This window comes from Nakamurella multipartita DSM 44233 (assembly GCF_000024365.1).
Lineage (GTDB): Bacteria > Actinomycetota > Actinomycetes > Mycobacteriales > Nakamurellaceae > Nakamurella > Nakamurella multipartita.
On the sequence record NC_013235.1, the window covers coordinates 230,687 to 456,243 of the forward strand.

The window sequence follows — 225,557 nt, forward strand, 5'->3', positions numbered from 1 at the left end:
CAGCGGGGGTGCGGGCGTACAGGAAGGCCGGGCTCAGCGGCACCACGCCCAGACCCGCGGTGGTCGCGGCGATCCAGACGCGCTCCATCGCCGCGCCCCCGCGCACGTAGTCCTCGACCCGATCGCCGTCGATGACGACCACGCCGACGGCCGAGGCCGAGGTCACTCGGGCAGCGGTCATGTCACGGAACATCGACCCACCGGACAGGCTGCGCAGGGTCTGCATCACCGGCGGGCGGGCGACCAGGTCGAGCAGGCTGGTCGCCGCGCCCAGGCCCAGGGTCCGGACGTCGATACCGATGTCGGGGCGGTCGAGTCCGGGCCGGCTGAGCTCGTCGAGCATGTCCTGCCGCAGACCGCCGCTGAGGAAACGGATCCGGTCGGCCTCGCCGAGTACCTCGCCGAGCGCGCGTAGGCGCGGCAGATCACTGATCAACCGCAGGACGGCGCCCTCGGCGGCGGCCGCAGCCGTGAGCGCGGCGACCACCGGGGCCGCCAGCTCGCGCCGCCGGCCCGGGCTGCGATTCGCCGTCCGGGCCACCATGGGCTGGTACAGCGCCGCCAGGTCGGGATCGAAACCGCCTTCAGTCAAATCGATCTCGACGTTGACGGGCGACTGGTCGGCGTGAATGTGCCACGGTCCCAGGGTGCCTCGCGCGGCCGCCGCGACCCGGGCGTTGAAGGCGGCGGCGCCGGCCGCGACCAGGCTGCCGCGGCCGGCAACGTCCATCCGGCTGGGGGTCGGGGCCGGCTCGATGATCAGGCGCGCCGCGCCGGCCCGGAATCGCCAGGGCTGGGTGTTGCCGCCGGACGGGGCCCGGCTCGCCGCATGCAGGATCGTGGTCAGCGGATCGGCATCGGGCCGAAGCTCCGCCGGCGCGGCCGGACCGGGCGGCACCGGATCGGGCGTGGGTTCGGCCAGCAGCGCCAGCAGATCATCGGGGTCGGTGCGCAGCCGGCCGGACGGGAGCGGCCGGCCCAGGCCGATCCGGCGGGCCACCGCGGCCACCATCGCTGCGCCGAACAGGGTCTCGCTGCCCAGCTGCGGCCATTGCCCGACGGTCCGTCCGAGCTCGATGAGCGAGGCCGCGCCGCGATCGGACATCTGCCGGGCATCGATGATCTTGAGCAGCAACGGTGTCTTCTGCTCGGGGGTCAACTCGGCCACGTCGGTCAGCGCATCCACGTCGACCAGTCCGTGAAAGAGCGGGCGGTCCGGCTCGAGATCGAAACGCTCGACATCGAGCAGTCCGCGATCGTTGGTCTGCATCACGACCGGGACCCGTTGTCGGCGCGCCGAGTCCCGTAGCACGACTTTCATGTCAAATGAATCACACTGCTCCAGGAGCATATCGAGTCCGTCGATGAATTCATCGGCGTTGGTGGCCGTGACACCGTCGGTCAGCACTTCCAGGGACAGGTACGGATCGAGTTCGGAAATCCGGCGGGCGGCGGCCACGGCCTTGTTCACGCCCACTTCGAAAAGCCCGAGCGGGACGCGATTGAGATTGGACAGCTCGAGGGTGTCGAAGTCGGCCAACCGCAAGTGGCCACACAATCCCTCGAGGACCAGCGCCAGCGCGATCGAATAGCCCGAACTCAGCCCGGCGATCCCGATGCGCCGCGAGGACAACCGCTCCTGCTCGTCACCGGTGATCTTGATCCGGTTGCGGTCCAACCGAACTCGCCGGTACAGCCCGGGTCCGAGGATCCGCACGATCGAGTGTTGCCAGGCAAAGTAGGCCCACCGCGGCGGCTCGTCGAGCTCGTCGTCGGTGAGCGCAGGCCGGAGCCGGCGAAGATCATCGGTCGGGACCACCGCGTCACGCAGGGTGATGCCGGAGGCGATGAGCCGGTCGATCTCCTGCGATTGCGCCGGATCCCGGCGATCGAAAATGACGGCCGAGAATGCCGGCGATTCGGGGATGGGCATGGGCTGCGGGCGCCGGCTGGTCAAGCCGCGGCGGGTGTCCCTGGTCGCACGTCCGGATTCAGCGACAGCTCGAACATTTCCTGTTCGTGGGCGAGCAACAGCAGATGTGATGCATCGGATGCTGCGAGCATGGTCTCCCTATCCCACCAGATCGGCACGGTGCGGTACCGCGGGTCAGGGTACGCGACGGGAGCGACGTCCTGACCGATCTGGGCGCCCGAGGACTGCCAGCGGCGAACGGCGTGGTCGGCGACCGTACACAAGGCGTAACGGACCCCGATCAACCGGAAGATGTGGAAGACGGTGCGGGCCAGGGCGGGTGTCAGCGCGTGCCGGTCGGGCGAATCCGCACTGACCCAGCCGGCCTTGAGCTCGAGCAGGCCCTCGTCGATGCGTGCGGAGATGCCCTCGCGCAGTGCGGCGGTGCCCGGCCGGCCCGCCCACTCCATCAGGGCGTGGGCGTCGTCGACATCGGTGTACGGACCCTGGGCGCGGACGCCGGCGACGACCTGACCGGAGCGGTCCAGCACCGCCACGAACAACGTGGTGCCCGCACCGGTCCGGATGTCGTCGTATTCCAGGACGTGCTCCACGCCGAACCGGCGGTAGTTCTCCGCCGCCCCGTCGAGATAGGCATTCCACAGTTCGGGCTGGTCTTCGGGCCGGGCATAAACGAACCGGGCGCCTGAGGCGGGGTCCAGATAATGGCCGAGCACGCCGCCCTGACGCATGCGGGCGGTAGTCACGACGGCACTCGCGCTGGCATGTGGGTGGCTGGTGCTCACATGTTGATAGTAGTCGCAGAAATGAACAATGCTCCATTGTCGGCCGAAAATCGCCCATGCAGGAGAGCGTCACTGCGGGCGGTGAGAACGCTCCCGGTCATACGCCCGTTTCATGGGTAAATGTACGTATTCTGCGCTCAAAGGAGTACGTGTCCCAACGCTGAGTAGCCAGGGTCGGCTGTCACTGGGCGTGGTGACCCTGTACGGCATCCGCGTGGTTGGCGTCCACGACGGGGCGGTGCGGCGAACGGGTCCCCAACGGCAAGCGAATGCGCAGGTCCGGGGACCCGCCGGCCCGGGCCCTTCGACTCTGCCGAGTGTCCGCGTGGCCGTTACAGTTCCAGTCATGACGGACATCTCGCTACGCCGGAACAAGGTCGCCATCGTCGGGGCCGGATCGGTGGGAGCCACCCTTGCCTATGCGTCGCTGATCCGCGGCGTCGCCCACGACGTCGTGCTCTACGACATGGCCAAGGCCAAGGTCGAGGCCGAGGTGCTCGACCTGCGGCACGGGCTGCAGTTTTGCCCGCCGGCCGACGTCGACGGCTCCGACGACGTCGCCATCTGCGCGAACGCCGACGTGATCGCCATCACCGCGGGGGCCAAGCAGAAGCCCGGCCAGACCCGGCTCGAGCTGGCCGGCATCAACGTCGACATCTGCCGCAAACTGATCCCCGCCCTGCTGGACGTCGCGCCGGACGCGGTCATCGTGATGGTCACCAACCCGGTCGACGTGCTGACCTACGCCGCGCTGAAGTTCTCCGGCCTGCCCAAGAACCGGGTGCTGGGCAGCGGCACCGTGCTGGACTCGGCCCGGCTGCGCCAGGTCATCGCCCGCAAGCTCAACGTCGCCTCGCAGAGCGTGCATGCCTTCATCGCCGGCGAGCACGGCGACTCGGAGTTCCCGTTGTGGAGCAGCGCGAGCATCGGCACCGTGCCCGTGCTCGACTTCGCCGCCCCCGACGGGACCACCCTGGACGAGGAGCAGGAAGCCCAGATCGCCCACGACGTGGTCAACGCGGCCTACTCGATCATCCTGGGCAAGGGCGCCACCAACTACGCGGTCGGCCTGGCCGGCGCCCGGGTGCTCGAGGCGATCCTGCGCGACGAGAACGGCGTCCTGCCGGTGTCCTCCCTGCTGGACGGGTTCCACGGGATCACCGATGTGTGTTTGTCCCTGCCCTCGCTGGTGAACAAGTCGGGCGTTGCGTCGATGCTCGACGTCCCGCTGTCCGACCGCGAGGTCGAGCAGCTCAAGGCGTCGGCGGCCGAGGTCAAGTCGGTGCAGGCGTCCCTGGGTCTGTGAGCCGGGTGCACTGACCCGGCGGTCGTCATCCGATCGGCCCTGCGGGCTGGTACATCGGTCGCGCGGCCGAGCCCTCGGCTGCGCGCGGAGTGCCGGAGGAAGCCGATCGATGAGAATAGGCGCGACCCGGCCCCCACCGATCCGCAGGACGGACGGCACCGAATCTCCTGTGTCGGTGGGGTCGAGCCGGTCACCTCGGTGTCCGGTCTCCGCCTGGACCCGACCGACCGACCTATGAGGGAGTAGCGCGTACATGGCTCTGTTGACCCCAACTCGCCGGCACCCCACGCCGTGGCCGGCCGCCGGCGTGTGGCCGGGGCTGTTCGACGTGCCGAAGGTGCCGGTGCATGCGGCGATCGCCCGCCGGCTGGCCGCCGCGGCGGTGCGGACCTTGCCGATGTCGCTGGAGTTCCCGGACGGCAGCCGCTGGGGTGCCGGCGGGCCGGCGTTGCAGCTCGTCCGGCCGGACAACTTCTTCGCCCGGCTGGGCGCGGACGGCCTGATCGGCTTCGGTGAGGCCTGGATGACCGGCGACATGACCACCGGCGGCTGGCGCGTGTCCGCCGATCGCCAGGACCCGGCCGGCGCGCTGGATCCGGCGGCCGCGAACGCGGCGACCGACGAGCTGGCCGCCGTCCTGGAGGTGCTGGCCCACCGCATGTCGGTGCTGGTGCCGCGACCGCTGCAGGCCCTGCGGCACACCTGGCAGAGTCGCCCGCCGCGCCCGGAGGAGAACACCCCGACCGGCGCGCGGGAGAACATCCACCGGCACTACGACCTGTCCAACGACCTGTTCGAGCTGTTCCTGGACCCGAGCCTGACCTACTCTTCGGCCTGGTTCGAACCCGGCGACGACCTGGACACCGCCCAGGTGCGCAAGATCGATGCCATTTTGGACCTGGCCCGGATGCGCCCGGGCATGCGCGTGCTGGAGATCGGATCCGGGTGGGGCGCGCTGGCCATGCGGGCCGCGCGGACCCGGGACGTGCACGTCACCACGCTGACCCTGTCCGAGGCCCAGCGGGAGCTGGCCCTGCGCCGGATCGCCGACGCCGGCCTGTCCCAGCGGATCGACGTGCTGCTGGAGGACTACCGCGTGCACGCGGCCCGCGAGGCCGGCAGCTACGACGCGGTGGTCAGCGTGGAGATGATCGAGGCCGTCGGCGAGCGGTACTGGCCCGACTACTTCGGCGCGATCGACCGGATGCTCGCCGAGGGGGGCCGGCTCAGCCTGCAGGCGATCACCATGGCCCACGAGCGGCTGCTGGCCACCCGCAACGGATACACCTGGGTGCACAAGTACGTGTTCCCGGGCGGGGCGCTGCCGTCGATGACCGCGATCGACCAGGTCGTCACCGAGCACACCCGGCTGCGCATCCAGGAGACCCGCCGGTTGGGCCACTCCTACGTGCCCACCCTGGAGCAGTGGCGGCACCGCTTCAACGACCGGTTGCCGCAGGTCCAGGCCCTCGGCTTCGACGAGACGTTCATCCGGATGTGGAACTTCTACCTGGCCTACTCCCAGGCCGGGTTCGCCGCCGACTACCTGGACGACCTGCAGATCGGCTTCGCCCGCCAGTAGCGGCGACTCCGGCCGCCGGGGCCGCGGCGCGGGCTCACCAGCCCGCGCCGTGCACCTCGTGGCCGGGCGCCTCGTTGAGCAGCCCGCGGTAGGCCCGCTCGGGGGTGGAGCCGTGGTTGACCACGGCGTCCACCTCACGGGCGATGGGCATGTCCACGCCGTACTCGGCGGCCATCTCCATCACCACCGACGCGGTCTTGACCCCTTCGGCGACCTGCTTCATCCCGGCCAGGATCTGCGGCACCGGAACACCGCGACCGATCTCCTCGCCGACGTGCCGGTTGCGGCTGAACTTGCTGGTGCAGGTGACGACCAGATCGCCCATGCCGGCCAGCCCGGTCATCGTCTCGCTCTGCCCGCCTACGGCGGTGCCCAGTTTGGTCATCTCCCGCAGCGACCGGGTGATCACCATCGCGCGGGTGTTGTCGCCGCTGCCGACGCCGTCGCCCATGCCGACGGCGATCGCGAACACGTTCTTGAGCGAGCCGGCGATCTCCACGCCGGTCACGTCGGAGGACGAATAGATGCGGAAGTACTTGGTCCGGAACAGCTCGCCCAGTTGCGCGGCCAGGTGCTGGTCGGGCATCGCGATCACCGCCGCGGCGGCATACCCGGCGGCCACTTCGCGGGCGATGTTCGGGCCGGCCAGCACGCCGGCCGGGTGCCCGGGCAGCACCTCGTCGACGATCTCGGTCATCCGCTTGCGGCTGCCCTGCTCCAGGCCCTTGACCAGGCTGACCACCGGCGCCCAGGGGCGCAGGAACGGGGCCAGGTCGTCCAGCGCGCCGCGGAAGCCGTGCGAGGGCACCGCCATGATCAAGATGTCGGCCGGCTCGACCGCCCGGGCCAGGTCGGTGGTCGCGGTCAGCGACGGGGTGAGCGCGTAGCCGGGCAGGTAGCGCTCGTTGGTGTGACCGGTGTTGATCTGGTCGACCACCTCGGCCGACCGGCCCCAGATCACCGTCGGCGAGTGCCGGGCGATGATCGAGGCCACACTGGTGCCCCAGGAGCCGGAGCCGATCACCGCCACCTTCGGCTGCCGGCGCAGCGCCCGGACGGCGGTCATCGGAAGGCCCTGGTCGGGCGGAGCGCGGTCGCCATCCGAGCAGTCTGTAGCAGCGCGCCGTGCCGCGCACCTCACAGATCCGGCCCGGCGCAACGGCTGGTTCGCCGCCCCGGCCGTGCGAGGCTGAACGGATCATCCGACGGGTCCGGCGACGGTCCGGCGACGGTCCAGGCCGATTGAGCGACCGGTGCACGGGTACCTCCCTGGGGCCGCCGGCTGACAGGAAGGCACACCTCTCATGACGTTCTTTCGGCTGGGTACCCGCCGGGTCGAGGGATCGGTCGGCGAGCAGGGCAGTGCTCCAGGTCTGATCGATCCGCCGGCGCAGCGGGGTCAGGCCCAGGGTCAGCGCGAACGCCGCACCTTCACCGGCCCGGACGGGTCCCGCGCCTACAGCCTGTACGTCCCCCCGGCCTTAGGGGCATCAGCGGCATCAGCGGCGGCGGCATCAGCGGCGGCGGCAGCGGCCCGAGCCGGCGGCCCGTGGCCGCTGGTGGTCATGCTGCACGGCGGCGCGCAGACCGCCGCCGATTTCGCGGTCGGCACGGACATGGATTGCCTGGCCGACCACTACGGCTTCGTGGTGGCCTACCCGGAGCAGTCCACGCAGGCGAACCCGGGCGGCTACTGGAACTGGTTCCGGCCGCAGGACCAGCAGGCCGGGGCCGGCGAACCGGGGATCCTGGCCGGCATCGTCGCCGAGGTGATGGCGCAGCTGCCGATCGATCCGGGCGCGGTGTTCGTCGCCGGATTGTCGGCCGGCGGAGCCATGGCGGCCGTGATGGCCGCGGCGCATCCGGAGCTGTTCACCGCGGTCGGCGTGCACTCGGAGGTGGGTTACCGGGCCGCGGCCGATGCCGGGTCCGCGTTCGGCGTGATGCAGAGCGGGGGCGCTCCGGACACCCACGGCCCCGTCCCGATGATCGTGTTCCACGGCACCCGGGACAGCACCGTGGCCGCGGTCAACGCGCACCAGGTGGTGCAGGCCGCGCTGGCCGGCGACCACACCGGGTTGCAGGAGACGATCGACGTCGTCCCCGCCGAGGACGGGCGCCGCGGGTACACCCGGACCGTCCATCGGGATGCCGCCGGTCGCACCATGGTCGAGTCCTGGCTGGTGGAAGGTGGTGGTCACGCCTGGTTCGGTGGCCAACCGGCCGGCAGCTACACCGATCCGGCCGGGCCGGACGCCTCGGTGGAGCTGGTCCGGTTCTTCCTGAGCCACCGAGACCGTCATCGGGCCGGTCACCGCGGGGCCGGTTCCTGACCGGCCGGATTCCGGCCGGTGGAGGGTTCGGTCGACCTCTGGCAGGCTGAACCGATGCCCGAGCTCCCGGAGGTCACCGCGCTGGCCGCGTTCCTGACCGAGCACGCCGGCGGGCAGCGCATCACCGCGGTGAGCGTGGCCGCACTCAACGTGCTCACCACCTACGACCCGCCCGCGTCCGCCCTGGTCGGCCGGACCGTGACCGGGGCCGGCCGGCACGGCAAGTTCCTGGACCTGGTCACCGCCCCGGGCCCGGACGCGTCGCCGGGGACCCCGGACGCGCTGCACCTGATCCTGCACCTGGCCCGGGCCGGGTGGCTGCGCTGGTCGGACGCCATCTCGCCGCGGCCGCCGAAGATGGGTGGGCCGATCGCCCTGCGGGTCGCCCTCAGCGGCGGCGGCGGGTTCGACGTGACCGAGGCCGGCACCAAGAAGTCGGTGACGGCGGCGGTGGTGACCGACCCGCGAGCGGTCCCCGGGGTGGCCCGGCTCGGCCCGGACGCGCTGGACCTGGACCGCGCGGCGCTCGCGCAGGTGCTGGCCACCCAGACCGGCCGGATCAAGAACGTGCTCACCGACCAGCGGGTGATCGCCGGCGTCGGCAACGCTTACTCGGACGAGATCCTGCACACCGCGCGGCTCTCGCCGTTCGCGACGGCGGCCAAGCTGTCCCCGGACGAGCTCGATCGGCTCTACGACGCGCTGGCCACCGTGCTCACCGACGCCGTGCTGCGCTCGGTCGGCGGTCAGGCCGCCCGGCTCAAGGGGGAAAAGCGCACCGGGCTGCGGGTGCATGCGCGCACCGGCCTGCCCTGCCCGGTCTGCGGGGACGTCGTCGCCGAGGTCTCGTTCGCCGACCGGTCCTTCCAGTACTGCCCGACGTGCCAGACCGGCGGCAAGAAGCTGGCCGACCGCCGGCTGTCCCGGCTGGTCAAGTAACCGGCGCGGTCAGCTCAGCGGCCGCAGGATCCGGGTGATCGCGTCCTGCAGCCGGTCGGCGCAGAGCTCGAAATCGGCCAGCGAACCGCCCATCGGATCCGGCAGGTCCTCCTGCTCGCCGGGCACCGGCTGCAGGGACGAGCGGGCCAGCTTGGCCTCGGTGACCAGCCGGCGGCCCGGGTCCCCGGGGTCGGCCCGATCCACGTCCGCGCCGCCGGTGCTCAGCGGCGGCACCGCGTCGCAGAGCCGGGCGAACTGCCGGATGGTGAAGGTCCGGCCGATCGCCGAGGGCACCGTCTTGACCACCTCGCCGCGGTGCCGGCGGGAGGCGGTCAGGATCAGATCCGCCGCGGTGATCGCGGCCGCGCTCAACGGCTGCGAGGTGTGCGGCTGCACCGCCGGCAGCCGGGCGGCCAGCACCGTCGCCGCGTGCGGGTGCAGGGGCCACGGACCGGGGATGTGCGTGCCGGCCGAGCCGACCGACCAGACGCCCTCGCCGACCCGGCGGGCCGCCGCGTCCCGGAGCATTTGCTCGGCCATCGGGGACCGGCAGTGGTTGGCGGTGCACACCATGAGCACCCGGAACCCGGTCACCGCCACCTCCGTACGCCCGTCGGACGGGGCCGACCCTACCGGGCGGCCCGGTGTCCGGAGACGAGCGCTATTCCGGCAGCGGCCGGTAAACCCCGGTCTGGGTGACCTTGGCGATGGCCCGCATCTTGTTCACCGCGTCCAGGGCGGCCACCTTGTAGGACTCGGCCAGGGTCGGGTAGTTGAAGACCGCGTCGACCAGGTAGTCCACGGTGCCGCCGCAGCCCATCACCGTCTGGCCGATGTGCACCAGCTCGGTGGCGTTGGTGCCGAAGACGTGCACGCCCAGCAGCTCTCGCGATTCGGCGTGCACGAGGATCTTGAGCATGCCGTAGGAGTCGCCCAGGATCGCCCCCCGGGCCAGCTCGCGGTAGCGGGCCACCCCCACCTCGAACGGCACCCTCTCGGCGGTCAGCTGGCCCTCGGTGCGCCCGACGAAGCTGATCTCGGGGATCGAGTAGATGCCGATGGGCTGCAGGTCGCCGAGCTTGCCGACCGGCTCGTCGAACGCGTGGTACGCGGCCCGCCGGCCCTGCTCCATGGCGGTGGCGGCCAGGGCGGGGAACCCGATGACGTCACCGACCGCGTAGATGTGTTCGACCTCGGTCTGGAAGTTCTCGTTGACCTCGACCTTGCCCCGGTTGGACGCCGGCACGCCGGCCGCCTGCACGTTCAGCTCGTCGGTGACGCCCTGCCTTCCGGCCGAGTACAGCACCGTGTCGGCCGGGATCTTCTTGCCCGACTGCAGCACCGTGAGCGTGCCGGCCGGGTGTTTCTGCACCTCCAGCACGGTCTCGGAGAAGCGGAAGGTCACCGCGAGCGAACGCAGGTGGTACTTGAGGGCCTCGATGATCTCGTCGTCGCAGAACGGCAGCATGGTGGCGCGGGACTCCACGACGGTGACCTTGGTACCCAGCGCGGCGAACATCGAGGCGTATTCGATGCCGATGACGCCGGCGCCGACGACCACCATGGACGCCGGGACCTTGTCGATGCTCAGGATCTGGTCGGAATCGACGATGGTCTCCCCGTCGAAGTCCACCGAGTCGGGCCGGGCCGGCTTGGTGCCCGCCGCGATGACGATCTTCTCGCCGCGCAGCAGCCGGCTGGTGCCGTCGGCGGCCGCGACCCGGATCGTGTGCGGGTCGACGAAGGTCGCCGTGCCCGGGAGGACGACGACGTGGTTGCGGGTCAGCTGGTTGCGCACCACGTCGACCTCGCGATTGACCACGTGCGCGATCCGGCTGGCGACGTCACCGATCGTGATGTCCTCCTTGACCCGGTAGGCCTCGCCGTACAGCTCGCGCTGGCTCAGCCCGGTCAGGTACAGCACCGCCTCGCGCAGGGTCTTGGACGGGATGGTGCCGGTGTTGATGCAGACGCCACCCATCATGTGGCCACGGTCGACGACGGCGGCCCGGTGGCCCAGTTTGGCCGCGGCGATCGCCGCCTTCTGCCCGGCCGGCCCGGAGCCGATGACGACCAGATCGAAGCTGTCCATGTGTTGTCCCTCGTTGCTGGCAGGTCGAGCCGCACCGGGCCGTGCCGTGCGGCCCGGTCCCAGTGTGGTCATGCTGCGCGCTGCAGATGGATCAGGTGGAACGGCCGTGTTAACTCTGGCCCGGCCGAGTCCGGGCCACGCCCCGATCGTGCCGGTGCCATCATGGGGCCGTGAGCACACCCATCCCCGAAGTCACTGTCGACCAGGTTCCCGCCGACGCCGTCCTGCTGGACGTGCGCGAGGACGACGAGTGGGCCGCCGGCCATGCTCCCGGCGCGGTCCACGTGCCGATGACCCAGCTGGCCGACCGCCTGGACGACCTGCCCGACGGCAACCCGGTCTACGTCATCTGCCGCTCCGGTGGCCGCTCCGCGCGGGCCACGGCGTATCTGAACCAGCAGGGCTGGGACACGGTCAACGTGGCCGGCGGGATGGGCAGCTGGGCCCGGGCGGGCCGGCCGCTGGAGGCCGACGGCGACGCCGCCCCCGAGGTCATCTGACCGCGTGGACCGGAAGGTGAGCAGGTCGTTCGGATGAGCGTGGACCGCCCCGGCGCCCCGCCGGTCGGGCGGGCGACGGTGTGCCCGCGGTGCCGGGTCCGGCAGCCGGACAACGGTGGGGACCGCTGCGCCCACTGCGGGTACCTGCGGCACCGGTGGGTCGCGCATCCGCCGCCCGGCGGCCCGCCCCGCCGGTCGGCACCGCCGGCCCGGCCCCCGTACGCAGGTCCCCCGAGCTACCGGGGCCGGCCGCCGCGCTGGGCGTTCCCGCCGGTCGTCTGGCAGGACGCCGATCCCGGCCCGGCCGCCCCGCCCCGGCGCGACCCGTCCGGTGGGCTGCGGTTGGCGGCCGGACTGGCCGCCGCCACCGCCGCGCTCGGGCTGATCGCCGCGGCCGCCGAGTTCTGGCGGTTCACCCTGCTGCTGCAGGGTCGCACCATGGTGCTGTCCGGGGCCACCGTCCGGGCCAGCGACCTGTTCGTCGCGGCCGCCGGGGCCGGCGTGGTCGTATTCGGGCTGGCCGCGCTGCTCGCGGCGGCGGTCGCGGTGACCCGCACCTATCCCGTCGCCGCGCGGCGGCTGGGGATGGCGCCAGCCCGATCGAGCACCGCGGTGCTGGCCCGGCTGCTGGTTCCCGGGTGGAACCTGTACGGCGCCGGGCAGATCGTCACCGAGGTCGATCGGATGCTGCGGGCCAAGGACGCCCCGGCCGACCGGCCGTGGCGGGCATCCCGGCTGACCATCGGCTGGTGGGTCAGCTGGGTGGTATCGGCGGCCCTGATGCTGACCGCGCTGGCCCGCGGACTGGGCGGCAGCCTGCAGGCCATCGCCGACACCGTCGAGCTGCACATCCTGGTCGACCTGGCCGGGGCGGTGACCGCCGGCCTCGGAGCGGCCATGCTGCTGCGGTTCGCCGGGCGGCTGCGCCGGCGGCCGCCGATCCCCACCGGCTGGATCGTGCAGGCTCCGGCGCCGACCCGGGGCCGCTGACCCGCACCGGTCCGACCCGGGCGTCGGCTACCGTGACCGGGTGTCCAAGAAGAACCGCCGCGCCGGGGGAACCGCGCTCGCCGAGAACGGTGCCCAGGAAAGCTCGCCAGAGAATCCGCGCCGCCCCTGCCCCTGTGGGTCCGGCCGCCGCTACAAGGCCTGCCACGGGTCGGCCGACGCCGCCGACCTGATCGTGACCCGGCCCTTCGCCGGGCTGGCCGCGGAGACCGAGCTGATCGCGCTGCGCGAGTTCCTGCCGGCGGCCAGCGCGCCGCTGACCCTGATCGAGCCGCGCGCGGACATCCCGTCGGTGACGGTGGCCAGCGTGCTGCCCGGCGCCGCGGCCGCGTTGACCCGGTCGGACCGCTCGATCCTGCTGGGCATGCAGGTGCAGACGCACACCGGCGACCTGTCTCGGGACCTGGCCGCGGCGCTGGAATGGGCCCTGGCCGCCGAGCCGTCGTCGGTGCTCTCGGTCATCGGCCGGGCCACCGTCGGCAACCGGTACGGCGACCTGATCGTCGACGAGCCGCTGGACGTCACCGTCTACGACGACTTCTCCTGGTGGCTGGAGGAGGAGATCGTGCCCGGCAGCGAGGTCGCGCTGTCCCTGGAGCGGGCCAACGCGGCAATCATGCCGACCGCGCGGGTGGCCGATCTGCCCGGCGCCTACTGGGTGGACGCCGGGGAACGCGCCCACCTGCGCTGGGTGCGGCCCGAGGACGAGCCGCCGCTGATGGCCGCGCTGGCCCGGCTGCACGTCGCCGACCAACTCGATCTGGGCAGCGGCTCGCGGTACGTGGGCTCGTTCCGGGCGCACGGCCGGCTGGTGCCGGTATGGGATCTGGACCGGGACGCCCATCCGAGCGAGTGGGACGAACCGGCGCGGGCCTTCGCGGACCGGCTGGCCGCCGCCCTGGCCGTGGACGAGCCGCTGACCGACGCCGAGCGGCGCGCCCGCGACGGCATCCTGGGCCGGCAGTTCACCCTCCGGTAGGGCGCGGCCCGGCCGGCGGTCAGGGTAGCCAGCTCACGCTGCCCTTGAGCAGGGCGTAACCGGCGAAGGAGAAGATGTCCAGCAGCGAGTGGGCGATGATCAGCGGCCACAGCCGTCGGGTGCGGCGGAACCACCAGGCGAACACCACACCCATCACCGCATTGCCCAGGAATCCGCCGAACCCCTGGTAGAGGTGGTACGACCCGCGCAGACCCGCGGAGATGCCGATCGCCGCCCAGCCCGGCAGCTTGAGTTGTTCCAGCCGGGTGATCAGGTAGCCGACGACGAGAACCTCTTCCAGGAAGCCGTTCTCGATGGCCGCGCCGATCAGCACGGGCAGCCGCCACCAGACGTCGTTGAGCGTCGAGGGGGCGACGGTCAGATTGATGCCGATGGCCACCGCCGACAGGTACAACGCGATGCCGGGGATGCCGATCACCGCGGTCAGCACCACCCCGACGCCCAGGTCCGACCAGGGTCGACGCAGGTCCAGGCCCAGCCGCGCACGCAGGTTCACCCCGCTGCGCCACAGCAGGTACAGGCCCAGCCCGCCCCAGGCGAAGCCGCGGACGATCAGGATCACCTGCCGGGCCAGGTCCAGCAGGGACGCCTGCGCCTGCGGCACCACGATGGCCACGCTCTGTGAGGACAGCGGCGCCGCGGCCAGCAGCGAATCGATCAGGCTGACCAACGAGGACAGCCCGCTGGTGCCCAGCGTGATCAGGAACACGACGACCAGTTCCACCCACAGGGAGCGGGCGGTGTACGGTCGGGCTGCGAGGAATCCGTCCGGGTCCGACCCGGGCGGTATCGATGCAGGTGGGGGCGGGTTCGGCGGGGCTCCGCTGGTCATGACGGGCCAGCATAGGCCGCGCCGGGTTGGGCGCCGACGGCGCACGCGACCCGCGCGCCCGGCCTTCACCGTGATCGCACGCCTGGCAGCGGACAGTAGCCTCAGAATTCGTGTGCCCGGCTATGGGTCAGCCGTGCAGGGACTGTGAAAGCGGGGATTCATGCGGGTGGGACATCGGCGAGTGGGCCGGCACAAGGCACTGGTGGCGGCGACCGGAGTGCTGGCGCTGGTGCTGACCGCCTGCGGCAGTTCCAACGCCGCCGATGACGTCACCGTCACCAGCTTCGTCACGGGCAGCCCGGAGTCGTCCGCGGTCGCCTCCGAGCCGGCCACCTCCAGTGCCGCGGCCTCGACGTCCGAGTCGGCCAGCGCGTCGACCTCGGCCAGCCCCACCGCCACCCAGTCCGGTGACGGGACGGTGCAGGAGGGCGTGGCCATGCCGTCCGGCTTCGTGCCGACCAAGCTCAAGGACGGCGAGAAGCCGCCGCAGTTCATCGTGGTCAGCTTCGACGGCGTCGGCTGGCACGAGAAGTGGCAGCACTGGTTCGACGTCGGCAAGCAGGTGCCGTTCCACTTCACCGGCTTCCTGTCCGGCACCTACATGCTCTCGGACCAGACCAAGATGGCCTACCAGGGGCCGGGTCACAGCCCGGGCAACTCGTCGATCAGCTGGAACAGCCCGGCCGACCTGCCGGTGGAGATCCAGGACCTGAACCAGGCCATCGACGAGGGCAACGAGATCGGCACCCACTTCAACGGCCACTTCTGCGCGGGCGCCGAGCCCAGCGGCAACCAGTGGACGACGGCCGACTGGAACAGCGAGCTGGACTCGTTCTTCTCGTTGGTCAAGAACGTCAAGGCGAACAACCCCGGCGTGCAGATGGACGACCTCAAGCTGACCCCGGACATGGTCAAGGGCGAGCGCACCCCCTGCCTGGAGGGCAAGGCCGAGGAGCTGTTCCCCGCGCTGATCGCGCACAACATGAGCTACGACTCCTCGTTCACCGAGACCGGCATCTCGTGGCCGAAGAAGTCGCCGCAGTACGGCATCTGGCGCCTGGGGATGGCCACCTTCCCGATCAACGGCACGGGCAAGCGGCAGATCACCATGGACTACAACTTCTATTACACGCAGCGCAACGCGGACAGTAAGGGCGTGACCCCGGAGGAGTCGGCGGGCGACCAGGCGCAGGTGCTGGCCACGTACAACGACATGTACAACGCCACCTACAACGGCAACCGCGCCCCGCTGATCCTGGGCAACCACTTCAACGAGTGGAACAACAGCGCCTACGCCAACGCGCTGACCGACTTCGTGGTGAGCAAGTGCGGGCAGCCCGACACCTACTGCGTTCCGTTCCGCGACCTGATCGCCTGGATGGACGTGCAGGATCCGGCGGTGCTCGCGCAGCTGCAGGCGTTGCCGGCCGAGGGCGCCTGACGGCCCGGCCGTGACGGTGCGGCGCCCGGCCGGTTCGCCACTGGCTAGGGTGAAGGCGTGGGGCAGCGGGAGTCAACGGGGCGGCAACGCTGGGCCTATCTGGGTCCGGAAGGCACGTTCACCGAACAGGCTTCCCGCGCGCTGGCCGAGCGGCTGACCGGCCCGATCGACCTGGCGCCGGCCGGGTCGGTGTCGCTGGCCCTGGACGAGGTCCGGACCGGCCGGGCGGACGCCGCCTGCGTGGCGATGGAGAGCTCGGTCGAGGGCGCCGTCCCGGTCACCCAGGATGAGCTCACCCACGGCGAGCCGCTGCTGATCACCGCCGAGGCCTACGTCCCGGTCACCTTCGACCTGCTGGTCCGGCCGGGCACGGACCGGTCGGCCATCCGGACGGTGGGGGCGCACCCGCACGGGCATGCCCAGATCCGCGGCTGGCTGGCCGCCGAACTCCCGGCCGCCGAGGCCGTGATGACCGCCTCGAACGCGGCGGCCGCGGCTGCCGTGGCCGCCGGTGAGCTGGATGCGGCCGCCGCGGCGCCGGTCGCCGGATCGCGGTATGGCCTGCAGACCCTGGTCGCCGATGTCGGCGAGGTCCGGGACGCGGTGACCCGGTTCGTGCTGTTGCGACGGCCGGACCGGCCACCCGCGCCGACCGGCAACGACCGCACCTCCCTGGTGCTCTCAGTGGGCAACCACCCGGGGTCGCTGCTTACCGTGCTCGGCGAGTTCGCCTCGCGCGGCATCAACCTGACCCGCCTGGAGTCGCGGCCCACCCGGTCCCGGATGGGTGTCTACTACTTTCTCGTCGACGCCGACGGGCATCTGAACGACCCGGCGATGGCCGACGTGGTGGCCGCGCTGATCCGCCGGCAGGCCCTGCTGCGCTGGCTCGGCTCGTACCCTCGGGCGGCCGGCGTCAACGAGGTCACCGCCGACTTCGCCACCCCCGACGCCTACCGGCAGGCCGACGATCAGGTCCGGCGCTGGCAGCGGGGCGGCTGACGTGCGGCTGTTGTTGATCCGGCACGGCCAGACGCCCTCCAACGTGCTCGGCCTGCTGGACACCGCTCCACCCGGGCCTGGCCTGACCGACCTGGGCGTGGCCCAGGCGGCCGCGCTGCCGGCCACCCTGGCCGGCGAGCGGATCGACCTGATCGCCGCGTCCACCCAGCCGCGGGCCCAGCTCACCGCCGCCCCGCTGGCCGCCGAACGTGGGTTGACGGTGCTGGTTCGGGACGGGCTGTGCGAGGTGCCGGCCGGCGAGCTGGAGATGCGCGGCGACGAGCCCGCGGTCCGGACCTACCTGACGACCGTCCGCGAGTGGATGAGCGGCAACCTGGACGTGCCGATGCCGGGCGGGCCGTCCGGGCATCAGGTGCTCTCCCGATTCGACGCCGTCGTGCAGGAGGTCACCGCGGTCGTCGCGGACCGGGTCGGCGACGACGGCACCGTGGCCCTGTTCGCCCACGGGGCGATGCTGCGGACCTGGGCGACCGCCCGCGGCACCGACGCGCAGCAGCGGCAGGACCTGCTCGCCCGGTTCCAGCCGCTGCACAACACCGGGATGATCGTGGTCAACGGCTCGGCCGACGGCTGGCGGATCCAGACCTGGGCCGGGCAGGCGCTGGGCGGGCCCAGGTTGGACGACGCGCCGGCGGACGGCCCGGCCGGTGGTGACCCGACCGGGTCCGGCATCCCCTCGGACTACTCGCCGCGCTGACTATCCTGGGCCTCGTGTCCGGTCCAGCCATCGATCCGCGCGACCTGCGGGTCTCCGACGACGAGCGCGCGCACGTGCTGAGCCTGCTGGAAAAGGCCACCGGCCGCGGCCTGATCGACATCGACGAGTACACCGAGCGCAGCGGGAAGGTGATTGCCGCCCGCACCCGCCGCGACCTGAACGCGGTGCTGGTCGACCTGCCCGGGCTGCAGATCGGCGGCCGCTCGGTCGGCGACGCGGTCGCCGCCACCACGCCCCGGACGCAGCCGAGTCCGGGGTACTCGGGCGCGGTGCCGCACCCGACCGGGGCGCTGGAGCTGCTGGGCTGGGGCTCGCGCACGTTCAAGGGCTACTGGTCGGTGCCGCCGCTGATCGTCATCGGCGGGACCGGGGCGAGCACCCGGCTCGACTTCACCCAGGCCCAGCTGGCCTCGTCCACCGTGACCGTCGAGTTCCGGTCCAACTACGGCGGGGCCGCGGAGTTCATCGTCCCGGTCGGCAGCACCGTCCGGGTCGAGAGCCTGCAGATGCGCGGCGGCCACGTGCACAACAAGGTGGACCCGCGGACCGGCGGTCGCGGCATGACGCTGGTGCTCACCGGGGTCAAGAAGTCCGGCTCGGTCAGCGTCCGGCACCCCAAGGGCAAGCTGCGCGACTGGCTGTCCTGACAGTGAGGATGTAGGGGTGGATCGCCGTCGAGCTTCGGCTTGACTCGTGCCCTGACTGACCGTGGTGTCCTGAACGGGATGTGTCGGCCGGGGTTCGGCGGCGATCTCGGCACCTGCCGGACGGGCGTCGTGACCTTATAGGAGCCTGGCCAGAGGCCCCGTCACTGTCTTGTCCGCCCGCCCGACCGGCGCGTGCCGCCCTTCCCGGTTCAGCGACAGGACGGCAGGTCAACGATGACAGCAGTACAAGCGGAGCGACAAGCAGACTCATCGGCGGTCGAGGTGGTCGGCGGTGTGGACACCCATAAGGACACCCACACCGCGGCAGCGGTGGACACCGCGGGGCGGGTGTTGGGCTCGGCCCAGTTCCCCACCGACGCCGCCGGCTACCGGGCGTTGCTACGGTGGCTGCGCGGGTTCGGGACGCTGCTGCTGGTCGGTGTCGAGGGCACCGGTGTCTACGGGGCCGGCCTGGCCCGATTGCTGGCCGCCCAGGGCGTGGCCATGGTCGAGGTCGACCGGCCCGACCGCAAGGCCCGCCGGTGGCAGGGCAAATCCGATCCCGTCGATGCCGAGGCTGCGGCCCGGGCCGCGTTGGCCCGGGTGCGCACCGGGCTGCCCAAGCAGCGAGACGGTCGTGTCGAGGCGCTGCGGGCATTGCGGGTGGCGCGCCGTTCGGCCGTCGGGCACCGCGCTGACGTGCAGCGACAGATCAAGGCGCTGATCGTCACCGCACCGGAATCGCTGCGCGCCCAGCTGCGGGCGTTGCCCGACCGAGAACTGATCAAGGTCTGCGCCGACCAGCGGCCGGACCGTGCCGGTGCCGGCGATCCGGGCACGGCCACCAAGATCGCGCTGCGCTCTCTTGCTCGGCGCCACCGGGCGCTCAGCGTCGAGATCGCCGATCTCGACGAGCTGCTCGGTCCGCTCGTGGCCCAGATCAACCCCGGGCTGCTCGCACTCAAAGGCATCGGTCCCGACGTGGCCGGGCAGATGCTCGTCACGGCCGGCGAGAATGCCGACCGCCTCACCAACGAGGCCGCCTTCGCGATGCTGTGCGGCGTGGCGCCCTTGCCTGCTTCGTCGGGCAGGACGACCCGGCACCGGCTCAACCGCGGCGGAGACCGAGCCGCCAATAGCGCACTCTGGCGCATCGTCATCACCCGCATGGCCACCGACCAGAGAACCAAGAACTACATCGCCCGACGCACCGCCCAGGGGCTGACCAAGCCCGAGATCATCCGCTGCCTCAAGCGATATGTCGCCCGAGAAGTCTTCCTCGCGCTTACGTCCGCGTCCGCAGAAAAACGACCCGCCAAAGCAGCTTGACAACCATAGGAGCATCCCGGCCGGTGGCCGCCCCCCGGCTCCCCCTCTTGAAGTTGATCATGGCGTTCTCTGCTCGACACGCCGGGGACACGCCGGCGCCGCGACAGAGAACGCCATGATCAACAGCGGGTGGAGGGGCGGCCCGGCGCGCTGGTCAGAGCAGGGGTTCGCGGAGCCGCTTCGGCGCGGCCAGCCGGGCCAGGTGGTAGGCCACGATCGCCACGATCGAACCCAGGGCGATGCCGGAGAGCTCGAAGTCGTTGCCGAACGAGATCGACACGTTGCCGATGCCGATGATGATGGCCGCGGCGATCGGCACCAGGTTGACCGGATTGCCGAAGTCGACCCGGTTCTCGATCCAGATCTTGGCGCCGAGCAGGCCGATCATGCCGTAGAGCACCACCGTGATCCCGCCGAGCACCCCGCCCGGGGTGGCGCTGACGATGGCGCCGAACTTGGGGATCAGCCCGAGCAGGATCGCCACGATCGCGGCCACGTAGTACGCGGCCGTCGAGTACACCCGGGTCGCCGCCATCACCCCGATGTTCTCGGCGTAGGTGGTGGTGGGGGACCCGCCGACGGCCGAGGACAGGGCGGTGCCGAACCCGTCCGCGAACAGTGCCCGGCCCAGGTACGGGTCCAGATCCTGGCCGGTCATCTCGGAGACGGCCCGCACGTGGCCGGTGTTTTCGGCGATCAGGGCGATCACCCCGGGCAGGGCCAGCAGGATGAACTGAAGCTGGAACTCCGGCGCGTGCAGCGTCGGCAGGCCGAACCAGGCGGCGTCCTGCACACCCGACAGGTCGACCCGCATGTGGGTGGTGACCTCGCCGGACCCGGTCGCCGAGGTGATCGGGCCGAGCACCTCGTCCAGCACCCAGGACAGGACGAAGCCAAAGATCAGGGCCAGGAACACGGCGATGCGGGAGAAGAAGCCGCGGAAGGCGACCGCGGCCAGGATGGTGAACGCCATGACGGTCAGCGCCACCCCCGGGTCCTGCGGCCAGTACACGCCGGCGACCACGGGAGCCAGGTTGAAGCCGATCAGCATCACGACCGCACCGCTGACCACCGGCGGCAGCACCCGGCGCACGGCCTGGCCGCCGACCAGATGCACGATGATGCCGACGATCGCCAGCGTCGCGCCGGCGACCAGGATTGCCCCGGTCACGTTCGCCGTGGTCCCGCCGGCCGCGCGGATCGCCACCACCGCGCCGACGAAGCTGGCCGAGGTGCCCAGGTACGAGGGCACCTTCCCGGACACGATGAGCAGGAACAGGATCGTGCAGACCCCGGACATCATGATCGCCAGGTTGGGATCGAGCCCCATGATGATCGGGAAGACGAACGTCGCCCCGAACATCGCGACCACGTGCTGCGCGCCGACCCCGATGGTCTTGGGCCAGCTCAGCCGCTCGTCCGGCTTGACCGGGGTGCCGACCGGCAGCGGCGAATCGATGCCGACCGGAGTCCAACCGAGCGCCATGGGGACCTCCCGACGTAGGTGTTGGTCGGGACGGTAGCGGCCGCCCGGCACCCGCCCGCGCTGGCCCCGCCGAGTGTGCAGAAAGCGCCCTTATCCCGGCGGATAAGGGCGCTTTCTGCACACTCGACGCGGGGATTGCGGGTGACGGGTGCGGGTGCGGGCGCGGGAGGGGCGCGGTTCGGTCAGGCCAGTTCCCGGGCCCACGGCGGGTTGGCCCCGGCCCGGGAGCAGTTGATCGCCGAGACCCGGGAGGCGAAGGTCAACGCGTCGCGCAGGCCGTCGACGGTCAGGGTGTCCAGGCGCCCGCCGAGCTGCCCGGCCTCGGCCAGGTGGTGCAGCAGACCGCCGTGGAACGAGTCACCGGCGCCGACGGTGTCGACCAGGGTGGTCGGGGCGATGGGCACCCGGAGCTGCTCGCCGCGCAGGGAGGCGAACGCGCCGTCGCCGCCGAGGCTGACCACGGCCAGCGGCACCCCGCAGGCGTGCAGGTGCAGCGCCGCCTGCTCCGGCGTCCAGCCGGGCCAGAGCAGATCCAGGTCGTCCTCGGAGAGCCGGACGATGTCGGCCAGCGAGGCCCACCGGTCGATCCACAGCCGGTAGGAGGTCACCGGCACCAGCAACGGGCGCAGGTTGGGGTCGACCGAGACGGTCATCTGCGGTCGGGCCCGGGCCAGCAGGTTCTCGATGACCTGCCCGGACGGCTGCAGGGCCAGGGCCAGGGAACCGGTGTGCACCGCCACCGGCGCGGGATGGGTGGTGAACGGGCCGTCGATCAACCTGGCCAGGGAGGCGTCGGTCCAGGCCCAGTCGGCGGTGCCGTCGGTGTAGAACTCGTAGGACGCCGCCCCGGTCGCGTCCAGCCGGGCGATGGCCAGGGTGGCCGGCTCCGAGGCACTTTCCGACGCGCTCAGGTCGACCAGCGACTCCTCGAGCTTGGCCCGGCACAGCGCGCCGAGCGCGCCACCGCTGATCCGGGCGGCGAACCGGGCCGTCGAGCCCAGCCGGGACAGGGCGACCGCCGTGTTCGCAGGTCCACCGCCGGGGTGCACGGTCAGATGGGCGACGCCCGCAGAAATCCCGTCCGGGGGCAGCACGGCATCGGCGACGACTTCGCCGACCACGGCGATGGTGGGCATGGCACTCCTCGGGGGTCGGCGATCCGGCCGGGGTGAGCGTAGGCCAGATCGGCCGCTCGGGCCCTGTCGACCGCCCGGAACGGGCTCGGCTACTCGCCGGCGTAGGCCCGTTCCAGGATCTCGGCCGTTCGCTGGTAGTGCTCGGTCAAGGCGTGGACGGCCGCCTCGGCGTCCCGGTCGAGCACGGCCTGCAGGATGCGCCGGTGCTCAGCGGGGATGTCCCGGCCGGGTTCCTGCGGCTGGGACCAGCGCCGGTACAACTCGGCGCCGTCGCGCAGCACGTCGGTCATGGCGATCAACCGGGGGCTGCCGCAGCCGGCCAGTACCGCGCGGTGGAAGGCCGCGTGGGCGAGCTCCCACTCGTCGGAGACTCGCTGCGGCCCCTGCGCGGCCACGATCGGCGTGCGGTCCAGGCGATGGTGGGCGGCGACCAGGTCGGCCTCCCAGGCTATGTCGCCGCGCTCGATCGCGTACCGCACGGCCAGGGACTCCAGGTCGATCCGGGTGGCCGTCAGATCACACAAGTCGGGCAGCGACAGGGGCGCCACCCGGAACCCGATCCGCGGCTCGCTCTCGACCAGCCGAGCCTCGACCAGTCGGGTCAGCGCCTCCCGGATGACGCTGACGCTGGCGCCGTAACGCTCGCCGAGCTCGGCGAACTTGAGCTTTCCCCCCGGCCGGTGAACGCCGCCGAGGATGTCCGCCCGCAGTTGGTCGTAGACCTCACCGGTGTTGGCCCGGGTGGGGGTGGCGGCGACGGGGGAGGAGGTCACGCCCCCAGGGTAGCAGATTCGCAGGTCTGTAAAAGATTCGAAAATTGCTTGGCATGACGAACATCGAGGTGTAGAACTGTCCCAGCGGTGCGGCCGGCGCCAAGCCGTCAGGACCTGAGAGAGGACTCAACGATGAGACTTGCCAATCTGGACGACCGGGCCGTTCTCGTGGCCGCCGACGGTTCGGCGATCGACGTGCACCGGGCCAGCGGAGGCCGTTTCGGGCCGGACGTGGCCGGGCTCTACCCGCGGTGGGACGAGTTCCGGGCCTGGGCCGAGCAGGTGCCGGCCGACGGTTCCGGGGCGCCGATCGACCCGGTGCGACTCGGCCCGCCCTGCCGGCACCGCGCCAGATCCTGGCCTTCGGGTTGAACTACGCCGACCATGCCGCCGAGTCCGGATTCGCGGCGCCGCAGGTGCTTCCGCCGTTGTTCCCCAAGTTCGTCTCCAGCCTGACCGGACCGGTCAGCACGGTCGTGCTGCCGGCTGGCGGCGACACCGACTGGGAGATCGAACTGGTCGCAGTCATCGGCCGGGCCACCACCGGACGGGTGGCGCAGGACGCGGCCTGGGACCACGTCGCCGGACTGACCGTCGGCCAGGACATCTCGGACCGGGCCACCCAGTTCAGCACGCCCGCCCCGCAGTTCGGGCTGGGCAAGTCCTTCCCCGGCTTCGCGCCGACCGGCCCGTGGCTGGTCACCCCGGACGCGCTGTCCGACCGCGATTCGTTGGCGCTGCAGTGCACGCTCGACGGGCAGATCGTGCAGGAGGGCAATACCAAAGACCTGCTGTTCGGCGTGGCCCGGCTGATCAGCGACCTGTCCGGCATCATCGCGCTGCACCCCGGGGACCTGATCTTCACCGGAACCCCCGAGGGGGTCGGGCTGGGTCGCACACCCCCGCTGTACATCCGGCCCGGCCAGGAACTGGTCTCCACCCCCGAGGGGATCGGTGAGCTCCGTCAGATCTTCGTTGCCGCCGACGAGCACGGCCATGCGCCGCGCAGCCAGCGCCCGGCCCCGGCGGCGGAGGTGGCGTCGTGAGCCTGCACCGGTTGACCCACATCGAGATCGGCGTGCCGAACGTCGCGCAAACCGCTGACTACTACCAGGAGTTCGGCCTGAGTCGGGGCGCCGACGGCGCGTTCTCGACGACGGACGGCGGCGAGCAGCTGCGGGTCAGCCACGCGGCCGCCCGGCGCCTGGTCGAGCTGGGGGTCGGCGTCGACGACGAGGACGACATCGCCCGCATCGCCGCCGCTTTGGCCCGCGCCGGGTTCGCCGCCGACCGGCCCGATCCCCGGACCCTGGAGGCCACCGATCCGGTCACCCGGATCCGGGCCACGATCACGGTGCAGGACCGGCTGGTCCAGCCGACCCGGTCGGCGACCCCGTACAACGGACCGGGCCGGGTCGACCGGTCGGGGCGGGCGCCCGGCGTCGTGCGGACCGGGCGGGTCACCCCGCGCCGGCTGGGTCACGTCGTCTCCGGCACCACCGATCTGGACGCGACGGTGCGGTTCCTGGTGGACGGCCTCGGGTTCAAGGTCTCCGACCGGATCGGGGACAAGGGCGCCTTCCTGCGGTGCAGCGAAGACCACCACAACTTCCTGGCGCTGCAGTCGCCGGTCACCTATCTGCACCATTCGAGCTGGCAGGTCGACGATGTCGACGACGTCGGCCGGGGTGCGTGCGCGATGCTCGAGGACCATCCCGAGCGGCACGTCTGGGGCCTGGGCCGGCATCACGCCGGCTCGAACTTCTTCTGGTACCTCAAGGACCCGGCCGGCAACTTCTCCGAGTACTTCTCCGACATGGATGTCATCCCCGAGGACGAGATCTGGGAACCCGAGGTCCTGGAGGGCGCCCGGGGGTTGTTCAACTGGGGCCCGCCGCCGCCCCCGTCCTTTCTCAAGCCCGAAGACCTGGGTGCGCTGATGGTCGGCGCCCACAGCAAGTAGCGACCTGCCCGCCTCGATCCACCGAAAGCCGAAGGAGCCTTTCGTGAATATCGTCACCACCGACGTCCTGATCGTCGGGGCCGGCCCGTCCGGCCTGGCCATGGCCGCACTGCTGGCCCGCGAGGGCATCGACGCGATCACCGTGACCAAGTACGGCGGGACGGCGCACTCGCCCCGCGCGCACATCACCAACCAGCGAACCATGGAGGTCTTCCGCGACCTGGGTATGGAGGCCGACATCACCCGGGTCGCGACGGCCAACGACCTGATGGGCAACAACGTGTGGGCGACCAGCTTCGCCGGACCGGAGATCGCCCGCCTGCTCACCTGGGGGTCGGGACCCGAGCGCCGCACCGACTACGACCTGGCCAGCCCCTGCGCCATGGGCAACATCCCGCAGCACGTCATGGAGCCGGTCCAGCTGCAACGAGCCCTCGATCTCGGCGCCGACATCCGTTTCGGGATGGAGGTCGTCGCGATCAGCCAGGACGACGAGGGCGTGACCGCCCAGGTGCGGGCCCGAGAAACCGGTCAGGAATTCCGCATTCACGCCAAGTACGTCGTCGGGGCCGACGGCGGACGGTCGCTGGTGGCCGACCAGCTCGGCTTCGAGATGGACGGCCAGATGGGGCTGGGCGCCGCCGTCAACGTCTGGCTCGAGGCCGACCTCACCAAGTACACGGCCCACCGCCCGGGCACCCTGTATTGGATGAGCCAGCCGGGCAACGACTTCTGGGTCGGCTCCGGGACCTGGATCTGCGTCAAACCGTGGACCGAATGGGTCCTGCTGTCCATGTACAACCCCGACGACGGCGAACCCGACCTGTCCGAGGCCGCCCTGATCCACCGGGCCCAGACCACGATCGGCGACCCCGCCGTCGACATCCGGATCAAGGCGGTGAGCCAGTGGTCGATCAACCACGTGGTGGCCACCCGATTCGGCCGCGGCCGGGCGTTTCTCGTCGGCGACGCGGCCCACCGGCATCCCCCGGCCAACGGGCTGGGCACCAACACCTCCATCCAGGACTCGTTCAACCTGGCCTGGAAACTGGCCCACGTGCTGCGCGGGCAGGCCGGGCCGGCCCTGCTGGACAGCTATCACGACGAGCGGCAGCCGGTCGGCCGGCAGGTCGTCGACCGGGCGATGCGCAGCGTGCAGGACATGCTGCCGATCTCGCAGGCCCTGGGCTTCACCCACGGGCAGAGCGCCGAGGACGGGTGGGCCAGTCTGGACGAGCTGTTCGGCGCCACCGCGGTGGGCGAGCAGCGGCGGCAGCGGCTGCACGCGGCGGTGCAACTGCAGAACTACCAGTTCAACTGCCACGGCGTGGAACTCGACCAGCGATACGCCTCGACCGCGGTGATCGACGACGGCACCGCCTGGCCGGCGCCGACCCGCGATCCGGAGCTGTACCACCACCCGACCACCCACCCCGGGGCCCGGCTGCCGCACGCCCAGCTGGAACTGGACCGGCAGCCCGTCTCGACGCTCGACCTGGTCGGCAAGGGCCGCTTCACCCTGCTGGCCGGCCTGCGCGGGCAGGACTGGGTCGAGGCCGCCCGCAAGGTCGCCGCCGATCTCGGCATCCCCTTGGACGCCAGGATCGTCGGACCCCAGGCCGAGGCGGCTGACGTCCTGGGCCGGTGGGCGCAGCTGCGGGAGATCACCGACGCCGGCGCCCTGCTGGTCCGCCCCGACCACCACATCGCCTGGCGCTCAACGGGATCCTCCGATGCGCCGGCCGCCGACCTGGACACCGCCCTGCGCCGCATCCTCGCCCGCGCCGACATCCCGGCCACCCGCGCCGGCCACGACCCCAGGAGTGCCGCGTGACCGCCCATCATGCCCATCAGCCCCCTCCCGCTCGCCAGAGCGCAACGCCGGTCCCGGTGGACGACACCCCCGCCGCGGCGTCCGCGGACGTCATCGTGGTCGGCGCCGGCGGCGGCGGTTTGCCGACCGCACTGTTCAGCCGGTGGCTCGGCGACGAGGTGATCCTGCTGGAGAAGGCCGACCAGGTGGGTGGGACCGCGCGCAAAGCCGCCTTCTGGTACTGGATCCCGGGCAATGAGGCCATGCGCACGGCCGGGATCGACGACCCGCGGGAGGATTTCCTGCGTTACGTCAGCCGGCTGTCCCGGCCCACCGACTACGACCCGCAGAGCCCGACCCTGGGCCTGGACACCTGGTCGTACCAGCAATTCGAGGCGATCTACGACAGCGCCTCGACCGCTGCCGAGACCCTGCGCGAGCACGGGGCCCTGCCCTACCGGCACGTCGCGCAGTCCTGCGACTACTGGGCCGAACTGCCCGAGAACGCCGCCCCGCGCGGCCGGGTGCTCATCCACGAGCAGGCGTCCCCGTCGATGGCGGACGGTGGGCTGCGCAGTGTCGAATCGATGACGCGAGCCGCGCTGGCCGACGGCATCAGCCTGCGGACCGGGCACCGGGTCCAGCGACTGGTGGTCGACGGGCCCCGGGTAGCCGGCGTCGAGGCCACCGATCACGACGGACGCACCGTGCGGTTCCTGGCCCGCAAGGCGGTGATCTTCGCCACCGGCGGCTTCACCCACGACGCCGAGCTGCGCAAGAACTACCTCTCGCTGCCGCTGTATCCCGGGTGCGGCGCCCGCACCAATGAGGGCGATTTCGTGCGCATCGCCGGCTGGGCCGGGGCCCAGCTGCGCAACATGAACTACGCCTGGATGTGCCCGATCTCGTTGGAGGGCTCCATCGCCGGCGATCCCACCCTGACCGGCGTTTTCTCCCACGGCGGTGATTCGATGATCATGGTCGACGCCGCCGGCCGGCGGGTGGTCAACGAGAAGCTGCAGTACAACGAGCTGGCCCAGGAGTTCTTCCGCTGGGATCCGGTCACCGCCAACTACCCCAACCGGGTGCTCATCTCGATCTGGGACCAGCGGGCCCAGGAGCACAGCGCGAGCGCCGACTACGGCAACCCGATCGTGCCCGCGCCGGCCGATTGCCCGTACGTGATCCGGGCCGACACCCTGGCCGAGCTGGCCGATCGGGTCCGGGAACGGTTGGCGTGCTACAGCTCCCATACCGGGGACTGGAGCTGTCCGCCGACTTCCAGGGCAACCTGACGGCCGCCATCGAACGGTTCAACGGTTTCGCCCGTCGCGGGGTCGACGACGACTTCGCCCGCGGCACCACCGCAGTGCAGCTCCAGTTCAACGGCGCGGTGGGTCCGAACCCCTACCCCAACGCGACGATGCACCCGATCTCGGCCGAGGGGCCCTTCTACGCCGCGCTGCTGACCGGCGGCACTCTGGACACCAAGGGCGGACCCAAGGCCACGCCGGACGGCCGGATCCTGGACGACACCGACACCCCGATCCCCGGCTTGTTCGGCGTCGGCAACTGCGTCGCATCCGCCTCGGCCGGCTCGTACTGGGCCGGCGGCGCGACGCTCGGGCCGATCATCGCGCTGGCCCACCGGGCCGCCCGCGCCGCCCACCAGGAATCGGCGCACGACCGGCGCGGCACCGCGCCCGCCTCCGCCTGACCCCCCGACCACGCACCAGCGACCCACCAGACCCGAGGAGACCACCATGACCCTCTCGACCCAGACGATGACCGACGAGCAGCGCAAGGCGCTCATCCTGGAGTACTTCAACACCTTCGACCGGGGCGGGATCCGCAGCACCGGCGAACCGATCCTGAGCCTGTTCGCGGATGACTGCATGGTCTGGTTCCCCAAGTGGGGCCTGGCCAAGGGCGTTGACGAGGTCGGCCAGATGTTCGCCGATCTGGGGAGCACCTTCGAATGGATCGACCACACGACCTCGCACCTGAACTTCGTGTTCTCCGGGGGCACGACGGTCGCCGTCGAGGGCCTGACCCGCGGCCGGCACCGCGACGGGGACTGGCAGGCCGGCCGCCCGCAGTGGGGCGCGGGCCGGTTCTGCAACATCTTCGAGATCTGGGACATGAAGATCCAGCGGCTGCACATCTACCTGGATCCCGACTACGCCGGTCGTGACACCGACCGCTACCCCTGGCTCGCTCGCGAACTGTCCGCAGCGCGCTGAGCTCAGGCCCAGCCCAGTTCGTCGAGCCGGTCGTCGTCGATGCCGAAGTGGTGGGCGATCTCGTGGATGACGGTGGTCGCCACCTGCTCGCGGGCCTGCTGCTCGTCGTGGGCGTGAGCCAGGATCGGCAGCCGGTAGATGGTAATGGTGTCGGGCAGATGCCCGGAGTAGCTCGACGTCCGCGAGGTCAGGGCGACCCCGTGGTAGAGCCCGTAGAGGTTCTGGGTGGGATGACGATCCTCGACCAGGACGACCACGTTGTCCATCGCCCGGGTGAACTCCGGCGGGATCAGGTCGAGGGCCTCGGCGACCAGGTCCTCGAACGCGTCCATCGACATCTGTACGGCCACCCGTCCATTGTCCAGGCCCGGTCGGCGGCGCATGCCGGTCCGACCGCCCGGGATACCCTCACCGGGTGATCGACCTGCGCATCGTTCGTGACGACCCCGACCGTGTCCGCGCCTCCCAGCACGCTCGTGGGGAGGATTCCGGGGCGGTCGATCGGCTGCTGGCGGCCGACGCGGACCGCCGGGCCGCGGTCGCCCGGGCCGACTCGCTGCGCGCCGAGCAGAAGTCCTACGGCCGGACGATCGGCCAGGCGAGCAAGGACGAGCGGCCGGCCCTGCTGGAGCGGGGCAAGGCGATGGCGGCCGAGGTCAAGCTGGCCGAGGCGGCCGAGCAGGAGGCCAACGCCGCCCTGGCGGTGGCCCACCGGTCCATCGCCAACATCATCGAGGGGGCCCCGCCCGGCGGCGAACAGGACTACCTGGTGGTCAAGGAGGTCGGCAGGCCGACCGAGTTCGACTTCACCCCGCGGGACCACGTCGAGCTGGGCGAACGTCTCGGCGCGATCGACATCGAGCGGGGCACCAAGGTGTCCGGGGCCCGCTTCTACTTCCTGCGGGGGGTCGGCGCGCAGCTGCAGTGGGCGCTGCTGAACCTGGCGGTGAGCACCGCGATCGGGCACGACTTCGTGCCGATGATCCCGCCGGTGCTGGTCAAACCGGAGGCGATGGAAGGCACCGGCTTCCTCGGGGCGCACGCCGACGAGATCTACCGGCTCGAGGCCGACGACATGTACCTGGTCGGCACCGCCGAGGTGCCCCTGGCCGGCTACCACGCCGGCGAGATCCTCGACCTGTCCGCCGGTCCGCTGCGCTACGCCGGCTGGTCGTCGTGCTTCCGGCGGGAGGCCGGTTCCTACGGCAAGGACACCCGCGGCATCCTGCGCGTGCACCAGTTCGACAAGGTCGAGATGTTCGTGTTCTGCAAGCCGGAGGACGCGGCCGATCAGCACGCCCAGCTGCTCTCGTTCGAGGAGCAGATGCTGGCCCAGATGGAACTGCCGTACCGGGTGATCGACACGGCGGCCGGTGATCTGGGCTCGTCCGCGGCGCGCAAGTTCGACTGCGAGGCCTGGGTGCCGACCCAGCAGACCTACCGTGAGCTGACCTCGACCTCGAACTGCACGACGTTCCAGGCCCGGCGGCTCGGGGTGCGGTACCGGGACGAGGACGGCAAGCCGCAGGTCGCGGCCACCCTCAACGGCACCTTGGCCACGACCCGGTGGTTGGTCGCGATCCTGGAGAACCACCAGCAGGCGGACGGTTCGGTGCGGGTGCCCAAGGCCCTGCAGCCCGGGCTCGGCGGCCGCGAAGTGCTGGAGCCGATCGGGTAGCTCACCCCGTGCGGGCGATTCCATCGGTCACCGAAAGTGTTTGACTCCGCCTCTGACAACAGGAGGTCGAGTGAGCATTCTGGCCAGTGATCTGCGCACCGTGAGCCACGAGGCGTACATCTATCTGTACCCGTTGGTGACCATGGAGGTGACCCGCCAGCAGCTGGCGAACATTCCCCCGGGCACCCGCGAGGGCTTCGGGCCGCCCAACCAGTTCCACCACCTGCGCACGTTCCCCGACGCCGACTTCCGGGCCGTGGTGCGGCCCAATTTCGACACCCTCTACTCGTCGGCCTGGCTCGACCTGACCCGCGGCCCGGTCGTCGTCGAGGTGCCCGACAGCGACGACCGCTACTACATGATGCCGATGCTGGACATGTGGACCGACGTGTTCGCCAACCCCGGCAAGCGGACCACGGGCACGGGCGCCCAGACGTTCGTGGTGACCGCTCCGGGGTACACCGGCGACCTGCCGGCCGGCGCCACCCCGATCGCGGCGCCGACCCCGCACGTGTGGGTCATCGGCCGGACCCAGACCAACGGGCCGGCCGACTACGCCGCGGTGAACGCGTTCCAGGACGGGCTGCGGATCACCGAGCTGGCCGGCCCGAGCACGTTCGTCATCGACGAGTCGGTGGACACCACCACCGAGCCGTTGCGCCTGGTCGACGCGATGAGCGCGGCCGAGTTCTTCACGCTCGCCGCGCGCACGATGGCGGTGAACCCGCCGCACCGGTCGGACTTCTCGCAGGTGGCCCGGATGTCCCTGCTCGGTGTGGCCCCCGGCGTCGACTTCGACGCCGGCCGGTTCGACGCCGCCGAACTGGCCGAGATCGAGGCCGGCGCGAAGGCCGCCCAGGCGGCGCTGCACGCCGGCGTCGCCCGGCTGGCCGCACCGGTGAACGGGTGGACGATGCTCACCGACACGATGGGCGTCTACGGCAACGAGTACTTCCGGCGGGCCGTGATCACCCTGGTCGGCCTGGGCGCCAACCCGGCGCAGGATGCGGTCTACCCGCTGCTGGTGGCCGACGCGGACGGCAAGCCGACGGTGGGCGACCACGACTACGTCATCCACTTCGACGCCGATCAGCTGCCACCGGCCCAGGCGTTCTGGTCGATCACGATGTACGACGCCGAGGGCTTCCAGGCGCCCAACGAGCTGGACCGGTTCGCCATCGGCGACCGGGACCCGCTGGTCTTCAATCCGGACGGTTCGCTGGACATCTACATGCAGCACGGCGATCCGGGACCGCACCGGCGGGCGAACTGGCTGCCGGCGCCGACCGGTCCGGTGGGCATCACCATGCGGCTCTACGCGCCGGCCCCGGCGGTGCTCGACGGCACCTGGCATCCGCCCGCCGTGCGCCGGGTGAAGTAGCCCGCGGATCGCCGGCGACGAGGCGGTCAGCCGTCGGTGTCCTGGATGACCAGGAGCATCGTGCCCTGCGGATCGCGCAGGTAGGCCACCCGCTCGCCCCACGGGGTGTCCTGTGCGGGAACGACGACCTGGCCGCCCGCCTCCGGTGCGGCGGCCCGGGCGGCGTCGAGATCACCGACGTACAGGCAGATGTCGACGGCGTGCCCGGTGGCGGGCAGCGGCACCTGGCCGTACATCGCCGGCCCGGTGCCCACTCCGATGGCCAGCTGTCCGGTGCCGATCCGCAGGGTCAGGTAGACCGGGTCCCCCTCCGGCGGGAACCGGTAGGCGAGGGTGCCCCCGAACACCCGCTCGTAGAAGGCACGAACCGGCTCGATGGCGGCGACATTGATGATCGGGAACAGATCCTTGGCCATGGCTCGAGAGTGCCCGCTTCAGTCCGGTTGAACCGGCGTCGACAGCGGTTCGACGGTGACCTGACCGACCCGCCAGCCGGCGACCGAGGAGACCGTGAGCCGGTGGCCGGCGACCTCGACCGCGTCCCCGGCGCGGGGCGTCCGGTCCAGGGCGGCCTGCAGGTACCCGCCGACCGTGTCGTACCGGCCGGCCGGCAGCTCGAAACCGAGCCGGCGGCCGAAGTCGGACAGGCCGGTCAGGCCGTCGACCACGGTGGCGTCCCCGGGGGTGGCGGTGGGGATGCGGTCGTACTCGTCGTACATCTCGCCGACGAGTTCCTCGACGACGTCCTCGAGGGTGACCATGCCCTTGAGCTGGCCGTACTCGTCCACGACCGCGGCGATGTTCTCGGCCCCGGTCTGCATCTCGCGCAGCACGGCCAACAACTTCTTGTTCGGCGGGTAGGCGCTGATCGGCCGGACCAGGTCCCGGATCGGGGCGCCGGGATCCAGTTCGGGCGCGAACAGATCCCGCACGTGCAGGAACCCGGCCACCTGGCCGGCCTCGTCCAGCACCGGGTACCGGGTGTGGGTGTGCTCCCAGGCGGCCCGCCGGGCCTGCGCGCCGGTGGCCGCGGTGGACAGGAAGTCGATCGCGGCCCGGGGGACCATGGCCTGCCGGATGGTCCGCTCGCCGGCCGCGAACACCTGCCGGATGATCTGTTTCTCCTGGTCCGGGACCTCCTCATGGGCCAGGACCAGCTCGCGCACCTCCTCCACGCTCATCTCCGCGCGGGAATCCTTCGGATCGACCCGCAACAGCCGCAACAGGCCGTTCGTGCACTTCTCCAACAGCCAGATGACCGGTCGCAGCAGCGTGGCCAGCCGGTCCAGGATCGGACCGAGCAGGGCGGCCACGGATTGCGGGCGCTGCATCGCGTACCGGCGCGGGGTCAGCTCGGCCATGATCAGGGCCAGGAAGGTGGTCGCCAGGGTGACGATCAGCACGGCCAGGGTCTCCCCGCCGTCCTCGCCCAGTCCCGCCCGGCCCATCGCCGCACCGAGTGGTTCGGCCAGGGTCGCGGTGGCGTAGGCGGCGGCGAAGAACCCGGCCACGATGGAGCCGATCTGCACGGCCCCGAGGAACCGGGTTGGCTGGCCGGCCAGCCGGGCCACCCGGGCGCCGCGCGGTCCCTGCGCCCGCAGGTCGGCCAGTTCACCCGGGCGCAGGGAGACCAGGGCGAGTTCGGTCGCCGTGAACAAGCCGCCGATGATCAGCAGAAGCAGCACCACCAGCAGGTTCAGCCAGATGCCCATGCGCAGGTTGTAACACCGGCCCCGCCCGGCCGCCTGCCCACCGGTCGACGCCCGGGTTGTCCGCTGCCCGGTCGACGGGCTTACCCTGCTGCGATGCGGTCAATCGCGCGTGAGGGACAGGATCCGGATCGGCCCGTGGAACTGGTGGTGCACGCCCCGCGGGCGCTCGTCGACGGGCGGGAACAGGCGGTCAGCGTGGCCGTGCGGTTGGGGCGCATCGTCGGCCTGGCGCCGCTGGGCACGGCCCCACCGAGCCGGCTGGTCGCCACCCTGACCGACGACGAGGTGCTGATCCCCGGTCTGGTGGACACCCACGTGCACATCAACGAGCCCGGGCGCACCGAGTGGGAGGGCTTCGACACGGCCACCGCCGCGGCCGCCGCGGCCGGGGTCACCACGTTGATCGACATGCCGCTCAACTCGCTGCCGCCGACGCTGAACGCGGCCGCGCTGGCCACCAAGCGGGCCGCCGCCCGCGGCCGGTGCCGGGTCGACGTGGGTTTCTGGGGCGGCTGCGTGCCGACCAACCTGGCCGACCTGCCGGAGCTGTTCGCGGCCGGCGTCTTCGGCGTCAAATGCTTCCTGCAGGACTCCGGCGTCCCCGAATTCCCCCCGGTGACCACCGCCGAGATGCGGGCGGCCATGCGGACCATCGCCGAGGTCGGCGGGCTGCTGCTGGTGCACGCGGAGGATCCCGGGGTGCTGCACACCTCGCCGACCCCGCAGGGCCGGGATTACCAGGCATTCGTGGCCTCCCGGCCCGAGGCGGCCGAGACCGCCGCCGTCCAAGCGTGTATCGAGGCGGCCGCGATCACCCGCTGCCGCACCCACATCGTGCACCTGTCCAGCGCCGGCGGCGTCGCCCTGATCCGCCGGGCCAAGGCCGACGGCGTGCCGATCACCGCCGAAACATGTCCGCATTACCTGGTTTTCGATGCGGAGGACATCCCCGACGGGTCCCCGCAGTACAAGTGCTGCCCGCCGATCCGGGGCCGGGCCGATCAGGAGGCGCTCTGGGCCGGGCTGGCCGACGGCACGATCGACATCGTGGTCAGCGACCATTCCCCCAGCACGGCCGAGCTCAAGCTGCTGGAAGTCGGTGACCTGGGCCTGGCCTGGGGCGGGATCGGTGGCCTGCAGTTCGGTTTCGCCGCGGTGTGGGCGGAGGCGAACCGGCGCGGGGTGCCGTTGGCCGACGTGGTGCGCTGGATGTCCACCGGCCCGGCGACGCTGGCCGGCCTGGACCACAAGGGGCGGCTGGAGGTCGGCGCCGACGCCGATCTGGTGATCCTGGCCGAGGCCGAGACCTTCACCGTCACCGACGGGATGATCCGGCACCGCAACCGGATCACCCCGTACCTGGGCCGGGAGCTGCGCGGGGTGGTGCGGGCGCGCTGGCTGCGCGGCACGGAGCTGTCCGACGATCTGGTCGCCGGCCGGTTGATCAGTCACGAACCCGGCTGAGCGGCCCGTCGCCGGGTCGCGCGGGCCGTCCCCTTAGGCTCGGACCCACCGATCCAGATGCGGACACCAGCGGGAGAGCGCGCATGAAGCGGACCGATCTGAACCTGGCCAGCCGGGCCCTGGGCGCATCGGTGCGCTACGTCAGCGACGAGTTCTTCGCCCCGTGCGAGGCGTTGCTGATGCCGGGCGCACCCGTGCACGACGTGAGCACCTTCGGCCCGCACGGGAAGATCTACGACGGGTGGGAGACCCGGCGCCGGCGCACCCCCGGTCACGACTGGGCCGTCGTGGCCCTCGGCGTTCCCGGCGTGCTGCACGAGATCGTCGTCGACACGGCGTTTTTCCGCGGCAACTACCCGCCCGAGGTGTCGATGGAGGCGACCTGGCTGGACGGTGCGCCCGACCGGGCCGCGCTGGATGCCGCGGAATGGACGACGATCGTGCCGATCTCCGCGGCCCGCGGCGACACCGCCAACACCTACCGCGTCTACAACAGCCAGGCCTTCACCCATGTCCGGCTCAACATCTATCCCGACGGTGGGGTGGCCCGGCTGCGGGTCCTGGGCACCGCGGTGCCCGACCCGCGGGTGCTGGGCGATCGGATCGATCTGGCCGCGATTCACCACGGCGGGGACATCGCCGAATGCTCGGACATGTTCTATTCCGACGCCCGCCACGTGCTCTATCCCGGCATCGCCGAGTCGATGGCCGACGGCTGGGAGACCGCGCGGCGGCGGACCGCCGGCAACGACTACCTGGTGGTCACCCTGGCCGGCCCGGCCGAGCTGGAGTTCGTCACCATCGACACCGGCTACTTCCTGGGCAATGCCCCTGGGCGGGTGCGTCTTTCGGCCCGGCGAACCGACACCTCGGCCTGGCGGGAGATCGTGCCCGAGCGTGCGATCTCGCCGGATGCGCGCAACCGGTTCCGGGTGCTGGCCGACCGGCAGGTCACCGCGGTCCGGGTGGACGTCTACCCCGACGGCGGGTTCTCCCGGCTGCACCTGATGGGCAAGCTGCTGCCCGAGGCGCTGTCCCGGGCGATCGCCCACTGGCTAGAGCGGCTGCCGAAATCGGCCTCGGCCACGGTGCTGGCCGAGGCCGGCCTGGGCGGCATCCCGCTCGGTGAACTGCGCGAGGACCAGCTGCTGACACTGGCCTGGTGAGTCGAGATACTGGCGTCATGACCATCGTCCGGCTCAGCACTCACGTCCTGGACACGACCGTCGGCCGGCCCGCCGGTGGCATCCCCGCCAACCTGGAAAGCCTGACTCCGGAAGGTGTATCGGAGGTGGGCCGGGGCCGCACCGACGATGACGGGCGGGTCTTCCAGCTCAACGCGACCGGCCTGGCCCCGGGCCGGTACCGGCTCACCCTGGAGACCGAGGACTACTTCCGGGCGCGTCATGGAGCGGTGTTCTACCCGTCCATCGCCGTCTCGTTCGAGCTGTCCGGCGACCGGGATCATTACCACATTGCCGTGCTGACCAGCACGTATTCGTACTCCACCTATCTGGGCAGCTGACAGCGCAGCGACACAACACCGTCACATTTGTTTGCCAGCATGGGCAGGCCAGTCGAACGAGGGAGCGGACGGACAGATGGCGATCGTGCTCGGGAAGAACCAGTACGGCAAGGCCGAGGTGCGGATGGTCTACGTCGACCGCAGCACCCCCGTCCACGCCATCACGGATGTCAACGTGACCAGCCAACTGATCGGTGATTTCACCGACACCCACCTGACCGGCGCGAACGACGCCGTCATCGCCACCGACACCCAGAAGAACACGGTGTACGCGATGGCCCGCACCGGCGGCGTCGGCTCGCCGGAAGAATTCGCGCTGCGCCTGGCCCGCAACTACGTCGACAAGTACGAGCAGGTCACCGGGGCCCGGATGGCCGTCGAGCAGTATTCGTGGGACCGGATCGTCACCGCGGCCGGCCCGCACGACCACGCCTTCTCCAAGGGCACCGCCGAGACCCGGACCGCGGTGGTGCGCAAGGACGGGGCCGCCGAGACGGTGATCTCCGGGCTGACCGGGCTGGTCGTGCTCAAGTCCACCGGCAGCGAGTTCTGGGGCTTCCCCGAGGTCGAGTACACCTCGCTGGTGGAGACCAACGATCGGATCCTGGCCACCGCGGTGACCGCCCGCTGGCTGTACACGACCAGCGAGCTGGACTGGGATGCGGCGTTCACCGCGGTGCGGGGCGCCCTGCTGGAGAACTTCGCGAATACGCACAGCCTGTCGCTGCAGCAGACGCTGTACGCGATGGGCAAGGGGGCGTTGGAGGCGGTGCCGGAGATCGCCGAGATCCGGCTGTCCCTGCCGAACAAGCACCACTTCCTGGTCGATCTGGACAAGTGGGACCTGGACAACCCGAACCAGGTCTTCTACGCGGCTGACCGGCCCTACGGGCTGATCGAGGCGGCGATCCTGCGGGACGACGCCGAGGTGCCGGACGGCGCCTGGGAGGGGATCGCCGCGTTCATCTGAGCCCGGTCGGGGGCCCGCCGGCTCACAGGTGGCGCGCGGCGTCCTGGATCAGCAGCTCGAGGTGGCTGCGGGTCATGGTCCCGGGATCGAAGGACACGACGACGGTGGTGTCGATGGCGTCGACGCCCTCCACCCCGGGCATCCGCAGCGCGGTCAGGTACTGGGCGATCCGCCGGGCATCACGCGCCGGACGGGGCTGCTCGAAGTGCACGGCGAGCACGGTGTCCGCGCCGGTGGTCTCGATCGACAGGTCGGTGAGGTCGGGGGCGGTCATGGTGAGAGTGGCCATACAAAAGCTGACGTCCGTTCGGCGCGGGGGTTGTCCACGTCGCGAAGAAACCCACCTGGCCGGTCGGTCACCGGGCGCTGAGCGCCCGGTGACCGTGAGCCGCGTTCGGCCCGAACCGGTCAGGCGTCCCGGACCGACAGGGTGACCTCGACGTTGCCGCGGATCGCCTTGGAGTACGGGCAGCGCTGATGGGCCTGCTCCAGCAGGTCGGCCGCGGCGGCGCGGTCGGCCCGGGGCAGTTCCCCGGTGATCGCGGCCGCCAGGTGGAAGCCGTCCTCGCCCTTGACCAGGCCGATCTGCACGCTGACCGACGAATCGGTGGCGTCCACCCCGGCCGCCTTGGCCAGGTTCTTGAGCGCGGAGTGGAAGCAGGCCGCGTACCCGGCCGCGAACAGCTGCTCGGGGTTGGTGGGATCACCGGGGCCGGCGCCCGGCCGCGGCGTGGTCAAGGCCAGGTCCAGCACACCGTCGTCGGTGCGGGAACGGCCGTTGCGGCCTTCTCCGGTGGAGGTGGCGGTCGTCTGGTAGACGACGGTCATGAGTGGTTCAATCGGGGTCGGTCAGGCGAACTGACGGCTCAGGGTGGCGTGCCGGTTGACATCCTTGTACAGCAGGTAGCGGAAGCGGCCGGGGCCCCCGGCGTAACAGGCCTGCGGGCAGAAGGCGCGCAGCCACATGAAGTCGCCCTCCTGGACCTCGACCCAGTCCTGGTTGAGCAGATAGACGGCCTTGCCCTCGAGCACGTACAGCCCGTGCTCCATGACGTGGGTCTCCGGGAAGGTGATCGCACCGCCCGGCTGGAAGGTCACGATGTTCACGTGCATGTCGTGGCGCAGGTCGGTCGGGTCGGCGAAGCGCTGGGTCACCCAGGCCCCGTTCGTCCCCGGCATCTCCACGCCCTCCACCTGCTCGTCCGAGGTGAAGAACGCGGTCGGCAGGTCCAGGCCCTCGACCCGCTGGTAGGCCTTGCGGATCCAGTGGAACCGGGCCGGCGCGTCACCGCGGTGATGGATCGTCCAGTCGGCCCCGGGCGGGATGAACCCGTACCCGCCGGAGGTCATCTCGTGCTTGTCGCCGTCGACGGTGACGACGAGCTCGCCCTCCATCAGGAACAGTACGGTCTCCGCGTTGGGGTCCGTCTCCGGCCGGTCGCTGCCGCCGCCGGGGGAGACCTCGACGATGTACTGGGAGAACGTCTCGGCGAAGCCGGACAGCGGCCGGGCGATCACCCAGAGCCGGGTGTTCGTCCAGAACGGCAGGAAGCTGGTGACGATGTCGCGCATGGTGCCGCGCGGCAGCACCGCGTAGGCCTCGGTGAAGACGGCCCGGTTGGTGGTCAGCTCGGTCTGTGCCGGCAGCCCGCCCGTGGGTGCGTAGTAGGTGTTGAAGTTCATGGTGATCCTTTCAGGCTGCGGGTCCGGTGACGGCGGGCTGGGGTGCTGCGGTCCGCGACAGCAACCGCCCGCGGTGCGCGTCGCCGACCAGCTCCTCGCCGCGCAGCCAGGTGCTGCGGACGACGCCGGACAGCGTACGTCCGGCGTACGGGGTGATCGGGTTGCGATGGCGCAGCCGGGCGGCGTCGACGGTGAAGGTGTCCTCCGGCGCGAGGACGGCCAGGTCGGCGTCCCGGCCGACCACCAGAGCGCCCTTGCGGTCCAGGCCGGCCAGCGCGGCGGGGGTGGTGGACATCCAGCGGGTGACGTCGGCGAGGCCGAAACCGCGCCGCTTCGCCTCGGTTCAGACGGCGGGCAGGGCGACCTGCAGCCCGGCGATGCCGCCCCAGGCCACCCCGAAGTCGCCGGAGTCGAGCTGCTTGAGCTCCGGGGTGCACGGGGAGTGGTCGGAGACGACGCAGTCGATCGTGCCGTCGGCCAGGCCCTGCCAGAGCAGCTCGCGGTTGTCCGCCTCCCGGATCGGCGGGCAGCACTTGAACTGGGTAGCCCCGGCGGCGATCTCGTCGGCATCGAAAACCAGGTAGTGCGGGCAGGTCTCGACCGTGATCCGGACCCCGTCCCGCTTGGCCGAGGCGATCATGGGCAGGCCGTCGCTGCTGGACAGGTGCAGGATGTGCGCCCGGGCACCCGTCCACCGGGCGGCCTCGATGACGTGGGCGATGGCGGTGTTCTCCGCGCCCCGCGGCCGGGAGGCCAGGAACTGTGCGTACCGGGCGCCGTGGGCGGCCGGGGAGTGCTCGATCGCGCCGGCGTCCTCGGCGTGCACGATCATCAGCCCGTCGAACTCGCGGATCACCGTGAGGTAGTCGATCAGGTCGGCCGGGGTCAGCGGCGGGAACTCCGGCACCCCCGAATCGAGCAGGAAACACTTGAACCCGAACACCCCGGCCTCGTGCAGGCCGGGCAGCGATCCGCTGTTACCGGGGACCGCGCCGCCCCAGAAACCGACGTCGACGTAAGCTTTCTCGGCCGCGACGGCCCGCTTGACCGCCAGCGCCGGGACGTCGACGGTCGGCGGCACGCTGTTCAGCGGCATGTCGACGATGGTGGTCACGCCGCCGGCGGCCGCGGCCCGGGTGGCCGAGGCGAAGCCCTCCCACTCGGTGCGGCCGGGCTCGTTGACGTGCACGTGGGTGTCCACCATGCCGGGCAGCAGCACCTCGTCGGCGCGCAGCTCGACGGTCCGGGCGGCGTCCAGCTCGGCGTCATAGGGTTCGATCGCGCTGATGCGGCCGTCGGCCACCGCGATCGCGGCGGGTCGTTCACCGCCGGGCAGCACCGCGCGCCGGGCGCGGACGAGCAGGTCGTAGCGGGTCACGTCGATTCACCTCCTTGTGAAAGCGCACCTGGGTGAGTGCGAAAGTAGCTGTGGTTCAGAGTGAGTCGGCGATCCGCCGGCCCAGGCGTTCCAGCAGCGGCCCGGGATCGTCGATGCAGCGCTGCACGTCGGACTCGATGTCGGTCAGCGCGTACGCCTGCCGCACGCCGGCGGCGGTCAGCTGGTCGGTCGACAGCAGGTTCCGACCGGCGACCGCGACCACCGGCACCCCGGCCGCGCGGGCCGCCGCCGCGACGCCGGCCGGCGCCTTGCCGTGCAACGTCTGCTCGTCCAGCGACCCCTCCCCGGTCACCACCAGGTCCGCTCCGCCGAGCTGCGTGGCGAAGCCGCTGAGTTCGAGCATCAGCTCGATACCGGGTCGGGCGGTGGCGTGCAGCACGGCGACCGCCGCGAAGCCGACCCCCCCGGCGGCTCCGGCCCCGGCCACCTCGGCGGCCGGGTGCCCGTTCGGGCCCTCGGCCACCCCCAGCGCCCGGGCCAGCGCGCCCGACCACACCCGCAAGGCGCCGTCCAACCGGGCGACATCGTCCGGGGTGGCCCCCTTCTGCGGGCCGTAGACGGCGGCCGCACCGTGATCGCCGAGCAGCGGGTTGTCCACGTCGCTGGCCAGCACCACGTCGGTCTCGGCCAGAGCCGGATGCAGGCCGGTCAGATCGACCGCGGCGACGTGCTCCAGGCCGCCGCCTCCGTCCGGCACCGGCTGCCCGTCGGCGTCCAGAATGCGGGCGCCGAGCGCGGTGAGCATGCCTGCGCCGCCGTCGGTGCTGGCGCTGCCGCCGATGGCCAGGACGAGTCGGCGACACCCGGCGTCCAGCGCGGCCGCGATCACCTGCCCGACGCCGACGCTGGACGCGGTGAGCGGGGCGAGCACCCCACCGGGCAGCCGGACCAGCCCGCACGCATCGGCCAGTTCGACCACCGCGGTCCGATCCTGGCGCGCGTAGCCGGTCGAAACCGGTTGCCCGGTCGGGCCGGCGGCGGTGACCGGCACCAGGTGGAAGCCGGCGGCGACCGCGGCGTCCAGCGTGCCGTCCCCGCCGTCGGCGACGGGCACGGCGAGTACCTCGGTGCCCGGAGCGCCCGCCCGGATCCCGGCCGCGACATGGGCCGCGACGTCGCTCGCGCGCATCGAACCCTTGAACTTGTCCGGCGCGACCAGGACCTTCATCGGTACAAACCCTTTCAGTCCAGCATCGAGATGATCGCGGTCGGTGCGTCCGCGGAGGTCAGGGCCAGCTCCTCGAACTCGACGACGTTGTCGATCTCCACGCCCATCGAGATGTTGGTGACCCGCTCCAGCACGACCTCGACCACGACCGGCACCCGGTGCTCGACCAGCATCTTCTTCGCGGTTTCCAGGGCCGGTAGCAGCTCCTCGGGATCATGCACCCGAATCGCCTTGGCCCCCATGGCTTCGGCCAGCTTGACGTGATCGACGCCGTAGCCCTTGATCGGGTTGTCGGTGCCGTCGTCGGCGGTGCTCTCGGTGTTGATGTTGTCGAACGAGAGCTGCACGTGGTAGTCCATCTCGAAGCCGCGCTGGGATTGCCGGATCAGGCCCAGGTAGGCGTTGTTCACCAGCACGTGGATGTACGGCAGGTTGAACTGGGCGCCGACGGCCAGCTCCTCCATCATGAACTGGAAGTCGTAGTCGCCGGACAGCGCGACCACGGTGGCGTCCGGGTCGGCGACGCACACGCCCAGGGTGGCCGGCAGGGTCCAGCCCAACGGACCGGCCTGGCCGGCGTTGATCCAGTGCCGCGGCTTGTACACATGCAGGAACTGGGCCGCCGCGATCTGGGACAGGCCGATGGTGGAGACGTACCGGGTGTCCGGCCCGAACGCCTTGTTCATCTCCTCGTACACCCGCTGCGGTTTGATCGGGATGTTCTCGAAGTGGGTGCGCCGGTGCAGGGTGCGCTTGCGCTCCTGGCAGTCGGCCACCCACTGGGAACGGTCGGCCAGCTCGCCGGCGGCCTTGCGCTCGCGTGCGATCGCGACCAGCTGCTCCAGCGCCGCGCCGGCGTCGGAGACGATGCCGTAGTCGGGCGCGAACACCCGGCCGATCTGCGTCGGCTCGATGTCCACGTGCACGAAGGTGCGGCCGGCCCGGTAGGTGTCCAGCCCGCCGGTGTGCCGGTTGGCCCACCGGTTGCCGATGCCGAAGACGAAGTCCGAGGCCAGGATGGTGGCGTTGCCGTACTGGTGCGAGGTTTGCAGCCCGGCCATGCCGGCCATCAGCCGGTGGTCGTCGGGGATGGTGCCCCAGCCCATCAGCGTCGGGATGACCGGCACGTCCAGCAGTTCGGCCAGCTCGACCAGCAGGTCGCTGGCGTCGGCGTTGATGATGCCGCCACCGGCCACGATCACCGGGCGCTCGCTGGCGGCCAGCATGTCCAGCGCCTTGGCCGCCTGGGCCTTCGTCGCCCGCGGCCGGTAGATCGGCAGCGGCTCGTAGGTGTCCGGGTCGAACTCGATCTGCGCCATCTGCACGTCGAACGGCAGGTCGATCAGCACCGGGCCGGGGCGTCCGGAACGCATCAGGTGGAACGCCTGCTGGAAGGCGCCGGGCACCTGGGCCGGCTCCAGCACGGTCATCGCCATCTTGGTCAGCGGCTTGGCGATGTCGGCGATGTTGATCGCCTGGAAGTCCTCCTTGTGCAGGCGGGCGACCGGGGCCTGACCGGTGATGCACAGGATCGGGATCGAGTCGGCCGAGGCCGAGTACAGGCCGGTGATCATGTCGGTGCCGGCCGGGCCGGACGTGCCGACGCACACCCCGATGTTGCCGGCCTTGGCCCGGGTGTACCCCTCGGCCATGTGCGAGGCGCCCTCGACGTGGCGGGCCAGGATGTGCTTCATCCCGCCGTGCTTGCGCAGGGCGGAGTAGAACGGGTTGATGGCTGCGCCGGGCAGCCCGAACAGGGTGTCGACGCCTTCCTTCTCCAGGATGGCGACGGCGGCATCGACGGCACGCATGGTGGGCATGATGGTGTCCTTAGCTGGCTGAGTCTGACGGGGAATCGGGGTTCTGGCCGGAGAGCCGGAGTACGCCGCGCAGCAGGGCCGAGTGGTCCAGCCCCCCGTCGCCGTTGGCCACGGCGGAGGCCATCAGTTGCGCGACCACGGCACCGAGCGGGATCACCACACCGGCCTCGCGGGCGGCGGAGGTCACGATGCCCAGATCCTTGTGGTGCAGCTCGATCCGGAAGCCCGGGTTGAAGGTGCGGCCGAGCATGTTGGCCCCCTTCTGGTCGAGGACCTTGCTGCCGGCCAGCCCGCCGCCAAGGACCTTGAGGGCGGCCTCGGTGTCGACGCCGTAGGCCTCGACGAAGGCGACGGCCTCGGCCAGCAGCTGGATGTTGCCGGCGACGATCAGCTGGTTGGCCGCCTTGACGGTCTGCCCGGCGCCGTTGGGCCCCACGTGCACGACGGTCTTGCCGACCGCGTTGAAAACGTCGGCCGCGGCGTCGAAGTCGTCCTTTTCGCCGCCGACCATGATGGACAGGGCGGCATTCTTGGCGCCGGCCTCACCACCGGAGACCGGGGCGTCGAGCAGCCGGAAACCCTGCTCCTTGGCCTGCGCCGCCAGCTCGGTGGTCACATCGGGCCGGATGGAGGAGAAGTCGATGATCAGCGTGCCCGGCTTGGCGTTCTGGAAGACGCCGTCGGTGCCGTCGGACCCGGCCAGTACCTGCCGCACGTCCGGGGAGTCGGGCACCATGATCGCCACGACGTCGGCCTCGCGGACCGCGTCGGCGATGCTGGTCGCCCCCTTGCCGCCGGCCGCGACGAGCGCGTCGACCTTGGCCTGGCTGCGGTTGTAGCCGACGACGTCGAACCCGGCGTTCACCAGGTGACCGGCCATCGGGCCGCCCATGATGCCCAGGCCGATGAAAGCAACGGTGGTCATTGATGTCTCCTTCACGATCTTGTTGGTGGTGGCCGGCTCCCGCCGGTGCTGCCCGGGTGCTGCCCCGGTCTCCCGCGCGGATCAACTACCTCGGCGCGGCCGAAGTCGTCGACTTCGGTCCCACCCGTCACATTCGGTGCGGTTTGATCCGCGCAGGGCCGGTGTGGATGGCTGCGCGGATGAAGTCGTCGACTTGCGTCCCATCAGTCCCATCTCCTGCGAGTTGATCCGCGCCGGGGTAGTTGATCCGCGCGGGGGTGGGGGTTGGTCGTGCGGGGTGGGGGTCAGACGCGGGTGGCGGAGCTGCGGGCGGCCGAGGGGAGCCAGCTCAGGCCTTCGAGGGTGCCCGCGGTCGGCTTGTACTCCAGGGCCACGTAGCCGCGGTACCCGTGCGCGGCGAGTGCGGCCAGGTGGCCGTCGATGTCCAGCGTGCCGGTGCCGGGCTCGCCCCGGCCCGGGCTGTCGGCGATCTGGACGTGGCCGACCCGGTCGGCGTAGGCCTCGATGGCCGCGGCCACATCGTCGCCGTTGACGTCCAGGTGGTACAGGTCGCAGAGGAACTTGACGTTGCCGACGCCCGAGGCGGCCTCGACGCGGTCGATCACCCGGATGACGTCGGCCGCGGTGAGCAACGGATAACGCGGCGCCCCGCTGACCGGCTCGACCAGCACGATGCCGTCGATCCGGGCCGCGGCCCGGGCGGCCAGCGCCAGGTTCTCGGCGGCCACCTCGTCCTGCGCGACCGGCGTGGACTCGTCGGTCCGGTTGCCGTACAGGGCGTTGAACGCCCGGCAGCCCAGCCGCTCGCCGATGCCGACGGTCACGTCGATGTTGTCCCGGAACTCGGCGGAGCGGGCCGGCCAGGAGACCAGACCCCGGTCGCCGCTGGGCATGTCACCGGCGAAGAAGTTCAGCCCGATCAGCTGCACCCCGGCCTCGTCGACGGCCGCGACGAACTCGTCCACCTGGCTGTCGGCCGGCACTGCGGAGCTGAACGGCCACCAGAACTCGACCGCGTCGAACCCGGCCTCCTTGGCCGCCGCGGGCCGCTGCAGCAGTGGCAGCTCGGTGAACAGCATGGACAGGTTGACCGCGTAGCGCGGGGATTCGGTGGTCACCGGGGGATTCCTTCCGGGTGGGGTCGGGGGAGGGTTCAGGCGGGCAGGGGTTTGCGGCGGGCCATCGCGTCCAACGTGTCCCGGCGTACCCCGGCCTGCTCGAAGACCTCGTCGTCGTCGATCGCGCCGCAGTGCACGCCACGCATCAGGAACGCGGCGAGCGCCTGCGCGGTGGCCGGCTCGTCGACCACGCCGCCGGACTGCTTGTTCAGGTAGGCCCGCAGCCGCGCGGCGGCGGCCGGCAGACCCTGCCGGTAGAAGGCGTAGGTGGCCAGGTACCGGCTGACCAGATGCCCGGGGTGCATGTCCCAGCCCTGGTAGTACGCCGCCCGCAGCGACCGGGTGACCAGGCCCGCGTGCAGCACCACGGCCGCGCGGATCTGCTCGGGCGAGCCGACGGGCATGACGTTGGTGGAGCCGTCGGACAGCCGCACCCCGGTACCGGCCGCGGCGACCTGCATGACCGCCTTGGCGTGGTCGGCGACCGGGTGGGCCAGGCTCTGCTGCGAGGCCGCCACACCGCACGCGGCGCTGTAGTCGAACGTGCCGTAGTGCAGGGCAACGCATCTCGGGCCGGCGGCGCCGATCATGCCGGCGACGGTGGCGGTCCCGTCGGCCCCCAGGATGGCCTGGGTGGTCTCGATCTGGATCTCGAAGCGCAGAGCACCGGGGGGCAACCCGTGCACCCGTTCCAGCTCCTCGCAGATGCCGACCATGGCGGTGACCTGGTCGACCGAGGTGACCTTGGGCAGGGTGACCAGGAAGCCGGCCGGCAGCGGCCCGGCGGCCAGCAGGCCGGAGACGACCAGATCCAGGGTGCGCAGTCCGCGACGGCGGGTGGGCTTCTCCAACGACTTGAACCGGATGCCGGCCAGCAGCGGTCCGGCCGGATCGCCCAGCAGGGTCGGCAGCAGGGCGGCCACCCGGATCGCGTCGCGGTCCTCCTCGTCGTCGGGCCGGTTGCCGTAGCCGTCCTCGAAGTCCAGGCGCAGGTCCTCGATGGGTTCGGTGTCCAGCTTGGCCCGGACCAGGGCCAGCGCGGCGGCCAGGTCGTCGTCGGCCACCGGCAGCGCCAGGGCGGCCGCCGCGGACGGGTCGGGCGCGGTGACGGCCAGCACCTCGCGGGCACCGGCGGCCCACCGGGCCAGCAGCTGCTCGTCGGCCAGATCGGCGTTGACGTAGACCGTGTGCACCGGCTGGCGGGTTCCGGGATCACCGGGGTAGTGACCCGACAGCTGGGTGTCGGCGGCCGCCAGCTCGTCATCCAGCCGGTCCAGGAAGGACGCGCTCAGAGCGGTGGTCGAGGGTGTCTCCGGCCCGCTCATCTGACGTCCTTCTTCCTGGTCGGCGCTGGTCGTCACTGCTTGTGACTATTCCGTATAGCGAAACTCTAAGTTCACGATGTAGAAAATCTATCGGTCCGGCTGCGTGCCGTCAAGGAGGGGCCGGTCGCCGGCGGATATATCCAGCGGCGACCGCGCCCGGCCGTCGAACCGACTGGTTCAAGCCTGACGGCTGGCCGCCAACTCCGCATCATGGGCCGCCGCGTAGGCCGGCAGGGTGAGGAAATCGGCGAACTCGTCGGCCAGGGCCACCTGCTCGAAGACGCTGCGGGCCAACGGGTACTGGCTTGCCGCGTAGGTCTGCGAGCCCAGCTCGGCGGCGATCGCGGCCAGTTCCTCGTCGGCGATCCGGCAGACCAGCTCCGCGGTGACGGTCAGCCCGGTGTCCAGCTGCACACCGTGATGCACCCACTGCCACACCTGGGACCGGGAGATCTCCGCGGTGGCCGCATCCTCCATCAGGTTGTGGATGCCGACGGCGCCGTTGCCGCCGAGCCAGGCCTCCAGGTAGCGCAGGGCCACGTCGATGTTGCCGCGCAGCCCGGCTTCGGTGATCGAGCCCGGCACGGAGGTCACGTCCAGTAGCTGATCGGCCGTGACCTGGACGTCGTCCCGGCGGCGGTCGAGCTGGTTGGGCCGGTCGCCGAGCACGGCGTCGAACACCTCGGCACACACCGGGACCAGGTCCGGGTGGGCCACCCAGGAGCCGTCGAAGCCGTCGCCGGCCTCCCGTTCCTTGTCCGCCCGCACCTTGGCCAGGGCGGCCCGGTTGACCTCGGGGTCCCGCCGGCTCGGGATGAAGGCGGCCATGCCGCCCATCGCGAACGCCCCGCGGCGGTGGCAGGTCGCCACCAGCAGGTCGGTGTAGGCGCGCATCATCGGGGCGGTCATGGTCACGCTGCCCCGATCGGGCAGCACGAACGTGGGGCCGGCATCACGGAAGTACTTGATGACGCTGAACAGGTAGTCCCAGCGGCCGGCATTCAGGCCGGACGCGTGCTCGCGCAGCTCATAGAGAATCTCGTCCATCTCGAACGCGGCCGGGATGGTCTCGATCAGCACGGTGGCCCGGATGGTGCCGTGGGCGATGCCCAGTTCGGCCTGGGCGTGAGTGAACACGTCGTTCCACAGCCGCGCCTCCAGATGGCTCTCCATCTTCGGCAGGTAGAAGTACGGTCCGCTGCCCCGGGCCAGCAGTTCGGCCGCGTTGTGGAAGAAGTAGAGCCCGAAGTCGACCAGGGCACCGACGGCGGGCTCGCCGTCCACCAGCAGGTGTCGCTCGTCGAAGTGCCAACCCCGCGGCCGGGCGACGATGGTGGCCAGCCGCCGGTCGGTGGCCAGCCGGTAGGGCCGGCCGTCCGGGGAATCGAAGGCCAGGGTGCCGCGGATGGCGTCGAAGAGCACCAGCTGCCCACCGACCACGTTGCGCCAGTGCGGGGTGTTCGCGTCCTCCAGGTCGGCCAGCCATACCCGCGCTCCCGAGTTCAGGGCGTTGATGGCCATCTTCGGCTCGGGCGGGCCGGTGATCTCCACCCGGCGGTCGACCAGGTCGGCCGGGGCGGCCGCGACGGTCCAGTCGGCGGCCCGGATGCCCGCGGTCTCCGGCCGGACGTCCAGCCGGCCGGAGCGGGCGGCCCGCTCGCGACGGCGGGTGCGCTCGGCCAGCAGCTCGTCCCGCCGGCCGGCGAAACGGCGATGCAGATCGGCCACGAAGGCCACCGCGTCCGGAGTGAGAATCTCGTCGGCGCGGGCGATCTCGGGTCCGTTGAGCGTGACGCCCATCAGTGGCTGCCCTTTCTGGGGTCGCCGGGCAGGTGCCCGCCCGGTTGCTCGTCCGGGCTGACCCCGATGGCCGGGGACTCGGCGAAGATGGGTGCTGCGTCGTCCTTGCGGCCCAGCACGTTGAAGAAGATGTTCAGGGTGACGGCGGTGACCGCGGAGGCGCTGATGCCGGAGTCGAAGATCGTCTGGAACCATTCCGGGAACGAGTGGTAGAACTCGGGCACGGCGATCGGCGTCAGGCCGGCGGCGATGGCCAGCGCGACGATGACCAGGTTGGAGTTCCCGTCGTACTTCACCGCCGCCAGGCTGCGGATGCCGCTGGCCGCGACCGTGCCGAACAGGGCCAGGCCGGCCCCACCGAGCACGGGCAGCGGCAGCGCCGCGACGACCGCGCCCACCTGGGGGAACAGCCCGAGCACCAGCAGGATGCCGCCGCTGACGGCCACCACGAACCGGCTGCGGATGCCGGTCAACGCGACCAGGCCGACGTTCTGGGCGAAGGCGCTCACCGGGAAGCCGTTGAGCAGCCCGCCCGAGGCCGCGGTCGAGATGCAGTCGGCCCGCAGGCCGTTGGCCACGGTCTTGCGGTCGGCCTCCCGGCCGACGACCACGCCGATGGCCAGCAGGTCCGCCGTGGTCTCGGTCATGATCACCAGCATCACGATGACCATCGAGATGATGGCCGCGACCTGGAAGGTCGGCGTGCCGAAGTGGAACGGGGTGGAGATGGCGAAGGCCTGAGCCTGACCCACCTTGGAGAAGTCCAGCTTGCCCATCAGGGCGGCGACCACCCCGCCGGCGACGAGGCCGGCGATGATCGCGATCCGGGAGAAGAAACCGGGCAGGAACCGGTAGATCACCAGGATGATGCCCAGGGTGATCGCGGCCAGCGTGATGTTGGAAATCGAGCCGAAGTCGGCCGATCCGGCCCCGCCGCCGGCCCAGCGCATGGCCACCGGCAGCAGCGAGATGCCGATCACCGTGATGATTGACCCGGTCACCACCGGCGGGAAGAAGCGCAGCAACCGGGCGAACACCCCGGACAGCAGGAACCCGGCCAGCCCGGCGATCAGGACGGAGCCGAAGATCGCCCGTAGGCCGTCGACCCCGCCGCCGGCGGACGCCCCCACGGCAATCATGGAGGCGACCGCGGCGAACGACGTGCCCTGCACGATCGGCAGTTTGGCGCCGATCCACTTCACGCCCAGGGTCTGCAGCAGAGTGGCCAGGCCGGAGACCAGCAAGGTGGCGGCCAGCAGGTAGGACAGATCGGCGAAGGACAGGCCCAGCGCGGAGCCGACGATGAACGGCACCGCGACCACGCCGGCATACATGCTCATCACGTGCTGCAGGCCGAACAGGATCATCGGTCCCGGCTTGAGCACCTCGTCGACGGGATGCTTCCCGTCGGGCAGCAGTTCGACGCCCTGCTGCCCCGCGAATGATTCGGGTTGGTGGGCCATGGTGACGGTTACCAGCCCTGACCGGGATCGAAGGCCTGGTTCGGAGCCGGCGCGGCGTCCTTGTGCAGGTCGTTGTGGATGGTGCCTTCGATGAAGCCGTAGGGCCGGTCGTCGGCGTGGAAGACCTCGTTCGGGTTCTCCAGGCCGTACGGGCTCAGATCGATGACGAAGTGGTGCTTGTTGGGCAGGGAGAAGCGGACCTCGCCGATCTCGGGCTGCTCGGCGATCATCGCCTCACCCATGGCGAACATGGTCTGCTGCAGGGCCAGGCTGTGATGGCCGGCGAACACGCTGCTCATCGTGGCCACCGCCGAGTCGTAGGACTTGGCCCAGTCGGCCTCGCTGTCGGTGTGCCACCACTGGCCGGTCACCGAGGTGGCCATGACCCGGTCGTGGGTCGGCTTGAGGGTCGTGTACTTGTCCTGCAGGTAGCCCCAGAACTCCGAGTCGGTGGTCTTGAGCACCACGTAGTCCTGTACGCCGGAGACCACCCACAGGTTGGTCCCGTCGTAGGTCACGGTGGCGGTGCGCACGTAGCCACCGTCCCGGGCGAAGGCGTGCGGGTGCGGGGTGCCGTCGTGCGAGAGCCGGTTCCACGGGTACATCTCGAGCTTGATCCGGGCCCGGGTCACCGGGGCGGTGTCATCCACGAAGTGCTTGGCCAGCGCGATGCCGAACGACTCCGGCTGGCGGGCGGCCTCGCTGTACTCCTTGGCGAACGCGTTCACCGTGTTCTTGGTGGCGTCGGTGGTCAGGCAGTTGCTGTTGTCGCCGGTGCGGTGGATCTCCTCGAAGTCCCCGGACAGGGCGACACTGACGTTGTAGTCGACGATCTCGTGCGGGTCGGAATCCCGGTAGACCCGGACGACGCGGGTCTCCGCCTTGCCGTACTGGTTGTGGCCGAGCGTGACACTCATGTGGACCTAGCTCCCTCGGTAGGTGGAAAAAGCGAACGGGGACAGCAACAACGGGACGTGGTGGTGCGCAGCGGGGTCGGTGATCTCGAACGTCACCGTGACCCGCGGATAGAACCCGGTCTGACCGGTGGCGGTGAAATAGGCCGTGGTGTCGAACTGCAGGTCGTAGATGCCGGCGGCGAGCGGCAGATCGGCGCCGGACTGCTGGTGGCGGTAGCGGCCGTCGGCATCGGTGACGGCCGTGAAGATCGTGGTGCCGAAGGGGGTGGCGGCGCCGGCATCTCCCTGCGCCCTGAGCTGGATCGGCACCCCCTGGGCGGGGCGACCCAGGCTGGCGTCCAGCACGTGGGTGGAAAGGCTCATCGTCGAGACACTCCTGTCGGTCGGCAGCGGTGCCGGCTTCCGCTAAGCGGAAGCAAAATCTCTTGGAGTGAAAGTTACCGCTGGCCGTCGAGACCTGTCAACAGTTTGTTGAAGTCTGATTCTGATATATCCCCGCCGCCGGCGATAGGGTCGGCCGCGATGGAATCGGCCCGGATGATCGCCTGGAGCGCACAGCTGCGGCGGGTGCACCAGCGGCTGACCGACGCGCTGGCGATCGCCCGGGAATCGATCGAATCGAGCGAACCGATCGATGCGCGCGAGGCGGTCGAGCAGCTGGCCGACCCCCTGATCTACTGCTGGGGTCTGTGTTCCGCGCTCGACGGGCACCACGAGGCCGAGGACGGTGCCCTGTTCCCGCGCCTGCGCGAGCGGCACCCGGAGCTGGCGCCGGTCCTGGACAACCTCACCCGCGATCACCGGATGATCGCGCACCTGCTCGGCGAGCTGCGTCGGGCGATGGCCGCCGGCGACCCGCCGGAGGACCTTCGGCGCCACCTGGACGGCATCGAGGCGATCATGACGACGCATGTCCGGTACGAGGAGAAGCGGCTGGGCGCGGTGCTGGACGGGCTTGACCTCGGCCCGACGGCGCCGGAGACACTTTTCGGGCCGCTGGCCTGACGTCTTGAGCCGTCCGCGCCCGCGACCGTGCGATCCTGCCTCGATGGGGACGAGCGACCTCGATGTCCAGACGCCGGCCTTCCAGGCCTGGACCCGCGCGATGGAATGGCCGCTGATGGCCGTGGCCGTGCTGTTCGGCGTCGTCTACGCCTACCAGGTGCTGGCCGAGCCGCAGGGGGCGCTGCTGCTGGCCACCCGGGTGGTCAGCCTGCTGTGCTGGCTGGTCTTCGCCATCGACTACGTCGTCCGGCTCTGGCTGGCCACCAACCGGCGCCGCTGGTTCGTCCGCAACATCCTGTCGCTGCTGGTGGTGACCCTGCCGATGCTGCGTCCGCTGCGGCTGGTCCGGCTGCTCACCCTGTTCACGGTGTTCCAGCGGGCCGCCGGCACCGCCCTGCGCGGGCGGGTGGTGACCTATGCGGCCGTCACCACGACGCTGCTGGTCTTCGTGGCCTCGCTGGCGGTCTTCGACGCCGAGCGCTACGCCCCGGGCGCGTTGATCACCACCTACGGCGAGGCGGTCTGGTGGGCCTGCGTCACCATCACCACCGTCGGCTACGGCGATGCCTACCCGGTGACGATGGAGGGCCGCTGCATCGCCGTCGGCATGATGATCTGCGGGATCGCCCTGGTCGGCACGGTGACCGCGACGATCGCGTCGTGGTTGGTCGAGCGGGTCACCAGCGAGGAGGAGGCCGGGCAGGCGGCCACCACCGCCCACATCCAGCTGCTGGCCGACAAGATCGACCGGCTGGAGGGCCTGCTGTCCCAGGCCGCCGCCGACGGTCAGCCGCGCGGTACCTCACGCGGTGAGATCGTCACGTAGTCCGGGTGTTTGGCCGTGCGGTGATCACCCGACGAGCGTCCCTGCAGGCGCCGCCGCAGCCATGGCCCGACGTGCTGGCGGTAGAACAGCAGATTGTCCGACACCGAGCGGTGCGGGTCTTCGACGCGGGTGGTGGTGGCCGGCGCCGGATGGCCGAGGGCGGCCAGCACCTGGCCGGCGACCCGGCGGTGGCCGGCGGCGTTGAGATGGATGCGGTCGGCTCCCCAGTACCCGGCCCGGCGGATCTCCTGGTCGTGCCACATGTCGACGAACGTGAGGCCGAATTCGTCGGTGAGCGCCACGATGTCGGCGGTCAGCGCCTCACCCCGGTGGTGCACGACCTGACCCAGCGGAATGCGGGAGGTCGGGTCCGGCCCGGCGAGCACGATGAGCCGGACGCCGGCCGCCCGGCAGCGGTCGACGACGTGCCGGGACAGCTCCATCAGCCGGCCCATGTCCACGTGCCGGCGCATGATGTCGTTGCCGCCGCCGTTGTAGGTCATCAGCGTGGGCTCGAGCGCAAGCGCGGCCTCCAGTTGCTGGTCCACGATCGGGCCGAGCTTGCGCCCGCGGATGGCCAGATTGGCGTACTGCACGGGCTCCTGGGTGGCCTGGGCCAGCCCCTCGGCGACCCGGTCGGCCCAGCCGCGCACGCTGCCGTCCGCCCGCTCGTCACCGACGCCCTCGGTGAAGCTGTCCCCGATCGCCACGTACCGCACGGGCACGACTGTATTGCCCGGCCCGCACACGCGGCGTGAAGGGCACCCGGATGTCGGACGGGGGAAATCAGGGTGCGGGCGAGCCGGCGGTGATCGCGGCCAGGAAGGGGTCGACCACCGCGTGGTAGGCCGGTGCGTCGTCGCGGCGCACGGTGTGCCCGACGCCGTCGAGCCGAACCTGCCGCGCGAGCGGGTTGGTGATCAGGGCCGGGTCCGGGGCCATCGGGCTGTCGGTCGGGGCCACCAGCAGGGTCGGCACGGTCAGGCCGTTGAACACCGGCTCCCAGGTCCCGTCGCCGAGGATGAGGCCGTCGTGGATCATCGCCCGGTCGACCAGCGGCTTGCTGGCCGCCCTCTCGTCGATCTCCTCGACGGCCCAGCGTGATTCGGCCCGCATGCGGTCGCGTTGGGCCCGCCCGCCGTCGGCGAACGAATCCAGGAACGCCTCGTTCATCGCGACGAACTCCGGATCCGGGGTCGTCGCGCCGGGCGGCCGGGCCGGATCCTCCAGCACCAGGCCGCGGACCAGCTCGGGCCGCGCGGCCGCCGCCCGCAGCGCGAACAGCCCGCCCAGCGAATGCCCGACCACCACCGGCGCCGAATCCAGCGTCGAGAGCACGTCCAGGGTGTCCGACAGCCACCAGTCGTAGCAGCGGGTCAGTTGATCCGGTGCGAACCGCGGGGACCGGCCGTGTCCCCGCAGGTCGACCGCGATCAGGTGATACCGGCCCTGCCAGCGACGGACCGCGTCCGGCCAGGTGGTGCCGGCGTCGCTCAGCCCGTGCAGCAGCACGATCGTGGGATTGCTCGTCTCGCCCCAGGAATAGCTCTCCAATTCGCTCACCGACCGACTGTCGCATCCGGCGGCCGTCACCGCCAGTCAACATCTGGCTACCTGGTGTAGGCCGGCTCTCCGCGCAGCCACACCCCGGCCACGTCGTGCGGGGTCGACAGAGCGAACACCCGGGCCAGCGCGTCGGTCGGATCGGCCGCCTGGCGCAGGTTGATGCCCAGGCTGGACGACGGCTCCGGCCGCAGCCACACCGCGTCGAAATCCCGTCCGACGGTGAGGGTGCCGACCCGGTCGGCCAGCCCGAGGGCGCGGGCGCCGGCGTGGGTGGCCAGGTAGAGCAGGTGCACCGGGGTCAACGGGAGCCCCTGCGCCCCGAGCAGCTGCTGCATGAAGTACGCCTGCAGCCCCTCCTTGGGCAGGAACAACCCGGTGCCGGCCCCCACGTCGGAACCCAGGGCGACCCCGACGCCGTGCCGGACGTGCCGGGCCAGCGGGAACAGGCCGCTGCCCAGGGCCGAGTTGCTGGTCGGGCAGTGCGCCGCCCACGCGCCGGCCTGCGCCATCAGGTCCAGCTCGTGATCGGTGGGGTGCACGTTGTGGGCGAACACGCTGCGGTCGGTGACCAGGCCGTGCCGGTGGTAGGTGTCGATGTAGTGCGCGGTGCCGGGGAACAGGTCGGCCACGGTCTGCACCTCGGCCAGGTTCTCGTTGACGTGCGAGGTGAACCAGATGTCGGCGGCGTGCGCGTCCCGGTCCGAGCCGGGGCCGAGCAACTGCCGGCAGACCTCGAGCATCTCGTCCGTGGTGGACAGCGAGAACCGCGGCGTGACGGCGTATCTGAGCCGACCCTTGCCGTGCCAGCGGTCGATCAGCCGCTGCGAGGCGGCCAGCGCGTCGGCCGGGCTGCACAGCAGGTCCGGGCGCAGGATCCGGTCCGAGAGCACCAGTCCGGTGGTCAGGTTCAGCCCGGCGTCCTGGCCGGCGGCGAACAGGATGTCCATCGCCGACTCGAAGTGCGATCCGAACACCAGCGCGGTGGTGGTGCCGTGCGCGATCAGTTCGGAGACGAACTCCTGGGCCAGCGGCGCCGCGTACTCCGGTTCGGCCAGCCGGCTCTCCTCCGGCAGCGCGCACTGCTCGAGCCAGTCCAGCAGCGGCATGCCCAGCCCGCCGATGGCCCGCAGCTGCGGGTAGTGCACGTGGGTGTCCACGAATCCGGGCAGCAGCAGCCCGCCGGTCAGTTCGACCAGCGGCTCATCGGGATGATCGGCCCGCAGAGCCGCGAACGGGCCCCGCTCGCGGATGACCCCGTCGATGACGAGCAGCCCGCCGTCCGGGTCGGTCGCCAGGGCGTCCGCCGGATCGCCGGCGAACGGGTCACCGGGGGTGTCGACGATGGTGGCGCGGTACAGGGTCACGAGGGCACTCCACTGATGGTTCGGGCCGCGGAGGTCCCCGCCGACCCGGATGGGGCCGACCCGGATGAGGCTGCCCCGGCCGGGGCGGTGAGGGTCGGCAGCAGGGCGGCGGCCACCGAGACGGCGATCACCGCGGGCTGTTTGCCGCTGATCTCGGGCCGGCCGATCGGGCAGCGGATCCGGTCGATGGTCTGGGCGGAGTGGCCCTGCTCGGCCAGCCGGCGCCGGAACCCGGACCACTTGGCCGACGATCCGATCAGGCCGATCGAGCCCAGGTGCGGCAACCGCAGGGCGGCGTCGCAGAGGGCGAAATCCTCGGCGTGGTCATGGCTCATGATCAGCACGTGCGCGCCGCGGGGCAGCCGCTCCAGGATCTGCTCGCCGAGCACCAGGTGGTGCACGCCGACATCGGCGGCGCCGTCGGTGATCTCGGCCAGCCGCAACGGCTCCAGCTGGTCGGCTCGGGAGTCGACCAGTTCCAGGCGCAGCTCGAGCCGGGACAGGATCCGGGCCAGTTCGTACCCGACATGGCCCAGGCCGAAGATGGCCACGGTGGGCCGGGCCGGCATCGGTTCCAGCACGAGAGTCACCTCCCCGCCGCAACATTGGCGTCCGTGCCGGTTGCGGGCGTGTTCGTTGAGCCGGTGCAGCTGGGTCTCCGGTTCGCCGGCGCCGTCGGCGATCAGCTCCCGGGCCCGGCGGATCGCCGATTCCTCCAGGTTGCCGCCGCCGACGCTGCCCCAGCTGTGTTCGGAACCGACGACCATCTTGGCCCCGGCCTCCCGCGGGGCGTGGCCCCGCACCGCGACCACCGTGACCAGCACGGCCGGTGAACCCTCCCGGCGCAGCTGCGTGAGGGCGTCCAACCAGTCCATCAGACGCCTGCCAACTCCTGCGCCGACGCGTCCGTGGTCGGCCGGCCGGTGGCGCCGTTGGTGCCGGCGGTGCCGGCCGTCCGGGCCGCATCGATCGCCCAGTAGACCGCTTCCGGGGTGGCCGGGCTGCCCAGGTCGACCGGGTACCCGGCCGGCCCGAACTGGGCCACCGCGGCCCGCAGCGCCTCGCGCACGGCGAACGCCTCCATCAGCGGCGGCTCGCCGACCGCCTTGGACCCGTACACCACGCCGGACTCGGTGGCCCGCTCGAACAGATGCACGTGGAACTCCTCGGGCATCTCCGAGAAGGACGGGATCTTGTAGGTGCTGGCCGCCTGGGTGTTCAACCGGCCCCGGTGCGGGCCGTCGCTGGTGTCCCAGCGCAGCTCCTCCAGGGTGAGCCAGCCGGTGCCCTGGACGAAACCGCCCTCGATTTGCCCGACGTCGATCAGCGGCGACAGGCTGTCACCCACGTCGTGCACGATGTCGGCCCGCAGCAACCGGTAGGCGCCGGTGAAGCCGTCCACCTCCACCTCGGCGCAGGCCGCACCGTAGGCGAAGTACTTGAACGGCTCGCCCTGCATCCGGTTGGCGTCCCAGTGCAACCCCGCGGTGCGGTAGAAACCGGCCGCCCACAGCTGCACGCGCTGGAAGTACGCGTCATGGGTGAGCTTGGCCCACTCGATCTGCTTGTCGTGGAACCCGATCCCGGTGACCACGCCGTCGACGAAGCGCACGTCGTCGGGGTGGATGCCCAGCTGGCCGGCAGCCACCGTCGCCAACCGCTCCCGGATCTGGTCGCAGGCGTTCTTGACCGCGCCGCCGTTGATGTCGGCGCCCGAGCTGGCCGCGGTGGCCGAGGTGTTGGGCACCTTGTCGGTCCGGGTCGGGGCCAGCCGCACGTAGCTCAGCGGCACCCCGAGCGCGGTGGCCGCGACCTGGATCATCTTGGTGTGCAGGCCCTGGCCCATCTCCACGCCGCCGTGGTTGATCAGCACCGAGCCGTCCTTGTAGACGTGCACCAGCGCGCCGGCCTGGTTGAAGGCGGTCAGGTTGAACGAGATGCCGAACTTGACCGGCGTTATGGCCAGCGCGCGCTTGCTGTCGTGGTGGCCGGCGTTGAACGCCGCGATCTGCTCCTGCCGCTGCGCCACCGAGGCCTTGTCCGACAGCGTTTGCCAGATGGCGGCCAGCCGCTCGGCGTGCCGTACCGGCTGACCGTAGGGGGTGGGCTGGCCGGGGGAGTAGAAGTTGCGCCGGCGCAGCTCCTCCGGGGCGATCCCCAGCTGGGGGGCGCAGCGGCCCAGGATGTCCTCGATGACGATCATGCCCTGCGGGCCGCCGAATCCGCGGAAGGCCGTCTGCGAGGTCTTGTTGGTCTTGGCGATCCGCCCGTGCGCCTCGATATCGGGGATCCAGTAGGCATTGTCGATGTGGCACAGGGCCCGGGCGAGCACCGGCTCGGACAGGTCCAGGCTCCACCCGCCGTCGCTGGTCAGGGTCGCCTTGAGCGCCCGGATCCGGAGGTCGGCGTCGAAGCCGATCTCCCAGGAGGCGTGGAACGGGTGCCGCTTGCCGGTCATCGTGATGTCCTGGGTGCGGTTCAGGCGCAGCAGCACCGGGCGCCCGGTGATGGTCGCGCCCAGGGCCGCCACCGCGGCGAACCCGTGCGGTTGCATCTCCTTGCCGCCGAACCCGCCGCCCAGGCGCAGGCACTGCACGGTGATCTCGTGACTGGGCCGGCCCAGCACGTGCGCGACGATCTCCTGGGTCTCGGACGGGTGCTGGGTGCTGGACTGGACGAAGACCTGACCGGCCTCGTCGACCAGGGCCAGCGCGGCGTTGGTCTCCAGGTAGAAGTGCTCCTGCCCGCCGAAGGAGAATTCGCCGGAGAACCGGTGCGTGCTGGCGGCCAGGCCGGCGTCGGCGTCACCGCGGCTGACGGTGCGCTGGGCGCCCTGGAAGCTCTCCGCGGCGATCGCCTCGGGGATCGTCATCAGCGACGGCAGCGGCTCGTACTCGACGACGATCGCCTCGGCACCGAGCCGGGCGGCATCCTCGGTCTCGCCGAGCACGTAGCAGACCGCATGCCCGTAGAACATGATCTCGGTGGGGAACAGCGGCTCGTCGTGTTTGATGCCGGCGTCGTTGACCCCGGGCACGTCCTGCGCGGTGAGCACCCGGACCACGCCGGGCACGTCGTAGGCCGGGGTGACGTCGAACGTGGTGACCCGGGCGTGCGCATGCGGCGCCTGCAACGGCCAGGCGTGCAGCAGGTTCGGCGTGCGGTGGATGAGATCGTCGGTGTACAGCGCCTTGCCGGTGACGTGCAGCGAGGCCGCCTCGTGCGGCAGCGGCAGGCCGACCTTGGGGTTGTTCGGCCGATCGGCCAAAGGTCCGTGAGCGAAGCTCATTTCGCACCCACCTTTCCAGCATTGGCGTTCTGGGCATGGAACTTGCGCAGGGACGTGCCGAGCATGGCCGTCCGGTAGGCGGCGCTGGCCCGGTGGTCGCTGATCGGGGTGCCTTCGTCGGCCAGTACCCGGGCGGCCTCGGCCGCCACCTTCGGGGTCCAGGGCCGGCCGGTCAGGGCGGCCTCGGTGGCGCTCGCGCGGATCGGCATCGCGGCCACCCCGCCGAGCCCGATCTTGATGTCGGACACCGTGTCCCCGTCCAGACGCAACGCGAAAGCGATGGCGACGCTGGAGATGTCGTCGAAGCGCCGCTTGGCGATCTTGTGGAAGGCGGAGATCGGGGCCACCGGCAGCGGCAGCGTGATCGTCTTGATCAGCTCGTCCGGCCGTTTGACCGTCTGGCGGTAGCCGGTGAAGTACTCCGACAGCGGCACGGTGCGCTCGCCGGCGGCCGACGCCAGCACCAGCGAGGCGTCCAGGGCCAGCAGGGCGGGCGGGCTGTCCCCGATCGGTGAGCCGGTGCCCAGGTTGCCGCCCAGGGTGGCGCCGTTGCGGATGAGCCGGGAGGCGAACTGGGGGAACAGCTCGGCCAGCAGCGGCACCCGGCCGTCCAGCAGCCGCTCCACCTCCGAGAGGGTCAGCGCGGCACCGATCTCGATCCGGTCGGGTTGCACCGAGAACGTGCGCAGCTCCGCCACCCGGTCCAGGGCGATGGTCAGCTCGGCCCGGACGTGCCGGATGTTGAGCTCGACGCCCCAGTCGGTGGACCCGGCGACCAGCCGGGCATCCGGGTGCTGCGCCAGCAGCTCCAGGGCCTGGGCCAGGTCGGCCGGCCGGCGGTAGGCGGTGCCGCCGGTGGTGATGACCGTCGGCGCGGGGGCCGGGGCCGGGGCGGACCGGCGCTGGGCCAGCGCGTCGGATTCGTCGGGCGAACCCAGCGCGTAGGCGGCGTCCCGGATCGGCCGGTACCCGGTGCACCGGCACAGGTTGCCGGACAGGGCATGCAGGTCGAAGCCGTTGGGCCCGTGCTCGTGGTCGGGGGCGTGCCCGGGGGCGGCTGGATCGGCGCCGGCCTCCGCGCGGGAATGACCGTTGGTACCCGGCTCTGCGGTGGCGGCCTCGGCCTCGGCGTCGGCCGGCGAGCGGTCGGCCCGGTAGTACTCCGCGGCCATCGAGCAGATGAAGCCCGGCGTGCAGTAGCCGCACTGCGACCCACCGCGCACCGCCATCTGCTCCTGGACCGGGTGCAGCCGTTCGGGATCGCCCAACCCCTCGGAGGTGACGACCTCCTGGGCGTCGAAGCCGGCGGCCGGCACCAGGCACGCGTTGATCGCGGTCCAGCGGGTGGTGGCCGAGCCATTGGCGCCGGTCGCTTCGGCGGGACGGGCGACCAGTACCGCGCAGGCACCGCACTCGCCTTCGGCGCAGCCCTCCTTGCACCCGGTGTATCCGGTCGAGCGCAGCCATTCCAGCAGCGTGGTGTGACCGCCGACCTCGCCCAACGGGCGGGCCCGGCCGTTCACGACGACGTGAGGCTCCATGTGTTGACTCCCTCGTCTCCCCGTGACGATATCCCCGTCCGGGAGGTGTGCTCGAATTCTTCTCAGATGCCCGCGCGAGCCAGCAGTTTCTTGCTGGCGTCGCGGACCTCGGTGGCGTAGCGGTCGGTGTCCACGGTGCTCAGGCGTCCCTGCTCGACGATCGGCCGTCCACCGACCAGCAGCAACTCCAGGGGCGGCGGGGCCCCGAGCACCAGGGCGGCGATCGGGTCGACGATGTCGATGTGCGGCAACGTGTCCAGCCGCCACACGGCGATGTCGGCCAGCTTGCCCACCTCCAGCGAGCCGATCTCGTCCTGCCGGCCCAGGACCCGGGCGCCGCCCATGGTCGCCATGTCCAGGGCATCGCGGACGGTCAACGCCTGCGGACCGCCCTTGGCCCGGGCGAAGAGCAGGGCGTGCCGGGCCTCCTCCAGCAGCGCGCAGGCCTCGTTGGACGCGGCCCCGTCGACGCCCAGGCCGACGGCCACCCCGGCGTCGCGCAGGTCCCGGGCCCGGGCGATGCCCGAGCCCAGGCGCGCGTTGGAGGTGGGGCAGTGCGCCACCGAGGTGCCGGTGCGGGCCAGGCTGGCGATCGAGTCGTCGGTCAGCCACACCGAGTGGGCCAGCCAGACCTCCGGCCCCAGCCACCCCACCGACTCCATGTACTCCACCGGCGAGCAGCCGAAATGCTCCTGGCAGTACTGCTCCTCGTCCAGCGTCTCGCACAGGTGGGTGTGCATCCGGACGCCCTTGCGCCGCGAGAGTTCCGCGGTCTGCCGGAGCAGGTCGCCGGTCACCGAGAACGGGGAGCAGGGGGCCACCCCGATCCGCAGCATCGAGCCGAACGACGGGTCGTGGTGGGTGTCGATCGCCTCCTCGGTGGCGGCCAGGATCGCGTCGATGTCCTCGACCACGTTGTCCGGCGGCAGGCCGCCCTTGCTCCGGCCCAGGTCCATCGACCCGCGGGTCGGGTGGAACCGCAGTCCCACCCGCGCCGCCGCGTCGATCTCCGCCTTCAGCACGTCGCCCCCGTCGCGCGGGAAGACGTAGTGATGGTCGGTGGTGGTGGTGCAGCCGGTCCCGGCCAGCCAGGACAGGCCGCCGGTGGCCGCGACGTTCACCAGTTCGGCGTCGATCTGGCCCCACACCGGGTACAGCGTGGTGAGCCAGCCGAACAGGGTGTCGTCCACGGCCAGGCCGCGGGTGATCCACTGATACAGGTGGTGGTGCGTGTTCACGAACCCGGGAGTGATCAGGCAGCCGGTCGCGTCGAGAATGCGGGCGTCGGCCGCTCCCGGTACTGCCGGCCCGTTGCCGACGGCGGTGATCAGACCGTCGGTGACGACGACGTGGCCGTTGCGGTACTCGGTGGCCGAGCCGTCGACCGTGGCGACATGGGCGCCTTGCAGCACAAGGGTTGTCATTTCACTCCGTCGGGTGGTGGGCGGGTGGCGGGGGGAACGAGCGGTCAGGCCAGGACGGTTTCCAGCCGGGTCAGGGCGATCTCCCGGAGCTGGGTGACGACCTCGGCCCGTTCCTGCTCCGGCGAGTTGCCCAGCCGGCGCTGCAGCTCGGCCAGGATCTCCGGGGCCGACCGGCCGGCCGCCCGGATCAGGAACACCCGGTCGAACTTGTTCTCGTAGTCCGCATTGCCGGCCAGGATCGCCTGCTGGACCGCGGCATCGGCCGTTCCGACGGCCGACTGCTCCCGCTGGGAGAACTCGACATCGTGCCCGGCGCCGGCCCTCTCCCCGATCCGGGGATGCTTGGCCAACGCCGCCCGCAGCTCCTCGTCGGAGAAGTCCGACGCCGCGACCCGGGCCGTGTGCAGCACGTGCTGGGCCGACGGGTAGGGCCGGCCGGCGGCCACCGCGTCGATCCACCGGGGAACGTCCAGGCAGCTCGCCAGCACCTGCCGCACCTCGTCCTGTCCCATCGCGTTGAACCGGGTGGTGCCGGCGGCGAACTCCTCGTCGACCGACTCCTGGCGGGCGGACGGCGGGGTCGACAGGTTGTCGACCTCCTCCAGGAAGGTGGCCCGGGGCAGCAGCAGCGGGCTGGCGTCGGCGACCAGGTCGTCGAAGCGGTGGTTGGCGATCTTGGCGACCTCGATGACCGCGGTGGCCTGCTCCTGGGTGGGCGAGTTCTGCAGCCGCTCCCAGCCGGACTTGAGGATCTGGTCCCGCTTCTCCACGTCCCGCACCGACATGATCAGCGGGATGCCGAACCGCTCGCGGTAGGCCGAGGTCAGGTGCGAGAACTGCTCGTGGTCATCGTCGTTGAGCAACATCAGGCCGGCCGCCGCGCGGTCCTTCTTGGACTCCTCGGACATGTCGGGCCCGGCGTCGCTGCCCAGGTCCGGGTAGAAGGACAGCAGGTCCCGCTGCTCGGTGCTGTTCGCGGTGAACAACGCGTCCTGGAACGCGGCCCGCAGGGCCGGGGTGTCGGCGAACGGGCGGTGGTCGTAGGCGCGCTCGACCACCCAGGACGGGCCCTGGAACAGCCGGCCGAAGGTGGCCACGAACTCCTCGCGGGACATGTTGTTGACCTGCTCCAGGCGGATGACCCCACCCTTGGGCGAGCCGGCGACGGCCGGGCCGTAGCCCTTGTCCAGGTGGTGGAACACCAGGTTCAGGATGATGGCGGTCAGGCTGCCCAGGGTGATGCCGGAGCCGAAGATGATCTGCGCCCACTCCGGCACGGCCTTGGCCACGTCCGGCTGGACGGTGACGAACATGGCCAGGCCGATGCTGGTGCCGACGATGACCACGTTGCGGTGGTCGTGGAAGTCGACCCGGGACAGGGTCTGGATACCGACCACCGCGACGGTGGCGAACATGGCGATCGCCGCGCCGCCCAGCACCGGCGGCGGGATGCTGGCCACCAGCGCGCCGGCCTTGGGGATCATGCCGATCAGGATCATGAAGACGCCGGCGGCGGCCACCACGTAACGGCTCTTGACCCGGGTCAGCCGGACCAGGCCGACGTTCTCGGCGAAACAGGTGTAGGGGAACGAGTTCAGCACGCCGCCGATGAAGGTGGCCAGTCCGTCCGCGCGCAGGGCCCGGGCGACGTCCTCGCCGCCGACCCGCTTCTCCACGATCTCGCCGGTGGCGAAGACGTCACCGGTGGTCTCCACCGCGGTGATCAGCATGACCACGATCATCGAGATGATGGCGGCCGCCGAGAACTTCGGAATGCCGAAGTAGAACGGGGTGGTGACGCCGAACCAGGCGGACTCGGACAGGCTGCTGAAGCTGGCGTCGCCGAGGAAGAACGCGACCGCGGTGCCGATGACCAGACCGGCCAGCACGGCCACGGTGGCCAGGAAGCCCTTGAAGATCCGCTGGATCAGCACGATGACGAACAGCGTGCCCAGGGCGTAGGCCAGGTTCTTGGTGCTGGTCGGGTCGGGGTTGGCCCCGCCGCCCACCGCGTCCAGGGCGGCCACCGGCAGCAGGGCGATGCCGATGATGGTGATCACGGTGCCGGTCACCACCGGCGGGAAGAACCGGATCAGCCTGGCGAAGTAGGGCGCCATGAAGAAGGTGAACAGCCCGGCGATGATGACCGCGCCGTAGATGTAGAGCAGGCCCTCGGTGCCGCCGCCGGCGGCCATGGCGATCGCGATCATCGGCGAGACCGCGGTGAAGGTCACCCCCTGCAGCAGGGGCAGCCGCACGCCGATCTTCCAGAACCCGACGGACTGGATGATCGAGGCGATACCGCAGGTGAACAGGTCCGCGTTGATCAGGTGGATCAGTTCTTCGGTGGTCAGGCCGATCGCGCTGGCCAGCAGGATCGGGACCACCACCGCACCGGCGTAGAACGCCAGCACGTGCTGGATGCCGTAGACGGCCAGCTTGGGAATCGGCAGGACCTGGTCCACCGGGTGTTTGACGGACTTGGTGCGGGCGGGCGTGCTCGCCGTCGGTGCAGATGCCATGTCAGGCCCCTCTGGTCCGTTGGGGGGAGCATGCACAGTCATGCTCCGGAGAGTGGATGTTGGTTGTGTGGCCGGCAGCGGTCGGCCCGGTTACGAACCGCGCCCGGACGGTCTCCGGGGGCGGTGACGAGGTGGGTCAGGCGTCGGGCGCGGCGGGCCCGCTGACCGGGCGGGGATGTCTCGAGGACGTCGGCATGGCTGGACCTGCTCTCCGTTGAGCTCGGTGTGAAGGGTGGGTCTTCGCGGAATTCGGAAGGGTTCTTCCGCAGGTCGAAATATACGGGGTGACTCAGAGCACGTCAACATTTTGTTGAGGCGGTCCTCGGTATGTTGATCCGGGCTGCCTCGAGCGGTCATCGACGGTCGCGGTTGAGGTAGTTGTAGACCGTGAACCGGCTGACCCCCAGGGCCGAGGCGACGGTCTCGACGGCCTTGCGGTAGGAGAACGCACCGGCCTCCTCGAGCAGCCGGACGGCCCGCTGCTTCTCCGGCCGGGGCAGCTGGTCCAGCGGCCCGTCGAACTCGCGCTGGACCTCGGCCAGGATCCCGGTGAGCCCGCCCTCGTCCGTCCGCGGCTCGGCCGAGGCATCGCCCAATCGCACCCCGGCGACGACCGTCCCGCGCCAGACCAGCGGAACGTCCGCGTCGGTGACCTCGACGGCCTCGACCAGGGACGCGCCGATACGCTCCGCCAGCGGCCGCACGGCGGTCAGGAATTCGGCGGCGGAGGCGTCGGCCGAGTGTGCCATCACCGCTCCGTGTGCAACTGCACCGTGATCCGGGTGGCGCCGGCGTCCAGCGCCGCGGCCATCACCTCACGCAACGCGTCCAGCACGGTGTCCCGCTCGCCCTGCACCTCGGTGCCCAGCGGGCCGAAGTCGCCGGTCAGGCCGGCCGCCTGGACGACCTCCCACGCGCGTTGGGCGTGCTCGGGTGGCTCGCCCTCGCCATGGAAGGGCTCGGTGGTGAACTCGGCGACGACCCGCACGGCAGGAGCCTACGACCCGGGCCCGCTCCGCGCGCCAGGACGGAAGGAAAGCGCGGCGGGCCGCACTTTTCCTTCCGTCGTCAGGACGACCGGGCGGTCAGCTGCTCAGTGCCGCCTTGCGCACCGCGTCGGCGACGGCCGGCGCGACGTCCGCGTCGAACACCGACGGGACGATGTAGTTGGCGTTGAGTTCATCGGCGGAGACGCAGTCGGCGATCGCGGTGGCCGCGGCGATCATGGTCTGCTCGTTGATCTCGTGCGTGCCGGCGTCGAGCATGCCCCGGAAGAAGCCGGGGAAGGCGAGCACGTTGTTGATCTGGTTCGGGTAGTCCGACCGCCCGGTGGCCACGATGGCGGCGTGCTGGGCGGCGGCGAAGGGATCGACCTCCGGATCCGGGTTGGCCAGCGCGAACACGATGGCCCCCTTGTTCATCCGGGCGATGTCGTCGCCGGTGAGCAGGTTCGGGGCCGACACCCCGATGAACACGTCCGCCCCGACCAGCGTCTGCGCCAGCGTGCCGCGGACCCCGCGCGGGTTGGTGTTGTCGGCGATCCACCGGCGGAACTCGTCCATGCCCGGCTTGGCCGGGTCGACCGCGCCGTGTCGGTCGCAGCCGATGATGTCGCCATAGCCCTGGGCGGCCAGCAGCCGGATGATCGCGTGCCCGGCCGCGCCGACGCCGCTGACCACCACCTTGACGTCCGCGGGCTTGCGGCCGACCACCCGCAGCGCGTTGGTCAGCGCGGCCAGCACCACGATCGCGGTGCCGTGCTGGTCGTCGTGGAACACCGGGATGTCGAGCAGTTCCTTGAGCCGGCGCTCGATCTCGAAGCAGCGCGGCGCGGAGATGTCCTCCAGGTTGATGCCGCCGTAGCCCGGCGCGATGCAGCGCACGATCTCCACGATCTGGTCGACGTCCTTGGTGTCCAGTACCACCGGCCACGCGTCGACCCCGCCGAAGTGCTTGAACAGCGCCGCCTTTCCCTCCATCACCGGCATCGCCGCGGCCGGCCCGATGTCGCCCAGGCCGAGCACGGCGGTGCCGTCGGTGACGACGGCGACGGTGTTGCGCTTGATGGTCAGCCGGCGGGCGTCGGCCGGGTTCTTGGCGATGGCCAGGCAGACCCGGGCCACGCCGGGGGTGTAGGCGCGGGACAGGTCGTCGCGGTGCTTGAGCGGCACCTTGGACTGGATCTCGATCTTGCCGCCCAGGTGCAGCAGGAAGGTGCGGTCGCTGACCTTGCGCACGGTGACTCCGGGCAGCTGGGCGATGGCGTCGCTGATCTGGTCGGCATGGTCGGCGTCCGAGGCATTGCAGGTGACGTCGACGACGATGCCGTCGGGCTTGGACTCGACCACGTCCAACGCAGTCAGCGCCCCGCCGGCGGCCAGGACGGCGGCGGCGAGATCGGCGGTGGCCCCCATGGTCGGCGGTGCCTGCACCCGCACGGTGATCGAATAGCCCGGACTGGTGCTGGCCATCGTTGGCCCTCCATGTTCTGTCTTGCGGAAGCGCTTTTCTGTATAGTGGACATTAGCGGGTGGGTCCGCGAAGTCAACGTAGGCCCGGTCACGATTGCCCGCATGGTGATCGTAGAATTCCGGATGTCGAAAGATGCCGGACCGAGCGTGGCCGCGGAGGAAGACAACCCATGACAGCCCTGGCAGGCGCGGACCATCCGGACGGGGTGGACCCCGGGCCCAAGCAGCGTTCCGGGGGCGTCCAGTCGATCGAGCGGGCCTTCACCATCCTCGAGACGCTGGCCGGGGCCGGCGGGGTGATGGGCCTGTCCGCCCTGGCCACCGAGGCCGACCTGCCGCTGCCCACCATCCACCGTTTGGTCCGCACCCTGGTCGACCTGGGTTACGTGCGCCAGGAGCCGTCCCGGCAGTACGCGCTGGGCCCGCGGATCCTGCTGCTGGCCGAGAGCGCGTCGAGCATGCTGGCCAGCGTCGCCCGGCCGCACCTGACCCGGCTGGTCGACGACCTGGGGGAGACCGCCAACCTGGCCTCGCTGGACGGGGACGAGATCGTCTACATCGCCCAGGTGCCCAGTCGCCACAGCATGCGGATGTTCACCGAGGTCGGTCGGCACGTGCTGCCGCACTGCACCGCGGTCGGCAAGGCGATCATGTCCACCATGCCGCCGGCCGACGTCCGGGCCATGCTGGCGCGCACCGGCATGCCCCGACACACCGAGCACACGATCACCGATCCGGGCGCGTTCGCCGAGCAGCTGCGCTGGTCGGCCGAACACGGGTACGCGATGGACGACGGGGAGCAGGAACTGGGCGTGCGGTGTGTAGCCGTCGCGGTCCCCGGTGTTCGCTCCCACCTGGCCCTGTCGGTCTCCGGTCCGGCCGGCCGGATGACCCCGGAGACCGTCGCCCGCGCGGTGCCGTTGCTGACCGCCGCCGGCGAGGCCCTGGCCGCCGAACTGCGCTGACCGCGTCGCGCCCCGGAATCGCCACGATTAACCGCGCGTTTACCGCGTTCGTTCGCGGCGGAAACGTCGCGGCAGGACAGTCCCCCACGATCACATTCGATCTGGCCAGCGTCGGTCGGGTGCCAATTGGGAGGACTCATGGGATTTCGGCCGAAATTGGGCGCCGACGGCAAGCCGATCGAGTCGGTCGACGAACTGCCGCCCTGGAAGCACCTGATACCGCTGGGTCTGCAGCACGTGCTGGCCATGTACGCCGGCGCGGTGGCCGTTCCGCTGGTCGTGGGCGGCGCCCTGATCTCGGCCGGCAAGCTCAGTCCCGACGACCTGGGCTACCTGGTCACCGCCGACCTGTTCGTGGCCGGCATCGCGACCGTGATCCAGTCGATCGGCTTCAAATGGTTCGGGGTACGCCTGCCCCTGATGCAGGGCTGCACGTTTGCCGCGGTCTCGCCGATGATCGTGATCGGGTCCCAGTACGGCGTCGGGGCAATTTACGGTTCGGTGATCGCCTCGGGCATTTTCATGATGCTGCTGGCGCCGATCTTCGCCAAACTTGTCAGATTCTTCCCGCCGCTGGTGACCGGCACCGTCATCCTGATCATCGGTCTGTCGCTGATGGGGGTGGCGGCCAACTGGATCGGTGGCGGCATCATCACCGACGGCGGCGCGCCGATGCAGAACGTCGCGCTGGCCGCCGGCACCCTGATCCTGATCGTGCTGATCGAGCGGTTCGCTCCGCCGGTGCTGGCCCGTATCTCGATCCTGCTCGGCATCCTGATCGGCACCCTGGTGGCGCTGCCGATGGGCCTGGTGCACTGGGGCAAGGTGGGCAGCGCCGACTGGGTGGGCATCACCACGCCGTTCTACTTCGGCTTCCCGATCTTCGAGGTGGCCGCCATCGTCTCGATGTGCATCGTCGCGCTGGTGATCATGACCGAGACGACCGGTGACATCCTGGCCATCGGCGAGATCGTCGACGTCAAGATCGACAGCCGCCGGCTGGCCGACGGGCTGCGGGCCGACGGGCTGTCGACCACGCTGGGCGGCATCTTCAACACCTTCCCCTACACGGCGTTCGCGCAGAACGTGGGCCTGGTCTCGATCACCGGGGTGCGCAGCCGGTACGTGGCCACCTTCGCCGGTGGGGTGCTGATCCTGCTCGGCCTGACCCCGAAGATGGGCGCCATCGTCGAGGGCATCCCGCAGCCGGTGCTCGGCGGCGCGGGCATCGCGCTGTTCGGCATGGTCGCGGCCAGCGGCGTCCGGACCCTGTCCACGGTCAAGTTCAACAACAAGAACATCCTGGTCGTGGCGATCGCGCTGGGCGTCGCGATGATCCCGGTGGTGCGGGACTCGTTCTACAACGACTTCCCGAATTGGTTCAAGACCATCTTCCATTCCGGCATCTCGGCCGGCGCCATCGTCGCGATCCTGCTCAATCTGTTGTTGAATTCCGACAAGGTGCGGGCGCAGGCCGACGCGCAGGCGCTGGATGCGCACGGCGGGGCCGGCTACGACGCGGTGCGGGAAGTGACCGCGGTCGATCCCGCCGAGGCCGCGGCCGAACTGGCCGAGGCCGACGAACTGAGTTCGAGGACGAAGCAGTAGCCACCGGACGGGATGTGCGGCAGTGGGTACCGGCGCGGTGACCAGGGCGAGTGAGCAGAGTGAGGTCTGAGTGAGGGTGGTCGGTCCGGCCCTGGAGGCGGCCGGTGACGTGCTCACTCCGGCCGCGCTGGCCTTCGTCGCCGACCTGCACGATCGGTTCGCGCTGCGCCGTGAGCACCTGCTGGCCGAGCGGCAGCGCCGGCAGGACATGGTCTCGGTCGGCGAGCCGATGGACTTCCTGCCGGAGACGGCCGCGGTCCGGACCGAGGACTGGCAGGTGGCTCCGATCCCCGGCGAGCTGGCCGGGACGTGGTCCACAGTTCCGGTGATCGACCTGTCCGATTCGATCTCGCCGTCCTGGCCGCACCTGATCGCGGCGCAGCGCCGCGCCTGGACCGGGCCGGTCCGGTTCCGCCCGCGCGGGCTGCACCTGCCGGAGAAGCACCTGACCGTCGACGGCGATCCCGCGGTGGCCGCGCTCGTCGATGTCGGGTTGTACCTGTTCCACCAGCGGGACCCGGCCGGCCTGCTCTCGCTGCCGCTGCTGGAATCGCACCTGGAGGCCCGGCTCTGGGCCGACCTGCTGGAGTACGCGGCCGCGGCGCTCGAGCGGCCGGCCGACGCGGTCAAGGTGATCGTGTCGGTCGACACCGTCTGGGCGGCCTTCGAGATGGACGAGCTGCTGTTCGAACTGCGCGAGCACGCGATCGGACTGGAGCTGGGGCTGTGCAACTACCTTTTCTCGATGGTCAAGACGTTCCGGGGGGCCGGAACGGAGTACGTGCTGCCCGAGCGATCCCGGCTGGACGCCTCGGCGCCGTTCCTGCAGGCCTGCTCGGACCTGCTGGCGGCGACGGCCCGACGACGCGGCCTGGCCGGTCCCGCCGACCGGGGCCCGGCCGTCGACACGGTGATCAGTGGCAAGGACCTGCTCGACATCCGGACCGTGCCGCTGGTGGTCACGGCGGAGGGCCTGCGGGACACGATCGCGACGGCGCTGGAGATCCTGATCAACTGGCTCGCCGGCACCGGCGCGATGACCATCGCCGATCAGCCGGTCGATCTGGCCACCGCCGAGCTGTGCCGTAGCCAGCTCTGGCAGTGGCAGCGCAACCGGGTCGCGCTGGAGGGTGGCCGGCGGATCACCGGCCACCTGATCGTCGACGAACTGGATGCCGCCACCGAGCGGCTCGCCGACCGGTGGGCCGAGCGGCCCGGCGGCCGCGAGCTCCTGGCCGGGGCCCGGAACCTGCTCTTCGACGCGATCAGTGCGGTGCGCTTCACCGGGTTCATCTCCGTCCCCGCCTACGAATCGATGCCGTGACATGATTCCGCTCGTCCGCCAACCCGGGAGGCCCTGGTGCACCTGACCCCCGCCGATACCGAGAAGCTGTTGCTGGCCGTCGCCGGCATGGTGGCCCGGGACCGGCTCGCTCGCGGCGTCAAGCTGAACTACCCCGAAACCGTTGCCCTGCTGACCACCTGGGTCATCGAGCGGGCCCGGGACGGTCGTTCGGTCGAGGAGCTCATGGTCGCCGGGCGCGAGGTGCTCGGCCGGGACCAGGTGATGGACGGGGTGGCCGAGATGCTGCCGGACGTCCAGGTCGAGGCCACCTTCCCGGACGGCCGCAAGCTCGTCACCATCCACCAACCGATCGCCTGAGCGAACGTCGCTCGTACCGAAGGAGCTGGTATGGCCGCAGGGTCGACGAGCGGTCCGGGGGCCATCCGGACCGCGCCGGGATTCATCGAACTGAACGCGAACCGGTCGGCCGCCGAACGGATCGAGCTGGTCATCGTCAACACCGGCGACCGGCCGGTCCAGATCGGCTCGCACGTGCACCTGCCGGACGTCAACGGCGCCTTGGACTTCGACCGGGTAGCCGCCCGGGGTTTCCGCCTGGACATCCCGGCGGGGACCTCCCGCCGGTTCGAACCCGGTGCGTCCCGGTCGGTCTCGGCGGTCGCGCTGCAGGGCCGGCGCCAGGTCCCGGGTATCGCGATCAAGTCCACCCCAGGGGAGCTCTAGATGGTGCAGATCTCGCGCGCGGACTATGCCGCCCTCTACGGGCCGACGGTCGGCGACCAGGTCCGGCTGGGCGACACCGACCTGTGGATCGAAATCGAGCAGGACTACACCGCCGGTGGTGAGGAGGCGGTGTTCGGCGGCGGCAAGTCGATCCGGGAATCCATGGCCCAGGGCAGCACCACCCGGGCGCAGGGTGCCCCGGACACGGTCATCACCAACGCGATCATCCTGGACCACTGGGGCATCGTCCGGGCCGACGTCGGCATCCGGGACGGCCGGATCGTGGCCATCGGCCGGGCCGGCAACCCGGACATCGCCGACGGGGTGCACCCGGACCTGCAGATCGGGCCGTCCACCGACATCATCTCCGGCGAGGGCAAGATCCTCACCGCGGGCGGCATCGACACCCACGTGCACCTGATCTCGCCGTCGCAGATCGTCGAGGCCCTGGCGACCGGGCTGACCACCCTCGGTGGCGGCGGCACCGGGCCGTCCGAGGGCACCAAGGCGACGACGGTGACCCCGGGCGCGTGGCACCTTGAGACCATTCACCGGTCGATCGATCCGTACCCGATCAACCTGCTGCTGCTCGGCAAGGGCAACACGGTCTCGATGGCGGGCCTCAAGGAGCAGGCCCTGGCCGGGGCCGGCGGGTACAAGGTGCACGAGGACTGGGGTTCCACCCCGGCCGCGATCGATGCCGCCCTGCGCGCGGCCGACGAGTGGGGCCTGCAGGTCGCGCTGCACTCCGACTCGCTCAACGAATCCGGCTACGTGGCCTCCACGATCGCGGCCATCGGCGGCCGGTCGATCAGCGCGTTCCACGTGGAGGGCGCCGGCGGCGGGCACGCCCCGGACATCCTGACGCTGGCCGGGCTGCCCAACGTGATCCCCGGGTCCACCAACCCGACGCTGCCGCACACGGTCAACACGGTCGCCGAACACCTGGACATGTTGATGGTGTGCCATCACCTCAACCCGGCGGTGCCCGAGGACCTGGCCTTCGCCGAGTCCCGGATCCGGGCAACCACGATCGCCGCCGAGGACATCCTGCACGACATGGGCGCGGTGTCCCTGACCTCGTCGGATGCGCAGGCGATGGGCCGGATCGGCGAGGTGGTCTGCCGGACCTGGCAGGTCGCGCACGTGATGAAGAACCGGCGGGGCGATATCGGCGGCGGCCTGCCCGCGGACAACTTCCGGGCCCGCCGGTACATCGCCAAGTACACGATCAACCCGGCGATCACCCACGGCATCGACCACGAGGTCGGATCGGTCGAGCCGGGCAAGCTGGCCGACCTGGTGCTCTGGGAGCCCAAGTTCTTCGGCATCCGGCCGGCCGTGGTGCTCAAGGGCGGCGGCCTGGTCTGGGGCGCACTGGGCGATCCGAATGCGTCGATCCCGACGCCGCAGCCGGTGCTGATGCGGCCGGCGCTGACCGACGCGATCGGGGCCCAGCTCTCGCTCTCGTTCGTCTCGCCGTTCGCCCTCGAGGACGGGCTGGCCGATCGACTCGGCCTGCGCCGCAAGCTGTCCGCGGTCAAGCCGACCCGGGACGTGGGCAAGGCGCAGATGATCAACAACGACGCGCTGCCGGACATCGTGATCAAGCCGGATACCTTCGAGATCTCCATTGACGGCGAGGTCGTCGTGCCCGCCCCGGCGCAGCGGCTGCCCCTGGCCCAGCTGTACTCGCTGTTCTGACCCCGACATTTGCTGTTGATCATGGGCAGAGTGCCGTTCTGGCGCAGCCAGAACGGCACTCTGCCCATGATCAACTCCAGGGCGTGCGAGGATCGGTGGCATGAGTACGGCAGATCTGTATGACGAGTACGGCGAGCGCCTGCAGTCCTGCGACACGCAGTTCCGGCAGTTCGGCGGACGCCGTGATTTCGACGGAATCGTGGCCACGGTGCGGTGTTTCCAGGACAACGCGCTGCTCAAATCGATCCTGGGCACCCCCGGCCAGGGTCGGGTGCTGGTGATCGACGGCGGGGGATCGGTGCACACCGCGTTGACCGGCGACCTGATCGCCCAGCTCGCCGTCGACCACGGTTGGGCCGGGCTGGTGATCAACGGTGCGGTGCGGGACAGCGTCGCGCTCGGCGCCCTGCCGCTGGGCATCAAGGCGTTGGGCACCAACCCGCGCAAGAGCAGCAAGACCGGAGCCGGCGAGCACGAGGTCGACCTCGAGTTCGGCGGCGCGATCTTCCGGCCCGGCGACCACGTCTGGTGCGACGACGACGGGGTGGTCGTCCTGCCCGCCGCGGCGCAATGAGCTGGGGCCACGGCACCCTGGTCCTCGACCCGCGCGAGAACGGGCCCCGCGGTTTCGCCAACGGCGGTTTCGCTTGCGGCGCCCTGGCCGGTTTCGTGCCCGGTGATCTGGCCGAGGTGACGCTGCGTGCGCCGATCCCGGTCGGCGTGCCGCTGGGGGTGAAGTCCCGCCTGGGCGGCGGCGCCCAGCTGCTGGACGGCGGACGGCAGGTGCTGGCCGAGGCCGTCCCCGCCGAGCCGTTCGTCGCCGAGCCGCCCTACCGGCCGACGGTCGCGCAGGCGCAGGCCGCCTGGGCCGCGCACCCGTTCCGCGGGCTCGACCTGCCGCTGTCCGACTGTGTGGTCTGCGGCGCGGAACGTCGGGACGGGCTGCGAATCTGCTTCGGTCCGGTGCCCGGGCACCCGGAGCTGATGGCCAGCCCGTTCACCGTGCCGGCGGCTTACTGCCAGGACGCGGGCGTGCTGCGGACGCCGGCGGTCTGGGGCGCGTTGGACTGCCCGAGCTACCCGGCGGAGGCGGTGCGTCGCGGCCGGTTCGCCCTGCTGGGCCGGCTGTCCGCGTCCCAGCGCCGCCCGATCATGGTGGGGGAGGAGCTGATCGCGGTCGGCTGGACCGAATCCATCGGCAACCGGTCCATGCGCACCGCCAGCGCCCTGCTGGCCGGCGACGAGATCGTCGCGTCCGCCCGGGCCGTGTGGGTGGAGGCCAAGCCCGATGCCGTCTGACCCCGAGCCGGGTGTGGCGCCCGATCCCCCTTCGCCGAGCGTGCGTCCCGACCCCCCCACGTCGAGTGGGCAGAAAGTGCCCCTATCAACCGCGGATGAGGGCGGTTTCTGCACACTCGGCGGGGGAGCCGGCGGCGGGGGCGGGGGTGCCGGCGGCGGCGGCGGGTCCGAGGTGCTGCTGATGCTGCTGGCCGACGCCCGGCTGCCGACCGGCGCACACACCCAGTCGGCCGGCCTGGAACCGGCCATGCGGCAGGGCCTTTCGCTGGCCCAGGTGCCGGCCTACATCCGCACGCGGCTGCGCACGGTGGTGGCGGTGGAAGCCGGGGCGGCGGTGGTGGCCCGGCACGTGGCGGTCGCCGCTCCGGCGGACCTGGCCGACGGGCTGCGGGCGGTCGACGACGCGTGGCGGGCCCGCACGATCAGCCCGGCGCTGCGGGAGAACGCCGAGGGACTCGGGCGCGGGTATGCCCGGCTGGTCACCGGACTGTGGCCCGATGCGCCGGCGAGCGGGGCGCTGCGCGCGGTGCGCCGACCGACCCGGACGGTGGCGATCGGCGTCGCCGGGGCACTCGCCGGCCTGACCGGGCGGCAGGTGGCCCGGTTGATCGGCTACGACGACGCCCAGACCGTCGCCGCGGCCGCGCTCAAACTCGATCCGCTGGATCCGCTGGTGGCCACCGGCTGGGTGGTGCAGGCCGCCTCCGACATCGACCGGATGGCGGCCGCGGTCGCGTCGCTGACCGCGCCGGGCCAGATCCCGGCCGTCGCCGGCCCGCTGATCGAGCAGTGGGCGCAGGTGCACGCGGTCACCGGCCAACGCCTGTTCCGGGCCTGACCCGCTCGCTCGTCGGCGTTAACAATCTCGAAACCGATCGCGCACGAACGGGGTTCGGTTCCCGGACGGGCTGGGGTTAGGCTGATTCGTGCCCGATACCACCACCCGGACGACCCTCCGGCTCGGCGTCGCCGGCCCGGTCGGCACCGGCAAGTCGTCGATCATCGCGCTGATCTGCCGTGAGATGGCCGCCGAGCTGCAGCTCGGCGTCATCACCAACGACATCTACACCGATGAGGACGCCCGCTTCCTGCGGTCGGCCGGCGTGCTGGACCCGGAACGGATCCGGGCGGTCGAGACCGGGGCCTGCCCGCACACCGCGATCCGGGACGACGTCACCGCCAACCTGCTGGCCGTGGAGGACCTCGAAGCCGACTTCGCCCCGCTGGACGTGGTGCTCGTCGAGTCCGGTGGCGACAACCTGACCGCCACCTTCTCCCCGGCCCTGGTCGACGCCCAGCTGTTCGTGCTGGACGTGGCCGGGGGCGGTGACGTGGCCCGCAAGGGCGGCCCCGGGATCGGCCGGGCCGACCTGCTGGTGATCAACAAGACCGACCTCGGCCCGTACGTCGGCGTCGACGTCCCGCAGATGGTCGCCGACGGGCAGGCGGCCCGGGACGGCCGGCCGGTGATCGGCCTGTCCCGGACCGACCGGGCCTCGATCGACCAGCTCACCGGTTGGGTGCGCGCCACCCTGCAGTCCTTCCGATCCGGTGGTCACGTGGCCGTCGACCCCGGCCCGATGGCGCCGCACTTCCACGCCGAGGCCAATCTCTGGCACGCGCACGACGAGGCGCAGCCTCACTCGTGACGCTCATCGCCGTCGACCCGGCCCCCGGCCGGGCGCGGGTCACTCATACCCCGGGGCCGATCGCCGCCCGGGTGCAGCGGGTCGATCAGGCCGGCGCCCGGGTCGCCCTGGTCGCCACCACCGCGCTGCTGCTCGGTGGTGATCGCGTCGAGCTGGACGTGCGGGTGGGCCCCGGCGGCTGGCTGGACGTGGTGGAGACCGCCGGCACCGTGGCCTACGACGCCCAGGGGATCGCGTCCAGCTGGCTCATCCGGGCCGACCTGGCCGCCGGCGCCACCCTGACCTGGAGCGGTGAGCCGTTGGTCGTTGCCGACGGGGCCCGCGTGCACCGCTCGACCACCCTGGACCTGGCCGCCGGGGCCAGCGCCTGCTTGCGCGAGACCCTGGTGTTCGGCCGGGTCGGCGAGGCCGGTGGAGCCCTGCGGGCCACCACCCGGGTCCGGCACGAGGGCGCCGACCTGCTGGTCGAGGACCTGGACCTGCCGGATGGGGCCGCCCGCCGCGCCCCCGGCCGGCTCGGCCCCGCTCGGGTGATCGACACCGTGCTGCTGCTGGGTCGCCAGGCCGCGCCCACCCCGGTCCTGCCCGCCGGCACCCGGTACGACCTGGCCGGCCCGGGGACCGTGGCCCGAGTACTGGCCGGCGACACCGACCGCGGCGGCCTGGACCCGGTGTGGCGGCAGTGGTGCGCCGATCAGGCCGGCCAGCGGCGCAGCTGACCGTCCAGGTAGGTCGCCGCCCGCCGCTGCCCACCCCGATCGTGGATGGCCGCGCGGAACCGGAGCAGCGCCTCGCCGATCGCCGCCCGGTCCGGCGCCCAGCCGCGGCGGTCGCATTCGGCCAGCCAGTCCACCGGGGTCCGGTGCCCGCGGTCGTTGTTGCAGCGGGAGCAGGCGGCGACCTCGTTCTCCAGCCACGACGGGCCGCCCTTGACCCGCGGCACCAGATGGTCGGTGGTCGGCCGGATCAGGGTGGTGAACCCGCGGCCGCACCACAGGCAGTGCGCGCCGTCGCGGTCCAGGACGACCGCCAGGCGGGCCGCCCGGTTGAGTTGGGTGCGCCGCTGCGGATCGTCCACGCGTTCCATGGTGCCGGGTCCCGGTGGTCGGGTCGGGTCGATCGGCAGGGGAGAATGGCCCGGTGACCTCCCCCACCCCCGATCGCTCCGCGACCGACCGCTCCCGGACGGATGTGCCGGCGATGGTGGTCACCGATCTGGACGGCACGCTGCTCGACGAATCCGGCATGAAGATCAGCGACCGCAACCTGGATGCGCTCAACCGGGCCGCCGCGGCCGGGGCTCGGGTCGTGGTGGCCACCGGCCGGCCGATCTGGTGGCTCGGCCCGGTGATCGAGGCCGGTTTCACCGGCATCGCCGTGTGCATGAACGGGGCCGTCGTCTACGACGTGGCCGCCGGCGACATCATCGCCGCGTCCCCGCTGACCGCCGAGACGATGCAGACCTTCGTCACCGGTCTGGAGCAGGAGACGGACACCTTCTCGCTGGCCGTCGAACGGCTGGGCATCACCCTGCAGGCGTGCATCGCCGAGCACGACTACGACCACCCCTGGGCGTTCGGGTACTTCAAGCGGGCCGACCGGGCCGAGCTGCTGGCCGAACCGGCGGCCAAGCTGCTGGTCCGGGGCCGCGGCGACTCCCGATCGCTCGCGCTGGCCGCCCGTGCCGTCGGCGCGGAAGAGGTCTCCATCACCTACTCGACCGACGACGGCCTGATCGAGGTGGCCGCGGCCGGGGTGAACAAGGGGACCGCGCTGTCCGAGCTGGCCGCCCGCTGGGGGATCGACCGCAAGGACGTGATCGCCTTCGGCGACATGCCCAACGACCTGGAGATGCTGCACTGGGCGGGGTTCAGCGTCGGGATGGGCAACGCCCATCCGGACGTCGCCGCCATCGTCAGCGAGGTCGGCGCCCACCACCACGAGGACGCGGTCGCGCAGATCCTGGAACGCTGGTTCTAGCTCCCCGATCACCACCGGCCGGCGCCGGTACCTCGACCGGTCACGGCGCCGCGGGGCCGGCGCTGCGTCGCTACGAGCCGTCCAGCGCCAGGCAGATCGCGGCGGCTTCGGCTCGCTGGAGGGCGTCCAGTACCTGCAGTTCCTCCGGGGTGCCGCCGGCATTGCGGGCCAGCGTCATGGACATCGTCGCCGAGCGGGTGCCGTCCGGGCTGGCGACCATGAACTGGGTGTAGCCGGGGGTGTTGCCGGTGTGCCCGTAGACGGTGCCGCAGGGGGTTTGGTAGCGGAACAGGGCCAGGCTGGCGGAGTTCTGGCCCGGCCCGGGCGGCCCGGATTCACCGCCGGGGATGAACAGATCGGTTTGCCGGGCCTGGGTCTCGGGCCCGAAGAGCTTCCCGCCGACGTAGCCGCGGATGAAGGTATTCAGGTCCGCCGGGGTGGAGACGATCCCCCCGGACGCCCACGCCCAGCCGGCGGCCACCAGCTCGGTGACATCCTCCGGCGCGCCCTGCTCATCCAGGTCGTAGCCGTGCAGCGTGGGTTCGGGCATCTCGGTGCCCACCGGCAGGGAGGTGCTGTCCAGGCCGAGCGGCGCGAAGACCTGCTCCTGCAGCACCTCCGCGTAGGTTTTTCCGGTGGCCGCCTGGATCATCAACCCGACGACGATGTTGTCGGTGTTGTCGTACATGTACCGGCTGCCCGGCGGGAACACCAGCGGCTCGTCGTAGACGAACGTCAGCAACTGCTCCGGTGGTAGCGGAGTATCCAGCGAGGCGCCGGCCGCGGCGCCGAAATCGGCGTTCTGGGTGAAGTCGGGCAACCCGCTGGTGTGGCTGAGCAACTGGCGCAGGGTGACGTCGGCCCAGGCGGCGGGCAGATCCGGCAGCCACTTGCCGATCGTGTCGTCCAGCGAGAGCTTCCCCTGGTCGACCAGGGACAGCGCGGCCGCGCCGCTGAAAGCCTTTGCTGCCGAGGCGATCCGCATGTGATCGGTCGCCTCGGGCGCCGCCCCGGTGGTGGTGTCGGCGACGCCGGCGGTGTGCACCGTCTGCTTGTCGCCGACCTGCACGATGGAGATGACGCCGGGCGGCCCGCCCGGCATGGCCACCAGTTCCGCCAGGGCCCGGTCGAGATCGTCCGCCGGTGAACCGGTTTCCGACGCCGTTGGTGACACCGTGGCCGCAGACTTCGTTGTCGATGCGGCTTCGGTGCCGCTGGTGCACCCCGCGAGCACCAGAGCCCCGGCCGCGACCACGACCAGCAGGCCGCGGCTCTTGCGTGTTGCCCTCATTGCTTTGTCAGACCTTCCGGTGACTGTTGCTGGTCGAGCTCAGTACGCCTGCTGGATGGACGCGACGACCTTTCCCACGTCGTCATTGGCCTGGAAGATCCCGTTGATGTCGGGGTACAGGCTGTTCGTCGAGAACACCGCGAACGCGAAGTGCCGTCCGCCCTCGGTGTCCATCTGCCCGCCCAACGCCTTGACCGGCAACCGGTACCGGTCGTTGAAGGCATCCCCGGCGGCCAGGGTGCCGGTCTTGCCGAAGACCTTCCCCGCGGACGGGCTGGTCGACTGCACGGTCGCCAGCGACCCGTCGACCCCGAGGATCGGCAACGTGTCCAGCCATTCCTGGGAGTCCGGCCGTTTCGCCATGATCGTCTGGAGCTGGACCTGGCTGTTCGGCGTGACGTAGTTGCCTTCCAACCCGGACCCGTCGACGAGCACGACAGCATTGGTGTCCAGCCCGGCCGCCTGCCAGATCTCCTGCCCCTTCCGCAGCCCCTGCTCGCAGTCATCACTACCGGCGGCCACCGCCAACCGGCAGAACATCGCCTCGCCGCCGTTGTTGTAGCTGATCTTGTTGATGTAGGTGATCTCCTCCTTGAGCGGGAGCGAGGTCAGTTCGGCCACCGAGGTCAATCCGTCGACGTCGGCCTTCGGCGGCAGGGCGGAGTCCGGATTGGTGGCGACCGGGTCGGCGGTGACGGTCACGCCGGCCCGGCCGAGGGCCTCGATGAAGGCGGTGCGGGCGTAGGTCGCCGGGTCCTTGAACAGGTAGACGTTCACCACGGGCGCGCTGTCCGCTGCGATGGTGCCGGTCAGCGTCACCGTCTTCTCGTCGGTGGAGGTCGGCTTGATCTGCGTTTTCCCGCCGGCCTCGACGGTCTGCACCTGGTTGTCGATCTGCCACGGCGCGACGACCGGGCTCATGACGATGGACGCCGGCTGGCCGGGAGTCGTTGCGGTGGTGGTGAAGTCGATGACGTTCTGATTGATGATGATCGGCGTGACGGGGTTGCCAACCAGGTCGTGCGGTTGCCACAACCGGTCGTCGACGATCACGTCGCCGGATACCTCGTTGATGCCGGACGCCTTGACCTGTGCGGCGAGCTCGTTCAACCCGGTCAGCGGGTCCTCGGTGGTGAGGGTGGCGCCGGGGATGCCGTTGGCGTCGTTGTGGTCGAGGTTGGTGAAGTCCACGGTGCCGTCGGGCTTGGTGCGGCCGCCCATCGTGATGTCGCCCTTGCCGACCAGGACGAGGTCCCCGTTCAGGGTGCCGCCGGTGACCTCACCGGTCCGTTTCACCGGGGTGGTGACGGTCGAGTCCGGCCCGAGTTCCTGCCACGCGGCGCCGGTGCTGTAGGTCTTCGTCACCGACGCCGGCTCGAAGAGGGTGTCCGGGTGCAGCGAGACGATCTGCTCGCCGGTGTCGATGTCGCGGACCGAGATCGCCCACTGGCCCAGGGCGTACTGGGGCTGGTTCATCACGTCCAGCGCTTCCTGGGGGAGGCCCGGCACCGAGGTCAGGCCCTCGGAACCGGTGCCGGCCGACGACGACACGGCCGACGACGGGCTGGTCGATGCGTTCGCGCCCGCCGCCGACGATGGCGTCGAACTGCTCGAGCTCACCGTCGTCGAGTTCCCCGTGCAGGCAGCCAGGCAGAGCACCGCCGCGCCTGCCACCAGAACGCGGCTCGTCTTACCTGTCAACATCTTCGGTCCCCTCTGGCGCACCCTGCGGTGCGACGTTCTCGATCTCGTCGTCGATAGCGCTGAACAGGCCGAGCCGGCCGGTGAACGTCCGGACCCGACCGCTCGGCAGCGTCAGTGTGCCGGTGATGAGGTCACCGGCCCGGCCGACCTCGATGCACAGATGAAGCCGCTCGACGCTCACCCCTGCATCCTGTCCGGACCCGGCCGGGTATGTCTCTGGGGCCACCCCCAAGGTCCACCCCAAGATTCGCTGCGTGATGGCCGCTGCTGGAGCTCGACCGATTTGCGATCATGGCGGGATGACGGGGCGGGCCAGCGGCGACGGCGGTCCGTCGGCGGGCACCCTGTTGGAACGGGCCGGAGAGATCTCGGCGATCGCGGACGCGTTCGGAGCGGCCGCCGACGGCGAGGGCCGGGTCGTGGTGGTGGCCGGCCGGGCCGGGATCGGCAAGTCGAGCCTGCTGGCCGAGAGCCAACGAGCGGCCCGGGCCGGCGGGTTCTCGGTGCTGACCGCCCGGGCCAGCGACCTGGAGCGGGAGTTCGCCTTCGGGGTGGCGCGGCAGCTGTTCGAACGGGCCGTGCGGCGGTCGCCGCAGTGGTGGGCCGGCGCCGCCGACCAGGCCCGGGCGGTGTTCGACGAGGTCCCGGCGGCCCCCGGCGGGATCTTCGAGGACGTGTCGCAGTCGGTGCTGCACGGCCTGTACTGGCTGGTCGTCAACGCCAGCGCCGACGGGCCGTTGCTGCTGACCGTGGACGATCTGCAGCTGTGCGACCGCTCGTCCCTGCGGTTCCTGTCCTACCTGAGCCGGCGGTTGGACGGGTTGCCGGTGGTCGTCGTGGCCGGCTACCGGACGGCGGGCCAACCACCGGCCGACGCCGCCCTCGACGAGCTGGTCGGGGACCCGGCCACCCAGCTCGTGCAGCCCCAGCCGCTGACGCTGGAGGCGGTGACGGAGGTGCTGCGTCGGCGGATGGGCACCTACCCGGCGCCGGAGTTCGCCGCCGACTGCCGCCGGGTGACCGGCGGCAACCCCCTGCTGCTGGACGAGCTGGCCCGCGCCCTGCAGGCCGACGGGGTCCGCCCGGACGCCGCCTCGGTCGCGGCGATCGCCACGCTCGGACCGCGGGCGGTCTCCCGCACCGTGCTGGCCCGGCTGGCCCACGCCGGGCCACAGGCCATCGCCGTGGCGCAGGCGCTGGCGGTGATCGGCGATTGGGAGGGCGTGGCCATGGTGGAGGCCGTCACCGGCCTGGACGCCGACGAGATCGAGGCGGCGACCCGGACCTTGCTGCGCGCCGAGATCCTGCAGCCCGGTTCACCGTTGCGGTTCGTGCACCCTCTGGTGCGCGATGCCGTCTACCGCGAACTGACGCCCGTCGAATCCGAACGACGGCATCTGCGAGTGGCCGATGTGCTGCGGACGATGGGGCGCCCCGACGAGCAGATCGCCGCCCACGCGTTGGCCCTGCAGCCGGCCGGCCGGGAGTGGGTGGTGACGGTGCTGCGGGCGGCCGCGCTGATCGCGGTCCACCGCGGCGCGGCCGACGACGCGTTGGCCTACCTGCGGCGCGCGGTGATCGAGCCCGCCCCCGACGATGTCCGGCCGCGGCTGCTGCAGGAACTGGGCATGTCCGAATCGCTGGCCAACGAACCGGTGTCGGCCATCGAGCACCTGCGCGCGGCCTACCAGCTCGCGTCCGCGCCGGCCGACCGCGGCGAGATCGTCGGCGTGCTGTCCCGAATGTTGATCTTCACCAACCCACCGGGAGAGGCCGTCGAGCTGCTGCGCCAGGCCCGGGCGACACTGCCGGCCGACTTCGGCGATCTGCACGATGCACTGGTCGCGGTCGAGCTGTATGCGGGGCACTTCGGAGCCGACGACGCGGACGCCGGGGAGCGATTGTCACTGGTGCGGGTGCCGGGTCCGGGGTCCGGGCCGGGCGCGCGGATGCTGGCCGCGACCGCGGCCTGGGACCGGGCCCTGACCGGGGCCCCGATGGCCGGCTGCGTGGCCTTGGCCCGAGCCGCCCTGGACGACGGGGTGCTGGTCCGGGCCGACCCGTGGTTCATGTCGATCGTGGCCGCCGGCGTGCTGGTGCTGGCCGACGAGGCCGGTGCGGCCGACGTCTGGGCGCGGATGCTCGCCGACGGGCTTCGCAACGGCTCGCAGCTGACCGTCAGCGGGGTTCGGCTGTGGCAGGGCTGGAACTTCCTGGAATGGGGCGCGCTGGACGAGGCCGCGCACGCCCTGGGGCAGTACGAGACCGACACGATCCGGCGCGGCGGGCAGCACGAGAGCGGCATGGCCTACTGGGCCGGGTTCCACACCCGGCTGCTGGTCGACCGGGGTGACCTGGCCGGCGCACGGGCCGCCTGGGGGCGGGCCGCGCCGGCCGCGCCCGGGTCGGACGGGGACCTGCTGCTGCGCCGGGCCGAGCTGGAGGTGCTGCTCGCCGAGGGCCAGTGGCAGCAGGCGCTGGAGGCCGCCGACCGGTTGGATGCGGTCCGCCGGCGGGTGGTGAATCCGGCCTGGGTGCCGGTCGCCGGTCTTCGGGCCCGCGCGCTGGCCGGGCTGCAGCGGTGGTCCGAGGCGACCGCGGCGGCCGAATCCGGAGTGAGCGCCGCGCGGCAATGGGGTGCGCCCCGCACGGTCGGGTCCGCCCTGCGGGTGCTGGCCGGCGTGCTCGACGCCGCCGGATCCGACTCCTGCCTCCCGGTCTTCGACCAGGCCGTCGGCGCGCTGGCGGACTCGCCCGCCCGGTTGGAACTGGCCCGGGCCGAGGCCGGTCTGGGCGGGGCCCTGCGCCGCCGCGGCCAGGCGGTGGCCGCCCGCCCGCACCTGGCCCGGGCGGTCGAGCTGGCCACCGCGTGTGGGGCCGACTCCGTGGCGGGCCCGGCCGCGGCCGAACTGCGGGTTGCCGGCGGCCGTCCGCGGCAGCGGGCGCTCACCGGGATCGAGGCCCTGACCCCGAGTGAACGCCGCGCCGTCGAGCTGGCCGCCGCCGGCCGGACCAACAAGGCCATCGCCCAGGAGCTCTTCGTCACGCCCAAGACGGTCGAGGTGCATCTGTCCAGCGCCTACCGCAAGCTCGGCGTCACCTCGCGCGGCGAGCTGGCGGCGTTGTGGGCGCGGGTCGGCTGACCGGCGCCGTCGGGTCCGTTCACCGAACGTGAGGGCGCTGGCCGGCGTCCGCGGCGCCCGGGTGCGCGCGCCACACGAATGTGCCGATGGCCCGATCGGTCGTCGCCCTCCGGAACGGAAATAAACGCTTTCGAGTGGGAAATAGTCGCCGTTGCTTTCCAGGCGTGTTAGCCCCACCGTCAACGATTACGTTCTGTTCATGACAGAGTTGGTACGACGCCGGTCGATCGTGATGATTCTGCTCATGCTGATGATCGCGGCGGTCAGCGGCGCGGGCCCGGTCCAGGCCCGTACGCTGCCGGCGCCCGCAGCCGTGGCGGCGGCCGCGCCCGGCGCTTTCAGCCTGGCCGTCATCCCGGACACCCAGCAGGAAGTATTCGGTGCCGATACACGTTTCGCCAACCGCACCCAGTGGCTGGTGGACAACCGGGCCGCCCTCAACCTGGCCTTCGTGCTGCACACCGGCGACGTCGTGAACTGGGACACGGCCGATCATGCGCAGTACGCGATCGCCCGCACGGCGATGCAGAAGCTGACCTCCGCCGGAATTCCGTGGATTCCGGCGATCGGAAATCATGACACGGCCGCGGTCTGCGCCGGCGGCTCCGCCTGCCCTGGCCAATCGGCCCACGTGAATGTCCGGGGAACCGCGACGTTCAATCAATATTTTCCGGTCTCCTCCTTTCCGGCGGTGAATGGCACCTTCGAATCCGGGAAGGTCGACAATGCCTGGAGCACCTTCACGGCCGGGAACATGGATTGGCTGGTGCTCAACCTGGAGCTCTGGCCGCGGGCCCAGGTCATCTCCTGGGCCCGGGATGTGGTGGCCGGACACCCCCAGCACAACGTCATCGTGGTCACCCACTCCTACCTGAATGCCGGGGGCGGTATCGAGCAGGGCAACGGCGGCTACGGCGACACCAGTCCGCAGTACTTGTACGACAACCTGGTCCGGCCGTTCAGCAACGTCAAGCTGGTCTTCTCCGGGCACGTCGGCAATGCCGCCAGCCGGACGGACGTGCGGCCGGACGGCAGCAAGGTCGTCTCGTTCCTGGGCGCGTTCCATTCCAACTCGACCAACCCGGTGCAGATCGTGACGATCGACCCGGCCGCGGGCTCGGTCAGCACCCGCTTCTACGCCCCCAAGGACGGCGCGACGTGGCCGCAGTACGCGACCACCGTCACCGGTGTGTCCTGGGGGCCGCCGCAGCCGTCGGGATCCTGGGTGGCCCTGCGGGCGGTGGCCAACGATCGGTTCGTCACGGCCGAGGCCGCCGGCGCCCAGCCGCTGATCGCCAACCGCACCGTCGCCCAGGGCTGGGAACGGTTCATCCTGCACAGCCTGGGCGGCAACGAGGTCAACCTCTGGTCGCTGGCCAGCCAGCGCTATGTCACCGCCGAGGCCGCCGGTGCGCAACCGCTGATCGCCAACCGGGCGGAGGCGCTGGGCTGGGAGCAGTTCGAGCTGATCGACAACGGCGACGGCACGGTCAGTTTCCGGGCTCGGGCGAACAACCTGTTGGTCACCGCCGAGGCCGCCGGGGCCCAATCGCTGGTCGCCAACCGGACGGCGATCGGCGGCTGGGAGAAGTTCGTGTTGGTCCGCCTGTAGCGGCCGGAGGGTTCAGAGCATGGCCCAGGCGTCGGTGAACACCGACCGCAGCACTGATTCGATCTCGTCGAACACCGCCTGATCGCTGATCAGCGGGGGCGCGACCTGCACCACCGTGTCGCCGCGGTCGTCGGCCCGGCAGTACAGGCCGCGCTCGAATAATGCCGGCGAGACGAAACCGCGCAGGATGCGCTCGCTCTCGGCCGCGGTGAACGTCTCCTTGGTCGCCTTGTCCTTGACCATCTCGATGCCGAAGAAGAACCCGTCGCCGCGGACGTCGCCGACGATCGGCAGGTCCAGCAACCGGTTCAGGGTGGTGCGGAAGTCCACCTCGCGGCGCAGTACGTTGCCCAGCAGATCCTCGGACTCGAAGATGTCCAGGTTGGCCAGCGCCACCGCGCAGGACACCGGGTGACCGCCGAAGGTGTAGCCGTGGGCGAAGGTGGTCTCGCCGGTGGCGAACGGCTCGAAGATCCGGTCGGAGATGATCGCCGCCCCGAGCGGCGAGTAACCGGAGGTCAGACCCTTGGCGCTGGTGATGATGTCGGGCTGGTAGCCGAACTTCTGGGCGCCGAACATGGTGCCCAGCCGGCCGTAGGCGCAGATCACCTCGTCGCTGACCAGCAACACGTCGTGGGCGTCGCAGATCTGCCGCAGCCGCTCGAAATAACCCGGCGGCGGCGGGAAGCAGCCGCCGGCGTTCTGCACCGGCTCGACGAACACCGCGGCCACCGTGTCCGCGCCCTCCATCAGGATGGCTTGCTCCACCTGGTCGGCGGCCCACCGGCCGAAGGCCTTCTCGTCGCCGGCGACGAACTCCGGGGCGCGGTAGAAGTTGGTGTTGGGCACGCGCACCGAGCCGGGCACGAGCGGTTCGAACGGGGCCTTGAACGGCGGTACCCCGGTGATCGACAGCGCGCCCTGGGTGGTGCCGTGATACGCGATGGCCCGGCTGATCACCTTGTACTTGCCGGGCCGGCCGGTCAGCCGGAAGTACTGCTTGGCCACCTTCCACGCGGTCTCGACCGCCTCGCCGCCGCCAGTGGAGAAGAACACCTTGTTCAGATCGCCCGGCGCGGCCGCGGCCAGCCGGTCGGCCAGCTCGATCGCCGTCGGGTGGGCGTAGGACCAGACCGGGAAGAACGCCAGCTTGCGAGCCTGCGCGGCGGCGGCCTGCGCCAGTTCCTCCCGGCCGTGGCCGGCCTGCACGACGAACAGCCCGGACAACGCGTCCAGGTAGCGCTTGCCGTCGGTGTCCCAGATGTGGCAGCCCTCGCCGCGTTCGATGGTGGGCACCGGCTGGCCGGCGTAGGCGGACATGCGGGTGAAGTGCATCCACAGGTGGTCGGCGGGTGAGCTCGGGCGGGCCGGAGCGGAGGCGGTCATCGGGTTCCCCAGGTGTAGGTCTGCTTGGACAGGTCGAGATAGACGAACGTTTCGGTGCTGCGGACGCCGTCGACGGCGCGCAGGTGGTGGTTGATCACGCGGAGCAGGTGCTCGTCGTCGGTGCAGACCACCTCGACCAGCAGGTCGAACGATCCGGCGGTGACCACGACGTAGGACACCTCGTCCAGGGCGGACACCGCCGCGACGACCGGATCGATCGGGCCGTCCACCCGGATCCCGACCATGGCCTGGCGGGTGAATCCGACGTGCAACGGGTTGGTGACCGCCACGATCTGCACCACGCCGGCCCGCAGCAGCCGCTGAACCCGTTGCCGTACCGCGGCTTCCGACAGCCCGACGGCCGCGGCGATGCTGGCGTAGGGCCGGCGGCCGTCCTGCTGCAACTGCTCGATGATCTTCTTGGACACCTCGTCCAGGACGATGCGCCCGGGCGGGTCGACCGCCACTGGCTCCGGATCATCATGAAGGGGCATGACGGTCATTCTGCCCGGTTCGGATCCTCTATGGCAAGGGAATCCGTTGCCGGAAACGCAAATTGCGACGGAATCCGCAGACGACAGGTTGGTCCATCGCGTCCCCGGGACGGGGCAGAATCATGGGTATGGCCAGATACGGCTCGATGTACGGACCGGACATCACCTTCACCGGGGTGCCGCGCTGCGACCTGGCTGATCCGGCCAGCTATACCGACGCGGTCGCGGTGATCCTGGGGGCGCCGTACGACGCCGGCACCTCATACCGGGCCGGGGCGCGGATGGGGCCGATGGCCCTGCGCAGCTGCGATTACTCCGAGCACACCGGCTCCCGGCCGCACCTGGCCCTGCGGGTGGATCCGCTGCTGGACCTCGGGGTCGTCGACGCCGGTGACGTCGAGATGGCCCCGACCGAGACCCAGCGGTCATTGGCCGCCCTGCAGGACGCCGTGCTGACGCTGGCCCGGGCCGGCAAGATCCCGGTCGTGCTGGGTGGTGACCACACCGTCGCCCAGCCCGACATCACCGCACTGGCCGAGCATTTCGGCTACGGTCGGCTGGCCGTCATCCACTTCGATGCGCACGCCGACACCGGCGACATCCAGTTCGGCTCGCTGTACGGGCACGGCCTGCCGATGCGCCGGGTGATCGAGTCCGGCGCGGTGCGGGGCGAGAAGTTCCTGCAGATCGGCCTGCGCGGGTATTGGCCGGAACCGCCCGAGCTGGCCTGGATGGCCGAGCAGGGCATGCGCTGCTACGAGATGGCCGAGATTGCCCGCCGTGGCCTGGATCGCGTGCTCACCGAGGCCATGACGATCGCCACCCAGGACACCGACGGGGTCTACCTGTCGGTGGACATCGATGTCTGCGACCCGGCCGCCGCGCCCGGTACCGGCACCCCCGAACCCGGCGGGCTGACCGCCCGCGAACTGCTCGACGCGGTCCGGCGGATCGGCCGGGCGGTGCCGTTGGTGGGCCTGGAAATCGTCGAGGTGGCCCCGCCGTACGACCACGCGGACATCACGGCGATGCTGGGCAACCGGGTGGTGCTGGAAACCCTGTCCGGCATCGCCCGCCGCCGGGCCGACGCGGCCGCCGGCACCGTCTGGGACGAGGCGACCCCGCTGATGGCCGGCCGGGTGTCGGCCGCCCCGCCGCCGGTGGAGCCACCGGAGCACGAGCGCTCGCTCTGATCGGCGACGTTCAGGATCGGGAGGTGATGCGGGCGGGTACCGGGCCGCCCGCGGTCAGGGTGAACGGCAGGCCGATCGGGAAATCGGCGTCGAGCGATTCGACCCGGGTCCGGCCGATGATGGTGGCCAGCCCGAGGGTCGTCTCGAGCATGGCGAAATGGTCGCCGATGCAGGACCGAGGCCCGGCGCCGAACGGCAGGAACCGCCACCGGTCGTCGCCGACCGGCCGATAACCGGCGAACCGGTCGGGGTCGAACAGTTCCGGTTCGCTCCACAGCGAGGGGTCGTGGTGCATCGCGTAGGCACCGACGATCACCTGGGTGCCGGCCGGAATCCGCACGCCGTCGACGGTCGCGTCCTGCATCGCGGATCGCACGATGATCGGGGCCGGCGGGCACAGCCGAAGCGCCTCGTGGATCACGCGCGCGGTGAACGCAAGCTTGGGCAGGTCGTCCACGGTCAACGCCCGTGGTCCCAGGCCACTGACCTCCTGGGCCACCCGTTCCTGCAGGACCGGATCACGCCCCAGCGACCACAGGCTGAAAGCCAGGGTGGTGGAGGTGGTGTCGCGGCCGGCGATCAGGAAGACGAACAGCTCGTCGCGGATCTGCTCGTCGGTCAGCCGGACGCCCGTCTCCGGGTCGTCGGCCGCCAGGAGCAGGGTGACCAGCCCGGCGTCGCGGCCGGGATCCATCCGTGCCGCGTCGATCGCCTCATCGATGACGGCCCGGATCTGGCCGAGCGATGTCCGCATGCGGTGCCGGGCGGGCGTCGGCAGCCAACCTGGGGCCCGCACCGGTCTTCGCGACCGGCCGGTCAGCCACTGGAGCACGAGTTTGACCGGGGGTCCGAGCTCGTCGGCCCGCTCGCCCAGATCGAGCCCGAACACCGAGCGACCGATCACCTGCAAGGTCAGACGCCGGGTCTGCTCGTCCAGATCGACGGTCCCGCGCGCGATCCAGTCGTCGGCCAGCCGGGCGGCCGAGGTGGACATGTGGCCGGCGTACTCGGCCACGTGGCGGCGAGTGAACAGTGGTTGCAGCAGCCGCCGTCGACCCAGCCAGGGCTCGTGCGGCAGGTTGAACACGTTGCGCCCGAAGGCCTGACTCTGCCGGTGCACGATGTGCTGCTTGTCGAATGCGCCGTCGGTCCGGCCCAGGACGTCCCGGGCACCCCGCGGTGAGCAGACCATCGCGTATCGCGGAATCAGCCACCGAGGGGTGAACGTCAGCAGGGCCACCGGTCCGGCCGCCGCGGCCACCTTCCCCGGCCCGGTATGGAACACCCGGAGGGCGGCCAGCTTGTCCCGCACGGGCAGCGGCGCCTCAGGGGCCAGGGGCGCGGTGCTGGGGTGTGCCGGGGCGGTCATCCGTCGATCCTGACAGATGTCGCGTGAGGGACAAATAGGATGATTTACCCACGCGGCACGCGGCCGGGTCAGCGGCCGGCGAACATGCTCAATGCGAACGCGACGACGGCGGCGTTGTAGAAGAAGCTGATCGTGGAATGGACCAGCACGTGCCAGCGCATCCGGGCCGTGGTGACCAGGACGTCGGAGACCGAGAAGGCCGTGCCGATGGTGACCGAGAAGTAGAGGAAGTCGACCGCCGACGGGTCCGCCGTGCTCGGGAAGGTCAGGCCGCCGCCGCGGACGTACATGCTGGCGTAGCGCCGGGCGTACCCGGCCTGCAACAGCATCCAGGACAGGATCATCGCGACGACGCCCAGCAGGTTGAGCAGGATCTGATACTCGTCCGGGTTGTCGGAGACGGCGATGTCGACCGCGACGAAGAAGCCGATCATGCTGGCGACGAGCGCGAACAGGAAGTTGAACCGGAAGCGGCCGACCACCGGCCCATCCGTGACGGGCCGGGGGTCGCGGCGACTGCGCCGCAGGACGACCACGCCGATCCCGACGTACAGGACCGCCAGCAGGTCCCAGATGCCCAGGTAGGCCAGTTCGTCCTCGTCGGCGACGAAGACGAACCCGAGCCCGACGACGATCAACGCCACCTCGTGCAGCCGGACCAGGCCGTCACCGACCAGGCCCGGCACGCGTCGTGTCCAGGTCCGCCCCGTCGGTGTCGCCACCCGATCACGGTGCCGCAGACCCGCCGCCCGACCCCGTCGCCGGCCCGCGACACGCCGGACGGCCGCAGCCCGCGGCCGCGGGCCCGGCCTCAGGTCAGTCTCAGATCAGAGGTACTGGCCCGAGCCCGGTCCCGGCGCCGAGCCGGGTCCGTCGGAATGCCCCGGCGGCAGGCTGCGCCGCATTTGTTCCAGCTGGGTGCGGGCGGCCATCTGCTGCGCGACCAGAGCGGCCTGCAACCCGTGGAAGACGCCTTCGAGCCAGCCGACCAGCTGGGCCTGCGCGATCCGCAGCTCACCTTCGGAGGGCACGGTGTCCTCGGTGAAGGGCAACGAGAGGCGCTCCAGCTCGTCCCGCAGCTCCGGCGTCAACCCGGTCTCCAACTCCCGGATCGAGCGCTGGTGGACCTGCATCAGCCGGGCCCGGCTGGCCTCGTCCAGCGGTGCCGCCCGGACCTCCTCCAGCAGCTGCTTGATCATGGTGCCGATGCGCATGACCTTCGCCGGCTCGCCGATCGCGTCGGCCGGGTCGGCCGGGCCGTCACCGTCCGGGGACGAGGTCCCGTCGGCCGGCTGGCCGTCGCCGTTCGGCACGTCGGCATAACCGACCGGCTGACCGTCCGGTCCGATCACCACGACCCGCTGTCCCTGTGGCTGGCTCATCGTCGCTCTCCCTGTTCGTTCGGCTGCTTCACGTTGTCGCGGCGCCCTCGCCGGTACCGGTACCCACCCGGGCGGGCGCGCGCAGCAGGATCTTGCCCACATGCCCGCCCTCGGCCATGCGCGCGTGCGCCGCCGCGGCGTCCGGCAGGTCCAGCACCGAGTCGATCACCGGCCGCACCGCCCCGGCCGCGACTAGCGGCCACAGGTCGGTCCGCACCCGCTCGACGATCTCGCTCTTGGACCCGGGGCCGGCGATCGGCCGTGAGCGCAAGGTGGTGCCGATGACGCCGGCCCGCTTGCGCATCAGCCCGTTGATGTCCAGCTCGGCCCGGGTGCCGCCCTGCAGGCCGATGATCACCAGCCGGCCACCGTCGGCCAGCGCGTCGATGTTGCGGGCCAGGTACTTGGCCCCGATCGGATCGAGGATGACGTCGGCGCCCCGCCCGTCGGTCGCGTCCTGGATGGCCTCGACGAAGTCCTGCTGCGCGTAGTTGATGGTGACCTGGGCGCCCAGCGTGCGGCACCGGTCCAGGACGGCGTCCCGGGACGCGGTCACCGCGACCCGCGCGCCCAGCTGGACGGCCACCTGGATCGCCATGGTGCCGATGCCCGATCCGCCGCCGTGGATCAACACCGTCCGGCCGGCGGTCAATCCGGCCGTCAGCACCAGGTTCGACCACACCGTGCAGGCGACCTCGGGCAGACCGGCTGCCTCGATCAGGTCGACCCCGTCCGGCACGGGCAGCACCTGACCGGCCGGTACCGCGACCCGCTGGGCGTACCCGCCCCCGGCCAGCAGGGCGCACACCCGGTCGCCGACCCGCCAGCCGGACACGTCCGGGCCGAGCTGGGCGATCACCCCCGAGCACTCCAGGCCCAGGGTGTCCGGCGCGCCCGGCGGCGGGGGATAGTGACCGGCCGCCTGCAGCAGGTCGGCCCGGTTGACGGCGCTGGCGGCGACGTTTATCAGCACGTCACCGGCGCCCGGGACCGGGTCGGGCACCTCCCGCCAGACCAGCCGGGCCGGCGAGCCCGGCTGCTCCACGACGATCGCTTTCATTCGCCCGAGGGTAGCGACCGCATCATTCGGCACCCGGCGGGTGGGGCGCTCCGGTGCCCGGCACGCGTGTGCGGTTGTGCCGAACGCGTTCGCACGGGACGCTGCCAGGCGTGAGCACGAAGCTACGGACGCTGGCCGACTACTGGCCCATCTTCGGGCTGCGGCTGGCCTCCCCGCGGCTGGTGCTGGCCCCGCTGCAGGATGCCGACCTGCCGGAGACCCTGGACCTGATCCTGGCCGGCATCCACGATCGCGCGTCGATGCCGTTCGCGATGCCGTGGACCGACGTGCCACCGGACGAGCTGGTCGCCGGCGCGTTGCGTCACTACTGGTCGACCCGGGCCTCGGCCACTCCGCAGCGCTGGACGGTGCCGTTCCTCGTCCGCCGCCAGGGCGTCGCGGTCGGTCTGCAGGACCTGTCGGGTACCGACTTCGCGGTCACCCGCACGGTGCACACCGGGTCCTGGCTCGGCCGGGCCCACCAGGGGCAGGGCCTGGGCACCGAGATGCGCTCCGCGGTGGTCCAGTTCGCCTTCGACCACCTCAAGGCCGAGCGGGCGGACAGTGCCGCGTTCAGCGACAACCCGACGTCGCTGGCCGTTTCCCGCAAGCTCGGGTACCGGGCGGACGGCACCGCCGTGGTGCAGCGGCGGCCGGGCGAGCGGGCGGTCGAGCAGCGGCTCACCCTGGACCGGGCCTCGTTCGTCCGGCCCGGCTGGATGGTGCAGGTCCGTGGCCTGCCCGCCTGCCAGGCCTTCTTCGGGACCTGACCGGTCAGCGCAGGGCGGTGACGCCGTTGACGATCAGCACGACGCCCAGCACCAGCAGCACCGCGGCCACGATGACGGTGCTCTGCCGGGTCATCCATTCATCCACCGACCGCAGCAGCGGGCCGGCGCGGTCCCCGAGGACGAGCGTCAGCACCGGCGGCGCGGCCACCCCGACGCTGCCGATCACGGTGAACACGGCCAGCGCCGCCGCCTGCTGGGCCGGGACCGCGGTCGCCTCGGCGATGGTCACGGCCCCGGCCAGCACCAGGGCCAGGTTCTTCGGGTTCAGGCCGGCCAGCAGCAACGCCAGGCCGAACGCCCGGCCGGCGCCCATCGCATCGACGCTGGCCAGCCAGCCGGGGACGGGCGGATCCTCGCCGGCCCGCGGACGGCCCAGCCAGCGGCGGCCGGCCAGCCCGATCAGCACCAGGCCGATGGCGATCTTTATGTAGCCGAACCAGGAAAGGTTGCCCGACGGCAGCACGATCACGTCGGCCAGCACGATCACCACCGTGCCGACCACCGCGATCCCCAGCAGCCACCCCAGCAGGAACGCGCGGGCGACCGCGGGGGGTCGCTTGGCCGCCAGCGCGATCGGGATCAGGGTGACCGGCAGCGCCGCCAACGCCAGTCCGATGGCCAGGGGCAGCACCGCGAGGATCGCTCCGCCGGTCACCTCGGCCAGCCCTGGGTCATGGCGGCACGCTAACACCGCTCCTGAGTGGCCCTCGGGGCTGGCACACTCGCCCGGTGAGTGAACCCACGCCGTCCCCGGCGCCCCGGGGGCTCGTGGATCGGATCCCCGCGCCCGCTCTGTTCCTGACCTCCGGGCTGACCCAGTACGTGGGGGCCGCGCTCGCCGTCGGGCTGTTCGCGACGATCCCGGCCGCGTCGGTGGCCTGGTGGCGGATCGCCGTGTCGGCCGTGGTGCTGATGGCCTGGCGCCGCCCGTGGCGGCAGGCCTGGACCCGCAGCGACCTGGTCGGGGCGGCGGTCTTCGGCATCGTGCTGGCCACGATGAACGTCACCTTCTACATCGCGATCGACCATCTGCCGCTGGGGACGGCGGTGGCGATCGAGTTCCTCGGGCCGGTCGCCGTGGCCGGCCTGACCGGCCACGGTTGGCGGGACCGGGCCGGCATCGCCCTGGCCGCCGGCGGGGTCGTGCTGCTGGCCGGCGTGCAGGTGGAGGGGGGCGTCACCGGCTCGACGGCGATCGGCCTGGTCGCGATCATGGGGTCGGCGGTGTCCTGGGCCGGCTACATCCTGCTGGGCCGGCGGATGGCGGTGCGGCGGGACGGCATCAGTTCGCTGGCCGTGGGCATGACCGCCGGCGCGGTGGTGTGGGTGCCGTTGGCCTTCGGCGCGTTCCTGCCGGTGGTGACCGATCCGGCCCGGGCGGCCGCGGTCGTCGGCGTGGCCGTGCTGAGCTCGGTGATCCCGTACGTCCTGGAGCAACTCGTGTTGCGCCGGGTCACCGCCGCCCGATTCGCCATCCTGCTGGCCATGCTGCCGGTCACCGCGGCACTGATCGGCGCCGTCCTGCTGGCCCAGATCCCGACCGGGTTCGAGCTGGCCGGCATGGCCCTGGTCTGCGTGGCCATCGTGCTGTCCGGCCAGCGGCCGGCGCCGCCGGAGAGCCCGCTGCCGGGCTGACCGGCCCGGTCAGCCCAGGTCGTTGGTGTCGAAGGTGTTGCAGACGGCCGGATCGCCGCTGCGGTACCCGGCCAGCAGCCACTTCTGCCGCTGGGCCGACGTGCCGTGGCTGAACTGCGACGGATCGACCCGCTGCCCGGCCAGGTTCGTCTGGATGTAGTCGTCGCCGATCGCCCCGGCCGTCTGTACCGCGTTGGCCAGGTCGGCATCGGTGATCTCGGTGATCAGCACCTGCCCGTCGGCGCCGGGCACCGTGGTGGCGTGGTTGGCCCAGACCCCGGCGTAGCAGTCGGCCTGCAGCTCCAGCCGGACCGAGCCGGACGTCGCACCGGTGGCCGAGCCGACCCGGCTGCTGGTGCCCAGCAGGTTCTGCACGTGGTGGCCGTACTCGTGGGCCAGCACGTAGGCCTGGGTGAACGGCGCGTCGTTGGCGCCGAAGGTGGTGCGCAGGTCCTTCCAGAAGCTCAGGTCGATGTAGACCAGCTGGTCGGCCGGGCAGTAGAACGGGCCCATGCCGGCGCTGCCCTGGCCGCAGGCGGTGCGGGTGGAGCCGGTGTAGAAGACGGTGTCCGCCTCCTGGTAGGTGCCGCCGGATGCCGCCAGGGCGTCGGCCCAGTAGTCCTGCACCGAGTTGATGACGGCGACCGCGGTGCAGTCGGCGTTGGCGTTGGCGTCCGCCCCGGTCTGGCACTGCTGGGCCAGCTGGCCGTTGTCCACCGTCGCATTGCCGGAGGCACCTTCCAGCAGGCCGGTGCTGCCGGTCGACCCACCCCCGCCGCCGAGCATGTTGAACAGCACGACGGCCACCAGCACCAGCAGGCCCAGGCCGCCACCGCCGACCGCAAGACCGCCCCGCCCGCCGGGAAAGCCCCCGCCGGACAGGCCGCCGCGGGAGGAGCCGCCGCCCCGCCGGTCCTGGACCTGCGAGGTGTCCAGCCGGGCATTGGGGTTGAACTTCATCGGTGACTCCCGGTTGTCCTGGTGGGTCGTACGGGCGACAGGTGCCCACTGTAAGTCCGGGCGAACCGGCCGGCCCGGATCGTCCTACCCTCATCCGGTGGCGACGCGGTTCGGCCGGGCGACGACCGCGGCGGTCTGGGGCCTGCTGCTGGTCGGGCTGGGCGTGGCCGCCTGCCTGCTCGGACCGGTCGTCGGCCCGTTCGGCGACTCGACCGACCCGGTGTCCCCGCCGACCCGGGCGCAGGCCGCGCTCGACCGGCTCGGACAGCGGATCCCCGGTGCCGCCGACCCGACCGGGTGGGTGGTGGTCGTCGCCCCCGCGGGCCGGACCGTCGACGATCCGGCCGTCGCCGGCGCGCTGCGCACCCTGGTCGACCAGCTGCGGGACGTGCCGGGGGTGACCGCGGTGGTCGATCCGGCCGTCGGGGGGACCGTGGCGGCGGATCGGCGGACCGCCTTCGTCCCGGTCGCAGTGGCCGCATCGGCCGTCCTCGACGCCCGTCCCGCGGTGGCGACCGTGGCCACGGCCGCCCGGGACGACGGCTCGCAGGTGGAGGTGGGCGGGGTGCTGCGGGCGCCGGCGGATCGATCCGGCGCGGCCGCGTTGCTCGCGCTGGTGGTCGCGATCGGGCTGGCCGGGCTGCTCGCGCGGCTGATCCTGCGGTCGTGGGGCGGGGCTGCGCTGGCCCTGGGCACCGCCCTCGTCGGCGCCGGGGTGGGCGTCGCGGTGGCGATCCTGCTCGGACTGGCCGGCTCGGGCAGCGGTTGGGGCAGCGGTTGGGGCAGCGCGGCGGTCGCCGGCGGGTTGGGGGTGGCGGTCGGCAGTGCCGCAGCGGTGCTGCGGCACAGTCACCCGGGCAGTCACCGGGGCAGCCGGCGGGCGGTGGCCGGTGGCGGCGCGCTGGCGGTCGTGGCGACCGCCGGGCTGGCGGTGACCGGGGTCGGTGCCTGGGCCGCGGCCGGTGCCGCGCTGGCGCTGGCGACCGCCGGCGCCCTGCTGGCGATCCTGACCCTGGCGCCGGCCGTGATGGGCCTGACCGGAGAGCCGCCGGCGGCCCCCGAGGCCGGGCCGGGGCGATGGGCTCGCGCGGTCACCGGATACCCGCTGCGGGCGATCCTCGGCGGGCTCGGGGTCGTGGGTGTCCTGGCGCTGATGCCGTTGCTGGGTGTCCGGTTCGGCCCGCCGGCGGACCCGGCGCAGGCCCGGCTGGCCGCCGAGTTCGGTCCCGGAGCGGCCGGGCCGCTGCTGCTGATCGTCGAGGTCGATCGTCCGGCCGAACTGACCGGGGCGCTCACCGCGGTGGCGGCGCAGGCCCGGCAGGCGGCCGGGGTCGCGCTGGCCGCGCCCGGCCGCACCGCGGCCGACGGGACCCTGGGGGTGGTCACCGTGTTGCCCCGCACCGGGCCCACCGATCCGGCTACCCGGGACCTGCTGCTACGGCTGCGGGCCGATCCGGCCGGGGTGGCCGGCGCAAGCGTCGAAGTCACCGGCGCGACTGCGGTGGCCATCGACGTCGCGGACGCGCGGGCGGGCGCAGCGTGGCGCTACCTGCTGATCATCGGACCGGTGCTGCTGGTCCTGCTGGCGGTGACGAGCGGACCTCCGTCGATCGGGCTGGCCGTCGCCGCCGGATCGGTGCTGTCGATCGGACTGTCGACCTGGCTGGCCCTGGGGACGTTCTCGGGGGTCTTCATCCACGATGGTGGTGGACTCGGGGCCGATCTGTGGTGGGCGGCCGTCGGGCTGGCCCTGCTGCTGGCGCTGGTGTCCGAGCAGGCGGCCCGCGCGGCCGTCGTTCGAACCGACCACGGCGCCGGCCGGGCGGTGGGGCTGACGGCACTGATGGTCGCGGTGCTGGTCGGTGGTGACCTGCTGGCGGCGGGCTCGGTGCCGGCCGCGGCGCTGGTGGTGCTCGCAGTCCTGGTGGACGCGCTGGTGGTCCGGCTGACCCTGCTCCCGGCGCTCGCTGCCCTGCTCGCGCGGCCGGCTCGTCACCGGGGGCGGCACCGGGGCTGACCGGGGCCGATTCGATCAGGGGCCGGCCAGCGGGGGGGCGGCGAGCCGGTCCAGGACGCCCGTCTGGGCCAGGATGGCCAATCGATCCGGGACGCCCCAGTGCTCGACGATCCGGCCGTCGACGACGCGCGCGAGGTCGAACACCGTGAAGTCGACCGGGCGGCCGCTCGGCGGCCCGAAGAACGGGCCGGTCGCCCGGCCCCGACCGTGCACCCGGACCCAGACGCGATCGCCGGACTCCGCCGAGTCCTCGATGTCGAACCGCAGGCCGGGCATGGCCCGGTGCACGTCCCGGATGGCCGCCTTGACCGAGGCAAGGGCAGCCGGCCCGGAGCCGGTCAACCCGAATTGGTGCTCGACCAGGTCCGGCGAGCAGAGCTCGTCGACGATCGCGTCATTTCCGGTGGCGAAGCCCTCGTCGAACATCCGACGCAGGACGTCGAGGGCAGCAGTGGTGGCCATGACTCTCCTCTTCGATGCAGTAGCAGTACTTCGAATGCAGTTATACTGCATCGACTGCACTGCTATTCTGCGCGCTGTGGCCCCACCCGTCAAGACCCGGTCGACGTACCGCCAGGAACAGGCGGCCGCGACCCGGGTGCGGATCGCCGAGGCGGCCCGGCGCCTGTTCACCGCCCACGGCTACGGGTCCACGAGCATCGATGCGATCGCCACCGAGGCCGGGGTGGCCGTGCGTACCGTCTACTCGGCGTTCGGCACCAAGCGCGACATCCTGTCCCTGGTCTGCGAGCAGTGGCTCGAGCAGGCCCAGGCCCGGGAACGGGCCCAGCAAGTGCTGGCCGATCCCGATCCGGTACGCCGGCTGCGCGGCGCCGCGGGCTGGTTGACGCACCTGTACGCCGCCGGCTTCGACGTGGTGACCATCTTCGAGGGTGCCATGGACGAGGGCCCGCAGACCCGAGAGTTGTTGCGGGCCAAGCTGGCCGGCCGCAATCAGGTGATGGACGCGATGATCGCGTCGGTGGGTGAGCGGCTCGTCGTCCCGCTGGCCGACGCGCAGGCGGTCTTCCGCGCCTTCGCCGCCGCGGGCGTCTACCAGGAGCTCGTCGTCGATCAGGGGTGGACCCCGGACCGGTTCGAGCACTGGCTGGCCGACACCCTGCAGGCGCAGCTGCTGGGCGGCTGACCCCGGCTCGAGACCGGGTCAGCGACCCCGCTCGTCCGCGGCGGCGTCGGCCGGCCGGGGTTGCACGGGCACCCGGCGCAGCCACAACCGGATGCCCTGCCAGCGGATCAGCGCACTGGTGCGCAGGGTGAGCACGGGCCAGCGCAGCACCGCGCGGACGGCGGATGCCGGGGTCAGCGGCCGGCCGGGACCGGTCAGGGTGGCCACGAACGGCGTCGCCCCGTCCTGGTGCAGGGTGATCGACACCGCCAACCGTTCCTCCGGCAGGGGGGTGCGCATGGTGTAGCTGCCGCCCATGGGCAGGAACGGTGAGACGTAGAACTGCTTGTCCACCTCGTCGGCACCGGCCTGGTCCGGCCGCAGCAGGTAGGTGTGCCGGCCGCCGTAGGTGTTGTGCACCTCGGCGATCACCGCGACGAGCTCCTCGCCGGCGTCCTGGCGGCGTAGGCAGTAATAGACCGACAGCGGGTTGAACACGTGCCCGAACGTGCGTGGGCAGGTCAGCAGCAGGATCCGGTCGGCGGCCAGGTCGTGCTCGGCCAGCCGCGCCCGGGCGTTCGTGGCGATCGTCGCGGCCGGATCGCCGAGGTGGTCCCGGGCCTCGAACCGGACCAGCCGGCGCAGGACACCGGGCAGCACGGGCGGCTCGTCCAGGTCGATGAGCCAGTAACAGGTGCGGTAGTCGAAGCGGCGGTCCACCTGCGCCGGGGCGGCCACCGTCCGCCGGTGGGTGGTGCGGGCGTCGTAGATCCGCGCCGCCAGCCGGGTCGGACTGCGACGACGATCGGCGCGGGCGGACGGCACCGTCACCACTGCACGCCCAACGACGCGGCCGCGCGGACACCGGACAGGCACCCGTCCTCGTGGAAGCCCCAGCCCTGCCAGGCGCCGGCGAAGGCCAGCCGGTCGGTGTTGAGCTGCGGCAGTTCGCGCTGGGCGGCGACCGAGGCCCGGGTGTAAGTGGGGTGGGCGTAGTTCATCCGGGCCAGCACGGACCCGGGGTCGACCGCCCCGGGCGCGTCGGGATCGTCGTTGAGGGTGACCACGTAGGTGCGCTCGTCGGTGATCCGCTGCAGCCGGCTGATGTCGTAACTGATCTTGACCCGGTCCGGCTCCGCGTGGCACTGCGCCATCCGGTAGTTCCAGGAGGCGCGGGCCTTCGGCGCGCGCGGCAGCACGGAGGCGTCCGTGTGCAGCATCGCGGTGCTCGGCAGGTACTCGAACGCGCCGAGCAGCCGCGCCTCGTCCCGGGTGGGCTCGGCCAGCATGGCCAGCGTCTGGTCCGGGTGCCCGGCCAGCACGGCGTGATCGACCCGGTGCACCGTGTCGGCGTCGTCCCGGATCTCGATGCCGTCGGGGCGCCGGAGCACCGACCGGACCGGGGTCGCGGTGTGCACCGCCGACAGGTCCTTGGCCACCCGCTCGACGTAGGTCTTGGAGCCGCCGACCACCGTCCGCCACTGCGGCGAGCCAGTGACGCTCAACGCGCCGTGGTTGTCCAGGAAGGTGAACAGGTAGCGGGCCGGGTAGGCCCGGGCGCCGTCGTACCCGCAGGACCAGACGGCCGCGACCATCGGCAGCATGAAGTGGTGGGCGAAGTAGTCGGTGAACCGGCCCCGGGTGAGGAATTCGTCCAGGGTGAGGGTGTCGTCGCCGCTGTCCAGCACGGCCCGGGCCCGCCGGTGGAAGTACTTGACCTGGGCCAGCATGGCCAGGTAGCGCGGCCGAGCCAGCGAACTCTGCCGGGCGAACAACCCGGACAGGCCCTTGGCCCCCGCGTATTCGAGTCCGCAGCCGTCGCAGCGCACGCTCATCGACATGTCCGAGTCCTGCGTGGCCACCCCCAGCTCGTCGAACAGCCGCAGCAGGTTCGGGTAGGTCCGGTCGTTGTGCACCAGGAACCCGGAATCCAGCCCGACCACCTGACCGTGGGTCAGGGCGACCTCATGGGTGTGGGCGTGGCCGCCGAGGCGTTCGTCGGCCTCGAACAGGCGCACGTCGTAGCGGCGTTGGAGCAGGTAGGCGGCGGTCAGTCCGGCCACCCCGGAGCCGATCACGGCCACGGTGGGCCGGGCGGACGTGGCGTCGGCAGTCATCGGTGATGGTCCTCTCGGGTCTGATCGCGGCGCCCCTGGCGTCCCCGAGGGGGACTGGGGGCGAGCGTTCTGGGGTCCTTCGTCGCCGGCGTCGTCGCGGCTGGGTCCCACGCCGGCACGCTCATGTGCGAAGTACCCGTTCCGGGGCCTCATCAGATCACGATGCGCGCCCCGATCCGGACAGCTATCCGCACTCCGATCCACACAGCGAAGGGGCGACGGCCGGCCAGTAGACTCCCGCGCGGAGGCGTGTCCGAGTGGCCGAAGGAAGCCGCCTTGAAAGCGGCCAGGTGTCAAAGCCTCGGGGGTTCGAATCCCTCCGCCTCCGCCATCGGTGTCACGGACCGGGCCAGACCAGCTGCCGGTACAGCGCGTCGCCGCCGACGTCGACCAGCCCGAGCCGCAGCAGCCAGCCCAGCGCCGACGAGCCGTAGACGCCGGTGGCGTGCACCGACCGCTGATGCTGCGCGGCCGTGTCCAGCAGCGCTCGAGCCACCGTGCTGCCGATGCCGGAGCGCCGGTGGTCGGGGTGCAGGGCGATGTCGACCAGCACGACGGGTGGCCGAGCGCTCGGCAGTTCGGTGTCCAGGTCGAGCAGCAACCGGCCGACGGTCTGCCCCTGCCGGCAGATGCCCAGGTCGCGGGCGTCCGGATGGTCGGCCTCCAGCTCGCGGTGCCGGCTCACCAGCTGGCTGTCGATCAACCGGGACATCTTGGCCGCGCTCATCCGGGTGCCGGCCCAGTCGTCGGCCAGCAACGCCCGCAGCGCCTCATCGCCGACGCCAGGCTGCCCGGTCGGCACCGGCCACGGGCCGGGCACCAAGGACAGCGGGTCCGGGACGCGAAGGATCAGGTCATGGACGAGTTCGTCCAGCGGGTTCGAGGGACTCGCCGACACACCGACGACGGTACGCAGGGTTCGCGGGCCGCGCGCGTTGCCGGGGCCGGGAGTCTGCCCGATGATCATCAGCGGACGGGGCGGCGGGGTGCGGCCCCGACGACGAAGGGGGATTGCCATGGAAGGCAGTGCACCGGTCACCTTGCCCTGCTCCACCACGTTCGACCTGCCCGGGTACACCATCGATCGGAACTTGGGCATCTGCTGGGGCCTGGTGGTCCGCAGCGTCGGCTTCGCCAAGGGCTTCACCGGCGGGTTCCGCTCGCTCAAGGCCGGCGAGGTGCCGCAGTACACCGAGGTCGTCGACTCGGCCCGGCAGACCGCCATGGAGCGGATGGCCGCGCACGCGCAGCAACTGGGTGGCAACGCGGTGCTCGGGGTCCGCTTCGACTCCTCCGACGTCGCCGAGAACCTGGCCGAGGTCATCGCCTACGGCACGGCGGCGGTCGTTCACCCGAGCTGACCCCCGGACCCGGGTGCCCGGCCGGCGCCGCCCAGGTGGCCCCGGCCGGGTACGACCTCGCCCGTAGGGTGTCCGGGTGAGCGCCGTCGAGATCATCGCCATCTTCCTGGCCGGGGTCGGTGCCGGCACGATCAATGCGGTCGTCGGTTCCGGCACGCTGGTCACCTTCCCGACGCTGGTCGCGTTCGGTTACCCGCCGGTGGTGGCCACCATGTCCAACGCGATCGGCCTGGTGCCCGGCAGCGCCTCCGGCACCTTCGGCTACCGGCGGGAGCTGCAGGGCCAGGGCCCGCGGCTCAAATGGCAGATCCCGGCCTCGTTCCTGGGCGCGCTGGTGGGGGCCTGGCTGCTGCTGCACCTGCCGGAGGCGACGTTCAAGAAGATCGTCCCGGTGTTGCTGGTGATCGCCCTGGTGCTGGTCGTGGTGCAGCCCCGGCTGCAGGCGACCATCCGTCGGCGAGCCGAAGCGGCCGGCCGCGACCACGACACCGTCACCCGCGGCCGGTTCGTCGCCCTGATCATCGCCACGTTCCTGGTCGGCATCTACGGGGGCTATTTCGCCGCCGCCCAGGGCATCCTGCTGGTCGGCGTGATGGGGGTGCTGCTGCCCGAGACCATGCAGCGGATGAACGCAGCCAAGAACCTGCTCACCCTGGTGGTCAACACGGTGGCCGCGACGACGTACATCATCGTCGGCTTCGACCGCATCGCCTGGGGCGCAGTGGCGCTGATCGCTGTCGGTTCGCTGATCGGTGGTTTCGTCGGCGCCCACTACGGCCGCCGGCTCTCCCCGGTCGTGCTGCGGGGCTGCATCGTGGTCTTCGGCCTCATCGCCCTCTGGCGGCTGCTGGCCGTCTGACATCCGGCGGCTGCTCGCCCCTGGCCCACCGCGCAACAGGGGCGCGGGGTGGATCAGACCAGGTGCAGCGCCCGCCGGATCCGGTCGGTTGCGGTGCCGTCGTCGAGCTCGGCCCAGGTCCAGCGCACCACGGTGATGCCCTCGCCGCGGATGAGGTCCTCCCGGCGCTTCTCCTGGAACACCACATCCCCGGGCTGCCGGCCGGATGGGACCAGCCGGCCGTACTTGATCCGGCCGTCGAACTCGCCGACCGTGCGTTGCTCGCGCCACCCGAAGTCCGAACGGCCCAGGAACCGGCCGTCGGCGGCCGAATACAACTCGACCTGCAGGTCGGGCGCCGGTAGGCCGGCCCGGGCGATGGCCACCCGGCTCCGCGATTCGCCGACGCTTTCGGACCGCCCGTCGGCGAACGCCATCGCCTGCCGGGCCCGGCCGACTCGCGGAGTCCGGGCCGCCCGGTCCAGGGCCGCCGCCAGCTGCGCGAGCCCCCGGCGGTGCGGGTCAGCGGGGGAAGGCGGCGGCCGCCGCCAGGAAGGCGTCGTTCTCGTGCGGGGCGCCGATGGACACCCGGACTCCACCGGAGGCGTCCGCAAAGGCCCGGACGATGACCTTGTGCTGCTCGCTGTGCGCGGCGAACTCAGCCGAGCGCTCCCGCAGCGGCAGCCAGACGAAGTTGGCCCGGGACACCGGGACCTCGTAGCCCAGCTCGCGCAGCGCCGCGTGCACCCGGGTGCGTTCGGCGACGACCTGCTGCCACCGCGGGGCCAGCTCGGCGCGGGCACCGAGGGCGGCCAACGCCGCCGCCTGGGCCAGCGAGTTCAGCGCGAACGGGATGGCCACCTTGCGCAGGGCGGTGACGACGGCCGGGTCGGCCACCGCGTAGCCGACGCGCAGCCCGGCCAGGCCGTAGGCCTTGGACAGGGTGCGCAGGGTGACCACGTTGGGCCGGCTGGTCGCCTCGGCCAGGCCGTCGGGGGAGTCGTCGGCGTCGTCGAACTCGGTGTAGGCCTCGTCGATGGTGACCAGGACGTGCTCGGGCACCCGATCCAGGAAGGCGATCAGGTCGGCGGCGCGGACGGTGGTGCCGGTCGGGTTGTTCGGGGTGCAGATGAAGATCAGCCGGGTGGCCGGGGTGATCGCGTCGGCCATCGCCGCCAGGTCCAGCTCGTGGCCGGCGGTGACCGGCACCCGGACCGCGGTGGCCCCGGTGATCTGGGTGACGATCGGATAGGCCTCGAACGAGCGCCAGCCGAACAGCACCTCGTCGCCGGCCTCCGCGGTGGCCTGGACCAGTTGCTGGCACAGGGCCACCGACCCGCAGCCGGTCACGATGTGCGACTCCGGGGCGCCGGTCAGCGCGGCCAGCGCGGTCACCAGCCGGGCCGCGCCGTTGTCCGGGTACCGGTTGATGCCGCTCGATTCGTGCACCGCGGCGTCGGCGATGGCCTGGGCGACGGCCGGCAGGGTGGGGAAGGCCAGCTCGTTGGAGGCCAGCTTGATCGCGCCGGGCACCGAGCGGCCCGGGGCGTAGGCGGGCAGGGTGTCCAACGCCGATCGGATCCGCACCGTCACCGCTTCGAACCTCCACCGTCAGGACCACGCCGGCTCCGGCGCCGGGCTGGCGTCCACGACCATAGCCGCCCGCCGGGCTACGGTGAGGCCGCACGGTGGCGGACCACCGCCGTGGAGCTCGCGCACACTCGATCCGCGGATAGGTGTGCCGGACAGATATACCGATCAGTGGATGTCACCAGGTAGGAACGACGAATGACTGGAAACGATGTGGTTCCTGAGGTGTTGTGGTCGCCGAGCAAGGAGCGGATCGCCCGCGCGGCCATCACCGACTTCGCCGATTTCGTCAGCGACCGGACCGGCCGGACCTTCGACGACTACGCCGCCCTCTGGGACTACTCGACCGGCGAGCCGGCCGATTTCTGGGGGGCGATCGCCGACTACTTCCAGGTCCGGTGGCACGAGCAGCCCACCGAGGTGCTTCCTGACGTGTCGATGCCCGGGGCTCGCTGGTTCCCGGGCGGCACCCTGAACTACGCCGAGCACGCGCTGGCCGAGCCGGCCGAACCGGTGGCCGGGGAGCCGGCGATCATCGCGGTCGCCGAGGACGGCAGCGAGCAGCAGCTGACCCGGGCCGACCTGCGCCGGCAGGTCGGTGCGGTCCAGGCCGGCCTGCGCCGGCTCGGGGTCGGTCAAGGCGATCGGGTCGTCGCCCTGGTGCCGAATACAGTGCACGCCCTGGTCGGCTTCCTGGCCACCGCCGCGCTCGGCGCCGTGTGGTCGTCCTGCTCGCCGGACTTCGGTGCCCCGTCGGTGATCGACCGGTTCACCCAGATCTCGCCGACCGTGCTGATCGCCGTGGACGGGTACCGCTACGGCGGCAAGGCCTTCCCGGTCGCCGAGACGGTGACCAAGCTGCGCGAGGCGTTGCCGTCGCTGGCCGGGGCGGTGCACGTGCCGGCGCTGGGCACCGACGTGCCCGCCGGCATGATCGGCTGGGACGAGCTCACCGCGCAGGCGGCCGAGCAGACCTTCACCCCGGTGCCGTTCGACGCGCCGCTGTGGGTGCTGTACTCCTCCGGCACCACCGGCCTGCCCAAGCCGATCGTGCACTCGGTCGGCGGGATCCTGGTCGAGCACCTCAAATCGTTGCGGCTGCACTGGGACCTGGGTCGGGGCGATCGCTTCCTGTGGTTCACCACCACGGGCTGGATGATGTGGAACTTCCTGATCGGCGGGCTGCTGGTCGACGCCACCGTCATCCTCTACGACGGCAGCCCCGGGCACCCCGACCTGATGACGCTCTGGCGGCTGGCCGAGAAGCACCGGGTCACCCTGTTCGGCACGTCCGCGCCGTTCGTCGCGGCCAGCCAGAAGGCCGGTCTGCGCCCGGCCGCCGAGCTGGACCTGTCCAGCGTCACCGCCATCGGCTCGACCGGATCGCCGTTGTCCACCAGCGGTTTCCGGTGGATCCGGGACGAGGTCGGGGCGGACATCCAGATCGCCTCCTTCTCCGGCGGCACCGACGTGTGCACCGGAGTGGTGGGCGGCGCGCCGACCGTGCCGGTGTGGATGGGCGAGATCTCCTGCCGGGCCCTGGGCGCCAAGGTCGAGTCGTACTCGCCGACCGGTGAGCCGCTGATCGACGAGGTCGGCGAACTGGTGATCACCGCGCCGATGCCGTCGATGCCGGTGTTCTTCTGGGGCGACGAGGACGGAAGCCGGCTGCGCGACTCGTATTTCGACGACTACCCGGGGGTGTGGCGGCACGGGGACTGGATCCGGATCACCTCGCGGGGGTCCTGCGTGATCGAGGGCCGGTCCGACGCCACGCTCAACCGCGGCGGCGTGCGGATGGGCACCGCCGAGTTCTACCGGGTGGTCGAATCGCTGCACGAGGTCGCCGACTCGTTGGTGGTGGACACCTCGACCGCGGCCGGGGAGGGTGATCTGCTGCTGTTCGTGGTGCTGGCCCCCGACGCCGACCCGGTCGCCGTCACCGGTTCGGTGAAGAAGCTGATCCGGCAGGAACTCTCGCCCCGGCACGTGCCCGGAGCGGTGGTGGCGGTGCCGGCCGTGCCGCGCACCCTGAACGGCAAGAAGTGCGAGGTGCCGGTCAAGCGGATCCTGGGCGGCATGGCGGTCGACACGGCCGTGTCCCGGGACGCGTTGGCCGACCCGGCCGGCTTCGACGAGTTCATCCGGGTGGCCCAGGAATCGGCCAACCGATCAGCTGCGGGAAGGGGATCCACCGGGTGAGCACGGTTTCGCCACGCCCGCGGACCGGTCGGGCCCACCGGCTCGCCGGCCTGCTGGCCGCCACCGGGGTGCTGCTCGCATCATGCGCGAGCGGCACTCTGGCCACCTCCGACACCAGTCCGGTGGGCTCGTCCGCGCCGGTCACCCGGCCGTCGGTGACCGGGCCGACGGTGGTGGTTACCGTCCCCGAGCTGGTGCTGAGCAGCCAGGGCACGGCGCCGGTAACCGTCGCGCCGACGACCGACACGGTGACCGCGTCGAGTACACCCGAGCCGGCCGCCGAGACCGCCCAGGTCCCGGCCGCTGAGACGGACACCGCCGGGCCCGCCCCCGAGACGACCGCCGCCGCGACGGCGGCCAATCCGGCGCCGGCGCCGGCGCCCAGCGGTCAGGGCCTGAACGTCTCGCTGGCCAACTGTGACGGCTGCACCGTGCTGGCCACCCATCGCGATGTGGCCGGCGGCCGGTCGGCGGCCCTGGTCAGCACGGGATCCGGGCGAGGCATCCTGCTCTCGGTCGGCGGGGACGGTCAGGTGGCCGGGGTCATCGGGGTGCCCTACGGGGCGGCGTTCACGACGCCGGACAGCGGCGTGCTGCCGTGCGCCCAGGGCCGCTGCGTGGTGACCGGCCGGCAAGGTGACGGGCGGGCCATCCTGTCCGCGTTCGAACTGACCGACTCCGGGGCCTGGCGGGACGTCTCCGGCGACGACGCGTTCCCGTCGGCCACGGAGCGTTCGGCGGTCGTCGATCTGGACGGCGAACTGGCGATCGCGGTGCAGGATCAGGGCGACGGGTCGGCCGTCTGGATGCTCTACACCTGGAGCGGCGACCGGTACGCGGTGCTCGGCTGCGCGGCCGACGGCGACCCGCCAGCCACGGCGGCGGCCGTCTCCCCGTCGGCCTGCCTGTCCTGAGCGAACCCGTTGCCCGGCCCGGTGGTGACCGCGTGGTGAGGTCCCCCACTTTCCGGCCCACGGCCGCAACAGCAGGCCGGGGTCGGCGTCTTATCAGCATGAACACACACGAAAGGAACGACGAAGCCAGCACCACGATGACCGAGCTGTCCGCGGTGAGCACCGGGACGATGATCCGGCTGGACGACGAGACGATCACCCTTGACCGGGTCGAGCATCTCGGCGCCACGGAGGGCGCGCTGTCGCCGGTGCACGGCATGCCGCTGACCAAGATCAAGTTCAGTCGCAACGGGCGCACCAAGCGCCGCATCTACCCCTCGATGATGCTGGTCGAGCGCCTGCGCCGGGGCCGCAACCGCCCCTGATCGGCCGCGCCGCGACTGCGATAGATCACGAAGAACGAGAAGCGGGCGGGTCCCACCACCAGGTGGGACCCGCCCGCTTGCCGTCGTGCGGTGTGGGCTACGTCAGTTGATGACGTTCTTCACCGCGTCCTTGATCTTCTCGCCGGCCTGCTTGATGCCGGCAGCCGCCTGGTCGCCCTTGCCTTCGGCTTCCAGGTCACGGTCACCGGTCGCCTTGCCGGCGCCCTCCTTGACCTTGCCGCCCAGGTCCTGACCCTTGTTGGCGATCTTGTCGTCCAAACCCATTGTCGGCTCCCTTCGTCGTGAGCGGGCACCGTAGGCCCGCTCACGAACGACAGTGCCCCGCCCGGTGAAGGCTCACACCGGGCGGGGCATGGGAGAAATCTGCCAATTGCCTGTCAGGCAGGTACCGACACGAGCTGGCCGCGCATCTCGGCCGCGTACTGGTCGGCGTTGGCCCCGGCGATCAGGTGGTAGAGGCCGTCGCCGACCTTGACCACCCCGGCGATGCCGCTGTTGGCCAGGGCCGCCTCGTCGACCTTGGAGCCGTCCTTGACCTTGACCCGCAGCCGGGTCTCGGCCGCCGCCTCGACCTTGCTGATGTTGTCCCGGCCGCCCAGGCCGGCGATGAAGTCCCGCGACTTCTCCGCCGCCAAGGGGTCGCGCAGCTTGGGCTTGGTGCCGGGTTCGTCGTAGACGACTTCCTCGATCTGGTCGTCGCCGAGTTCGGCCTCGTCGCCGGCGATCTTGAGGTACTCCTCGATGTCGGTCTTCAGGTTCTCCGACCGGGTCCCGAAGATCGCCTGCATGTTGTTGCCGACGATGAGCACACCCGCGGCACCCAACGCCCGCAGCTTGCTCTGGCTGGCCTTGTTGATGTCGACCACGCCGACGCGCAGCCGGGTGATGCAGGCGTCCAGGTCGGTGATGTTGCTGCGCCCGCCGAAGGCCAGCACGAGCTGCTGGGAGAACCGGTTGGCCCCGTCCGCGGCCGCCTCGCCGACGTCGACCTCGGCCTCCTCGCGGCCCGGGGTCTTCATGTTGAGCAGCTTGATCAACCCGTAGAACACGGCGAAGTACAGGACGAACCAGATCGGCCCGATGACCAGCACCAGCCAGGGTTTGATGCCGTTGGCATAGAACAGCACGTAGTCGATGCCGCCCTGGGAGAACGTGTATCCGAGCCGGCCGCCGAGCAGGTACATCACGGTGAAGCCGGAGGCGTACATCAGGGCGTGCGCCACGTACAGCAGCGGCGCGACGAACAGGAAGGCGAACTCCAGCGGCTCGGTGATCCCGGTCAGGAACGTGGTCAGCGCCGCGGCCAGCATGATCGAGCCGATCTTGACCTTGTTCTCCGGCTTGGCGGTCACGTAGATCGCCAGCGCCGCGCCGCACAGCCCGAACATCTTGCCCAGGAAGCCACCGCCGAAGATGCCGGACTCGGGATGCCCGCGCAGGAAGCAGGTCAGGATGCCTTCGCAGTTGCTCCACCCGCCGATGTTGACCACGTAGAAGAACGGCGCGTTCCAGATGTGGTGCAGACCGAACGGCAGCAGCGCGCGTTCCACCAGCGCGTAGACGAACACCGCGACCGGGGCGTTGGCGCTGATCACCTCGTTGGCGGTGTTCTCGATGAAGTTGCCGATCGGCGGCCACAGGAAGGCCAGCACCACGCCGAGCGCGATGGCGGCGAAGGCGGTGACGATGGGCACGAAACGCTTACCGGCGAAGAAGCCCAGATAGGGCGGCAGGCTGATGCGATAGAACCGGTTGAACAGGTACCCGGCGATGATGCCGATGATGATGCCGCCGAACACGCCGGTGTCCAGCGTCTGCAGGCCCAGCACGGCCTTGGTGTCGATCCCGCGGGCCTGGGCGACGACACCGATGGTGGCCGTCATGACCAGGTAGCCGACGGTGGCGGCCAGCGCGGAGACGCCGTCGTTCTTGGAGATGCCCAGCGCCACACCGACCGCGAAGATCAGGCCGAGCGCGCCGAAGACCGGGTCGCCGGCGCCCTGCAGGATCTTCAGGAACACGTACAGCGGTTCGGCCAGGATGCCGGCGGCGACCGGATCGCCGACGACGGTGTCCGAGGGCAACGCCAGGCAGGCGGCCGCGTCACCGGAGATGGTGATCCCGCCCGGAGCGCTGCAGTAGCCGGCGTTGATGGCCTGCTGGTTGTAGTTGCCCAGGAAGGCACCGCCGACGCCGAGCAGGATCCCGGCGACCGGCAGCACGGCGACGGGCAGCATCAGCGACTTGCCCAGCTTCTGCAGGAAGCCGAAGAAGTTGCTCCAGATTTCCTTGAGTTTGTTCGGGGCCGGCGCGGCCGGTTCGGCCGCCGGAGTCTTTTCCAACGTGGTCGTCATCTGAGGTCCTTCTGCCGCGTGGCGCGGACGGGTGATCGGGACGGGTTGGTCAGTCGTTGTCGAGCGGGACCAGCGCGCGGACGGCCTCGGCCGAGTCCGCACCCAGCGCCTGCGCGGCCAGTTCCTGGCAGCGTTCCAGCGACAGCGACCGGATCAGGGCCTTGACCGACGGGATGGCCGGCACGCTGACGCTCAGTTCGTCGACGCCGATACCGACCAGCAACGGCACGGCCTGGATGTCGGAGGCCGCGCCGCCGCACACCCCGACCCAGCGGCCGGCCGCGTGCGCACCGCGCACGCACTCGGCGATGAGCCCGAGCACGGCCGGGTTGAGCGCGTCGACCTGCGGCGCGAGCTTGGGATGACCACGATCCATCGCCAGGGTGTACTGGGTCAGGTCGTTGGTGCCGACCGAGAAGAAGTCGACCTCGGCGGCGAACTGATGGGCCATCACCGCGGTGGACGGGACCTCGCACATGATCCCGACGGGCATCGGCAGCACGCCCATCGCATTGCGCTCTTCTTCGAAGATCGCCTTGGCCAGCCGGAAGTCCTCGATGGTGGAGATCATCGGGAACATCACGTTGATCTTGGCGCCGGCGTCCGCCGCGCGCAGGATCGCCCGGATCTGGGTGCGCAGGATCTCCGGCCGGTCCAGCCCGACCCGGATGCCCCGCTGACCCAGGAACGGGTTCTCCTCGGGCGCGATCGGCAGGTAGGGCAGCGGCTTGTCGCCGCCGACGTCCAGGGTCCGGATCACCAACGGCTGCCCCGGCTTGAGCGCCTTGGCGATGTCGGTGTAGATCTGGGCCTGCTCGTCCTCGGTCGGTGCGCTGCGCCGGTCCATGAAGACGAACTCCGAGCGCAGCAGGCCGACCCCCTCGGCGCCCTTGGTCATGGCCGCCTGGGCGTCATCCAGGCTGCCGATGTTGGCCACGATCTCCACGTGATGGCCGTCGGTGGTGGTCGCCGGCTCGTCCGCGTGCTCGAGTTCGATGGCCCGCCGCTGCGCCTGACGCTCCTGGCGCTGACGGATCCGTTCGACCTCGTCCTCGGTGACGTTCTGGCGCAGGGTGCCCTTGGCGCCGTCGAGGATGACCCGCGTGCCCTCGGGAATGTCCAGAGCACGCGGCTCGATGCCGGCGACCGCCGGGATGTCCAGGGCGCGGGCCAGGATCGCCACGTGCGAGGACGCCCCACCGGCGGTGGTGCAGAAGCCGGCGACCGCGGACGGGTCCAGCGAGGCCGTGTCCGACGGGGTCAGGTCCTCCGCGATCAGGATGGAACCGGCCGGGATCAGGGCCTTCTCGCGGCGCTGCCCGGTGATCTCCTCCAGCACCCGGGACCCGACGTCCCGCACGTCGATGGCCCGCCCGGCCAGCAGCTCGTTCTTCAAGGCCGCCAGCTTGTCGGCGTAATTGGTGTAGGCCGACCGCCAGGCGTACCCGGCGGTCTTGCCCTTGTCGATGCCGCTGTTGGCCAGGTCGAGCAGTTCGGGGTCGCGCAGGATCTCCCGGTGGGCGGCGAAGATGGCCGCCTTCTCCGCGTCGGACTGGCTGGCCAGCCGGTCCTCCAGTGCGGTCAACTGCACCAGGGAACGATCGATCGCGTCGTTGAGCTTGCGGCGCTCGCGGTGCCGGTCGTTGGAGTTTTCCTCGACCTCGATGTCCTGGTGCCGGATCTGCAGCACGGTGCCCACGCCGAGGCCAGGTGAGGCCGAGACCCCGAGCAGCACGTTCGGATCGTCCGACCGGCGCCGGGGCGCCGGGGCGACCGCGGCCACCGGGGCCGGCGCGGCGTGTTCGGCATCCTCGTCGGCGCCCTCCTCGATCGGGACCGCACCCTCCTCCCCGAGCCCCACGCGGAGCTGCTCGGCCAGGTCCTTGATCGCTTCGTCGGCGTCCGCCCCGTAGGCGCTGAGCCGGACCTTGTCCCGGAAGCGCACCTCCATGCCCATGATGGCCATGACGCTCTTGGCGTTGGCCTGGTCCTCGCCGCGGTGCAGCGTGACGTCACTTTCGTACTGGGCGGCCAGGTTGGACAGCACCGACGCCGGCCGGGCGTGCAGGCCGACCGGGTTGGGAATGATGATCGCGTCCGAGGTGACCTTCTTGCCCGGCTGGCGCGGGGCCTTGCCCTCCTCGGCCGCGGCCGGGGCGGACAGGATCGCCACCGCGGCCACGCTCTGGCCGGCGGTGACGAAGCCGGTCTCCGGCTCGAGCCCGGAGAGCATGTCGGCGGTGTTGGCGATGACCATCTGGGTCAGCAGGCTCTTGGCCTGGGTGGCCACCATGTCCAGGTCGAAGACGATCAGCTCGTCGCCGGCCTTGACCTGGTCGCCGACCTTGACCTTGACCTCGAAGCCCTCGCCGCGCATCCGGACGGTGTCCAGCCCGATGTGGGTGAGCACCTCCAGACCCTCCGGCGAGCGGATGGTCAGCGCGTGCAGGGAGGGATGCAGGTGCACCACCTCGCCGTCACACGGTGCGACCAGGATGTTCTCCAACGGGTCGATGGAGATGCCCTCGCCGACCATCTTGCCGGCGAAGACCGGATCGGGTACCTGCTCGATCGGTACCAGAACCCCGGTGACCGGGGCCAGGAGTGAAACTCGGGTGGCTGTCGGAGCCGACACCGGTGCGGACACGAATGTCCCCCTTCGCGCATGACGCCACTTTCGGGCGGGACGTGATCTCGACCCTAGCCGGGTGACCACGAGGGCGCGCGCTGTAAATTCAGAGAACCGGTTTAGCCCGACACTCCCACTCTCATCAGTGATTTCGCTACCGATAGCCGACCCCGTCGGGGGGTGTCCAGAGTCTTTCGACCCGTTATCGGAGGAAGGCGAAACGACATCGGCCGGGTTTCGATTTCAAATGCAGACAAGGCGCGACCCAATGGGTCGCGCCTTGTCCGGTGGTGGAGGACCCAGGAATTGAACCTGGCGAGGCGCCCCAAGTGCGCATCCCCCTCGGCAGTGCCCGGTAAAGCTACCTCACCCGTCGTGGGACAACAACTCGAACGGTCGGCCATGCGCGCTCGGCGTGCCCGATGGGGCAGACCTGACCCGGCGACGGTGCAATCGCGCAGGTCACGGTGCCAATCGAGACCAAAGACGCTGGCTGGGAGATCATTCCTGCTGGCAGAATGACGACATGTCACACGGACGGGCTAGCGCACGCCCGATCTTGATCAGGGCGAGCCTTGCGGCGGTCGCCACTCTCGCGCTGGCCTCCTGTGCAAGCGTCGGCGGGACGGCCGCGGTGCCATCGACGACCCTGCCGTCACTGCTCACGGCGACGTCCAGCGCGAGTGCGAGCCCGGCCTCCACTGCCGCATCGAGTTCGCCCTCGACGTCATCCGCGAGCGCCTCGGCCTCGTCGTCGTCGAGCAGCGCGACGACCTCCAGATCGGCGGCGCCCATCGCTGGCGTGCCCCGGTCCGCTCCGCTCACCGACACGCAGTTGATCGCCACCCGGAACGAGGACGACAAGAACGACCTGTCCGTGATCGACACGACAACCGGCATGGTCGTCGGCAAGCTCACCGACGGCTCGCCCGGGTCGCAGTATCCGACGATGTCTCCCGACCGGAGCACCATCGTCTACGCCCAGACAAGCGATCACGGCATCGAATTGCGCATGATGGCAGCGGATGGAAGTGGCGACCGATCCCTGCTGGCCGCGGACTCGGAGTTCTGCCCGAACCCGCAACGACCGGCCTGGAACCCCATGGACACCTCGGAGATCGCGGTCGCCTGCCGCCGGGGCGAGGATCCGGACACCCTTGCGCTGATCAGCGTGGACGGCACCTTGCGCAGCACCATCAACACCGGGTTTCCGTCCTTCGACGATCCGACGTACTCGCCCGACGGCAAGACCTTGGCGTACTGGGCGTCGCAGACCCCCGGGAGCACGAGCGGCGCCATCTACACGCAACCGGTCAACGGAAGTGAGGCGCCCAAGCAGATCACCTCGCCGGGTGCCCGGGCGAACGATGTCGACCCCGTGTGGAGCGTTGATGGCAAGACCATCTATTTCCGCCGAGCCACCGAAGACGCTTCCGGTCAGTCCTCAGCGCAGATCCTCCGCGTCCAGGCCGACGGATCCGGTCTGACCCCGATCACTGACGGTACGGCTTTCGACAACGATCCGTCGGTCTCACCCGATGGCACCCAGTTGGCCTTCTTCAGCAACAGGACCAACGCGGCCGGCAACAATGCCGGCCAGATCTGGGTGATCAACGTCGACGGAACCGGCTTGCGGCAGATCGGCATCGGAAAGCCCGGGACGGCCAGCGGCCCGCCCGAGTGGAGCCGGCGCTGACCGATCCGGTTCAGTCGTGGTCGGCCGCGGCCGCCAGCCGGGCCACCGCCGCGGCCAGGGTGCGGGCGCGAGCGGCGGGCGTGCGGGCCTTGGCCAGGGCCAGGATCACCAGGTACCGGTCGGTCCGGCTCAGCGCATCAAAGGCGCTTTGCGCGGGCGGATTCTCGGCGAGGGCGGCGATCAGATCGGGTGGTGGTTCGGCGGTGCGCTGGCGCTCGTAGGCGGCCGCCCAGCGGCCGTCGGCCTTGGCCGCGTCGATCTGGGCGAGGCCGGGTGGCCGCATCCGGCCGGCGGCGATCAACACCTCCACCTTGCCCACGTTGACCTGCGACCAGGCGCTGCGTGGTCGTCGGGGGCAGTAGCGTTGCCGGAACGAGGTCGCATCGTGGGCGCGGCGTTGGCCGTCGATCCAACCCCAGCACAGCGCCACGTCCAGCGCGTCGGCGATGTCGATCAGCGGCGCCCCGGATCCCCGGCGGGCGATTCTCAGCCAGGCCTCCCGGGCCTGATCGTGGTTGGCTGACAGCCACCGCTCCCAGGCCTCGGCGTCGGGCAACTCCAGCACGGCCGTGGCATCGGGGGCGGGCATCCTGGCATGACATCACAGTCGCGGCGCGCCGGGAGCGGGACGGGCGGCGGAAAAGGAGTCCTCGATGCGACGCGTGATCTTCGATCAGGACCATGACGACTACCGGCAGGCGATCACCGAGTGCTTGACCCGGGTCGTGGTGCCGCACCACGAGCAGTGGGAGCGCGACGGAATCGTGCCCCGCAGCCTGTTCGGTGACCTCGGCGAGCTGGGCGTTTTCGGCTTCGGGGTGCCGGAGGAGTACGGCGGCGCGGGCATCAGCGACTTCCGGTACAACATGATCTTGATGGAGCAGGCGCACCGGCTGGGGGTCGCGCCGGCGGTGCTCGGACCCGCTCTGCAGGCGGACATCTGCCTGCCCTACTTCGTCACCGGCACCCCCGAACAACGGGCCCGGTGGTTGCCGGGGATCGTCGCCGGCACGTCGATCACGGCGGTCGCGATGACCGAACCGGGCACCGGGTCGGACCTGTCGGGCATCGCCACCAAGGCGGTGCGCGACGGCGACCACTACGTGCTGGACGGGTCGAAGACGTTCATCACCAACGGGATCAACGCCGACCTGGTGATCGTCGCGGTGCGCACCGGCGGGCACGCCCACCGCGGGCTGAGTCTGATCGTGGTCGAACGCGGGACGCCCGGGTTCGAGCGGGGACGCAAGCTGGCCAAGGTCGGGCTGCACGCGCAGGACACCGCCGAGCTGTCCTTCGCCGGGGCCCGGGTGCCGGCGGCAAACCTGTTGGGGGGCGAGGGTTCCGGATTCACCCAGCTCACCGCCAACCTGACCCAGGAGCGGCTGTCGGTCGCGGTCGGGGCGGTCGCCGCGGCGGCCACCGCGCTGGACCGGACCATCGACCACGTCCGCACCCGCACCGCCTTCGGGGCGCCGATCGGCGCCCTGCAACACATCAGGTTCCAGATCGCCGAGCTGGCCACCGAGATCGACATCGCCCAGCAGTACGTCGACCGCTGCGTGACCGAGCACAACCAGGGCGTGCTGGGTCCGGTCGACGCGGCCAAGGCCAAATGGTGGACCACCGAGATGCAGTGGCGGGTGCTGGACGCCTGCGTGCAGCTGCACGGCGGCATGGGGTACATGACCGAGCACCCGATCGCCCGGGCGTGGGCCGATGCCCGGGTGCAGCGGATCTACGCCGGCACCACCGAGATCATGAAGGACCTGATCGGCCGGTCGATGAAACTCGGCTAACCCGGATCGGCCGCGCGGCTACGCGAAGGCGCGCAGGAAGCGGTCGCCGAACTCGTCCATCCGCCAGACCGGCGCCTGCGGATCGGGGTGCAGTCCGGGCTGCCAGCCCCACGGGGCGATGGCGTCGAGCACGGCGGGGTCCTTGCTGATGATCGTCACCGGGACGTCGCGCCCGGCGTCGGCGCCGCTGACGATGCTCGCCGGCTGATGATCGCCGAGCACCACCAGGACCAGGTCGTCGTCGCCGTAGGTCAGCACGAACGAGATCAGCGCGGACAGGCTGTACTCGATGGTGGCGCCGTAGGCGGCCCGGACCCGATCCCCGCTCGCCCACACCTGATCCACCGACGGCGAGCGCTCGGGCATCCCGGTGAACACGGTGCCGTCGCCGACCCGGGCCCAGTCGACCAGCTCGGGCAGCGGAGCCCAGGGCGAATGGCTGGTGAGCAGGTCGATCTCGGCCATCACCGGGGCGCGGTCGGTGGGGGCCAGCTCGGTCCGCGCGAAGTGGGCCAGGGTGTACTGATCCGGCGGCGCACCGAACGCGAAGGGCGGGCCGCGGTAGCCGACGGTGCGCGCGTCGTCAATCCGGTCCGGGCCGTAGAAGCGCTGCCCCTCGGGCCAGTCACGGGTGTTGGCCGGCACGTTGAGCACGGTGCGCCAGCCCGCGTCGCGGAACGTCGAAATCAGGGTCGCCCGGGGAGTGGCCGTCAACTGGTCGTAGCGCGCCTGGTTGTTCACCCACAATCCCGACTCCAGGGTGGAATGGGCCAGCCAGCTGATGCCGCCGAAGGTGGGGGAGGTCAGGAACGCGCTGCGGCCGCCGAACCCGGCGGCGGTGAGTTGCCGGGTGCCGTTGTTAAGCACGGCGTCGACACCGGGGGAGATCGCCGGATCCTGCACCGCCACCCGCCCGTAGCTCTCCACGAACGCGATCACCACGTCCTTGCCGGCCAGCCCGGTCAGCGCGGACGGCGGCAAGGTGGGCCGGGCCAGCTGCTCGGCGAAGTCCTCCCGGTCGGCCAGCCCGGCCCGCACGGTGCTCAACTCCTGGTACGCGGTCTCGGCCGCTTCGGCGGCGGCCAGCGGAGCGCCCGGGGCCACCTGCAGGCCCACGGTGGCGGCGACCAGCCAGATGACGCCGAACGCGCCGACGAAGCGGTAGGTCAGCGCCCGGTCCCGGCCGGCCACCCGGACCAGCCGGCGCACGGCCAGCGGCAGCAGCACCAACAATCCGACGATGAGCACCGCGGTGGCGATGCCGACGGCCGTCCCGGCAGCGTCACCGAGCGAACCGCCCAGGAGCTCGACGAACGAGCGTGCGTAGCTCCAGTCGGACAGCAGGTTGAACGGCCGGTCGAGGGCGGCCAGGAAGCCGATGTCGAGCAGTTTGATAACGGTCAGCACACCGAGCAGGACGCCGCCGAGCACGGCGACCACCTGACCCGCGCGCCGCGGCAGGGTGAGCACCAGGGCCACCATGATCAGCGCTTCCAGCGGGATCCGCAGGAACGCCGTGACGTCGAGCTGGCTGGGGTCGCTCGGACCGACCAGGCCGAACCAGACGAGCCCGACCGCCACGGCGGTGGTCAGCCCGGCCAGCACCCGGCGGGTCGGCGACACCGCCCGCGCGGACGCCGCTCCCTCCGCGGATCGGTCGGGGCGGGCATGACGGAACAGCCACCACACCTGGCGGCCGAACGATTCGACCAGCAGGCCCAGGGCGGCCAGCACCGCCACGGCCAGCACCGGCGTCGGCAGCAGACCGGCCATCGTCACGGTCAGCACGATGCCCTGGATCGCGGCCACGACCTTGGCCCAGTACCGCGGCGGCGCCGGGCGGTCCAACCACGGCCACCGCCAGGTCGCCGCCACGAACAGGTAGCGGGCCGCGCCGATCAGCAGCACCCAGCTGCCCAGCAACCGCACGTCATAGACCGCGAGCACCAGCAGCAGGAACGAGTCGACCTCCATGTCGAACCGCGCGCCGGCCGGGGTGACCGTGCCGGTTCGCCGGGCGACCCGGCCGTCCACCGCGTCCAGGGCCAACGCGACCGTGGCCAGCGCGACCATCATCGAGACCGGAGCCGGCCCGGAGATCGAGTCGGCGACCAGGGCGGTCAGACCGCCGACGAGGACCGCCCGGGTCAGCGTCACCGCATCCGCAGGGCCGAGGTGACCGCGGCCCGTTCGCCACACCGCCCGGATCAGCAACCCGGTCAAGGTCAGCCCGTAGCCGACCCCCACCACCCAGCCGGGGGTGCGCAGCCCGACGGTGCCGGCCAGGGCACCCAGCACCAGCAGTACCCCGACCAGCCCCGCGACGGCCTGGATGACCAGCAGCCGGGGCGGGTGACGGCGAACCGTTGGCATCCCATCTCCGTATCTACCCATGGATCGATCGCCCGGTGGGACCGGCGCCCGCCGGGACCGGATGGCTACCACCTACCGTGACGGATACGTCGCCGCGGGCCGATCGGTTCGCCGGCCGGATGCGTCGCGCCGGATTCGCAGCCGGGTGATACGCAGCAGGAAGGGGACGTTCGAATGGTTGGCCCGACCGAGCCCGGCGCCGCCTTCTGGGTGCGTGCCCCGGGCGTCGGCGAGATCCGGCCCGGCCCCCGGCCCGAGCCCGAAGCGGGCCAGGTCCGGGTCCGCACCCTGCGCAGCGGGATCAGCCGGGGAACCGAGACGTTGGTGTTCACCGGGTCGGTACCGCCGAGCCAGTACCAGGCGATGCGGGCACCGTTCCAGGAAGGGGATTTCCCCGGACCGGTCAAGTACGGCTACCTCAACGTGGGGGTCGTCGAGTCCGGCCCGGCCGACCTGCGTGGGCGGACGGTGTTCTGCCTGTACCCGCATCAACGCGAGTACGTGGTCCCGGCGTCGGCGGTGACCCCGGTGCCCGACGGGGTGCCACCGGCCCGGGCCGTGCTGGCCGGCACGGTGGAGACCGCGGTCAACGCCTGCTGGGATGCGCGGCCGCTGGTCGGCGACCGGATCACCGTGGTCGGTGCCGGCATGGTCGGTGGCAGCCTGGCCCGGGTGCTGGCCGGGCTGCCGGGTGCGCGCGTCACCCTGGTCGACCTGAACCCGGCTCGGGCCGAGCTGGCGGCCGCCCTCGGTGTCGACTTCGCCGCCCCGGAGCGGGCGCCCGACGGCCAGGACCTGGTCTTTCACACCAGCGCCAGCTCTGACGGGCTGGCCCTGGCGCTGCGCCTGCTGCGTCCGGAGGGGGAGGTGATCGACCTGTCCTGGTACGGCACCACCCCGGTCCGGCTGCCGCTCGGCGAGGCCTTCCACTCCGGCCGGCTCAGCATCCGGGCCAGTCAGGTGGGCGCGGTCGCCCCGGCCCGCCGCGGTCACCGGAGCATGGGCGAGCGCCTGGCCCTGGCCCTGGAGCTGCTCCGGGACCAGGCGTTCGACGCGTTGCTGTCCGGGGAATCGACATTCGAGGATCTGCCGCGGGTGCTGCCCGCGTTGGTCGGCGGCCAGCTGCCGGCGCTTTGTCACGTCATCACCTACGACGAGAGGTAGGAATCGGTGTTCACGGTCACCGTCCGCGACCACATGATGATCGCGCACAGCCTGCGCGGTGAGGTCTTCGGGCCGGCCCAGCGCCTGCACGGCGCCACTTTCGTGGTGGACGCCGCATTCGCCGGCCGGGCCCTGAGCCCGGACGACATCGTGGTCGACATCGGGCTGGCCGCGGACGAACTGCGCGCCGTGGTGGACGACTTCCGCTACCGCAACCTGGACGACGACGAGGCCTTCGCCGGCCGCAATACCACCACCGAGGTGCTGGCCCGAGCGATCGCCGACCGGTTGGCCGACCGGGTGCACGCCGAGGCGTTCGGGCCGTCCGGGCGGGGCCTGTGCCGGCTGACCGTGACCCTGCACGAATCGCACATCGCCTGGGCCAGCTACGAGCGTGAGCTGTGGCCGGGGTGACGCGGGCGGTGGTCGCCCTGGTCCCGGCCGGTCTGGACGACCCGGCCCGGCCCAGCGGCGGGAACACCTACGACCGCCGGGTGCTCGACGGGTTGACCCGAACCGGCTGGCAGGTCGACGAGCGACCGGTGCCGGGTGGTTGGCCGGAGCCGGACGAGCCCGACCTGGCCGGCCTGGACCGGGTGCTGGCCGACCTGCCGGACCGGGCGGTGGTGCTGGTGGACGGGCTGATCGCGTCGGCCGCGGCGCCGGTGCTGGTGGCCGCGGCGGGCCGGGTGCGGCTGGTCGTTCTCGTGCACATGCCGCTGGGCACCGATCAGGAGCGGCTCGTGCTCGAGCGCAGCCGGCGGGTGATCACCACCAGCCGGTGGACCCGGGAGTGGCTGGTCGCGCGCCACGGGCTGGACCCGGAGCGGATCCAGGTCGCTTCGCCCGGGGTGGATCCGGCCCCGCCGGCCGCCGGCTCGGCCGGCGGTCGCCGGTTGCTCGCGGTGGGCGTGATCGCCCCGCACAAGGGACAGGACCTCCTGGTCGACGCCCTGGCCACGCTGCCCGACCTGGACTGGTCGTGCACCGTCGTCGGCGCGCTGGACGTCGCGCCCGACTTCGCCGCGCGGGTGCGCGCCGCCGGCTCGCCCCGCATCCGCTTCCGGGGCCCGTTGACCGGCCCGGACCTGGCCGCCGCGTACGCCCACGCCGACCTGCTGGTGCTGCCGTCCCGGGCCGAGACCTACGGCATGGTGATCGGTGACGCGCTCGCCCGGGCGATCCCGGTGCTGGCGACCCGGGTCGGTGGGGTGCCGGAGGCCCTCGGGGCCGGCGACGGGTCCGGCCGGCCGGGCATGCTGGTGGCCGCGGACGACCCGGCCGCGCTGGCCGCGGCGTTGCGGGACTGGCTGGGCGACCCGGCGCGCCGGCAGGAGTGGCGCCGAGCGGCGGCCGCGCGTCGGAGCACGCTGACCGGCTGGCCGGTCACCGCCGAGCGGGTGTCCCGGACGCTGCTGGCGGCGGGTCGATGACGATCGCCCCGCCCCCGCCCCCGCCCCCGTCCCCGCTGCCGGTCGCCGACCGTCGCCGTCCCGATCGGGCGCGCTGGTGGCCTCGCCTGCAGCTGCTCGGCGGGGCCCTGGTGGTGGTCATCGTCCTGCGGCAGCTGGGCACGGGCCCATTCCTGGCCGGCCTGGCCGCGCTGACCGTCCCGGCCGTGCTGGCCGCGATGGTGATCGGCGCGGTGACCACGGTGGCCTGCGCGTGGCGGTGGCGAATCGTCGCCGAACGGCTGGGTCTGCGCCTGCGGTGGGGGCCGGCGATCGCCGCCTACTACGGCTCCCAGTTCCTCAACTCGACCCTGCCCGGCGGGGTGCTCGGCGACGTGGACCGGGCCGTCCGGCACGGCCGGACGGTCGAGGACGTCGGGCGCGGGGCTCGGGCGGTCGCCGGTGAACGCGCGGCCGGCCCGCTGGTGCATGTCGGCCTGACCGTGCTGGTGGTGGCGCTGGTGCCGGGGCCGGCGCTGTCCTGGTTGCTGGGCCCGGTGATCCTGCTCGGCGGGCTGCTGATCGTCGCCGGTGCGGTGCTGCTGATCGCGCGGGGGACGAGCCGTTGGTCCCGGCTGGCCGGCGTGGTGGCGGCCGATCTGCGGACCGGTGTGTTGGCCCGGGAGGCCTGGCCCCGGATCCTGCTCGCCTCGGTCGTCGTGGCTGTGGGTCCGGCCGTGCTGTTCGTCATCGCGGCCCGGCTGGTCGGCGTGCCGGCCGGCGCGCTGGAGCTGGTTCCGGTGGCCATGGTCGTGCTGGCCGCGATGCTCGTGCCGATCAACGTGGGCGGCTGGGGGCCGCGAGAATCGGTCGCGGCGGCCGTGTTCGGGGCCGCCGGCTGGGGTGCCGGGACCGGCGTCGCGGCGGCCACCGCGTTCGGCGCGCTGACCCTGATCGCCACCACCCCCGGGCTGGTCGTCCTGCTCGCCCGGCCCCTGTCCCGATCGACCCTGGCCCGATCGATCCGGACCCGATCGGCCGGGCGGACGCGGGAGGTCGGCGATGAGTGAGCGACCCTACACCCTGCTCTCCTGCTGCACCTCGTTGGACGGTTACCTGGCCGGTGCGGGCCAGCGCCGCCTGCTGCTGTCCAACGACGCCGACTTCGACCGGGTCGACGAGGTGCGGGCCGGCTGCGACGCGATCCTGGTCGGCGCGGCCACCGTGCGCAAGGACAACCCGCGGCTGCTGGTCCGCACCGCCACCCGGCGCGACGACCGGGTCACCCGGGGCCAGGCCCCGTCGCCGGCCAAGGTCACGCTGACCTGCGGGGCGCAGCTCGATCCGACGGCCCGGTTCTTCACCGAGGGCGAGACCGACCGGTACGTCTACTGCGCCAGTTCCGCCGTCACCCAGGCCCGCCGCAGCCTCGGCCCGCGGGCCACCGTGATCGACGGCGGCCAACCGGTCGACCTGGCCTGGATGAGCCAGGACCTGTACGGGCGGGGCATCCGCCGCCTGATGGTCGAGGGCGGCGGGTCGGTGCACACGCAGTTCCTCACCGCCGGTCTGGCCGACGAGCTCAACCTGGTCATCGCGCCGTTCTTCGTCGGCGACCACCGGGGCCGCCGGTTCGTCGACGACGGAGACTTCCCCTTCCATCCGGGCCGCCGAGCCCGGCTGGCCGAGGTCCGGCAGATCGGGGACGTGGTGCTGCTGCGGTACGCGCTGTCCGACCGGTTCGGCGCGCCATGACCCGCGGGCGCCGGTGGGCGCAGGGGCGGGACGCGGCCGTCCGGGCGTGGGGGATCGGCCGGTCGCTGGCGATCTACCACGGCATTCCCGGGCGACGGGCCCGGCTGACCCGGTTCTACCGGCAGTTCCTGGACCCGGGCGACGTGGCGTTCGACATCGGCGCGCACGTGGGCAGCCGGGTCCGGGCCTGGCGGCGGCTGGGCGTGCGGGTGATCGCGGTGGAGCCGCAGCCGGACTGCCTGCGCGTGTTGCGGGTGCTCTACGGCCGCGATCCCCGGGTGACGATCGTGCCCGAGGCCGTGGGCGCCCGGCCGGGCCAGGCTCGACTGGCGGTCTCCACGGCCTCGCCGACGGTGTCCTCGATGGCCCCCGAGTGGATCGACGAGGTCACCCGCGACCCGTTGTTCGCGCGGGTGCACTGGGACCGGTCCGTGCCGGTGTCGGTCACCACCCTGGACGAGTTGGCCGCCCGGTACGGCGAGCCGGCGTTCGTCAAGATCGACGTCGAGGGCTTCGAGACGGCGGTGCTGGCGGGGCTGTCCCGTCCACCGCGGGCCCTGTCCTTCGAGTACCTGCCGGCCGCGCACGATCAGGCCGGGGCCGCCCTTGACCTGGTCGACCGGCTGGGGAACTACCGGTACAACTACTCGCCGGTCGAGACGATGCGCTTGGCCGCCGACAGCTGGCTGGACGCCGACGGTCTGCGCCGGCTGCTGGACCGGTTCCGGCCGGCCGGTCGCTCGGGCGATGTGTATGCGCGGCTGGTGGGTCCGGCGGTCGAGGCCGGCTCGTAGGTCAGCCGGTCGGCGGCCCCGCCCGGACGATGCCGTGCTGCACCGCGAACAGGCTGGCCCCGGCCCGGTTCGACACCCCGGTCTTGGTGTAGATGTGCTCCAGGTGATTGCGCGCGGTCTTCTCGCTGATGGTCAGCTCGGCGGCGATCTGCCGGCTGGACCGGCCGACCGCGGCCAACGCCAGCACCTGCTCCTCGCGGGCGGTGAGCCCGGTGGCGCGGGCCCGCCGGCGCGGCTGGGGCTGGCCGGCGGCGTCGGCGACCGCCGCGACCGCCTGGGCGTCCAGGGCACCGGCCGCCGCCTCCCGCTCCAGCGTCCGGACGGCCTGCGCCAGCCCCACCGCGGGCCGGTCGAGCCGTTCCTCGGTCAGCGACTGCAGTCGGGCCGCGGCGGCCAGCAACCGCGCCGGCACCGACAGCGACGAGCCATCCACGCCGCGGGGAAACCCCGAGCCGTCCAGCCGTTCTCGATGGGCCCCGGCGATCTCTGCGACCTCGGCCAGGCCGCCCACCCGCCCCAGGATGCGCTGGGTGAAGTACGGGTAGAGCCGGATCCGTTCGCGATCGGCCGACGACAGCGGGCCGGAGCGGTCCCAGAGGGCGCCCGGCACCCCCAGCCGGCCCAGATCGTGCACCCACCCGGCCCGGCGCAGGGCGTGCACCGTCGTCTCGGGTAGGCCGCGCGACTGGCCGGCCCGCGCCGCCAGCGCCCCGACTCGTCGTGAATGTCCTTGCCGTCGAGGTGATTTGACGTCGACGAAATCGCCGATCGCGATCAACAGGGCGTCCACCTCGGGGTCGGACAGGGCCAGCCGCGGGTCGGGGGCCTGGCTCAGGGCCAGGGGCCAGACGTCCTGCTGATCCAACCCGGCGAAGATCTCGTCGGCCGCGCCGGTGAGCACCGCGACCACCTGCGGATCGAACTGGGTGCCGCTGCGCCGGCGGGCCAGCTGCACGGCGGCCTCCGGTCCGGCCGCCCGCAGCTGGACCTCGATGACGTCGGCGACGTGCACGATCCGCATGGCGATCGGGATGGCCGGGCCGCCGATGCCGCGAGGCAGGCCGGTGCCGTCCCAGCGTTCGAAGGTGTGGTGGATGGCGTCCCGCACGCCCGCACCCAGGCCCAACCGGTCGGCCAGCGCGCCGGCCGACGCGTAGTGCGACTCCAGTAGTTCGTGCATCCGCCGGCGCCCGTCGGCTAGCAGGCGCAGCCGGGCGCGGCCGCCGGCCAGCGGCGGACGGCCGTGGCCGGCCTGGCCGAGCAGGAACCGGGCCCGGTTCCGGCCGCGCAGATCGATCGGGAAAGTACCCGCCCGGAAGGCGATCTCGTCCGCGAACAGGGCGCTGAGCTCCGGCGAGTCGGCCTGGCAGCCGATCCAGGACACCAGCTCGGCGTAGTAGACGACCCCGCGTTCGGTCGCGTCCATCCCGATCCGGTCGGCCATTCGGGTGGCGATGACCGCGGCCCGCAGCATGTGCTCCATCGGCTGGCCCAGACCCAGGTCGAGGGCCAGCGACAGGGCGGCGAGCACCTCGGCCCGGCGGGGCCGGGCCGGGGCCGGGTCGGCGGCGAGCACGCCTCCACGCTGCCACCGTTCGCCATTTCCGACAAATGGGGCGAGCGCCCCATGACCGCCGCGACCCGTGGCCGGACGATCGGGCGAGTCGATCCGCGCCGGGCCAATGAGGAGAGGTTGTGGTGGCAATGAGCCAAGCAGTGGGCAAAGCGGTGATCAGCCTGTGCACGGGGCTGGAGGACGCGGAGAAGGTGACGGTCGCCTTCCTGGTCGCCGTCGGTGCGGCCGAGCAGGGCCGAACCACGCTGATGTTCCTGACCAAGGAGGCGGTCCGGCTGGCCACCGGATCGGTCGCCACCGGGGTGGCGTGCGCGGGCTGTCCGCCCCTGGCCGACCTGGTCGCCCGGTACGCCGCCGCCGGCGGCAGCTACCTGGTCTGCCCGCTGTGTTTCGACGCCAAGGCCCTGTCTGCGCAGACCCTGGTCGCCAACGCCACGCTGGGGGGAACCGTCCCGCTGTGGCAGTGGATCGGTGACGACCCCGTGGTCACCTTCAGCTACTGAGAGGCCGGTCAATGATGGACACCAACACGATGACCTCGGTCGGTGAGTGCTTCGCGCGGGCCGTGGCGGCCAAGGACCGGGCCGGCCTGCGGGCGCTGCTGGCCGAATCGATCGACTTCCAGGCGTTGACCCCGGGCCGGCACTGGCAGGCCGGCGCCCCGGACGTGGTGGTCGACGAGATCATCCTGGGCCGGTGGTTCGGTCCCGGTGACGTGATCGAGCACCTGTTCTCGATCACCGGCGGGCAGGTCGCCGATTGCGAACGGGTCACCTACCGGCTCGGGGTGCGGCGGGACGGCCACGGATACACGGTCGAGCAGCATGCCTACTTCACCACCGTCCCGGCGGCGGGCGCCGGTACCCGGCAGATCGACTGGATGCGGTTGCTGTGTGCCGGTTATCGCTCCGACCCCGGCGTCGGCTGACCCGCCTCGGCGGTCACCGATCCGGCCGGTGCACCCAGAGGGCCAGTTCGGTCCGCGAGGTCAGCTGCAGCTTGGCCAGGGCGTTGCGGACGTGGGACTCGACGGTGCGGACCGACAGGAACAGCTGCGCGGCGATCTGCTTGTTGGTCAGACCCTGACCGACCAGGCCGGCGACCTCGGCCTCCCGGTCGGTCAGGCCGTCGCCGTGCGCGGCCGGGCTGCGATGCTCGAGCAGGCGCCGCGCCGCGGCCGCCGGTCCGGGCATCGCCAACCGCTCGAATTCGGCCAGTGCGGTGCCGGCCAGGTCGCCGCCGGCCGGTGAGTCCGGGTCGTCATCGGTCAGGCAGCGGGCCCAGCCCAGGCGGGCCATCGCCACGAAAGGCCGGGCGCCCAGCCGGGTATTGATCTCGATGGCGCGCCGGAAATGGCCAATGGCCGTCTCGGCCAGACCGGCGCAGCGGGCCATCTCACCAAGGGGCCAGTCAATCGAACCGAGCGAGTAGGGCGTTCCGCCGCCGTCGCCCAGGCACCAATGGGCCGTGGGCGCGAGCGCCCGGTAGCACCGGCCGGCCAGATCGGCGTCACCCAGGTCGGTGGCGACCAACCCGAGCGAGCCGAGCGAACCCGACCAGCGCGGGCCCATGGGCATCCGTTCGGGCAGGTCGCGCAGCGGGGCGATCGCCGCCGCAGCAGCGTCGCGACGGCCCTGGGCCAGGAAGATCTGCGCCTGGCTGACCGTGATCAGCGGCATGGCCGGCGCTCGATCCATCAGCGACATGGCCTGCCCGAGTATGTCGTCGGGCGCGCCGAGCAGTATCGCCAGTTGCGCCCGGAGAGCGAAATACATGCCCAGCATGGAGATGTCCCCGACCTGCTCGGCCAGCCGCCGCCCCCGGTCGGCCTCGACCAGCGCGGCCGCGAATTCCCCGATCAGAGCCAGCCGCAACGCCTGCATCCGGGCGACGTGCCAGCGCGCGACCGGGGATCCGGTCCGGCGGGCCAGCGCGTCGATGTCCTGGACGAGACCATCCCAGCGGCCCATATCGCCTTCCTGCAGGGCGATGTCGGACAGCCACAGCAAGCCCCAGAGCCGGCTCATCGACCCGGGCGGGGCGAGTTCCAGCGTGCGCCGAGCCAGCGCGGTGCGTTCGGCGATGGCCTGCGGGTAGCTCAGCACGAAGTGTCGCGCCGCGATGGTGTCCAACTCGGCGTGCGGGTCGCCCGTGCGGCGGGCCATGGCCAGCGCATCGGCGGACAGGACCTCGGCCGACGAGTCGATCGCCTCGTCCGCCGCGGCTACCGCGAGCAGTCCGAGAAGCCTTGCTCGCCAAGCGGAATCACCCGCCGGAAGCCGGTTCAGGGCGCGTCGGCAGAGCCCGTCGCGGACCCGCGAGACGTCCAGGGAACCCACCCCCTGCGGGACCAGGGCGGCCTGGGCCATCAGCTCGGGCCGGTCGCACCGGTCGGCCAGGTCCACCGCCTCGGTGCAGGAAGCGAGCGCGTCCGGCAGCAGCCCGGCCGCCCATTCGTAGCGGGCCAGCTCCAGGGTGCGCTGGGCCAACTCGACGGTCGGATCACCGAGTTCGCGGCTGTGCCGCAGGCTCATCCGGGCGAAGCCGACGGCCCGGTCGTGGGCCGTGTCGCTCGCCGCCAGCACCGCCGCCCGGGCCGCCCGGTCCCGGCATCGCTGCGCGCTGGGCCGGCCGGGAACCTGGTTCCAGTGGCCCGCACTCGGTCCGACCAGCGCGTCGTCGGCGACCGTGTCCATGGCGGTGGCGATGCTTTCGTGGGCGGCGATGCGCTCGTCGGCGGACATGTCGGCCAGCACTGCGTCCCGGACGATGGCGTGCCGGAAGGCCAGACCGGTGGCCCCGAAATGCAGCAGCCCCACCCGGACCGCGTCGGCCAGTTGCGCGCTCACCGACTCGGTGGGCACGCCGAGCGCGGCGGCCAGCAACGTCGGGGACAGCCGCTCGCCCAGCACGGCCGCGGTGGCCACTGTCCGGCGGTGATCTTCGGACAGCGAGCGCAGCGGGGTCAACAGGATCGTCCGCAGCCCCGCCCGGTCCAGCACCAGCCGGTCCACGGTGGGCCGGGCGGAACCAGGCGGCCGTTGCTGTGCGGTGATCGCGGCGAGATAGAAGGGGTTGCCCGCGGTCCGGTCGGCCAGCTCGGGGGCCAGCTCGAGCCAGCCGTGGGGATCGCCGGTGGCCGCCAGCCAGTCCCGCACCGCTAGCTCCGGCAGGCCGCGCAGCGGGATCGACACGGCTGCGGGACTGCGGGTCAGCTCCGCCCACGCCCGGGTGAACGGGGTGTCCTCGGCCTCCCGGGCGGTGACCAGCACCAGCAGCCGGGCCGCGGCGAGCTCCTGGGCCAGGTGCTTGAGCACCGCCACGGTGGTCGCGTCCGCCCACTGCAGGTCCTCGAGCAGGACGGCCAGCCCCGTGGGTCCGGCCGCCGCGGTCACGGCGTCGGCGATCGCCTCATTGAGCCGGAAGCGGGCTCCGGCATCCGGAAGGGCAACGGGGACCGCGTCCGGAGGTGCGTCGCCCCCGGCCGTGGTCGCCAGGGCGTGGGCCACCTCGGGCAGATCGCGACCCACGCGCCGCCACGGCCACAGGGCGGGAGCACCGGGATCGTCGACCGCGAAACCGCGCGCGACGCGGCAGCCGGCCGCGGCGGCGTCCTCCAACGCCCGTTGGGCCAGTGCACTCTTGCCGATCCCCGCCTCACCGGTGATCAGCACCAGGCGACCCGACCCACCCAGCACCGCCGCCCGCGCCGCAGCCAGGGCGGCGAGGTCGGACGACCGGCCGAACAGGGCGACCATCGCCTCAGTATGGGCCGCAGGCCGATCCAGCGGTCGGTCAAAGGCGGGTCAGCGCCCCGATTCAGTAGGCGATCTCAGTGGCGGCACTGAGGTCGGGAGGGACTGCGCGGCGCGACCGTGAGGCAGTCCTATTCCGCTTACCCCGGGAGTCGCCATGTACGCCCAACTCACCCTGTTCGACGGCCCGCGCTCGCCCGAACTGGTCGCCGCCGCCGAACGCGCCGGCACCGAACGCATCGACCCGCTGTTGGACTCCGATCCCGAGCTGCGCGCCGACCTGGTCGCCCGCTACGTGCTCACCCAACCCGACGGCGGGTCCGCGGTCGTGGTCATCTCCCGGTCCGAGGCCAGCCTGGACAAGGCGATCCGGTTGATCACCACCTCGGAACTGCTGCCCGGCGAGGACCCGGCCCTGCTGCCCGGACCGTCCCGGGTCGAGCGGTACCAGGTCGCGGATGTCCGGTCCGGGGACGGTGCCCGATGACCGCGCCGGCGCGGGCGGTCACGCCGAGCGCGGCGATGGTCGGATGGTGGGCCGTCGATCCGGCCACCAGCACCGCGCGATTCCGGGTCCGCGACAAGCTGGTCGCGACGGCCCGGGGCACGATCGCCGTCGCGGGCGGGACCATCCGGATCGGTGCCGCCGGCGACGTCGTCTCCGCCCGGGTGGAACTGACGACCGCGTCGATCGACACCGGGAACCGCCACCGCGACCGGGATCTGCGCACCGAGCGGTTCCTGTCCGCGGATCGGCATCCGACGATCGTGGTGCAGGCGGCTCCGGCGCCGGCCAGGTCCGACGGATGGACGGTGCCCGCCCAGCTGCAAGCCCGAGGGAGCTCGGTGCCGGTGGACCTGACGGTCACGCTGACGGCGGTGGACGAGGGGTCGGCCGCCGTCCGCATCACCGGCCGGCTGGACCGGTCCGGCCTGGGTATCAAGGTGCCCGGTTTCGTCATCGCCCGGTTCGTCGATCTGGAGGTGGACATCCGGGCGCACCGGCTCGATCACACCCCGGCAGACTGACCCGACAGGATCAGGGCAGGGGCTGGATCCGGGTGGGATCCGAACCCGGTCGAATCTCGATCAGATCCGACCAATCCACGGAGCGTGGGGCAGCGAACCTCCGGCGTGACCACCAGTGAGCAGGTTCCCCCGGCCGGGACGACGGCCGCCCCGGCGCCATGGCGGGCCGGGTGGCTCGGGTCAGCTCTCGGCGGCATCGTTGCGGTCGTCCTGACCCTGGGCGTCGCCGAGCTGATCAGCACCCTGGGTCGCTGGATCGGGCTGCTCGGTGCTTCCTCCTCGCCGTTCGTCGCCCTCGGCCAGACGTTCATCCAGTTCACGCCGGAATGGCTCAAGGAACTGGCGATCCGGACGTTCGGCGAGCACGACAAGGACGCACTCACCGCCGGCATGGCGTTGACGTTGCTGATCGTGGCCATCGGCATCGGTCTGCTGAACCGCCGCAGCCCGCGGCTGGCCCTGGGCGTGACCGCGCTGCTGGTGCTGGTGGCCGGTGCGGCGGTGGTGAGCCGGCCCGGGGCCGACGTGCTCGATCTGCTTCCGCTGGTGGTCGGCGCCATTGCCGGGGTCACCTTCCTGATCCTGCTCGCCCGTCGCTCCCTGGTCCAAGACCCGGACTCGGCCCCCTTGGAGACCCCATCGTCGACAGCATCGTCGACAGCATCGTCGGCAGGGGGTACCGACCGGCGCCGCTTCTTCCGCCTGGTCGGGATCGGCGCGATCATCGGGGTGGCCGCCGGCTCGCTGGCCCGCCTGGTGCCCAGCGCCGCCGAGGTCGCCGACAGCCGGCGCCGGATCAGCCTGCCCACCCCGGCCGACGACCAGAACATCGACGTCGACGCGCTGACCCTGGACGTGGCCGGGTTGACCCCGTTCGTCACCGCCAGCAGCGACTTCTACCGCGTCGACACCGCTTTCACCGTGCCCAACCTGACCACCGACGAGTGGTCCCTGCGCATCCACGGCGCGGTGGACCGGGAGATCACGATCTCCTTCGACGACCTGCTGGCGATGCCGGCCGTGCAGCGCATGATCACCCTGACCTGCGTGTCCAACGAGGTCGGCGGCAAGCTGGCCGGCAACGCCCGCTGGCTGGGCGTCCGCCTGGCCGACGTGCTGGCCATGGCCGGGCCGCAGGACGGCGCCGACTGCCTGCTGTCCACCAGCGTCGACGGTTTCACCGTGACCACCCCGCTGGCCGCGGTGACCGACGGCCGAGATGCGTTGCTGGCCTACGCGATGAACGGCGAGCCACTGCTGGTCGAGCACGGCTTCCCGGTGCGCATGGTGGTGCCCGGTCTGTACGGCTACGTCTCGGCGACCAAGTGGGTGGTCGATCTCGAGGTGACCCGCTTCGCCGACGTCACCGCCTACTGGACCGAGCGCGGCTGGGCGCCGCAGGCGCCGATCAAGACTGCGTCCCGGATCGACGTGCCCGCCGGGTTCGCGCAGCTGACCGCGGGCAGCGTGGCCGTCGCCGGCATGGCGTGGGCCCAACATCGTGGACTGCGGGCGGTCCAGGTGCAGATCGACGACGGCCCCTGGCAGGACGCGACCCTGTCCGGCGAGGCCGGGATCGACTCCTGGCGCCAGTGGTCCTACCCGTGGACGGCGACCGAGCCGGGTATCCACACCATCCGGTGCCGGGCGATCGACGCCGACGGCACCGTGCAGACCGATGCCGTACAGGGGGTGATGCCCGACGGATCCACCGGCCTCGACAGTCGCCAGGTCACCGTCAAGGCCTGAGCCCCATCCCCATTCGCATCTCACCTGCCGTTGCGGTCATCCGACCGGCGGCATCCGGCGGGCTTGGTCCCGCCTCCGTCCCGGCCACCGGCCGGTTCTCACCCAAGGAGCACTCCATGTTGATCAAGCGCGTCCTCACCCTGGTGGCCGGAGCTGGTGTGGCCCTGGCCCTCGCAGCCTGCGGGTCCACCTCCACCCCCGCCGCGACGTCGGCGGCCTCCTCGGCGGCTTCCTCCGCGGCGTCCTCGATGAGCAGCTCCATGGCGCCCAGCTCGTCGATGTCCGCGCCGATGAGCAGCTCGATGTCCGGCTCCGACATGGGCGCCGCCCTGGTCGGGCCCGGCTGTGCCGACTACGCCAAGCAGGTGCCCACCGGCGCCGGCTCGGTCGACGGGATGGCCCAGGATCCGGTGGCCACGGCCGCCTCGAACAACCCGCTGCTGACCACGCTGGTGGCCGCGGTGTCCGGCAAGGTGAACCCGCAGGTCGACCTGGTCAACACCCTCAACAGCGGTGAGTTCACCGTGTTCGCTCCGGTCGACTCGGCCTTCGCCAAGATCGACGCCGGCACCATGGACACCCTCAAGACCAACTCGGAGCTGCTCAGCGGCATCCTGACCTACCACGTGGTGGCCGGTCAGCTCGATCCGAGCCAGGTCGTCGGCAGCCATCCGACCGTCAACGGTGCCTCGCTGACCGTGACCGGCAGCGGTGACACCCTCAAGGTCAACGACGCGAACGTCATCTGCGGCGGCGTCAAGACCAAGAACGCCACCGTCTACCTGATCGACTCCGTGCTGATGCCCCCGACCAGCTGATCACCTCAGCCAGCTGATCGCTGACTCCGCCGACGGCCGCCCGCCCCGAGCACATCGGGACGGGCGGACCGTCGCCGTCGGTCGGGGCGGTGGCCGGCCGGCTCAGGCGGCGTCCAGCTCGGCGACCGCGTCGTCGGGCAGCACCAGGGTGGCTGCGCCCAAGTTGTCCTCCAGGTGCTCGACCGAGCCGGTGCCGGGGATCGGCAGCATCACCGGGGAGGTCTGCAGCACCCAGGCCAGGGCGACCTGCGCGGGGGTGGCCGACAGCCGGCGGGCGATCGTGTCCACCGGGCCGCCCAGTCGGGCCAATTCGCCCGCGGACACCGGCGCCCAGGGGATGAAGCCGATGCCCTGCGTCTGCGCGTAGGCCAGGACGTCGGCCGACGACCGGTCGGTCAGGTTGTACCGGTTCTGCACGGTGGCGACGGTGAAGACCTCTTGCGCGGCCTTGATGTCGTCGACGGAGACCTGGGACAGGCCCAGGGCGCGGACCTTGCCCTCGTCCTGCAGGTCGCGCAGCACCCCGAACTGGTCGTCCCGGTCGACATCCGGGTCGATGCGGTGCAGTTGGAACAGGTCGATCACGTCCACCCTGAGCCGGCGCAGGCTCAGCTCCACCTGCTGGCGCAGGTAGTCGGGCCGCCCCAACGGGTGCCACTGATTGGGCCCGGAGCGGACCAGGCCGGCCTTGGTCGCGATGCGCAGACCGGCCGGGTAGGGGTGCAGGCTTTCGGCGATGATCTCCTCGCTGATCGCCGGGCCGTAGGAGTCGGCGGTGTCGATGAAGTCGACGCCCAGGTCGACCGCCCGTCGCACTACGGACCGGGCGAGGTCACGGTCGGCCGGCTCGCCCCAGATGCCGGGTCCGGTGATGCGCATGGCGCCGAAGCCGAGGCGCCGGACGGGCCCGAGGTCCTTGATCTCGAAGGTCCCCGCGGCGGCCACATCGATTCTCTGGTCATGAGTTCTGGTCTGAGTCACCCTTGCGCCAACACGATCGGCTGGCGGGTTGTTCCGGATCAGACCGGGACCGTTCGGGCGGTCGCGAGCAACTCGCGCCAGGTGCACACCTTGACCCGCGGGCGGCCCAGGGGTGCCCCGGCGCGCAGCTCGGCAGTGTCGATCGCGGTCCAGCCGTCGAGATCGACGAGGTCCGGCTGCCGTCGCCGCAGCCACGCCTCGATCGCCCCGGGGTCGGCGGCGGCCGGCCGGGTGGACGCGCCCGGGGTGCTGGCCAGGTCGGCCAGCAGGGTGTGCACGGTGTCGGTGGCGCACTTCTTGTTGGTTCCGATGATCCCGCTGGGACCCCGTTTGATCCAGCCGGCGACATACTCCCGGTCGCCGCCGAGCACCCGGCCCTCGACGTTGGGGACCAGGCCGGCGCGGTCGTCGAACGGCACCCCGGGGATCGGCACCCCGCGGTAGCCCACCGCCCGCAGCACCAGCCCAGCGGCGAGCTCTTCCCGCTCACCGGTGTCGATCGCGGTCGCCGCCCCGTCACCCGGATCCAGGAGCCGGTTGCGGCCCAGCACGACGGACTCCACCCGATCCCGCCCCCGGATCTCGATCGGCGAGGTCAGGAAGCGCAGGGTGATCCGGCGGCCGGTTCCGGCGGGCTCGGCCGCGGCGTACCGGCGCAACACCTCCAGGTTGTGCCGGGGCACATGAGGCAGATCGGCATCGGCGTCGGGCGGCCCCAGCTGGGCCGGATCGACGATCACGTCCGCCCCGGTGAGCTCGCCGAGCTCGCGCAGCTCGGGGGTGGTGAAGCTGGCCTGCGCCGGCCCGCGGCGCCCGATCACCAGCACGTCCCGGATGCGGCTGGCCCGCAACGCCACCAGCGCGTGGTCGGCGATGTCGGTGGCGGCCAGCCGGTCCGGCGGGGTGCTCAGGATGCGGGCGACATCCAGGGCGACGTTGCCGTGGCCGACGATCACCGCCCGGCTGACCTGCAGGTCGAAGGTCAACGCCCGGAAATCGGGATGGCCGTTGTACCAGCCGACGAAGTCGCGGGCGCCCACCGATCCCGGCCGATCCGCACCGGGGATGTGCAGGTCCCGGTCGGCCGGTGACCCGACGCAGTAGACCACCGCGTCGTAGCGGGCCAGCAGCTCCTCGCGGCTGACCGTGGTGCCCACCTCCACGTTGCCGAACCACCGGAACCGTTCGTGCGTCGCGGTTCTGGCGAACTGGGCGGAGATGGATTTGATCTTGGGATGGTCCGGGGCGACGCCCGCGCGGACCAGGCCCCACGGGGTGGGCAGCCGCTCGTACATGTCCACCCGCACCCGCGGCTCGGGTGGGGCCAGCAGGGCCGCGGCGGCGTAGAAGCCGGCCGGTCCGGCGCCGACGACGGCCACCGCGAAGTCGGGCACGGCGTTCGGCACGGGCTGACCACCTCCGCGAGGGAACCGTCATCGGCGTTGACCGTTCCCATGCTGCCACCTCGGTGCGCCGCGGACCGGGCCGACGCGCACCGGCCCGGGTCGATCAGGCGGCGGGGATCAGCCGGCGCAAGGTGGACCCGGCCAACTCCACGATGCCGGGCTGATGCCCGTTGGCGATCAGGTTGACGATCACCCCGTCGACTCCGGTGTCGAGCACCCGGGCCTGCAGATCGGCGGCGACGTCGTCGGGGGTGCCGGCGAACAGCCGGGACTCCATGGACTTTCGCCGCTCGGGATCCAGCGAGTCCAGGTCGACCCCGGTGCGCCGGAAGTGCTCGAGCATCGCCGCCCGGGCCCGGTCGCCGTCCTCGTCGATGATCCCGGTGACCAGGAAGCTGGTCTCCAGGGTCGAGCGGTCCCGATCCACCTCGGCGCACCGCTCGTCCAGCGCGGCCAGCTTGCGCGGCAACTCGTCCGGGGCGCAGATGATGTTCAGGTGCTGGGCGTAGCGGGCGGCCAGCCCGAAGGTCTTGCGCTCGCCCCCGCCGCCCAACAGGATCGGCAGGTCGTCGCGCAGCCGGGGCTCGTTCATGGCCGACTCGGTGTGATACCAGCGGCCGTCGACGGTGGGCCGCTCGCCCCTGAGCATCGGCGCGATGATGGACAGCGACTCGGCCAGCTTGCTGAACCGGTCGCCGAAGGTGCCGAATTCGAAGCCGAGCTGGCGGTGTTCCAGTTCGTACCAGCCGGCGCCGATGCCGAGCACGGCCCGACCGCCGCTGACCACGTCCAAAGTGGTGACCGTCTTGGCCAGCAGCGTCGGATTGCGATAGGTGTTTCCGGTGACCAGCGCCGAGAGCTGAATCCGATCGGTGACGCCGGACAGGGCCGACAGCGTGGAGTAGGCCTCCAGCATCGGCTGGTCGGGCGAACCGATACCGGGTAGTTGATAGAAGTGGTCCATCACGAAGACCGCGTCGAAGCCCGCCGCTTCCGCGGCCCGGGCCTGCGCGACCACCGTGGGGAAAAGCTGGTCGACCGCGGTGCCGTAGGAGAAGTTCGGGATCTGGTAACCAAGCCGGATGCTCACCGGACCAGCCTACTGCCCGGTGAACCCGCGGTCACTTTGTTGGGCTGATCACGATCTGCCCGCGGCCGGCCCGGAATGCGACGGTCCATCCCGCCATCAACCGCCGATGCCGTCGAATGGTTCTGCCATAGTGCTTGCCCCGCAATAGGTTTCGCCGGCCCTAGCAGCGCCGTGCGGATCGCGCTCCGCAGTCGGGCGTGGTCCTGCCCACGTTGACCGGCCGGATCGTCCAGCAGTACGGTCGTTATGTAAAAGCTGGTGGGGAATGACGGGACGAGGAGAAATCATGAACGAGCAATTGCCGGTGGAATACACCGACTGCGCGCTGGACTGCCTGTACTGCAGCCTTCCGGAAACGGACTGACCGCTGTCCGTTCCGGTTGGTCATCCTCCGGAAAGCGAAATGTAACATCCGGGAAACCTGGCCCGCCTGGCCGGTCGGGATCCGTGTTTGTCGGCGAGAGTGCTTGTTTAGCAGACGATGTCAAACTTCAAATGGCGGCCGGGTGAACGCCGTGGGCGGTGTCCGGGTGGTCCAGCCCACATTGACCCGACATTCGTGAGCCGGATACGGTTTTGTTCAGCAGGGCCGCAGGATATCAAAGTAGATTTTAATTTGAGGAGCCGAACGTGAACGAGAATTCACTTCCCGAGTACGCCGACTGTGCCACCGATTGCCTCTACTGCAGCCTGCCCGAGACCGACTGATGAAGTGGCGTCACTGACTGGCTGACTCATCCCGCCTGATGGCCGTTCCCGGCCGGACCGCCCGCCCCCTCCGTAGGGTGAAGGATGCCGGCGCCTGGCCCGCCAGTTCGACACCTCGTCGAGGCCGGCCGAAGGGATGCCCATGGTGAGCGAGGCGGATCTGGACCAGCGGATCGAACAGGCCTTCCGTGATGTGCTGCGCAAGGCGATCGCCTGGCGGATGATCACCGACGATCCCGACCAGGTGGCCGTGGTCGACTACGCGGCCCGCGAGTTGCACGCCGCCGTCGTGGAATACGAGGCGGCGATGAACGCCTGGACCGGGCCGATCGATCCGGACGGCTCCGCCTCACCAGCGGTCGGCTGATCAGGCCGCGCCGCTCGGCCCGCGGTCAGCGGCGACGGCCCGGCCGCTCGTTCAGCTTCTGATCGCGATACAGCTCGTCGAGCGTCATGGTGCCGTAGCGGAAGTTCTTCATGCTCCAGCCGAGCAGTCCGAGCGCGAGCAGCCCGGAGAAGATGAGGAACACGCCGGTGCCCCAGCCACCGAAGAGCCACCACTTCTCGGCCAGCGGCCACCAGCCGGGCGCGGCCGGGCGAATGCCCCAGATCACGCCGACGGCGATCAGCCCCAGCGCCAGCGTGGTCGACATGATGATCCGCGGCCACGACTTCACGCCTTCCGCGGCGCCCCGGTAGGCCGCCCGCTTGACCGGGTCCAGCAGCCGGTCGGCCCATTCGTAGTTCTTGGCCAGCACCCACAGGCCCAGGGCCAACAGCAGCAGGCCGGGCCCGGGCAGGATCAACGCGGCGACGCCGGCCGCCACCAACAGCCAGCCCAGGATCTCCAGCCCGATGCGAGTCGCCTTCGAGGAACTGCCGTTGTCGCCCATGCCGTCAGGATGCCAAACCTGAGACCTCCTGGTGACCGCCGCGGACCGATTGCGACCGATTCCGGCCAGATGCGGCTTTTCGCCGGCGGTCAGGGCACACGAGGGTCGCGGACCGGTCTTTGGCCGACCGGGCGATGCAGACGAGCCGCGACAAACGGGAAGATTGCGATCGACAGGACACCGGCGCCGACCAGGGCGGCCGCGTTCTCCGGCAGCATCACCCCCGACTGCAGGCCGATCTCGGACAGGGCGACCAGCAACGGCAATGCCGTCGCCGTCAGGAACATCATCTCTACGCGCTGCCGCGGGCCCAGGGTCTTGCGGTAGATCAGGATGGCCGGCACCCCCCGCACCACCAACAGCAGCACGAAGAAGGCCAGCAACCGTCCGGGGCTGTTCAGGATCGACTGCAGGTCAAGGCCCATGCCCGAGCTGACGAAGAAGACGGGAATGAAGAAGCCGTAGCCGACGGCATCGAGCTTGTCCTCGAATTCCTGATTGCCCTCGGCGGACGAGGTCTGCCGCAACACCATGCCGGCGAAGAACGCGCCCAGGGCCGCCTCGATGCCGAAGTTCTCGGTGATCAACAACAGGGCCAGCAGCAGGACCACGGTGATCCGCAGTGTCGACTGCGAGGTGGCGTGCTTGTGCAGCCAGGCCAGGAGCAGGGCCAGGCCGGCGATCGAGGCGATGATCAACGCCTCCCACCAGGAGTCGTAGGCGCCGAGAAACAGTGAGATCGCCAGGATGGGCAGCAACTCGCCGACCGCCCCGGCCGCGAAGACGTACCGTCCGAACGGCCCGGCGAGCATCTGCTGCTCGCGCAGGATCGGCAGCAGCGTGCCCAGTGCGGTGGTGGTCAGGGCGATCGCCACCGGGACGAAAGCCTTGACGTAGCCGAGGTACTCCAGCCCGCCGACGACCAGCACCGCCAGCGCCGCGCTGACGCCCCAGGCCAGCAAGGCCTGCGTGCCGGCCCGCTCGCGCAGCATCCGTGGGTCCAGCTCGTGGCCGGCCAGCAGGAACAGAAAGCCCAGCCCCAACCCGGAGAGCAGTTCGATGTCGACGGCGTCCGCCCAGCCCAGCACCGAGGGCCCGATGACCATGCCGCCCAGGATCAGGAACAGCACCTGGGGCGGCCGGCCCGGCACCAGCCGGGAGGCGATAGGGGCCAGCGCGGCCACGGTCATCACCAGCAACAGCGACCACAGCGAGCTCTCGCTCATCGATCAGCGCCCGTCATCATCGTCGTGGCCGACCCGACCGGAACTCAGCGGGTTTCCCGCCAGGTTCGTTCGAACGGGAGGCGCCAGGCGTGCGGCGCGATGAGCTGGTGGATCGCGTTGGGTCCCCAGGAGCCCGGGGCGTACGGCTTGACCGGCGGCGGGTTCTCCAGCAGGGGAATCGAGCGTTCCCAGAGGCTCTCGATGCCCTCGGCAGTGGTGAACAGGGTGTGGTCGCCACGCATCGCGTCCAGGATGAGCCGTTCGTAGGCTTCCAGCACGTCCGCGGCGCGATCGGTGTCGTGTGCCGAGAACTGCATGCTCAGCTTGTCCATCTTCATGCCCGGACCGGGTCGCTTGCCGTAGAACGACAATGACACCTTGGTCTCGTCGGCCAGGTCGAAGGTGAGATGGTCCGGGCCCTGCAGGCCGACCCCGGACCCGGCCGGGAACATGCTCTTGGGCGCCTCGCGGAAGGCGATGGAGATGATCCGCTGGCCCTCGGCCAGGCGCTTGCCGGTGCGCAGGTAGAACGGGACGCCGGCCCAGCGCCAGTTGTCGATGCCGCACTTGAGGGCGATGAAGGTCTCGGTCTCCGAGTCCGGGGACACCCCTTCCTCCTGCCGGTACCCGTTGTACTGGCCGCGGACCACGTTGGCCGGGTTGATCGGCAACAACGATCGGAAGACCTTGTTCTTCTCCTCGCTGATCGCCCGGGGCTCCAGCGCGGTCGGCGGTTCGATGGCCACGAAGGCCATCACCTGGAACAGGTGGGTGACCACCATGTCCTTGTAGGCGCCGGTCGATTCGTAGAAGCCGGCCCGTCGATCCAGGCCGAGGGTCTCGGGAATGTCGATCTGGATGTGGTCGATGAAGTTGCGGTTCCAGATCGGTTCGAACAGGCCGTTGGCGAAGCGGAACGCCAGGATGTTCTGCGCCGCCTCCTTGCCCAGGAAGTGGTCGATCCGGAAGATCTGGCTCTCCCGAAAGACCTGGTGGACAAGCTGGTTGAGCAGCACGGCGCTGTCGAAGTCGGTCCCGAAAGGCTTTTCCATCACCACCCGGGAGCGGGCGACCAGATCGGCCTGGTCGAGCATCGTCACCACCGCGAGGGCGGCCTTGGGCGGCACGCTCAGGTAGTGCAGCCGGCGCACGTCGGGGCCGAGCTCGGCCTCGGCCTCGGCGACCGCCCGGGCCAGGGCCTCCGGTCCGGCGCTCTGCGGCACGTACCGCAGGCGCGGAGCGAAGGTGTCCCAGTTCTGCACGTCCTTGGGTCGCGAGCTGAACTCGGTGACCGCCGCGCGCGCCAGCTCGCGGAACTGGTCGGTGTCCATTTCCTCCAGAGAGGTTGCCACGACCTGGATGTCGGGGGTCAGGGCGGACAGCGACAGGTGCGTCAGGCCAGGCAGGAGCTTGCGCCGGGCGAGATCTCCGGTGGCGCCGAACAGCACCACCACATACGGATCGAGTTGCTCATCGGCCCGGCGGTAGGGCCGGGAACCCGGCGCCGGATAGGCAATGGTCTGCGGCAGTGATTCCGACAGTGGTTCCGACATCTGTTGATGATCTCACTGGAAAGTCTTCGATCCGATGGTGGGGAGCCCGGACCTCACGGGGGCAGCATCGTGCCCCGGCCCGAGGGCCCGGTCGTGCCACTTCGGCGCGGCCTGGTCGGCTGCCTTCTGAACCGGCCAGGCCTTAGGAGCGCCACTGTCCCGGGTGAGCGGGCTCCCGAACTGCACAGTCCCCCGCCGTGCCCGCTCGGAAACGGCTTTGTCGATTCGGGTCCGGCTCCCGGTCCAGCCCGGGCAACTCGCCGGTGGCCACCACGGCCCGCGCGAGCTCGATCAACTTGACGTTGCGTTGCTGCGAGTGCCGGCGCAACAGGGCGAAGCCCTGATCGGCGTCCAGGCCGAACCGGCTGCGCAGCAGGCCGACCGCCTGCCCGACCGTGCTGCGGCTCACCAGCGCACGTTCCAGTTGCTGCCGCCGCTCGGACCCCTCGACCAGCACCGACAGGTGGGCCGCAAGGGTGGCCAGATCCGCCCACTCGTCGACGACGCCGTCCATGGCCCGGGGCCGCCCGGACGAGAGCGGGGCGGGCGGCAGCGGGGTGGGGGAGTACAGGGTGAGCGTGCCCAGCGTCCGTCCGGCGTGCAGGCGGATGGAGGCGGCGGCCCGGACGCCGAGCGTGAGCGCCGCCGGGCGCCACCGGGGCCAGCGCGGGTCGCGGCCCAGATCGCCGGCGATGATCAGATCAACGGTCAGCGCGTCGTGGGCCGGGCCGTCCTGCAGCGCCCACTGCCGCTGGTCGCAGCCCGGGTCGACCGACCCGGTCTCGCTCAGCGTTCCCCAGGCTCCGGAGGCGAGACGGCCGGCCAGCGCGGCGCCCTGCCACGGGCCGGTCAATGCGAGATCCATGAGCGATGGGGCCGCCTCGGCCAGCGGCCGGGTGATCGCGTCCCGCAGGAGGTCGGCGAGGGCGGCCGCAGTCAGGGCAGGCGGCAGTTCGCGCCGACCCTGAGCCATCGCCGTTCCTCACCCCACCGGGGGCCGGTCCCGGATGACCGGCCCATCGACCAATCAACACCCCCCAAGGGGTGGTCCGGCACACCCCTAGGGGGGTTACCTCGCTGGTCTGCGGGTCGCCGGTTTGACCGGGTTCAGCGCCGGAAACCGGATGAGTGGTTGATCCGGGGCCGATATCCGGTTGTCGATCGATGGACAGAAAGGGGCACCGTCATGAGCAAGGACCTGAGCAAGCCCAAGAACCGCAAGAAGCTCGACAAGTCCGCGTTTGCGCTGCCCGGAAAGCGCAAGTACCCCATCCCGGACAAGGCGCACGCCCGCAACGCGCTGGCCCGGGTCGCCCAGCACGGCACCAAGGACGAGCAGAAGAAGGTCAAGGCCGCCGTGCACAAGAAGTTTCCCGGCATCGGGCGCGACGGCAAGGGCAAGGGCAAGAAGGCGGCCAAAACCTGACCTCGTGGCCCGCTCGGTCTGTGATCGCGCGCGGGACGTCGGTCCTGGCCCGCCCCGGATCGGCGGATGATCGCGCAGCCGGGTTCGTTGCCCGCCGGACGGGGCACTTCAACGGTGTGAATGAGCAGCCGTATGAATGAGCAGGGGACGTCCACCGACGCCCGCGATCCGGGCGAGCCGAACCTGCGACCCGGGCCGCAGGACCAGGGCGGCCACGGTGGCATGGCGACCCGGGAACAGGAAAAGCGGGTGCACGACGGCACGGATTCCGCCGGGGTGCCCCCGGTCGAGGACACCCGGGCGAGCGCCCGGCAAGGAGAACGAGAATGAAGATCTTGGGCAAGCTGGGGGCGGCCGGTGCCGTCTATTCCTTCCTGCGCAGTCCCACCGGACAGCGAATCCTCGAGGAGGTCAAGCGGCAGGCCGCCGACCCGAAGAACCGGCAGCGGGCGGCCGATATGGTCGATCGGCTCCGCTCGGGCGGGCGCAAGCCGATCGTGGTGGACCCGGACCAGCCGGCCCGCTGACTCCCGCCCCACGAGGCCGGCCCTCGGCCTACGATCCCCAGCCATGGCCTCCCACCCGGCCGTCGGGACCGCGGATTTCGAACTGACCATGCCCGAACTGCGGGAGGTCGCGCGGTTCGTCGTGCTGCACGCCCAGGACGTGCTCGCGGTCTACGAACAGGCTGTGCCCGCGGACGAAGGGCCGCGCGCGGCGCTCGCGGCGGCCTGGGCCTTCGCCGAGGGGGCCCGGCGGACGGCCTGGCAGCGAACGGCGTCCGTCCAGGCGCACCGGTCCGCGCGGTCGGCGCCGTCCGAGGTGGCCCGGCTGGCGGCTCGCTGTGCCGGGGATGCGGCCGCCGCCGCGTACCTGCATCCCATCGCCCGGGCCACCCAGGTCGGCCACATCCTGCGGGCCGCGGCCAGCGCCGCGCGGATCGCCGAGGTGCAGGCCGGCGAGGATCCGGCCGCCGCCGATGCGGCTCTGGGGCGATCTCGGCAGCGGGCGACGCCGGTCCTGCTCGATGTACTGGGCCGCTATCCGGCGGCGCCGGCGGGGCGGGACCGGGTGGCCCGACTGATGTGCACGCTGGACCGAACCCTGCGCGAGCGCGTCGATGTGGTCGACTCAGCGAGCGAGCGCCCGGCATGATCCTGCCCCCGGTTCGCGATCCACGCTTCATCACCATCCGTCGCGGCGGCACCCTGACCGATACCGATCACCACCTGCTGGCGCTGTGGGCCGCATCCTGCGCCGAGCACGTGCTGGCCCTGTTCGAGACCGTGCGGCCGGACGATCCGCGCCCGCGTGTGGCCATCGAGCACGCCCGGGCCTGGGTCCGGGGTGAGGTCACGATGATGCAGTCGCGGGCCGCCGGCGGCCACGCCATGGGCGCCGCCCGTGATCTGCGAGGGCCGGCCCGGCACGCCGCCTACGCCGCCGGCCAGGCCGGGGTGGTCGCGCACGTCGCCGCACACGAACTCGGCGCCGCCGCCTACGCGATCAAGGCGGTCCGCGCGGCGGCCGGTGGGGATCGGGTCGCCGCGGCGCAGGCGGCCGGTCGTCGCGAGTGCCAGTGGCAGCGCGACCAGCTCCCGGACGCGATCCGCGCGTTGGTGCTGGACGACCAGCGGCTGCGCAATGACATTTGCTGGTCGGTCTTCGAGGTCTGACCGGCCGGCCGGCTTCAGGAGCCCAACAGCCGAGCCCAGGCGGTCCTGGCCAGCGTGCGCCGGGCCGCCCGCCACGGTCCCTGCGAGTGCAAGGCCGCGACGGCGGCGTTCCAGCCGCAGGCGCCGTGCACGCCGCCGCCCGGATGGGCCGAGGCCGACGCGAGAAACAGCCCGGGCAAGGGAGTCTCGGGACGCCCCAGGCCGCGGGTCGGCCGGAAGATCAACTGCTGGTGCGGGTAGGACGTGCCGCCGTTGACCGCGCCGTCGACCAGGTTGGCGTTGGCGTCCTGCAAGTCGGTCGGATACTGCACGACGCGCGCCCGGACGCTGTCACCGAAGCCGGGGGCCACCTGTTCGAGGTGCTCCTGCACCCGCTGCACGTGCTGGTCCAGCCGGGTTGCGTCCTGCGACATCGAGTGCGGCACATGGGTGTACGCCCACGCCGACTCGGTGCCGGCCGGCGACCGGCTGGGGTCGGCCGTCGTCATCTGGCCGAACAGGACGAACGGATGCCGGGGTGGACGGCCGACGGACAGATCGGCCGAGAAGTCCACGAAACCGTCCAGATCGGTGCCCAGGTGCACCGTGCCGGCGCCCACCGCCCCAGGGGCGCGCCAGCCCACCGGCCGGTCCAACGCCCAGTTGAGCTTGAGGGTGGGGTTGTCCCACTGGAACCGGTCCAGGACCTCGCCGATCCCGGCCGGCAGCTGATCCAGCCCGACGAGCTCGCGGTACAGGGTGGGCGCGGCGACGTCGGCCACCACGGCCTTGGTGGCCCGGATGGCGGTGCCGTCGGCGAGCCGCACCCCGACCGCCCGACCGCCGGCGACCAGGACCGAGCTGACCCGTGCCCCGGTGCGGACCTGTCCGCCGACGGACTCGAAGCGTCGCGCCATGGCGAAGGCCAGGTTCTGCGCGCCCCCCTGCGGCACCGGGAATCCCACGTCCTGGCCCAACATCGTCAGCAACCAGCCGAAGATGCCACTGCCGGCGGCGTCCGGGGGGACGTCGGCGTGCATGGCGTTGCCGGTCAGCAGCAGCGGGCCACCGTCGCCGACGAAGGATTCCTGACCGAGCCGGCGGACTGGCAGCACGGCCAGCCGGGCCAGGTCCAGCAGCCCGGCCAGCTTGGTCCGGCCGAGCAGTTTCAGGCCCGAACGAATGGGCGGGATCGGGGTGAACATGGCGTCCAGCAACGGATCTCGGATGCGCTGCCAGCCGGCGAACATCTCCAACCAGGCCTGGCCGTCACCGGCGCCGAATTCCTCGAGGCCGGCCGCGGTCCGGTCGGGATCGCGCTCCAGAACGGCGGCCCGGCCGTCCGGGAGCGCGTGCGCGAGTACCTTGTCCGCCTGGGTCCACACCAGCCCGTGCCGGGCCAGTTCCAGGTCCTGGATGACCCGGGACGCGGCGGCCAGCGGGTAGAAGGCACTGAACATGTCGGAACAAAAGCCCGGGGCGGTGACCTCGGCGCTGCGCACGGCGCCGCCGACCGTCTCGTTGGCCTCCAGCAGCAGCACGTCCCAGCCGGCGTCGGCCAGGGCGATGGCCGCGACCAGGCCGTTCGGTCCGGCCCCGATCACCACGGCATCGGCCGTGCGGGTGGTCATGGCGCGACGGGCACGGGGGAATCGGCGGACTCGTGGCGCCGGCCGAGCCGGTCCCAGAACCCGTGCTCGGCCTCGCCGGCCGGGTGCGGGTGCAGGACGCTCCCGGGGTGGTCGGCGACGGGCCGCCGGGACAGGCCGGTGAGCTTCATCAGCGGTCCGACCGCCAGGTCGAAAACTGCTGGCAGAAGCCGGAAACCGAGCACGACGATGTGGTTGGCCAGGCCGACCGATCGTTCCCGGCGCGGCTGGGTCAGGCTTTTGACCACCGCACGGGCGACCTTCTCCGGCGGGTCGACCGGCGGCGGCGGCCGTCCCTCGCGGGAGGCATAGTTGGCCGCCTGGCTGTAGGCGGGGGTGTTGACGCTGCCCGGAGAGACGAGGGTGACGTGCACGCCGGGGATCTCGCGCGCCTCGAGCTGGATCATCCGGGTCAGCGCGTGCACCCCCCACTTGCTGGTGACGTAGGGGCTCATGAACGGCACGGCGATCTTGCCCAGCAGTGACCCCATCAGGACCAGCTCGCCGCCGCCCTGGGAACGGAACTGCCGGAGGGCGGCCCGGGCCACGTTGGCGGTGCCCAGCAGATTGGTCGCGATGACCTGATCGTAGATCTCGGCCGGAATCTGATCGAATCGGCCGTAGGCGACGCAGGCGGCGGTGTTAACGACGGCGTCCACCCGACCCGACCCGGCGGCGGCCTGCACCAGCAGCGACTCGATGGCCGCGCGATCCCGGACATCGGTAGGGATGACGGTGGTGTCGACCCCGTACCGGGCGCACTCGCGTTCGACCTCGGCCAGGGCCGGAGCCGAGCGGGAGGCCAGGACCAGATTCCAACCCTCACGGCTGAGGGCCTGGGCGGTGGACCGACCGATTCCGCTGGAGGCACCGATGATCAATGCCACCGGTCGCCTGGTGCTCTCGTTGCCCTGCACGTGCACCGGCATCTCCCTCGTCACTGCGATTGTCCGGTCGAGCCTGGCCGGCCGGACATCAGTGCAGTAGCCCGGATCGGCATCGACCAAACCCCGCCGCTGTTTCCGCCACCGGCCACGGGGTACCAGCGGATCACCGACGGCGGGGCCCGCCGCGGCCCGCACCGCCGACCGATCGGCGCGTCCGGGGCCCGGGTCCGTCACCCGCCCCCGATCACCCACCGATCAGCCCACCCATCGCCCCCGACATCGGAGAAACCATGAAAGCTGTGACCTGGCAAGGCAAGCGCTCGCTTCGGGTGGACGAGGTGCCCGATCCGACAATCCAGGAGCCCACGGATGCGATCGTCCGGATCACCTCCACCGCGATCTGCGGGTCCGACCTGCACCTGTACGAGGTGCTCGGCCCCTACCTGAGCGCCGGCGACATCCTGGGCCACGAGCCCATGGGGATCGTCGAGGAGGTCGGCGCCGGCGTCACCCACATCAAGCCGGGCGACCGGGTGGTGATTCCGTTCAACATCTCCTGCGGGCACTGCGGGATGTGCCGGGACGGGTTGCAGTCGCAGTGCGAGACCACGCAGGTCCGGGCGCAGGGCAAGGGGGCCGCGTTGTTCGGCTACACCTCGCTGTACGGATCGGTGCCCGGCGGTCAGGCCGAGTACCTGCGCGTGCCGCAGGCGCAGTACGGACCGATCCCGGTCAGTCCGGACGGGCCCGACGAGCGGTACCTGTTCCTGTCCGACATCCTGCCCACCGCGTGGCAGGCCGTGCAGTACGCCGCCGTTCCCGACGGCGGCACCCTGGTCGTCTTCGGGCTGGGCCCGGTCGGCCAGTTCGCCAGCCGGATCGGGCACCACCTGGGGCATCGCGTCATCGGCATCGACCCGGTGCCGGAACGGCGAGCGATGGCCGAGCGTCACGGCATCCAGACGCTGGACCCGGCCGGACTAGACGACGTCCCGGCCACTGTGCTGGAGCTGACCGGGGGCTACGGCGCGCACGGCGTCATCGACGCGGTCGGCATGGAAGCCCACGGCGGGGCCGGCGCCGCGGCCGGGAAATTCGCCCAGTCGGCGGTGGGCCTGCTGCCGGACACGCTGGCGCGCAAGCTGATCGAGAACGTCGGGGTCGATCGACTGACCGCCCTGCACGACTCGATCGGCAGCGTGCGGCGGGGCGGCACGGTGTCGGTCAGCGGGGTCTACGGCGGCACCGCCGACCCGATGCCGATGATGGACCTGTTCGACAAGCAGGTTCAGTTGCGGATGGGCCAGTGCAACGTGCGCAAGTGGATCGGCGACATCCTGCCGCTGGTGGAGGACTCGGCCGACCCGCTCGGCGTGCTCGACCTGACCACTCACACCCTGCCGCTGACCGACGCGCCGCAGGCCTACCAGACCTTCCAGGAAAAGTCCGACGGGTGCGTCAAGGTCGTGCTCAAGCCCTGACCGGCCCGGGCCGTCGAGGGGTCCCGGAGGGCCTGTCGCCGCGGGAACAAATGTTCAGGCGGGTTTGATTCGCCCCACGGCGGGCACTTGACAGATATCACCTCCGGGCCGACGAAATGATATGTCGAGCCGGTGAGGGGCCCAGTCGGGGCCGGATGATCCACACTTTCCTCAAATCTCGGATCGAGCGCGTACCCGCCGTGGTACGTGCAACAGCGTGGCCCTGATCGTCGGCATTTTCCTAGGCATCGTCATCCGCTCGCGCTGACCGCTGCGCTCCACCGGGCCGGCGCGTGGCCGACGCCGTCCTCGATCATCGAGCCCTTGCCGCCGACGCGGGTCCTGAGCCTCTCAGGGCCCGCGTCGGCGAATCTGGCCCGGCGTACCGGCCATGGCGGGCGTCACAGCGTGGGCATCGTCACGCAAGTGTGGTCAAACGGGAATTGGCGGTCGACTTTGTCACCTCGGCCCGATCGACCGTTCGCACTGATCAGCGGCTAGCCTGAAATTGGTTCTGACGCGCTCGCCGCGTTGAGCTACCCGATGCGGGAAAACGGGTTTCCGACATTCGTCGGGCACCCCCACACGCAGATATCTCCGGACCGACCGAAAGCCTCGGTGGGCCGACGAAGGAGCGCAATGACGATCACCAGCACCGAGCCTTACACCGCCGCCACCACCGCAGCCCGCCAGGCCACCGAGCGGGGCGTCGACGCCTTCAAGAAGGGTGCGAAGTCCCTGACCGAGCAGACCACGAATGCGGCGGCGAGCCTGCCCACCGTCGACCTGACCAAGCCGGTCGCTCGGTACTTCGACTACATCCAGAAGTCGATCGACCTCAACCGCGAGTTCGCCACCCGTTGGGCCGAGCTGGTCACCTCGTTCTCCGGCCTGGTTCGGGAGCAGGCTGAGACGGCCGGTCACGTGGTGCGGGAGCAGACCGACGCGGTCGCCGATCTGACCGTGGAGCAGGCCGCCAAGGCCGACGAGCTGGCGCGTGAGCAGGCCGAGAAGGCCGAGCAGGTCCAGCGCGAGCAGGCCGAGCAGGCCGAGCAGGCCAAGCGCGATGAGGAGAAGGCGGCCAAGGCCGCCGAGCGCGCGGAGGCCAAGCGGGCCAAGGAGCAGGCGCGCGAGCCGTACGAGGGCCTGACCAAGGCCGAGCTGGCCGACAAGCTGGCCGAGCGGGATCTGCCCAAGTCCGGCACCGTGGAGGAGCTCATCGAGCGCCTCGTCGACGCCGACAACCAGTAATCCCTCTGCCGTCCGCGGCAGCATGACGACGCCGGACCCGGCCCTCGCGGCCAGGTCCGGCGTCGTTGTCGTTTCCCGGGAAGATCGTCAGACCAGCCGGCCAGACCAGCCGGTCAGATCGGCCGGTGGGCGGCGATGATCGGGCACTGGAACGAGTCCAGTTCGCCTCGCAGGCCGACCCGATTGAGGTACCGGATCACGATCCCGTAGGACGTGAGCAGGCTGGTCTCGGTGTACGTGACCCCACGCTGCTGGCAGAACTCGCGGATCGTGGTCCGGGCATGGCGCAGATTCGGGCCGGGCATCGACGGGAACAGGTGGTGCTCGATCTGGTAGTTCAGGCCACCCATCGCAAAGGTGGTCAGGTGAGAGCCGGTGATGTTGCGCGACATCAGCACCTGACGGCGCAGGAAGTCGATCTTGGCCTCGGGCGGCAGGATCGGCATGCCCTTGTGGCTGGGGGCGAAGGTGCAGCCGAGATAGACGCCCAGGACGGCCAGCTGCACGCCCAGGAACGCTGCGGCCATGCCAACCGGCAGGAAGATCAGCAGCACCGCGACGTAACCACCCATCCGGGCGGCCATGAATCCCAACTCGGTCCATCGATGGGTGATCGGGCTGCGGCCCAGCACGGTCCGGAACCCCTGGACGTGCAGGTGCAATCCCTCGAACATCAGGATCGGGAAGAACCACCAACCCTGATGCGCCCGGAGGAAGGCCAGCACCCGGGAGCGAGGCACCGTCTCGGTCGGATAGAAGTGCAACACCGACGGATCGATGTCGGGATCCTTGCCGATCTGATTGGGCGCCAGGTGATGTCGCGTGTGCTTGCGCGCCCACCAGGTCGAACTCATCCCGCAGAACAGGCCGGCCACCACGCGGGCCAGGGTTTCGTTGCGTGGACCGGACCGCAGGATCTGCCGATGTGCGGCGTCGTGTCCGAGAAAGCCGAACTGGGCTAGCACCACGCCGAAGACAGCGGCGATGACGAGCTGCAGCCAGGATTCGCCGAGCAGGAAGAAGGCGCACCACACCCCGGCGAAGGCCGCCAGCAGCAGGCCGCCCTTGATCGCGTAGGCGGCGTACCGGCGCTCCATCAGGCCCTGGGCCTGCACCCGGCCCAGCAACTCGGCGTAGTCGGTGAGTACTCGTCGGGGTCGACGGGCGGCCGCCGAGACGGCGCGCTGCTCACGGGGAATGGATAAAGAGGTCATGTGGAGTCCAGACGGTCGCGGACCGAGAAGCGCAACTGGGCGGCGAGAGATTTCTCGCGGTGACGCGGCGGGGGCGGCGACACCGACCCCAAGGCCGGCTGTGGACATCAGCATCCCCAGGGTACCCCGACCGGATGGCGACCAACCGGGAGAAAGAACACCGGGCCGCGCTGCTCCGGCGGTATTTTCGGTCCCATGGCCTGCCGGATCAGTGAGCTCGTCCTGGAATGCCGCGACCCCGAACTGCTGGCCCGGTTCTGGTGTGAGGTCCTGGACTTCGTGGTGCTTGACCGCCCGGGCGACGGGTCGGTGGAGATCGGGCCGCGGGAGGGCTTCGGCGGCCCGCAGCCGACGATCATCCTGAGCCCGACCGACGATCCGCCGCGGGCGAAGTCCCGGCTGCATCTGGATGTGAACGCAACCGACCGCGATCAGGACGCGGAGCTGGCGCGGTTGTTGGCGCTGGGAGCTCGTCCGGCGGACGTGGGCCAGACCGGTCAGGAGTCCTGGCACGTCCTGGCCGATCCCGAGGGCAACGAGTTCTGCCTGCTGCGGACCCGCCTGAATCCGCTGTGACCGGGGCGCCGCTGCCGCAGCAGGTCGCGTTGCCCGGCCTGCCGAGCGCCATCAGCATCTGCGAGGTCGGCCCCCGGGACGGCTTGCAGAACGAGAAGTCGATTATGCCGGTGGATGTCAAACTGGAGTTCATCCGCCGGTTGGTGGCCGCCGGGCATCGGCTGATCGAGGTGACCAGCCTGGTGCACCCGCGCTGGGTGCCGCAACTGGCCGACGCCGAGCAGCTGATCGGCGCCCTCGAGCGGCAGCCGGGGGTGCGGTACCCGGTACTGGTGCCCAATCTGCGGGGTTACCGCCGCGCGGCCGAGCTGGGACTGACCGACATCGCCATTTTCGGCAGCGCGACCGAGACCTTCGCCCGGCGCAACCTCAACCGCGGCGTCGAGGAGTCGCTCGCCATGTTCGAACCGGTCGTGGCCGCCGCCCGGGCGGACGGCGGCCGGGTGCGGGCGTACCTGTCGATGTGCTTCGGCGACCCCTGGGAAGGGCCGGTGCCGCTGGATCAGGTGGTGGGGGTGGCCGTACGCATGATGGACATGGGCTGTGACGAGCTGTCCCTGGGCGACACCATCGGCGTGGCCACGCCCGGGCACGTCGCGGCCCTGATCGGCTGGCTGGCCGCGGCCGGAGTGGGGGCGGACCGGCTCGCGGTGCACTTCCATGACACCTACGGGCAGGCCCTGGCCAACACCCTGACGGCGCTGGGCCAGGGGATCACCGTCGTCGATGCATCGGCCGGCGGGCTCGGGGGCTGTCCCTACGCGCGCAGTGCCACCGGCAACCTGGCCACCGAGGATCTGCTCTGGCAGCTGGCCGGGCTCGGCATCGACACCGGGGTCGACCTGACCGCCGTCGTCGAGACGAGTCGCTGGATGGCGCAGCAGCTCGGGCGGCCCAGCCCGTCCCGGGTGGTGCGGGCCCTGACCGGGGACGCCGCCGGGTGATCCGGCCGGCCGCGAGGTCGAGTCCAGCCGTCAACCGGACAGGTCGAGCCGCATGATGGCGCGATCGGGCGTGGGCCGGCCGACGATCGTGAATCCAAGCCGGGTGAACGTGGCCTCCCGCCCGACGTGAGCCCATTCGGGGCGGCGGCGGGTGCTGGAGCTGACCGGCCAGGCCTCGACGGCCGATGCGCCCTGTCGCCGGGCGAGGTCGACGGCGGCGCGGATGAGCGGCAGCGCGACCCGGCCGCGAGCGTCCCGGGCCACGAAGAGGCAGGCCACCAGCCACACCTGGTCGTCGTCCGCGCGGGGGATGAGCGTCAGCGGCCGGCTGCGTCCGCGTGCGGCCGCCCGGTAGCGGGCCCGCGGGCCGCACGCGCACCAGCCGACGGGTTCGTCGTTGAGCGCGGCCAGCACCCCCATCGGGCCCCGGGCCGCCATCGCCTCGAAGTGTCGCCGGTTTCCGCCGCCGTACCAGCCGGCGGCGAACGCCGGGCCCGAGCGGCAGAAGGCCATGCACCAGCAGTGGCGGGTCGACCGCTCGGTCGCGAAGAGCCGGTCCAGTGCCGCCAGGTTGTCCGGGCCGACATCAGCCATGTCCAGATCGGCGTCGTCCGGATCGGCCCTGTCCAGATCGACCATGTCTCAGTCGGCCAGATCGGCATCGGCCATGGCGCATCCCGTTCTGACGGTGGCGGCGGACAGCAGCGCAGTGGCGCCCACCGTACTCGCACCCGGACTCGCGTCCGAGGGGACGGATCCGCGTCGAGATCGGGACCTTCGGCCATGGTGCACCGAATGCGACCTCAATACCCTCCTGGGTATAGGTCGATGCGGCGTCGGGGCGAAGGAGCGGGTCGTGAACAGGTTGCTGGTGCTCGGCGGGGGGACTGCCGGGACGATGATCGTGAACAAGTTGCGGCGCAAGCTGGACCGGTCGGCATGGGACATCACCATCATCGATCAGGACGACCGGCACCACTACCAGCCCGGCTACCTGTTCCTGCCGTTCGGCTCGGCCACGCCGGAGCAGGTGACCCGGTCGCGGCACGCGTTCCTGCCCGACGGAGTGAATTTCGTGATCGGCGAGATCGACGCGATCGACGCCGGCGGCAACGTGGTCACCCTGGCCGACGGACGGGCCTTGCCGTACGACTATCTGGTCATCGCCACCGGAGTCACCCCGCGCCCGGACCAGACCCCCGGGATGCTGGGTGACCACTGGCGCACCTCGGTCTTCGACTTCTACAGCCTGGAGGGCGCCCAGGCCCTGGCGAAAGCGCTGGCCGAATTCGGCGGCGGTCGCTTCGTCGTACACATCACCGATCTGCCCATCAAGTGCCCGGTCGCACCGCTGGAGTTCACCTTCCTGGCCGACGACTACTTCCGCCGCCGCGGGATCCGCGACGACGTCGAGATGGTCTACGTCACGCCCCTGTCGGGTGCCTTCACCAAACCGATCTCCTCCCGGCGGCTCGGCAGCATGCTGTCGGACCGGGGCGTGCGGGTGGAGACCGACTTCCTCGTCGAATCCGTCGACGGGCCGGCCAGGAAACTGATCTCCTACGACGAACGCGAGATACCGTTCGACCTGCTGGTCACGATCCCCCTGAACATGGGCGCCGAGTTCATCGCCCGGTCCGGGCTGGGTGACGAGCTCAACTACGTACCGGTCGACAAGCACACGCTGCGCTCGGCCGCCCACCCGAACATCTTCGCGGTCGGTGACGCTTCGAACATCCCGGCGTCCAAGGCCGGATCGGTCGCACACTTCTCGGTCGAAATCTTCTGCGAGAACTTCCTCGATCTGATCGCCGGGAAGCCGATGCGGGGCTCGTTCGACGGTCACGCCAACTGTTTCATCGAGTCGGGCAACGGCAAGGGGCTGCTGATCGATTTCAACTACGACACCGAGCCGCTGACCGGAAAGTACCCGGTCCCGTTCGTCGGTCCGTTCAGCCTGCTGGAGGAGACCCGCGCGAACCACCTGGGCAAGCTCGCGTTCCGCTGGATGTACTGGAATGTGTTGCTGCCGGGCAAGCCGTTGCCGCTGCCGGCCCACATGTCCATGGCCGGCAAGCATGTCGACTCGTAGCGTCCACGCACCCCGAATATCGAAGGAGAACAACGATGCCCGTGACCACGGTGGGTGGCCGGACCATCCACGTCAACGACGAGGGCTTCCTGACCGACCCGAACGAATGGAGCCCGGCCCTGGGTCAGATCCTGGCCCACCAGATCGGCATCGAGCTCGGCGATGTGCACTGGAAGGCGATCAACTTCCTGCGCAGCGACTATGCGGGCCAGGGCGAGACACCGACGATTCGGCGGGTCGCCACGGCGGGTGGAATCCCGGTGAAGGAACTGTTCAAGCTCTTCCCGCAGAAACCGGCCAAGAAGATGGCCTACATCGCCGGCCTGCCCAAGCCGCAGGGCTGTGTCTGACCCGCCCGATCCGCCGCCATCACGCTTGAGAGGAGTTCCGATGACCGACGTCGTCGACACCGCCGCCGCGATCGTCCCGCAGTTCGACACCGAGGCAAGCGGGCGCAAGCTCGCCATCATCTGTTCCAAGGGCACGCTGGACATGGCCTATCCGGGTCTGGTCCTGGCCAACGCCGCGTTGGGCGAAGGCATCGAAACCCATTTGTTCTTCACCTTCTGGGGTTTCGAGATGATCAACAAGAAGACCATGGACCACCTGCAGTTCACCGTGCTGGGCAACCCCGCGACCCACCTGCCGCAGGGGCTCGGCGGGTTGCCGTGGATGACGGCGATGGCCACCTCGAAGATGAAGAAGTCGATCGCCGAGGTCGGCGTTCCCGAGGTGCCGGACTTCCTCGACCAGATCGTCGCGTCCGGTGGTCATCTGTGGGCCTGCCGCATGTCGGCGGACATGAACCACCTGACCAAGGACGACCTGTACGACGAGGTCGAAGGCATCATCAGCGCATCGGACTTCATCGAGATGACCGAGGGCGCCCAGTTGCTGTTCATCTGACCACTGATCCGGGCGCCGGACCCCTGCCGGAGGCCGGGTCTTTCGGCTCTGGCCGCTCGCCGCGGTGACGGCGGACCGTTCAGGTATGGGTGAGGAAGCGATTGTTCGCACCATGGGCCTGGGCAAGTCGTTCGGCTCGACGGTGGCGCTGCGGGATGTCGACCTGACCATCGGCCGAGGTGAGGTCTTCGGGTATCTGGGGCCCAACGGCGCCGGGAAGACGACCACCCTTCGGTTATTGCTGGGCATGCTGCGCCCGACGACCGGCCGGGCCAGCGTGCTCGGGCTCGACGCCTGGCGGGACGCGGTCGCGGTGCATCGCCGGGTCGGCTACCTGCCGGGTGAACCGGCGCTGTACGGCAAGCTCAGCGGCCGTCAGCACGTGGCGTATTTCGGCCACCTGCGCGGCGCCGCGAACGACCGACGGGCGCTGAGCCTGGCCGATCGGCTGGACCTGGATCTGGATCGGCCGGCGCACGAGCTGTCCAAGGGCAACCGGCAGAAGCTGGCCGTGGTCCTGGCCCTGATGTCCGGGCCCGAGCTGCTGGTCCTGGATGAACCGACCAGCGGGCTGGACCCGATCGTGCAGCAGGAGTTCTACGCGTTGCTGCGAGAGCAGACGGACACCGGCGGCAGCGTGCTGCTGTCCTCGCACGTGCTCGGCGAGGTGCAGCGGGTGGCCGACCGGATCGGAGTGGTCCGATCGGGCCGGCTGATCGCGGTCGAGCGGATGGCCGACCTTCGCGAGAAATCCCTGCACCACGTCGGCGCCCGATTCGCCGACGACGTCAACGCGGCTGAATTCGCGGCCGTGCCTGGGGTGCGCGATCTGGCCGTCACCGGGCGGGTGATGACCTGCAGCGCCCCGCAGGCCGCCCTGGACGGCCTGCTCAAGCGGATCACCCGCCACCCGGTGGTCGATCTGGACTGCGCCGAGGCCGAGCTGGAGGAGACATTCCTGGCCTACTACGGGACCGGTGAGCACCATGCTGCATAACGTGGCGACCAAGACGCTGTTCGATCAGCGCCGGACCCTGCTGGCCTGGACGATCAGTCTGGCCCTGTTGGTCGGGATGTATGTGGCCATCTGGCCCAGCATCCGGGATCAGCCGGCGATGACCGACTTCCTCAACAGCATGCCGCCGGCGATCCGGTCGATGTTCGCCATGTCCGGGGCCGACATGAGCACGCCGATCGGCTACGTCAAGATCGAGATGCTGTCCCTGATGGCGCCTTTGCTGGTGCTGCTGTACGCGGTGAGCACGGGCGCGGCGGCCGTGGCCGGCGAGGAGGACCGGCACACCCTGGACCTGTTGCTGGCCAACCCGGTCAGCCGCAGCCGGGTGGTGCTGGACAAGTTGCTGGCGATGACGGTCGGGATCGTGCTGCTGGCCGGGGCCACCGCGGTGGCGCTGATGGTGATCAGCCCACTGGCCGACATGAGCCTGCCGACCGGACCGATCGTGGCCGCCATGGTCCACCTGGCCCTGCTCGGCCTGGTGTTCGGCACCCTGGCCACCGCGGTCGGCGCGGCCACCGGAAATCTCACCGCGGCCCGAGCGGTGCCCGCCGTCACCGCCGTGATCGCCTATGTCGTCAACGGTCTCGGCCCGCAGGTCTCCTGGCTGGCGCCGGCGCAGAAGTTCTCGCCGTTCTACCAGTACACCGGCCACGATCCTCTGCTCAACGGCCTGTCCGTGCCCGCAGTGCTGATCGCCCTGGCCACCGCGGCCGTCCTGGCCGAGATCGCCGTCGCCGGGTTCCGGCGCCGCGACGTGGCCGCGTGAACCACCGGACCCGGGTCGAACCGCACTCCGATCAGCGCCCGAACAGCCGGGAGAGCATCGAGCGGCTCTCGGCGGATCGCTCGGTGGGGGAGCAGCTGCAGCGCTGGTGCGCGGGCACGCCGGCCAGCACCTGATCGACATGCTTGCCGCATCCGGTGTAGCTGGCCTTGCCGCAAGTGCGGCAGGTGGCAGGACTGCACATCAGTTCTCGCCTTTCGAGGTGGGGATGGTGATCGTCGGCCCGCGCTGGATCGCCGTCGCGCACGTCAGCGCCGACGGTGGCCGCTCAGGCCAGGGACAGGAACAGTTTCTCCATGGTCTTGGTGTCCAGGGTGTCCGCACCGTCGGACTCGATGAGGCACTGCTTGAGGCCGGCCGCGATGACGGCGAACCCGGCGCGGTCCACGGCCCGGCTGACCGCGGCGAGCTGGGTCACGATGTCCTGGCAGTCGCGGCCCTCCTCGATCATCCGCAGCACCCCGCCGATCTGCCCCTGGGCCCGGCGCAGCCGGTTGACGACGGCGGTGATTGATTCCGGTTCGATCTGGACCATGCTGGCTCCTCGGGGTGGCGGGCGTCGTGATGTCGGGTGGTTGATCAGGTCGTCGGCGATTGAACCAGCGAATCCAGGGCGCTGGTCAGGCGGCCTCGCGCCTCGGCGGCCACCGGCTGCAGGCCGGGGTTCCCGGTGAGGGTGACCATGATGGCCGGATCGATGGTCTCCACCCGGGTCCGGTCGTCGGCCACGCTGCGGACCACGACGTTGCAGGGCAGCAGGAGCCCGATCGAGGGCTCGGCCAGGATCGCGGCATGGGCCAAGGGTGGCCGGCACGCCCCCAGGATCACCTGGGGTGCGATGTCGGCGCCGATCTTCGCCTTCAGCGTGGCCCGCATGTCGATCTCGGTGAGCACGCCGAAGCCCTGGGCGGCCAGCGCGTCCCGGGTGGCTTGGACCACCTCGGCGAAGGGGCGCTCGACGATGACCGCGATCGCGTAGTCGGGTCGGGCCGCGGCCGTGGTGCCGGTCATGCCGACATCGCCTTGGCCGCGGCGACCTGGGCCCGGACCTGGTCCATGTCCAGGCCTCGCACGGCCGTGATGAGTTGGTCGAGGGACTTCGCCGGCAGGGCGCCGGGCTGGGAGAAGACCAGGATGCCGTCCCGGAACACCATCAGCGTCGGAATGGATCGGATACCGGCCGCCGAGGCCAGATTCGGTTCGGCTTCGGTGTCGACCTTGCCGAACACGATGTCCGGGTTGGCCGTCGCGGCCTGCTCGAAGACGGGTGCGAACATCCGGCACGGCCCGCACCAGGAGGCCCAGAAGTCGATCAGGACGATCCCGTCGCGCTGCACGACGCGTTCGAACGTGCTGTCGGTCAGTGTGGTGGTGGCCATGTCAGACGATCCTTTCCAGATCGGAAGTATACCCATAGGGGTATCAACGGGCGCGACGTCAACATTGTTCCCGACGCCCGGCGCGATGCGGGGTGGGGTATCGATTGGCCGGCTCAGGTGTCGTCGGGCGGGGGTACAGTCGGTCGTGGACAGATACCCCCTGGGGTATTGCTCGAGAGAGAGGCAAGGGTGGAACGAGATGAGCAATGTGGTGATTACGGGGTCCGAACGGGCTCGCCCGAGTGGTGCGACGGTGACGGATCCCGGTGCCGGAACGACGATCGTGCCGATCGAGACGCCGACCTTGGGGGACCGCAGCTACCTGATCCATGACGGTCGGGTGGCGGTGGTGATCGATCCCCAACGCGACATCGACCGGGTGCTGCGGCTGGCCGGCGCCGCCGGCGTCCGGATCTCTCACATCTTCGAAACTCACATTCACAACGACTATGTCACCGGTGGGTTGGCCCTGGCCGGGGTCACCGGAGCGGCCTATCACGTGAACGCCGCCGACCCCGTGGCCTACGAGCGGGTGGGGGTTGGCGACGGCGACGTCGTCGAGATCGGCCCGGGTTGGCGGCTGCGGGTCCTGGCCACCCCGGGGCACACCTACACCCACCTGTCCTACGTGCTCGAGGAGCACGGCACCGCCACCGCCGTGTTCTCCGGCGGATCGCTGCTGTTCGGCTCGACGGGCCGGCCCGACCTGCTCGGCCCGGATCACACCCACGAGTTGGTCCATCACCAGTACGCCTCGGCCCGGCGGCTGGCCGCGGAACTGCCCGAGCAGACCCAGGTGATGCCGACCCACGGCTTCGGCAGTTTCTGCTCAGCCACCCAGACCGAGGCCGTCGCCTCCACGATCGGGGCCGAGAAATCGACCAACCCGGTCCTCACTCAGGATGAGACCCATTACGTCAGTGATCTTCTCGCGGGTCTGGACGCGTTCCCGGCCTACTACGCGAAGATGGGTCCGGCGAACACCGCCGGTCCGGGCGCGCCGGACCTGTCCCCGCCGGAGCCCGCCGACGCCCGCCAGTTGCGTCAGCGGTTGGAACGTGGCGAGTGGCTGGTCGATCTGCGAACCCGCACCGCATTTGCCGCCGGACACGCTCCCGGAACGCTCAATTTCGGACTCGACGGGTCATTCGCGACCTACCTGGGTTGGCTGATCCCGTGGGGGACGCCGGTGACCCTGCTCGGCGAGAACGCCGCCCAGGTCGCGCAGGCGCAGCGGGAGATGGTCCGGATCGGCATCGACCGGCCGGCCGCCGCGGCCACCGGTGGGCCGCGACAGTGGACCGACGGCCCGCTCGACACCGTCGAGCGGGCGACCTTCGCCGACCTGGCCCAGGTCCGGCACCACCGCCGCGTCACCGTCCTGGACGTGCGGCGCAATCTGGAGCGGTCCGCGTCGCGCATCGACGGTGCGTGGCACATCCCGCTGCACGAGCTGCTGGTTCGGGCCGACGAGATTCCCGCCGGGGAGCTGTGGGTGCATTGCGCGGCCGGCTACCGGGCCTCGATCGCCGCGTCGATCCTGCTGGCCCGGGGGCACCGGGTGGTCGCCGTCGACGACGACTACAGCAACGCGGCGGCCACCGGCCTGCCCGTCACCGTCGGTGCGTGAGCGGGTTCTGATCATGGTGCTGATCGTCGCGATCCTGGCCGGGGCGCTGATCGGCCTGAGCCTGGGTGCGCTCGGCGGCGGCGGATCGATCCTCACCGTGCCGGCCCTGGTGTACCTGGTCGGGATGGACCCACGCGCGGCGACGACGGGCTCACTGATCATCGTCGGCGTCACCGCCGTGGTCGGAATGCTGGCCCACCACCGGGACGGGCACGTCCGGATGTCGAAAGGCGTGGTGTTCGGACTGGTGGGCGCAGTGGGCGCGGTCGCCGGGAGCCGGCTCTCGCTCGCGGTCCCCCCGGATGTGCTGCTGGCCGGATTCTCCGTGCTGATGCTGGCCGTGGCGGCCATCATGCTCGCCCGCCGCCGGGTGCCGGCCGGCCGCGGCGGCCCGGGCATGGCCGAGGCCGTCCCGTTCGATGTCCCGATCGTCTCGTTCACACCCCGGTTCGTCTGCGCCTGCCCCCGGGCGGCCAAGGTGGTCGTGGCCGCGCTGGCCCTCGGGCTGATGACCGGGTTCTTCGGGGTGGGGGGCGGGTTCCTGGTGGTGCCGGCGCTGGTGCTGGCCCTGGACTTTCCGATGCCGGTCGCCGTGGGCACGTCGTTGCTGGTCATCGCGCTCAACAGCGCCACGTCCCTGGTGGCCCGCGCCGGTTCCGGCCTCGAGATCGACTGGTCCGTCATCGCCGTGTTCACCGGGGCCGCCGTCATCGGCAGCCTGCTGGGGGCTCGGATCGCGCGCCGGGTTCGACCGCAGAGCCTGCAGATCGCTTTCGCCGGGCTCATTGTCGCCGTCGGCCTGTACACCGCTGCCCGCAGCCTTCCCGTGCTGCTGAGCTGATGCCGCTGGCCCTTGCGGCGATGGGGGTTGGTCGGGTTGCTCAGTCCCCGACGACCGCGACGGGGTCCGGGGCCAGCGTGATGTCGATCGTCGGCGGTTGGACGAGCGTGTTGTGCACGGTGCAGTGCGAGGCGACCGCCAGGAACGCGTCTCGGCGGTCGGGGGGCAGCGCCGCCGGCGGCGTCACGACGATGGCGATCCGGCTGACGCGGGCGGGTCGGCCGCCGAGCTCGTAGCCCACCGCGACCTGCAGGCCGTCGGTCGAGAACTGATGCCGGGCGGCGTACCGGCGCGCGTAGAACGCGACGCAACTGGCCAGGCCGGCGACGAACAGCTCGGTCGGCGTCGGCGCGCTGTCGGTCCCACCCGCCCCGACCGGCTGGTCCACCAGCACGGTGTGCTCCCGGATGTCGACGGCGAACCGGTCACCACCCAGATGGCGGACCCTGACCTCGTCAGTCATCACTGTGCTCCTTGACGGCTCGGCGTCGATCGCGTGCGGCCCTCGGTCGGCGAGAGGGGGATACCCGGCACGGTAGGGCGGGCGGGGCGCGCGCACCACGGGCGAAGGTCCCGAGCCGGTCCGACCTGACCGGAAGGAGGCCGTCGACGGCGTCGCCGGGCTGGCACAATCCATCCGCCGGTGTCGGTCGCCGATCTCGACCGGCGCCGGGCCTTGCCGCCCACGCCCTGCCCAGGAGCATCCCGATGAGCTTGTCGATCCGCGCGTGGTCAGTGGGCCGGGTGCTGGGTTTGCCCAAGCCGGCGATCACGTACCAGCGCGGCCAGGGTCAGACCATCGATCTGCCGTTGATCATGTTCGTGATCGAGGGCGGTGCGGCGCCGATCGTGGTGGACACCGGTGGCGACGTCGGTCGGGCGTGGGACCTGCACCGGATCCGGATGGAGCAGGCGGAAGCGGAACGACCCGAGGTGGTGCTGCGCTCGGCCGGCATTGATCCGAACGACGTGCGCATCGTGGTCAACACCCACCTGCACTGGGACCACAGTTCGAACAACCACCTTTTTCCGCGGGCCGCCCCGTCGTCGTGCAGCGCCGCGAACTGGACTACGCCCGACGTCCGGTGCCGTGGCACCGGGCCCAGTTCGAGGCGGCCGCCGACCGGCCGGCGGCCTGGCGCGCGGCCGAGGCGAACCTGCAGCCGATCGAGGGCGAGACGGAACTGGCCCCGGGCGTCACCGCCGTCACCCTGCCCGGACACACTCCGGGCTCGCAGGGCGTGCTGGTGCAGACCGACAGCGGCCGCTACTTGATTGCCGGCGACTGCGTCTACCTGTACGAGAACTGGGCCGGCGACGATCAGGTCGAGCACATCGCGATCGGCCTCTACACCGACCTGGTCGCCTACGACGAAAGCCTGCGCAAGATCGAGACCATGGATTGCGAGGTCATCCCCAGCCACGACTTCGCCGTCGTGCGGCGTCACCGGTTCGGGTGATCGACACTCGTCGGTGGCCTCGGCGACGGGTTCCGACGCGCCGAAAGGGGGTTTGGCCGGCCCGGGTTCCGGACACTGGGGCACGGTGAGGCTGGGACGATGGGATTGACGCGGCCGTCCGGGCCCGCGGCGACGCCCGGGTCTGCGAGCGCCGGGAGAACCAGGCCGACCGGCCGGCCGTCGGTGACGGCTGACATCGGCCCCGGCGTGCTGCTCGATGAGCGCTACCGGCTGGACGAACGCGTCGGCGCGGGCGGCACCGCCACCGTCTACCGCGGCACGGACACCGTGCTGCACCGGCAAGTGGCCGTGAAACTGTTCCGTCCGGACGGCGCGGACGCCACGGTCGCCCGGCGCCGCGCCCGGGAGATGCGGCTGGCCGCGGCGGTAAGCGATCCGCACCTGGTGACGGTTTACGACGCGCACCCCGCGGATCCGGTGCCCACCACCCCGGAGGCCGCGCTGTGGTACCTGGTCACCGAGTACGTCGACGGTCCCACCCTGGCCGACAATGTCGCCGGCGGGCCGGTGGCGCCCGAGCAGCTGCGCAGCGTCGGCGCCGGCCTCGCGCGGGCGTTGGCGGCGCTGCACGACCATGGACTGGTGCACCGGGACGTCAAGCCCGGGAACATTCTGATCACCTCGTCCGGGCAGCCCAAGCTCACCGACCTGGGCATCGCGGTCGAGGTGGGTGGCCTGCCGGTGACCCAGGACGGGATGGTGGTGGGCACGGTCCCGTACCTGAGCCCGGAGCAGGCTCAAGGCGACGACGTCGGCCCGGCGTCGGACGTGTACTCGCTCGGCCTAGTGCTGCTCGAATGCCTGAACGGCCACCGGGAGTTCCCCGGTGCCCCGCTGGAGTCCGCGGTGGCCAGGTTGCTCCGCGATCCCGCTGTTCCGCCCGATCTGCCGCCGCCGTGGCCCGACCTGCTTGCCGCGATGACCGATCGCGATCCGACCCGCCGACCTTCGGCGGCCCAGGTCGCCGCGACCCTGGCCGCAGACCCGACCGACGTCACGCCAATTGCTCAGGCGGAGCGGCCGCCGACCACGGTCGTGCTGACCCGGCCGGCCGTCCGGGCCGAGCCGGCGAAGCCACGCCGCCGCCGGTGGGCCGTCCTGGCCACCGCCGTGGTCGCGGCGGCCATCCTCGGTGGCTGGTGGGTCGTCGGTGCCGACGATCCGGCCGTCGCTCCGCCGACGACCGAGGCCCCGACCAGCGCGTCGCCGCCCGCCGCGCCGCCGACGCCCACCGCCACGGCCCCGCAGCCGGCCGCCGATCCGGCCACGTCGGCCGAATCGACGACCACAGCGGCGCCACCTACTAGCGCGGCGGCGAGTTCGTCGAGCGAGCCGATCGTTGACGATGCGCGCACGGTGGCGCCCCCGGAACCGGATCCGATCGATGCCCCCGAACAGGTGACGACCGCAGCCACCGCCGGCAACGGAAATGGCGGGAACAACGGCAATGGCAATGGCAATGGCAATGGCAACGGCAATGGCAACAACGGCAATGGCAACGGCGGCGGGAACAACGGCAACGGCAACGGCAATGGAGGTGGCAACAGCGGAAATGGCAACGGGCGCGGGTAGTCCCGTCGCTGGATCCTGCCCGACGCCGGGCTCAGTGCAGGTTGGGTCCGATGGTGTCCAGGTCGAGGGAGGGCACGAAGCCCGGGCTCTCGTAGAGGTGTTGCAGCGCTGACCGGTCGACCGCGGTGAGTTGGGCTGCGGTGAAACGGGTGTCGCCCTGGCCCTGGGTCCAGGCGCTGTCCCAGAGCATCGCCAGGGTGCGCGCGCCGTCGGCCAGCACGCTGACGGTGGCCGGTCCGAATCGATCCCAGAGCTTGCCGGTGACGGCCTTGGACTGGCCGCCCGGGGTGGCGGCGTAGGCGTTGACCAGGTCCACGGGTGGGATGGCGGTCGCGGTGCGGTCCATCAGCGCGACGGTGGCCACCGCGGCCTGCTGCCCACTGGCGACCGGCGGCAAGGGATGGGCGGCCAGGTCCTGGAGCCGGCCGAGGAGCGCGGCCAGGATGTCGGCGGCGTGGTGGTCGATCATGGCGCTCTCGTACGCCGAGTGCACGCCCTTGCCGGTGCCATCGGGCAGGCCGTCGGCCAGCGTCGAGCCGTGCAGCGGCTGGCAGGCGTCACCGACGTAGTGGGCCATCAGCCCGGCCGCCGCCAGGTACCGGACCAGGTCGTCCTGGGCGAGCGCATCGAGCATCGCGTCGTAGAACTGCCAGACCCGGAACGGCAGCAGGCCCCGGTCACGCGACGCCTGCTCGCCCAGGGCGTCGTAGAACGCCTGCCAGACGCCGACGGCGACGTTGGCCGGGTCCTGCATGCACAGCGCTCGCAGGGTGAGGTGGTCGGCCGGACGCGGCTCGTCGATGTCGGCGTAGTGGGTCGGGTGTTCGGGACCGGTCCGCGGCGAGGTGTCCCGGCCGCCGCGGACCTGACCCGCTAGGTTCTTCCAGATGACGTCGGCGACGTCGGCCAGCGGCACGAAACCGCCGTGCTGCTTGGCGTCCTTGGTGGCCTGGTCGATGTCACCGGGCGACAACCCGGCGGCCGGGAAACTGATCCGATCCTGGTTGGCGGCCATCAGGGTGCGCAGGGTCGGCGTGACCACCTGAGCGCAGGCCACGGTAGCCAGGGTGTAGTGACCGGTCTTGCCCCAGAACGGTTGTGGGCCGGTGTTGTAGTCGACGACCAGCTCCACGTCCAGTAACCGCAGGATGGCGGTCAGACCGGCGGCGAGGGCGAAGTTGTAGCCGGGACCCGGGTCGGCCGGTCGCACTCCCTGCCCACCCCACTGCAGCGCGATCGGTCGCAGCCGCCGGGCCGGGTCGTCCGGCTGCTCGGACGGTTCGATCAGGTGCCACACGGTGCCGGAGTCTCCGGGCTGCGAGCTGGGTTGCCCGGGGTCGGGGGCGATCAGGAAGTCGGTGATCTCGTCGTAGCCGCCCATGCTGCGATGCCGGTAGAACAGGGCGGCGATCCGGCCGGTCAACCGACCGGACGCGGCGCCGTACGCGGTGACCTGGGCGTTGATCAACTGCATGCCGATGTTGCGTTCACTGAGGTCGGCCAACGCGCCGACCGGGGGCAGCCCGTACGTCTGCGAGGTCCAGTCGGCCAGGTCGTTCACCTCGACCAGCGCGGCATCCAGGGTCAGATAGGTGCGATGGGCCGGGAAGTCGGGGTAGACCTGGGTGAACGGCAGCCGGGTCAGCTGCCGCTCGCTCGATCGGCCGACGTCCACGGCCTGGCCGCGCAGGATGGTGCCGATCGGCTGGCCGGCGGGCCCGGCGACATGCCGGCTGGTCAGCGCGTACACCGTGTGCCCATCGGTGACCAGGGCGCCGACGCTGGCCACGTTGGTCGTTCCCTGGGTGTGGCTGATCAGCGGAAACCCGCCGCCGATCACCGATTTCGGCCAGGTCCAGGCCGGCAGCAGGTCGCGGTCGGGGACGGTGGGCTCGACCTGGATGACGCAGACCGGCACCGTGCGCCCGTCGGGCAGGTACAGCGTCGTGGGAATCATGTCCTCCGGCGGCAGCTGCCCGTCGTCAGTGCCGAACTGGTCGGCGTCGATCCACGTGTGCACCAGCACGAGCACGCACGGCCAGGAGTAGTCGCGGACCTCGGAGTTCTCGAAAGTACGTGGCTCGGGACCGATCCCGCCGGACGTCCGTCGCATCCGGGTGCTGGCCGCGCGGGCCGCGGCCGCCACCGCCCGCGCCGACCGCTCCCGCGACGGCCAGTCCTCGTCCTTGCGAATGTGGTACAGCCCGACCGCGGTGCCGATCACATTGCGGCGGTGGACCAGATGCCAGTGGTACTGATCCCGCGCGTCCAGCAGATCCTTGGTGGACAGGCTCGCGTAATTCCGGTCGACTCCCAGGATGTCGCGCATGGACCCGCCCCCGACCATGTCTGTCGCCGGCCCCGGATGCGGGGCCGGCGATCGAGTCGGGCTAATTCTACCAAATCCGGCAAATAGGGACTATCGGACTAATCGACGGGACGGGCGTCAGGACCCCTGCGCTCGACCGGGCCCGGGCCGGCACGACGTTCGTGGACGACGTACAGCCCGACCAGCGCGACCGTCGTGGCCGGCATCCCGATCCCCATCAGCCAGGAAAGCGGTCGCTGCGGATCGAAGTCACTCAGCGACCGCAACGCCGCCACGCCCATCAGTCCCAGCATGATCAGGGCGACCTGCACGAGCAGACGGGCGCTGTCCCAGCGACGGTCGGCCAGGACTTCGATGCCGGCGAACCCCAGCGCGAAGATGGCGCCCACCACGCGCGCCGTGAGCGGGGTCAACGACCACGGCCACACGGTGGCCGCCCAGCCCGGGGCCACGAACAGGACCAGAGCGACCAGGCACGCCAAGATTCCCACCGCGGCGATCGTCCCGGCTTCGGCGCCGGACAGCAGGAGCTCGTCGGGTGCGACGGGCACCGACTCCGCCCGGTTGAACCACCACGCCAGCAGCACCAGGATCGGGGCGCTGACATACAGGCCCGTCCAGATCCAGAAGGCCACGTTGCCGTGGACGAACCGGTCCCAATGGACGATCGTGGCGACCCCCAGCAGGGACGCGAACAGCGTGACGGGCAGGAATCCGCCGGCGATCCGGTGCCACCGATCGGCGTACAGGGCGCGGGCGAAGTAGTAGGCGCCGCCGAGGTAGGCCGACGCGAGCATCATCGCGGTGAAATCCGGCGAGATCCGCCACGCGAACAGGCGTCCCGTGTCCTCGGCCGACGACCAGAAGTACAGCAGCACGAATCCGACCAGCAGGAACGGGGTGACGAAGGCGCACAGTGCGCGCGTGGCCGGCCGGACCCGGTCCCGCGGCGCCGGCGCGACGGGCAGTTCCATCCCACCATGCTCGCACCGATTCGCGTGATTTGTCCCAATTGGATACACCCCTCTCCCAGTTGATCATGGCGTTCTCTGCGCCGTAGTCGGCGTGTCGTCGGCGTGTCGAGCAGAGAACGCCATGATCAATTCGTGGGGCGGGCGTTGCCGGTCAGGCGAAGAACGCGCGCAGATCGCCGACGACCATCTCCGGGACCTCCAGCGCGGCGTAGTGCCCGCCCCGGTCGAACTCGGACCAGTGCACGATCGCGGTGTTGTCCCGCTCGGCCAGCGGACGGATGGTCTGGAAGTCGTCCTTGAACACCGCGACCCCGGTCCGGCCGTGGCTGACCTGTGGTTCGGCTCCGGAGTGGGCCTCGGCGAAGTGGTAGCGGACCGCGGTCGCCGAGGTGTTGGTAAGCCAGTAGAGCGAGACCTGGGTGAGCACCTGCTCGGCGGTGACCAGGCTGGTGCCGTTGCCGAAGTTCTCGAACAGCTCGCTGTAGGCAAGCTGGCCGACCGGGGAGTCGGACAGGGCGGCGGCGATGGTCTGCGGCCGGGTGCTGTTCATCGAGTTGTAGCCGCCCACCGACTGGAACCAGCCGAGGAATTCCAGGGCCGCAAACTCCTTCGGCCCGAACCCATCCATCTCCCCGTCGGCGCCGGAGGGGAACGAGAAGAGCTGCAGGACATGCGCGCCCAGGAAGCCGGGCGGGTTGCGGACGGCCAGCTCGCGCGAGACCATCGCGCCGCCGTCGCTGCCATGGGTGCCGTAGGAGTCGTAGCCGAGCCGGCGCATCAGGGTGTCGTAGACGCCGGCGACTGCGGCCATCGTCCAGTCCCCGCCGCCCGGGGCCGGGCTCAGTGGAGTGCTGACGCCGACGCCGGGCATGGACGGCACGACGACGTGGAAGGCGTCCTCGGCCCGACCGCCGTGCGCGACGGGGATCGACCAGCGGGCCGATCAGGTCGAGGAACTCGACGAAGGAGCCCGGGTAGGTGTGCAGGAGCAACAGCGGCCGCGCCCCGGCCTCGCCCGACTCGACGTGGACGAAGTGGATGGTCTGGCCGTCGATCTCGGTCAGGAACTGCGGGACGGCATTCATTCGCGCTTCCTGGGCCCGCCAGTCGAAATCGAGCCAGCGAGTGACCATTTCCCGCAGGTAGGCCACCGGGGTGCCGTAGGACCAGGCATCGCCCGGGGCGGCGGCCGGGTAGCGGGTGTGTGCGAGTCGGGCGTGCAGGTCGTCCAGGGCCTCCTGCGGGATCTCGACGCGGAACGGGCGGATCGGGGCAGCGGTGGGGTTCGTCATGACCGCTACGCTAGGAAGGATTCAGGACCATTTCGTTCCTCAATGCCGGACAAGTTTGTGGGAACCGGAGGCGCGGATGTTGACCAGCTCGGCCCGGCTGCTGTCCCTGCTCGGCTTGATGCAGTCACGCCGCCGCTGGGCCGGGCCGGAACTGGCCGAGCGTCTCGGGGTCAGCGACCGGACCGTTCGCAAGGACATCGACCGGTTGCGCTCGCTGGGCTATCCCGTGGACGCGGTGCGGGGAGCGGGCGGGTACTACGAGCTCGGGGTCGGCGCCTCGATGCCGCCCCTGCTGCTGGACGAGGACGAGGCGGTCGCCGTGGCGGTCGGATTGCGGGCCGCGAGTGGGATCGCCGGGATCGAGGAAACCAGCGTGCGCGCCCTGGCCAAGCTCGATGCGGTGCTGCCGCACCACCTGCAACGTCAGGTCGCCGCGGTGCACGAGGCCGTGGTCCAAGGTCCGGAGAACACCGGGTCCAACGTCGCGGACCCGGTGGTCGACGCCGGCCTGCTCACCGAGCTCTCCGCCGCGATCCGGGACCGGGTGGAGGTGCGCTTCGACTACCGGGCCGACCCCGATTCGGCTTTGAGCGCGGCTTCGGGCGCGGCTTCGGTCGTGGATCGCCGGCAGGTCGAGCCGTACCGGCTGGTCTCGTGGCAACGCCGGTGGTACCTGGTGGCCCGCGATGCCCGCACGGGCTCCTGGGCGCCCTACCGAGTCGATTGGCTGACTCTGAAAACTCCTGGTGGAAGGCACTTTCGGCCGGTATCGCGGCCCGAGGGCGAGGACACCGCCTTCGTGCTGCGCGAGGTCGCCTTCGCCGGCTGGGCGGTGCACGCACGGGTGCTGGTGGACGCCGGCGCCGACGAGGTGCTGGCTCGGATCAATCCGACGGTCGGCGTCGTCGAGCCGGTCGACGGGCAGCACTGCGTGCTGGTCACCGGTGGCGACAGCGTCGAGGTCGTCGCGGTGTGGATCGGCATGCTGGGCTTGGACTTTCATGTCGAGGGCCCGCCGGCTCTGGTGCAGGCGCTCCGGGTGCAGGCCCGGCGCTACGCCGCCGCGGTCCCGCCGGGCGAGTGACGTCATGGGCGAGGCACCCGATGGTCCCGCGACGGTTCGGGCGGTGCTGTCCGGCTCGGACCTGCCGGTTGCCGGGCCGCGTGAACCCCGGGGGCGGCGGCCGAGCGGTCGGACGAGGCTGTCGCCGAGCCGCGCTCGCCGGTACAGTCCGATCGTCAACGACGATGCCGTCGCCGGTCGGGGTACGCAGAGGGGTCCAGATGTCGGAGCGTATTGACCGGCAATGGCAGCCACCCGAGGATGCTCTCGCGACGACCGTCGAGGCCCGGAAGGGCGCGGGTTCGCCATGGGCCAAGGCACTTCGTGAGATGGGAGCGGTCGACCGGGCGGTCTATCAAGCGGTCGCCGACACACCCACCCCGCACCTGGACGCCCACGTGCGCCGGCTCTCCAATGCCGCCAACTTTTCCCGGCTCTGGTTGGGTCTGGCCGCCGGGATCGCAGTGTTCGGCGGAAAGCGTGGTCACCGGGCGGCCCTGGAGGGGGTGGTCGCGATCGGCGCAACGTCGGCCGCGGTCAATCTCGGGATCAAGCCCATCGCCCGCCGGCGACGTCCGGAGCGCGCAGCGGACACGGGCCAGGCCCGGTTCGTGTCGATGCCCGGGTCCACCTCCTTTCCATCCGGCCATTCCGCGTCCGCGTTCGCATTCGCCTATGCCGTGGGCCGGCATCTGCCTGGTTTGGCGGTGCCCATCCGGCTGCTCGCCGGTGGGGTGGCGTACTCAAGAGTCCACACCGGTGTGCACTACCCCGGAGACGTCGCCATCGGTTCCATCGTCGGCGCGGGCACGGCGGCCATTGTGGCCGCGGCATCCGACGGACTGTCCCGATCACGGCGCCGGGACTGACCGAGCAGAAAGGGTCTCCTCGTTCGCCCGGTGGCGTCCCGGCCGGGTGGGTACGCCGCCGGCCGGTCAGCTCGAGCCGGCCCGGTTCGGTGGGGACGTCGCGGCCATGAGCATCTCGGCGGCCTGCTGCAGGCCGGTGCCAAGGTAGCGGCCGGGGCAGTCCGGCCGGCCGCGATCAGCATCGAACGCCTCTCCGGCGTAGTAGACCGGAATGGCCAGGGCGTCAACGGCTTCGAGCGAAGCGATCGCCTGGGGCCGGCCTCGACGGTGGTGCGCGAAGACCACCACTGCGCTGGTGTCGGCGGCCCGTGCCGCGGTGGCGAGCATGCGCGTCGGGATGCGGGCGCCGAGCACCCAGCAGGGTCGGCGATGGCCCCGCAGCAGCAGCGCCAGGGATTCCGGACCGACCATGTCGCAGTCGCGGGGCCCGCAGGCGAGCAGAACCGTCCCGATGGGGTGCGGCGCCGGAAGCGACCAGCCGCATCGGTCCAACCACGCTCGGATGGTCTCGGTGGCGATCAGTTCCTGGAGGTGATCGCGTTCTCCGGTCGCCACCATCATCCGTAGTTGCCGCCGGACCGGGATCACGATCTCGTCGATGCACCGGCCGAGTCCGAGAACCGTTGCCGCGAGGTCGAGTTGGGCTTGGACGCGGACGGGATCGAGGTTGTCGGACACGCTGATGAGCTGACGGGTCGACCGCGCGGTGGGGGACCGGACATCCGGGACCGCGTCGATCGACGTCTCGTGGACCACGCCCTGCTCCTTCCCGGGGAACGGGCACCGATCGCCGGGGTGGTGACCCGTGTCCGCGCGGCCGGGACCGGATGGCGCGGACACGGGTGGTTCGGCACTGGAAAGGCGAGCGGATTGTTCGATGCCCCCCGACCGGCATCGAGCGATCCGCTGCCCTACCGCTGTTCAGACTGCCTGGCGAAGGCGGGCCACGGACGGTTCCGGGCCGACTTGCATAGTTTTGGGCCTCGCTCGAGCACAGCCGAGCGAGCCCGCACCGTTTCCGGTTGGCGGCGCGATCAGCCGCCGAGTTCGGTGGGCTCCAGGGCTTGGGTGAGGTCGGCGCAGGCATCCTGGACGCGGACGCCGAGGTAGCGTCCCGGGACGCCCCGACGGCTGCGCGGGGTGGAGAACGCGTTCCCGGCGTAGAAGACGTCGATGCCCAGCTCGTGGACGGCCCGGATCGACTCCACGGCGCGCAGGCGCCCGCTGGCCAGATGGGACACCACGATCACCGCGGCGGCCGAGGAGGCCCGGGCCGCGGCGGCCACCGTCGCGGTCGGGGCGCGAGCACCGAGCAGCCGGCACGGCCACCCTTGAGAGCGCAGCAGCAGGGCCATGGATTCCAGTCCGATGGTGTGCAGATCGCTGGGTCCGCAGGCCAGCAGGATCGGGCGGGACCTGGTCGGGGCCGGCGCGAAGGCGCTTCGCCGGTCGAGCCAGGCTCGCACGGCCTCGGTGGCCATCCGCTCCTGGGCCACGTCGCAATGGCCGGCCGCCCACCAGACTCCAACCTGCCGCATGGCCGGCAGCAGCACGTCGTCGAGGCAGCCGGCCAGGCCCAGGGCGTCCGCGGCTAGGTCGAGTCGCGCCCGGATCCCGGCGGCGTCCATCCGTTCGGCGGCGTCCAGGACACGCAGGATCAGCTCTTGCGCCTGGCCCTGCCCACCCAGCATGCGGCGGACCGACTGCGCGGCCAGCGCGGCTTGCTCGCCCCGGGCGATCTCGTCGCGCATCAGCCGCAACGCATTGACCTCATCGGGCCGATACCGGCGGTGCTGCCCGGACGGCCGCCCGCTCAGCTCAGGAATGCCGTACCTGAGTTCCCAGGACCGAAGGGTCGGCATCGGCACGCCCAGCAACCGGGCGACATCGGTGATGGGAATGCCCCGGGAGTCCCCCTTCTCGCCGTTCGGGCGGGTCGAGACCACCATGCAGGACGCTCCTCGCTCCGGCTGCCGACCCCTTCACGCGGGAGTTCGCCGGGCTCCGATTCCGACAATAGCCCTAAAACGCCCAATCGGCGGCTGTCGAGCCCAGCGGTGGCCGGCTCCGGCCCCGGGGACCAGGCTGTGGGTGTGGGGCTCGGCGAGCCGGGCCTCGAGGGAGAGGAGAGTTGATGACCGACCCGAGTGCGTCTTCGTTCCGAGAGTTTCGCTTCGGCATCGTGGCCCCGTGCCTGGGCGGCCTGTCGACCTGGCGGGAACAGATCAGGCGCATTGCCGGCCATGGTTATTCGACGGTGCTGATGCCCGACTTCCCGCGCTTGCAGCCGGCTCCGGCTCCCGCCCTCGCCGTCGCGGCGTCGGTGGCCGACGTGCGGGTCGGGACCTGGGTCTACGCGGCCCCCTTCCGCGCACCCTGGCTCACCGCCTGGGAGGCGCACTCGCTGACGGTGCTCACGGACGGTCGTTTCGAGATGGGCATCGGCGTGGGTCGGCCGGGGATCGAGGATGAGCTGCGGGAGCGGGGACTGCCCGTGCCAGGACCGGGTGAGCGGCTGGACCAGGTGCGCCAGACCGTCGCCGCACTGCGCGAGCTCGACGGCGGGTCGAGGCACACGCCGGTGGCGCTGGCGGTCAGTGGCCCCAAGGCCCGGGCCCTGGCGGCCGAGATCGCGGATACGGTCACCTTCGCGATGGCACCGAGCGAGCCCCGGGCCGCCGTGGAGCAGCGGATCCGCGACTTTCACAGCACCCGCGCCGTCGAGCTCTCGATGCACGTCCCGGTGGTCGGGGATGCCGTCTCCCCGTTCATGGCGCCCCCGACCACCGACACCACCGCATTGCGGGCGGCCGATTCCCTGGCCTACCTGCCGGCCGACCCGGCGGCGGCCGCCGATGAATTGCGTCGGCGACGGGAGGAGACCGGTGTCTCCTACATCGCCTTCGAGGCGAACGTGGCGGACCTGTTCGCTCCGCTCGTGGCCGAGCTGTCCGGATGCTGACCCGCCGGCCTCGTCCCGCCGGCCGTCGCGCAGCCAGGGTCGGCTAGCCCGCGGGGGATGTCGTGGCCCGCGGTTCGAGAACGACCACCGCCGTTCCGGCGGGCCGCCGCGCCGCATACGCGTCCAGGTCGTGGTCGATCTCGGCCCACCGGGACCACAACCGCGCCCGCTCGTCTCCCTGCGCACGCCGGGCCACGACCGGACGGACCCCGTCGCGGGTCTGCACCGTGGCCTCGGGTCGGGCCTGCAGATTCAGCCACCACGCCGGCTCGCCGGGACTCCAGCCGTTCATCGCCATCGTGACCAGGTTGTCGCCGTCCTGGACGTAGCCGATGAGGACGTGCCGCGGTTGGCCGGTGCGCCGGCCCCTCGTGGTCAGCCGGAGCGCGCCCCAGCGGTTCGGCTTCGGGCGCCACAATCCCAACCGGCCACGCGTCGTCCGCACGAGCAGACGATGGCCGTACCAGAACAGCACGACGAACCAGCGCGGCGGCATCCGGTCGCGACGCCGCGGACCGGAATGTCTCGTCGACGGTGTGGCCATCGTTCGAGCATGGGGGCCTCGCTGCGGTCGAACCAGGGTCCAAGGTCATCGACCGCGGAGCCCGGGGTCAGGGCGCAGACACGCGGCTTGATCACCATGTGTGTCGGCGGCGGTCAGGGCATGGCGTTGATCCTGGAGAGGACGTGAGCGGAGTGCTCAGACCGGGCTGGCGAGCAGCTCCTTGAGGGCGGAGTCGACCTCGTCCAGGTAGGACTGCTCGAAGCCGAACAGCCCGAAGTGCCCGGCGATGCTGTGCAGCATGCGGACCTCGGCGCCCGGCGTCAGCGCGGCCTCGGGCTCGCAGTCCTGGGGCGGGAAGAACATGTCCTGCTCGATGGGCATGACGAAAACCTTGGCCGTGACGCGACTCAGGGCTGCTTTCAAGTCGCCGTCGGCGAGTCGGGCGACGTCGCCGCGCTGCCACTTCCAGGCCATGGTCAGCAAGGCGTTCGGGTCCATCAGACCAAAGAGCAGCCGGGTGAAGTTTTGCTGGAACTCCTCGTACGTCTCCCAGCCCAGACCCTCGACGACCGGTGGGATGGTCTTCCAGAAGCCCGACTTCCAGAACTCGGTGGTCAGGCCCATGATGGCCCAGATGTCGGCGTGCCGCCGCAAGCCATCGGCGACGTCGGTGTGGGCGGCGTAGTTGCCACCCGCCCAACCGGGGTCGCTGGTCAGCGCATCCATCAGCGTGCGGACGAACAGGAAGTCGTGTGGGGTGGCCTGTGCCGTCCCGGCGATCGGCGCCGCCCGCAGCACCTTCTCGGGGAAGCGCACCGCCCACTCCCAGGTCTGCTGGGCCCCCATCGATCCGCCGACGACCAGGGCCAGGTGCTCGATGCCCCACTCTTGACGGAGCAGGGCCTCCTGCGCCCGGACGTCGTCGCCGATCCGGACGTGCGGGAAGTTGGCCATCGCGATCTCGGGGTCGTTGGTGGTGTGCGGTGAGGTCGATAGACCGTTGCCGATCTGGTTGATGACGACGATGAAGTACTTGGTCGGATCCAGGGCGCGACCCTCACCGAGGTAGACCTGCCACCAGGTGGCGTGCGTGCCCGAGAACCAGGTCGGGATGAGAATGACGTTGTCCTTGGCTTCGTTGAGCTCCCCGTAGGTCGCCACCGCCAGTTCCAGGTCGGGGATGACCCCGCCCTCCTCCAGCTCGAAGCGACCGATCGAGATCAACTCGTACGGTCCCTGCTGCTCGGCCGAGTAGAACGGGTTGTCCAGCGGCATGCCCAGCTCCTTGATCGCGAACCTCACGGGGACCTGCACCTTAGGGTTCCGGCGCCGTCACCGGAACCGGTGTTCTCACGGACTGAGGTGGTTCGCGGTCCGCTGGCAGGCGTACGGGATCCACCCTCCAGCGCCGTCCGGTCCGCCAGGTGATCCCATCGGGTGCTCTCCGCTCACACCGAGTTGATGACCTGCCTCCCCGGTGGATCGGTGCGGTCGAGCCGGCGGTGATGTCCGGGATGGTGCCGCCTCGAACCACGTCGTGTCCGACGGTGGCGAGGGTCCGCCGCTGTTGCAGTAGGTGGTGAGTTCTCCTTGGGACATCAGCCCGGGCCGCGGAACATACTGGCAGTTGCGCGCGGGGTCGTTGTACTGGTTCACCCCCGGCTCGGAGTAGCTCACGTTGCTGAAAGCTTGATCAACGATGACGGCGAGCCTGAGCGTGGGCGGCTCAACTGCATTCCAGCACCGAGAAGGTGACCGGCCGGTGGAGCGGCCCCCGACGGCGCCACATGGTCCGACCAACGCGACCGGGGACGCGCTCGACTGGGCGGACCGAGCGCTGAGCCCGACGCGTGGAACAAATTGTTCCATCACGATGAACGCCTCCCGGGTATGAGGAATTCGATCCAGGTGTCACCGATCCGCCCGCTGCTCGCACGTGTGTGCTGAGCGGCGCCGGCGATGAGCGCGCCCAGCGGAGTCAGTCACATCGCCATTGTGACCGGCGATCTCGATGGCTTTCGGGCCTTCTACGAGGACACCCTTGGTCTGCGGACCACCATTGTCTTCGGCGGCGGACCCGGTCATTCCCGGCAGGCGATCCTGATGGCCGGAGATGCCATGCTGCATGTCTTCGAGGTGGCCAATGACGCAGCGACCACCCAACGGGTGACTGCCGGGATGTTCGAACGGGGCCGGCTCGACCACCTGGGATTCACTGTGACCGACCTGGTTGCGCTGAGGGCGATTCGCGATCGGCTGCTGGCAGTGGATGCCTCCAGCGGCGACATCCGTTCCCTGGGGCCGATGCTCTCCTTGAGATTTGTCGATCCCGACGGCTCGGACGGCGAGCTCAATTGCTATAACACCAAATTCGACCCGTCAACGCTGCGTGACGAGGACGAGGTCATCGACCCGGACTGGCTCGTCCTGACCAAGCGAGCCCTGCAGCCCGGGGCTGGTACCGACCGCCGGCAACCCAGTGGTGCAGCCCGGCTTCACCCGCGAACCCATCGGAGGACAGGTAGATGATCACCACGCGGCTCGGTTCGACCGGCCGGACCATCAGCTCGCGACGTCGGCGAGCCATCGCCGGTGTCGGTGCCGCCGCCCTCCTGTTGGCAGTGGCGGCGTGCGGGAGCGGGAACCAAGCCGCCCCGATATCTGCCGATGCAACGACATCAGCGAACGCGGCACCGGTCAGTGGAACGACACCTGCTTCCACCGCACTGCGGTCGAGCACACCGCCGTCGAGCATACTGCCGTCGAGCACCGAGAGTTCACTGGCGGGAGCGACATCGGGACTCAAGCCCATCGACCAGGCCGCTTTGCAGCTTCTCGTGGACACCACCATCAAAGATCAATTGATCCCCGGAGCGGTCCTTGTGCTGAGCACACCGCAGGGCGACTTCACCGTCTCCTCCGGCACCACCGAAATCGGGGTGCAAAGCCCGCCGGACGCGAATACTCATTTCCGGATCGCCTCGAACACCAAGACGATGACGGCGGCAGTGGTCCTGCAACTGGCCCAGGAAGGCAAGCTCGAGCTGACCGACCCGGTGTCGAAGTACGTCTCGGGAGTGCCCGGCGGAGACAGCATCACCGTCGAGCAGCTGCTGAAGATGCGCACCGGGCTGTACAACTACACCAACGCCCAGCAGATGGCGACCAGTCTGGATGACGACCCCACCAGGGAGTGGACACCGCAGGAGCTGCTGGACATCGCCTTCGCCCAGCCCGCCAATTTCGCCCCCGACGCGGAATTCGAGTACAGCAACACCAACTACGTCCTGTTGGGCCTGATCATCGAGAAGGTCGACGGTAAACCACTTGCCACGTCATTCCAGGACCGGCTGTTCGGGCCGCTGGGTATGACGAACACCGAACTACCTGCCGGCGCGTCATTCACGATTCCGGACCCCTTTGCGCACGGGTACCTCTATGGCAGCTCGTCCATTGCCCTTTTCGGAGAGCCGGCCTACACGCCCGAACAGATCGCCGCGGCCAAAGATGGCACCCTGCAGCCCACCGACTACACCGACGTCAACCATTCCTTCGCCTTCGGGGCGGGCAACGTCATCTCCACCGCCCACGATCTCGTCACCTGGACGAAGGCGCTGGTGGGCGGCCAGGTCCTCGACGCCGAATACCAGAAGTTGTGGCTCGACAGCCCGCAGATGGAGGACCCCGACAAGCCCGGCGGCCTGTGGTACGGCTACGGCATCACCAGGCAGTCCTGGGGATCCAACAATTTGATCTATCACGGCGGTGAGACCGCCGGCTACAACTCGAAGATGGCTGTCGAAACCACCAACGACGTGACCCTGGTGCTGTGGACCACCCTGACCGTCGACGTGGACAAGGAGCAGCAGACCGCCAACACGCTGATGCTCAAAGTCCTGGACCAGATCATGGTGCAGTCTCCACTCGCAGTGACCGCAGCTGATCTCACCGCGCCGCCAACCACCGGATGACCACATCGCACGGACCCGCACTTCGCCGCTACTCCCGAGGAGAACCGCTGTGACCACCTCAGTGCAGAACCGGGGGCGGACGACCGCGGTCGCCGCAGCCACCGTGCTGGCCCTGTTCGCCGCGGGCTGCACCAGTGGCTCCGATCAGCCTTCGACCTCCGCCGGTACCGCAACATCCAGCGGCAATGCCGGTGGCGCAACGACATCCGGGAGTTCGGCGGTGTCCCCGAGCTCCGGGACCGCGACCACCGGTATCGATTGGACCTCCTGCGGTGAACGGCTGGAATGCGCCACTGTGCCGGTGCCGTTGGATTGGGCGGACCCGGGCGGCGAGCAGATCAACCTGGCCGTGATCAAGCAACTGGCCAGCAAACCCGATCAGCGGATCGGCACGATGTTCCTGGACCCGGGAGGCCCTGGCGATACCGGAATCGGCCTGATCCGCGGCGGCGGCGACGACATCGACAAATGGGGTGACGGCCGGTTCGACCTGATCGCCTGGGATCCACGCGGTACCCATGCCAGCTCACCGGTCAAATGTTTTGCCACCGACGCCGACGCTGCGACCTTCTGGGACGGCGTGGCGCTTCCGTCCACACCGGATGAATCCACGGTCTATGCCGCGAGGATGAAGACCTCGCGCAGCGGTGCGGCGAGGCGATGGGCCCGCTGCTGTCACACATCTCGACCGCAGACATGGTGCGGGACATGGATCGGCTCCGGGAGCTCAACGGCGACGAGACCATCACCTACGCGGGTCTGTCCTACGGAACGTTCATTGGGCAGATGTACGCCAACATGTACCCCGATCGGGTGCGGGCGATGATGCTCGAAGGCGTCGTCTACCCACTCGACTACCTGACCAGCGCCGAAACCAGGTCCTCCAACGACGCCGCCGGCACCGACCAGGTCTTCAACCAGTTCCTGACCCTGTGCGATCAGGCGGGTCCGGACAAGTGTGCGCTGGCGGGCCACGGTGAGCCCGCCGCCGCGCGGGTCGCCCGGCTCTTCGCCCAGGTGAAGGCGGCGCCGATCCCCGCTCCCAACGCGAGCCCGCCCGATGAACTGCACTACAGCGATCTCAAGATCTCCTCTTTTCCGGCCATGCGGGATCCGCAGACCTGGCCTCAGTACGCAGCCGATCTCAACGCCGCGGTCGACGGCGACGTCACGGCGCTGGTGACGGCGGCCCAGGAGTCCCGCTCACCGGCAGCGTATGACGAGGCAACGAAGTCCGCGGCGATCTCCTGCCTGGACGGCCCGGCGAGCAAGACCGTGGATGACTGGCCGACGGTGGTCGGCAACCTCGACGCCAGCAGCGTGATGTCCGGATCCGTCCAGGGCTGGTGGCTGTGGGCGCCCTGTGCGGCGAACTGGCCGGCCAGCAGCGACGACCGGTACACCGGACCCTGGGACACCCAGACGAAGGAACCGATCCTGCTGATCAACAACCGGTACGACCCGAACACCGCGTACCGCAACGCTGTTCGCTCCTAGCTGTTGCTCGGCAATGCCGTCCTGCTCACCAGTGAGGGCTACGGCCATCTCAGCTTCAACAACCCCAGTGCGTGCATCGAGGCGGCACCGACGGCCTATCTGGTCGACCTCGAAACGCCCGCTCCCGGCACCGTGTGCCAGGCCGACCAACAGCCGTTCAACTTCACGTCATGAACAGGGGCAACAGCTTTCGAGTCGCCCTGATCACCGCGGTGTTCGCGCTGGCTCTCGGCGCCGCTTCCTGCACGAGCTCCAGCACGACCGACACCGCGGCGACCGGAGGAACGCCGACGGACACGGTCCTGACCACGACCGCCGCCGAGCATCCGAGCGCGATCCTGGTCCAGCCGATCCACGACGCCCAGATCGTCCCCGGAGACGACGGGAAGGACCACGTCGAGTACGAACTCCTGGTCGTCAACGTGTATTTCGACCCGGTCACCTTGACGAGCCTGACGGTTCTCGACCCGGCAGGTAAGGAGATCGGACGGATCACCGGCGCCACCCTTGCCGCTGCGACCCAGGCGCTCCTGACGAGGACACTAACGCCCGCGATCGATCCGTCGGCAGCCGTCGCCGTTGATGTCGACCTCGCGGTGGAGCCGGGCACCGCGCCGGAAAGGGTGACGCATCGGATCGACTACACGGTCACGGACCCCAAGCGCGCAGTGATCATCGACATCGGCGATACCGTCGTCAACGGCCCTGAGGTCGCAATCGATCGCCGGGCGCCTGTCGTGATCGCGCCCCCGCTGGCGGGAGACGGTTGGGTCGTCTCGAGCGGGTGCTGCAGCCCGAATGTCCACCGGGATACCCGACTGGCGATCAACGGCGACCACATCGGGACCCCCGAAACGTTCGCGATCGACTGGGTACGGGTCAGGAACGACCGGATCTACGACGGAGATGGGTCGCAGAACGAACAGCACTACGCCTTCGGCGCTGACATCCTCGCCGTGGCTGATGCCACCGTGGTCATCGTCCAGGATGGTGAGCCGGAGCAGTTGCCTGACGTCAGGCTGGTCCCGGAGAAGAGCACCGAGTTGGCCGGCAACCTGGTGATTCTCGAGTTGGAGCCCGGTGTCTTCGCCGCCTACGCCCACCTCCAGCCGGGCAGCATCACGGTGAAGGTCGGCGACAAGGTCAAGGTGGGTCAGCACCTCGCCAACCTCGGGAACTCTGGCAACTCGAGCGGCCCGCACCTGCACTTCGGCCTGCTCGACCAGGCCAATATGTTCACCGGGCGGAGCCTGCCGTACGTCCTGCAACAGTTCACGCTGGTGGGCGCCGTGAACTTAGAGACATCGACGGGCGACCACCTGGTGATCGCGCCTGAGTCGAGGGATGTCACCCGCGCCTATCCGTTGCACGGCGGCATCCTGGACATCCCCGAAAGCTGACCGATCCCGACGTGGACCGAGGAGTTGGCAGCGCTGGCCGGTCGCCGGCTGGGCCGGGTCTGGTGGGTCGACGAAGGCGCGGCCGGCGGTGTCCTGTTGGCAGCCGTAGGTGCATCCTGGTTTGCGGTGTCACCCGCCCGTGACGGTGGTGCCGTCAGACAGGACGGGCGAGATGAGCCCGAAGATGTTCCCGTCGGGATCGTGCAGGTAGCCAACCCGACCGATGCCTTGCATGTCCGACAATGGCAGTGCTTCGGTGCCGCCGAGGTCGAGCCCCTTCTGGAACAGGTCGTCAACGTTTCCCTCGACCCCGACGACGAAGTTGCAGCCGTTCACGGCTGCTCCCCGGCCCGGCGCCGGACCTTGCCGCTGCGTGAGTCCGCCGTTGATGCCCGTTCCGGGCGTGTTGAGCCCGATCGCACCTTCGCCGGTGTCGATGGCCCAGTACGGCATGTCCCCGAATTGGGTGAACTTCCAGCCGAGCAGCCCACCGTAGTACTTGATGAGCAACGGCGGTTCGGACGCATGGATCTCGAAGTGCACGACCAGGTTCGCCACGAAACCCTCCCTCACACTCTGGGTGCTTCGAAACTACGCCAAGCTCCGTCGGGGCACCCCTCGGCCGGTCGGGGTCACTGAGTGAAGCGTCGCCGCAGCACTGGCGTGGACAGTCGGTCGAACTCCCCGATGACCATGAGTGGTCCCTGATGGTCGATGGTCGGTCCCCGGGATGGCGATCGAGCACTGATCGCGCCGCTTGCGTGTACGACCGGTATTCAACGGGTGGGACATCGCGCGTCAGCCGACCGCCAAGAATACTGGCCGCCGAATACCGTATCTCTCGGAAGAGGCTACCTGGCCCAACTAGTGGGAGGTACCACGTCTGACGCTTCCGGTTCGCTCAATGACATGGGCTGCTTCGCCACTGGTCGGGCCGGGTGGTGACACCGATCCGGCCTCAGTGCAATCGACCGACAAGCGGGTCAAGATCGGGCCGAGGAGCGTCCGCTGCTCTGCATCCGGGTGAGCATGTGCGGTCCGCCGGTGCGCAGGAACCGCAGGACGAGAGCGCCGGCGAGGACAAGCGCGGCGATGTTGAGCCAGGTGGTGTAGTTCCAGCTGACGCCGGTGTGCAGGACCGTTGCATCCCGCGAGTCGGGAATCAAGTTGGCCACTCCGAAGATCAGTTCGACACAATAGCCGGCCGCGACCATGGACGCATAGAAGACTGCGGTCACCACCAGCATCATCCGCAGGCCGTAATAGCGGCGGTAGATGTTCAGAATCGGCAGGATGAGCAGATCTGCGAGAAGGAACGCCACGACGCCGCCAAAACTGATGCCGCCGTTCCACAGCACCGCGGCGAGCGGGACGTTGCCGACGGAGCAGACGAACGAGGCCACCGCCACGATGGGTCCGATCAGGGGTCCCCACAGCGCCGACCAGACCGGCTCGTCGGCCAGGAACAGCCTGTTCCAGAAGTCGGTGGGCACCCATGCAGCCATCGCGCCGGCGATCAGCAGACCGATGATCAGATCCCGGAGGATGGCCGCCCACTCCATCACAAACACATGGGCGACAGCGGTGTATCCGGGACCGGAGAAAAGCCGTTCGGTGAAGGATCCCTTCTGTTGAATGGACATGTCCATCGCGGCATGACCTTCCATCGCACCGGCCACCCCCCGATCGGCCTGACCCCGGGCCGACCGGACGAGCCGCTCACGCAGGATCAGGCGGAAGAGCACTGCGACGAAGACGATCATCAGTGGCCCGCCGACGAACTCGGCGAGGGTGAACTGCCAGCCCAGCAGCAGGGCCAGGATCACCCCGAGTTCGATGACCAGGTTGGTGGAGGCGATCTCGAACGCCATCGCGGCGGTGAAGTCCGCGCCTTTGCGGAACAGTGACCGGGCTAGCGCAACCGCCGCGTAGGAGCAGGACGACGAGCAGGCGCCTAGGCCGGCCGCAGTGGCCAGCGTGCGCGGCCGAGCGTCACCCAGGAGGCGGACGATGGCGGACTTTCGCACCACGGCCTGGATCACCGCGGACAACGTGAACCCGAGAATCAACGCCCAGAGCATCTGCCAAGCCATTGATCCGGCGGCGGCCAGTGCGTCCAGGATGGCATCCACGACGTGCCCCCTCCCGGTGCGGGTCGTTCAGGTTCGATGGGTACGAGCTCGGCCCCGATTCACCACGACACCTGCGCACCGCCCAATCACTTGACGATGGTCGGTCAGTGCCCGAGCCGCGGCCCCATCAATCCTGATCTGCAGTGTTTGTACTCACGCAATGGCATGTGGATCGCAACCACTCACACCGGTCAGGCCATCGATGCGCGACTCGCGGAGCCTCTGGCGCACTGTCCCTAGGCTCGATAGGCTCCAGATGGCAATTGAAGCAATCGATCCCGAGTTGTCGACCTCGCCGGCTGGCCGTCAGCGGCCGCCTCCGGTGGGTTCATCCCTCGGTTGACCCGAGAATCGTGAGCGCCAGCCGCGGGCTCGAAAGCTATCTCCAGTTGAGGGCGACGAAAGAAGGGTCCGATGGGCAACATCACCGACATCCCGCGACCGGCGGTGCTCGACCCGCACCGGCCACTGCGCCGGCATGGAACCGAGCTCTTCGCCGACAACCGACCCGAGGCGGAGGTGCTGCGCCAGGCGCTCGAGGATTCGTGCGCCTACGCGGACCAACTGTGGCAGACGCTCAATTACCTACGCGAGTACCTGATGCTCAGCTTGCCGCCCGAATCGACGGCGACGGGAGCCGGCCGGATGGGGGCCAGCCCGTATGGTCCGGACGACGACGAAGGATGGCAAGCCTGGATGCAGGCATTCGCTGCGACGACATCGGTCCTGTGTGGGCCCAACGGCGACGGCGGTTTCGGGTTCAGCCGAGCCCGTCTGGAAGCGCAGCATCGAGGATTTCACCCGCACTCCGGTCAGGGGTGAGCGGCGATCAGATGGGTTCGCCGAAAGCAAGTAGTTGTGCGCGAGCGCGTCGGAGTTCGGCCTCTGCCTCGGCCGAGTTGGTGCCCTGAGCCTTGGCCCTCTCGTACGCTGCGCGAGCCTTGGTGACGTCGATCTCTTCGCGCAGTTCGGCGTCCTCGGCCAGAATGGCGACTCCTTCCTTGGTGACGGACAGGAACCCACCATGAACGGCGACGCTGAGCACGTTCCCTTCCGGCTCGACGATCCGGGCGGCGAATCCCTCCCGAAGACGCCCAAGGAGCGGGGCATGGCCGGGCATGATGCCGATGTCGCCCTCTACGGTTCTCGCGACCACGATCTGGGCGCGCCCGGACCAGATTTCTCGCTCCGCCGCAACCAGATCGACCTGCATGTCCGCCATCGTCAAAGCCTCAATTCTGGGGAAGATGATTGGAAATCGATGCTCGGGCGTGACGGGCTGGCTGACGGTTCCGACAACCGGGCGGCCGCCTCGAGGTGAAGTGCATGCACGAAGGCTTGCGGGAGGTTGCCCCGTAGCTGGTGGTGAGCAACGTCGAATTCCTCGGAGTAGAGCTCGGGTGGACCGACGCAGCCGCGGGTCCTTTCGTACCACCGCGCCGCAGCGATCGGCCGGTGCTGCTGGTGCAGCGACAGCGCGACCAGGAACCCGCAGAGGGTGAAGGAGCCTTCGGCGTCGGCCAGCGGGCGGTCGTCATGCCGGAATCGGTATGCGTAGCCATCGCGGGTGAGGTCGGCGAGATACGCGATGAGGGTCGCGTCGGAGCGAGGATCGGCGGGGTCGATGCCACCGCGAAGGGATGGCAACAGCAGCGCCGCGTCCACTCCTGGACCCTGCGGGGAGCGTTGCCATCGCCCGGTGGGATGCGTGGCCCGGGCGGCGGTATGCGCGGTGATCTGGTCGGCCAGGGTGAGCCAGGCGCCGGCGGCGGTTCCGGCGTGGGGAAGTCGGGCAATGGCGCGGAGCCCGGCGACACAGGTCAGCCGACTATGGGTCCATGGTTGGGGGTCGATCTCCCAGATCCCGGCATCGGGCTCGGTCCACCGGGCGGCGACGGCATCAGTGGCGATCCTCGCGGCCTTCCAATGGTCGACGTCGAGCCGGTCCGCCCGGCCGGCCGCAGCGAGCAGCAACAGGGATTCGCCGAAGGCGTCGAGCTGGAACTGCTGATTGACCCAGTTCCCGATCATATTTCCACCGCCGGGATATCCGGGCAGATCGACGGTGCGCTGGTCCGGCACCGGCGCTCCCTGCGTGGTGTAGGCAGGTCTCAAATCGGGTCCGTGGTCGAGGATCCGGGCGGTGACGAACCGAACGGCGTCATCGAGCAAGGCGGGCGCGGCGGCCGCAGCGGCGGCTTGCCCGGCGTAGCACTGGTCGCGGATCCAGACGTATCGATAGTCGTAATTCCGGCTGCCCTCGGCGCGTTCGGGCAGGCTGGTCGTGGCGGCGGCGACCATACCGCCGCTGGCTGCGGTCAACCCGCGCAGAACGGCATACGACCGGCGGGCGTCGGCGGGTTCCAGGCAGTTCTGCAGATCGGGCACGGCCGCGCTCCACGCGGCGGCGGTCGCCTGCCAGGCCGTCTCCGGATCTGGAGGGTCAGAGGGCAAAGCTTGGTCGCCGATCTCCAGGACGAGGTCATGATGGCCTCCAGCCGGAACGAGGAGATCGGTGGTCAACTCGTGGTGCGGGTTGACCCGTCGGATACCGGCGGGCGCGCCCGTCCAGCGCAGGTGCAGCGGACCGCTGCGGCCTGTCCAGCTGTGGTCCGCATGGTGCAACTCGGTGAATCCATGCCGACCGAAGCGAGCGCGGGGGGCGAGGGTGACGCGGACCTGGGCATCGCGGTCGTTGGCGACGACGCGGCGCAGCAGAACAGCGCGGTGCGGCTCGCCGGGGAACGCCAAGGCCTCCCGACACTCGATGATTCCGTCGTCGGTGACCCAGCGACTGCGCCAGATCATGCTGCCGGCCTCGTAGGAGCCTCCCCAGACGAATCGGCCGAGCGGGGTGACCGAATAGGCTCCCGGGCCGTCGAGCAGCGCGGCGAAGACCGCATCGCTGTCCCATCGCGGCATGCACATCCAGACGATGTCACCGCCGGGGCCCAGGACGGCCCCGCGTTCTCCATCGGCTAACAGTGCGTACTCCCGCAGGACGTGGGGCGGAAAGGACGTGTGGTCGAGACCAATCCGGTGACGTCGGGACGCGGTCATCGATGATCGCCGACCAGGATGAGGGCCGCGGCGGCGGCCGACGTGCCGGCGACCCCGGCGCTGATCAGGGCCGCGGTCCGGTGCTCTGGCCAGATCACAGCGGCCAGAACCATGCTGGCTCCGTGGATGACATCGACCCCGCCGCCGATCGCGACCAGGTGCCGGGTGGGACGGATCAACGTCGCGCCACCCTGAACCAGCTGGCGGGCGCCGAGGATCCGGACCAGCCGCGCATCCGGGGCGGTGCCGCGGCCGGCGACCAGCCGCGCAACCGGCTCCGACCGCAGGATCGCGGCCACTCCCACGGCAGCGGTGGCGGCCGCCCACATCCGGGCCGCACCTCGTCGACGGCGCAAATCCCGAGTCATGTGCGGCGGCTCAGCAGCGCGGCCGCGGCAGCGGCCACGATCCCGCCAGCGGTCATGAGCAGCCCGTGATGGTGGGACGCCCATAACTGCGGGGCGGTCGAGGTGGACCGTTGGTCAAAGACGCCATGGGCGCCGAAATCCCGGCCGTCGGGTCCGTCCGCGGGAGCCCAGAGGTTGGCCGGCGCATCCGCGGGTCGGGGCTGGTCGGTCTGTTGCGAGGCGAACCCGGTCCGTCCCAGATAGCGGTCCAGAATTCCCGGGGCAATGGCGTTGGCCACCAGGGTGGCTGCAGTGCTTGCGCCCACCCAGTACTCCCGGCGACGGGGATGGTCGGCTGCGTACATGACCCCGCGGGCCGCGACCTCCGGCTGGTAGATCGGGGGCACCGGCTGCGCATGGTGGGGCAGCCGGGACAGCACCCAGGAGAACTGGGGGGTGTTCACCGCCGGCATCTGCACCATCGTCACGTGCACGTGGCTCTTCTCGTGCAGCAGTTCGCAGCGCAGCGCCTCGTGGAATCCCTGGATCGCGTGTTTGGCGCCGCAATAGGCCGTCTGCAGCGGGATGCCGCGGTAGGCCAGCGCGGAGCCCACCTGGACGATCGTGCCCCGGTCACGGGGCTTCATTTTCTGCAGGGCGGCCATGGTGCCGTAGACGTACCCGAGGTAGCTGACCTCGGTGACCCGGCGGTACTCGTTCGGGTGGATCTTCTCGAACGGCGCGAACACCGAGGTGAAGGCAACGTTCACCCACACGTCGATAGGTCCCAGTTCGTTCTCGACCTGGTCGGCGGCCGCGAAGACCTGTGTCCGGTTCATACGTCGGTCGGGATGGGCAGGGCCTGCCCGCCGCCGTCGCGAACCTGGGCCGCAGCTCCGGCCAAGCCCTTCTGGCCACGAGCCAGCAGGCCGACGGACGCGCCGCGGGCGCCGAATGCCGCGGCGACCGCGCGACCGATTCCGCCGCTGGCGCCGGTGACCACCGCCACCTGTGCACTCATGTCGGGGGCTACCTCGCTTCCTGGTCAGGGCCGGGCGTTCGGTTCGCCTTACCCATCGGGGTGGTTCTCAATCCAGGTCGGACTCGTTGCCGTGGTCGCCCTCTCGGCGCCGCCGGGTCGATCCGGTCACCAAGTCTCACGCAATCCTTGCGGTGACGCAATGATGGGGGTAGTCCTGAAGGCGCCGGCGCAGCCCGACGGTAGAACAGGAGGCTACATGAAGGTCTTGATCGTGGGGGCCGGGATCGCCGGCCCGACCCTGGCCTACTGGCTGCTCCGCGCCGGGCACCAACCGACGCTCGTCGAGCGCGCTCCCGAGCTGCGCCACGGCGGTTACGTGATCGACTTTTGGGGAGCCGGATTCGAGGTCGCCGAGCGAATGGGTATCGCTGAGGAACTTCGGGGCCGTGGGTACCGCTTTCGCCAGGTGCGCGTGGTCGATCGCCGCGGCCACCGGTTCGCCTCGTTCCGGCCGGCGTCGATCGTGGGGCCGATGGATCGTTACGTGAGCATCGCCCGGTCCGAGCTGGCCAGGGTGATCTACGACTCGCTCGACGGTGCCGTGGAATTGATCCTGGGCGACACCGTCCGGACGCTGTGCGACGAGTCCGACCGGGTGCGCGTCGAGTTCGGGAGCGGCGATGTTCGGCACTTCGATCTGGTCGTGGGTGCCGATGGCCTGCATTCACGGGTGCGGAGACTGGCGTTCGGGGCGGATGCGCAGTTCGAGAAGTATTTGGGCATCGTGTTTGCGGCATTCCAGGCGCAGGGCTACCGGCCGCGCGACGAACTCGTTGCCATGATGCATGCCGAAATCGGATTCCAGGCGGTGCGTCTGTCCCTCCGCCAGGACATGACCTTGTTTCTGTTCACGGTTCGACACCTTGGTGCCGTGCCCACGGATGACCGGACCGCACAACAGGATCTGCTGCGGGCCAAGCTCGCCGGCAAGGGTTGGGAAACTTCGGCCATGCTGGAGTTGATGCCTCAGTCGCAGTCGTTCTACTTCGACTCGGCCAGTCAGATCAGAATGCCGGAATGGAGCCGGGGTCGGGTGGTCCTGGTCGGCGACGCGGCGGCAGGTCCGTCGTTCCTGGCCGGCCAGGGATCCGCCCTGGCCATGGTGGAGTCCTACACGCTGGCCGCAGAACTGGCCCGCACGGCCGATCACCGCGAGGCCTTCGGCCGTTATCAGGCCAGGCTCGCTCCGTTGCTGCGCTCCAAACAGGATGCCGCCCAGGGGCTAGGACTGGCGTTCGCGCCGGCCAGCGGTGTGCAATTGCTGGTGCGCAACGCGGCCATGATCGCGATGGGTCTGCCCCGAGTAGCCGGCCTCGTGATGGGCCGAAGCTTCCACGACTCTGTCGAACTTCCGGAGTTCGCCGCGGCCTGAGGCGGTCCGGGGTCGGCGTGTTTTGGCCGGCCGCATCCGGTGAACCACCACGGGGGGAGCGGGGTGGTGCCTCGGTCTCCGGGACAGGAGGGAGCCAACGATGGACAGGGAACGACAACGCCCGGTGTCGGGCCGCTCCGGCGTGGTGGTCATCGGATCGGGGTTCGGCGGATTCTTCGCGGCGCGCCGGTTGCGGCGGCTCCGGGTCGACGTCACCGTGCTCGCGGCCACTGATTCGTTCCTCTACACCCCCCTTCTTCCCGACGTCGCCGTGGGCACGGTCGACCCGAGATCCGTGCTGATCCCGCTCGCGTCGACATTGCGGGGGGTGACGATCGTGCGCGGGCAGGCAGATCGGGTGGATCTGAACTCGCAGACCGTTCACTACACCGACGCCCGGGGCCAGCAAGCCGAACTGGGCTACCGGAGATTGCTGCTGGCTCCGGGCAGCGTGACCAAACTGCTGCCGATTCCAGGACTGTCCGACCACGCGATCGGATTGAAGACGGCGACGGAGGCGCTGTACCTGCGGGAAAAGGTCCTGGCCCAGTTGGAGGCCGCGACCACGATCACCGACGCGGCGCGGCGCCGGGAAGCGCTGACGTTCGTGGTGGTGGGGGCTGGCCATGCCGGTGTCGAACTCACCGCCCAGATGGCCAGGTTGGCCCACAACCTGGTGCCGTTGTACCCGGGTGTGACGCGGGACGACGTCAGGTGGCTGTTGGTCGATGTCGCCGACGAGGTGATGCCGGAGCTGGGCGGCAGCCTTGGCCGGTCGGCGCTGCGGTTGCTCCGCCGACGAGGGGTCGACGTTCGCCTGGGCGTCAGCGTGGAGCGGGTCCGCGACCACGAGGTCGCCTTGACGGACGGAACCCGTGTGCGCTGTGGCACTCTCGTGTGGTGCGCGGGCGTGGTCGGCAATCCGCTGATCGAGGCGCTCGGGTTGCCCACCTCGAAAGGGCGGCTCGTCGTCGACAAGGTGCTGCGGGTGCCGCAGCATCACGACGTCTACGCCATCGGCGATGCTGCGGCGGTGCCCGATCTGACGAAACCGCAGGATGAGCACGGGCAGCGTCCGCTGTGCCCACCCACTGCCCAGCATGCCATGCGGCAAGCGACCGCCGTCGCCCGCAACATTGTGGCCGACCTGGATGGACGCCCTTTACGGCCCTACCGGCACCACGACCTTGGTCTGGTGGTCGACCTGGGAGGACCCGATGCTGCGGCGACGCCAGTCGGGTTCCGGCTGCGGGGGCGGCTCGCGAAGGCAGTGACCCTCGGGTACCACCTGTACGCCCTGCCGACCGGGAAGCGCCGAATTCGGGTCGCCGTGGACTGGGCCATTGCCGGCAAGCGGCCCGACGACGTCTCTTTGCGCTCACTGCCCCAATCGGCTGCCTTGATCGTGAACGCCGAGGACGGGGGTCCGGCGATCTCCTAGCGGGCTTCGGATATCCAGCCCAACGACCACAGGTGATGCTCGGTCGGTTCGCCCGCCGCGCTGGCGAATTCAGCGAGCGCATCGGCCACCCGTTCGCGCGCCAGGACGGGCATGCGTTGCAGAATCTCGGAGATGGCCGCTCGCCGGCGCTCCATCACGCCATCGAGCAAGTGCTGGCCGGCCGGTGTCAACGTCAGGGCCAGATGGCGACGATCGGCCGGGTTGTCCTTGCGGTCCAGCAAACCGTCGGCGACCAGGCGGTCGCACGTCCGGGTCGCGTTCGAGGGATGGACGCGCATGGCCGCGGCCAGTGCGGTGAGGTGCAGGGGGCCCAGGCTGGCCACGATGACCAGTGCACGAAGTTGCGGCGCCGTCAGATTCGCGCCGGCCTCCTCGACGGATTGGGCGGCCACGCCCACCAGTGCCTTCGACGCCGTGAGAACCCCATCGACCTGGAGGGCAAGTTGGCGTCGCTGGAGCGCAGCTTTGGACTCACGCGGCATGGAGCGAGGATGACGCAATCATTGCGCACGTGCAAACGGCGGACCCGGGGGGCAGGCGAACCGGCGCCGGGTGCGGCACTCGGTCGGGTCGTCCTTGCTCAGGCCATTACCCCGGCGAGCACCAGGGCAGTTCGGCCGAGGATCAGAAGCAGGCAGGCGACCAGCAGTTGACGGCGCTTGCCCGCCGCGGGCCCCTGGTGGATCGGGGCCAGCCCGGAGCCCGTCGGCCCGTCGATCCGAGGCGAGATTCGGCCTCGCATCAGCAGCATGACGACGCCGATCAGGACGAGCGCCGACCCAAGGAGTTCGCCAACCATCGGTTCCGATCCACTCTGGCCCATCCACCCGTCGGGCCCCGTCTGCAGGCGTCGATGCGCCCGTCCTGCGCAGCACGCCGAGCGTTCGCCCGGTCAATCGTTGATCGACCGGCCAGTCCTGAGGGCCGCTGCGTCCATTGTGCCCGTCACCGACGGCGGTACGCGAGAGCGGTACCTCGACACTGCGGGCCTGGCCGCGGTGGACGACGAACCGGCGACCGGTTCGAGTCGTTATCCCGACGTGCTGACGGCGCTCTCGGGGGTCTCCGGGATCGGTTGGGCGGCGACCAGCAGGTCGACCGCGCTCTGTTGGGTTGCCCCGTTGACGCGATCAACCGGCCCGGCCCAGTGCAAGCCGTACTCGTTGTCGTCGGTGCGGTTGTGGTCGTAGGCGGTCGACGCCTGGTCGATCAGGTAGTCGCTGTAGGGGTGGTCGTCCAGGACGCGGTTGAGTTCGCCGAGGTTGCGGACGTAGATGCCCTTGAAGCTGGGACCGTTCACGTCACAGCCGGTTCGCTCGCAGGGTTCGGTGAGCACGCCGTCGACGTGCAGCCCGGGAGCCCGGGTGGAGGCGTCGGCCAGTTCGCGGGCCGACTTCAGGTACGAGTGGTCGCCGGTGGCCCGGAACAGCGCGACCAAACCGCCCAGGATCACGCCCTGGTTGTAGGTCCAGGTGGTGTCCCGATTGTTGCGGCAGGTGGCGGCATTGAGCCCGTCGTTGACCAGCAGGTCGTCGTTGATCATCCCGGATGCCTGGAGCCAGTCCCAGACGGTGCGGGCCCGGTCGAGGTACGCCGCGCCCGCATCGCCCAGACGCGTCGCCAGCTCGGCCGCGGCCTGGATGAACAGCTCGTTGGAGATCGCATTCTTGTAGCCGTGATTCACCGTCCACCACAAACCGCCGCCGCACGTGTCGTCCTGATTGCTCCACATGAAGTCCACGGCGCGCCGCGCGGTCTGTAGGTACTCGGCGTTCCCGGTCAGGTCGTACGCGCTTATCCAGGCCAGGGCCCACCAACCGGTGTCGTCGGTGAAATCGTTGATGAAGTTGCCGCGCGCGGCGTTGCGCTTCTTGGCGAAGGTGTTCTCCAGGACCCAGGTGTAGCGGTGATCGCCCGAGACGATCATGTAGTTGGTCAACGCGTTCACCGCGTTCGCGCTGTTCCACCACCCGGTGGTGGGCCACACCCCGGAGCGCTGGTCGTACATCTGGACCAGGGCATCGACGGCGGGCTGGTCCGAGGGGGCCTGAGCGCCGCAGCCGACCAGCAGCGAGCCGGCCACTAGCACGGCCAGCATTCTCGCGGCTCGACCGGGGCGCATGACCGGCCTCGATTCTGGTTGAGTGGACAGCACTCCGAGAGTCGAACAGTCAGGGCGGATTCAACTTGTCACCTTACGTCGTTATCCGGCCTCGAACTGGCGAGAGCGCCGGCCGCCCCGTCGGGCGACGGCGTCGGGGACCGGCGGTGTGGTTGGCCGTGATGGTCGCGATCGGGTTGTTGGCCGCCTGTACGTCGACGGAGCCGGTTGACGGCACGACCGGAACGATCACGAACGTCGGATCCTCTCCACTCTCCTCCGCCTCGCCGACCCCGACCGCCACCGGGACCTCGGTCATCGGGCCGCCGGTGACCGGAACACAAGCCACTGGGACGTCGGGGACCGGGACCTCAGGGGACGAGCCGACGGGGACGGCCGAACCGACGGGCACTGTGGTGACCTTCCGCACCGTCGCGCCGGACAGTGCTGTCGGTATCCGGATCGGGATGGTCGTTTCGAGCGGGTCGGATCCGTTCAGCGCGGCTGTGGCCGAGTCGGTGGTGGACCAGGTGCAGGCCGCCGGCGCCGAGCTCATTCGCTGCGACCCCGGGGCGAACGCCAGCCTGGCCCTGGAGTGCGCCCGCCGGCTGGCCACCCAGCACGTCGACGGCTGGATCAGCCTGCAGCCCGGGCAGGCCGGGGAGGCGCTGTGCGCGGCCGGCCCGCGGGACGCACCACTGATCACGGTGGCCGCAGCGTCGCTGAGCTGCCAGCGGGCGCAGGTCGGCGCGGACGACCGACTGGCCGGGTACCTGGCCGGGCAGGCGCTCGGTCGATCGGCACGGCTGGGGACGGGGTGTCAGCACGACGTGTTGGTCGTGATCACCGGAGATCCGGCGGATCCGATGAGCGCTCGGCGGACCGAGGGCATCAAGGGTGGTTTCGCCACCGAATGCCCGGCATCGGGGGCCGATCCGGTCCTGCTGGACGCTGGCACCCAGGACCGCGCCTTCGAGGCGTTCACCAACGAGCTGACGGCGTTGCCGGACGATACCGAAATCCTGGTCGCCGCGGTCGACGACGGCACCGCGCTCGGGGCCGCGGCGGCCGTGCCCGCGGCCCGGGCGGACCGGATCACCCTGGCCGCCGTCGGTGCCGATCAGCGGGCCAGGTGCCGGATCGTCGCCGAGCCCTGGTGGATCGGTGACGCGGCGCTGTTCCCCGATCGGTACGGCGAGGTGGCCGTGCCGGCCTTGCTCGATGCAATCGCGGGAAAGGACGTCCCTGCTGACATGTATGTCGAGACGACCTTTGTGACGGCCGACACGCTGACCGCGTTCTACGACGTCAGCGATTGTCCGGCTCGATGACCGCGCATTCGAGACCGCCGGACCGGCGGGCGGTCCTGACCCGGGTGGTGCTGGCCGTATCCGGTGTCGTGGCCTTCATCGCCTTCACCGTCACCATCCCGTACTTCCTGACCGTGGACAACCTGGCCAACCTGCTCAATGACGTCGCCCTGGTCGGCATCGTGGCCCTGCCGGCGACGTTCCTGATGATGAGCGGCCAGGTCGACCTGTCGGTCGGCGCCGCCGCCGCCTTCGTCGGCATCGTCCTGGCCCGCACGGCCCCGGACTCGGGGCTGCTGCCCGCCGTCCTGCTGGCCATCGGCACCGGGGCACTGATCGGCCTGGTCAATGGCCTGCTGGTCACCGAGGGGGAGGTGAACAGCATCGCGGCGACCTTCGCATCGATGGCGCTGCTGCGGGGTCTGGCGTATCTGGTGCCCAGCGGACTGGCCATCGCGTTACCCGGGTTCCGCTCATTGGGCACCCTGAGGCCGGTGCTGGGCATTGCCCTGCCAACCCTGATCTTCGCGGCGATCGCGCTGGTGGCGGCGCTGATGTCCAGGTCGGCGATCGGCCGGCGTAGTCGGGCCATCGGGTCGTTGCCAGCCGCGCAGCGAATGGACGGATCGGGGGAGCGGCACTGGATCATTGCCCTGTTCGTCGCTTCCGGGCTGGCTGCGGCGCTGGCCGGGCTGATCAGGACCTCACAGCTGGGTACGGGGCTACCCACCGCCGGAATCGGAATCGAGCTCACCGTGGTGACCGCCGTGCTGCTCGGCGGCGGCCATCTGACCGGCGGTCGGGGCTCGGTCGGCGGAACATTGCTGGCCCTGCTGCTGATGGCCATTGTCGACAACGGCATGTCGCTGGCCAACGTGACTCCCTACGCCGCGCAAGTGTTCCACGCGGGACTGCTGCTTCTGGCCCTGATGATCGACCGGCCGCGCCGGCGCTCGCGTACCCGGTCGCCCGCTCGGACGAAGCAGGGCGGCGATTCGGTCAGGATCGATGGCGCCAGCGACCCCCGAGTGCCGGGATGACCTCGTCGGCGGTGCGTTTGAGCATCTTCTGTTCAGCCACATCGAAGGATTGCGCTTCGGTGGTCGCTCGCAGCCGGGCGAGCTGCTCGGCAATGCTGCGTTGCTCGATGGGATCCGTGACCAGCCAGGCGACCTCGCGCAGCAGCTGGAAGAGGCGGTCGAGCACCGCCGGATCACCGGCGCCATAACGGCGGGGCTGGGCCACGGCCAGGTCGAGCAGCTCGGCGAAGCCGGGCCGCTGCAGGATCACCCGGGTCGGGCCGTCGTCGTCGGCGAGTACGCGGGGACCGAGGTCCCGGCCAACCAGTTCGGTGAGCAGTGCGCTGGCATGTCCGAGGGCATGGATGGCGGTCGTCGGGTCGTTGATGCCGGGGGACAAGGCCTTGACGGTGACGTCGGTGAGCTGTCGGAGGCCGAAAGCGACGTCTTGGGCGGCGGTGCGTTCTGGTCCCGTATGGATGGCCGGAGCGATCGCGTCCCGCAGCTCGCGCAGGACGTCCGGGTCGAACTCGGCGCCCCGACGAGGCCAGCACTCCCCCATCGGCACACCTTGGATCAGGGAGCTGCCGGGCGGTGCGGTGATCGTCAGAATCGCATCACCCTGCCGGGCAGCCCGCAACACCGCAAGCTCGTCGATCCAGACCAGGAAGCCGGAGGACGGGGCCGGCACGACCTCGCTGACCGCAGGGATGTCGGGAGCGGTCGCCGGTGGCCGATCCGCTTGACGGTCCGGCAGAACCCGGCGAAGAGTTGCGGTGGCGTCCCGGTGCACGGTCGCCAGCATCGTTTCGACCCGGATCTCTTTGGCCAGGTGGGCCAGGAAGATCACCAGAGCGAACACGCTGGCCACGGCGAGCAGGAAGGCCACAGTCACTGCGATCTGCGGAACGAACAGCTCCTGGTCGTCAGCTGCCGTGCGCACGGTGCGCAGCACGGTCAACGCGTAGGTGAACGTGCCCAGGAACACGCCAAGGGTGATCTGTACGAATCGGTCGCTACTGAAGGTGCGCAGGAGCCGCGGTGAGAACTGGCTGCTGGCCAGTTGGAGGGTCACCACGGTCAGCGAGAAAGTCAGTGAGGTGACCGTGATCAGGGATCCGGCAACGGCCTCCAGGACCGCTCGGGCCGCCTCGGCTCCGCCACCGAATAGGTAGTCGGTCACTGCCGACGGCAGGCCGTCGTCGATCTGGGCATCCAGCTGCGGGAGCAGCACTCCGAGGAACACCGCGAGTCCGATGCCGACCGCGGGAATCGGCCAGAGTTGGGTGCGGACGGCGTCGCGAAGGACGCTCCAGCCTCCTTGGCTCGGTGTTGGCACGTCGACTTCCGCTCATGTCGTGGTGTCGCCCCCCGAGGATCACCTGCCGCCCGCGGTCCGCCGGGGAGACGGTGGGTGAATTCCCTCATCGAGGGCTGACGAACCCGATCGTCAGGTGTTCGTCAGGTCAAGACCTCGGCCGAACGGCGACGATGGAGGCAGTCAGGGAAGAGGAGGACCTGCATGACAGTGGCGAACCACACCGAGGGCGCGCTGGACCGTGAAGTGCGCGACCTGCTGGCAAACGTGGCCTGCTCGGTTCCGGCAGATGTGGTCAAGGACGTGGTGTCCGCGGTGCGCCAAGATCTGGAAGGTCAGGTCCCGGCGGAGGCGTTCCCGGAGTTCTTGCACCGGTCCGTGGTCCAGCGGTTGCTCACCCGGGCCGTGGCCGGCGGCCGCTGCGCGCCGCCGGCGGATCCCGCCGACAGTCTTTCGGGCGTCGCGCAGTGACCAGTGCCGAGCAGATCGATCAAGTGGTCGACGCGGTCTCGATGGCCTTCTGTATGCGGCCGGTGACCAGGGCCGACTTGCTGACAGCGGCGGTCGCCGCACACGCACCCACACCCGTGTTCGATGCTTTGCTGCAACTGCCGGAGCGCCGGTACTACGACATCGTCGAGCTTCGCGGGCAATTGCGGGCGGCGACCTAGGAATGGGCGCGGTGGCGTCGTCACCAGCACCCAGGGGCATCATCGTGGGGTGGGTGCCGTCGGTAATGCTGTGACGATGCCATCACTGCCCCCCGATTCTGGTTCCGCGCCCACCCGTGTCTTGCTGGTCGAGGATGACGAGCGCATTCGCTTGGCGCTGGGGTTGGCCCTGGGTGACCTGGGTTTCCAAGTGCGGGATGCGGCATCCGGCGAGCTCGCCCTGGAACGCCTTGAGGTGGCCGACGTCGATGTGGTGCTACTGGATCTGATGCTGCCCGGCGTGGACGGGCTCACCGTGTGCCGGACGCTCCGGGCCAGGGGTGATTTGCCGATCATCATCACGACCGCTCGTTCGGACACGGCCGACGTGATCGCCGGCTTGGAGGCGGGGGCGGACGACTACATGTCCAAGCCATTGGTGGCCAGTGAGTTGGCTGCCCGAATTCGGGCGTTGCTCCGTCGCCGGCGACCGGTGAGCAACACCACCGTCCAGTCTTACGTCCAGGTTGCCGACCTCGAAGTCTGGCCCATGGAAGGGCGGGTTCGCCGGGCCGGCGCCGACGTACACCTCACTCGGACGGAATTTCGACTGCTGGCCGAGCTGGTCTCCGCCGATGGAGTGGTCGTGACCCGGGAGGAGCTGTTGCATCGAGTCTGGGGTTATGACTACTTCGGCGATACCCGCCTGCTGGATGTGCACATCCGTCGACTGCGGCGGAAGGTGGAGACCGACCCCGACAACCCGGCCCTGATCACCACTGTCCGGGGCCTGGGTTACCGCTTCAGCTCGTCGCGGTGAGGTCGGCGATCAAAACGTGGTCACCAAGAGACGGATCGGGTTGTCGTTGCGGTGGCGGGTGGCCATCGCCTTCGGATTGGCGTCGGTCGCGGTGGCCGGCCTGGTGGCGGTGGCGACTTGGCAACTGGCCACCACCTACATGCTCGACCAGCGCCGGCAGAGCGCCACTCTGCAAGCCACGGTGAACGCGCAGTTGGTCGAGGCATCATCGCGTTCCGGCTCGGGCAGCCTGGACGAGTTGCTCAGCGGGTTGGTGGTCGACCCCGGTTCGTCCATTCTGCTGGCCCGGTCGGATGGTCTGCTGACCAGCGGACGGGCGGTCGATCCGGCCGATCTGCCGTCGCAGTTGTTCACGCCCGACCCGGGAGAGACCAGATGGCTCGTCACCGAGATCGACGGCATCCGGGTGCTGGCGATCTCGCTGCAGGGTGGAAGCGCAGGCACCGTCTTCATCGAGCTGTTCCCGCTCGTGGAGCTGGGGCGGATCCAGCACTTTCTGATCCTGGTGCTCGTCGCCGGAGCCGCGGCGAGTGGTCTGCTCGGGGTCGGCCTCGGTTGGTGGACCAGCAAGCGGGCCTTACGCCCGCTCACCGAGCTGACGGAATCGGCCGCCCGCGTCGCCGGCGGCGACCTGCACGTCCGGCTACCGGAGCAGAGCGACCCGGACCTCGCGCCATTGGCGTCGACGTTCAACGCGACGGTCGAAGCGCTTGAGCGGCGGGTCCGCCTGGACGCCCGGTTTGCCGGCGACATCAGCCATGAGCTTCGCTCGCCGCTGACCACGATGGTCAATGCCATTGAAGTCCTCCGGCATCGGCAGGGGGAAATCCCGGAGGTGGCCCGGCAGGCCGTCGACCTTCTCGCCGGTGAGGTCGAACGCTTCCGTAAGATGCTCCTCGATCTACTCGAGATCTCCCGCTCCGATGAGGATGTCGATGACCGGGCACTGGAGTCGATCGATCTGGCGATCCTGGTCGCGAAGGTCAGGGACACCGGCCGCATGACCTTCCCCCTGGTCGTGGAGAAGCCGCCGCCGGCGATCTATGCCGATCGTCGTCGGCTGGTCAGGGTGGTGGCGAATCTGCTGGACAACGCCGAACGGCATGGCGGCGGGGTGGCCAAGGTGACGGTCACCGAATGGCAGGGCCGGGCGCGCTTGGAGGTCGACGACGCCGGCCCGGGAGTCCCGGTCGAGCTCAGAGAGCAGATCTTCGAGCGGTTTGCGCGTGGTCGGCACGCCGGCGAACGCGGTGGGGAGTCCGGAAGCGGGCTCGGCCTCGCGCTGGTCGCCCGGCATGTTCGGCTGCATTCCGGTGCGGTCTGGGTGGAGGACGCACCTGGCGGGGGCGCTCGCTTTGTCGTCGAGTTGCCCGCGGCCAATGACGACGCCGGGCACCCGGAAGTCGGTCCGAGCATTGCCCGGTGATGGCGTCCTGCGCCGCGGCGGCGATGGAGGGGCTGGTCAGGGGTAGACCATGTCCCTTGGCCGCGGGACCAACGGATCGGCGACCGCGGTCGGCAGGATCGCGTCGGTGCGGTATCGGTAGGACGTACCGGTCTGATCCACCAGGGTGACCTGGTCGGCGCTCCGGCGCAGTTCGGTGATCGTGTGCGGCCCCTCGCGCCGGTCGGGCCGCCACAGGTCGCCCGGTGCGAGATGTCCGGCGTGGTGACTGGTACGGGTGAACCCGCCCGCTGGGGTGTCCGCAACGCAGTGATCCAGAACCTCGCACGCGTTGTCGAGGGTGAGGCTCATATCATTCTCCTCCTCAGGTGACGACTTCGGTGGCGGAGCGTTCGACGTTGCGATTCTGAATTCCCGCCGACCTATTCATGATGGCAGCTTGATTGCCGCAGGACGAATCAGACATCTTTGACGGTCAGCCGGTCGAGGGCCGGATTTTCATGGCGGTGATCCTCGCCGGAGGGATCACATCCGGGTCGGCCGGCGCCGGGTTCATGCGGGGTCGGCCGCTTGCCACGAGCTGGGTCGGCCGTGGCTGATCAGCCCAGGCCGGCTGGCAGAGCCCATCTGACGTGCGCAAATGTGACACCTTCCGGCGCAGTCGCTCACCCTGCCCAGCGACGGCGACTCAGCGTCCGGGCGACACCGTGGCGGCGCGGCGCAGGAGCCGCCTGTCCGCCGACTGCCGAATACCCGCATGATCACCGGCGTATCGACCATGTTTCGAGTCCGTCGGGGTCGGCAAAATCGTCAGGTAAACGCAAGGTTGAGACGAATCCCGGACACCGCTGGTCGCGGTCAACTTACCCAGTGCTGACGGGCGTCGGTCGATTGCCATTCAGGATGGGGAATCGGGCCTTTCCGGGTCGGGTTCACGTGGCGGTGCCGGTGCCGTGTCGCCGGTCTCGTGCCAGCGGGGTGTTTCGTCCGGTTCGTCGAACCATCGGGCGACGAGCACATCGGTGGACGAATGCGCCAGGATGGACAGCACGATGGTGACCGCGACCAGGTGAAACACGCTACCGGCGGCGGGTATCTGTGAGTCCAGGACGAGCAGACCGTAGACGACCGCGGCGAATCCCTTCGGGCCGAACCAGGCGGCCGCGACCTGTTCGCGGGCGTTGAGTCCGGATCCGAGAAAGGACAGGGCCAACGCGACCGGTCGGGCTACCACCAGGGCCAGCACGGCGAAAATCCATCCTCCCAGAGGAATCTCGCTCAAGAACGCCGGTGAGATCAACGCACCAAAGACCAGCAGGGCCGCCAGCTTGAGCAGTTCGGCGATGAGCTCGCCGAACTCCTCGAATGCCTGCCGTTGCCGCGGTCCGCAGGTCGCGATGGTGATGCCGGCGGCGAAGGCGGCAAGATAGAGGTTGCCGCCGGTCACCAACGCCAGGCCGAGGACCAGTAGCCCGATGGCCAGCGCGTTCAGCGGCTGATAACGCGCGGACGCGGAGAACAACCGGGTTGCCTCCAGCCGAATCGCGATCCATGGCACGGCGACCCCGATCAGCAGCCCGATAGCGAGTTCCCCGGCCAGCGCACCCAGGTGCAGGTCCGGCGATCCCGACGCCAACGTCAGGAAAATCAGCACGAATGGCAGGGCGAGGCCGTCGTTGACGCCGGACTCGACGTTGAGCAGGTGCCGCAGCCGTGCGGGCACCTTGTCGTTACCGACAAGCGCAGCCGCGAAGACCGGATCGGTGGGCGCCAGGACCGCACCGATGAGCAGCGACTCGATCCAGTCCAGGCCGGCCACCCAGTGCGCGAAGGCCGCGGTGAGCACCAGGGTGAGCGGCAACCCCAGCAGCAGGGCGCGCCCGGGAAGCCGCCAGGCAGAGCGGAGATCGGACCAACCGACCCGCATGCCGTCGGTGAACAGCACCGAGAACAACGCCAGTTCGGCCAGCGTGGCCACGATCGAGTCGCCCGGTTCCAGCGGTATCAGACCGCTGACACCGCTGCCGCACAGGAAACCCGCGACCAGAAAGATGACCGCGGTCGACAGGATGGTGCGGTTCGCCAGGTTCGACACCAGGACGGATAGCAGCAGGACCGCGGAGTACACCAGCAGGAGCGTGGTCATCGCTCGATCATTCCCGCCGCTCCGCCCCGTTCAGCAAGTGGACTGGTTCAGCCATGGCAGTGCCGGCCACGGTGCCGACCCGTCGCGAGATCGCTCGCGGACCAGGTCTCGGTCGATCGTTCCTGACGTCGAAGGCGCTCGGCTAGGGGGGACAGCTGCTGGACGTGCCCCTGGACTTATCCGTTGACCGCGGCGATACTGCCGCCCGCAATTCACTGCTGGCGCCTTCCCCGGCCGGCGGCCTGAGCGCGTCCATCCCGGCGCAGTTCGGGATCGCCGGCCGGTTCAGGGGGTGTGCATCGCCGAACCGCTGCCCAGTTGCCGCGCACTGATCACACTGAGCTTTCCATCCGTCTCGAGGACGACGGCCGAGACCAGCTCCAGGCCGCCGACTCCGGCGGCTCGTACGGCCGCGAGCAGGCTTTCGTAGGAGATTCGTTCGCGAAGCAGCGCGTCGCGGACGGGACGACCATCCCGCAATAGGACAGTCGGCTCCGAGGTCAGCATTCGTCGGACCCAGGAAATACGCACTGACATCACCGCGACGACGAACTGCAGTGCCACCAACAGCGCCAAAGCCACAGCGCCCTCGAGCCAGGCGACGGTGTCGCTCAATACGACCGTGGCCAGGGTGGACCCGAGAGCAACCGTGATGATGAAGTCGAACGCATTTAATTGCGCGAGAGTGCGTTTTCCAGAAAATCGTAGCACGGCAATCAGCCAGACATAGGTGAGCGGGGCGACCACCAGCACTCGAAGCAGCCCATCGAAAGTGTCGTAGAACATGAAGCTCCTCGTTGGTCTCACCCTGCGGTGTATTTGGCGGCTCGGATCACTCGAATCGACCGGCAGCACTGAATCCACACCAGCGACCGTCCGCAGTGAGCCAAGGACACATGCTACCGCTCGCGCGCGCTCGAAATGAGCGCGCACGGCAAAGGCCGAACTTGTTTGGGATGCCCTTAGCTGGGTATTCAGCGTTGGTGGCGTCCCTTCCGGTGCCCGTCGCGTCCTCCCTTGTGTCCAGCGGAGCGGTAACGGAGTTGTGATGTCCCTCTATCTCATTGACCGGCTGGCCCAGGTACTGGCCGATGGTTCGAGCGACGCGGTGACCGTCTTCGGCATCACGCTGGTCGGTGTGAGCGTCACCACTGCGGTGAAGCTGATGTTCACCGTTGGTCTGGTGGTGGTTGTACTGGGTTTACGGTGGCTGGCCTTATTCGTCACGCGCCGGGTGCTGGGTGGGGAGGTCGCTGACCCGCGCAGGTTCTGGGTGCGCCAAGGTGTGCAGCTGGTTGCGGCAGCGACCCTTGCGATCGGGTTCTTGTTCTATCTGGGTGACACCTGAGACCGATCTCAGTACGGGGGTGGGGCTGGTCACCGCCGGTCTGGCGTTCGCCTTGCAGCAGGTTGTCCTCTCCCTCGCCGCGTACTTTGTGATCCTCCGGGGCGATACCTTCGGAATCGGCGATCGGATCACCCTGGGCGGGGTGCGTGGTGATGTCGTCAAGCTGGGTTTCCTCAAGACCACGATCATGGAAATGGGTCAGCCGCCGGCCGTGGAAGGTGCAGATCCCGCAATCTGGGTTCATTCGCGGCAGTACACGGGGCGTCTGGTGACCGTGACCAACGGTGCCATCTTTAACGAGCCGGTCTATAACTACACACGTGATTTTCCTTTCCTGTGGGAAGAAATCGTCGTGCCGATCGGATACGCCAGCGACCGTGGTCGGGTGGAACAAATCCTCCTCGCCGCCGCGCACGACCATGCGGTGGTCGACGATCCGATGGCTCGGCAGGCGTTATCGAAAATGCGGGCCAAGTACGCCATGGCGGATGCGACTACGGAGCCAGCGGTTTACTGGCGAATCACCGACAATTGGCTCGAGATGTCGTTGCGATTCCTGGTGTTCCACCGCGGGGTTCGAGAAATAAAGGACCGAATTAACCGGGACATCATGAATGGGCTGGATGCCAGCGGAATCCGAATCGCAAGTGCGACCTACGAGGTCGTGGGCTTGCCGGCATTTCAGATGATCGACAACCGGAGCCAGGACGGGCAGACCCGAATTCGCGGTGCTCAGACGGTCGGCGAGATGCCAACGGTCGAGGAGAGTCCGGCCGCTCTTGTCGTGAGTGCGCCACCAGAGACTCGAACCTCCAACATGCCGATTAGTGGATCTTCGTGAATCAGCGTTCACCGGCGACGCCATGATCGATACCTGCGATTTCGACAGTGCGGTCACGCCTTGCGACCCGGGTGTCGAAATCCCGGTGCCGATGGCCGTTGCGGGAGTTGACCCGGTCCGGGCTGCGTTCGCCGTAGCCGGCACCGCACAACGCGTCGGCCTCGGCGCCCATCAGCGTCTGAATGAACGTCGAAAGCATCGAGCGAAGCAGGTCCGGGCTCGCCGACGCGAGCATGTCGCCGACGGCGGTCGTCGGGTCGTTAGGCTGTGCAGACCTGAGCGCTGACCTATTCCTGGAAGGGATCTACTTCGCCCGCCCGGGGCAACCCTGGATCGGGCCGGTCAAACGAGAACATGAACGGCCTGCTGCGTCAGTACCTACCGCGCAGCAGCGACCTGGCCACGTTCACCGCCGAGGACCTGATCGCCATCGCCGCACGATTGCACGACCGGCCCCGCAAGATCCTGGACTGGCGCACACCAGCAAAGGTCTTCGTCTCCCGACTACCCTGCCCATGACCAGCAGTGTTGCGACGACCGCTAGAAACCGCGCTGGAACCCGCCTGACGCCAGGGGGTCAGTTTTCAGCCGTCGTCGACAGATCGCGACGATCCTTCCGTCGACCGCGGACGTGCTGGTACCCATCCGTCGCGGTCAGTGCTTGTCGACCATTTCGATCTCGCCGGATTGGATTCGTTCCCAGTACCCGTTGATCTCCTTCTTGAGCACCCGGGCGAGCAGGTACAGGCCGATGAGGTTGGGGACCGACATCAGGAAGATCATCGAGTCGGAGAACCCGATGACCGGACCGAGTGACAGCGTTGCGCCGATCAGGGTGAAGACGCAGAAGACGGCCTTGAAGATGTTCTCCGCTTTGGCGCTGTCGCCGAACAGGTAGCCGGTGGCCTTCATGCCGTAGTACGACCAGGCGATCATGGTGGAGAACGCGAACAGCACGACCGCGACCACCAGGACAAACTGGAACCATGGCAGTACCGACTGGAAGGCGGCTGTTGTCAACCCGACCCCGCCGAGCTCCGAGGAATTGGGATCGTCCCAGACACCGGTGATGACGATGACCAGGGCCGTCATGGTGCAGATGACGATGGTGTCGATGAACGGCTCCAGCAGGGACACGAAACCCTCGGTGGCAGGTTCCTTCGTCCGGACCGCCGAGTGCGCGATCGACGCCGACCCGACGCCGGCCTCGTTGGAGAATGCGGCCCGCTGGAATCCCACGATGAGAACGCCGACGACCCCGCCAACGACCCCCTCCGGGTTGAACGCGCCGCTGATGATCTGACCGAACGCGGCCGGAATCATCGAGACGTTCGCGAAGATGACGACCAGCGCTGCGGTGATGTACAGCACCGCCATGAACGGCACGATCTTGTCGGTGACCCTGGCGATCGACTTGATGCCACCGATGATCACCAGCGCCACCAGGATCGCGAAGACCAGCCCGAACGCCCATTTGTAGTCCTCGCCGCCGAAGACCTCGACGATCAGCGCGGTGGCCTGATTCGACTGGAACATGTTGCCGCCGCCGAGAGACCCGCCGACGCAGCAGACGGCGAAGACGATGGCCATCACCTTGCCGAGCCGGGGCTTACCCAGTTTCGCGATGCCGTCGCGCAGGTAGTACATCGGGCCGCCGGACACCGAGCCGTCCGCATGCTCCTTGCGGTACTTGACCCCAAGGGTGCATTCGGCCATCTTCAGGCTCATCCCGAAGAACCCGGCGACGATCATCCAGAACGTCGCACCCGGTCCGCCGAGGCTGATGGCCACCGCGACCCCGGCGATGTTCCCCAGGCCCACCGTGCCGGAGACCGCCGTGGCCAAGGCCTGGAAGTGGGACACCTCCCCGGCGTCCTCCGGGTGGGAGTACCGGCCGCGGACCAGATCGATGGCGTGCTTGAACCCAACAATGTTCTTGAAGCCCAAGAAGATCGTGAAGAAGACCGCACCGGTGATGAGCCAGAGCACGATGACCGGAACGCCGACGCCGAAGAATTCGAAGCGGTAGAACACGATCCCTTCGATCCAGGTCGCGATCGGACCAACGGCGTCGTTGACCGCCGCGTCGATGCCGGACGGCTCGGTTTCCTCCGCAGCGACGAATGCCGTGGCCATCACGGGACCACCGTGACCGCGACCGGGGAGTTCAGGATCAGCCGGCCCGGTATCCCGCCGTAGAGCACCTTCTTCATCCGACTTTCTCCGGTGCGACCGACAACGACGTGGTCCACGTGGTGTTCCTCGGCAAGCTCGACCAGCACCTCGACCGGGTGCCCGTGCCGGGTGATGCCGTCGGCTCTTGCTCCGGCCTCCTTGGCCTTCGTCAGCGCGGGTTCGAGCAACTGCGTGGTAGCGGCCTGGATCTCGTGCTCGCGTTCACCGGCACGGAACTCGTTCTCCTCGTTCGTCTGAAACGAATACGGCGACCACGGAATTGCGTGGACGATGAGCACTTCCGCGTTGGCCCACCGTGCCAGCCGGAGACCAAGGGCGAGTGCCCGGTCACTGGCTTCGCTGCTGTCGATACCGATCAGGATGCTTGTCATGACACTCCCAGGTGGATGGTCGACCAGCCGAAGGGCCCGGTCGGGTAACCGTGAAGAGGGGCGAAGCAGAGTCCTACGGGGTCAGGCGATGCTGGTTCCGGTCTTCCGGGTGGTGGTCCTTCCTGGAGCGACAGCCCGTTCCGGCTACGTCCTGCAGGGTCGTCACGATTCGGGTGGGTCCAAAGGCGTTCTCATCTGATAGATGTCGGGGATTCCGTCGTGGTCGTCGTCTCGTTCCTCCTCCTCGCAGATGGCGCGGTAGCGGCGGTTCCGCATCCGCAGGAGCACCGCCGCCAGCACAGCGGCCGTCACCGATCCGGCCAGGACGGCGATCTTGACGTGATCGTCGGCGGCGGAGCTACCGCCGAAGGCGAGTTCCCCGATCAACAGGGACACGGTGAAGCCGACACCGCCGAGCAGGGCCACCCCGGTCAGATCGGGCCAGGTCAGCCCCCTCTGCAACGGACGGCGGGTGAGTCTCGACGTCAGATAGGTAGCGGTCAGGATGCCGACCGGTTTCCCCAGGACCAGACCGGCGATGATGCCGACCGCGATCGGGTCGGTCAACGCTGACCGCAAACCGGACCAACCACCGATCGCGACGCCGGCCGAGAACAAGGCGAACACCGGCACCGCGATCCCGGCGGAAATGGGCCGCCAGAGATGCTCGAAGTGCTCCGCCATCCCCGGTCGGTCATCGTCCTTGCCTCTGACCTTCCGGGCGCGCACCGGGACCGCGAACCCGAGCAGCACCCCGGCGACGGTGGCGTGCACCCCCGACGCGTGCACCAACGACCAGGTGACGAACGCCAGCGGCAGCAGCAGCCACCAGGAACTGATTCTTCTCTGCACCAGGACCGTGAACAGGGCCAACGGCGCCAGCGCGAGCAGCAGCCACACCGGTTGGAGGTCGTCGGTATAGAACACGGCGATGATCGTGATGGCCAGCAGGTCGTCGACAACGGCCAGGGTGAGCAGGAAGGTTCGCAACGCCGCCGGCAAATGGGTGGAGATGACCGCCAGCACAGCCAACGCGAAGGCAATGTCCGTGGCGGTCGGGATCGCCCACCCCTTAGGGCCGGTTCCGCCGGCGATCACCAGATACAGCAGGGCGGGGACGATCATCCCGCCGAATGCGGCGGCCACCGGTACCACGGCGCGGTGCGGGTCCCGAAGGTCACCGGCCACGAACTCGCGTTTGAGTTCCAACCCGGCGACGAAGAAGAAGATCGCCAGCAACCCGTCGCCGGCCCACTCGCCGACCGTGAGGTTCAGATGCAGTGCAGCAGGTCCGAGCTCGGTATCCAACAGTTGGAAGTAGCTTTCCGAAACCGCTGTGTTGGCCCAGACCAGGGCCACCACTGTTGCCAGGAGTAACAGGCCACCGCCGACTGTTTCCTTGCGGAGGATATGGGCGACACGACCGTCCTCGGCCCACGTCCCGGGTGAGAACAACGTGCGGGGGGAGCCGACCATGGCGGAAGCCCTTCGGAAGTTTCTGGCGTCATCAGCGTTATGCCGACCAGACTTCCCGGCGCACCACGGTCAGCCTAGCCGAGTACCAGCCGTCGCCGCGCAGCCCAGGCCGGAAGCAGAGTGCCATCGCGCAGCGACGGAGAAGCTCGGCTTTCAGTAGTCGTGCAGCTCCCCGTCTCCAACGGTTGTGTCGAGGGCTTCGGAAGGGCCCGGTCTTGCCGGTGATGATCGCAAGGAACTTTCGGTGAGTGCCCGGAATCTGCCGCTGATTGGCCGCCGGTTCAGGTCGCGGTAGGTGCCGGCGAGGATGTTCTTGTCATCGGCTGTGACGACCTCGTGCCGGGCGGGGGCCGGTGCGGGGTCGTGGCTTTCGGACTTCTCGTCACCTTCGCGCCGTTGCGGATCTTGGAGAACGGCTTCTGTCTTGGGGGCAGAAGTAGTTCGTCGTCAACGACTGCACCCCAGATCTCGTTCAGCAGCAACAACGCTGCCGCCGTGTGCCACCGGTGTCAGCCGACCACGGTCCGGGCGACCGCCCAGTACCATGCTCCATGGGCCGGATTCCACGACGGTCGTTCGACCACGCAGGCCGACATCCAGGGGACAATCACGCCGTGGATGTCACTGAGACTCTTCTTCCGGGTGTTGGCATCCGGTATGAGTTCGTTACCAGGTCCGGCGCCCATATCGGTCTGATCTCCCGTCGGGACGGACGCATCGATGTCGGCGTGTACGACCGGAGCGACGCGGATGTGTGGATCGAGCTGGTCCGCCTTACTCCGGCGGAGGCCGACACCTTGGCCGAGTTGCTCGGCGCGCCACGCATCGCTGAGAGATTCGCCGATCTGACCAGGGAGATCCCCGGACTTGTCGCGGCCCAGGTCGAGATTGAACCGGGATCGACCTTCGCCGGGCGGACTCTCGGGGAGACACGTGCACGCTCGCGGACGGGCGCCTCTGTGGTTGCGGTCGTCCGGTCTGCCGGAGTCGTCGCCGCTCCTACTCCGAGCCAGCCGCTGACCGCCGGCGACGTGCTGGTGGTGTTGGGCACGGAGGACGGCATCGCCGCGCTCCGGCGGATCCTGACCGGGGTGGGGTAGCTCTCGTGCATGTCAGCGCGGCGTTCCTGGTCGAGTTCGGCATCCTGTTGCTCATCCTGGGTGCGGTCAGCGCTGTTGCCGGGAAGCTGGGTCTGTCCGCGGTGCCGTTGTTCCTGATCGCCGGACTATTCGTCGGCCCCGGCGGCCTGCTGCCGGTTCCTGCCGCGGCCCCGTTCCTGGAGGCGGGGGCGGTGATCGGCGTGGTGCTGCTCCTGCTGTCCCTCGGTTTGGAGTTCTCCGCGGACGAGTTCACTCAGGCGCTGCGGCGCCACACGCCCAGTGGCGTGGTCGATCTGGTGCTGAACGCGGTTCCCGGGGTGGTCGCCGGTCTGCTGCTCGGACTTCCTGTCGCCGGCGTGGTCGCGCTCGGTGGGATCACCTGGGTGTCCTCATCCGGCATCGTCTCGCGCACCCTGTCAGACCTGGGTCGACTGGGCTACCGGGAAACGCCCGCGGTGCTCTCGGTTCTGGTCCTCGAGGATGTCGCGATGGCGGTCTATCTGCCCATGCTGGGCATCCTGCTGGCCGGCACCGCCTTCCTGGCCGGACTGGCGGGAGTCCTGGTGGCGGTGGTCGCCCTGATCGGCGTGCTCATGCTTTCCCGCTGGTCGGGACCCGTGATCGGGTGGCTGATCACGCACGACTCGGACGAACAGGTGCTGCTGCGGCTGCTCGCGTTGACCTTGCTGGTCGCCGGCGCGGCCGAGTACATGGGCATCTCTGCAGCGGTCGGCGCGTTCCTGGTTGGCCTGGCCGTGCCGGCGGAGGCTGCCGAGTCCGTCCGCCGGGTGATCGGCCCGCTCCGGGATCTGTTCGCCGCCGCATTCTTCCTCTCCTTCGGCTACGCGATCGACCCGCGGGACATGCCGCCGGCCCTGGTCGTGGCGGCCCTGCTCGCGGTGGTCACCGCGGTCACCAAGGTGATCACCGGTTGGTTCGCGGCCCGCCGCGACGGTGTCGGTGCCCGTGGTCGGCGGCGGGCCGGGACGGCGCTGATCGCGCGGGGTGAATTCTCGATGGTCATCGCCGGTCTGGCGGTGGCCGCCGGCGTGACCGAGATCGGGCCGCTGGCCGCGACCTACGTGTTGCTGCTCGCCGTCGGAGGTTCGCTGCTCACCCGTCTGTCCGGACAGGGCAGGGACAGACTCGCGCATCCGCACCGCCAGGCTTGATCGAGGCCCTCGCGCGTCGAGCCGATTCGCCGGCATGGGCTCTCACACCACCCGACAGCCATCCGTCCGGCACCATGTCGAGAACTCGACGCGCGGCCGATCTGGCCGGCTGATGTTTGGCCGCTCAGGGTTGACGCAGTCATGCACGTGCGATTGAGGCCCGCGGCGTTCGGGTCGTCGGCGTCGGCCCAGTCCGCGGTGGTGACCGTTCCGCAGCCGCAGGTCTTGGCCAGCAGTTGGTGTTCGGTGATCACCGGCGCCGTCACCGGCGGCACGGACGACCTGCCGCCGTTCGGCGACCGTCGATGTCGAACCGTCCAGCGGGCCGCAGCAGCCCCGGGAGGTTTGCGGTTCGATCGGCACGACCTGGTCGGGTGTGTCGGACAGGGAATGGGGCACCCCGGGATCGCCGGGCTGCTTGCCGGGCTTGCGACTTGACCGCTGCTGCGCCGACCGCGGCTTGGCGGGTTCCTTGTCCCACGGGGCGTCCGAGGACGGCGGTCGGGACGAGTTCGACGAGTCCGCACCCAACCGCCGTTCCAGGTCGGCCACCCCGGGCGGTCAGGACCTGGATTTGTTCGGTCAGCAACCGATGCAGCTCGGCCTGGGCGCGGACCTGTTCGGTTTGCAACCGGATCCGTTCGGCTTGACCGGCGATCAACTCGGCCTGCGAGCGCGTACTGATCACCGCGCTGAAGTGGTGTCCAGCCACCATGGACAGCGGGCCGCGTGACTGTGACGCTGGCAACATGCCCAGCCTCGCCCCGGAACATCTGCCGCCAGGTTGCGAGCGTCAACGCGTTGCCCGCACGCCGGCGACGGCAGCGAGGCCGTCCAGCGCGCCGCCATGATGGACATCGATCTGGCCATCCTGGACATTGCGATGCCGCGGATGACCGGTTTGCAGGCCGCCCGCGAGATATCCCGGCGAGCAACCGGTCTGCGCATTCTGATGCTGTCGATGTACGACAACGAGCAATACTTCTTCGAGGCACTGAAGGCGGGCGCGGCCGGATACGTGCTGAAGTCCGTCGCCGACCGTGACCTGGTCGAGGCCTGCCGGGCGGTGCGGCGGGGCGAGCCGTTCGTCTACGCGGGCGCGCTGACCGCCCTGATCACCGAGTATCTGCGCCGCAGCCGCAACGGTGACCGGATCCCGACCAGCATCCTGACTCCCCGCGAAGAGGAAATCGTCAAGCTGATCGCCGAGGGACACTCGTCCCGGGAGATCGCGGACACCCTGGTGATCAGCGCGAAGACCGTTGACCGGCACCGGGCCAACATCATGCAGAAGCTCGGCATGCACGACCGCCTGGACCTGACCAGGTTCGCCATCCGCGTCGGCCTGGTCGAACCCTGACCACCGACCCCGCCACAGCCATCCTGAGAGGAGAACCCGATGCCGCTGTCGGACGAACACCGCCACGCGCTCGATGAGATCGAACGTGCCCTGAAGAAGGACGACCCCCGGTTCGCGGCCACCGTCAACATCGATCAGATTCAGCGGCACCGCCGCCGCTGGACCATCATCGCCGCCGCCCTGTTCCTGCTCGGCGTGGTACTGCTGATCACCGGACTGGTCACCAGCGATTCCTATCTGCTCGTCGGAGCAATCATCAGCAGCATCGGGTTCCTCACCATGCCCGCCGCCATCGCGGTGTTCCTCGACCACCGCTTCAATCTCTGAACGGGACTCGCTACGCCCGTGCGGTTGGCCACGGTGTCGCCGTCGACCGCAAGCGTGGCGAACATGACCAGGCCCAACGAACTCGCGCCTACTGTTGTCACTCCGGTCGGTTCCCACGGTTCAAGCTCGCAGCCGTCCGGGACGCCCACCCCTCGGCATCCCGCGCAGCTCGTGGGGTGATTCAGCTCGCCCACCAACGCTGCTGTCAAACGGCCAGCAAGATCACCCGTGATCGTTTACATGGCCGCTGACCTGCACAAACAGTGCGCGCCCGGAGGGATTCGAACCCCCAACCTTCTGATCCGTAGTCCCGGCGGGCGTCAATCAGCTTGTGTCGCAGCGTCTCTGACGTGCGGCAACGTGTCTACCGCCGTCGGGCAAGGTGTGTCGAAATCGGCACCCATTGCTGTCAACTACTGCTATCAAGTTGGCTTCCGGATCCAGGCGTTCGCAGCCACTTCGGGAGCGATTCCGGAGAACCTCACGGGCCCTTCGAGTATGCCACTGGGCGACGCTGATGTCCGCGGCTGATCGTGCGCAGACGGCGGTGGACGAACGGGGCGCGGCTGGTTCGGGCGACGACCTGAGCGTGCTGCTGGCGGCGGTCGCCGCCGAGAGTTGGGGCGGTGACGCCGGCCGGCGGGCGGTCGGCATCATGCGGTCGGCCTGCCGGCGGGAGGCGACGCACTGGATCCGGACGGCCGGCTGGTTGACCGACGAAGGCCTGTCCGAGGTGTGGGAACAGATGGACCGGCTGGTCCGGGCGGGCCGGTTCGCCGACGCTCCCGGGTTGTTGCGGGTCGCCGTTCGCCGGGCGTATGCGGCGGAGGCGGCCGCGGCGCAGACGTGTATGGGGTCGGCGTCGACGCGGGGTCTGATCGGTGCGGTCCGTCGGGCCGACGTGTCCGTGGTCAGCGCGCTCGACGAGGACTCGCCGGCGGTCGACGCCGGTGGGTTGGGCCGGCCGGCGGCGCCGGACTGGATGCGAACCTTGGCTGCAGTGCTGGCGATGGAGGGCTGGCCGTGGCCGGTTGCGCCGTTGCACGCGGTGATGGCGTCCGCGGCCGGCGCGGCGAGCACCTCTCGCCGGTGCCGGTCGGCGATGGCCGCTCACCGGACGGGCGTGCCTGCCGCGACATGGTCGGCGCTGGACCTGCTGACCCTGGGGTCGGGACCCGGTTGTCGGCCTGAGGCGCGGGCCACCGGGGTCGCGATGCAGATCGATGCCCTTGGGGCGGCCGGCGTCCGAGCCAACCCTGAGCTGATGCGAGTAGTCCGAGCGGCGGTCCAGGGCCGGGTAGTTCGTACGGGACGCAAGCGGGCGGCGTGATGGCGTTGCACTCTGTTGACGGGCCGGCCGACGCCGCCTCTGGGTCGGGTATCGACGTCGACGCGGAGGCCGGGTTCTTCGAGATGTCGCCGGCCGGCGCCGAGCAGGTCACTATGCAGATTCGGTCGATGATGGAACGGGCCTGGGAGTACATCGCCATCGCCTACCAGGGCCGCGCGCACATCGCTCTGGGCTACGAGACCTGGGATCAGTACGTCGACGACCGCCTGGGCGATCTGCGGCTGACCGTGCCCCGCGAAGAGCGAGGTGCTGTGGTCCAGTCGCTGTCCCGGGCGCAGATGTCGTTGCGGGCGATCGCGAAGGTCCTGGGCGTCGATCCCGCAACGGTGCACCGGGCGCTTGGCGCGGACGATTCCGCGGGAGCAGATGATGCCGAGGAGCTGGCGCCGGTTCGTGGGAGGGACGGCAAGACCTACCCGCGTCGCCGACGGCAGCGGGTCGCGAGCGCATGTTCGATCTGCGGTGAGCTGCATGACGAGTCGCTGGATGAGTGCCCGTGGGACTTGTTCGCCCAAGGCCTCGGCCCGCGGCCCGTTTGGCGGGGTGCCGGTCTTGAAGGTCCGAGCCACGACCGGAAGGGCGCGGATGTGATGGTCGAGGAGCCGCCAGAGGAGATTGAAGGCTTGGCCGCCGACGGGCATCCGGCAGTGGGTGCAATGGACGCGTTTCCTGTGGTGACGATCGTCGACTCGGTGACCCGGGCGGTGTGCCTCGTGGAGGAGCTTGACACGCTGCCCCAACTGGTCGATGAGATTGAGGTGGCTGGTGCGACAGCGGGGGCCGGGCTCGTCGACGTCATCCGCGAGCTGACCCGGCATCTGCGGGCTCAGGCTGCCACGATGGTGGCGCTCGTCGGTCGTCTCGAACGGCTCACGCCACCCCTGTGATCTGGGCTTTGGCACCCAAGGCGGGGTTGGCCAACACTCCAGCGTGCGATGTTGCACTTGTCGGCAACAGTGAGGCCGACAATGTCATTCATCATGGTCCAGAGTGAGAATTTTTGAGGACGTGGGAATGTTCGGGGACGGCAAGACCGGCGAGTCCTCGTCTCCGGCACCGACCCGGTCCGCGGGCCGTGGCAGCACATCGCGTTCCTTCCCGACCCGCTTCCGGAGCAGTCGCCGGACCTGACCGGTGCCACGGAACGGATCGTCGCGAACGCCCGGGCGGCGCTGGCAGCGCTGGACAGCACGGAGCGCCAGCTTCCCAACCCCAGGCTCTTGTCTTGCGGCGCCCGACGCTGCGCCATGAGGACCAGCAAGAGGGAATACTGCGTCGTCCACACCACCTGAGCTGTTCTGACCGTTCATGTAGCAATCCACAACTCTTCCAGACCGCCGCGGCCGGTCCGACGGCTACGAGTCCCTCGCGCCGCGTAGGCCAGACCAGACCCCGCACGGTTGTGTCGACGCGGCCACCGCAGCATCCGTCCGAAGATCATCGATGTCCCGACGATGCCTGGAACCCCTGCCGGTCACGCCGGCGCCAAGAATGAGCACAAGAGCGAAATCGGTCTCGAATTGGCTGTCGTGCTCACAGCCCGAGCAGGCCGTTGCGCACCGCGTCGATCGCCGAATGTGCGAAGGCCGGACCTGCGAGGTTGCCGCTGCGTCGCCAGGCCAGCGACAGCGGGATGCCGATCGCGCAGTGCCAGGTGACCAGGGAGAGTAGGAGGAGCGGGAACGGCATCCCGTGGGCGACGGGGAGGTGCCAGAGCCCCCACAGCACGGAGACGAGCAGGGCGGACTGCCAGCCTCGGGCGTCCCCGGGATGGTGCAGGTGGGAGTCCAGTGCTCCGCGGAACGCGACCTCCTCGATCACGAACGTGGCCGGGAAGTAAATCGCCGTCCACCTCAGCACGCTCCCGACCAAGGCCATGAGGTCGACCGAGGTACCGGTGGCCACCTGAAACCCGCCGACGACGACCAGGTTGCCGACGACCCCGAGGGTGGTGGCCAGCGCCGCCGACCGGAATACGGCGCGCACCGAGGCACTGCGCAGGGCATACGCCGCCGCGGCGGCGCCGACGATCGCCGCCGCGTACCAGCCGATGACCGATGGGTTCCCGCCGCCGACCGCCTTCACGCCCCAGTAGGCCGGGGCCAGCGCGAGCAGTGCCGTGACGGCCACGTCGCGGCGGCTCAACCCGGAACGCGCACCGCCGCGGCGAACCCACAGCTCGCGCAGGGGCCGGCGGCGCACGAACAGCTGGAAGGCGACGGTGAGCGGGATTCCCATCAAGAGGTAGGTCTCGGAGCTACCGGGGACCAGGTAGCCGAGGCCGACCCACACGGCGATGAACGTGAATCCTTCGACGAGACGGCGTCGGCGGGAACGGACAGGGGCCGGGACTGGGCGTGCGTTCCAGACTGATCGGTGGGAGACCTGCCGGGCGGGTGCGGGAGACATCGGATTCCCTCTGGTCGGTCGAGTGGGTGCCGGGGTCAGGCAGTGGTCACCGGCGAACCGGAGCCGACGGCGTGGACGACGGCGGTGATGGCCGCCACGGAGGCGTCGGAGCCGGGCCCGTCTTCCACAACGCCGGCGTGGGAGGAGTTGACGACGCTGTGGATGCTGTCGCTCGAGAGGGTCGCGAGCCGGTCTTGCTCTGCGGGCCAGCCCTCCGTGCTCAGGTTCTCGGAGGCCGTGACGACGGCCAGTGGGCGGTCGCCGAGGGTGGTAAGCGTCTGAGCCTGCTCGAAGAGGTCGGGGATGATCGAGAGCTCGTCCCGGCCGTTGCGCTTGGCCCGGACGGTGGAGCCCATCGCGTCGACTGTGTCTGCGTCCGCGCCGGGCAGGTGCGAGGTGGGGGTGCTGGCCGGTCCCAGCCCGATCCGGGCCAGTGTGGGCAGGAGGGCGAGCCCACGCTTCATCAGCGCGTACTGCGTGGGGTAGGCGGGCATCTCGGTGAACTGCCTGGGGCTGGCGCTGTCCAGGAGCACCATGCCGGCCACGTCCTGTGGGTACTGCGCGGCGTAGGTGAGGGCATACGGGCCGCCGATGGAGTGGCCGACGAGGACGTAGGGACCGTGCTCGCCGGCGGCGGCCAGCAGGGCGTGGAGGTCTGCGGCGGCGGCGATACCGTCCTGGGGGCGGTCGACGTCGTCGCTCCAGCCCTGGCCGGCGCGGTCGTAGGCACACACCCTTGTGGTCGCGCTGACCTGGTCGTCGATCCGGGCCCAGGAGCCGGAGAACTCGCCGAGGCCGTTGAACAGCACCGCGGTGGGTCCTCCCGCCCCGTGGCACTGGATGTGCAGTCGGTGGTCGCCCACGGAGTAGCTCTGGCCGGGGGCGGGGTGGTCCTGGGCGAACCCAACGGAAGTGACGTTCTGGACTCCTGCGCCGACGGAGGCGAGAGTAAGGACGACGAACACCGGCGTCAGCAGCCACCGGGCCCGGCCGGGCATGGCGCGGCGGGACCGGGCGTACATCCAGGCGACGAGGGCGAGCATGAGTGGCGGCCACACCCAGTTGAGGGCCGTGAGGGCGGCATCTTGGGGAGCGCAGACCATCAGGCCGGCCCCGGTTGCCATCATGGCGGCGGCCGGGACTCGCGCCCAGCGCTGAGGTTGGCTCGTCTTCCGCTCGGAGATGACGGCCAGCGCGGCCCAGCCGAGGCCGAAGCCGAACAGCAGGGAGCCGGTGACGACCCCCTCGGCGGCACCCGGGAAGACCGCCATGGTCAGCACCAGAGCGATGGTCGCCCCGATCGCCAGGGATGCGAGGACGACGCGGGTGAGGGCCCAGCAGCCCGGGCGTCGATCGTCGTTCACGGGCGTCGTGCGGGTGGTGGGTGCGGGTACGGTCATCGCGGTCTCGCTTTCGCAGTGGTGCCAGGGATGTGCTGGTGCACTGCGTCCGAGCGTTGACTCGATACCGGTCGCTCACCCCGGTCAGATGGCCGGGATACCGGTCAGCCCAGGTCGAGTCGGGCCAGCTCGCCGCGAGAGGTGACGCCGGCCTTGGCGAAGACGTTGCGCAGGTGGAAGGCGACCGTCCTGGGCGAGACCCAGCACTGGGCGGCGACGTCCTTGTTGGAAAGGCCCGAACTCACCAGTCGGGCGATCTGCAGCTCCGTCGGCGTGAGCGTGACGAGCGTGGTCGGATCGCGCTTGCGGGCGGTTTCGCCGGAGGCGCGTAGCTCTTGGCTGGCTCGTGCGATCAGAGGCTCGGCGCGCAGGTCCTGGAAGGTCTCGACCGCCTCGCGCAGGTGCTTCCGGGCGTCGACGCGGCGTTGGCTGCGGCGCAGCCATTCCCCGTAGGCCAGCTGGGCTCGCGCTGCGGCGAGCGGTCGTTCCGCCCGCTTGTGATGCGTCAACGATTCGTGGAACAACGCCTCGGCGTCGGCCTGGCCCGCGAGGAGTGCGCGCCCGAAGGCCACCGTGGCGAGCGCCCAGGGTCGCCTGGTGGCGTCGGCGAATCGGGCGAGCTCCTCGGTCCAGCCGGTGGCGGCTGCCGCATCCCCGGCGCGCGCAGCTGCCTCGATCCGCTCCGGGGCGGCCATCCGTGCCAGCACCGGCATCCGGAAGCGGGCGAGGTGGTGCACGGCACCGAAGCCGTCCCCGGAACCGGCCGCGCGAAGTCCCTTGGCCCAGCGGGTCAGGTCGTGGACGGGGTCGGAGAGGATGCCCAACGGATGCGCGGCGACAAGCTCCCCTAAACGGGCGAGCTGCTCGTCGTAGTCGTCCCGGTCCTGCAGGGCCGCAAGCAGCGTCAACCAGGCGACGGGAGGGGCGGTCATCGCCGGCTGGCCGATGCTCGAGCCGAGCGAGAGGGCCTCCTCCGCGCTGCTGCGGACGGCGACGAGGTCGCCGGCCAGGTAGTAGCCGAAGCAGAGCCGCTGCAGGCAGTAGACGATCGCTGTCACCGCGCCTGCCTCGCGCGCTCGGGAGAGGGCGTAACCGTAGAAGCGCTGCTGTGCCTGGTCGTCCCCCAGCTGGAGGGCCGCGTTGCCGAGGTTCCACAGCAGGTCGCGGTCGTCGACCTGCTCCCCGACCTCCAGTGCGAGGTCGAGGGCAACCGTGGCGGCGGACCAGTCGCCCTCGGACACCGATGTCATCGCGGCGAGCAGGAGTCGCAGGCACCGCGTCCGTGGTGGGTCGCCGCCGACCGGGGCGACCAGCGCGTGGGTCGCGGCCAGCGGGGTACCGCTGTCGGCGCCGAAGGTGCGCATGACGGCGGCCGCGACGCCGATGTCCAAGGCCCTGGCCGCGTCGAGTGGGTACACCTGCTGGGCGGCCTCCACGAAGATCCGATGAGCCTCGGCAGCCGACCCCAGGTTGACCTCGATGTGTCCGCGCAGGCGCGCGATGTCGCCGAGGAGCAGCGGGTCGTCGGCACCCTCGCGCGCCGCGGTCAGCAACGTCTGGGCGGGTCCCGCTCGACCGCACGCCCAGGCGCTGCGCGCTGCCGCGAAGGTGAGCTCGGCGCGTCGGGCACGGTCGTCGCACAGGGCCGCCGCGCGTTCGTACGCCGCCAGTGCGGCGGCATGGCCGCCGCGTCGCTGTGCCCGTGCGCCCACCGCCTGTAGGGCGCCCACCACCTCCCGGTCCGGTCCCTGTGCCGCGGAAGCCAGGTGCCAGGCCTTCCGGTCCGGATCACCCCGTCCGGACAGCGCCACTGCGAGGACCCGGTGGACCTCCCGCCGCTGCGCCCCGGTTGCGGCTTGATAGATCGCCGAACGCACCAGCGGGTGCCGCACCGCGATCGACGTGCTGCCGCCGACGAGGAGCCCTGAGCCCAATGCCGCCTGAAGGTCGGCTTCATCCAGGCCCAGCGCTGTCGCGGCCTGCCGCACCATCTCAAGCTCGCCGGTGTCGTCCGCGGCGGCCAGTAGCAGCATCGTCTGGACGGCGGCCGGCAGCCGTCTGCTGCGGTCGAGGAAGACCTGCTCGACCTGGGCCGTCAGGTGTAGCTGGGAGGGAAGAGGCGCGGACCCGCTGAGCTGGCCCGGTGTCAGCTCGCCGGGAAGCTCCATCAGGGCCAGGGGGTTGCCGCGGGTCTCGGCGACGAGGCGGTCCAGCACGTCGGCGGCGGTCGCGCTGCCCAGGCGCTCCTGGAGCAGCGTCCGTGAGTCGACCGGGTCGAGGCCGGCCAGGACCGTCTCCGGCAGCCCATGTGCGTCGAAGCTCCCCCACGCGCCATCCCGCGCGGCGAAGACCATCGCGACCCGGTCGGCGCCGAGCCGACGGGCGCAGAACAACAGCGCACCAGCCGTGGCCGGGTCCAGCCAGTGTGCGTCGTCGACGACGCAGAGCACCAAGTTCTCCTCGGCCGCAGAGGTCAGCAACGACAGGGTCGCCACTCCCACCAGGAACGGTTCGACCGAACCCCCCGCCTCCTCACCGAACACAATCCGCAACGCTCGCGCCTGGGGTTCGGGCAGTCGGGCGTGCAGTCTGGCCAGCGGGCGCAGCAGGCGGTGAAGCGCCGCGAACACCAGCGGCGCCTCGACCGCCACACCCTGGGTGCGCAGAACGGTGGCGTCGGCACCCGCCACGAGTTCCTCGAGCAGCGCGGACTTGCCGACGCCGGGCTCGCCGCGGACGACCAGCGTCCCCGCCAACCCGCGTCGCGCCCCCTCTACGAGCGCTCCCAGGAGCTGCCGCTCCGGCTCGCGACCGACCAGCACGCGACGAAAGTAGCGCACCAACGCGGGGCAGGCCGAGGTCGAACCCGGCTCTTTGACCGGGGCGATCAGGGCCGCATGGCGTCAGGCTTCACCCCATGAACGACACCCGAGACCACGTGGCAGACGACTCGGTGCCCCGCGACCCGACACCTGGCGACCGGCGGCGGCGCCAGATCGGGATCCTGCTGTTCGACGGCGTCGAAGAGCTGGACGCCGTCGGCCCCTGGGAGGTGCTGTCCACCTGGACCCAACAACACCCCGACGACGGCTGGGACGCCTTCTGCCTTTCCTCGGACGGCCGCCCCGTCCGCAGCGCCAAGACCCTGGTCATCGGCGCGCACCACTCGATCGACGACGCGCCGGTCATGGACATCCTGGTTCACCCCGGTGGCCCGGGCACCAGACCGATGCTGCGCAACCGTGGCCACCTCGACTGGGTCCGCCGGCAGCGCGCCACGGTTCCCCTGATGACATCGGTCTGCACCGGCAGCCTGGTCTACGCGGCCGCCGGGTTGCTGGTGCGCCGCAGGGCGACCACGCACTGGGCCTGGCTCAACCTGCTCTCCGAGATGGACCCGACGGTCATCACCGACGTCAGCTCGCGATTCGTCGACGACGGCGACCTCATTACCAGCGCCGGGGTCAGCGCCGGCATCGACATGGCGCTGCACCTGGTGGCCCGGCTCACCGACGTCGAACGTGCTCGGGAGATCCGCCGCGACATCCAGTACAACCCTCTGCCCCCCGTCTAGAGACCAACCCACGAAACCAAGGAGACATGTGATGACCACCCTGACCGACCGCACGATGCGCGCAGTCCTGCAAGATCGCTACGGGACAGCCGAGGTCCTTCGGCTCGGCAGCGTGCCCCGTCCGGTGATCGGCGACCACGACGTGCTCGTCGAGGTCCGCGCGGCCGGACTGGATCGCGGCACAGAACACCTCATGATGGGCAAGCCGTACGCCGTGCGGCTCGCGACGGGCCTGCGCCGCCCCAGGAACCCCGTTCCCGGCCGGGACGTCGCCGGTACCGTCGTCGAGATCGGCGCGGCCGTCACACGGTTCGCCGTCGGGGACGAGGTCTACGGGGTCGCTCCGGGGTCGTTCGCCGAGTACGTCGCCGCCCCCGAGTCCCGGCTCGCCCGCAAGCCGGCCAGTCTCACGTTCACCCAAGCGGCCGTTGTCCCGGTCTCGGCCGCCACGGCGCTGCGGGCACTCGTCGACGTCGGCCGCGTCCAGGCCGGCCAGTCCGTCCTCGTGGTCGGTGCCTCCGGTGGCGTCGGAAGCTACGCCGTTCAGATCGCGAAGGCCCTCGGGGCCGAGGTCACCGGCGTCTGCAGCGCCCCGAAGGCGGACCTGGTCGCGTCGCTCGGAGCGGACCACGTCATCGACTACACCCGCGACGACTTCGCAGATGGCTCCCGCCACTACGACATCGTCCTCGACATCGCGGGCAACCCCTCACTCAACCGGCTCCGTCGGGCGCTCCGACCCCGAGGAACCGCCGTCTTCGTCGGCGGTGAGGACGCCGGCGCGCTGACCGGCATGGGCAGGCAGCTGCGCGGCGCGCTGCTCTCCATCTTCCTCAAGCAGCGCCTCGCCCTGCTGGTCACCAAGGAGCGCGGCAGCGACTACGACCGCCTCACCGAGATGATCGAGGCGGGCCAGCTGGCCGCGAGCATCGACCGCATCTATCCGCTCGAGGACGCACCGCACGCCGTACGGCAGCTTCAGGCCGGACATGTCCGGGGCAAGGTCGCCATCACCATGGAACGATGAGACGTCAGCTCCGGATCACGATTTCGGCGTGGTGACTCACCCTGTGGTGGTCACGACGACCTTTCCGGTGGCGTGCCGGATCTCCATGTGTCTGACCGCCGAGGCGGCGTCATGGAGCGGGTACACGCTTTCGACGACGGGGCGGATGTCGCCGTCGGCGAGGGCCCGGCTGAGCTCGGTCAGGTTGCCGGTGTCGGGTACGCCGAGGGGCGCGACCAGGCGAGTTCGGGTGAACTTGGACCACAGCTGGGCGCGGATCAGCAGACCGAGGGGCCCGATGATGCGTCCGGTGCCGGGGACGCCGCCGCCGGACATGACCAGCGTGCCGCCCGGTGCCAGGGCCCGGCCGAGGTCGCGCAGACGACGGTTGCCGACGAGGTCGATGACGATGTCGTAGCGGCGGCCGTCGCGGGTGAAGTCGTGGACGGTGTAGTCGATGGTGTCGACGGCACCGAGGTCCTCTGCTTGCTGCAGGTTGCGGGTACTGCAGACGGCGGTGACGTGCAGTCCTTGGGCTTTGGCGAGTTGGATGGCGAAGGTGCCGACCCCGCCGGATGCTCCGTTGACCAGGATGCGCTGCCCGGGCTTGGGGTGGGCAGCGGCCAGGCAGGTCAGGGCGGTGACGCCCGCCAACGGTGTCGCCGCGGCCTGCTCGAACGTGACACCGTCGGGGATGCGGGCGAGGTGCTGGACGTCGGCGATGACGTGGTCGGCGAGCGTGCCGGCCGCTTCGCCGAAGACCGGGTCGCCCGATCGCCAGCCGGTGACGCCTGGTCCGATGGCCTGGATGGTGCCGGCGAAATCGGTGCCGCGGACCGGCATCTTCGGGCGGCGCGGAGAGAAGGTGCCGGCGTCGAGGAACCGGGCCACTCGGGGCTCGCCGCGCATGATGTGCCAGTCGCGGGCGTTGATCGACGCGGCGTGCACCCCGACGAGGACTTCCCCTTCGCCGGGAACGGGGACGGTCCGGTCGACGACGGCCAGGACATCGGGCGGGCCGTATCGGTCCTGGGTGACCACCCGCGAAGTGGCCGACGGGGTGGGAGCCGGAAGGGCGGCGCGCGCGGCGGAGCTGGGGTGGGTTCGGGGCATGGCTATTTCACCTCGGCGCGAAGCAGGTTCAGGACGGCGACGGTGAGGGGCAGGGCGAGCCACACGGCGGTGGTGGTGGCGAGTTGGGTCCACTGCTCGCCGGTGAGGTCGCCGGCTTGCAGCAGCAGGTCCTGGTTGTACTTGGGGTCCAGCCAGCCGCGGGCGTCCCGGAACCAGGCCTGGTTGAAGGCGAGGAACGCCAGCAGGCCGGGGACGACGAACGCGTAGACCATGTAGGCGACGATGGCGCCGGGGCTGTTGCGGAGGAGCGCTCCGAGGGTGAAACCGACCAGGATCAGCAGGATGTTGCCCAGGGCGAAGTAGACGACGTCGATGAGGTTCTGGTCCCAGACGGTGTCGATGCCGGCCATCGCGGCGCCCACGATGGTGCCCAGGGCGCCGGCGGTGAACGCGACGCCGGTGGCAGCGACGGCGACGAGGACGGCGCCGATGCCTTTGGCGAGGAGAACGCGGCCGCGGTGCGGGAGCAGGGTGAACGTCGTCAGGCCGGTGCGTTGGCTCCACTCGGCCGTGACCGACAGGACCGCGATGATGGGCAGGATGACCGTCATGGGGACACCGATGGCCAGGGTGAAGCGGCTGTAGGTGAACTCGGTCTGCGGTGCCCAGGCGATGACGGCGCCGGTGGTGAGCACGGCGGCGATGCCGATGCTGGCGAGCAGCCAGAGGCCGGCGCGGGTATCGAATGACTTGCGCAGCTCGACGGTGACCACCCGGCGCAGCGGGATACGGCGGGGTGTGTGAGTCACCGGCTCGATGTCCAGCCGTGGTCGGTTCGGGGGCCGGGCCGGCCGTTCCCACGGCTGGGTGTGACTGGTGACGGGGCTGGTGCTCATGCGGCTGCGCCTTCCTGGGAGTCGGTCGCACCGGTGTGCGCGCCGGGACGGGATGGGCGGTGGTGTTCGCGTTGGGTGTCGGCGGTGAGCTGCAGGAACATTTCCTCCAGACCGGCGCCTTCGGCGTCGCGGAGTTCGATGAGGGCGACGTCGGCCCGGTGGGCGATGTGTCCGACCAGTTCCGGGTCGGCCTCGACCCGCAGCGTCCGGCCGGGTCCACGGTCGGGGCGCTGGTCGCCTGTGGATGGGACGCCGGTCTCGGTGTAGGTGACGCCGGCGCTGGCAAGGGCGGCGGTCAGCTGGTCGGGGTGTCGGGTGCGGACGAGGGTTCCGGCGCGGGTGAGGAGCTGTGCCTTGCTGCCGTCGGCGACGATCCGGCCGTTTCCGATGACGACGAGGTCATCGGCGACGACCTCGATCTCGTGGAGTAGGTGAGAGGAGAGCAGGACGGTGGCGCCGCGGTCGGCATAACCGCGGAGCAGCTGACGCATCCAGCGGATGCCGGCGGGGTCGAGCCCGTTGGCGGGTTCATCGAGGATGAGGACCTCGGGCTCGCCCAGGAGGGCGTGGGCGATGCCGAGGCGTTGCCGCATCCCGAGCGAGTAGTCGCGGAAGCGGCGGGTGGCTTCGTCGTCGGTGAGGCTGACCAGCTCCAGCATCTCCTCGACGCGCCGGGGGGGGGCAGGCCCATCATTTTGGTGGCGAGGGTGAGGACTTCGCGTCCGGTGCGGCCGGCGTGCTGGGCGGACGCGTCCAGCAGGACGCCGACTTCCAGTCCGGGGCTGGGCAGGTCGATGAAGCGGCGGCCCAGAACGTGTGCGGTGCCGTGGGTGGGCGGGGTGAGGCCGACGATGATGCGCATCGTGGTGGACTTCCCGGCGCCATTCGGGCCCAGGAATCCGGTGACGCGCCCAGGGTGGGCGGTGAAGGTGACATCGTTGACGGCGGAGTACTTGCCGTAACGCTTGGTGACTGATTCGACGGTAATCATGGATCTCCTAGTGCTTTCGGCGGTCGGGTGGTCGACTCGGGGTGCGACGCGGGCGGTTGTCGAGCCGGCCGGGGGACGCGGCTGGGGTGGGCGAGCGGTCCGGTCAGTCGACCGTGGTCAGGCCCGCGGTCACCGCACAGGGGCGGAAGCCCTTGACGGTGAGGTAGAAACCGACGCCGAGCTCCCAGAATGCGATGGGCAGGGTAGCCAGCATGGTGACGGTGGAGGTCTGCTCGTTGTAGCCGAACATCGTGGCCACGTTCGCGGCGAACAGCAGTGGGGCGCCGATGAGCCCGACTGCGGGGATGACGCGGGGAACGAGGCCGGACCTGTACATGATGGTGCCGAGCATGAGCGCGTTGAACGTCGCCATGAACCCGGGGCCGAACAGGAACGACCAGTCGCGGACCGCGACAAGGCCTTGGCCGACGGCGGTCAGGGCCGCGGGATCGCTGCCGGCGGTACCAACGAGGTCCTGCAGGGTGACGACGGCCAGGAGGGAACAGACCCCCACCATGATGACGGCGGCCTCGACGAGTCGGGTGGTGACGTACCCGATGGCCAATGCCTGGCTCTGCCGTTTGACGACGGGGTAGAGGGCGACCGCGGCGCCCACACCGGTCATGGCGGTGACCCAGTCGCCGATTCCTGCCCAGAGCAGCTGGGTCTCGTGGCCGGGGATGAAGCTCAGGTCGTCGTTGATCGAGGAACGGATGAGCACCCAGGCCGGGATGGAGGCCACGAAGGTCGCGATGTAGAACAGGCCGCCGGCCAGGGAGTACCGGCGAGTCGGGTCTTTCACAGGACGACGGGCGGCGCCGTGGCTGGGACGGATGGTCGTGGACATGGCTTGTCTCCTGGGTCTAGTCGGTGCCGGGGTGTGCAGGTGCAGGCGGCTCAGTCGGCGGGAGAGCCGGGCCAGCCGGGTCGACGGGGCGAGCGGGCTGGGTGGGGGCAGGTGTGGCAGCGGGTGGCAGCGCGGTCACGGCGATGAGCGGAATGCCGAGGTCGCGGAGCCGTTGGAGGACGCCGTGGAGCGCGGCTTGGT

Annotated in this window: 214 protein-coding genes, 1 tRNA gene and 11 pseudogenes (2 of these 226 running past the window's edge); 113 read left to right on the forward strand and 113 right to left on the reverse strand. The window is 70.5% G+C overall.

Annotated features, from left to right (window positions below; genetic code table 11):
• Both NAMU_RS01005 and NAMU_RS01010 read right to left on the reverse strand, forming a co-directional pair.
• Positions 1-1,933, reverse strand: the 5' portion of a protein-coding gene (locus tag NAMU_RS01005; protein WP_012814112.1) for an Rv1355c family protein. Its footprint begins 203 nt before the window's first position; 1,933 of the gene's 2,136 nt are visible here — the first part of the coding sequence; the start codon lies at positions 1,931-1,933; its stop codon lies off the left edge, out of view.
• A gap of 20 nt (positions 1,934-1,953) precedes the next feature.
• Positions 1,954-2,679, reverse strand: a complete 726-nt coding sequence (locus NAMU_RS01010) for a hypothetical protein (RefSeq protein WP_138179873.1) — start codon at positions 2,677-2,679, stop codon at positions 1,954-1,956.
• 385 nt (positions 2,680-3,064) lie between these two features.
• Here NAMU_RS01010 and NAMU_RS01015 point away from each other — a divergent pair, with 385 nt between their 5' ends.
• Positions 3,065-4,024 carry an L-lactate dehydrogenase gene (locus NAMU_RS01015; RefSeq protein ID WP_012814114.1) on the forward strand — a complete coding sequence of 320 codons (960 nt, stop codon included), beginning with the start codon at positions 3,065-3,067 and terminating at the stop codon, positions 4,022-4,024.
• A 253-nt stretch (positions 4,025-4,277) separates the two neighbouring features.
• Complete coding sequence (locus tag NAMU_RS01020) at positions 4,278-5,606, forward strand: SAM-dependent methyltransferase (protein WP_012814115.1); 1,329 nt, start codon at positions 4,278-4,280, stop codon at positions 5,604-5,606.
• A gap of 34 nt (positions 5,607-5,640) precedes the next feature.
• Here NAMU_RS01020 and NAMU_RS01025 read toward each other — a convergent pair whose 3' ends face one another.
• Positions 5,641-6,672, reverse strand: coding sequence for an NAD(P)H-dependent glycerol-3-phosphate dehydrogenase (locus NAMU_RS01025; RefSeq protein WP_012814116.1), 1,032 nt, complete (start codon positions 6,670-6,672; stop codon positions 5,641-5,643).
• A 238-nt stretch (positions 6,673-6,910) separates the two neighbouring features.
• On the opposite strand from NAMU_RS01025, the gene NAMU_RS01030 reads away from it, so the two are divergent.
• Together NAMU_RS01030 and NAMU_RS01035 are read left to right on the forward strand one after the other, a co-directional pair.
• Positions 6,911-7,939, forward strand: a complete 1,029-nt coding sequence (locus NAMU_RS01030; protein ID WP_012814117.1) for an extracellular catalytic domain type 1 short-chain-length polyhydroxyalkanoate depolymerase — start codon at positions 6,911-6,913, stop codon at positions 7,937-7,939.
• A gap of 54 nt (positions 7,940-7,993) precedes the next feature.
• On the forward strand, positions 7,994-8,878 hold the full coding sequence (locus NAMU_RS01035) for an Fpg/Nei family DNA glycosylase (RefSeq protein ID WP_012814118.1): 885 nt from the start codon (positions 7,994-7,996) through the stop codon (positions 8,876-8,878).
• 9 nt (positions 8,879-8,887) lie between these two features.
• Here the strand turns inward: NAMU_RS01035 and NAMU_RS01040 are convergent, their stop codons facing one another.
• Together NAMU_RS01040 and sthA are read right to left on the reverse strand one after the other, a co-directional pair.
• The gene (locus NAMU_RS01040; RefSeq protein ID WP_012814119.1) at positions 8,888-9,472 is read right to left on the reverse strand and encodes an arsenate reductase/protein-tyrosine-phosphatase family protein; all 585 of its coding nucleotides are present in this window, start codon (positions 9,470-9,472) and stop codon (positions 8,888-8,890) included.
• Positions 9,473-9,539: 67 nt separating this feature from the next.
• Positions 9,540-10,970, reverse strand: a complete 1,431-nt coding sequence (gene sthA / locus NAMU_RS01045) for a Si-specific NAD(P)(+) transhydrogenase (protein ID WP_012814120.1) — start codon at positions 10,968-10,970, stop codon at positions 9,540-9,542.
• A 170-nt stretch (positions 10,971-11,140) separates the two neighbouring features.
• Between sthA and NAMU_RS01050 the strand changes: the two genes are divergently transcribed.
• From NAMU_RS01050 to NAMU_RS01060, 3 genes are read left to right on the forward strand one after another with little or no spacing between them, the layout of a single operon-like run.
• Positions 11,141-11,470: a rhodanese-like domain-containing protein gene (locus NAMU_RS01050; protein WP_012814121.1), complete on the forward strand. Its 330-nt coding sequence runs from the start codon at positions 11,141-11,143 to the stop codon at positions 11,468-11,470.
• A gap of 33 nt (positions 11,471-11,503) precedes the next feature.
• Positions 11,504-12,460 (forward strand): DUF4328 domain-containing protein, encoded by a 957-nt coding sequence (locus NAMU_RS01055; RefSeq protein ID WP_012814122.1) that lies wholly within the window; start codon positions 11,504-11,506, stop codon positions 12,458-12,460.
• 40 nt (positions 12,461-12,500) lie between these two features.
• Positions 12,501-13,457 (forward strand): DUF5926 family protein, encoded by a 957-nt coding sequence (locus tag NAMU_RS01060; protein ID WP_012814123.1) that lies wholly within the window; start codon positions 12,501-12,503, stop codon positions 13,455-13,457.
• A gap of 19 nt (positions 13,458-13,476) precedes the next feature.
• Here NAMU_RS01060 and NAMU_RS01065 read toward each other — a convergent pair whose 3' ends face one another.
• Positions 13,477-14,310, reverse strand: coding sequence for a CPBP family intramembrane glutamic endopeptidase (locus NAMU_RS01065; RefSeq protein WP_012814124.1), 834 nt, complete (start codon positions 14,308-14,310; stop codon positions 13,477-13,479).
• A gap of 202 nt (positions 14,311-14,512) precedes the next feature.
• Between NAMU_RS01065 and NAMU_RS01070 the strand changes: the two genes are divergently transcribed.
• The 5 genes from NAMU_RS01070 to NAMU_RS01090 all read left to right on the forward strand — a co-directional run bounded on the left by NAMU_RS01070 (position 14,513) and on the right by NAMU_RS01090 (position 19,468).
• The gene (locus tag NAMU_RS01070) at positions 14,513-15,751 is read left to right on the forward strand and encodes a polysaccharide deacetylase family protein (protein WP_138179875.1); all 1,239 of its coding nucleotides are present in this window, start codon (positions 14,513-14,515) and stop codon (positions 15,749-15,751) included.
• Positions 15,752-15,808: 57 nt separating this feature from the next.
• Positions 15,809-16,753, forward strand: a complete 945-nt coding sequence (pheA, locus tag NAMU_RS01075) for a prephenate dehydratase (protein ID WP_012814126.1) — start codon at positions 15,809-15,811, stop codon at positions 16,751-16,753.
• A 1-nt stretch (position 16,754) separates the two neighbouring features.
• Positions 16,755-17,471, forward strand: a complete 717-nt coding sequence (locus tag NAMU_RS01080; RefSeq protein WP_012814127.1) for a histidine phosphatase family protein — start codon at positions 16,755-16,757, stop codon at positions 17,469-17,471.
• A gap of 14 nt (positions 17,472-17,485) precedes the next feature.
• On the forward strand, positions 17,486-18,139 hold the full coding sequence (locus tag NAMU_RS01085) for a DUF1707 SHOCT-like domain-containing protein (protein ID WP_012814128.1): 654 nt from the start codon (positions 17,486-17,488) through the stop codon (positions 18,137-18,139).
• 234 nt (positions 18,140-18,373) lie between these two features.
• A complete protein-coding gene (locus tag NAMU_RS01090) occupies positions 18,374-19,468 on the forward strand; it encodes an IS110 family RNA-guided transposase (protein ID WP_052307725.1) in 1,095 nt (364 codons plus the stop codon).
• Positions 19,469-19,622: 154 nt separating this feature from the next.
• Here NAMU_RS01090 and NAMU_RS01095 read toward each other — a convergent pair whose 3' ends face one another.
• The 3 genes from NAMU_RS01095 to NAMU_RS01105 all read right to left on the reverse strand — a co-directional run bounded on the left by NAMU_RS01095 (position 19,623) and on the right by NAMU_RS01105 (position 22,863).
• A complete protein-coding gene (locus NAMU_RS01095) occupies positions 19,623-20,954 on the reverse strand; it encodes a uracil-xanthine permease family protein (protein WP_012814130.1) in 1,332 nt (443 codons plus the stop codon).
• 182 nt (positions 20,955-21,136) lie between these two features.
• The gene (locus NAMU_RS01100; protein WP_012814131.1) at positions 21,137-22,090 is read right to left on the reverse strand and encodes a carbohydrate kinase family protein; all 954 of its coding nucleotides are present in this window, start codon (positions 22,088-22,090) and stop codon (positions 21,137-21,139) included.
• A gap of 89 nt (positions 22,091-22,179) precedes the next feature.
• On the reverse strand, positions 22,180-22,863 hold the full coding sequence (locus tag NAMU_RS01105) for a GntR family transcriptional regulator (RefSeq protein WP_012814132.1): 684 nt from the start codon (positions 22,861-22,863) through the stop codon (positions 22,180-22,182).
• Between the two features lie 132 nt (positions 22,864-22,995).
• Here NAMU_RS01105 and NAMU_RS01110 point away from each other — a divergent pair.
• The 6 genes and pseudogenes from NAMU_RS01110 to NAMU_RS01130 all read left to right on the forward strand — a co-directional run bounded on the left by NAMU_RS01110 (position 22,996) and on the right by NAMU_RS01130 (position 28,882).
• A pseudogene (locus tag NAMU_RS01110) lies at positions 22,996-23,909 on the forward strand (fumarylacetoacetate hydrolase family protein).
• Positions 23,906-24,826, forward strand: a complete 921-nt coding sequence (locus tag NAMU_RS01115; protein WP_012814133.1) for a VOC family protein — start codon at positions 23,906-23,908, stop codon at positions 24,824-24,826. The pseudogene NAMU_RS01110 and the gene NAMU_RS01115 overlap by 4 nt, the downstream one beginning before the upstream one ends.
• A 43-nt stretch (positions 24,827-24,869) precedes the next feature.
• A complete protein-coding gene (locus NAMU_RS01120) occupies positions 24,870-26,660 on the forward strand; it encodes an FAD-dependent monooxygenase (RefSeq protein WP_012814134.1) in 1,791 nt (596 codons plus the stop codon).
• Between the two features lie 56 nt (positions 26,661-26,716).
• Positions 26,717-27,934 carry an FAD-dependent oxidoreductase gene (locus NAMU_RS01125; RefSeq protein ID WP_052307728.1) on the forward strand — a complete coding sequence of 406 codons (1,218 nt, stop codon included), beginning with the start codon at positions 26,717-26,719 and terminating at the stop codon, positions 27,932-27,934.
• On the forward strand, positions 27,877-28,356 hold the full coding sequence (locus NAMU_RS30285) for an FAD-binding protein (RefSeq protein ID WP_052307731.1): 480 nt from the start codon (positions 27,877-27,879) through the stop codon (positions 28,354-28,356). The genes NAMU_RS01125 and NAMU_RS30285 overlap by 58 nt, the downstream gene beginning before the upstream one ends.
• 46 nt (positions 28,357-28,402) lie before the next feature.
• On the forward strand, positions 28,403-28,882 hold the full coding sequence (locus tag NAMU_RS01130) for a nuclear transport factor 2 family protein (protein ID WP_012814135.1): 480 nt from the start codon (positions 28,403-28,405) through the stop codon (positions 28,880-28,882).
• 2 nt (positions 28,883-28,884) lie between these two features.
• Here the strand turns inward: NAMU_RS01130 and NAMU_RS01135 are convergent, their stop codons facing one another.
• Entirely contained in the window at positions 28,885-29,232 is a 348-nt protein-coding gene (locus NAMU_RS01135; protein WP_012814136.1) for a metallopeptidase family protein, read from the reverse strand.
• 65 nt (positions 29,233-29,297) lie between these two features.
• Between NAMU_RS01135 and serS the strand changes: the two genes are divergently transcribed.
• Together serS and NAMU_RS01145 are read left to right on the forward strand one after the other, a co-directional pair.
• Entirely contained in the window at positions 29,298-30,560 is a 1,263-nt protein-coding gene (gene serS / locus NAMU_RS01140) for a serine--tRNA ligase (protein WP_012814137.1), read from the forward strand.
• Positions 30,561-30,630: 70 nt separating this feature from the next.
• Positions 30,631-31,941 (forward strand): DUF1254 domain-containing protein, encoded by a 1,311-nt coding sequence (locus NAMU_RS01145; protein WP_012814138.1) that lies wholly within the window; start codon positions 30,631-30,633, stop codon positions 31,939-31,941.
• 26 nt (positions 31,942-31,967) lie between these two features.
• Here the strand turns inward: NAMU_RS01145 and NAMU_RS01150 are convergent, their stop codons facing one another.
• Together NAMU_RS01150 and NAMU_RS01155 are read right to left on the reverse strand one after the other, a co-directional pair.
• Positions 31,968-32,357, reverse strand: a complete 390-nt coding sequence (locus tag NAMU_RS01150; RefSeq protein WP_012814139.1) for a VOC family protein — start codon at positions 32,355-32,357, stop codon at positions 31,968-31,970.
• Positions 32,358-32,375: 18 nt separating this feature from the next.
• Complete coding sequence (locus tag NAMU_RS01155; RefSeq protein WP_012814140.1) at positions 32,376-33,653, reverse strand: hemolysin family protein; 1,278 nt, start codon at positions 33,651-33,653, stop codon at positions 32,376-32,378.
• 93 nt (positions 33,654-33,746) lie between these two features.
• On the opposite strand from NAMU_RS01155, the gene allB (NAMU_RS01160) reads away from it, so the two are divergent.
• The 4 genes from allB (NAMU_RS01160) (at position 33,747) to pucL (NAMU_RS01175) (ending at position 37,612) form a co-directional block, all read left to right on the forward strand.
• Positions 33,747-35,117: an allantoinase AllB gene (allB, locus tag NAMU_RS01160; RefSeq protein ID WP_052307733.1), complete on the forward strand. Its 1,371-nt coding sequence runs from the start codon at positions 33,747-33,749 to the stop codon at positions 35,115-35,117.
• A gap of 83 nt (positions 35,118-35,200) precedes the next feature.
• A complete protein-coding gene (gene alc / locus NAMU_RS01165) occupies positions 35,201-36,283 on the forward strand; it encodes an allantoicase (RefSeq protein ID WP_012814142.1) in 1,083 nt (360 codons plus the stop codon).
• A gap of 17 nt (positions 36,284-36,300) precedes the next feature.
• Entirely contained in the window at positions 36,301-36,642 is a 342-nt protein-coding gene (gene uraH / locus NAMU_RS01170; RefSeq protein WP_012814143.1) for a hydroxyisourate hydrolase, read from the forward strand.
• A 76-nt stretch (positions 36,643-36,718) separates the two neighbouring features.
• Entirely contained in the window at positions 36,719-37,612 is an 894-nt protein-coding gene (pucL, locus tag NAMU_RS01175; RefSeq protein WP_012814144.1) for a factor-independent urate hydroxylase, read from the forward strand.
• 22 nt (positions 37,613-37,634) lie between these two features.
• Here the strand turns inward: pucL (NAMU_RS01175) and NAMU_RS01180 are convergent, their stop codons facing one another.
• The 13 genes and pseudogenes from NAMU_RS01180 to uraH (NAMU_RS01240) all read right to left on the reverse strand — a co-directional run bounded on the left by NAMU_RS01180 (position 37,635) and on the right by uraH (NAMU_RS01240) (position 51,593).
• A complete protein-coding gene (locus NAMU_RS01180) occupies positions 37,635-37,886 on the reverse strand; it encodes a hypothetical protein (RefSeq protein WP_138179879.1) in 252 nt (83 codons plus the stop codon).
• Positions 37,887-38,020: 134 nt separating this feature from the next.
• Positions 38,021-38,440 carry an Ohr family peroxiredoxin gene (locus NAMU_RS01185; protein ID WP_012814146.1) on the reverse strand — a complete coding sequence of 140 codons (420 nt, stop codon included), beginning with the start codon at positions 38,438-38,440 and terminating at the stop codon, positions 38,021-38,023.
• Positions 38,441-38,461: 21 nt separating this feature from the next.
• Positions 38,462-39,295 carry a bifunctional allantoicase/(S)-ureidoglycine aminohydrolase gene (locus NAMU_RS01190; protein WP_012814147.1) on the reverse strand — a complete coding sequence of 278 codons (834 nt, stop codon included), beginning with the start codon at positions 39,293-39,295 and terminating at the stop codon, positions 38,462-38,464.
• Between the two features lie 10 nt (positions 39,296-39,305).
• Positions 39,306-40,673: pseudogene (allB, locus tag NAMU_RS01195) on the reverse strand (allantoinase AllB).
• Positions 40,674-40,728: 55 nt separating this feature from the next.
• Positions 40,729-41,862: a glycerate kinase gene (locus NAMU_RS01200; RefSeq protein ID WP_012814148.1), complete on the reverse strand. Its 1,134-nt coding sequence runs from the start codon at positions 41,860-41,862 to the stop codon at positions 40,729-40,731.
• A gap of 14 nt (positions 41,863-41,876) precedes the next feature.
• A complete protein-coding gene (gene gcl / locus NAMU_RS01205) occupies positions 41,877-43,682 on the reverse strand; it encodes a glyoxylate carboligase (protein WP_012814149.1) in 1,806 nt (601 codons plus the stop codon).
• A gap of 10 nt (positions 43,683-43,692) precedes the next feature.
• The gene (locus NAMU_RS01210) at positions 43,693-44,622 is read right to left on the reverse strand and encodes a 2-hydroxy-3-oxopropionate reductase (protein ID WP_281023792.1); all 930 of its coding nucleotides are present in this window, start codon (positions 44,620-44,622) and stop codon (positions 43,693-43,695) included.
• A gap of 269 nt (positions 44,623-44,891) precedes the next feature.
• Positions 44,892-45,686, reverse strand: a complete 795-nt coding sequence (locus NAMU_RS01215; protein ID WP_041369620.1) for a hydroxypyruvate isomerase family protein — start codon at positions 45,684-45,686, stop codon at positions 44,892-44,894.
• A 74-nt stretch (positions 45,687-45,760) separates the two neighbouring features.
• Positions 45,761-47,050 carry a DUF6986 family protein gene (locus tag NAMU_RS01220; protein WP_012814152.1) on the reverse strand — a complete coding sequence of 430 codons (1,290 nt, stop codon included), beginning with the start codon at positions 47,048-47,050 and terminating at the stop codon, positions 45,761-45,763.
• A 177-nt stretch (positions 47,051-47,227) separates the two neighbouring features.
• On the reverse strand, positions 47,228-48,850 hold the full coding sequence (aceB, locus tag NAMU_RS01225) for a malate synthase A (RefSeq protein ID WP_012814153.1): 1,623 nt from the start codon (positions 48,848-48,850) through the stop codon (positions 47,228-47,230).
• Positions 48,850-50,313, reverse strand: a complete 1,464-nt coding sequence (locus NAMU_RS01230; RefSeq protein ID WP_012814154.1) for a nucleobase:cation symporter-2 family protein — start codon at positions 50,311-50,313, stop codon at positions 48,850-48,852. Before NAMU_RS01230 ends, aceB begins: the two co-directional genes overlap by 1 nt.
• A gap of 8 nt (positions 50,314-50,321) precedes the next feature.
• The gene (gene pucL / locus NAMU_RS01235) at positions 50,322-51,230 is read right to left on the reverse strand and encodes a factor-independent urate hydroxylase (RefSeq protein WP_012814155.1); all 909 of its coding nucleotides are present in this window, start codon (positions 51,228-51,230) and stop codon (positions 50,322-50,324) included.
• Positions 51,231-51,236: 6 nt separating this feature from the next.
• Positions 51,237-51,593, reverse strand: a complete 357-nt coding sequence (gene uraH / locus NAMU_RS01240; protein ID WP_012814156.1) for a hydroxyisourate hydrolase — start codon at positions 51,591-51,593, stop codon at positions 51,237-51,239.
• A gap of 159 nt (positions 51,594-51,752) precedes the next feature.
• Here uraH (NAMU_RS01240) and NAMU_RS01245 point away from each other — a divergent pair, with 159 nt between their 5' ends.
• Both NAMU_RS01245 and NAMU_RS01250 read left to right on the forward strand, forming a co-directional pair.
• A complete protein-coding gene (locus tag NAMU_RS01245) occupies positions 51,753-52,235 on the forward strand; it encodes a hemerythrin domain-containing protein (protein ID WP_012814157.1) in 483 nt (160 codons plus the stop codon).
• A gap of 43 nt (positions 52,236-52,278) precedes the next feature.
• A complete protein-coding gene (locus NAMU_RS01250) occupies positions 52,279-53,061 on the forward strand; it encodes a potassium channel family protein (RefSeq protein WP_012814158.1) in 783 nt (260 codons plus the stop codon).
• Here NAMU_RS01250 and NAMU_RS01255 read toward each other — a convergent pair.
• From NAMU_RS01255 to NAMU_RS01305, 12 genes and pseudogenes are all read right to left on the reverse strand, one after another.
• Positions 53,022-53,780, reverse strand: a complete 759-nt coding sequence (locus NAMU_RS01255) for an SGNH/GDSL hydrolase family protein (RefSeq protein WP_041368297.1) — start codon at positions 53,778-53,780, stop codon at positions 53,022-53,024. The two genes, NAMU_RS01250 and NAMU_RS01255, sit on opposite strands and share 40 nt — an antisense overlap.
• Before the next feature lie 67 nt (positions 53,781-53,847).
• Positions 53,848-54,624: an alpha/beta fold hydrolase gene (locus NAMU_RS01260; RefSeq protein ID WP_012814160.1), complete on the reverse strand. Its 777-nt coding sequence runs from the start codon at positions 54,622-54,624 to the stop codon at positions 53,848-53,850.
• 47 nt (positions 54,625-54,671) lie between these two features.
• Positions 54,672-55,991 (reverse strand): guanine deaminase, encoded by a 1,320-nt coding sequence (locus tag NAMU_RS01265; RefSeq protein ID WP_012814161.1) that lies wholly within the window; start codon positions 55,989-55,991, stop codon positions 54,672-54,674.
• Positions 55,988-56,866, reverse strand: coding sequence for a xanthine dehydrogenase accessory protein XdhC (gene xdhC / locus NAMU_RS01270; RefSeq protein ID WP_012814162.1), 879 nt, complete (start codon positions 56,864-56,866; stop codon positions 55,988-55,990). Before xdhC ends, NAMU_RS01265 begins: the two co-directional genes overlap by 4 nt.
• The gene (gene xdhB, locus NAMU_RS01275; protein ID WP_012814163.1) at positions 56,866-59,280 is read right to left on the reverse strand and encodes a xanthine dehydrogenase molybdopterin binding subunit; all 2,415 of its coding nucleotides are present in this window, start codon (positions 59,278-59,280) and stop codon (positions 56,866-56,868) included. Before xdhB ends, xdhC begins: the two co-directional genes overlap by 1 nt.
• Positions 59,277-60,821, reverse strand: a complete 1,545-nt coding sequence (locus NAMU_RS01280; protein ID WP_012814164.1) for a xanthine dehydrogenase small subunit — start codon at positions 60,819-60,821, stop codon at positions 59,277-59,279. Before NAMU_RS01280 ends, xdhB begins: the two co-directional genes overlap by 4 nt.
• Before the next feature lie 62 nt (positions 60,822-60,883).
• A complete protein-coding gene (locus tag NAMU_RS01285; RefSeq protein WP_012814165.1) occupies positions 60,884-62,245 on the reverse strand; it encodes an 8-oxoguanine deaminase in 1,362 nt (453 codons plus the stop codon).
• A 44-nt stretch (positions 62,246-62,289) separates the two neighbouring features.
• Positions 62,290-62,868, reverse strand: a complete 579-nt coding sequence (uraD, locus tag NAMU_RS31630; protein ID WP_407669223.1) for a 2-oxo-4-hydroxy-4-carboxy-5-ureidoimidazoline decarboxylase — start codon at positions 62,866-62,868, stop codon at positions 62,290-62,292.
• Positions 62,842-64,767: pseudogene (uraD, locus tag NAMU_RS01290) on the reverse strand (2-oxo-4-hydroxy-4-carboxy-5-ureidoimidazoline decarboxylase); the annotation flags it as partial. The gene uraD (NAMU_RS31630) and the pseudogene uraD (NAMU_RS01290), both read right to left, overlap by 27 nt.
• Positions 64,768-65,120: 353 nt before the next feature.
• Positions 65,121-65,516 (reverse strand): helix-turn-helix domain-containing protein, encoded by a 396-nt coding sequence (locus NAMU_RS01295; protein WP_012814167.1) that lies wholly within the window; start codon positions 65,514-65,516, stop codon positions 65,121-65,123.
• Positions 65,516-65,755, reverse strand: coding sequence for a thiamine-binding protein (locus tag NAMU_RS01300; protein WP_012814168.1), 240 nt, complete (start codon positions 65,753-65,755; stop codon positions 65,516-65,518). Before NAMU_RS01300 ends, NAMU_RS01295 begins: the two co-directional genes overlap by 1 nt.
• A gap of 97 nt (positions 65,756-65,852) precedes the next feature.
• The gene (locus NAMU_RS01305) at positions 65,853-67,238 is read right to left on the reverse strand and encodes an NAD-dependent malic enzyme (protein WP_012814169.1); all 1,386 of its coding nucleotides are present in this window, start codon (positions 67,236-67,238) and stop codon (positions 65,853-65,855) included.
• A gap of 170 nt (positions 67,239-67,408) precedes the next feature.
• Between NAMU_RS01305 and NAMU_RS01310 the strand changes: the two genes are divergently transcribed.
• The 11 genes from NAMU_RS01310 (at position 67,409) to NAMU_RS01360 (ending at position 77,211) form a co-directional block, all read left to right on the forward strand.
• Positions 67,409-68,203, forward strand: a complete 795-nt coding sequence (locus tag NAMU_RS01310) for an IclR family transcriptional regulator (protein WP_012814170.1) — start codon at positions 67,409-67,411, stop codon at positions 68,201-68,203.
• A 138-nt stretch (positions 68,204-68,341) separates the two neighbouring features.
• Positions 68,342-69,811: a nucleobase:cation symporter-2 family protein gene (locus tag NAMU_RS01315; protein WP_012814171.1), complete on the forward strand. Its 1,470-nt coding sequence runs from the start codon at positions 68,342-68,344 to the stop codon at positions 69,809-69,811.
• Positions 69,812-69,881: 70 nt separating this feature from the next.
• Complete coding sequence (locus NAMU_RS01320) at positions 69,882-71,135, forward strand: aldolase/citrate lyase/malate synthase family protein (protein WP_012814172.1); 1,254 nt, start codon at positions 69,882-69,884, stop codon at positions 71,133-71,135.
• A gap of 36 nt (positions 71,136-71,171) precedes the next feature.
• Positions 71,172-71,474 (forward strand): urease subunit gamma, encoded by a 303-nt coding sequence (locus NAMU_RS01325; RefSeq protein WP_012814173.1) that lies wholly within the window; start codon positions 71,172-71,174, stop codon positions 71,472-71,474.
• A 30-nt stretch (positions 71,475-71,504) separates the two neighbouring features.
• Positions 71,505-71,840 (forward strand): urease subunit beta, encoded by a 336-nt coding sequence (gene ureB / locus NAMU_RS01330; protein WP_012814174.1) that lies wholly within the window; start codon positions 71,505-71,507, stop codon positions 71,838-71,840.
• Positions 71,841-73,544: an urease subunit alpha gene (locus tag NAMU_RS01335; protein WP_012814175.1), complete on the forward strand. Its 1,704-nt coding sequence runs from the start codon at positions 71,841-71,843 to the stop codon at positions 73,542-73,544.
• A 100-nt stretch (positions 73,545-73,644) separates the two neighbouring features.
• The gene (gene rraA / locus NAMU_RS01340) at positions 73,645-74,118 is read left to right on the forward strand and encodes a ribonuclease E activity regulator RraA (RefSeq protein ID WP_012814176.1); all 474 of its coding nucleotides are present in this window, start codon (positions 73,645-73,647) and stop codon (positions 74,116-74,118) included.
• On the forward strand, positions 74,115-74,843 hold the full coding sequence (locus NAMU_RS01345; protein WP_012814177.1) for a hotdog family protein: 729 nt from the start codon (positions 74,115-74,117) through the stop codon (positions 74,841-74,843). Before rraA ends, NAMU_RS01345 begins: the two co-directional genes overlap by 4 nt.
• Positions 74,844-75,024: 181 nt before the next feature.
• Complete coding sequence (locus NAMU_RS01350; protein WP_012814178.1) at positions 75,025-75,681, forward strand: urease accessory protein UreF; 657 nt, start codon at positions 75,025-75,027, stop codon at positions 75,679-75,681.
• Positions 75,682-75,769: 88 nt separating this feature from the next.
• Entirely contained in the window at positions 75,770-76,492 is a 723-nt protein-coding gene (ureG, locus tag NAMU_RS01355) for an urease accessory protein UreG (RefSeq protein WP_012814179.1), read from the forward strand.
• Entirely contained in the window at positions 76,489-77,211 is a 723-nt protein-coding gene (locus tag NAMU_RS01360; protein WP_012814180.1) for an urease accessory protein UreD, read from the forward strand. Before ureG ends, NAMU_RS01360 begins: the two co-directional genes overlap by 4 nt.
• Here NAMU_RS01360 and NAMU_RS01365 read toward each other — a convergent pair.
• On the reverse strand, positions 77,187-77,579 hold the full coding sequence (locus NAMU_RS01365; protein WP_012814181.1) for an HNH endonuclease: 393 nt from the start codon (positions 77,577-77,579) through the stop codon (positions 77,187-77,189). The genes NAMU_RS01360 and NAMU_RS01365 overlap by 25 nt on opposite strands.
• Before the next feature lie 53 nt (positions 77,580-77,632).
• On the opposite strand from NAMU_RS01365, the gene NAMU_RS01370 reads away from it, so the two are divergent.
• Positions 77,633-78,472 carry a Cof-type HAD-IIB family hydrolase gene (locus NAMU_RS01370; protein ID WP_052307735.1) on the forward strand — a complete coding sequence of 280 codons (840 nt, stop codon included), beginning with the start codon at positions 77,633-77,635 and terminating at the stop codon, positions 78,470-78,472.
• Between the two features lie 70 nt (positions 78,473-78,542).
• On the opposite strand, the gene NAMU_RS01375 is transcribed toward NAMU_RS01370, so the two are convergent.
• From NAMU_RS01375 to NAMU_RS01385, 3 genes are all read right to left on the reverse strand, one after another.
• Positions 78,543-79,763, reverse strand: a complete 1,221-nt coding sequence (locus tag NAMU_RS01375; protein ID WP_012814183.1) for a serine hydrolase domain-containing protein — start codon at positions 79,761-79,763, stop codon at positions 78,543-78,545.
• A gap of 39 nt (positions 79,764-79,802) precedes the next feature.
• Positions 79,803-81,383 (reverse strand): D-alanyl-D-alanine carboxypeptidase/D-alanyl-D-alanine endopeptidase, encoded by a 1,581-nt coding sequence (gene dacB / locus NAMU_RS01380; protein WP_217180704.1) that lies wholly within the window; start codon positions 81,381-81,383, stop codon positions 79,803-79,805.
• A 70-nt stretch (positions 81,384-81,453) separates the two neighbouring features.
• The gene (locus tag NAMU_RS01385; protein WP_012814185.1) at positions 81,454-81,648 is read right to left on the reverse strand and encodes a hypothetical protein; all 195 of its coding nucleotides are present in this window, start codon (positions 81,646-81,648) and stop codon (positions 81,454-81,456) included.
• Between the two features lie 118 nt (positions 81,649-81,766).
• Between NAMU_RS01385 and NAMU_RS01390 the strand changes: the two genes are divergently transcribed.
• Positions 81,767-84,610, forward strand: coding sequence for a helix-turn-helix transcriptional regulator (locus tag NAMU_RS01390; protein WP_012814186.1), 2,844 nt, complete (start codon positions 81,767-81,769; stop codon positions 84,608-84,610).
• 199 nt (positions 84,611-84,809) lie between these two features.
• Entirely contained in the window at positions 84,810-86,222 is a 1,413-nt protein-coding gene (locus NAMU_RS26890) for a DUF7910 domain-containing protein (RefSeq protein ID WP_083785603.1), read from the forward strand.
• A 12-nt stretch (positions 86,223-86,234) separates the two neighbouring features.
• Here NAMU_RS26890 and NAMU_RS01400 read toward each other — a convergent pair whose 3' ends face one another.
• A complete protein-coding gene (locus NAMU_RS01400) occupies positions 86,235-87,608 on the reverse strand; it encodes an aspartate aminotransferase family protein (RefSeq protein WP_012814188.1) in 1,374 nt (457 codons plus the stop codon).
• The gene (locus tag NAMU_RS01405) at positions 87,605-88,102 is read right to left on the reverse strand and encodes an Lrp/AsnC family transcriptional regulator (protein ID WP_052308112.1); all 498 of its coding nucleotides are present in this window, start codon (positions 88,100-88,102) and stop codon (positions 87,605-87,607) included. Before NAMU_RS01405 ends, NAMU_RS01400 begins: the two co-directional genes overlap by 4 nt.
• Positions 88,103-88,230: 128 nt before the next feature.
• On the opposite strand from NAMU_RS01405, the gene speB reads away from it, so the two are divergent.
• Complete coding sequence (gene speB, locus NAMU_RS01410) at positions 88,231-89,295, forward strand: agmatinase (RefSeq protein WP_052307737.1); 1,065 nt, start codon at positions 88,231-88,233, stop codon at positions 89,293-89,295.
• A gap of 10 nt (positions 89,296-89,305) precedes the next feature.
• Here the strand turns inward: speB and NAMU_RS01415 are convergent, their stop codons facing one another.
• From NAMU_RS01415 to NAMU_RS01430, 4 genes are all read right to left on the reverse strand, one after another.
• Positions 89,306-90,664: a cytochrome P450 gene (locus NAMU_RS01415; RefSeq protein WP_012814191.1), complete on the reverse strand. Its 1,359-nt coding sequence runs from the start codon at positions 90,662-90,664 to the stop codon at positions 89,306-89,308.
• 68 nt (positions 90,665-90,732) lie between these two features.
• The gene (locus NAMU_RS01420; protein ID WP_169312457.1) at positions 90,733-91,386 is read right to left on the reverse strand and encodes a DUF1345 domain-containing protein; all 654 of its coding nucleotides are present in this window, start codon (positions 91,384-91,386) and stop codon (positions 90,733-90,735) included.
• Between the two features lie 105 nt (positions 91,387-91,491).
• Positions 91,492-92,046, reverse strand: coding sequence for a bacterial proteasome activator family protein (locus tag NAMU_RS01425; protein ID WP_012814193.1), 555 nt, complete (start codon positions 92,044-92,046; stop codon positions 91,492-91,494).
• A 28-nt stretch (positions 92,047-92,074) separates the two neighbouring features.
• Complete coding sequence (locus NAMU_RS01430) at positions 92,075-93,106, reverse strand: NAD(P)H-quinone oxidoreductase (RefSeq protein ID WP_012814194.1); 1,032 nt, start codon at positions 93,104-93,106, stop codon at positions 92,075-92,077.
• Between the two features lie 110 nt (positions 93,107-93,216).
• Here NAMU_RS01430 and NAMU_RS01435 point away from each other — a divergent pair, with 110 nt between their 5' ends.
• The gene (locus NAMU_RS01435; protein ID WP_012814195.1) at positions 93,217-93,876 is read left to right on the forward strand and encodes a GNAT family N-acetyltransferase; all 660 of its coding nucleotides are present in this window, start codon (positions 93,217-93,219) and stop codon (positions 93,874-93,876) included.
• Positions 93,877-93,880: 4 nt separating this feature from the next.
• On the opposite strand, the gene NAMU_RS01440 is transcribed toward NAMU_RS01435, so the two are convergent.
• On the reverse strand, positions 93,881-94,552 hold the full coding sequence (locus tag NAMU_RS01440; protein ID WP_012814196.1) for a GAP family protein: 672 nt from the start codon (positions 94,550-94,552) through the stop codon (positions 93,881-93,883).
• Between the two features lie 74 nt (positions 94,553-94,626).
• Between NAMU_RS01440 and NAMU_RS01445 the strand changes: the two genes are divergently transcribed.
• A complete protein-coding gene (locus tag NAMU_RS01445) occupies positions 94,627-95,532 on the forward strand; it encodes an EamA family transporter (RefSeq protein ID WP_217180706.1) in 906 nt (301 codons plus the stop codon).
• A 9-nt stretch (positions 95,533-95,541) separates the two neighbouring features.
• Here NAMU_RS01445 and ypfJ read toward each other — a convergent pair whose 3' ends face one another.
• A complete protein-coding gene (ypfJ, locus tag NAMU_RS01450) occupies positions 95,542-96,492 on the reverse strand; it encodes a KPN_02809 family neutral zinc metallopeptidase (RefSeq protein WP_012814198.1) in 951 nt (316 codons plus the stop codon).
• A gap of 97 nt (positions 96,493-96,589) precedes the next feature.
• On the opposite strand from ypfJ, the gene NAMU_RS01455 reads away from it, so the two are divergent.
• Positions 96,590-98,509, forward strand: coding sequence for an MMPL family transporter (locus NAMU_RS01455; RefSeq protein ID WP_012814199.1), 1,920 nt, complete (start codon positions 96,590-96,592; stop codon positions 98,507-98,509).
• Positions 98,510-98,524: 15 nt separating this feature from the next.
• On the opposite strand, the gene NAMU_RS01460 is transcribed toward NAMU_RS01455, so the two are convergent.
• A complete protein-coding gene (locus NAMU_RS01460) occupies positions 98,525-98,971 on the reverse strand; it encodes an ester cyclase (protein WP_012814200.1) in 447 nt (148 codons plus the stop codon).
• A 76-nt stretch (positions 98,972-99,047) separates the two neighbouring features.
• Between NAMU_RS01460 and NAMU_RS01465 the strand changes: the two genes are divergently transcribed.
• Positions 99,048-99,656: a TetR/AcrR family transcriptional regulator gene (locus tag NAMU_RS01465; protein ID WP_041368305.1), complete on the forward strand. Its 609-nt coding sequence runs from the start codon at positions 99,048-99,050 to the stop codon at positions 99,654-99,656.
• A gap of 18 nt (positions 99,657-99,674) precedes the next feature.
• On the opposite strand, the gene NAMU_RS01470 is transcribed toward NAMU_RS01465, so the two are convergent.
• Together NAMU_RS01470 and NAMU_RS01475 are read right to left on the reverse strand one after the other, a co-directional pair.
• The gene (locus NAMU_RS01470) at positions 99,675-100,460 is read right to left on the reverse strand and encodes a DUF1365 domain-containing protein (protein ID WP_217180707.1); all 786 of its coding nucleotides are present in this window, start codon (positions 100,458-100,460) and stop codon (positions 99,675-99,677) included.
• Positions 100,461-100,462: 2 nt separating this feature from the next.
• Entirely contained in the window at positions 100,463-101,752 is a 1,290-nt protein-coding gene (locus NAMU_RS01475; protein WP_012814203.1) for an NAD(P)/FAD-dependent oxidoreductase, read from the reverse strand.
• 243 nt (positions 101,753-101,995) lie between these two features.
• On the opposite strand from NAMU_RS01475, the gene NAMU_RS01480 reads away from it, so the two are divergent.
• A tRNA-Ser gene (locus NAMU_RS01480) sits at positions 101,996-102,083 on the forward strand.
• A 6-nt stretch (positions 102,084-102,089) separates the two neighbouring features.
• On the opposite strand, the gene NAMU_RS01485 is transcribed toward NAMU_RS01480, so the two are convergent.
• On the reverse strand, positions 102,090-102,770 hold the full coding sequence (locus NAMU_RS01485; protein ID WP_169312458.1) for a GNAT family N-acetyltransferase: 681 nt from the start codon (positions 102,768-102,770) through the stop codon (positions 102,090-102,092).
• On the opposite strand from NAMU_RS01485, the gene NAMU_RS29695 reads away from it, so the two are divergent.
• Both NAMU_RS29695 and NAMU_RS01495 read left to right on the forward strand, forming a co-directional pair.
• Complete coding sequence (locus NAMU_RS29695) at positions 102,769-103,113, forward strand: YbjQ family protein (RefSeq protein WP_012814205.1); 345 nt, start codon at positions 102,769-102,771, stop codon at positions 103,111-103,113. The two genes, NAMU_RS01485 and NAMU_RS29695, sit on opposite strands and share 2 nt — an antisense overlap.
• Before the next feature lie 76 nt (positions 103,114-103,189).
• Positions 103,190-103,972: a sulfite exporter TauE/SafE family protein gene (locus tag NAMU_RS01495; protein ID WP_012814206.1), complete on the forward strand. Its 783-nt coding sequence runs from the start codon at positions 103,190-103,192 to the stop codon at positions 103,970-103,972.
• A gap of 53 nt (positions 103,973-104,025) precedes the next feature.
• Here the strand turns inward: NAMU_RS01495 and NAMU_RS01500 are convergent, their stop codons facing one another.
• Both NAMU_RS01500 and hisC read right to left on the reverse strand, forming a co-directional pair.
• Positions 104,026-104,337, reverse strand: a complete 312-nt coding sequence (locus NAMU_RS01500) for a hypothetical protein (RefSeq protein ID WP_138179883.1) — start codon at positions 104,335-104,337, stop codon at positions 104,026-104,028.
• Between the two features lie 136 nt (positions 104,338-104,473).
• Entirely contained in the window at positions 104,474-105,544 is a 1,071-nt protein-coding gene (gene hisC, locus NAMU_RS01505; RefSeq protein ID WP_012814208.1) for a histidinol-phosphate transaminase, read from the reverse strand.
• A gap of 195 nt (positions 105,545-105,739) precedes the next feature.
• Here hisC and NAMU_RS01510 point away from each other — a divergent pair, with 195 nt between their 5' ends.
• The 3 genes from NAMU_RS01510 to NAMU_RS01520 all read left to right on the forward strand — a co-directional run bounded on the left by NAMU_RS01510 (position 105,740) and on the right by NAMU_RS01520 (position 109,022).
• Positions 105,740-107,743: an acetoacetate--CoA ligase gene (locus NAMU_RS01510; protein WP_012814209.1), complete on the forward strand. Its 2,004-nt coding sequence runs from the start codon at positions 105,740-105,742 to the stop codon at positions 107,741-107,743.
• Positions 107,740-108,657 carry a hypothetical protein gene (locus NAMU_RS28785; protein WP_012814210.1) on the forward strand — a complete coding sequence of 306 codons (918 nt, stop codon included), beginning with the start codon at positions 107,740-107,742 and terminating at the stop codon, positions 108,655-108,657. The genes NAMU_RS01510 and NAMU_RS28785 overlap by 4 nt, the downstream gene beginning before the upstream one ends.
• A gap of 98 nt (positions 108,658-108,755) precedes the next feature.
• On the forward strand, positions 108,756-109,022 hold the full coding sequence (locus tag NAMU_RS01520; RefSeq protein ID WP_138179885.1) for a hypothetical protein: 267 nt from the start codon (positions 108,756-108,758) through the stop codon (positions 109,020-109,022).
• 102 nt (positions 109,023-109,124) lie between these two features.
• On the opposite strand, the gene NAMU_RS01525 is transcribed toward NAMU_RS01520, so the two are convergent.
• From NAMU_RS01525 to NAMU_RS29700, 4 genes are all read right to left on the reverse strand, one after another.
• On the reverse strand, positions 109,125-109,307 hold the full coding sequence (locus tag NAMU_RS01525) for a CsbD family protein (protein WP_012814212.1): 183 nt from the start codon (positions 109,305-109,307) through the stop codon (positions 109,125-109,127).
• 113 nt (positions 109,308-109,420) lie between these two features.
• Complete coding sequence (locus NAMU_RS01530; protein WP_012814213.1) at positions 109,421-111,397, reverse strand: PTS transporter subunit EIIC; 1,977 nt, start codon at positions 111,395-111,397, stop codon at positions 109,421-109,423.
• 49 nt (positions 111,398-111,446) lie between these two features.
• Positions 111,447-114,044: a phosphoenolpyruvate--protein phosphotransferase gene (gene ptsP / locus NAMU_RS01535; RefSeq protein WP_012814214.1), complete on the reverse strand. Its 2,598-nt coding sequence runs from the start codon at positions 114,042-114,044 to the stop codon at positions 111,447-111,449.
• A 483-nt stretch (positions 114,045-114,527) separates the two neighbouring features.
• Entirely contained in the window at positions 114,528-114,821 is a 294-nt protein-coding gene (locus NAMU_RS29700) for a hypothetical protein (protein WP_012814215.1), read from the reverse strand.
• A 7-nt stretch (positions 114,822-114,828) separates the two neighbouring features.
• Here NAMU_RS29700 and NAMU_RS01545 point away from each other — a divergent pair, with 7 nt between their 5' ends.
• Positions 114,829-115,722 (forward strand): TolB family protein, encoded by an 894-nt coding sequence (locus NAMU_RS01545; RefSeq protein ID WP_012814216.1) that lies wholly within the window; start codon positions 114,829-114,831, stop codon positions 115,720-115,722.
• 10 nt (positions 115,723-115,732) lie between these two features.
• Here the strand turns inward: NAMU_RS01545 and NAMU_RS01550 are convergent, their stop codons facing one another.
• Positions 115,733-116,311, reverse strand: a complete 579-nt coding sequence (locus NAMU_RS01550; RefSeq protein WP_012814217.1) for a YdeI/OmpD-associated family protein — start codon at positions 116,309-116,311, stop codon at positions 115,733-115,735.
• Between the two features lie 64 nt (positions 116,312-116,375).
• Here NAMU_RS01550 and NAMU_RS01555 point away from each other — a divergent pair, with 64 nt between their 5' ends.
• Complete coding sequence (locus NAMU_RS01555) at positions 116,376-117,521, forward strand: acyl-CoA dehydrogenase family protein (RefSeq protein ID WP_012814218.1); 1,146 nt, start codon at positions 116,376-116,378, stop codon at positions 117,519-117,521.
• 18 nt (positions 117,522-117,539) lie between these two features.
• On the opposite strand, the gene NAMU_RS01560 is transcribed toward NAMU_RS01555, so the two are convergent.
• A complete protein-coding gene (locus tag NAMU_RS01560) occupies positions 117,540-119,894 on the reverse strand; it encodes a CDP-alcohol phosphatidyltransferase family protein (RefSeq protein WP_012814219.1) in 2,355 nt (784 codons plus the stop codon).
• Between the two features lie 174 nt (positions 119,895-120,068).
• Between NAMU_RS01560 and NAMU_RS01565 the strand changes: the two genes are divergently transcribed.
• From NAMU_RS01565 to NAMU_RS01590, 6 genes are read left to right on the forward strand one after another with little or no spacing between them, the layout of a single operon-like run.
• Positions 120,069-121,058, forward strand: coding sequence for a zinc-dependent alcohol dehydrogenase (locus NAMU_RS01565; protein WP_012814220.1), 990 nt, complete (start codon positions 120,069-120,071; stop codon positions 121,056-121,058).
• Between the two features lie 6 nt (positions 121,059-121,064).
• Positions 121,065-121,472, forward strand: a complete 408-nt coding sequence (locus NAMU_RS01570; protein WP_012814221.1) for a 6-pyruvoyl trahydropterin synthase family protein — start codon at positions 121,065-121,067, stop codon at positions 121,470-121,472.
• On the forward strand, positions 121,469-122,491 hold the full coding sequence (locus NAMU_RS01575) for a glycosyltransferase family 4 protein (protein ID WP_041369643.1): 1,023 nt from the start codon (positions 121,469-121,471) through the stop codon (positions 122,489-122,491). The genes NAMU_RS01570 and NAMU_RS01575 overlap by 4 nt, the downstream gene beginning before the upstream one ends.
• The gene (locus NAMU_RS01580; protein ID WP_012814223.1) at positions 122,488-123,519 is read left to right on the forward strand and encodes a lysylphosphatidylglycerol synthase transmembrane domain-containing protein; all 1,032 of its coding nucleotides are present in this window, start codon (positions 122,488-122,490) and stop codon (positions 123,517-123,519) included. The genes NAMU_RS01575 and NAMU_RS01580 overlap by 4 nt, the downstream gene beginning before the upstream one ends.
• Positions 123,512-124,204: a RibD family protein gene (locus NAMU_RS01585; protein WP_012814224.1), complete on the forward strand. Its 693-nt coding sequence runs from the start codon at positions 123,512-123,514 to the stop codon at positions 124,202-124,204. The genes NAMU_RS01580 and NAMU_RS01585 overlap by 8 nt, the downstream gene beginning before the upstream one ends.
• Positions 124,201-124,998 (forward strand): FkbM family methyltransferase, encoded by a 798-nt coding sequence (locus NAMU_RS01590; RefSeq protein WP_012814225.1) that lies wholly within the window; start codon positions 124,201-124,203, stop codon positions 124,996-124,998. Before NAMU_RS01585 ends, NAMU_RS01590 begins: the two co-directional genes overlap by 4 nt.
• 1 nt (position 124,999) lies before the next feature.
• Here the strand turns inward: NAMU_RS01590 and NAMU_RS01595 are convergent, their stop codons facing one another.
• Positions 125,000-126,574, reverse strand: a complete 1,575-nt coding sequence (locus NAMU_RS01595) for an HD domain-containing phosphohydrolase (RefSeq protein ID WP_012814226.1) — start codon at positions 126,572-126,574, stop codon at positions 125,000-125,002.
• A gap of 128 nt (positions 126,575-126,702) precedes the next feature.
• Between NAMU_RS01595 and NAMU_RS01600 the strand changes: the two genes are divergently transcribed.
• Positions 126,703-127,077, forward strand: a complete 375-nt coding sequence (locus NAMU_RS01600) for a peroxiredoxin (RefSeq protein WP_174299005.1) — start codon at positions 126,703-126,705, stop codon at positions 127,075-127,077.
• 29 nt (positions 127,078-127,106) lie between these two features.
• Complete coding sequence (locus tag NAMU_RS01605) at positions 127,107-127,502, forward strand: hypothetical protein (protein WP_138179886.1); 396 nt, start codon at positions 127,107-127,109, stop codon at positions 127,500-127,502.
• Positions 127,503-127,515: 13 nt separating this feature from the next.
• Here the strand turns inward: NAMU_RS01605 and NAMU_RS01610 are convergent, their stop codons facing one another.
• Positions 127,516-130,332: a helix-turn-helix transcriptional regulator gene (locus NAMU_RS01610; RefSeq protein ID WP_012814229.1), complete on the reverse strand. Its 2,817-nt coding sequence runs from the start codon at positions 130,330-130,332 to the stop codon at positions 127,516-127,518.
• Positions 130,333-130,486: 154 nt separating this feature from the next.
• Between NAMU_RS01610 and NAMU_RS01615 the strand changes: the two genes are divergently transcribed.
• From NAMU_RS01615 to NAMU_RS01630, 4 genes are all read left to right on the forward strand, one after another.
• Entirely contained in the window at positions 130,487-130,816 is a 330-nt protein-coding gene (locus tag NAMU_RS01615) for a hypothetical protein (RefSeq protein WP_012814230.1), read from the forward strand.
• Positions 130,813-131,358, forward strand: coding sequence for a YceI family protein (locus tag NAMU_RS01620; protein WP_012814231.1), 546 nt, complete (start codon positions 130,813-130,815; stop codon positions 131,356-131,358). Before NAMU_RS01615 ends, NAMU_RS01620 begins: the two co-directional genes overlap by 4 nt.
• 105 nt (positions 131,359-131,463) lie before the next feature.
• Positions 131,464-133,107, forward strand: a complete 1,644-nt coding sequence (locus NAMU_RS01625) for a molybdopterin-dependent oxidoreductase (protein WP_138179888.1) — start codon at positions 131,464-131,466, stop codon at positions 133,105-133,107.
• 116 nt (positions 133,108-133,223) lie between these two features.
• Positions 133,224-133,925, forward strand: a complete 702-nt coding sequence (locus tag NAMU_RS01630) for a fasciclin domain-containing protein (protein ID WP_012814233.1) — start codon at positions 133,224-133,226, stop codon at positions 133,923-133,925.
• Positions 133,926-134,027: 102 nt separating this feature from the next.
• Here the strand turns inward: NAMU_RS01630 and NAMU_RS01635 are convergent, their stop codons facing one another.
• The 3 genes from NAMU_RS01635 to NAMU_RS01645 all read right to left on the reverse strand — a co-directional run bounded on the left by NAMU_RS01635 (position 134,028) and on the right by NAMU_RS01645 (position 137,402).
• On the reverse strand, positions 134,028-134,870 hold the full coding sequence (locus tag NAMU_RS01635; protein ID WP_012814234.1) for an aldo/keto reductase: 843 nt from the start codon (positions 134,868-134,870) through the stop codon (positions 134,028-134,030).
• 74 nt (positions 134,871-134,944) lie between these two features.
• Positions 134,945-136,312, reverse strand: coding sequence for an FAD-dependent oxidoreductase (locus tag NAMU_RS01640; protein ID WP_012814235.1), 1,368 nt, complete (start codon positions 136,310-136,312; stop codon positions 134,945-134,947).
• Between the two features lie 103 nt (positions 136,313-136,415).
• Positions 136,416-137,402 (reverse strand): LLM class F420-dependent oxidoreductase, encoded by a 987-nt coding sequence (locus NAMU_RS01645; RefSeq protein WP_012814236.1) that lies wholly within the window; start codon positions 137,400-137,402, stop codon positions 136,416-136,418.
• A gap of 850 nt (positions 137,403-138,252) precedes the next feature.
• Between NAMU_RS01645 and NAMU_RS01650 the strand changes: the two genes are divergently transcribed.
• Positions 138,253-138,477, forward strand: coding sequence for a hypothetical protein (locus NAMU_RS01650; protein ID WP_041368307.1), 225 nt, complete (start codon positions 138,253-138,255; stop codon positions 138,475-138,477).
• Between the two features lie 25 nt (positions 138,478-138,502).
• Here the strand turns inward: NAMU_RS01650 and NAMU_RS01655 are convergent, their stop codons facing one another.
• The 4 genes from NAMU_RS01655 to NAMU_RS28790 form a co-directional block, all read right to left on the reverse strand.
• Complete coding sequence (locus tag NAMU_RS01655; protein ID WP_012814238.1) at positions 138,503-139,003, reverse strand: PGPGW domain-containing protein; 501 nt, start codon at positions 139,001-139,003, stop codon at positions 138,503-138,505.
• 89 nt (positions 139,004-139,092) lie between these two features.
• Complete coding sequence (locus NAMU_RS01660; protein ID WP_012814239.1) at positions 139,093-140,229, reverse strand: cation:proton antiporter; 1,137 nt, start codon at positions 140,227-140,229, stop codon at positions 139,093-139,095.
• 44 nt (positions 140,230-140,273) lie between these two features.
• The gene (gene zwf, locus NAMU_RS01665) at positions 140,274-141,782 is read right to left on the reverse strand and encodes a glucose-6-phosphate dehydrogenase (RefSeq protein ID WP_012814240.1); all 1,509 of its coding nucleotides are present in this window, start codon (positions 141,780-141,782) and stop codon (positions 140,274-140,276) included.
• A gap of 142 nt (positions 141,783-141,924) precedes the next feature.
• Positions 141,925-142,755, reverse strand: coding sequence for an ANTAR domain-containing protein (locus NAMU_RS28790; protein WP_012814241.1), 831 nt, complete (start codon positions 142,753-142,755; stop codon positions 141,925-141,927).
• 213 nt (positions 142,756-142,968) lie between these two features.
• Between NAMU_RS28790 and NAMU_RS01675 the strand changes: the two genes are divergently transcribed.
• The 5 genes from NAMU_RS01675 (at position 142,969) to NAMU_RS01695 (ending at position 144,884) form a co-directional block, all read left to right on the forward strand.
• Positions 142,969-143,208 (forward strand): DUF6582 domain-containing protein, encoded by a 240-nt coding sequence (locus NAMU_RS01675; RefSeq protein WP_012814242.1) that lies wholly within the window; start codon positions 142,969-142,971, stop codon positions 143,206-143,208.
• Positions 143,209-143,340: 132 nt separating this feature from the next.
• Positions 143,341-143,538: a hypothetical protein gene (locus tag NAMU_RS01680; protein WP_012814243.1), complete on the forward strand. Its 198-nt coding sequence runs from the start codon at positions 143,341-143,343 to the stop codon at positions 143,536-143,538.
• On the forward strand, positions 143,535-143,735 hold the full coding sequence (locus tag NAMU_RS01685) for a P-loop NTPase family protein (RefSeq protein ID WP_012814244.1): 201 nt from the start codon (positions 143,535-143,537) through the stop codon (positions 143,733-143,735). The genes NAMU_RS01680 and NAMU_RS01685 overlap by 4 nt, the downstream gene beginning before the upstream one ends.
• Positions 143,736-143,778: 43 nt before the next feature.
• Entirely contained in the window at positions 143,779-144,363 is a 585-nt protein-coding gene (locus NAMU_RS01690; RefSeq protein WP_012814245.1) for a putative immunity protein, read from the forward strand.
• On the forward strand, positions 144,360-144,884 hold the full coding sequence (locus NAMU_RS01695; RefSeq protein WP_012814246.1) for a putative immunity protein: 525 nt from the start codon (positions 144,360-144,362) through the stop codon (positions 144,882-144,884). The genes NAMU_RS01690 and NAMU_RS01695 overlap by 4 nt, the downstream gene beginning before the upstream one ends.
• Before the next feature lie 14 nt (positions 144,885-144,898).
• Here NAMU_RS01695 and NAMU_RS01700 read toward each other — a convergent pair whose 3' ends face one another.
• Together NAMU_RS01700 and NAMU_RS01705 are read right to left on the reverse strand one after the other, a co-directional pair.
• Complete coding sequence (locus NAMU_RS01700) at positions 144,899-146,494, reverse strand: phytoene desaturase family protein (protein WP_012814247.1); 1,596 nt, start codon at positions 146,492-146,494, stop codon at positions 144,899-144,901.
• Positions 146,491-147,453: an SDR family NAD(P)-dependent oxidoreductase gene (locus NAMU_RS01705; RefSeq protein WP_217180708.1), complete on the reverse strand. Its 963-nt coding sequence runs from the start codon at positions 147,451-147,453 to the stop codon at positions 146,491-146,493. Before NAMU_RS01705 ends, NAMU_RS01700 begins: the two co-directional genes overlap by 4 nt.
• Positions 147,454-147,689: 236 nt before the next feature.
• Between NAMU_RS01705 and NAMU_RS01710 the strand changes: the two genes are divergently transcribed.
• Positions 147,690-148,880 (forward strand): zinc-dependent alcohol dehydrogenase, encoded by a 1,191-nt coding sequence (locus tag NAMU_RS01710; protein WP_012814249.1) that lies wholly within the window; start codon positions 147,690-147,692, stop codon positions 148,878-148,880.
• Between the two features lie 639 nt (positions 148,881-149,519).
• Positions 149,520-150,131 (forward strand): SAP domain-containing protein, encoded by a 612-nt coding sequence (locus NAMU_RS01715; protein ID WP_012814250.1) that lies wholly within the window; start codon positions 149,520-149,522, stop codon positions 150,129-150,131.
• A gap of 113 nt (positions 150,132-150,244) precedes the next feature.
• On the opposite strand, the gene NAMU_RS01720 is transcribed toward NAMU_RS01715, so the two are convergent.
• Positions 150,245-151,345, reverse strand: a complete 1,101-nt coding sequence (locus NAMU_RS01720; RefSeq protein ID WP_012814251.1) for a fatty acid desaturase family protein — start codon at positions 151,343-151,345, stop codon at positions 150,245-150,247.
• 195 nt (positions 151,346-151,540) lie between these two features.
• On the opposite strand from NAMU_RS01720, the gene NAMU_RS01725 reads away from it, so the two are divergent.
• Positions 151,541-151,921, forward strand: coding sequence for a VOC family protein (locus tag NAMU_RS01725; protein ID WP_012814252.1), 381 nt, complete (start codon positions 151,541-151,543; stop codon positions 151,919-151,921).
• Positions 151,918-152,865: a hydroxymethylglutaryl-CoA lyase gene (locus tag NAMU_RS01730; RefSeq protein WP_012814253.1), complete on the forward strand. Its 948-nt coding sequence runs from the start codon at positions 151,918-151,920 to the stop codon at positions 152,863-152,865. Before NAMU_RS01725 ends, NAMU_RS01730 begins: the two co-directional genes overlap by 4 nt.
• 30 nt (positions 152,866-152,895) lie before the next feature.
• Here the strand turns inward: NAMU_RS01730 and NAMU_RS01735 are convergent, their stop codons facing one another.
• Positions 152,896-153,504 (reverse strand): GNAT family N-acetyltransferase, encoded by a 609-nt coding sequence (locus NAMU_RS01735; RefSeq protein ID WP_012814254.1) that lies wholly within the window; start codon positions 153,502-153,504, stop codon positions 152,896-152,898.
• Between the two features lie 217 nt (positions 153,505-153,721).
• Here NAMU_RS01735 and sqr point away from each other — a divergent pair, with 217 nt between their 5' ends.
• The 5 genes from sqr to NAMU_RS01760 all read left to right on the forward strand — a co-directional run bounded on the left by sqr (position 153,722) and on the right by NAMU_RS01760 (position 157,650).
• On the forward strand, positions 153,722-154,957 hold the full coding sequence (sqr, locus tag NAMU_RS01740; RefSeq protein WP_012814255.1) for a type III sulfide quinone reductase, selenoprotein subtype: 1,236 nt from the start codon (positions 153,722-153,724) through the stop codon (positions 154,955-154,957).
• A gap of 35 nt (positions 154,958-154,992) precedes the next feature.
• Positions 154,993-155,307: a TusE/DsrC/DsvC family sulfur relay protein gene (locus NAMU_RS01745; protein ID WP_012814256.1), complete on the forward strand. Its 315-nt coding sequence runs from the start codon at positions 154,993-154,995 to the stop codon at positions 155,305-155,307.
• A 40-nt stretch (positions 155,308-155,347) separates the two neighbouring features.
• Positions 155,348-155,863: a DsrE/DsrF/DrsH-like family protein gene (locus NAMU_RS01750; RefSeq protein WP_012814257.1), complete on the forward strand. Its 516-nt coding sequence runs from the start codon at positions 155,348-155,350 to the stop codon at positions 155,861-155,863.
• 85 nt (positions 155,864-155,948) lie between these two features.
• Positions 155,949-156,860 (forward strand): ABC transporter ATP-binding protein, encoded by a 912-nt coding sequence (locus tag NAMU_RS01755; RefSeq protein WP_012814258.1) that lies wholly within the window; start codon positions 155,949-155,951, stop codon positions 156,858-156,860.
• A complete protein-coding gene (locus NAMU_RS01760) occupies positions 156,850-157,650 on the forward strand; it encodes an ABC transporter permease subunit (RefSeq protein WP_012814259.1) in 801 nt (266 codons plus the stop codon). The genes NAMU_RS01755 and NAMU_RS01760 overlap by 11 nt, the downstream gene beginning before the upstream one ends.
• 31 nt (positions 157,651-157,681) lie before the next feature.
• Here NAMU_RS01760 and NAMU_RS29705 read toward each other — a convergent pair whose 3' ends face one another.
• The 4 genes from NAMU_RS29705 to trxA all read right to left on the reverse strand — a co-directional run bounded on the left by NAMU_RS29705 (position 157,682) and on the right by trxA (position 159,047).
• Entirely contained in the window at positions 157,682-157,852 is a 171-nt protein-coding gene (locus NAMU_RS29705; protein WP_012814260.1) for a hypothetical protein, read from the reverse strand.
• A gap of 84 nt (positions 157,853-157,936) precedes the next feature.
• Positions 157,937-158,203: a metal-sensitive transcriptional regulator gene (locus NAMU_RS01765; RefSeq protein ID WP_012814261.1), complete on the reverse strand. Its 267-nt coding sequence runs from the start codon at positions 158,201-158,203 to the stop codon at positions 157,937-157,939.
• Positions 158,204-158,247: 44 nt separating this feature from the next.
• Complete coding sequence (locus NAMU_RS01770; protein ID WP_012814262.1) at positions 158,248-158,679, reverse strand: DUF302 domain-containing protein; 432 nt, start codon at positions 158,677-158,679, stop codon at positions 158,248-158,250.
• Positions 158,676-159,047 (reverse strand): thioredoxin, encoded by a 372-nt coding sequence (trxA, locus tag NAMU_RS01775; RefSeq protein ID WP_012814263.1) that lies wholly within the window; start codon positions 159,045-159,047, stop codon positions 158,676-158,678. The genes NAMU_RS01770 and trxA overlap by 4 nt, the downstream gene beginning before the upstream one ends.
• A gap of 199 nt (positions 159,048-159,246) precedes the next feature.
• Here trxA and NAMU_RS01780 point away from each other — a divergent pair, with 199 nt between their 5' ends.
• On the forward strand, positions 159,247-160,677 hold the full coding sequence (locus NAMU_RS01780) for an MBL fold metallo-hydrolase (RefSeq protein ID WP_015745707.1): 1,431 nt from the start codon (positions 159,247-159,249) through the stop codon (positions 160,675-160,677).
• A 13-nt stretch (positions 160,678-160,690) separates the two neighbouring features.
• A complete protein-coding gene (locus tag NAMU_RS01785; protein WP_015745708.1) occupies positions 160,691-161,518 on the forward strand; it encodes a sulfite exporter TauE/SafE family protein in 828 nt (275 codons plus the stop codon).
• A 40-nt stretch (positions 161,519-161,558) separates the two neighbouring features.
• On the opposite strand, the gene NAMU_RS01790 is transcribed toward NAMU_RS01785, so the two are convergent.
• Entirely contained in the window at positions 161,559-161,981 is a 423-nt protein-coding gene (locus NAMU_RS01790) for an OsmC family protein (RefSeq protein WP_015745709.1), read from the reverse strand.
• Between the two features lie 353 nt (positions 161,982-162,334).
• On the opposite strand from NAMU_RS01790, the pseudogene NAMU_RS31635 reads away from it, so the two are divergent.
• From NAMU_RS31635 to NAMU_RS01800, 3 genes and pseudogenes are all read left to right on the forward strand, one after another.
• Positions 162,335-162,499, forward strand: a pseudogene (locus tag NAMU_RS31635) (N-acyl homoserine lactonase family protein); the annotation flags it as partial.
• 68 nt (positions 162,500-162,567) lie between these two features.
• Positions 162,568-162,978 carry an MBL fold metallo-hydrolase gene (locus tag NAMU_RS31310; protein WP_281023793.1) on the forward strand — a complete coding sequence of 137 codons (411 nt, stop codon included), beginning with the start codon at positions 162,568-162,570 and terminating at the stop codon, positions 162,976-162,978.
• A 183-nt stretch (positions 162,979-163,161) separates the two neighbouring features.
• Positions 163,162-164,571: a serine/threonine-protein kinase gene (locus NAMU_RS01800; RefSeq protein WP_052307741.1), complete on the forward strand. Its 1,410-nt coding sequence runs from the start codon at positions 163,162-163,164 to the stop codon at positions 164,569-164,571.
• A 31-nt stretch (positions 164,572-164,602) separates the two neighbouring features.
• Here NAMU_RS01800 and NAMU_RS01805 read toward each other — a convergent pair whose 3' ends face one another.
• The 3 genes and pseudogenes from NAMU_RS01805 to NAMU_RS31640 form a co-directional block, all read right to left on the reverse strand.
• Complete coding sequence (locus NAMU_RS01805) at positions 164,603-166,900, reverse strand: Nal1-like putative serine protease (protein ID WP_015745711.1); 2,298 nt, start codon at positions 166,898-166,900, stop codon at positions 164,603-164,605.
• Positions 166,901-166,998: 98 nt separating this feature from the next.
• On the reverse strand, positions 166,999-167,874 hold the full coding sequence (locus tag NAMU_RS01810) for a hypothetical protein (protein WP_015745712.1): 876 nt from the start codon (positions 167,872-167,874) through the stop codon (positions 166,999-167,001).
• A 151-nt stretch (positions 167,875-168,025) separates the two neighbouring features.
• Positions 168,026-169,166, reverse strand: a pseudogene (locus NAMU_RS31640) (epoxide hydrolase family protein).
• A gap of 76 nt (positions 169,167-169,242) precedes the next feature.
• On the opposite strand from NAMU_RS31640, the gene NAMU_RS01820 reads away from it, so the two are divergent.
• Together NAMU_RS01820 and NAMU_RS01825 are read left to right on the forward strand one after the other, a co-directional pair.
• Positions 169,243-170,250 carry a helix-turn-helix transcriptional regulator gene (locus NAMU_RS01820; RefSeq protein WP_015745713.1) on the forward strand — a complete coding sequence of 336 codons (1,008 nt, stop codon included), beginning with the start codon at positions 169,243-169,245 and terminating at the stop codon, positions 170,248-170,250.
• A gap of 164 nt (positions 170,251-170,414) precedes the next feature.
• Entirely contained in the window at positions 170,415-171,098 is a 684-nt protein-coding gene (locus NAMU_RS01825) for a phosphatase PAP2 family protein (RefSeq protein WP_217180712.1), read from the forward strand.
• A gap of 66 nt (positions 171,099-171,164) precedes the next feature.
• On the opposite strand, the gene NAMU_RS01830 is transcribed toward NAMU_RS01825, so the two are convergent.
• Together NAMU_RS01830 and NAMU_RS01835 are read right to left on the reverse strand one after the other, a co-directional pair.
• Positions 171,165-171,854, reverse strand: a complete 690-nt coding sequence (locus tag NAMU_RS01830; protein WP_015745715.1) for a hypothetical protein — start codon at positions 171,852-171,854, stop codon at positions 171,165-171,167.
• Positions 171,855-172,132: 278 nt separating this feature from the next.
• Positions 172,133-173,047, reverse strand: a complete 915-nt coding sequence (locus tag NAMU_RS01835; protein ID WP_015745716.1) for a MerR family transcriptional regulator — start codon at positions 173,045-173,047, stop codon at positions 172,133-172,135.
• 185 nt (positions 173,048-173,232) lie between these two features.
• On the opposite strand from NAMU_RS01835, the gene NAMU_RS01840 reads away from it, so the two are divergent.
• Positions 173,233-174,060: an LLM class flavin-dependent oxidoreductase gene (locus tag NAMU_RS01840; protein WP_015745717.1), complete on the forward strand. Its 828-nt coding sequence runs from the start codon at positions 173,233-173,235 to the stop codon at positions 174,058-174,060.
• Between the two features lie 43 nt (positions 174,061-174,103).
• Here the strand turns inward: NAMU_RS01840 and NAMU_RS01845 are convergent, their stop codons facing one another.
• Together NAMU_RS01845 and NAMU_RS01850 are read right to left on the reverse strand one after the other, a co-directional pair.
• A complete protein-coding gene (locus NAMU_RS01845) occupies positions 174,104-174,604 on the reverse strand; it encodes a nitroreductase/quinone reductase family protein (protein WP_138179890.1) in 501 nt (166 codons plus the stop codon).
• A 156-nt stretch (positions 174,605-174,760) separates the two neighbouring features.
• A complete protein-coding gene (locus tag NAMU_RS01850; protein ID WP_015745719.1) occupies positions 174,761-175,840 on the reverse strand; it encodes an alpha/beta fold hydrolase in 1,080 nt (359 codons plus the stop codon).
• A gap of 684 nt (positions 175,841-176,524) precedes the next feature.
• Between NAMU_RS01850 and NAMU_RS01855 the strand changes: the two genes are divergently transcribed.
• From NAMU_RS01855 to NAMU_RS01870, 5 genes and pseudogenes are all read left to right on the forward strand, one after another.
• On the forward strand, positions 176,525-177,094 hold the full coding sequence (locus NAMU_RS01855) for a VOC family protein (protein ID WP_015745720.1): 570 nt from the start codon (positions 176,525-176,527) through the stop codon (positions 177,092-177,094).
• Complete coding sequence (locus NAMU_RS01860; protein ID WP_083785617.1) at positions 177,091-178,536, forward strand: serine hydrolase domain-containing protein; 1,446 nt, start codon at positions 177,091-177,093, stop codon at positions 178,534-178,536. Before NAMU_RS01855 ends, NAMU_RS01860 begins: the two co-directional genes overlap by 4 nt.
• A 49-nt stretch (positions 178,537-178,585) precedes the next feature.
• On the forward strand, positions 178,586-179,362 hold the full coding sequence (locus tag NAMU_RS29710) for a hypothetical protein (protein ID WP_169312459.1): 777 nt from the start codon (positions 178,586-178,588) through the stop codon (positions 179,360-179,362).
• Positions 179,245-180,207 (forward strand): annotated as a pseudogene (locus NAMU_RS01865) (alpha/beta fold hydrolase). Before NAMU_RS29710 ends, NAMU_RS01865 begins: the two are co-directional and overlap by 118 nt.
• Complete coding sequence (locus tag NAMU_RS01870; protein WP_015745722.1) at positions 180,204-181,433, forward strand: M23 family metallopeptidase; 1,230 nt, start codon at positions 180,204-180,206, stop codon at positions 181,431-181,433. Before NAMU_RS01865 ends, NAMU_RS01870 begins: the two are co-directional and overlap by 4 nt.
• 129 nt (positions 181,434-181,562) lie before the next feature.
• Here NAMU_RS01870 and NAMU_RS01875 read toward each other — a convergent pair whose 3' ends face one another.
• Together NAMU_RS01875 and NAMU_RS01880 are read right to left on the reverse strand one after the other, a co-directional pair.
• Positions 181,563-181,991 (reverse strand): VOC family protein, encoded by a 429-nt coding sequence (locus tag NAMU_RS01875; protein ID WP_015745723.1) that lies wholly within the window; start codon positions 181,989-181,991, stop codon positions 181,563-181,565.
• 425 nt (positions 181,992-182,416) lie between these two features.
• Positions 182,417-183,565 carry a permease gene (locus NAMU_RS01880; protein WP_015745724.1) on the reverse strand — a complete coding sequence of 383 codons (1,149 nt, stop codon included), beginning with the start codon at positions 183,563-183,565 and terminating at the stop codon, positions 182,417-182,419.
• Positions 183,566-183,979: 414 nt separating this feature from the next.
• Here NAMU_RS01880 and NAMU_RS01885 point away from each other — a divergent pair, with 414 nt between their 5' ends.
• Positions 183,980-184,387 carry a hypothetical protein gene (locus NAMU_RS01885; RefSeq protein ID WP_015745725.1) on the forward strand — a complete coding sequence of 136 codons (408 nt, stop codon included), beginning with the start codon at positions 183,980-183,982 and terminating at the stop codon, positions 184,385-184,387.
• Positions 184,388-184,394: 7 nt separating this feature from the next.
• Here NAMU_RS01885 and NAMU_RS01890 read toward each other — a convergent pair whose 3' ends face one another.
• From NAMU_RS01890 to NAMU_RS01905, 4 genes and pseudogenes are all read right to left on the reverse strand, one after another.
• On the reverse strand, positions 184,395-184,787 hold the full coding sequence (locus tag NAMU_RS01890) for a F0F1 ATP synthase subunit epsilon (protein WP_015745726.1): 393 nt from the start codon (positions 184,785-184,787) through the stop codon (positions 184,395-184,397).
• Between the two features lie 2 nt (positions 184,788-184,789).
• Positions 184,790-186,625, reverse strand: coding sequence for a glycoside hydrolase family 15 protein (locus NAMU_RS01895; RefSeq protein ID WP_015745727.1), 1,836 nt, complete (start codon positions 186,623-186,625; stop codon positions 184,790-184,792).
• Positions 186,622-186,993, reverse strand: coding sequence for a hypothetical protein (locus tag NAMU_RS01900; RefSeq protein ID WP_138179892.1), 372 nt, complete (start codon positions 186,991-186,993; stop codon positions 186,622-186,624). The genes NAMU_RS01895 and NAMU_RS01900 overlap by 4 nt, the downstream gene beginning before the upstream one ends.
• Positions 186,990-187,993 (reverse strand): annotated as a pseudogene (locus NAMU_RS01905) (SDR family oxidoreductase). The gene NAMU_RS01900 and the pseudogene NAMU_RS01905 overlap by 4 nt, the downstream one beginning before the upstream one ends.
• A 217-nt stretch (positions 187,994-188,210) precedes the next feature.
• Between NAMU_RS01905 and NAMU_RS01910 the strand changes: the two are divergent.
• A complete protein-coding gene (locus tag NAMU_RS01910; protein WP_015745729.1) occupies positions 188,211-189,386 on the forward strand; it encodes an FAD-binding domain in 1,176 nt (391 codons plus the stop codon).
• Positions 189,387-189,486: 100 nt separating this feature from the next.
• Positions 189,487-190,827 carry an NAD(P)/FAD-dependent oxidoreductase gene (locus tag NAMU_RS01915; RefSeq protein WP_015745730.1) on the forward strand — a complete coding sequence of 447 codons (1,341 nt, stop codon included), beginning with the start codon at positions 189,487-189,489 and terminating at the stop codon, positions 190,825-190,827.
• On the opposite strand, the gene NAMU_RS01920 is transcribed toward NAMU_RS01915, so the two are convergent.
• The 3 genes from NAMU_RS01920 to NAMU_RS01930 all read right to left on the reverse strand — a co-directional run bounded on the left by NAMU_RS01920 (position 190,824) and on the right by NAMU_RS01930 (position 192,970).
• On the reverse strand, positions 190,824-191,330 hold the full coding sequence (locus NAMU_RS01920; RefSeq protein ID WP_015745731.1) for a MarR family transcriptional regulator: 507 nt from the start codon (positions 191,328-191,330) through the stop codon (positions 190,824-190,826). The genes NAMU_RS01915 and NAMU_RS01920 overlap by 4 nt on opposite strands.
• 98 nt (positions 191,331-191,428) lie before the next feature.
• Positions 191,429-191,647 (reverse strand): hypothetical protein, encoded by a 219-nt coding sequence (locus NAMU_RS01925; RefSeq protein WP_015745732.1) that lies wholly within the window; start codon positions 191,645-191,647, stop codon positions 191,429-191,431.
• Positions 191,648-191,878: 231 nt separating this feature from the next.
• Positions 191,879-192,970 (reverse strand): glycoside hydrolase family 76 protein, encoded by a 1,092-nt coding sequence (locus tag NAMU_RS01930; RefSeq protein ID WP_015745733.1) that lies wholly within the window; start codon positions 192,968-192,970, stop codon positions 191,879-191,881.
• Between the two features lie 446 nt (positions 192,971-193,416).
• On the opposite strand from NAMU_RS01930, the gene NAMU_RS01940 reads away from it, so the two are divergent.
• Together NAMU_RS01940 and NAMU_RS01945 are read left to right on the forward strand one after the other, a co-directional pair.
• Entirely contained in the window at positions 193,417-194,280 is an 864-nt protein-coding gene (locus NAMU_RS01940; RefSeq protein WP_138179894.1) for a sugar ABC transporter substrate-binding protein, read from the forward strand.
• Entirely contained in the window at positions 194,277-195,299 is a 1,023-nt protein-coding gene (locus NAMU_RS01945; protein ID WP_015745735.1) for an ABC transporter permease, read from the forward strand. Before NAMU_RS01940 ends, NAMU_RS01945 begins: the two co-directional genes overlap by 4 nt.
• Here the strand turns inward: NAMU_RS01945 and NAMU_RS01950 are convergent.
• Entirely contained in the window at positions 195,259-196,617 is a 1,359-nt protein-coding gene (locus tag NAMU_RS01950; RefSeq protein ID WP_015745736.1) for a DUF2254 domain-containing protein, read from the reverse strand. The two genes, NAMU_RS01945 and NAMU_RS01950, sit on opposite strands and share 41 nt — an antisense overlap.
• 183 nt (positions 196,618-196,800) lie before the next feature.
• Between NAMU_RS01950 and NAMU_RS01955 the strand changes: the two genes are divergently transcribed.
• The 4 genes from NAMU_RS01955 to NAMU_RS01970 all read left to right on the forward strand — a co-directional run bounded on the left by NAMU_RS01955 (position 196,801) and on the right by NAMU_RS01970 (position 199,492).
• Positions 196,801-197,067 (forward strand): hypothetical protein, encoded by a 267-nt coding sequence (locus NAMU_RS01955; protein WP_015745737.1) that lies wholly within the window; start codon positions 196,801-196,803, stop codon positions 197,065-197,067.
• Positions 197,064-197,267, forward strand: coding sequence for a DUF2795 domain-containing protein (locus NAMU_RS01960; protein WP_015745738.1), 204 nt, complete (start codon positions 197,064-197,066; stop codon positions 197,265-197,267). The genes NAMU_RS01955 and NAMU_RS01960 overlap by 4 nt, the downstream gene beginning before the upstream one ends.
• Positions 197,268-197,343: 76 nt before the next feature.
• On the forward strand, positions 197,344-198,066 hold the full coding sequence (locus NAMU_RS01965) for a response regulator transcription factor (RefSeq protein ID WP_015745739.1): 723 nt from the start codon (positions 197,344-197,346) through the stop codon (positions 198,064-198,066).
• Between the two features lie 58 nt (positions 198,067-198,124).
• Positions 198,125-199,492: a HAMP domain-containing sensor histidine kinase gene (locus tag NAMU_RS01970; protein ID WP_217180717.1), complete on the forward strand. Its 1,368-nt coding sequence runs from the start codon at positions 198,125-198,127 to the stop codon at positions 199,490-199,492.
• 36 nt (positions 199,493-199,528) lie between these two features.
• Here NAMU_RS01970 and NAMU_RS01975 read toward each other — a convergent pair whose 3' ends face one another.
• The 3 genes from NAMU_RS01975 to NAMU_RS01985 form a co-directional block, all read right to left on the reverse strand.
• Positions 199,529-199,822 (reverse strand): hypothetical protein, encoded by a 294-nt coding sequence (locus tag NAMU_RS01975; protein WP_015745741.1) that lies wholly within the window; start codon positions 199,820-199,822, stop codon positions 199,529-199,531.
• A 547-nt stretch (positions 199,823-200,369) separates the two neighbouring features.
• Positions 200,370-201,617: a cation:proton antiporter gene (locus tag NAMU_RS01980; protein WP_015745742.1), complete on the reverse strand. Its 1,248-nt coding sequence runs from the start codon at positions 201,615-201,617 to the stop codon at positions 200,370-200,372.
• A gap of 285 nt (positions 201,618-201,902) precedes the next feature.
• Positions 201,903-202,403, reverse strand: coding sequence for a DUF421 domain-containing protein (locus NAMU_RS01985; protein WP_015745743.1), 501 nt, complete (start codon positions 202,401-202,403; stop codon positions 201,903-201,905).
• A 262-nt stretch (positions 202,404-202,665) separates the two neighbouring features.
• On the opposite strand from NAMU_RS01985, the gene NAMU_RS30310 reads away from it, so the two are divergent.
• On the forward strand, positions 202,666-202,965 hold the full coding sequence (locus NAMU_RS30310; RefSeq protein ID WP_217180718.1) for a hypothetical protein: 300 nt from the start codon (positions 202,666-202,668) through the stop codon (positions 202,963-202,965).
• A gap of 19 nt (positions 202,966-202,984) precedes the next feature.
• Positions 202,985-203,806 carry a mechanosensitive ion channel family protein gene (locus NAMU_RS01990; protein ID WP_217180720.1) on the forward strand — a complete coding sequence of 274 codons (822 nt, stop codon included), beginning with the start codon at positions 202,985-202,987 and terminating at the stop codon, positions 203,804-203,806.
• A gap of 52 nt (positions 203,807-203,858) precedes the next feature.
• Here the strand turns inward: NAMU_RS01990 and NAMU_RS01995 are convergent.
• A pseudogene (locus tag NAMU_RS01995) lies at positions 203,859-204,041 on the reverse strand (transposase); the annotation flags it as partial.
• Between the two features lie 67 nt (positions 204,042-204,108).
• Between NAMU_RS01995 and NAMU_RS29030 the strand changes: the two are divergent.
• Positions 204,109-204,325 (forward strand): annotated as a pseudogene (locus tag NAMU_RS29030) (transposase); the annotation flags it as partial.
• 135 nt (positions 204,326-204,460) lie between these two features.
• Here the strand turns inward: NAMU_RS29030 and NAMU_RS02000 are convergent.
• From NAMU_RS02000 to nhaA, 3 genes are all read right to left on the reverse strand, one after another.
• A complete protein-coding gene (locus tag NAMU_RS02000) occupies positions 204,461-205,942 on the reverse strand; it encodes an alanine/glycine:cation symporter family protein (protein WP_015745744.1) in 1,482 nt (493 codons plus the stop codon).
• Positions 205,942-206,373: a universal stress protein gene (locus NAMU_RS02005; RefSeq protein WP_015745745.1), complete on the reverse strand. Its 432-nt coding sequence runs from the start codon at positions 206,371-206,373 to the stop codon at positions 205,942-205,944. The genes NAMU_RS02000 and NAMU_RS02005 overlap by 1 nt, the downstream gene beginning before the upstream one ends.
• Before the next feature lie 162 nt (positions 206,374-206,535).
• The gene (nhaA, locus tag NAMU_RS02010; RefSeq protein WP_015745746.1) at positions 206,536-207,849 is read right to left on the reverse strand and encodes a Na+/H+ antiporter NhaA; all 1,314 of its coding nucleotides are present in this window, start codon (positions 207,847-207,849) and stop codon (positions 206,536-206,538) included.
• A gap of 614 nt (positions 207,850-208,463) precedes the next feature.
• On the opposite strand from nhaA, the gene NAMU_RS02015 reads away from it, so the two are divergent.
• Both NAMU_RS02015 and NAMU_RS02020 read left to right on the forward strand, forming a co-directional pair.
• On the forward strand, positions 208,464-208,949 hold the full coding sequence (locus tag NAMU_RS02015) for a cation:proton antiporter regulatory subunit (RefSeq protein WP_015745747.1): 486 nt from the start codon (positions 208,464-208,466) through the stop codon (positions 208,947-208,949).
• A gap of 5 nt (positions 208,950-208,954) precedes the next feature.
• Entirely contained in the window at positions 208,955-210,121 is a 1,167-nt protein-coding gene (locus NAMU_RS02020) for a cation:proton antiporter (RefSeq protein WP_015745748.1), read from the forward strand.
• A gap of 42 nt (positions 210,122-210,163) precedes the next feature.
• On the opposite strand, the gene NAMU_RS31645 is transcribed toward NAMU_RS02020, so the two are convergent.
• Positions 210,164-210,673 (reverse strand): DUF6444 domain-containing protein, encoded by a 510-nt coding sequence (locus NAMU_RS31645; RefSeq protein ID WP_407669180.1) that lies wholly within the window; start codon positions 210,671-210,673, stop codon positions 210,164-210,166.
• A 232-nt stretch (positions 210,674-210,905) separates the two neighbouring features.
• Between NAMU_RS31645 and NAMU_RS02035 the strand changes: the two genes are divergently transcribed.
• The 4 genes from NAMU_RS02035 (at position 210,906) to NAMU_RS26900 (ending at position 214,046) form a co-directional block, all read left to right on the forward strand.
• Positions 210,906-211,481 (forward strand): response regulator, encoded by a 576-nt coding sequence (locus tag NAMU_RS02035; RefSeq protein WP_015745749.1) that lies wholly within the window; start codon positions 210,906-210,908, stop codon positions 211,479-211,481.
• A 39-nt stretch (positions 211,482-211,520) separates the two neighbouring features.
• A complete protein-coding gene (locus tag NAMU_RS02040) occupies positions 211,521-211,808 on the forward strand; it encodes a DUF3040 domain-containing protein (protein WP_015745750.1) in 288 nt (95 codons plus the stop codon).
• A 517-nt stretch (positions 211,809-212,325) separates the two neighbouring features.
• A complete protein-coding gene (locus tag NAMU_RS02045) occupies positions 212,326-213,138 on the forward strand; it encodes a hypothetical protein (RefSeq protein WP_015745751.1) in 813 nt (270 codons plus the stop codon).
• The gene (locus tag NAMU_RS26900; protein WP_015745752.1) at positions 213,138-214,046 is read left to right on the forward strand and encodes a helix-turn-helix domain-containing protein; all 909 of its coding nucleotides are present in this window, start codon (positions 213,138-213,140) and stop codon (positions 214,044-214,046) included. Before NAMU_RS02045 ends, NAMU_RS26900 begins: the two co-directional genes overlap by 1 nt.
• A gap of 646 nt (positions 214,047-214,692) precedes the next feature.
• Here NAMU_RS26900 and NAMU_RS02055 read toward each other — a convergent pair.
• The 3 genes from NAMU_RS02055 to NAMU_RS02065 form a co-directional block, all read right to left on the reverse strand.
• Positions 214,693-215,451, reverse strand: a complete 759-nt coding sequence (locus tag NAMU_RS02055) for a CPBP family intramembrane glutamic endopeptidase (protein WP_041368330.1) — start codon at positions 215,449-215,451, stop codon at positions 214,693-214,695.
• A 152-nt stretch (positions 215,452-215,603) separates the two neighbouring features.
• A complete protein-coding gene (locus NAMU_RS02060; protein WP_015745754.1) occupies positions 215,604-216,968 on the reverse strand; it encodes an alpha/beta fold hydrolase in 1,365 nt (454 codons plus the stop codon).
• Positions 216,969-217,072: 104 nt separating this feature from the next.
• Positions 217,073-219,790: a helix-turn-helix transcriptional regulator gene (locus tag NAMU_RS02065; RefSeq protein WP_041369665.1), complete on the reverse strand. Its 2,718-nt coding sequence runs from the start codon at positions 219,788-219,790 to the stop codon at positions 217,073-217,075.
• A gap of 95 nt (positions 219,791-219,885) precedes the next feature.
• Between NAMU_RS02065 and NAMU_RS02070 the strand changes: the two genes are divergently transcribed.
• Positions 219,886-220,542 (forward strand): DJ-1/PfpI family protein, encoded by a 657-nt coding sequence (locus NAMU_RS02070; RefSeq protein ID WP_015745756.1) that lies wholly within the window; start codon positions 219,886-219,888, stop codon positions 220,540-220,542.
• A 55-nt stretch (positions 220,543-220,597) separates the two neighbouring features.
• Complete coding sequence (locus NAMU_RS02075; protein WP_015745757.1) at positions 220,598-221,569, forward strand: NAD(P)-dependent alcohol dehydrogenase; 972 nt, start codon at positions 220,598-220,600, stop codon at positions 221,567-221,569.
• Between the two features lie 36 nt (positions 221,570-221,605).
• On the opposite strand, the gene NAMU_RS02080 is transcribed toward NAMU_RS02075, so the two are convergent.
• From NAMU_RS02080 to NAMU_RS26905, 6 genes and pseudogenes are all read right to left on the reverse strand, one after another.
• Positions 221,606-222,661 (reverse strand): NAD(P)-dependent alcohol dehydrogenase, encoded by a 1,056-nt coding sequence (locus NAMU_RS02080; RefSeq protein ID WP_138179898.1) that lies wholly within the window; start codon positions 222,659-222,661, stop codon positions 221,606-221,608.
• Positions 222,662-222,663: 2 nt separating this feature from the next.
• Positions 222,664-223,518 carry an ABC transporter permease subunit gene (locus tag NAMU_RS02085; protein WP_015745759.1) on the reverse strand — a complete coding sequence of 285 codons (855 nt, stop codon included), beginning with the start codon at positions 223,516-223,518 and terminating at the stop codon, positions 222,664-222,666.
• Positions 223,515-224,324: pseudogene (locus NAMU_RS02090) on the reverse strand (ATP-binding cassette domain-containing protein); the annotation flags it as partial. The pseudogene NAMU_RS02090 and the gene NAMU_RS02085, both read right to left, overlap by 4 nt.
• Positions 224,315-224,509: pseudogene (locus NAMU_RS31650) on the reverse strand (ATP-binding cassette domain-containing protein); the annotation flags it as partial. The pseudogenes NAMU_RS02090 and NAMU_RS31650, both read right to left, overlap by 10 nt.
• 103 nt (positions 224,510-224,612) lie before the next feature.
• Positions 224,613-225,356 (reverse strand): DUF4386 domain-containing protein, encoded by a 744-nt coding sequence (locus tag NAMU_RS02095; RefSeq protein ID WP_015745760.1) that lies wholly within the window; start codon positions 225,354-225,356, stop codon positions 224,613-224,615.
• 16 nt (positions 225,357-225,372) lie between these two features.
• A protein-coding gene (locus NAMU_RS26905; RefSeq protein WP_015745761.1) for a hypothetical protein crosses the window boundary here: on the reverse strand, positions 225,373-225,557 show its 3' portion. 154 nt of this gene lie beyond the right edge of the window; only the last 185 of its 339 coding nucleotides appear in the window; the start codon falls outside the window, past its right edge; its stop codon occupies positions 225,373-225,375.

What these genes read in the sequence shown, in the direction of transcription:
- NAMU_RS01015 (WP_012814114.1), top strand. Translation starts at nt 3,065, where the DNA reads ATGACGGACATCTCGCTACGCCGGAACAAGGTCGCCATCGTCGGGGCC.
- NAMU_RS01020 (WP_012814115.1), top strand. Translation starts at nt 4,278, where the DNA reads ATGGCTCTGTTGACCCCAACTCGCCGGCACCCCACGCCGTGGCCGGCC.
- NAMU_RS01025 (WP_012814116.1), bottom strand. Translation starts at nt 6,672, where the DNA reads ATGACCGCCGTCCGGGCGCTGCGCCGGCAGCCGAAGGTGGCGGTGATC.
- NAMU_RS01030 (WP_012814117.1), top strand. Translation starts at nt 6,911, where the DNA reads ATGACGTTCTTTCGGCTGGGTACCCGCCGGGTCGAGGGATCGGTCGGC.
- NAMU_RS01035 (WP_012814118.1), top strand. Translation starts at nt 7,994, where the DNA reads ATGCCCGAGCTCCCGGAGGTCACCGCGCTGGCCGCGTTCCTGACCGAG.
- sthA (WP_012814120.1), bottom strand. Translation starts at nt 10,970, where the DNA reads ATGGACAGCTTCGATCTGGTCGTCATCGGCTCCGGGCCGGCCGGGCAG.
- NAMU_RS01055 (WP_012814122.1), top strand. Translation starts at nt 11,504, where the DNA reads ATGAGCGTGGACCGCCCCGGCGCCCCGCCGGTCGGGCGGGCGACGGTG.
- NAMU_RS01065 (WP_012814124.1), bottom strand. Translation starts at nt 14,310, where the DNA reads ATGACCAGCGGAGCCCCGCCGAACCCGCCCCCACCTGCATCGATACCG.
- NAMU_RS01090 (WP_052307725.1), top strand. Translation starts at nt 18,374, where the DNA reads ATGACAGCAGTACAAGCGGAGCGACAAGCAGACTCATCGGCGGTCGAG.
- NAMU_RS01095 (WP_012814130.1), bottom strand. Translation starts at nt 20,954, where the DNA reads ATGGCGCTCGGTTGGACTCCGGTCGGCATCGATTCGCCGCTGCCGGTC.
- NAMU_RS01100 (WP_012814131.1), bottom strand. Translation starts at nt 22,090, where the DNA reads ATGCCCACCATCGCCGTGGTCGGCGAAGTCGTCGCCGATGCCGTGCTG.
- NAMU_RS01130 (WP_012814135.1), top strand. Translation starts at nt 28,403, where the DNA reads ATGACCCTCTCGACCCAGACGATGACCGACGAGCAGCGCAAGGCGCTC.
- NAMU_RS01150 (WP_012814139.1), bottom strand. Translation starts at nt 32,357, where the DNA reads ATGGCCAAGGATCTGTTCCCGATCATCAATGTCGCCGCCATCGAGCCG.
- NAMU_RS01155 (WP_012814140.1), bottom strand. Translation starts at nt 33,653, where the DNA reads ATGGGCATCTGGCTGAACCTGCTGGTGGTGCTGCTTCTGCTGATCATC.
- allB (WP_052307733.1), top strand. Translation starts at nt 33,747, where the DNA reads ATGCGGTCAATCGCGCGTGAGGGACAGGATCCGGATCGGCCCGTGGAA.
- alc (WP_012814142.1), top strand. Translation starts at nt 35,201, where the DNA reads ATGAAGCGGACCGATCTGAACCTGGCCAGCCGGGCCCTGGGCGCATCG.
- uraH (WP_012814143.1), top strand. Translation starts at nt 36,301, where the DNA reads ATGACCATCGTCCGGCTCAGCACTCACGTCCTGGACACGACCGTCGGC.
- pucL (WP_012814144.1), top strand. Translation starts at nt 36,719, where the DNA reads ATGGCGATCGTGCTCGGGAAGAACCAGTACGGCAAGGCCGAGGTGCGG.
- NAMU_RS01180 (WP_138179879.1), bottom strand. Translation starts at nt 37,886, where the DNA reads ATGACCGCCCCCGACCTCACCGACCTGTCGATCGAGACCACCGGCGCG.
- NAMU_RS01185 (WP_012814146.1), bottom strand. Translation starts at nt 38,440, where the DNA reads ATGACCGTCGTCTACCAGACGACCGCCACCTCCACCGGAGAAGGCCGC.
- NAMU_RS01190 (WP_012814147.1), bottom strand. Translation starts at nt 39,295, where the DNA reads ATGAACTTCAACACCTACTACGCACCCACGGGCGGGCTGCCGGCACAG.
- NAMU_RS01200 (WP_012814148.1), bottom strand. Translation starts at nt 41,862, where the DNA reads ATGAAGGTCCTGGTCGCGCCGGACAAGTTCAAGGGTTCGATGCGCGCG.
- gcl (WP_012814149.1), bottom strand. Translation starts at nt 43,682, where the DNA reads ATGCCCACCATGCGTGCCGTCGATGCCGCCGTCGCCATCCTGGAGAAG.
- NAMU_RS01215 (WP_041369620.1), bottom strand. Translation starts at nt 45,686, where the DNA reads ATGCTGTTCACCGAGCTGCCACTGCTGCAGCGGCCCGCGGCGGCCAAG.
- NAMU_RS01220 (WP_012814152.1), bottom strand. Translation starts at nt 47,050, where the DNA reads ATGAGCGGGCCGGAGACACCCTCGACCACCGCTCTGAGCGCGTCCTTC.
- aceB (WP_012814153.1), bottom strand. Translation starts at nt 48,850, where the DNA reads ATGGGCGTCACGCTCAACGGACCCGAGATCGCCCGCGCCGACGAGATT.
- NAMU_RS01230 (WP_012814154.1), bottom strand. Translation starts at nt 50,313, where the DNA reads ATGGCCCACCAACCCGAATCATTCGCGGGGCAGCAGGGCGTCGAACTG.
- pucL (WP_012814155.1), bottom strand. Translation starts at nt 51,230, where the DNA reads ATGAGTGTCACGCTCGGCCACAACCAGTACGGCAAGGCGGAGACCCGC.
- uraH (WP_012814156.1), bottom strand. Translation starts at nt 51,593, where the DNA reads ATGAGCCTTTCCACCCACGTGCTGGACGCCAGCCTGGGTCGCCCCGCC.
- NAMU_RS01245 (WP_012814157.1), top strand. Translation starts at nt 51,753, where the DNA reads ATGGAATCGGCCCGGATGATCGCCTGGAGCGCACAGCTGCGGCGGGTG.
- NAMU_RS01250 (WP_012814158.1), top strand. Translation starts at nt 52,279, where the DNA reads ATGGGGACGAGCGACCTCGATGTCCAGACGCCGGCCTTCCAGGCCTGG.
- xdhC (WP_012814162.1), bottom strand. Translation starts at nt 56,866, where the DNA reads ATGGACTGGTTGGACGCCCTCACGCAGCTGCGCCGGGAGGGTTCACCG.
- xdhB (WP_012814163.1), bottom strand. Translation starts at nt 59,280, where the DNA reads ATGAGCTTCGCTCACGGACCTTTGGCCGATCGGCCGAACAACCCCAAG.
- NAMU_RS01280 (WP_012814164.1), bottom strand. Translation starts at nt 60,821, where the DNA reads ATGGAGCCTCACGTCGTCGTGAACGGCCGGGCCCGCCCGTTGGGCGAG.
- NAMU_RS01285 (WP_012814165.1), bottom strand. Translation starts at nt 62,245, where the DNA reads ATGACAACCCTTGTGCTGCAAGGCGCCCATGTCGCCACGGTCGACGGC.
- NAMU_RS01295 (WP_012814167.1), bottom strand. Translation starts at nt 65,516, where the DNA reads ATGGCACACTCGGCCGACGCCTCCGCCGCCGAATTCCTGACCGCCGTG.
- NAMU_RS01305 (WP_012814169.1), bottom strand. Translation starts at nt 67,238, where the DNA reads ATGGCCAGCACCAGTCCGGGCTATTCGATCACCGTGCGGGTGCAGGCA.
- NAMU_RS01310 (WP_012814170.1), top strand. Translation starts at nt 67,409, where the DNA reads ATGACAGCCCTGGCAGGCGCGGACCATCCGGACGGGGTGGACCCCGGG.
- NAMU_RS01315 (WP_012814171.1), top strand. Translation starts at nt 68,342, where the DNA reads ATGGGATTTCGGCCGAAATTGGGCGCCGACGGCAAGCCGATCGAGTCG.
- ureB (WP_012814174.1), top strand. Translation starts at nt 71,505, where the DNA reads ATGGCCGCAGGGTCGACGAGCGGTCCGGGGGCCATCCGGACCGCGCCG.
- NAMU_RS01335 (WP_012814175.1), top strand. Translation starts at nt 71,841, where the DNA reads ATGGTGCAGATCTCGCGCGCGGACTATGCCGCCCTCTACGGGCCGACG.
- rraA (WP_012814176.1), top strand. Translation starts at nt 73,645, where the DNA reads ATGAGTACGGCAGATCTGTATGACGAGTACGGCGAGCGCCTGCAGTCC.
- NAMU_RS01345 (WP_012814177.1), top strand. Translation starts at nt 74,115, where the DNA reads ATGAGCTGGGGCCACGGCACCCTGGTCCTCGACCCGCGCGAGAACGGG.
- NAMU_RS01350 (WP_012814178.1), top strand. Translation starts at nt 75,025, where the DNA reads ATGCTGCTGGCCGACGCCCGGCTGCCGACCGGCGCACACACCCAGTCG.
- NAMU_RS01365 (WP_012814181.1), bottom strand. Translation starts at nt 77,579, where the DNA reads ATGGAACGCGTGGACGATCCGCAGCGGCGCACCCAACTCAACCGGGCG.
- NAMU_RS01375 (WP_012814183.1), bottom strand. Translation starts at nt 79,763, where the DNA reads ATGAGGGCAACACGCAAGAGCCGCGGCCTGCTGGTCGTGGTCGCGGCC.
- NAMU_RS01390 (WP_012814186.1), top strand. Translation starts at nt 81,767, where the DNA reads ATGACGGGGCGGGCCAGCGGCGACGGCGGTCCGTCGGCGGGCACCCTG.
- NAMU_RS26890 (WP_083785603.1), top strand. Translation starts at nt 84,810, where the DNA reads ATGACAGAGTTGGTACGACGCCGGTCGATCGTGATGATTCTGCTCATG.
- NAMU_RS01400 (WP_012814188.1), bottom strand. Translation starts at nt 87,608, where the DNA reads ATGACCGCCTCCGCTCCGGCCCGCCCGAGCTCACCCGCCGACCACCTG.
- NAMU_RS01405 (WP_052308112.1), bottom strand. Translation starts at nt 88,102, where the DNA reads ATGCCCCTTCATGATGATCCGGAGCCAGTGGCGGTCGACCCGCCCGGG.
- speB (WP_052307737.1), top strand. Translation starts at nt 88,231, where the DNA reads ATGGCCAGATACGGCTCGATGTACGGACCGGACATCACCTTCACCGGG.
- NAMU_RS01415 (WP_012814191.1), bottom strand. Translation starts at nt 90,664, where the DNA reads ATGACCGCCCCGGCACACCCCAGCACCGCGCCCCTGGCCCCTGAGGCG.
- NAMU_RS01425 (WP_012814193.1), bottom strand. Translation starts at nt 92,046, where the DNA reads ATGAGCCAGCCACAGGGACAGCGGGTCGTGGTGATCGGACCGGACGGT.
- NAMU_RS01430 (WP_012814194.1), bottom strand. Translation starts at nt 93,106, where the DNA reads ATGAAAGCGATCGTCGTGGAGCAGCCGGGCTCGCCGGCCCGGCTGGTC.
- ypfJ (WP_012814198.1), bottom strand. Translation starts at nt 96,492, where the DNA reads ATGAAGTTCAACCCCAATGCCCGGCTGGACACCTCGCAGGTCCAGGAC.
- NAMU_RS01460 (WP_012814200.1), bottom strand. Translation starts at nt 98,971, where the DNA reads ATGGCCACCACTGCTGCCCTCGACGTCCTGCGTCGGATGTTCGACGAG.
- NAMU_RS01475 (WP_012814203.1), bottom strand. Translation starts at nt 101,752, where the DNA reads ATGACTGCCGACGCCACGTCCGCCCGGCCCACCGTGGCCGTGATCGGC.
- NAMU_RS29695 (WP_012814205.1), top strand. Translation starts at nt 102,769, where the DNA reads ATGGAAGGCAGTGCACCGGTCACCTTGCCCTGCTCCACCACGTTCGAC.
- NAMU_RS01485 (WP_169312458.1), bottom strand. Translation starts at nt 102,770, where the DNA reads ATGGCAATCCCCCTTCGTCGTCGGGGCCGCACCCCGCCGCCCCGTCCG.
- NAMU_RS01510 (WP_012814209.1), top strand. Translation starts at nt 105,740, where the DNA reads ATGACTGGAAACGATGTGGTTCCTGAGGTGTTGTGGTCGCCGAGCAAG.
- NAMU_RS01520 (WP_138179885.1), top strand. Translation starts at nt 108,756, where the DNA reads ATGAACACACACGAAAGGAACGACGAAGCCAGCACCACGATGACCGAG.
- NAMU_RS01525 (WP_012814212.1), bottom strand. Translation starts at nt 109,307, where the DNA reads ATGGGTTTGGACGACAAGATCGCCAACAAGGGTCAGGACCTGGGCGGC.
- NAMU_RS01530 (WP_012814213.1), bottom strand. Translation starts at nt 111,397, where the DNA reads ATGACGACCACGTTGGAAAAGACTCCGGCGGCCGAACCGGCCGCGCCG.
- NAMU_RS29700 (WP_012814215.1), bottom strand. Translation starts at nt 114,821, where the DNA reads ATGGGCGCCGCCGATCTGGAGGTCGTCGCGCTGCTCGACGACGACGAG.
- NAMU_RS01550 (WP_012814217.1), bottom strand. Translation starts at nt 116,311, where the DNA reads ATGCCCGCCCCCGATGCCACGGCCGTGCTGGAGTTGCCCGACGCCGAG.
- NAMU_RS01555 (WP_012814218.1), top strand. Translation starts at nt 116,376, where the DNA reads ATGCGACGCGTGATCTTCGATCAGGACCATGACGACTACCGGCAGGCG.
- NAMU_RS01560 (WP_012814219.1), bottom strand. Translation starts at nt 119,894, where the DNA reads ATGCCAACGGTTCGCCGTCACCCGCCCCGGCTGCTGGTCATCCAGGCC.
- NAMU_RS01565 (WP_012814220.1), top strand. Translation starts at nt 120,069, where the DNA reads ATGGTTGGCCCGACCGAGCCCGGCGCCGCCTTCTGGGTGCGTGCCCCG.
- NAMU_RS01580 (WP_012814223.1), top strand. Translation starts at nt 122,488, where the DNA reads ATGACGATCGCCCCGCCCCCGCCCCCGCCCCCGTCCCCGCTGCCGGTC.
- NAMU_RS01585 (WP_012814224.1), top strand. Translation starts at nt 123,512, where the DNA reads ATGAGTGAGCGACCCTACACCCTGCTCTCCTGCTGCACCTCGTTGGAC.
- NAMU_RS01590 (WP_012814225.1), top strand. Translation starts at nt 124,201, where the DNA reads ATGACCCGCGGGCGCCGGTGGGCGCAGGGGCGGGACGCGGCCGTCCGG.
- NAMU_RS01600 (WP_174299005.1), top strand. Translation starts at nt 126,703, where the DNA reads ATGAGCCAAGCAGTGGGCAAAGCGGTGATCAGCCTGTGCACGGGGCTG.
- NAMU_RS01605 (WP_138179886.1), top strand. Translation starts at nt 127,107, where the DNA reads ATGACCTCGGTCGGTGAGTGCTTCGCGCGGGCCGTGGCGGCCAAGGAC.
- NAMU_RS01610 (WP_012814229.1), bottom strand. Translation starts at nt 130,332, where the DNA reads ATGGTCGCCCTGTTCGGCCGGTCGTCCGACCTCGCCGCCCTGGCTGCG.
- NAMU_RS01615 (WP_012814230.1), top strand. Translation starts at nt 130,487, where the DNA reads ATGTACGCCCAACTCACCCTGTTCGACGGCCCGCGCTCGCCCGAACTG.
- NAMU_RS01620 (WP_012814231.1), top strand. Translation starts at nt 130,813, where the DNA reads ATGACCGCGCCGGCGCGGGCGGTCACGCCGAGCGCGGCGATGGTCGGA.
- NAMU_RS01630 (WP_012814233.1), top strand. Translation starts at nt 133,224, where the DNA reads ATGTTGATCAAGCGCGTCCTCACCCTGGTGGCCGGAGCTGGTGTGGCC.
- NAMU_RS01650 (WP_041368307.1), top strand. Translation starts at nt 138,253, where the DNA reads ATGGTGAGCGAGGCGGATCTGGACCAGCGGATCGAACAGGCCTTCCGT.
- NAMU_RS01655 (WP_012814238.1), bottom strand. Translation starts at nt 139,003, where the DNA reads ATGGGCGACAACGGCAGTTCCTCGAAGGCGACTCGCATCGGGCTGGAG.
- NAMU_RS01660 (WP_012814239.1), bottom strand. Translation starts at nt 140,229, where the DNA reads ATGAGCGAGAGCTCGCTGTGGTCGCTGTTGCTGGTGATGACCGTGGCC.
- zwf (WP_012814240.1), bottom strand. Translation starts at nt 141,782, where the DNA reads ATGTCGGAACCACTGTCGGAATCACTGCCGCAGACCATTGCCTATCCG.
- NAMU_RS28790 (WP_012814241.1), bottom strand. Translation starts at nt 142,755, where the DNA reads ATGGCTCAGGGTCGGCGCGAACTGCCGCCTGCCCTGACTGCGGCCGCC.
- NAMU_RS01675 (WP_012814242.1), top strand. Translation starts at nt 142,969, where the DNA reads ATGAGCAAGGACCTGAGCAAGCCCAAGAACCGCAAGAAGCTCGACAAG.
- NAMU_RS01680 (WP_012814243.1), top strand. Translation starts at nt 143,341, where the DNA reads ATGAATGAGCAGGGGACGTCCACCGACGCCCGCGATCCGGGCGAGCCG.
- NAMU_RS01685 (WP_012814244.1), top strand. Translation starts at nt 143,535, where the DNA reads ATGAAGATCTTGGGCAAGCTGGGGGCGGCCGGTGCCGTCTATTCCTTC.
- NAMU_RS01690 (WP_012814245.1), top strand. Translation starts at nt 143,779, where the DNA reads ATGGCCTCCCACCCGGCCGTCGGGACCGCGGATTTCGAACTGACCATG.
- NAMU_RS01695 (WP_012814246.1), top strand. Translation starts at nt 144,360, where the DNA reads ATGATCCTGCCCCCGGTTCGCGATCCACGCTTCATCACCATCCGTCGC.
- NAMU_RS01700 (WP_012814247.1), bottom strand. Translation starts at nt 146,494, where the DNA reads ATGACCACCCGCACGGCCGATGCCGTGGTGATCGGGGCCGGACCGAAC.
- NAMU_RS01710 (WP_012814249.1), top strand. Translation starts at nt 147,690, where the DNA reads ATGAAAGCTGTGACCTGGCAAGGCAAGCGCTCGCTTCGGGTGGACGAG.
- NAMU_RS01715 (WP_012814250.1), top strand. Translation starts at nt 149,520, where the DNA reads ATGACGATCACCAGCACCGAGCCTTACACCGCCGCCACCACCGCAGCC.
- NAMU_RS01720 (WP_012814251.1), bottom strand. Translation starts at nt 151,345, where the DNA reads ATGACCTCTTTATCCATTCCCCGTGAGCAGCGCGCCGTCTCGGCGGCC.
- NAMU_RS01725 (WP_012814252.1), top strand. Translation starts at nt 151,541, where the DNA reads ATGGCCTGCCGGATCAGTGAGCTCGTCCTGGAATGCCGCGACCCCGAA.
- NAMU_RS01735 (WP_012814254.1), bottom strand. Translation starts at nt 153,504, where the DNA reads ATGGTCGATCTGGACAGGGCCGATCCGGACGACGCCGATCTGGACATG.
- NAMU_RS01745 (WP_012814256.1), top strand. Translation starts at nt 154,993, where the DNA reads ATGCCCGTGACCACGGTGGGTGGCCGGACCATCCACGTCAACGACGAG.
- NAMU_RS01750 (WP_012814257.1), top strand. Translation starts at nt 155,348, where the DNA reads ATGACCGACGTCGTCGACACCGCCGCCGCGATCGTCCCGCAGTTCGAC.
- NAMU_RS01755 (WP_012814258.1), top strand. Translation starts at nt 155,949, where the DNA reads ATGGGTGAGGAAGCGATTGTTCGCACCATGGGCCTGGGCAAGTCGTTC.
- NAMU_RS01760 (WP_012814259.1), top strand. Translation starts at nt 156,850, where the DNA reads ATGCTGCATAACGTGGCGACCAAGACGCTGTTCGATCAGCGCCGGACC.
- NAMU_RS29705 (WP_012814260.1), bottom strand. Translation starts at nt 157,852, where the DNA reads ATGTGCAGTCCTGCCACCTGCCGCACTTGCGGCAAGGCCAGCTACACC.
- NAMU_RS01765 (WP_012814261.1), bottom strand. Translation starts at nt 158,203, where the DNA reads ATGGTCCAGATCGAACCGGAATCAATCACCGCCGTCGTCAACCGGCTG.
- NAMU_RS01770 (WP_012814262.1), bottom strand. Translation starts at nt 158,679, where the DNA reads ATGACCGGCACCACGGCCGCGGCCCGACCCGACTACGCGATCGCGGTC.
- trxA (WP_012814263.1), bottom strand. Translation starts at nt 159,047, where the DNA reads ATGGCCACCACCACACTGACCGACAGCACGTTCGAACGCGTCGTGCAG.
- NAMU_RS01780 (WP_015745707.1), top strand. Translation starts at nt 159,247, where the DNA reads ATGAGCAATGTGGTGATTACGGGGTCCGAACGGGCTCGCCCGAGTGGT.
- NAMU_RS01785 (WP_015745708.1), top strand. Translation starts at nt 160,691, where the DNA reads ATGGTGCTGATCGTCGCGATCCTGGCCGGGGCGCTGATCGGCCTGAGC.
- NAMU_RS01790 (WP_015745709.1), bottom strand. Translation starts at nt 161,981, where the DNA reads ATGACTGACGAGGTCAGGGTCCGCCATCTGGGTGGTGACCGGTTCGCC.
- NAMU_RS01805 (WP_015745711.1), bottom strand. Translation starts at nt 166,900, where the DNA reads ATGCGCGACATCCTGGGAGTCGACCGGAATTACGCGAGCCTGTCCACC.
- NAMU_RS01810 (WP_015745712.1), bottom strand. Translation starts at nt 167,874, where the DNA reads ATGGAACTGCCCGTCGCGCCGGCGCCGCGGGACCGGGTCCGGCCGGCC.
- NAMU_RS01820 (WP_015745713.1), top strand. Translation starts at nt 169,243, where the DNA reads ATGTTGACCAGCTCGGCCCGGCTGCTGTCCCTGCTCGGCTTGATGCAG.
- NAMU_RS01825 (WP_217180712.1), top strand. Translation starts at nt 170,415, where the DNA reads ATGCCGTCGCCGGTCGGGGTACGCAGAGGGGTCCAGATGTCGGAGCGT.
- NAMU_RS01835 (WP_015745716.1), bottom strand. Translation starts at nt 173,047, where the DNA reads ATGGTGGTCTCGACCCGCCCGAACGGCGAGAAGGGGGACTCCCGGGGC.
- NAMU_RS01840 (WP_015745717.1), top strand. Translation starts at nt 173,233, where the DNA reads ATGACCGACCCGAGTGCGTCTTCGTTCCGAGAGTTTCGCTTCGGCATC.
- NAMU_RS01845 (WP_138179890.1), bottom strand. Translation starts at nt 174,604, where the DNA reads ATGGCCACACCGTCGACGAGACATTCCGGTCCGCGGCGTCGCGACCGG.
- NAMU_RS01850 (WP_015745719.1), bottom strand. Translation starts at nt 175,840, where the DNA reads ATGCCGCTGGACAACCCGTTCTACTCGGCCGAGCAGCAGGGACCGTAC.
- NAMU_RS01855 (WP_015745720.1), top strand. Translation starts at nt 176,525, where the DNA reads ATGAGCGCGCCCAGCGGAGTCAGTCACATCGCCATTGTGACCGGCGAT.
- NAMU_RS01860 (WP_083785617.1), top strand. Translation starts at nt 177,091, where the DNA reads ATGATCACCACGCGGCTCGGTTCGACCGGCCGGACCATCAGCTCGCGA.
- NAMU_RS01870 (WP_015745722.1), top strand. Translation starts at nt 180,204, where the DNA reads ATGAACAGGGGCAACAGCTTTCGAGTCGCCCTGATCACCGCGGTGTTC.
- NAMU_RS01885 (WP_015745725.1), top strand. Translation starts at nt 183,980, where the DNA reads ATGGGCAACATCACCGACATCCCGCGACCGGCGGTGCTCGACCCGCAC.
- NAMU_RS01890 (WP_015745726.1), bottom strand. Translation starts at nt 184,787, where the DNA reads ATGGCGGACATGCAGGTCGATCTGGTTGCGGCGGAGCGAGAAATCTGG.
- NAMU_RS01895 (WP_015745727.1), bottom strand. Translation starts at nt 186,625, where the DNA reads ATGACCGCGTCCCGACGTCACCGGATTGGTCTCGACCACACGTCCTTT.
- NAMU_RS01900 (WP_138179892.1), bottom strand. Translation starts at nt 186,993, where the DNA reads ATGACTCGGGATTTGCGCCGTCGACGAGGTGCGGCCCGGATGTGGGCG.
- NAMU_RS01910 (WP_015745729.1), top strand. Translation starts at nt 188,211, where the DNA reads ATGAAGGTCTTGATCGTGGGGGCCGGGATCGCCGGCCCGACCCTGGCC.
- NAMU_RS01915 (WP_015745730.1), top strand. Translation starts at nt 189,487, where the DNA reads ATGGACAGGGAACGACAACGCCCGGTGTCGGGCCGCTCCGGCGTGGTG.
- NAMU_RS01920 (WP_015745731.1), bottom strand. Translation starts at nt 191,330, where the DNA reads ATGCCGCGTGAGTCCAAAGCTGCGCTCCAGCGACGCCAACTTGCCCTC.
- NAMU_RS01925 (WP_015745732.1), bottom strand. Translation starts at nt 191,647, where the DNA reads ATGGTTGGCGAACTCCTTGGGTCGGCGCTCGTCCTGATCGGCGTCGTC.
- NAMU_RS01930 (WP_015745733.1), bottom strand. Translation starts at nt 192,970, where the DNA reads ATGCGCCCCGGTCGAGCCGCGAGAATGCTGGCCGTGCTAGTGGCCGGC.
- NAMU_RS01940 (WP_138179894.1), top strand. Translation starts at nt 193,417, where the DNA reads ATGGTCGTTTCGAGCGGGTCGGATCCGTTCAGCGCGGCTGTGGCCGAG.
- NAMU_RS01945 (WP_015745735.1), top strand. Translation starts at nt 194,277, where the DNA reads ATGACCGCGCATTCGAGACCGCCGGACCGGCGGGCGGTCCTGACCCGG.
- NAMU_RS01955 (WP_015745737.1), top strand. Translation starts at nt 196,801, where the DNA reads ATGACAGTGGCGAACCACACCGAGGGCGCGCTGGACCGTGAAGTGCGC.
- NAMU_RS01965 (WP_015745739.1), top strand. Translation starts at nt 197,344, where the DNA reads ATGCCATCACTGCCCCCCGATTCTGGTTCCGCGCCCACCCGTGTCTTG.
- NAMU_RS01975 (WP_015745741.1), bottom strand. Translation starts at nt 199,822, where the DNA reads ATGAGCCTCACCCTCGACAACGCGTGCGAGGTTCTGGATCACTGCGTT.
- NAMU_RS01980 (WP_015745742.1), bottom strand. Translation starts at nt 201,617, where the DNA reads ATGACCACGCTCCTGCTGGTGTACTCCGCGGTCCTGCTGCTATCCGTC.
- NAMU_RS01985 (WP_015745743.1), bottom strand. Translation starts at nt 202,403, where the DNA reads ATGTTCTACGACACTTTCGATGGGCTGCTTCGAGTGCTGGTGGTCGCC.
- NAMU_RS30310 (WP_217180718.1), top strand. Translation starts at nt 202,666, where the DNA reads ATGTCCCTCTATCTCATTGACCGGCTGGCCCAGGTACTGGCCGATGGT.
- NAMU_RS02000 (WP_015745744.1), bottom strand. Translation starts at nt 205,942, where the DNA reads ATGGCCACGGCATTCGTCGCTGCGGAGGAAACCGAGCCGTCCGGCATC.
- NAMU_RS02005 (WP_015745745.1), bottom strand. Translation starts at nt 206,373, where the DNA reads ATGACAAGCATCCTGATCGGTATCGACAGCAGCGAAGCCAGTGACCGG.
- nhaA (WP_015745746.1), bottom strand. Translation starts at nt 207,849, where the DNA reads ATGGTCGGCTCCCCCCGCACGTTGTTCTCACCCGGGACGTGGGCCGAG.
- NAMU_RS02040 (WP_015745750.1), top strand. Translation starts at nt 211,521, where the DNA reads ATGCCGCTGTCGGACGAACACCGCCACGCGCTCGATGAGATCGAACGT.
- NAMU_RS02045 (WP_015745751.1), top strand. Translation starts at nt 212,326, where the DNA reads ATGTCCGCGGCTGATCGTGCGCAGACGGCGGTGGACGAACGGGGCGCG.
- NAMU_RS26900 (WP_015745752.1), top strand. Translation starts at nt 213,138, where the DNA reads ATGGCGTTGCACTCTGTTGACGGGCCGGCCGACGCCGCCTCTGGGTCG.
- NAMU_RS02060 (WP_015745754.1), bottom strand. Translation starts at nt 216,968, where the DNA reads ATGACCGTACCCGCACCCACCACCCGCACGACGCCCGTGAACGACGAT.
- NAMU_RS02070 (WP_015745756.1), top strand. Translation starts at nt 219,886, where the DNA reads ATGAACGACACCCGAGACCACGTGGCAGACGACTCGGTGCCCCGCGAC.
- NAMU_RS02075 (WP_015745757.1), top strand. Translation starts at nt 220,598, where the DNA reads ATGCGCGCAGTCCTGCAAGATCGCTACGGGACAGCCGAGGTCCTTCGG.
- NAMU_RS02080 (WP_138179898.1), bottom strand. Translation starts at nt 222,661, where the DNA reads ATGCCCCGAACCCACCCCAGCTCCGCCGCGCGCGCCGCCCTTCCGGCT.
- NAMU_RS02085 (WP_015745759.1), bottom strand. Translation starts at nt 223,518, where the DNA reads ATGAGCACCAGCCCCGTCACCAGTCACACCCAGCCGTGGGAACGGCCG.
- NAMU_RS02095 (WP_015745760.1), bottom strand. Translation starts at nt 225,356, where the DNA reads ATGTCCACGACCATCCGTCCCAGCCACGGCGCCGCCCGTCGTCCTGTG.